The 225,665-nt window shown below is 65.7% G+C and carries 207 protein-coding genes, 2 tRNA genes and 1 pseudogene (1 of these 210 running past the window's edge); 111 read left to right on the forward strand and 99 right to left on the reverse strand.

Going from position 1 to position 225,665, the window contains the following annotated elements:
• Window positions 1-109: 109 nt before the first annotated feature.
• A complete protein-coding gene (locus E6C48_RS11390; protein ID WP_136357249.1) occupies window positions 110-772 on the reverse strand; it encodes a serine hydrolase in 663 nt (220 codons plus the stop codon).
• Between the two features lie 297 nt (window positions 773-1,069).
• Between E6C48_RS11390 and E6C48_RS11395 the strand changes: the two genes are divergently transcribed.
• The 4 genes from E6C48_RS11395 (at window position 1,070) to E6C48_RS22545 (ending at window position 5,164) form a co-directional block, all read left to right on the forward strand.
• Window positions 1,070-2,674 (forward strand): hypothetical protein, encoded by a 1,605-nt coding sequence (locus tag E6C48_RS11395; RefSeq protein ID WP_206086478.1) that lies wholly within the window; start codon window positions 1,070-1,072, stop codon window positions 2,672-2,674.
• 228 nt (window positions 2,675-2,902) lie between these two features.
• Window positions 2,903-3,607, forward strand: coding sequence for a Crp/Fnr family transcriptional regulator (locus E6C48_RS11400; protein WP_136357251.1), 705 nt, complete (start codon window positions 2,903-2,905; stop codon window positions 3,605-3,607).
• 384 nt (window positions 3,608-3,991) lie between these two features.
• Window positions 3,992-4,684, forward strand: a complete 693-nt coding sequence (locus E6C48_RS11405; RefSeq protein ID WP_230978740.1) for a response regulator transcription factor — start codon at window positions 3,992-3,994, stop codon at window positions 4,682-4,684.
• A 129-nt stretch (window positions 4,685-4,813) separates the two neighbouring features.
• On the forward strand, window positions 4,814-5,164 hold the full coding sequence (locus E6C48_RS22545) for a hypothetical protein (RefSeq protein ID WP_168734512.1): 351 nt from the start codon (window positions 4,814-4,816) through the stop codon (window positions 5,162-5,164).
• 93 nt (window positions 5,165-5,257) lie between these two features.
• Here E6C48_RS22545 and E6C48_RS11415 read toward each other — a convergent pair whose 3' ends face one another.
• The 3 genes from E6C48_RS11415 to E6C48_RS11425 are packed head-to-tail and all read right to left on the reverse strand — an operon-like array spanning window position 5,258 to window position 8,015.
• Complete coding sequence (locus tag E6C48_RS11415; RefSeq protein WP_136357255.1) at window positions 5,258-5,911, reverse strand: PIG-L deacetylase family protein; 654 nt, start codon at window positions 5,909-5,911, stop codon at window positions 5,258-5,260.
• On the reverse strand, window positions 5,908-6,723 hold the full coding sequence (locus tag E6C48_RS11420) for a sugar phosphate nucleotidyltransferase (RefSeq protein ID WP_136357257.1): 816 nt from the start codon (window positions 6,721-6,723) through the stop codon (window positions 5,908-5,910). The genes E6C48_RS11415 and E6C48_RS11420 overlap by 4 nt, the downstream gene beginning before the upstream one ends.
• Window positions 6,720-8,015 carry a class I SAM-dependent methyltransferase gene (locus E6C48_RS11425; RefSeq protein WP_136357259.1) on the reverse strand — a complete coding sequence of 432 codons (1,296 nt, stop codon included), beginning with the start codon at window positions 8,013-8,015 and terminating at the stop codon, window positions 6,720-6,722. The genes E6C48_RS11420 and E6C48_RS11425 overlap by 4 nt, the downstream gene beginning before the upstream one ends.
• A 314-nt stretch (window positions 8,016-8,329) precedes the next feature.
• On the opposite strand from E6C48_RS11425, the gene rfbC reads away from it, so the two are divergent.
• Window positions 8,330-8,857: a dTDP-4-dehydrorhamnose 3,5-epimerase gene (gene rfbC / locus E6C48_RS11430; RefSeq protein ID WP_136357261.1), complete on the forward strand. Its 528-nt coding sequence runs from the start codon at window positions 8,330-8,332 to the stop codon at window positions 8,855-8,857.
• 15 nt (window positions 8,858-8,872) lie between these two features.
• On the opposite strand, the gene E6C48_RS11435 is transcribed toward rfbC, so the two are convergent.
• From E6C48_RS11435 to E6C48_RS11445, 3 genes are all read right to left on the reverse strand, one after another.
• On the reverse strand, window positions 8,873-10,189 hold the full coding sequence (locus E6C48_RS11435) for a DUF4910 domain-containing protein (RefSeq protein WP_136357263.1): 1,317 nt from the start codon (window positions 10,187-10,189) through the stop codon (window positions 8,873-8,875).
• A 5-nt stretch (window positions 10,190-10,194) separates the two neighbouring features.
• Complete coding sequence (locus tag E6C48_RS11440; protein WP_136357264.1) at window positions 10,195-11,253, reverse strand: NAD-dependent epimerase/dehydratase family protein; 1,059 nt, start codon at window positions 11,251-11,253, stop codon at window positions 10,195-10,197.
• 481 nt (window positions 11,254-11,734) lie between these two features.
• Window positions 11,735-12,349 (reverse strand): TetR/AcrR family transcriptional regulator, encoded by a 615-nt coding sequence (locus E6C48_RS11445; RefSeq protein WP_136357266.1) that lies wholly within the window; start codon window positions 12,347-12,349, stop codon window positions 11,735-11,737.
• 226 nt (window positions 12,350-12,575) lie between these two features.
• On the opposite strand from E6C48_RS11445, the gene E6C48_RS11450 reads away from it, so the two are divergent.
• From E6C48_RS11450 to E6C48_RS11470, 5 genes are all read left to right on the forward strand, one after another.
• Window positions 12,576-15,719 carry an efflux RND transporter permease subunit gene (locus tag E6C48_RS11450; RefSeq protein ID WP_136357268.1) on the forward strand — a complete coding sequence of 1,048 codons (3,144 nt, stop codon included), beginning with the start codon at window positions 12,576-12,578 and terminating at the stop codon, window positions 15,717-15,719.
• A 13-nt stretch (window positions 15,720-15,732) separates the two neighbouring features.
• Window positions 15,733-16,893: an efflux RND transporter periplasmic adaptor subunit gene (locus E6C48_RS11455; protein WP_136357270.1), complete on the forward strand. Its 1,161-nt coding sequence runs from the start codon at window positions 15,733-15,735 to the stop codon at window positions 16,891-16,893.
• Window positions 16,894-17,283: 390 nt separating this feature from the next.
• A complete protein-coding gene (locus E6C48_RS11460; protein ID WP_136357272.1) occupies window positions 17,284-18,132 on the forward strand; it encodes a MetQ/NlpA family lipoprotein in 849 nt (282 codons plus the stop codon).
• A gap of 120 nt (window positions 18,133-18,252) precedes the next feature.
• Complete coding sequence (locus E6C48_RS11465) at window positions 18,253-19,368, forward strand: methionine ABC transporter ATP-binding protein (protein ID WP_136357274.1); 1,116 nt, start codon at window positions 18,253-18,255, stop codon at window positions 19,366-19,368.
• Window positions 19,349-20,005, forward strand: a complete 657-nt coding sequence (locus tag E6C48_RS11470) for a methionine ABC transporter permease (protein WP_136357276.1) — start codon at window positions 19,349-19,351, stop codon at window positions 20,003-20,005. Before E6C48_RS11465 ends, E6C48_RS11470 begins: the two co-directional genes overlap by 20 nt.
• A 497-nt stretch (window positions 20,006-20,502) precedes the next feature.
• Here E6C48_RS11470 and E6C48_RS11475 read toward each other — a convergent pair whose 3' ends face one another.
• Window positions 20,503-21,165, reverse strand: a complete 663-nt coding sequence (locus E6C48_RS11475; RefSeq protein ID WP_230978731.1) for a TetR/AcrR family transcriptional regulator — start codon at window positions 21,163-21,165, stop codon at window positions 20,503-20,505.
• An 83-nt stretch (window positions 21,166-21,248) separates the two neighbouring features.
• Here E6C48_RS11475 and E6C48_RS11480 point away from each other — a divergent pair, with 83 nt between their 5' ends.
• Both E6C48_RS11480 and E6C48_RS11485 read left to right on the forward strand, forming a co-directional pair.
• Window positions 21,249-21,665 carry a carboxymuconolactone decarboxylase family protein gene (locus tag E6C48_RS11480; protein WP_136357279.1) on the forward strand — a complete coding sequence of 139 codons (417 nt, stop codon included), beginning with the start codon at window positions 21,249-21,251 and terminating at the stop codon, window positions 21,663-21,665.
• A complete protein-coding gene (locus E6C48_RS11485; RefSeq protein WP_136357281.1) occupies window positions 21,662-22,873 on the forward strand; it encodes an MFS transporter in 1,212 nt (403 codons plus the stop codon). Before E6C48_RS11480 ends, E6C48_RS11485 begins: the two co-directional genes overlap by 4 nt.
• Window positions 22,874-22,884: 11 nt before the next feature.
• Here the strand turns inward: E6C48_RS11485 and E6C48_RS11490 are convergent, their stop codons facing one another.
• From E6C48_RS11490 to E6C48_RS11510, 3 genes are all read right to left on the reverse strand, one after another.
• On the reverse strand, window positions 22,885-23,808 hold the full coding sequence (locus E6C48_RS11490) for a LysR family transcriptional regulator (RefSeq protein ID WP_136357283.1): 924 nt from the start codon (window positions 23,806-23,808) through the stop codon (window positions 22,885-22,887).
• A 343-nt stretch (window positions 23,809-24,151) separates the two neighbouring features.
• Entirely contained in the window at window positions 24,152-24,601 is a 450-nt protein-coding gene (locus E6C48_RS11495) for a universal stress protein (protein ID WP_136357285.1), read from the reverse strand.
• Between the two features lie 616 nt (window positions 24,602-25,217).
• Window positions 25,218-26,195: a glycosyltransferase family 2 protein gene (locus tag E6C48_RS11510; RefSeq protein WP_168734513.1), complete on the reverse strand. Its 978-nt coding sequence runs from the start codon at window positions 26,193-26,195 to the stop codon at window positions 25,218-25,220.
• A 57-nt stretch (window positions 26,196-26,252) separates the two neighbouring features.
• On the opposite strand from E6C48_RS11510, the gene E6C48_RS11515 reads away from it, so the two are divergent.
• The 3 genes from E6C48_RS11515 (at window position 26,253) to E6C48_RS11525 (ending at window position 30,318) form a co-directional block, all read left to right on the forward strand.
• Window positions 26,253-27,515 carry a hypothetical protein gene (locus tag E6C48_RS11515; RefSeq protein ID WP_206086480.1) on the forward strand — a complete coding sequence of 421 codons (1,263 nt, stop codon included), beginning with the start codon at window positions 26,253-26,255 and terminating at the stop codon, window positions 27,513-27,515.
• Complete coding sequence (locus E6C48_RS11520) at window positions 27,512-29,005, forward strand: lipopolysaccharide biosynthesis protein (RefSeq protein ID WP_136357288.1); 1,494 nt, start codon at window positions 27,512-27,514, stop codon at window positions 29,003-29,005. The genes E6C48_RS11515 and E6C48_RS11520 overlap by 4 nt, the downstream gene beginning before the upstream one ends.
• A 68-nt stretch (window positions 29,006-29,073) precedes the next feature.
• Window positions 29,074-30,318, forward strand: a complete 1,245-nt coding sequence (locus E6C48_RS11525; RefSeq protein WP_136357289.1) for a glycosyltransferase — start codon at window positions 29,074-29,076, stop codon at window positions 30,316-30,318.
• On the opposite strand, the gene E6C48_RS11530 is transcribed toward E6C48_RS11525, so the two are convergent.
• Both E6C48_RS11530 and E6C48_RS11535 read right to left on the reverse strand, forming a co-directional pair.
• Window positions 30,315-31,763: a DUF4214 domain-containing protein gene (locus E6C48_RS11530; RefSeq protein ID WP_136357291.1), complete on the reverse strand. Its 1,449-nt coding sequence runs from the start codon at window positions 31,761-31,763 to the stop codon at window positions 30,315-30,317. The two genes, E6C48_RS11525 and E6C48_RS11530, sit on opposite strands and share 4 nt — an antisense overlap.
• 37 nt (window positions 31,764-31,800) lie before the next feature.
• The gene (locus tag E6C48_RS11535; RefSeq protein WP_230978732.1) at window positions 31,801-33,078 is read right to left on the reverse strand and encodes a glycosyltransferase family 4 protein; all 1,278 of its coding nucleotides are present in this window, start codon (window positions 33,076-33,078) and stop codon (window positions 31,801-31,803) included.
• A 193-nt stretch (window positions 33,079-33,271) separates the two neighbouring features.
• Here E6C48_RS11535 and E6C48_RS11540 point away from each other — a divergent pair, with 193 nt between their 5' ends.
• Entirely contained in the window at window positions 33,272-34,408 is a 1,137-nt protein-coding gene (locus E6C48_RS11540; protein WP_136357293.1) for a glycosyltransferase family 4 protein, read from the forward strand.
• On the opposite strand, the gene E6C48_RS11545 is transcribed toward E6C48_RS11540, so the two are convergent.
• Window positions 34,393-35,577 carry a glycosyltransferase gene (locus E6C48_RS11545; protein WP_230978741.1) on the reverse strand — a complete coding sequence of 395 codons (1,185 nt, stop codon included), beginning with the start codon at window positions 35,575-35,577 and terminating at the stop codon, window positions 34,393-34,395. The genes E6C48_RS11540 and E6C48_RS11545 overlap by 16 nt on opposite strands.
• A 294-nt stretch (window positions 35,578-35,871) precedes the next feature.
• Here E6C48_RS11545 and E6C48_RS11550 point away from each other — a divergent pair, with 294 nt between their 5' ends.
• From E6C48_RS11550 to E6C48_RS11560, 3 genes are all read left to right on the forward strand, one after another.
• A complete protein-coding gene (locus E6C48_RS11550; RefSeq protein WP_136357297.1) occupies window positions 35,872-36,744 on the forward strand; it encodes a glycosyltransferase family 2 protein in 873 nt (290 codons plus the stop codon).
• 12 nt (window positions 36,745-36,756) lie between these two features.
• Window positions 36,757-38,064 (forward strand): polysaccharide biosynthesis/export family protein, encoded by a 1,308-nt coding sequence (locus tag E6C48_RS11555; RefSeq protein ID WP_136357299.1) that lies wholly within the window; start codon window positions 36,757-36,759, stop codon window positions 38,062-38,064.
• 249 nt (window positions 38,065-38,313) lie between these two features.
• A complete protein-coding gene (locus E6C48_RS11560; RefSeq protein WP_136357301.1) occupies window positions 38,314-38,544 on the forward strand; it encodes a hypothetical protein in 231 nt (76 codons plus the stop codon).
• A gap of 135 nt (window positions 38,545-38,679) precedes the next feature.
• On the opposite strand, the gene E6C48_RS11565 is transcribed toward E6C48_RS11560, so the two are convergent.
• Together E6C48_RS11565 and E6C48_RS11570 are read right to left on the reverse strand one after the other, a co-directional pair.
• Complete coding sequence (locus tag E6C48_RS11565) at window positions 38,680-39,546, reverse strand: sugar transferase (RefSeq protein WP_330998603.1); 867 nt, start codon at window positions 39,544-39,546, stop codon at window positions 38,680-38,682.
• Window positions 39,547-39,645: 99 nt separating this feature from the next.
• Complete coding sequence (locus E6C48_RS11570) at window positions 39,646-41,475, reverse strand: GumC family protein (RefSeq protein ID WP_136357303.1); 1,830 nt, start codon at window positions 41,473-41,475, stop codon at window positions 39,646-39,648.
• 456 nt (window positions 41,476-41,931) lie between these two features.
• Here E6C48_RS11570 and E6C48_RS11575 point away from each other — a divergent pair, with 456 nt between their 5' ends.
• Both E6C48_RS11575 and E6C48_RS11580 read left to right on the forward strand, forming a co-directional pair.
• Complete coding sequence (locus E6C48_RS11575; RefSeq protein ID WP_136357305.1) at window positions 41,932-43,452, forward strand: phosphomannomutase/phosphoglucomutase; 1,521 nt, start codon at window positions 41,932-41,934, stop codon at window positions 43,450-43,452.
• An 11-nt stretch (window positions 43,453-43,463) separates the two neighbouring features.
• Complete coding sequence (locus E6C48_RS11580; RefSeq protein WP_136357307.1) at window positions 43,464-45,764, forward strand: mannose-1-phosphate guanylyltransferase/mannose-6-phosphate isomerase; 2,301 nt, start codon at window positions 43,464-43,466, stop codon at window positions 45,762-45,764.
• A gap of 23 nt (window positions 45,765-45,787) precedes the next feature.
• Here E6C48_RS11580 and E6C48_RS11585 read toward each other — a convergent pair whose 3' ends face one another.
• The 7 genes from E6C48_RS11585 to E6C48_RS11615 all read right to left on the reverse strand — a co-directional run bounded on the left by E6C48_RS11585 (window position 45,788) and on the right by E6C48_RS11615 (window position 54,438).
• Window positions 45,788-47,653 (reverse strand): ABC transporter ATP-binding protein, encoded by a 1,866-nt coding sequence (locus E6C48_RS11585; RefSeq protein WP_136357308.1) that lies wholly within the window; start codon window positions 47,651-47,653, stop codon window positions 45,788-45,790.
• 37 nt (window positions 47,654-47,690) lie between these two features.
• A complete protein-coding gene (locus tag E6C48_RS11590; protein WP_136357311.1) occupies window positions 47,691-48,446 on the reverse strand; it encodes a DUF1028 domain-containing protein in 756 nt (251 codons plus the stop codon).
• A gap of 2 nt (window positions 48,447-48,448) precedes the next feature.
• On the reverse strand, window positions 48,449-50,233 hold the full coding sequence (locus E6C48_RS11595; RefSeq protein ID WP_136357312.1) for a gamma-glutamyltransferase family protein: 1,785 nt from the start codon (window positions 50,231-50,233) through the stop codon (window positions 48,449-48,451).
• Window positions 50,234-50,257: 24 nt separating this feature from the next.
• Window positions 50,258-51,133 carry an ABC transporter permease gene (locus E6C48_RS11600; protein WP_136357314.1) on the reverse strand — a complete coding sequence of 292 codons (876 nt, stop codon included), beginning with the start codon at window positions 51,131-51,133 and terminating at the stop codon, window positions 50,258-50,260.
• A complete protein-coding gene (locus E6C48_RS11605) occupies window positions 51,130-52,077 on the reverse strand; it encodes an ABC transporter permease (protein WP_136357316.1) in 948 nt (315 codons plus the stop codon). Before E6C48_RS11605 ends, E6C48_RS11600 begins: the two co-directional genes overlap by 4 nt.
• Window positions 52,078-52,148: 71 nt before the next feature.
• Entirely contained in the window at window positions 52,149-53,651 is a 1,503-nt protein-coding gene (locus tag E6C48_RS11610) for an ABC transporter substrate-binding protein (protein ID WP_136357318.1), read from the reverse strand.
• A gap of 55 nt (window positions 53,652-53,706) precedes the next feature.
• A complete protein-coding gene (locus E6C48_RS11615) occupies window positions 53,707-54,438 on the reverse strand; it encodes a FadR/GntR family transcriptional regulator (RefSeq protein ID WP_136357320.1) in 732 nt (243 codons plus the stop codon).
• A 303-nt stretch (window positions 54,439-54,741) separates the two neighbouring features.
• Between E6C48_RS11615 and E6C48_RS11620 the strand changes: the two genes are divergently transcribed.
• On the forward strand, window positions 54,742-55,437 hold the full coding sequence (locus E6C48_RS11620) for a GntR family transcriptional regulator (protein ID WP_407940979.1): 696 nt from the start codon (window positions 54,742-54,744) through the stop codon (window positions 55,435-55,437).
• A gap of 82 nt (window positions 55,438-55,519) precedes the next feature.
• On the opposite strand, the gene E6C48_RS11625 is transcribed toward E6C48_RS11620, so the two are convergent.
• Window positions 55,520-56,143, reverse strand: a complete 624-nt coding sequence (locus tag E6C48_RS11625) for a TetR/AcrR family transcriptional regulator (protein ID WP_230978743.1) — start codon at window positions 56,141-56,143, stop codon at window positions 55,520-55,522.
• A gap of 119 nt (window positions 56,144-56,262) precedes the next feature.
• Between E6C48_RS11625 and E6C48_RS11630 the strand changes: the two genes are divergently transcribed.
• A complete protein-coding gene (locus E6C48_RS11630) occupies window positions 56,263-57,468 on the forward strand; it encodes an FAD-dependent oxidoreductase (protein ID WP_136357327.1) in 1,206 nt (401 codons plus the stop codon).
• Window positions 57,469-57,653: 185 nt separating this feature from the next.
• On the opposite strand, the pseudogene E6C48_RS23110 reads toward E6C48_RS11630, so the two are convergent.
• A pseudogene (locus tag E6C48_RS23110) lies at window positions 57,654-58,119 on the reverse strand (GntR family transcriptional regulator); the annotation flags it as partial.
• 63 nt (window positions 58,120-58,182) lie between these two features.
• On the opposite strand from E6C48_RS23110, the gene deoC reads away from it, so the two are divergent.
• Both deoC and E6C48_RS11645 read left to right on the forward strand, forming a co-directional pair.
• Window positions 58,183-59,178 (forward strand): deoxyribose-phosphate aldolase, encoded by a 996-nt coding sequence (deoC, locus tag E6C48_RS11640; RefSeq protein WP_407940984.1) that lies wholly within the window; start codon window positions 58,183-58,185, stop codon window positions 59,176-59,178.
• 73 nt (window positions 59,179-59,251) lie between these two features.
• Window positions 59,252-61,627: an aldehyde dehydrogenase family protein gene (locus E6C48_RS11645; RefSeq protein ID WP_136357331.1), complete on the forward strand. Its 2,376-nt coding sequence runs from the start codon at window positions 59,252-59,254 to the stop codon at window positions 61,625-61,627.
• A gap of 73 nt (window positions 61,628-61,700) precedes the next feature.
• On the opposite strand, the gene E6C48_RS11650 is transcribed toward E6C48_RS11645, so the two are convergent.
• Genes E6C48_RS11650 through E6C48_RS11670 form a run of 5 tightly spaced genes read right to left on the reverse strand, consistent with a single transcriptional unit; the run spans window position 61,701 to window position 68,306 of the window.
• Complete coding sequence (locus tag E6C48_RS11650) at window positions 61,701-63,269, reverse strand: indolepyruvate oxidoreductase subunit beta family protein (protein ID WP_136357334.1); 1,569 nt, start codon at window positions 63,267-63,269, stop codon at window positions 61,701-61,703.
• The gene (locus E6C48_RS11655) at window positions 63,266-65,419 is read right to left on the reverse strand and encodes a thiamine pyrophosphate-dependent enzyme (protein ID WP_136357336.1); all 2,154 of its coding nucleotides are present in this window, start codon (window positions 65,417-65,419) and stop codon (window positions 63,266-63,268) included. Before E6C48_RS11655 ends, E6C48_RS11650 begins: the two co-directional genes overlap by 4 nt.
• Before the next feature lie 31 nt (window positions 65,420-65,450).
• Window positions 65,451-65,936, reverse strand: coding sequence for a MarR family winged helix-turn-helix transcriptional regulator (locus tag E6C48_RS11660; RefSeq protein ID WP_180375535.1), 486 nt, complete (start codon window positions 65,934-65,936; stop codon window positions 65,451-65,453).
• Window positions 65,933-67,498, reverse strand: a complete 1,566-nt coding sequence (locus E6C48_RS11665; RefSeq protein ID WP_136357337.1) for a phytoene desaturase family protein — start codon at window positions 67,496-67,498, stop codon at window positions 65,933-65,935. The genes E6C48_RS11660 and E6C48_RS11665 overlap by 4 nt, the downstream gene beginning before the upstream one ends.
• Window positions 67,499-67,514: 16 nt before the next feature.
• The gene (locus tag E6C48_RS11670; RefSeq protein ID WP_136357339.1) at window positions 67,515-68,306 is read right to left on the reverse strand and encodes a cyclase family protein; all 792 of its coding nucleotides are present in this window, start codon (window positions 68,304-68,306) and stop codon (window positions 67,515-67,517) included.
• Window positions 68,307-68,446: 140 nt separating this feature from the next.
• Here E6C48_RS11670 and E6C48_RS11675 point away from each other — a divergent pair, with 140 nt between their 5' ends.
• From E6C48_RS11675 to E6C48_RS11705, 7 genes are read left to right on the forward strand one after another with little or no spacing between them, the layout of a single operon-like run.
• Window positions 68,447-70,015 (forward strand): phytoene desaturase family protein, encoded by a 1,569-nt coding sequence (locus E6C48_RS11675; protein ID WP_136357341.1) that lies wholly within the window; start codon window positions 68,447-68,449, stop codon window positions 70,013-70,015.
• Between the two features lie 53 nt (window positions 70,016-70,068).
• Window positions 70,069-70,470, forward strand: a complete 402-nt coding sequence (locus E6C48_RS11680) for a RidA family protein (protein WP_136357343.1) — start codon at window positions 70,069-70,071, stop codon at window positions 70,468-70,470.
• A gap of 52 nt (window positions 70,471-70,522) precedes the next feature.
• On the forward strand, window positions 70,523-72,055 hold the full coding sequence (locus E6C48_RS11685) for an ABC transporter substrate-binding protein (protein ID WP_136357345.1): 1,533 nt from the start codon (window positions 70,523-70,525) through the stop codon (window positions 72,053-72,055).
• Window positions 72,056-72,107: 52 nt separating this feature from the next.
• Entirely contained in the window at window positions 72,108-73,115 is a 1,008-nt protein-coding gene (locus tag E6C48_RS11690; RefSeq protein WP_168734519.1) for an ABC transporter permease, read from the forward strand.
• Complete coding sequence (locus tag E6C48_RS11695) at window positions 73,108-73,959, forward strand: ABC transporter permease (protein WP_136357349.1); 852 nt, start codon at window positions 73,108-73,110, stop codon at window positions 73,957-73,959. Before E6C48_RS11690 ends, E6C48_RS11695 begins: the two co-directional genes overlap by 8 nt.
• Window positions 73,956-74,846 (forward strand): ABC transporter ATP-binding protein, encoded by an 891-nt coding sequence (locus E6C48_RS11700; RefSeq protein WP_136357351.1) that lies wholly within the window; start codon window positions 73,956-73,958, stop codon window positions 74,844-74,846. The genes E6C48_RS11695 and E6C48_RS11700 overlap by 4 nt, the downstream gene beginning before the upstream one ends.
• Window positions 74,839-75,630, forward strand: coding sequence for an ATP-binding cassette domain-containing protein (locus tag E6C48_RS11705; protein ID WP_136357353.1), 792 nt, complete (start codon window positions 74,839-74,841; stop codon window positions 75,628-75,630). Before E6C48_RS11700 ends, E6C48_RS11705 begins: the two co-directional genes overlap by 8 nt.
• Before the next feature lie 6 nt (window positions 75,631-75,636).
• On the opposite strand, the gene E6C48_RS23115 is transcribed toward E6C48_RS11705, so the two are convergent.
• From E6C48_RS23115 to E6C48_RS11740, 7 genes are all read right to left on the reverse strand, one after another.
• Entirely contained in the window at window positions 75,637-76,560 is a 924-nt protein-coding gene (locus tag E6C48_RS23115) for an NADP-dependent oxidoreductase (protein WP_136357355.1), read from the reverse strand.
• Window positions 76,561-76,562: 2 nt separating this feature from the next.
• Complete coding sequence (locus E6C48_RS11715) at window positions 76,563-78,419, reverse strand: dipeptide ABC transporter ATP-binding protein (protein ID WP_136357357.1); 1,857 nt, start codon at window positions 78,417-78,419, stop codon at window positions 76,563-76,565.
• Window positions 78,419-79,282 carry an ABC transporter permease gene (locus E6C48_RS11720; RefSeq protein ID WP_136357359.1) on the reverse strand — a complete coding sequence of 288 codons (864 nt, stop codon included), beginning with the start codon at window positions 79,280-79,282 and terminating at the stop codon, window positions 78,419-78,421. Before E6C48_RS11720 ends, E6C48_RS11715 begins: the two co-directional genes overlap by 1 nt.
• Window positions 79,279-80,295, reverse strand: a complete 1,017-nt coding sequence (locus tag E6C48_RS11725) for an ABC transporter permease (protein ID WP_136357361.1) — start codon at window positions 80,293-80,295, stop codon at window positions 79,279-79,281. Before E6C48_RS11725 ends, E6C48_RS11720 begins: the two co-directional genes overlap by 4 nt.
• Before the next feature lie 73 nt (window positions 80,296-80,368).
• Window positions 80,369-81,904 carry an ABC transporter substrate-binding protein gene (locus tag E6C48_RS11730; RefSeq protein WP_136357363.1) on the reverse strand — a complete coding sequence of 512 codons (1,536 nt, stop codon included), beginning with the start codon at window positions 81,902-81,904 and terminating at the stop codon, window positions 80,369-80,371.
• Between the two features lie 101 nt (window positions 81,905-82,005).
• Entirely contained in the window at window positions 82,006-82,614 is a 609-nt protein-coding gene (locus E6C48_RS11735; RefSeq protein WP_136357365.1) for an EthD domain-containing protein, read from the reverse strand.
• A gap of 330 nt (window positions 82,615-82,944) precedes the next feature.
• Window positions 82,945-84,252 carry an LLM class flavin-dependent oxidoreductase gene (locus E6C48_RS11740; RefSeq protein ID WP_230978733.1) on the reverse strand — a complete coding sequence of 436 codons (1,308 nt, stop codon included), beginning with the start codon at window positions 84,250-84,252 and terminating at the stop codon, window positions 82,945-82,947.
• Window positions 84,253-84,334: 82 nt separating this feature from the next.
• Between E6C48_RS11740 and E6C48_RS11745 the strand changes: the two genes are divergently transcribed.
• From E6C48_RS11745 to E6C48_RS11755, 3 genes are all read left to right on the forward strand, one after another.
• A complete protein-coding gene (locus tag E6C48_RS11745; protein WP_136357367.1) occupies window positions 84,335-85,123 on the forward strand; it encodes a GntR family transcriptional regulator in 789 nt (262 codons plus the stop codon).
• 87 nt (window positions 85,124-85,210) lie between these two features.
• Complete coding sequence (locus tag E6C48_RS11750) at window positions 85,211-85,915, forward strand: GntR family transcriptional regulator (protein WP_136357369.1); 705 nt, start codon at window positions 85,211-85,213, stop codon at window positions 85,913-85,915.
• 144 nt (window positions 85,916-86,059) lie between these two features.
• A complete protein-coding gene (locus E6C48_RS11755; protein ID WP_136357371.1) occupies window positions 86,060-87,022 on the forward strand; it encodes a dihydrodipicolinate synthase family protein in 963 nt (320 codons plus the stop codon).
• 54 nt (window positions 87,023-87,076) lie between these two features.
• Here the strand turns inward: E6C48_RS11755 and E6C48_RS11760 are convergent, their stop codons facing one another.
• Complete coding sequence (locus E6C48_RS11760) at window positions 87,077-88,111, reverse strand: Ldh family oxidoreductase (protein WP_136357373.1); 1,035 nt, start codon at window positions 88,109-88,111, stop codon at window positions 87,077-87,079.
• Window positions 88,112-88,238: 127 nt separating this feature from the next.
• Between E6C48_RS11760 and E6C48_RS11765 the strand changes: the two genes are divergently transcribed.
• The 4 genes from E6C48_RS11765 to E6C48_RS11780 all read left to right on the forward strand — a co-directional run bounded on the left by E6C48_RS11765 (window position 88,239) and on the right by E6C48_RS11780 (window position 93,599).
• Window positions 88,239-89,783: an aldehyde dehydrogenase (NADP(+)) gene (locus E6C48_RS11765; RefSeq protein ID WP_136357375.1), complete on the forward strand. Its 1,545-nt coding sequence runs from the start codon at window positions 88,239-88,241 to the stop codon at window positions 89,781-89,783.
• A 73-nt stretch (window positions 89,784-89,856) separates the two neighbouring features.
• Window positions 89,857-90,849: an ABC transporter substrate-binding protein gene (locus E6C48_RS11770; RefSeq protein ID WP_136357376.1), complete on the forward strand. Its 993-nt coding sequence runs from the start codon at window positions 89,857-89,859 to the stop codon at window positions 90,847-90,849.
• Between the two features lie 10 nt (window positions 90,850-90,859).
• The gene (locus E6C48_RS11775; RefSeq protein ID WP_206086486.1) at window positions 90,860-92,533 is read left to right on the forward strand and encodes an ABC transporter permease; all 1,674 of its coding nucleotides are present in this window, start codon (window positions 90,860-90,862) and stop codon (window positions 92,531-92,533) included.
• Window positions 92,534-92,537: 4 nt separating this feature from the next.
• Window positions 92,538-93,599, forward strand: a complete 1,062-nt coding sequence (locus tag E6C48_RS11780; protein WP_136357380.1) for an ABC transporter ATP-binding protein — start codon at window positions 92,538-92,540, stop codon at window positions 93,597-93,599.
• A 145-nt stretch (window positions 93,600-93,744) separates the two neighbouring features.
• Here E6C48_RS11780 and E6C48_RS11785 read toward each other — a convergent pair whose 3' ends face one another.
• The gene (locus E6C48_RS11785) at window positions 93,745-94,365 is read right to left on the reverse strand and encodes a L,D-transpeptidase (RefSeq protein WP_136357382.1); all 621 of its coding nucleotides are present in this window, start codon (window positions 94,363-94,365) and stop codon (window positions 93,745-93,747) included.
• Window positions 94,366-94,593: 228 nt separating this feature from the next.
• Between E6C48_RS11785 and cueR the strand changes: the two genes are divergently transcribed.
• Window positions 94,594-94,989, forward strand: coding sequence for a Cu(I)-responsive transcriptional regulator (gene cueR / locus E6C48_RS11790; RefSeq protein WP_136357384.1), 396 nt, complete (start codon window positions 94,594-94,596; stop codon window positions 94,987-94,989).
• 54 nt (window positions 94,990-95,043) lie between these two features.
• A complete protein-coding gene (locus tag E6C48_RS11795; protein ID WP_136357386.1) occupies window positions 95,044-95,544 on the forward strand; it encodes an MmcB family DNA repair protein in 501 nt (166 codons plus the stop codon).
• An 88-nt stretch (window positions 95,545-95,632) separates the two neighbouring features.
• Here the strand turns inward: E6C48_RS11795 and E6C48_RS11800 are convergent, their stop codons facing one another.
• From E6C48_RS11800 to E6C48_RS11830, 7 genes are all read right to left on the reverse strand, one after another.
• On the reverse strand, window positions 95,633-96,196 hold the full coding sequence (locus tag E6C48_RS11800; RefSeq protein WP_136357388.1) for an ActR/PrrA/RegA family redox response regulator transcription factor: 564 nt from the start codon (window positions 96,194-96,196) through the stop codon (window positions 95,633-95,635).
• An 81-nt stretch (window positions 96,197-96,277) separates the two neighbouring features.
• Window positions 96,278-97,606, reverse strand: a complete 1,329-nt coding sequence (locus E6C48_RS11805; protein WP_136357390.1) for an ActS/PrrB/RegB family redox-sensitive histidine kinase — start codon at window positions 97,604-97,606, stop codon at window positions 96,278-96,280.
• 55 nt (window positions 97,607-97,661) lie between these two features.
• A complete protein-coding gene (gene hrpB / locus E6C48_RS11810) occupies window positions 97,662-100,268 on the reverse strand; it encodes an ATP-dependent helicase HrpB (RefSeq protein ID WP_136357392.1) in 2,607 nt (868 codons plus the stop codon).
• Between the two features lie 255 nt (window positions 100,269-100,523).
• On the reverse strand, window positions 100,524-101,219 hold the full coding sequence (locus E6C48_RS11815) for an ROK family protein (RefSeq protein ID WP_136357394.1): 696 nt from the start codon (window positions 101,217-101,219) through the stop codon (window positions 100,524-100,526).
• Between the two features lie 5 nt (window positions 101,220-101,224).
• Window positions 101,225-102,601 carry a glucose-6-phosphate dehydrogenase gene (gene zwf, locus E6C48_RS11820; protein WP_136357396.1) on the reverse strand — a complete coding sequence of 459 codons (1,377 nt, stop codon included), beginning with the start codon at window positions 102,599-102,601 and terminating at the stop codon, window positions 101,225-101,227.
• A gap of 6 nt (window positions 102,602-102,607) precedes the next feature.
• Window positions 102,608-103,612: a phosphogluconate dehydrogenase (NAD(+)-dependent, decarboxylating) gene (gnd, locus tag E6C48_RS11825; RefSeq protein ID WP_136357398.1), complete on the reverse strand. Its 1,005-nt coding sequence runs from the start codon at window positions 103,610-103,612 to the stop codon at window positions 102,608-102,610.
• A gap of 158 nt (window positions 103,613-103,770) precedes the next feature.
• Complete coding sequence (locus E6C48_RS11830; protein ID WP_136357400.1) at window positions 103,771-104,508, reverse strand: hypothetical protein; 738 nt, start codon at window positions 104,506-104,508, stop codon at window positions 103,771-103,773.
• A gap of 196 nt (window positions 104,509-104,704) precedes the next feature.
• Between E6C48_RS11830 and E6C48_RS22550 the strand changes: the two genes are divergently transcribed.
• Window positions 104,705-104,854 (forward strand): hypothetical protein, encoded by a 150-nt coding sequence (locus tag E6C48_RS22550; protein WP_168734515.1) that lies wholly within the window; start codon window positions 104,705-104,707, stop codon window positions 104,852-104,854.
• Window positions 104,855-104,944: 90 nt separating this feature from the next.
• Here the strand turns inward: E6C48_RS22550 and E6C48_RS11835 are convergent, their stop codons facing one another.
• Window positions 104,945-105,988, reverse strand: a complete 1,044-nt coding sequence (locus E6C48_RS11835; RefSeq protein WP_407940985.1) for a methyltransferase domain-containing protein — start codon at window positions 105,986-105,988, stop codon at window positions 104,945-104,947.
• A gap of 271 nt (window positions 105,989-106,259) precedes the next feature.
• Here E6C48_RS11835 and E6C48_RS11840 point away from each other — a divergent pair, with 271 nt between their 5' ends.
• Window positions 106,260-108,269: a putative bifunctional diguanylate cyclase/phosphodiesterase gene (locus E6C48_RS11840; protein ID WP_136357403.1), complete on the forward strand. Its 2,010-nt coding sequence runs from the start codon at window positions 106,260-106,262 to the stop codon at window positions 108,267-108,269.
• A gap of 72 nt (window positions 108,270-108,341) precedes the next feature.
• Here the strand turns inward: E6C48_RS11840 and E6C48_RS11845 are convergent.
• A tRNA-Ala gene (locus E6C48_RS11845) sits at window positions 108,342-108,417 on the reverse strand.
• A gap of 171 nt (window positions 108,418-108,588) precedes the next feature.
• On the reverse strand, window positions 108,589-108,978 hold the full coding sequence (locus tag E6C48_RS11850) for a TIGR02300 family protein (RefSeq protein ID WP_136357405.1): 390 nt from the start codon (window positions 108,976-108,978) through the stop codon (window positions 108,589-108,591).
• 211 nt (window positions 108,979-109,189) lie between these two features.
• Here E6C48_RS11850 and aroA point away from each other — a divergent pair, with 211 nt between their 5' ends.
• The 4 genes from aroA (at window position 109,190) to rpsA (ending at window position 113,810) form a co-directional block, all read left to right on the forward strand.
• On the forward strand, window positions 109,190-110,551 hold the full coding sequence (gene aroA, locus E6C48_RS11855; protein ID WP_136357407.1) for a 3-phosphoshikimate 1-carboxyvinyltransferase: 1,362 nt from the start codon (window positions 109,190-109,192) through the stop codon (window positions 110,549-110,551).
• A gap of 1 nt (window position 110,552) precedes the next feature.
• Window positions 110,553-111,257 carry an SDR family oxidoreductase gene (locus tag E6C48_RS11860; RefSeq protein ID WP_136357409.1) on the forward strand — a complete coding sequence of 235 codons (705 nt, stop codon included), beginning with the start codon at window positions 110,553-110,555 and terminating at the stop codon, window positions 111,255-111,257.
• Window positions 111,254-111,901, forward strand: a complete 648-nt coding sequence (cmk, locus tag E6C48_RS11865) for a (d)CMP kinase (protein ID WP_136357411.1) — start codon at window positions 111,254-111,256, stop codon at window positions 111,899-111,901. Before E6C48_RS11860 ends, cmk begins: the two co-directional genes overlap by 4 nt.
• 202 nt (window positions 111,902-112,103) lie before the next feature.
• Window positions 112,104-113,810 carry a 30S ribosomal protein S1 gene (gene rpsA, locus E6C48_RS11870; RefSeq protein ID WP_136357413.1) on the forward strand — a complete coding sequence of 569 codons (1,707 nt, stop codon included), beginning with the start codon at window positions 112,104-112,106 and terminating at the stop codon, window positions 113,808-113,810.
• Between the two features lie 117 nt (window positions 113,811-113,927).
• Here the strand turns inward: rpsA and E6C48_RS11875 are convergent, their stop codons facing one another.
• From E6C48_RS11875 to E6C48_RS11885, 3 genes are read right to left on the reverse strand one after another with little or no spacing between them, the layout of a single operon-like run.
• Window positions 113,928-114,635: an SDR family NAD(P)-dependent oxidoreductase gene (locus tag E6C48_RS11875; protein WP_136357420.1), complete on the reverse strand. Its 708-nt coding sequence runs from the start codon at window positions 114,633-114,635 to the stop codon at window positions 113,928-113,930.
• Between the two features lie 53 nt (window positions 114,636-114,688).
• Window positions 114,689-116,317, reverse strand: coding sequence for a 5-guanidino-2-oxopentanoate decarboxylase (locus E6C48_RS11880; protein ID WP_136357422.1), 1,629 nt, complete (start codon window positions 116,315-116,317; stop codon window positions 114,689-114,691).
• Window positions 116,314-117,186: a dimethylarginine dimethylaminohydrolase family protein gene (locus E6C48_RS11885; protein WP_136357424.1), complete on the reverse strand. Its 873-nt coding sequence runs from the start codon at window positions 117,184-117,186 to the stop codon at window positions 116,314-116,316. The genes E6C48_RS11880 and E6C48_RS11885 overlap by 4 nt, the downstream gene beginning before the upstream one ends.
• Window positions 117,187-117,392: 206 nt before the next feature.
• Between E6C48_RS11885 and E6C48_RS11890 the strand changes: the two genes are divergently transcribed.
• The 5 genes from E6C48_RS11890 to E6C48_RS11910 all read left to right on the forward strand — a co-directional run bounded on the left by E6C48_RS11890 (window position 117,393) and on the right by E6C48_RS11910 (window position 121,777).
• Window positions 117,393-118,208, forward strand: coding sequence for an ABC transporter ATP-binding protein (locus E6C48_RS11890; RefSeq protein ID WP_136357426.1), 816 nt, complete (start codon window positions 117,393-117,395; stop codon window positions 118,206-118,208).
• Between the two features lie 70 nt (window positions 118,209-118,278).
• Window positions 118,279-119,076 (forward strand): transporter substrate-binding domain-containing protein, encoded by a 798-nt coding sequence (locus E6C48_RS11895; protein ID WP_136357428.1) that lies wholly within the window; start codon window positions 118,279-118,281, stop codon window positions 119,074-119,076.
• Window positions 119,077-119,210: 134 nt separating this feature from the next.
• Complete coding sequence (locus tag E6C48_RS11900) at window positions 119,211-119,924, forward strand: ABC transporter permease (protein ID WP_269142535.1); 714 nt, start codon at window positions 119,211-119,213, stop codon at window positions 119,922-119,924.
• A complete protein-coding gene (locus E6C48_RS11905) occupies window positions 119,921-120,730 on the forward strand; it encodes an ABC transporter permease (protein ID WP_136357432.1) in 810 nt (269 codons plus the stop codon). Before E6C48_RS11900 ends, E6C48_RS11905 begins: the two co-directional genes overlap by 4 nt.
• 45 nt (window positions 120,731-120,775) lie before the next feature.
• The gene (locus tag E6C48_RS11910) at window positions 120,776-121,777 is read left to right on the forward strand and encodes an Ldh family oxidoreductase (protein ID WP_136357434.1); all 1,002 of its coding nucleotides are present in this window, start codon (window positions 120,776-120,778) and stop codon (window positions 121,775-121,777) included.
• A 10-nt stretch (window positions 121,778-121,787) separates the two neighbouring features.
• Here the strand turns inward: E6C48_RS11910 and E6C48_RS11915 are convergent, their stop codons facing one another.
• The 4 genes from E6C48_RS11915 to dut form a co-directional block, all read right to left on the reverse strand.
• Window positions 121,788-122,780, reverse strand: coding sequence for an adenosine kinase (locus E6C48_RS11915; protein ID WP_136357436.1), 993 nt, complete (start codon window positions 122,778-122,780; stop codon window positions 121,788-121,790).
• Between the two features lie 75 nt (window positions 122,781-122,855).
• Window positions 122,856-123,659: an isocitrate lyase/PEP mutase family protein gene (locus E6C48_RS11920; protein ID WP_136357437.1), complete on the reverse strand. Its 804-nt coding sequence runs from the start codon at window positions 123,657-123,659 to the stop codon at window positions 122,856-122,858.
• Window positions 123,660-123,852: 193 nt separating this feature from the next.
• Window positions 123,853-124,512, reverse strand: a complete 660-nt coding sequence (locus E6C48_RS11925) for an HAD family hydrolase (RefSeq protein WP_136357439.1) — start codon at window positions 124,510-124,512, stop codon at window positions 123,853-123,855.
• A 2-nt stretch (window positions 124,513-124,514) separates the two neighbouring features.
• Window positions 124,515-124,997 carry a dUTP diphosphatase gene (gene dut, locus E6C48_RS11930; protein ID WP_136357441.1) on the reverse strand — a complete coding sequence of 161 codons (483 nt, stop codon included), beginning with the start codon at window positions 124,995-124,997 and terminating at the stop codon, window positions 124,515-124,517.
• Between the two features lie 202 nt (window positions 124,998-125,199).
• Here dut and E6C48_RS11935 point away from each other — a divergent pair, with 202 nt between their 5' ends.
• From E6C48_RS11935 to E6C48_RS11945, 3 genes are all read left to right on the forward strand, one after another.
• Window positions 125,200-125,994: a class II glutamine amidotransferase gene (locus tag E6C48_RS11935; protein ID WP_136357443.1), complete on the forward strand. Its 795-nt coding sequence runs from the start codon at window positions 125,200-125,202 to the stop codon at window positions 125,992-125,994.
• A gap of 271 nt (window positions 125,995-126,265) precedes the next feature.
• On the forward strand, window positions 126,266-126,859 hold the full coding sequence (locus E6C48_RS11940) for a TetR/AcrR family transcriptional regulator (RefSeq protein ID WP_136357445.1): 594 nt from the start codon (window positions 126,266-126,268) through the stop codon (window positions 126,857-126,859).
• On the forward strand, window positions 126,856-127,767 hold the full coding sequence (locus E6C48_RS11945; protein ID WP_136357447.1) for a haloalkane dehalogenase: 912 nt from the start codon (window positions 126,856-126,858) through the stop codon (window positions 127,765-127,767). The genes E6C48_RS11940 and E6C48_RS11945 overlap by 4 nt, the downstream gene beginning before the upstream one ends.
• Before the next feature lie 97 nt (window positions 127,768-127,864).
• Here E6C48_RS11945 and E6C48_RS11950 read toward each other — a convergent pair whose 3' ends face one another.
• Both E6C48_RS11950 and E6C48_RS11955 read right to left on the reverse strand, forming a co-directional pair.
• A complete protein-coding gene (locus E6C48_RS11950; RefSeq protein ID WP_136357449.1) occupies window positions 127,865-128,347 on the reverse strand; it encodes an SRPBCC family protein in 483 nt (160 codons plus the stop codon).
• Window positions 128,344-128,676, reverse strand: a complete 333-nt coding sequence (locus tag E6C48_RS11955; protein WP_136357451.1) for an ArsR/SmtB family transcription factor — start codon at window positions 128,674-128,676, stop codon at window positions 128,344-128,346. Before E6C48_RS11955 ends, E6C48_RS11950 begins: the two co-directional genes overlap by 4 nt.
• Window positions 128,677-128,794: 118 nt before the next feature.
• Here E6C48_RS11955 and E6C48_RS11960 point away from each other — a divergent pair, with 118 nt between their 5' ends.
• The 4 genes from E6C48_RS11960 (at window position 128,795) to E6C48_RS11975 (ending at window position 133,792) form a co-directional block, all read left to right on the forward strand.
• Window positions 128,795-130,384 carry a peptide chain release factor 3 gene (locus E6C48_RS11960; protein WP_136357453.1) on the forward strand — a complete coding sequence of 530 codons (1,590 nt, stop codon included), beginning with the start codon at window positions 128,795-128,797 and terminating at the stop codon, window positions 130,382-130,384.
• A gap of 297 nt (window positions 130,385-130,681) precedes the next feature.
• Window positions 130,682-131,737, forward strand: coding sequence for a TRAP transporter substrate-binding protein (locus E6C48_RS11965; protein ID WP_136357454.1), 1,056 nt, complete (start codon window positions 130,682-130,684; stop codon window positions 131,735-131,737).
• Between the two features lie 73 nt (window positions 131,738-131,810).
• A complete protein-coding gene (locus E6C48_RS11970; RefSeq protein ID WP_136357456.1) occupies window positions 131,811-132,353 on the forward strand; it encodes a TRAP transporter small permease in 543 nt (180 codons plus the stop codon).
• Entirely contained in the window at window positions 132,350-133,792 is a 1,443-nt protein-coding gene (locus tag E6C48_RS11975) for a TRAP transporter large permease (RefSeq protein WP_136357458.1), read from the forward strand. The genes E6C48_RS11970 and E6C48_RS11975 overlap by 4 nt, the downstream gene beginning before the upstream one ends.
• A 15-nt stretch (window positions 133,793-133,807) precedes the next feature.
• Here E6C48_RS11975 and E6C48_RS11980 read toward each other — a convergent pair whose 3' ends face one another.
• From E6C48_RS11980 to E6C48_RS11995, 4 genes are read right to left on the reverse strand one after another with little or no spacing between them, the layout of a single operon-like run.
• Entirely contained in the window at window positions 133,808-134,179 is a 372-nt protein-coding gene (locus tag E6C48_RS11980; protein ID WP_136357460.1) for a helix-turn-helix transcriptional regulator, read from the reverse strand.
• A 10-nt stretch (window positions 134,180-134,189) separates the two neighbouring features.
• Window positions 134,190-134,726 (reverse strand): Smr/MutS family protein, encoded by a 537-nt coding sequence (locus tag E6C48_RS11985; protein ID WP_136357461.1) that lies wholly within the window; start codon window positions 134,724-134,726, stop codon window positions 134,190-134,192.
• Entirely contained in the window at window positions 134,723-135,829 is a 1,107-nt protein-coding gene (gene mltA / locus E6C48_RS11990; protein WP_136357463.1) for a murein transglycosylase A, read from the reverse strand. The genes E6C48_RS11985 and mltA overlap by 4 nt, the downstream gene beginning before the upstream one ends.
• A gap of 25 nt (window positions 135,830-135,854) precedes the next feature.
• Entirely contained in the window at window positions 135,855-136,568 is a 714-nt protein-coding gene (locus E6C48_RS11995) for a Tim44/TimA family putative adaptor protein (protein WP_136357465.1), read from the reverse strand.
• A 163-nt stretch (window positions 136,569-136,731) separates the two neighbouring features.
• Between E6C48_RS11995 and E6C48_RS12000 the strand changes: the two genes are divergently transcribed.
• Together E6C48_RS12000 and secB are read left to right on the forward strand one after the other, a co-directional pair.
• Window positions 136,732-137,226 carry an FxsA family protein gene (locus E6C48_RS12000; protein WP_136357466.1) on the forward strand — a complete coding sequence of 165 codons (495 nt, stop codon included), beginning with the start codon at window positions 136,732-136,734 and terminating at the stop codon, window positions 137,224-137,226.
• A 123-nt stretch (window positions 137,227-137,349) separates the two neighbouring features.
• A complete protein-coding gene (gene secB, locus E6C48_RS12005; protein ID WP_136357468.1) occupies window positions 137,350-137,847 on the forward strand; it encodes a protein-export chaperone SecB in 498 nt (165 codons plus the stop codon).
• Between the two features lie 102 nt (window positions 137,848-137,949).
• Here secB and dnaQ read toward each other — a convergent pair whose 3' ends face one another.
• The 10 genes from dnaQ to E6C48_RS12055 form a co-directional block, all read right to left on the reverse strand.
• Entirely contained in the window at window positions 137,950-138,642 is a 693-nt protein-coding gene (gene dnaQ / locus E6C48_RS12010; RefSeq protein WP_136357470.1) for a DNA polymerase III subunit epsilon, read from the reverse strand.
• A gap of 75 nt (window positions 138,643-138,717) precedes the next feature.
• Window positions 138,718-139,311 carry a dephospho-CoA kinase gene (gene coaE, locus E6C48_RS12015; RefSeq protein WP_136357472.1) on the reverse strand — a complete coding sequence of 198 codons (594 nt, stop codon included), beginning with the start codon at window positions 139,309-139,311 and terminating at the stop codon, window positions 138,718-138,720.
• Window positions 139,308-140,156 carry a shikimate dehydrogenase gene (locus tag E6C48_RS12020; RefSeq protein ID WP_136357474.1) on the reverse strand — a complete coding sequence of 283 codons (849 nt, stop codon included), beginning with the start codon at window positions 140,154-140,156 and terminating at the stop codon, window positions 139,308-139,310. The genes coaE and E6C48_RS12020 overlap by 4 nt, the downstream gene beginning before the upstream one ends.
• A complete protein-coding gene (locus E6C48_RS12025) occupies window positions 140,149-140,748 on the reverse strand; it encodes a Maf-like protein (protein ID WP_136357476.1) in 600 nt (199 codons plus the stop codon). Before E6C48_RS12025 ends, E6C48_RS12020 begins: the two co-directional genes overlap by 8 nt.
• Window positions 140,749-140,982: 234 nt before the next feature.
• The gene (locus E6C48_RS12030; protein WP_136357478.1) at window positions 140,983-142,581 is read right to left on the reverse strand and encodes a GMC family oxidoreductase; all 1,599 of its coding nucleotides are present in this window, start codon (window positions 142,579-142,581) and stop codon (window positions 140,983-140,985) included.
• Window positions 142,582-142,651: 70 nt separating this feature from the next.
• Window positions 142,652-143,689: an extracellular solute-binding protein gene (locus E6C48_RS12035; RefSeq protein ID WP_136357480.1), complete on the reverse strand. Its 1,038-nt coding sequence runs from the start codon at window positions 143,687-143,689 to the stop codon at window positions 142,652-142,654.
• Between the two features lie 102 nt (window positions 143,690-143,791).
• Window positions 143,792-144,580, reverse strand: a complete 789-nt coding sequence (locus E6C48_RS12040) for an ABC transporter permease (RefSeq protein ID WP_136357481.1) — start codon at window positions 144,578-144,580, stop codon at window positions 143,792-143,794.
• The gene (locus E6C48_RS12045) at window positions 144,577-145,476 is read right to left on the reverse strand and encodes an ABC transporter permease (protein WP_136357483.1); all 900 of its coding nucleotides are present in this window, start codon (window positions 145,474-145,476) and stop codon (window positions 144,577-144,579) included. The genes E6C48_RS12040 and E6C48_RS12045 overlap by 4 nt, the downstream gene beginning before the upstream one ends.
• The gene (locus E6C48_RS12050) at window positions 145,473-146,564 is read right to left on the reverse strand and encodes an ABC transporter ATP-binding protein (RefSeq protein WP_136357486.1); all 1,092 of its coding nucleotides are present in this window, start codon (window positions 146,562-146,564) and stop codon (window positions 145,473-145,475) included. Before E6C48_RS12050 ends, E6C48_RS12045 begins: the two co-directional genes overlap by 4 nt.
• Before the next feature lie 99 nt (window positions 146,565-146,663).
• Window positions 146,664-147,794, reverse strand: a complete 1,131-nt coding sequence (locus E6C48_RS12055) for a branched-chain amino acid ABC transporter substrate-binding protein (protein ID WP_136357488.1) — start codon at window positions 147,792-147,794, stop codon at window positions 146,664-146,666.
• 192 nt (window positions 147,795-147,986) lie between these two features.
• On the opposite strand from E6C48_RS12055, the gene E6C48_RS12060 reads away from it, so the two are divergent.
• From E6C48_RS12060 to E6C48_RS12100, 9 genes are all read left to right on the forward strand, one after another.
• Window positions 147,987-148,892 (forward strand): branched-chain amino acid ABC transporter permease, encoded by a 906-nt coding sequence (locus E6C48_RS12060; RefSeq protein WP_136357490.1) that lies wholly within the window; start codon window positions 147,987-147,989, stop codon window positions 148,890-148,892.
• A 1-nt stretch (window position 148,893) separates the two neighbouring features.
• Complete coding sequence (locus E6C48_RS12065) at window positions 148,894-150,084, forward strand: branched-chain amino acid ABC transporter permease (RefSeq protein ID WP_136357492.1); 1,191 nt, start codon at window positions 148,894-148,896, stop codon at window positions 150,082-150,084.
• Window positions 150,081-150,866, forward strand: a complete 786-nt coding sequence (locus E6C48_RS12070) for an ABC transporter ATP-binding protein (RefSeq protein WP_230978734.1) — start codon at window positions 150,081-150,083, stop codon at window positions 150,864-150,866. Before E6C48_RS12065 ends, E6C48_RS12070 begins: the two co-directional genes overlap by 4 nt.
• Window positions 150,859-151,560 (forward strand): ABC transporter ATP-binding protein, encoded by a 702-nt coding sequence (locus E6C48_RS12075; RefSeq protein WP_136357494.1) that lies wholly within the window; start codon window positions 150,859-150,861, stop codon window positions 151,558-151,560. Before E6C48_RS12070 ends, E6C48_RS12075 begins: the two co-directional genes overlap by 8 nt.
• A gap of 156 nt (window positions 151,561-151,716) precedes the next feature.
• Window positions 151,717-153,009: a flavin-containing monooxygenase gene (locus E6C48_RS12080; RefSeq protein WP_136357496.1), complete on the forward strand. Its 1,293-nt coding sequence runs from the start codon at window positions 151,717-151,719 to the stop codon at window positions 153,007-153,009.
• 77 nt (window positions 153,010-153,086) lie between these two features.
• A complete protein-coding gene (locus tag E6C48_RS12085) occupies window positions 153,087-153,500 on the forward strand; it encodes a RidA family protein (protein ID WP_136357498.1) in 414 nt (137 codons plus the stop codon).
• A 5-nt stretch (window positions 153,501-153,505) separates the two neighbouring features.
• Window positions 153,506-154,180: a DUF1028 domain-containing protein gene (locus E6C48_RS12090; RefSeq protein WP_136357500.1), complete on the forward strand. Its 675-nt coding sequence runs from the start codon at window positions 153,506-153,508 to the stop codon at window positions 154,178-154,180.
• 29 nt (window positions 154,181-154,209) lie between these two features.
• A complete protein-coding gene (locus tag E6C48_RS12095) occupies window positions 154,210-155,700 on the forward strand; it encodes an aldehyde dehydrogenase (protein ID WP_136357502.1) in 1,491 nt (496 codons plus the stop codon).
• Between the two features lie 50 nt (window positions 155,701-155,750).
• A complete protein-coding gene (locus tag E6C48_RS12100; RefSeq protein WP_136357503.1) occupies window positions 155,751-156,686 on the forward strand; it encodes a LysR family transcriptional regulator in 936 nt (311 codons plus the stop codon).
• Window positions 156,687-156,773: 87 nt separating this feature from the next.
• Here the strand turns inward: E6C48_RS12100 and argE are convergent, their stop codons facing one another.
• Entirely contained in the window at window positions 156,774-157,931 is a 1,158-nt protein-coding gene (gene argE, locus E6C48_RS12105; protein WP_136357757.1) for an acetylornithine deacetylase, read from the reverse strand.
• Window positions 157,932-158,189: 258 nt separating this feature from the next.
• Here argE and E6C48_RS12110 point away from each other — a divergent pair, with 258 nt between their 5' ends.
• Entirely contained in the window at window positions 158,190-160,259 is a 2,070-nt protein-coding gene (locus E6C48_RS12110) for an oxidoreductase (RefSeq protein ID WP_136357505.1), read from the forward strand.
• 63 nt (window positions 160,260-160,322) lie between these two features.
• On the opposite strand, the gene E6C48_RS12115 is transcribed toward E6C48_RS12110, so the two are convergent.
• Complete coding sequence (locus E6C48_RS12115) at window positions 160,323-161,144, reverse strand: pyruvate, water dikinase regulatory protein (RefSeq protein WP_136357507.1); 822 nt, start codon at window positions 161,142-161,144, stop codon at window positions 160,323-160,325.
• Window positions 161,145-161,546: 402 nt separating this feature from the next.
• Between E6C48_RS12115 and hemE the strand changes: the two genes are divergently transcribed.
• The 3 genes from hemE (at window position 161,547) to rho (ending at window position 164,541) form a co-directional block, all read left to right on the forward strand.
• Window positions 161,547-162,578, forward strand: coding sequence for a uroporphyrinogen decarboxylase (gene hemE / locus E6C48_RS12120; RefSeq protein WP_136357759.1), 1,032 nt, complete (start codon window positions 161,547-161,549; stop codon window positions 162,576-162,578).
• Window positions 162,575-163,114, forward strand: a complete 540-nt coding sequence (gene hemJ, locus E6C48_RS12125) for a protoporphyrinogen oxidase HemJ (protein ID WP_136357509.1) — start codon at window positions 162,575-162,577, stop codon at window positions 163,112-163,114. The genes hemE and hemJ overlap by 4 nt, the downstream gene beginning before the upstream one ends.
• Window positions 163,115-163,275: 161 nt before the next feature.
• Window positions 163,276-164,541 (forward strand): transcription termination factor Rho, encoded by a 1,266-nt coding sequence (rho, locus tag E6C48_RS12130; RefSeq protein ID WP_136357511.1) that lies wholly within the window; start codon window positions 163,276-163,278, stop codon window positions 164,539-164,541.
• Window positions 164,542-164,636: 95 nt separating this feature from the next.
• Here rho and E6C48_RS12135 read toward each other — a convergent pair whose 3' ends face one another.
• On the reverse strand, window positions 164,637-166,649 hold the full coding sequence (locus E6C48_RS12135; protein WP_136357513.1) for a thioredoxin domain-containing protein: 2,013 nt from the start codon (window positions 166,647-166,649) through the stop codon (window positions 164,637-164,639).
• Window positions 166,650-166,706: 57 nt separating this feature from the next.
• Between E6C48_RS12135 and mnmE the strand changes: the two genes are divergently transcribed.
• From mnmE to E6C48_RS12160, 5 genes are all read left to right on the forward strand, one after another.
• Window positions 166,707-168,026 (forward strand): tRNA uridine-5-carboxymethylaminomethyl(34) synthesis GTPase MnmE, encoded by a 1,320-nt coding sequence (gene mnmE, locus E6C48_RS12140; protein WP_136357515.1) that lies wholly within the window; start codon window positions 166,707-166,709, stop codon window positions 168,024-168,026.
• A gap of 135 nt (window positions 168,027-168,161) precedes the next feature.
• On the forward strand, window positions 168,162-170,033 hold the full coding sequence (mnmG, locus tag E6C48_RS12145) for a tRNA uridine-5-carboxymethylaminomethyl(34) synthesis enzyme MnmG (protein WP_136357517.1): 1,872 nt from the start codon (window positions 168,162-168,164) through the stop codon (window positions 170,031-170,033).
• Complete coding sequence (gene rsmG / locus E6C48_RS12150; RefSeq protein WP_136357519.1) at window positions 170,030-170,665, forward strand: 16S rRNA (guanine(527)-N(7))-methyltransferase RsmG; 636 nt, start codon at window positions 170,030-170,032, stop codon at window positions 170,663-170,665. Before mnmG ends, rsmG begins: the two co-directional genes overlap by 4 nt.
• Before the next feature lie 21 nt (window positions 170,666-170,686).
• Window positions 170,687-171,487: a ParA family protein gene (locus E6C48_RS12155; RefSeq protein WP_136357521.1), complete on the forward strand. Its 801-nt coding sequence runs from the start codon at window positions 170,687-170,689 to the stop codon at window positions 171,485-171,487.
• 27 nt (window positions 171,488-171,514) lie between these two features.
• Window positions 171,515-172,393 carry a ParB/RepB/Spo0J family partition protein gene (locus tag E6C48_RS12160; RefSeq protein ID WP_136357523.1) on the forward strand — a complete coding sequence of 293 codons (879 nt, stop codon included), beginning with the start codon at window positions 171,515-171,517 and terminating at the stop codon, window positions 172,391-172,393.
• A gap of 116 nt (window positions 172,394-172,509) precedes the next feature.
• Here E6C48_RS12160 and recQ read toward each other — a convergent pair whose 3' ends face one another.
• Together recQ and E6C48_RS12170 are read right to left on the reverse strand one after the other, a co-directional pair.
• Window positions 172,510-174,312 (reverse strand): DNA helicase RecQ, encoded by a 1,803-nt coding sequence (gene recQ / locus E6C48_RS12165; protein WP_136357525.1) that lies wholly within the window; start codon window positions 174,310-174,312, stop codon window positions 172,510-172,512.
• Window positions 174,313-174,395: 83 nt separating this feature from the next.
• Window positions 174,396-175,058, reverse strand: coding sequence for a TetR/AcrR family transcriptional regulator (locus tag E6C48_RS12170; protein ID WP_136357527.1), 663 nt, complete (start codon window positions 175,056-175,058; stop codon window positions 174,396-174,398).
• Window positions 175,059-175,386: 328 nt separating this feature from the next.
• On the opposite strand from E6C48_RS12170, the gene E6C48_RS12175 reads away from it, so the two are divergent.
• The 7 genes from E6C48_RS12175 to E6C48_RS12205 all read left to right on the forward strand — a co-directional run bounded on the left by E6C48_RS12175 (window position 175,387) and on the right by E6C48_RS12205 (window position 184,234).
• Entirely contained in the window at window positions 175,387-176,499 is a 1,113-nt protein-coding gene (locus E6C48_RS12175; RefSeq protein WP_136357529.1) for a sugar ABC transporter substrate-binding protein, read from the forward strand.
• Window positions 176,500-176,595: 96 nt separating this feature from the next.
• Window positions 176,596-177,552, forward strand: a complete 957-nt coding sequence (locus E6C48_RS12180; RefSeq protein WP_230978735.1) for an ABC transporter permease — start codon at window positions 176,596-176,598, stop codon at window positions 177,550-177,552.
• Window positions 177,553-177,558: 6 nt separating this feature from the next.
• Window positions 177,559-179,064 (forward strand): sugar ABC transporter ATP-binding protein, encoded by a 1,506-nt coding sequence (locus tag E6C48_RS12185; protein WP_136357533.1) that lies wholly within the window; start codon window positions 177,559-177,561, stop codon window positions 179,062-179,064.
• A gap of 11 nt (window positions 179,065-179,075) precedes the next feature.
• Window positions 179,076-180,017: an ABC transporter permease gene (locus tag E6C48_RS12190; RefSeq protein ID WP_136357534.1), complete on the forward strand. Its 942-nt coding sequence runs from the start codon at window positions 179,076-179,078 to the stop codon at window positions 180,015-180,017.
• 17 nt (window positions 180,018-180,034) lie between these two features.
• On the forward strand, window positions 180,035-181,063 hold the full coding sequence (locus E6C48_RS12195; RefSeq protein WP_136357536.1) for a zinc-dependent alcohol dehydrogenase: 1,029 nt from the start codon (window positions 180,035-180,037) through the stop codon (window positions 181,061-181,063).
• 73 nt (window positions 181,064-181,136) lie between these two features.
• Window positions 181,137-182,636, forward strand: coding sequence for an aldehyde dehydrogenase family protein (locus tag E6C48_RS12200; RefSeq protein ID WP_136357538.1), 1,500 nt, complete (start codon window positions 181,137-181,139; stop codon window positions 182,634-182,636).
• A complete protein-coding gene (locus E6C48_RS12205) occupies window positions 182,633-184,234 on the forward strand; it encodes a GMC family oxidoreductase (protein ID WP_230978736.1) in 1,602 nt (533 codons plus the stop codon). The genes E6C48_RS12200 and E6C48_RS12205 overlap by 4 nt, the downstream gene beginning before the upstream one ends.
• Window positions 184,235-184,301: 67 nt before the next feature.
• Here the strand turns inward: E6C48_RS12205 and E6C48_RS12210 are convergent, their stop codons facing one another.
• Window positions 184,302-185,120 carry an aldo/keto reductase gene (locus E6C48_RS12210; protein WP_136357540.1) on the reverse strand — a complete coding sequence of 273 codons (819 nt, stop codon included), beginning with the start codon at window positions 185,118-185,120 and terminating at the stop codon, window positions 184,302-184,304.
• Between the two features lie 156 nt (window positions 185,121-185,276).
• Here E6C48_RS12210 and E6C48_RS12215 point away from each other — a divergent pair, with 156 nt between their 5' ends.
• The 3 genes from E6C48_RS12215 to E6C48_RS12225 all read left to right on the forward strand — a co-directional run bounded on the left by E6C48_RS12215 (window position 185,277) and on the right by E6C48_RS12225 (window position 188,006).
• On the forward strand, window positions 185,277-186,860 hold the full coding sequence (locus E6C48_RS12215) for an acyl CoA:acetate/3-ketoacid CoA transferase (protein WP_136357542.1): 1,584 nt from the start codon (window positions 185,277-185,279) through the stop codon (window positions 186,858-186,860).
• Complete coding sequence (locus E6C48_RS12220) at window positions 186,860-187,630, forward strand: enoyl-CoA hydratase/isomerase family protein (RefSeq protein WP_136357544.1); 771 nt, start codon at window positions 186,860-186,862, stop codon at window positions 187,628-187,630. Before E6C48_RS12215 ends, E6C48_RS12220 begins: the two co-directional genes overlap by 1 nt.
• A 64-nt stretch (window positions 187,631-187,694) precedes the next feature.
• Entirely contained in the window at window positions 187,695-188,006 is a 312-nt protein-coding gene (locus E6C48_RS12225) for a Dabb family protein (protein WP_136357546.1), read from the forward strand.
• A gap of 27 nt (window positions 188,007-188,033) precedes the next feature.
• Here the strand turns inward: E6C48_RS12225 and E6C48_RS12230 are convergent, their stop codons facing one another.
• Together E6C48_RS12230 and E6C48_RS12235 are read right to left on the reverse strand one after the other, a co-directional pair.
• Window positions 188,034-188,510: a MaoC family dehydratase gene (locus E6C48_RS12230; protein WP_136357548.1), complete on the reverse strand. Its 477-nt coding sequence runs from the start codon at window positions 188,508-188,510 to the stop codon at window positions 188,034-188,036.
• Window positions 188,507-189,523 (reverse strand): aldo/keto reductase, encoded by a 1,017-nt coding sequence (locus E6C48_RS12235; RefSeq protein WP_136357549.1) that lies wholly within the window; start codon window positions 189,521-189,523, stop codon window positions 188,507-188,509. The genes E6C48_RS12230 and E6C48_RS12235 overlap by 4 nt, the downstream gene beginning before the upstream one ends.
• A 155-nt stretch (window positions 189,524-189,678) precedes the next feature.
• On the opposite strand from E6C48_RS12235, the gene E6C48_RS12240 reads away from it, so the two are divergent.
• The 4 genes from E6C48_RS12240 to E6C48_RS12255 all read left to right on the forward strand — a co-directional run bounded on the left by E6C48_RS12240 (window position 189,679) and on the right by E6C48_RS12255 (window position 193,695).
• A complete protein-coding gene (locus tag E6C48_RS12240) occupies window positions 189,679-190,824 on the forward strand; it encodes an acyl-CoA dehydrogenase family protein (protein WP_136357551.1) in 1,146 nt (381 codons plus the stop codon).
• Window positions 190,821-191,603: a 3-ketoacyl-ACP reductase gene (locus tag E6C48_RS12245; RefSeq protein ID WP_136357553.1), complete on the forward strand. Its 783-nt coding sequence runs from the start codon at window positions 190,821-190,823 to the stop codon at window positions 191,601-191,603. The genes E6C48_RS12240 and E6C48_RS12245 overlap by 4 nt, the downstream gene beginning before the upstream one ends.
• Window positions 191,604-191,678: 75 nt before the next feature.
• A complete protein-coding gene (locus tag E6C48_RS12250) occupies window positions 191,679-192,827 on the forward strand; it encodes a dihydrodipicolinate synthase family protein (protein ID WP_136357555.1) in 1,149 nt (382 codons plus the stop codon).
• 7 nt (window positions 192,828-192,834) lie between these two features.
• Window positions 192,835-193,695 (forward strand): sugar phosphate isomerase/epimerase family protein, encoded by an 861-nt coding sequence (locus E6C48_RS12255; RefSeq protein WP_136357557.1) that lies wholly within the window; start codon window positions 192,835-192,837, stop codon window positions 193,693-193,695.
• Window positions 193,696-193,808: 113 nt separating this feature from the next.
• Here the strand turns inward: E6C48_RS12255 and E6C48_RS12260 are convergent.
• Window positions 193,809-193,883 (reverse strand) — tRNA-Gly (locus E6C48_RS12260).
• Window positions 193,884-194,125: 242 nt separating this feature from the next.
• Between E6C48_RS12260 and E6C48_RS12265 the strand changes: the two genes are divergently transcribed.
• The 4 genes from E6C48_RS12265 to E6C48_RS12280 all read left to right on the forward strand — a co-directional run bounded on the left by E6C48_RS12265 (window position 194,126) and on the right by E6C48_RS12280 (window position 196,706).
• Entirely contained in the window at window positions 194,126-194,623 is a 498-nt protein-coding gene (locus tag E6C48_RS12265) for a prolyl-tRNA synthetase associated domain-containing protein (RefSeq protein WP_136357559.1), read from the forward strand.
• 70 nt (window positions 194,624-194,693) lie between these two features.
• Window positions 194,694-195,659: a thioredoxin gene (gene trxA / locus E6C48_RS12270; RefSeq protein ID WP_136357561.1), complete on the forward strand. Its 966-nt coding sequence runs from the start codon at window positions 194,694-194,696 to the stop codon at window positions 195,657-195,659.
• A 95-nt stretch (window positions 195,660-195,754) separates the two neighbouring features.
• On the forward strand, window positions 195,755-196,423 hold the full coding sequence (locus tag E6C48_RS12275; protein WP_136357563.1) for an LON peptidase substrate-binding domain-containing protein: 669 nt from the start codon (window positions 195,755-195,757) through the stop codon (window positions 196,421-196,423).
• Window positions 196,424-196,499: 76 nt separating this feature from the next.
• Window positions 196,500-196,706, forward strand: a complete 207-nt coding sequence (locus E6C48_RS12280) for a Trm112 family protein (RefSeq protein ID WP_136357565.1) — start codon at window positions 196,500-196,502, stop codon at window positions 196,704-196,706.
• Window positions 196,707-196,779: 73 nt separating this feature from the next.
• On the opposite strand, the gene E6C48_RS12285 is transcribed toward E6C48_RS12280, so the two are convergent.
• Genes E6C48_RS12285 through E6C48_RS22815 form a run of 3 tightly spaced genes read right to left on the reverse strand, consistent with a single transcriptional unit; the run spans window position 196,780 to window position 202,668 of the window.
• Window positions 196,780-200,229, reverse strand: a complete 3,450-nt coding sequence (locus E6C48_RS12285) for an error-prone DNA polymerase (RefSeq protein WP_136357567.1) — start codon at window positions 200,227-200,229, stop codon at window positions 196,780-196,782.
• Window positions 200,226-201,836 (reverse strand): Y-family DNA polymerase, encoded by a 1,611-nt coding sequence (locus tag E6C48_RS12290; protein WP_230978748.1) that lies wholly within the window; start codon window positions 201,834-201,836, stop codon window positions 200,226-200,228. The genes E6C48_RS12285 and E6C48_RS12290 overlap by 4 nt, the downstream gene beginning before the upstream one ends.
• Entirely contained in the window at window positions 201,724-202,668 is a 945-nt protein-coding gene (locus E6C48_RS22815) for an ImuA family protein (RefSeq protein ID WP_230978737.1), read from the reverse strand. The genes E6C48_RS12290 and E6C48_RS22815 overlap by 113 nt, the downstream gene beginning before the upstream one ends.
• A 185-nt stretch (window positions 202,669-202,853) precedes the next feature.
• On the opposite strand from E6C48_RS22815, the gene E6C48_RS12295 reads away from it, so the two are divergent.
• Window positions 202,854-203,276, forward strand: coding sequence for a metallopeptidase family protein (locus E6C48_RS12295; RefSeq protein WP_136357571.1), 423 nt, complete (start codon window positions 202,854-202,856; stop codon window positions 203,274-203,276).
• A 230-nt stretch (window positions 203,277-203,506) separates the two neighbouring features.
• Window positions 203,507-204,040, forward strand: coding sequence for a dihydrofolate reductase family protein (locus E6C48_RS12300; protein WP_136357573.1), 534 nt, complete (start codon window positions 203,507-203,509; stop codon window positions 204,038-204,040).
• A gap of 151 nt (window positions 204,041-204,191) precedes the next feature.
• Here the strand turns inward: E6C48_RS12300 and E6C48_RS12305 are convergent, their stop codons facing one another.
• Together E6C48_RS12305 and E6C48_RS12310 are read right to left on the reverse strand one after the other, a co-directional pair.
• Window positions 204,192-204,401, reverse strand: coding sequence for a DUF1737 domain-containing protein (locus E6C48_RS12305; protein ID WP_136357575.1), 210 nt, complete (start codon window positions 204,399-204,401; stop codon window positions 204,192-204,194).
• A 44-nt stretch (window positions 204,402-204,445) separates the two neighbouring features.
• Entirely contained in the window at window positions 204,446-205,318 is an 873-nt protein-coding gene (locus E6C48_RS12310) for an HpcH/HpaI aldolase/citrate lyase family protein (RefSeq protein ID WP_136357577.1), read from the reverse strand.
• A 90-nt stretch (window positions 205,319-205,408) separates the two neighbouring features.
• Between E6C48_RS12310 and E6C48_RS12315 the strand changes: the two genes are divergently transcribed.
• Entirely contained in the window at window positions 205,409-206,578 is a 1,170-nt protein-coding gene (locus E6C48_RS12315; protein WP_136357579.1) for an NAD(P)/FAD-dependent oxidoreductase, read from the forward strand.
• Window positions 206,579-206,721: 143 nt separating this feature from the next.
• On the opposite strand, the gene E6C48_RS12320 is transcribed toward E6C48_RS12315, so the two are convergent.
• Window positions 206,722-207,102, reverse strand: coding sequence for a fimbrial protein (locus E6C48_RS12320; RefSeq protein ID WP_136357581.1), 381 nt, complete (start codon window positions 207,100-207,102; stop codon window positions 206,722-206,724).
• Window positions 207,103-207,126: 24 nt separating this feature from the next.
• Between E6C48_RS12320 and E6C48_RS12325 the strand changes: the two genes are divergently transcribed.
• Both E6C48_RS12325 and rpoH read left to right on the forward strand, forming a co-directional pair.
• On the forward strand, window positions 207,127-208,164 hold the full coding sequence (locus E6C48_RS12325) for an RluA family pseudouridine synthase (RefSeq protein WP_136357583.1): 1,038 nt from the start codon (window positions 207,127-207,129) through the stop codon (window positions 208,162-208,164).
• Between the two features lie 188 nt (window positions 208,165-208,352).
• Window positions 208,353-209,264: an RNA polymerase sigma factor RpoH gene (rpoH, locus tag E6C48_RS12330; protein ID WP_136357585.1), complete on the forward strand. Its 912-nt coding sequence runs from the start codon at window positions 208,353-208,355 to the stop codon at window positions 209,262-209,264.
• Window positions 209,265-210,005: 741 nt separating this feature from the next.
• Here rpoH and E6C48_RS12335 read toward each other — a convergent pair.
• A complete protein-coding gene (locus tag E6C48_RS12335) occupies window positions 210,006-211,016 on the reverse strand; it encodes an NAD(P)H-quinone oxidoreductase (protein WP_136357586.1) in 1,011 nt (336 codons plus the stop codon).
• 106 nt (window positions 211,017-211,122) lie between these two features.
• On the opposite strand from E6C48_RS12335, the gene E6C48_RS12340 reads away from it, so the two are divergent.
• The 5 genes from E6C48_RS12340 (at window position 211,123) to E6C48_RS12360 (ending at window position 214,137) form a co-directional block, all read left to right on the forward strand.
• Window positions 211,123-211,314, forward strand: a complete 192-nt coding sequence (locus E6C48_RS12340; protein ID WP_136357588.1) for a DUF1192 domain-containing protein — start codon at window positions 211,123-211,125, stop codon at window positions 211,312-211,314.
• 139 nt (window positions 211,315-211,453) lie between these two features.
• Entirely contained in the window at window positions 211,454-212,701 is a 1,248-nt protein-coding gene (locus E6C48_RS12345) for an MFS transporter (RefSeq protein WP_136357590.1), read from the forward strand.
• A gap of 31 nt (window positions 212,702-212,732) precedes the next feature.
• Window positions 212,733-212,993 (forward strand): ArsR/SmtB family transcription factor, encoded by a 261-nt coding sequence (locus E6C48_RS12350; protein WP_136357592.1) that lies wholly within the window; start codon window positions 212,733-212,735, stop codon window positions 212,991-212,993.
• Window positions 212,994-213,062: 69 nt separating this feature from the next.
• Window positions 213,063-213,578: a winged helix-turn-helix transcriptional regulator gene (locus E6C48_RS12355; protein ID WP_136357594.1), complete on the forward strand. Its 516-nt coding sequence runs from the start codon at window positions 213,063-213,065 to the stop codon at window positions 213,576-213,578.
• 127 nt (window positions 213,579-213,705) lie between these two features.
• Window positions 213,706-214,137, forward strand: coding sequence for a GlcG/HbpS family heme-binding protein (locus E6C48_RS12360; RefSeq protein ID WP_136357596.1), 432 nt, complete (start codon window positions 213,706-213,708; stop codon window positions 214,135-214,137).
• A gap of 18 nt (window positions 214,138-214,155) precedes the next feature.
• Here E6C48_RS12360 and E6C48_RS12365 read toward each other — a convergent pair whose 3' ends face one another.
• The 3 genes from E6C48_RS12365 to E6C48_RS12375 form a co-directional block, all read right to left on the reverse strand.
• On the reverse strand, window positions 214,156-214,557 hold the full coding sequence (locus E6C48_RS12365) for a hypothetical protein (protein ID WP_136357598.1): 402 nt from the start codon (window positions 214,555-214,557) through the stop codon (window positions 214,156-214,158).
• Window positions 214,558-214,712: 155 nt separating this feature from the next.
• Complete coding sequence (gene rpmF / locus E6C48_RS12370; protein ID WP_136357600.1) at window positions 214,713-214,895, reverse strand: 50S ribosomal protein L32; 183 nt, start codon at window positions 214,893-214,895, stop codon at window positions 214,713-214,715.
• 153 nt (window positions 214,896-215,048) lie between these two features.
• Window positions 215,049-215,810, reverse strand: a complete 762-nt coding sequence (locus E6C48_RS12375) for a transglycosylase domain-containing protein (protein WP_136357602.1) — start codon at window positions 215,808-215,810, stop codon at window positions 215,049-215,051.
• Between the two features lie 78 nt (window positions 215,811-215,888).
• Here E6C48_RS12375 and E6C48_RS12380 point away from each other — a divergent pair, with 78 nt between their 5' ends.
• Window positions 215,889-216,821, forward strand: a complete 933-nt coding sequence (locus E6C48_RS12380) for a polyprenyl synthetase family protein (RefSeq protein ID WP_136357604.1) — start codon at window positions 215,889-215,891, stop codon at window positions 216,819-216,821.
• Between the two features lie 72 nt (window positions 216,822-216,893).
• Here E6C48_RS12380 and E6C48_RS12385 read toward each other — a convergent pair whose 3' ends face one another.
• The 5 genes from E6C48_RS12385 to E6C48_RS12405 all read right to left on the reverse strand — a co-directional run bounded on the left by E6C48_RS12385 (window position 216,894) and on the right by E6C48_RS12405 (window position 220,492).
• Entirely contained in the window at window positions 216,894-217,244 is a 351-nt protein-coding gene (locus E6C48_RS12385) for a VOC family protein (RefSeq protein ID WP_136357606.1), read from the reverse strand.
• Window positions 217,241-217,627, reverse strand: coding sequence for a RidA family protein (locus E6C48_RS12390; protein ID WP_136357608.1), 387 nt, complete (start codon window positions 217,625-217,627; stop codon window positions 217,241-217,243). The genes E6C48_RS12385 and E6C48_RS12390 overlap by 4 nt, the downstream gene beginning before the upstream one ends.
• 4 nt (window positions 217,628-217,631) lie before the next feature.
• Complete coding sequence (locus E6C48_RS12395) at window positions 217,632-218,531, reverse strand: hypothetical protein (protein WP_136357610.1); 900 nt, start codon at window positions 218,529-218,531, stop codon at window positions 217,632-217,634.
• A 45-nt stretch (window positions 218,532-218,576) separates the two neighbouring features.
• Window positions 218,577-219,182 carry a 3-isopropylmalate dehydratase small subunit gene (gene leuD / locus E6C48_RS12400; protein WP_136357612.1) on the reverse strand — a complete coding sequence of 202 codons (606 nt, stop codon included), beginning with the start codon at window positions 219,180-219,182 and terminating at the stop codon, window positions 218,577-218,579.
• A gap of 83 nt (window positions 219,183-219,265) precedes the next feature.
• On the reverse strand, window positions 219,266-220,492 hold the full coding sequence (locus E6C48_RS12405; RefSeq protein ID WP_136357614.1) for an argininosuccinate synthase: 1,227 nt from the start codon (window positions 220,490-220,492) through the stop codon (window positions 219,266-219,268).
• A 252-nt stretch (window positions 220,493-220,744) separates the two neighbouring features.
• Between E6C48_RS12405 and E6C48_RS12410 the strand changes: the two genes are divergently transcribed.
• Together E6C48_RS12410 and E6C48_RS12415 are read left to right on the forward strand one after the other, a co-directional pair.
• Complete coding sequence (locus E6C48_RS12410; protein WP_136357763.1) at window positions 220,745-222,010, forward strand: Glu/Leu/Phe/Val family dehydrogenase; 1,266 nt, start codon at window positions 220,745-220,747, stop codon at window positions 222,008-222,010.
• A 62-nt stretch (window positions 222,011-222,072) separates the two neighbouring features.
• Complete coding sequence (locus E6C48_RS12415) at window positions 222,073-222,714, forward strand: LysE family translocator (RefSeq protein WP_136357616.1); 642 nt, start codon at window positions 222,073-222,075, stop codon at window positions 222,712-222,714.
• Here E6C48_RS12415 and E6C48_RS12420 read toward each other — a convergent pair.
• From E6C48_RS12420 to rlmN, 3 genes are read right to left on the reverse strand one after another with little or no spacing between them, the layout of a single operon-like run.
• On the reverse strand, window positions 222,695-223,162 hold the full coding sequence (locus E6C48_RS12420) for a hypothetical protein (RefSeq protein ID WP_136357617.1): 468 nt from the start codon (window positions 223,160-223,162) through the stop codon (window positions 222,695-222,697). The genes E6C48_RS12415 and E6C48_RS12420 overlap by 20 nt on opposite strands.
• A complete protein-coding gene (locus E6C48_RS12425; RefSeq protein ID WP_136357619.1) occupies window positions 223,159-223,650 on the reverse strand; it encodes a hypothetical protein in 492 nt (163 codons plus the stop codon). Before E6C48_RS12425 ends, E6C48_RS12420 begins: the two co-directional genes overlap by 4 nt.
• Complete coding sequence (gene rlmN / locus E6C48_RS12430; RefSeq protein WP_136357621.1) at window positions 223,647-224,879, reverse strand: 23S rRNA (adenine(2503)-C(2))-methyltransferase RlmN; 1,233 nt, start codon at window positions 224,877-224,879, stop codon at window positions 223,647-223,649. The genes E6C48_RS12425 and rlmN overlap by 4 nt, the downstream gene beginning before the upstream one ends.
• A gap of 197 nt (window positions 224,880-225,076) precedes the next feature.
• Here rlmN and E6C48_RS12435 point away from each other — a divergent pair, with 197 nt between their 5' ends.
• Window positions 225,077-225,665 carry the start of a chloride channel protein gene (locus tag E6C48_RS12435; protein ID WP_136357623.1) on the forward strand. The gene runs 761 nt beyond the window's last position, so 589 of the gene's 1,350 nt are visible here — the first part of the coding sequence; the start codon lies at window positions 225,077-225,079; its stop codon lies off the right edge, out of view.

Below are 225,665 nucleotides of genomic sequence, written 5' to 3' on the forward strand. Positions count from 1 at the left end.
CAGTAACGCCATGTCTATCACTCCAAAGTCCCCTGCAATCAACCAGCAGGGGTGGGTTCAAACATGGGTCACTTCTCAATGGAAAAATCCCTCAATCCCGGGTCAGCTCTCAGCGGAAATCAACACCATGGGCGCATTCCGTCTCGGTCAGCGTCAGGATCAGTTCCCACACCGAAGCCGGCCAATCCGCATGCCGGCGTTCCTTCCAGCCGCTGGCGGCGTCGATCTTGGCCATATGCGAATCGAGCGCCGTGTAGGTTTCGTCGAAGACCACTCCGCTCGTCATGTCGAGCACGTTCTGCACCGTCGCGCCACGATAGGCGGTGGCGTCCAACTCGGGCAGGTATTCTGTGACAGGCGCCGCCGGATCGACGACGCCGCGACCGACGAGGATACCAGCGACGGTGCCGACAACCGATTTCGCCACCGATTGGGACAGATGCAGCGTGTGCGCGCTCATGCCGTTGTGGTAGCGTTCGGCGACGATCCTGCCACGATGCAGGACGAGCAGGCCGTCGTTGAAGCTGGTGCCAAGAAAGCCGGCGATCGTGTCGCGGCGGCCATCGACCTCGAAACCGACCCGGTCGATGTCCTGATGTGCCTCGGGCAGCGGGCTTGCCGGGCCCTTCCCACGCCAGACCTGCGCCGTCGGCATCATTTCGCGCACATGCTGGAAGGTCCAGCGATTCCATGGCGCACGGTCCCAGTCCGGGCGCGGGATGACCGGGGCGCCGGGATTGGCGGGGTCGCGGAACGGATAGGAATCTGTCATGGTATACGGTCTCTCGGTGGAAAACGGCATGGGTCAATCCTTGCGCAGGCAGGGGGCGCCGACGGACTCGCCGAGCATGGCGGCCATGTCGCTCATCCTGGAAAATTGTCCCGCGCCTTCGCGCTGAGCCTTGTCGGAACGGCATCGATCAACAGCTTGAGGATACGTGTCAATATGGAAGTTGGTATCCCGACATGAGGATATTCGACCGGATCGCGACGCCCCCCGTCGCGACGGTCGCAAGTCAAGACTTGGAGACGGCTCATCCGGAAGGCGTATCTTCCGCGCATCCTTCCGTTGCGGGGCGCCCGGCGGCTACCTCATTTAGCGGCCTTGTCTCTCCCCGCCATCTCCCGAAGGATGCAGTCTAGGGGCAGTCTCTGCCGCCTGGCAGGCATCGAGACCGGGACTGAAGCGGAAAGGCCGGCGACCATGCAGCTCTCGATTGCGGGACTGAGCGTATGCGCCGTCATCCTGATCGTCGCGCTCTACTCGCGTGGCACGCTGATCGTCGGGCTGCTTGCGTCGCTTGCGTTCGGCTCGACGGCCGCCATGACCCTGACGTCGCTCGGCGGCTCCTCTCCTCTCATCTATACGCTGTTCGCGATGCTGCTGGTGACGGCGGTCACCGCGAGACGCCACATCTGGTATGAGCTTGGCGGCGCACTGGGGAGCATCCGCTCGCTTTGGATTCTGATAAGCCTCATGACATACGCGGCCATCGGAGCGTGGCTGTTTCCAAGGTTCTTCGCAGGCCAGACCGCCGTCTTCGTCCAGTCGAAGACCCGGGGCGCGATCGTCGAAGCTTCCCTGGCTCCGGTCTCCGCCAACATTTCGCAGACGGGCTATTTCATTCTCGGTGGCCTCACCGCCATCGCGCTTTGCGTGCTGCTTCTGCGCGCCGACAAGATCGCCGAGCTGCGCCGCGGTTTCTTCCTCTGGTGCTGCCTGCACACGGGTATGGGACTGATCGACCTCGTCGGCAAGAACGTCGGAGCGGGAGACCTGCTCGCTCCGATCAGGACCGCCAGCTACGCCCTTCTGACGGACGCGGTCGAGGCCGGGTTCGCGCGGATCACGGGCGCCTTTTCCGAAGCCTCTTCCTTCGCCGGCGCCTCCCTCGCCTGCCTGGCATTCTGCTATACCTACTGGAGAAGGGCCGGCTCGCGCCTTGCGCAATGGCTGACCGGGCTGCTGCTGCTGCTGACCGTTCTGTCGACGTCCTCGACCGCCTATGTCGGACTGGCGGTCCTGTGCATCCCGGTCGCCCTCTCGATGTCGGTGTCGGCCTTCAAAGGGCGATTCGAGCGCGAGGAGATACAGATCCTGGTCATCGTCGTCTTGGCTGCCGTCACGGTCATGGGCATCAGCCTCTACAACGCTGGCGTCCTGGATCCTTTCGTGCGCCTGATCAACACGACCCTTATCAACAAGGCGACCTCCGCCTCCGGCGAGGAGCGGGCCTACTGGAACATCAAGAGCCTCCAGTCTTTCCTCGACACCAGCGGGCTGGGAATCGGCTTCGGCAGTTCGCGGGCATCGAGCTGGCCGATCGCAGTTCTCTCCCAGCTTGGCGCCTTCGGATCGCTGATGATGGCGATCCTGGTCGGCATCCTCGCCATCGGAACCGCAAGGATGCGGCAGTGGATGGAGCCGGAAACCTGCGCCGTGGTCGCAAGCGTCAGGAACGCTGCCCTCGCCAGCATCGTCGCCAATACCGTTTCCGGCGGCAGCGCCGACCCGGGCCTCCTCTTCTTCATCGGTTTTGCCGTTGTTTCCGCCACGAGGGTCCGCGCAAGGCGCACGGCCATCCTGCTCGGGCAGCACCGGCTGCGCATGCGCACAACCGGCTCCGTCACGATCAGGGTCGGCGGGCCGGCGGCAGGGCAAGGAATAGCATGAAAGTAACAGCGAAGCCGTCGGAACGTCTACGCGCTGTTACAATGCACCCTTATCTTTTATCGCCTTGGTATGTGCAAGACGCCAGGATGATCCAGCCGGCCGTCGCTTGTCACGCGAAGTGTCTGCGAGCACGAAAACCCAGCTTGCCGCCACAAGGCCGCCTTGATCTGGCGCTTCATATTCAAGCATTGCAAGTTGTGTTGAGGTTGTGAAAACTCGCAGGTCTTCATGCAGACACTGTCGCAGTTCTTGGCATCACATCCGGCCGGGGGAGCTCCATCGACAAGCGACTGGGGCAACAACAATCATGTCGGGGTTGCCCCGAAAGTCTACAAACCGCATTCGATCCTCTGCCGCCAGGATGATGAAAACGACACGATATTCATCGTGAAATCGGGTTGGTGCCTCCTTTACCGCGAATTGCCGGACGGAGAACGTCAAATCCTCGACACTCCACTTGCGGGCGACACTATCGGCCTGCGGTCCATGAGCGGACCACGTTTCGCGTCGCTGATGTCCATAACGGAGGTGGCCGTCTATGAAATATCGGCAAGGGTGTTGCTCGAGAATTTCCTGGCGGACGGTGATCTGGCCCGTAAGATCACCCGGTCGCTGGCGCGCCTGAACGCCATTCTTGCCGAGCACCTGGTAAATATCGGGCGACGGAACGCGATATGCAGAACCGCCCATTTCCTTCTCGAACTGGATGAGCGGCTGACCGATGTCGGCCTGTCGACCCATGAGGAATACGACTGTCCTCTCACCCAGAACGAGCTCGCGGACATCCTGGGCATGACCCCTGTCCACGTTAACCGGACGCTGAGGGAACTGCGGAAGGCCGATCTGGTCTCTTTCAAATCCGGTCATGTAAAGATGTTTGACCGCAGAAATCTTATAAAGTTATCAGGCTTCGAAAGAGAGTACTTGACCTAGTATTCTCCTCCTATTCAGTCTTTCTCCAGCTGTTTCCAGCTCGCAGATGCCGTGCGGCAATACAGTGTCGCGCTCACTGAATTTTGATCATTTCATAGATACGTTTTCGACCCAGATATTTATAAAAAATTAACCCAAGTTAGAGACCGCTGGTAAATTACCCATAGTATGTACGAGACGGTTCTTAATTCAGGCATCGGCAGGGCCGCCATCGACGTTGCGCCGATGCCATCCAGTCTCAGGCGTTCTCAGGGCGGGGTCATTCTTCTAGATCGTGGAACCAAGATTTGCCGGCCCGGGAAACGCCTTGTTCAAAAGGTGGGCGCGATGAGTTCAACAGCGGGACTTCATAGTTACACGGCCGCACGACAGCCAGTGGTTCCCATGGGGGGAACCGACAGTGCTTTCTACAAGGAATGTCTCCTCATATTGGATGGAAGGGCGCTCGATCGGGAATGTCTCGCGTCGGCTCTCGTTGATCACCAGCTCGGCATGGCGGTTGTCGCCGCCAGTTCGATCGAAGACTGGGGCGTGAAGAAGGCTTCCGCTCCTCCGCTGGTCGCCATACTTTTCAATCTTGGCGGTCGAAAGGTCACCGATCCCACCACGGCCGGCGAAATCGCCCGCATAGCGTCCGAATTCAAGGCGGTTCCCGTCGTCGTCCTGGCAGACAACGAGGATCTTGCACAGATATTGGCGGCGCTTGAATGCGGCGCAAAAGGCTATATCCCGACGTCGGTCGGCATCGACGTCTGCGTCGAGGCGATCAACCTTGCAGTGGCGGGAGGCATCTTCGTGCCCGCCAGCAGCGTCCTCTCCGTCCGGCACCTGATCGACTCGGGCCACCGCGACACGCAACCCCTGTCGAGCATGTTCACCCTCAGGCAAGCCGAGGTCGCCCAGGCGCTCCGGCGCGGCAAGGCGAACAAGATCATCGCCTATGAATTGAACCTGCGCGAAAGCACCGTGAAGGTCCATATCCGAAACATCATGAAAAAACTGAAGGCGACCAATCGCACGGAAGTCGCCTACAAGGTCAACGATCTCTTCGCCGAAGGCATGTTGACCGAAAAGTAGGCCAAGGATTTTTCGTATCGCTGGAGTCCGCGTAGGTCACGTCTTCGCGGACTCCATTGCCATGGATACGATACGGGCGACCGGCGGGATCCGCCGTCAATCGGCGGAGCAGGCAAGATCGGAGAAAGTGTGCCGGCCTACCCAGCTGACCGCTTCCTCGATCGTATCGAAATTTCTGTGCTGGCCGCTCAGACGCCCGAAACCCGTCTCGAGGAACCACTTGCCTTTTGTCGCGTATTCTTCCTCATCGATCCTGGTCAGGATCGCGACCAGCTGGTCGGACTTCCAGACAAGAACGCCGCTTTCTCCGCCCTCGACCGTACCGATACGGGCTTCATTCAGCGAAAACCCGTCCGCAAATCTTGCGTGGTCCACCTTGATGAACCCTCCCCCTCACTTCTGCATGCGTTGAAAAAATGTGCTTGTTTTGATTTTTTCTTTGCCGGCCGTTTCTGCGAACTTTATTGCGCCGGGAAATAATAAAAGTTCATTAGCAGATACGCAGATAGGTTAAAAGGGCTTTCGCCCGTCATCCACTGACATCTGCTGACGGTTTTCTTGGCGAGATGTTCATTAGAGGATTCTCGCCTTGCGGAGCGTGAAAGCCTCGGCGAAATGCTCGGGCGCGCGGCATTCCATGCCACGCAGCCTGGCAAGCCCTATAAAGGTCTCGCGGTCGAACCAGTCCTTGGAACGCTGGGTTCCGAAATGCGCATGGAGAAGCTCGACCTTGCGTTCGAGAAGCGCGGCGGCGAGCGGCACATAGGCGTTCGGCCGGCCGAGGTCGCCATCCCATTTCGGGATTTCGTATTCGAGCACCAGATGGTCGCGAAAGACGTTCCAGGTCAGCTGGTTGACCTCCCGGTGATCCTGATGGGCATCCCGCCTGGCGTGCGTGAACACCACGTCGGGATGCGTGCGCGCCCTGAGGTCGATCATCCACCGCTTGATCGACCGGCTGTTGGAGGGAAAGTAGCTGTCCTCGAAATCCGCAACGTCGACGACGGCCGACGCCGCTCCTTTCAGGAAGGCTTCCGCCGATGCGCGCCCCTCGTGCGAGCGCTCGCCGCCGGCGCTCAGCACGCACCAATGGACGTGCAGCTCGACGCCTGAATCGATCAGGGAGAGGATCGTGCCGCCGGCGCCGATCTCGATGTCGTCGGAATGGGCGCCCAGGCAGAGGATCGAAAGCTTTTCTCCAGGGCGCGCGAGGCCGAGTGCCTTCATGACGCGGCCAGCATGATGGAGCGCCTGTTCTTCTCGGCGGCGACCTTCATGTTCCACGGCATGTCGCCTTTCTCGACCATGTCTTCGAGCGACTGCCAGTCGCGCAGCGTATCCATCGAGCGCCAGAAGCCTTCGTATTTGTAGGCCATCAGCATGTTGTCGTCGATCAGCCGCTTGAAAGGCTCGATCACCAGTTCCTCGCCGTCGCGCATGTAGTCGAAGACTTCGGGCCGGAAGAGGAAGTAGCCGCCGTTGATCCAGATCTCCGAGGTTTCTGCCGGACGGATCTCGCGGACGCGACCGTCTTCGGCGATATCGGCCAGATGGTATGTCAGCGGCGCGTGTACGGCGAGGAAGCAGCCGATCTTGCCGCTTGCCTCGAACCTGGCGATCATGTCGTCGAGGTTCACGTCGGTCAGCCCGTCGGAATAGTTGGCCAGGAACATCTTCTCGTTCCTGACGTGGTCGCGCGCGGCCCACAGGCGTTCGCCGATGTTGCGCCAGATGCCCGTGTCGAGCAGCGTAACGCTCCAGTCCTTGACCGTATCGCCAAGCAGTTCGATGCTTTCCCCGCCATGCGAAACCACACAGTCGGAAAAGGTCTCCGGCCGCGTGTGCAGGAAGAAATCCTTGATGACGTTGGCCTTGAAGCCCAGACACAGGATGAACTCGTCGTGCCCGTAGTCGCTGTACCACTGCATGACATGACGCAGGATCGGCTGATGGCCGAGCGGGATCATGGGCTTGGGAATGCTCTCGGAATAATCGCGGATGCGCGTGCCGCGGCCGCCGCAGAACAAGACGACTTTCATCTCGGTAACTCCGATGGATCGATCACTGTGACGAAGGGGATCGGCACCACGAATTTCGCGTTCCATGCGGATACGTGATGCATCTGTTCGACGATCTCGGCCTTGAGATTCCACGGCAGGATCAGGATGTAGTCGGGCTTGGCATGGTCGATGGCCTCGACGGGCCTGATCGGAATGTGCATGCCGGGCGTGAAGCGGCCGTGTTTGTAGGGGTTGCGGTCGACCGTGAAGTCCAGGAAGTCGGTGCCGATGGCGCAATAGTTGAGCAGCGTGTTGCCCTTGCCCGGCGCGCCGTAGCCACAGACTTTCTTGCCTTCGTTCTTGGCCGCAATCAGGAACGCCAGCAGATCGCGCTTGGCACGCTGCGCCTTGTGGCCGAACGAGGCATAGGTGGCCATGTCCGTCAGCCCGTGCCGCTTTTCGAGATCGAGCAGCCTGCCGACCCTTTCGCCGACCGGCCTGCTGCTGTTCTCGTGGGCGAGATAGACGCGGAGCGAGCCGCCATGGGTGGGCAGTTCCTCGACATCGATCAGCCGCAGTCCGTGGCGGGCGGCCATCAGATTGATGGTCAGCAGCGAAAAATACGAAAAATGCTCGTGGTAGATCGTATCGAACTGGTTCTCGGCCATCAGCCGCTCGATATGCGGAAACTCCAGCGTGACGACGCCCTCGGGCTTCAGCAGTATCTTCATGCCGGCGACGAAATCGTTGAGGTCGGGCACCTGGGCGAGCACGTTGTTGCCGGTGATGAGATCGGCGCGGAGCCCTTCGGCCACCATCTGCCTCGCCAGCCGGACGCCGAAGAAATCGACGCGGGTGGGCACGCCCTTTTCGATCGCGGCGCGCGCGACATTGGCCGCCGGCTCGACGCCCAGCACCGGTACGCCGAGCGGCAGGAAATGCTGCAGCAGATAGCCGTCGTTGCTCGCCAGTTCGACGGCAAGGCTGTGGCCACCAAGGTCGAGCCGCTTGGCCATGGCCTCGCAATAGGCCTTCGCATGGGCCACCCAGCTTGCCGAGTAGGAGGAAAAATAGGCGTATTCGCTGAAGATCGACTCGGGGCTCATATATTCCTTGAGCTGCACCAGATAGCAGGTGTCGCAGACCAGCACGTTCAGCGGATAGTAGGCTTCCATCTGGTCGAGCTGGTCGGCCCGCAGGAAATTCTCGCAAGGCGGCGACATACCGAGGTCGACCAGAGTGTGACGCAAACGCGACCCGCACAATCTGCACCCCGCAAACGCGTGCGCGGCCTTGGCCTCGCGAACGATTTCGACTGCCTGAATATTCATTCCCCGCTCCCGCCGGCCGGTTGAAATTCGCAGGTACGCCGGCCTGGCGTCGCCTGCCGTGCCTTCGTGGGCACCTGGGCAGGCTAGGGGGGAGGAACGCGGGGTTCGATTTGCCAATCCGACGGGGGCCTTAATCCTTAATAGGGAAAGGGACAGGCGGCGGTGACGGCGCGACCGCCGAATGGTCAGGCGGCCCATCCCGCCCTACCGCTATCGGAGAAGCCGGCTAGCGCTTAGGTAGCTCTTCCGGCGCGCACCGGGCCCCCGGAAAATCGGGGCGCCGGTCGTGATCGGCCGCCGGGGGCTGGAGTGCCATGCGGTTTACCGAGACGGAATTGAAGGGCGTCTGGCTGATCGAGCCGACGCCGATGGTCGACGACCGGGGCTCGTTCACCCGCTTCTTCTGCGAAAAGGAGATGGCCGATTGCGGGCTGGTGACGCGCTTCGTCCAGCACAGCCGATCGTGTTCGACGGCCAAGGGAACGCTGCGGGGACTGCACTATCAGAGGGAACCGTATGCCGAGGTCAAGCTCGTCTCCTGCGTGCGCGGGGCGATCTTCGACGTCGTCGTCGACATGCGGCCGAACTCACCAACCCGCTACCGCTGGCTTGGCTTCGAGCTGACGCACGAGAACCGCCGGCAGCTCTACATTCCCGCCGGCTTCGCCCACGGGCTCCAGACGCTCACCGACGATACCGAGGTCTCCTACCTCATATCCCAGTTCTACACGCCGCACGCTTCGACGGGCGCGCGCTACAACGACCCCGCCTTCTCGATCGATTGGCCCGAAAGCCCAACGGCGATGTCGGAACGCGACCGGTCGTGGCCGCCCGTCCGCTAGCGCATCGGACAGAGTCTACGAAGCGGCGGCCAGCAGACCGTGCTCGACCAGGAGCCTGGCAGCGGCGGCGAGTTCGCCGAAGGGCAGGCCCGAGCGTTCCGCCATGGCGAGCAGCGAATGCTTGCCGTCGGCCAGGTTGAGCACCCACAGCAGCGCCATCGAGGTCGCGCCCGAAGCCTTATTTCCCCCCAGGGCCGCATAGAGACCGCGCCGGCCGAGTTGCGGCTCGCCCTTGGGAAAAAGGTTCAGCGGCGTCCAGTCCTCTTCGACGATGTCGATCACCCCCGTCAGGATACGGAACGAGTCCTCCAGATGTTCGGGAGCGATGAAGTCGAGATTGTCGGCCGACGTATGGTACTCGGGAAACTCGCCGTGGACGCTCCGCTGGAACATGCCGACGGGAAGATCGAAACCCGGCGAACAATATTGCCGCTCGTCATAGCCATAGGGCGAGAAATCGAGCATCCGCGCGCCGGGTTCGGTACCCAGCACATGAGCCATGACACGGTCGATGAAGGCGTCGGCGCGCCGGCTTCGCTTGTAGGCCGGCCGGCCAGCGTCGCCGACGCAGGAGACCACCAAGCCATGGTCGATGAGATGCAGCCGATCCTCGTTGCGGGACAGCCAGGTGATCGCGCCGATCGTGCCCGGCGCGAACAGGAAACGATAGCTGTAACGCGTTTTCCTTGCCCTCAGGCTTTTCGCCAGCAGCGCCAACAGGGCGAGGCCGGAGCAATTGTCGTTGGCCAGCGAGGGGTGGCAGATGTGGGCCGATAGAAGGAATTCCCGCTCCGATTGCCCGCGGTGCAGGTATTCGCCATAGGTGAGGCTGCCATCCTTGAGTTCGGCATCGATCTCCACATGGTAGAGGCCGTCGGGCAGGGCAGCGGCCTGCTCATGCGCCATGCAGAAACCCCATGCCGGCGCGTAGTAACTGGTGCGATAGGGGATCAGGTCCGGCTGGTCCGGCAGCGTATGGATATGCGCCTTCAGCTCTCCGAGCGGCAAGGCTCCCGTGAAGGGCTGGCTGTAGTTGACGACGTGCAAGTTCGAATCTGCGAAGTCGACGACCTTTTGCCCGTCCGGACCGGTGATGATCGCTGCGCGGACGGTCCATTCGGCCGGGACGACCCAGTCGAGCACCTGCGTTCCGCTGGGCACTTCGTGGCGTTTCAGATCGATATGGTCCGACAGCATGTCCAGCGTTTGCCGCACGCCGTCCCCGGTAATGCTCCTGCAGATCGGATAAAGCCGCGCGGCCAGCTCGTAGATGTCCCGGCCGATGCCCGCAGAGGCCGATTGGGCAAGCGCGCCGGGGCTGACATGCTCCATGCCGGCTACACCGCCGCCAGCAGGGCTTTCGGCGCTTCGGACAGCCGCATCCGCCCGTCGAGCAAGCCTTTGGCCATGAGATACTTGATATGGCCGATCCGCTGGAAGCGCGGCCCCTCGAAGTCCTCGAGCGTGACGTTCGATTTCCGGTAGGCCCGGTAAAGCTGCTCGGCACCCTTGCGCGCGTCCCATTGCGGCTTGAAGGCGGGTAGGGCGCGGGCGATCTTGTCGAAGCTGACGCGGTAGGAGCGCTTGTCCGGCCCGGCGTCGGAGGCGTATTCGAGCCGACAACCCGGCACCACCTCGGCGACGATCTCGGCGATGTCACGGATCCGGTAGTTATGATCGGTCCGCCCGACGTTGAAGGCCTGGTTATGGACGACCTCCCGCGGCGCTTCCAAGCCGGCGATGAAGGCCCGCGAAATGTCCTCGATATGGACGATCGGCCGCCACGGCGTCCCATCGGATTTCAGCAGGATGACGCCCTTCGTCACTGCCCAGGCGACGAGGTTGTTCAGGACGATGTCGAAGCGCAGCCTGGGCGACAGGCCGTAGGCCGTGGCCGGGCGGAAATAGACGGGCGAGAAACGGCCGTCGGCCAGTTGAGAAATATCACGCTCCGACAGAACCTTGGACCAGCCGTAGGGCGTGACGGGCTTCAGCTCGCCCGTCTCGTCCACCATGCCGTCACCCGCCTGCCCGTAGTTGCTGCACGACGAGGCGAACAGGAAGCGCGACACGCCCGCTTCCTTGGCGGCGACGGCGAAGCGGACGCTGCCCCGGTGATTGATCTCATAAGTGATGTCCGGATCGAGATTGGACAGCGGGTCGTTGGAGAGAGCCGCGAGGTGGATGACGGCGTCGAACCCTTCGAGATCGCGCGCATAAACGTCACGGACATCCTTGTGAATCGAGGGAATCGAAATCCGCGTTCCGCCCGCGACAAAGGTACAGCGCCGGTAGAGATCGCTGTCGTAGCCGGTCACCGAATGACCGGCCTGGAGCAGCATCGGCACCATCACCGAGCCTATGTAGCCTTGATGGCCGGTTACCATGACTTTCATCGCACACCTCTGGCTTGCATTGCAGGTGAGAGGCTATGCGGGCGCCGCGAAACGGAGGAGAACGCCGATGGGAGATCGACATGCGCCCTTGGAGGAAGCCGCGTCTCCGGCTCGTTCCTTTGGATGGCGCGCGCCTTCATCCGTTTGGAGGGCCCTCGCGTGTCAATGACCATGGAATCGGGGACCCGTATTTCCACGCAAAAGGGACCCCTGTTTTGGGTGAAGAAGGGCGCTGGTTAGTGTCAGGCGCCTTCTCGTTGCGCCGTCGGCGTAAGGGATCGTGTCGGAAACACTTTGGCTTGCTTTCGGCCAACTATACATGATCGCCGGCGACGTCGCTTTACGGCTGATAGTTGTGGCCGATTTGTTTGCGCCGCCTATGCCACTTGCTTCGAGGCCATGCGCTTTTCGTGCAGGCCCCATATGTACCCGAAGGCGCAGGCGTGGAAACGGGCAGATCAGATGCCAGCAGCACCGTGCGTCAGTGCGCCCTGCCCGAACTGCCGCCGCAGGGGCTCTTGGCCATGAAGGCCGTTACCACGGTCTCGGCAATGGCGACGAAGCGCGCAGCAGCGCCCGTCGGCCCGGTGCTGCGCCAGTTGAACCGGGCGCCTTCGATCAAAAGGGTCAGCGCGTCGACCAGCAGGTCCGGCTCGGCGACGCCGGCGTCGCGGCAGAGTGCGGCAAGCCGGCGCTTGTGGCCCTTGCGGATTTCCTCAACCACATGGCGCGCCGGATGGTCGCTTTCGACCAGTTGTGCGGCGGCATCGAGCAATTCGCAATTGCAATGGGCGACGGTGACGAACTCGCCGGCCCGCCTCACCCAGTCCTGGAGTTGCGCGCGTGGATCATCCGGATGCGCCGCCTTGAGGTCCGCCCAGAAACCCTCGGCTTCGGCCGCGGCCCGCTCGATGCAGACGACAACCAGATCGTCCTTCGAGCCGAAGTGACGATAGAGCGTCATCTTGTTGCTTTCGGCGGCCTCGGCGATGGCGTCGACGCCGATCCCTTTGATGCCGTGCTTGCGGAACAGGTCGCGCGCCGCATCGATGATGCGTTCGCGTGGCGGCGGCGCCAATCTGGCAGGAGCAGTCATCAGCGTTTCCTCGCCTTCAGTCTTGTCGCTGAATGGCCCTTGACAATGTTACCAACCCGTAACATTTACTGTTACTAGATAGTAACATCTGCTGTCGCAAGTCAAGATCAGACTGAGAAAGGCGGCGCACCGCATGGTGCGAAGCAGGCCTTTTTGCGTCCCGGCTCCAGGGGGCGTCCTGACTTGCGAACGATGGCTGACGGCGCCGGACTGCAAGGATCGACCCATGGTTAGGTTTTTCATCGAACGGCCGATCTTCGCCTCGGCGATCGCCATCATCATGGTGATGGCCGGCTCCATCTGCTATTTCCTGCTGCCGGTTTCGCAATTCCCCGACATCACGCCGCCGCAGATCGTGGTCGCGGCCAACTATCCGGGCGCCAGCGCGCAGGTGGTTGCTGATACCGTGACGACGCCGCTGGAGCAGCAGCTCAACGGCGTGCCCGGCATGATCTACATGTCCTCGACCAGTTCCAACGACGGTTCGGCGCGCATCACCATCTCCTTCCAGGTCGGCTATCCGATCGACACCGCGGCGATGGACGTGCAGAACCGCGTTTCCCAGGCGGCCCCCGCGCTGCCGGCCATCGTCAACCAGACGGGCGTGACCGTCACCAAGCAGAACCCGAACTTCACGGTGCTGGTCAACCTCACCTCGCCGGACAAGTCGGTCGATTTCACCACGCTCAGCAACTACGCCTACCTGCAGATCCTCGATCCCATCAAGCGCCTGCCCGGCGTCGGCGACGTGCAGTTCTTCGGCGAGCGGCGCTATTCGATGCGCGTGTGGCTCGACCCCGACCGGCTGGCCAGCCTCGGCATCACCGCCGTCGACGTCCACAACGCCATCGCCGAGCAGAACATCCAGGTCGCCGCCGGCAAGATCGGCCAGTCGCCGGCGCCAGCCGGCACGGCCTTCGAGGTGCAGGTCAACGCCGTCGGCCGGCTGAGCGACCCGCAGCAGTTCGGAGACATCGTGCTGCGCGCCGACCCGACGACGGGCGCGGCCGTGCGGCTGCGCGACGTCGCCCGCGTCGAACTCGGCGCGCTGCTCTACTCCTCCTCCTTCAGCTTCAACGGCCAGCAGAGCGTCGTGCTGGCGGTGCTGCAGGCGCCCGGCACCAACGCGCTCGACCTGCAGAACCAGGTCAAGACCAAGATGGCGCAACTGTCGAAGCGCTTTCCGGCCGGCATGTCCTACGACATGTTCTACGATACCACGCGCTTCGTCTCGGCGGCTATGGAGGACGTCGTCAAGACGCTGGTCGAGGCGCTGGCGCTGGTCGTCCTCGTCGTCTTCGTCTTCCTGCAAAGCTGGCGCGCGACGATCATCCCCACCATCGCCATCCCGGTGTCGCTGGTGGCGACGCTGACGGTGATGTACCTGCTCGGCTTCTCGCTCAACATGCTGAGCCTGCTCGGCATGGTGCTAGCCATCGGCCTTGTCGTCGACGACGCCATCGTCGTGGTGGAAAACGTCGAGCGCCAGCTTGAGGCAGGCCTGCCGCCCCTTCAGGCGGCGAAGCGGGCCATGCAGGAGGTGACGGGGCCGATCATCGCCACCACCGGCGTGCTTCTCGCCGTCTTCGTGCCGGTCGCCTTCATTCCCGGCGTCGCCGGCCGGCTCTACAACCAGTTCGCGCTGACGGTCGCCATTTCCTTCGCCATCTCGGCCTTCAATTCGCTGACGCTGAGCCCGGCGCTGAGCGCCGTCTTCCTGCGCCATCGAGGCCCGCCCCGCTTCGTCCTGTTCCGCTGGTTCAACGCCGGCTTCCACTGGCTGTCCGACGTCTATGCCGGCAGTATCAGGGGGCTTGTGCGCTGGCGCTGGGCGCTGCTCGGCGTCTTCGTGTTGGCGCTCGGCGGCACCTACATGCTGGCGCAGCGCATCCCCTCGACCTTCCTGCCGGTCGAGGACCAGGGCTATTTCTTCGTCGTCATCCAGCTTCCCGACGGCGCCTCGGTGGAGCGCACGGAAGCGGTGGCGAAACGCTCGGAGGAAATTATCCGCAGCCTGCCGGGCGTCGAATCGGTCGGCTCGGTCGTCGGCTTCTCCTTCCTCACCTTCGCCAATCAGTCCAACGCCGGCGTGCAGTTCGCGGTGCTGAAGCCGTGGAACGAACGCGGCCCGCAAGAAAGCGCCACCGCCCTGCGCGAGGCCGCACAGGCCAAGCTGATCCAAATTCCCGACGCGCTGGTGCTCGCCTTCGATCCGCCCTCCATCCAGGGCCTCGGCACCACCGGCGGCTTCGAGTTCCAGGTCGAGGACCTGACCGGGCGCGGCGCGGTGGCGCTGGACGAGGCCACGCAGGCGCTGATCGCCGAGGCGCGCAAGCAGCCGGAACTCAATCCGTTCACGCTGTTCACCACCTATTCCACCTCGACGCCGCAGTACCGCTACGACCTCGACCGCGACAAGGCCAAGCTGATGGGCCTCAGCCTGCCCGACATCTTCTCGACGCTGCAGATCTATCTCGGCTCGCTCTACGTCAACGACTTCAACCTGTTCGGCCGCACCTTCCGCGTCACCCTGCAGGCCGAGCCGCAGGCGCGCGCGGCGCCGACCGACATCTCCCGCCTCTATGTGCGCAGCGCATCGGGCGAGATGGTGCCGCTCTCCACGCTGGGCACGCTGAAACCGATGGCGGGACCGGAGACGGTGACGCACTACAACAACTATCCCTCGGCGCTGGTCAACGGCGCGGCCGCGCCGGGCTTCTCCTCCAGCCAGGCGATCGCCGCCATGCAGCGGGCGGCGGCGACGGCGCTGCCGCGGGACTTCGCCTTCGAATGGACCGGCATCACCTATCAGGAAATCCGTGCCGGCTCGATCGCCACGCTGGTCTTCGGCCTCGCCATCGTCTTCTGCTTCCTCATCCTGGCGGCGCAGTACGAAAGCTGGTCGATGCCCTTCATGGTGCTGCTTGCCGTGCCGCTGGCACTGCTCGGCGCGCTGGCGGCGCTGTGGCTGCGCGGCATGCAGATCGACGTCTATTCGCAGATCGGCTTCGTCATGCTGATCGGGCTGGCTGCCAAGAACGCCATCCTCATCGTCGAGTTCGCCAAGCGGCGGCGCGAGGAGGGGCTGGAGATCATCGAGGCGGCGGCGGAAGCGGCGAAGCTGCGCCTGCGGCCCATCCTGATGACCGCCTTCGCCTTCATCCTCGGCGTCGTGCCGCTGATGCGGGCGACAGGTGCGGGTGCGGCGAGCCGCCAGTCGATCGGCACCACCGTGTTCGGCGGCATGCTGGCGGCGACCGTGCTCACCCTCGTCTTCGTGCCGGTCTTCTACGCCGTCCTCGAACAATGGCGCGAACGGCTGTCCTCGGCGCGGGACCACGGCCATACGGCGGCCGAGCCCGCCGAATAATCGGAGTAAAACCATGCGCAACTTGAAACTCGGCATCAACGGAACGCTCATCGTCCTGGCGCTGGCCGGCGCCTACGGCCTCGGCCGGGACAATTTCGACATCTTCGGCAGCACCAGGGCCGGCGCCGCCACCGCCCCGGCGCAGGCACCGCAGGCGATGCCGGTGCCGGTCGTCGGCATCGTCAAGAAAACCATTCCGATCTATCTGGAGTATTCCGCCCGCACAGAGGCGATCCGCAACGTCACGCTGAAGGCCAGGGCTTCCGGCTACCTGAAGGAACAGCTCGCCGCCGACGGCGCGGACGTCAAGGCCGGCGCCCCGCTCTACCGGATCGACGCCAGCGACTACCAGGCCGCGCTCGACCAGGCGAAGGCACAAGTGCAGCGCGACGCGGCCGCGCTCGATTACCTGCGCGGCAAGCTCGACCGCGGCAACGCGCTGGCGACGAGCGGCTATCTCGCCAAGGACGGCTTCGACCAGCGCGCCAGCGACGTGCACCAGGCCGAGGCGGCGCTCGCCATGTCGCGGGCGGCCCAGCACACCGCCGAGCTCAATCTCGGCAACACCGAAATCTGCGCCCCCTTCGCCGGCCGGCTGGGCCGCAGCCAGGCGACGGAAGGCACGCTCGTCTCCAGCGCCGCCGGCACGCCGCTGAACGACCTGGTGCAACTGTCGCCGATCTACGTGACATTCAACCCGAGCGAGCGGGAACTGGCCGAGATCCGCAAAGCGCTGGCCGGTGGCACGGTAGAGGCCGACGTGTTCCTGCCGGGCGACGCCAAGCCGCGCCTGACGGGCGCGCTGACCTTCATCGACAACGCGGTGGAAAGCGGCACCGGCACCGTCGTCGCACGCGCCACCATCGACAATGCGGCGCTGGCGCTGCTGCCCGGCCAGTACGTGCACGTGCGCCTGCACATCAGCGAGCAGCCGGACGCGCTGATGGTGCCGCAGACGGCGCTGGGCTCCAGCCAGCTCGGCAAATACGTCTATGTCCTCGGCAAGGGCAACGTGGTCGAACAGAGGCTGGTGTCGCTCGGCCCCGTCGACGGCGATCTCGTCGCCCTCTCCTCCGGCGTCTCGGAAAGCGACCGCGTCATCGCCGGCAACCTGCAGAAAATCTTCCCCGGCGCGCCGGTACAGCCGATCGCCGAGGTCAAGCCGCAGTCCTGACAGGGCGGCGGCGTACACCCGATCCGCCTCGTTTTCACATGAGAGGACGAGGCAAAGCTGACTTTTGTCAACGACCCCACGCTGGACGATCCCGCCGCCCTGTGCGATGCCGACCTCAACGGCGGCACCCGCCGCGCCATCAGCCTCCACGAGGCGCGGCTATCGATCAGGCTACGTTCGGTGCCTTCGCTAGCCTGGTGTCTCGGCAAATAGGCCCCTCGCCTGCGCCGGATTTGATTGCCGCGCTGTCCACGCAGTTTGAGAAGATTTTCCCGATCCTGCCGGAAGTGGGAAATGCCGTTCTTTGTCAGCGGGCGCGGCATTCCCGATTTTAGGGGCAGAAGGTCCGCGCTGTCCGCGGTCGTTCATCCGAACAGGCAGGCAAACATCATGACTGAACTTTCCACGACGCTCGAGCGGTGGCTGCGGGGCACAATCACCAGACGGGCCGGCCTCGCCGCGCTCGCTGCGGCCGTGCTGGCCAGCATCGCTGCACCGGTCCCCACCTTCGCCGAAGACAAGACGACGGTGAAGGTCGGCATCATGAGCGGCGAGGACGAGGACGTCTGGCGCGTCGTCGTCGCCGAAGGCGCCAAGCGCGGCCTGACCATCGAGACGGTCCTCTTCAACGACTACACGCAGCCGAACGAAGCGCTGGAGCGCGGCGAGATCGACGCCAACGCCTTCCAGCACAGGCCCTATCTCGACAACCAGATCGAGGCGCACGGCTACCACATCGTGCCGGTGGGCTATACGGGCGTCTGGCCGATCGGACTCTATTCGAAGAAATACGCCAAGGCGGCCGACCTGCCGGACGGCGCCGTCGTCGGCGTCCCCAACGACCCGTCCAACGAAGGGCGCGCGCTGCGTGTGCTGCAGGACGAGGGGCTGATCAGGCTCGAGGACGGCGCCGGCATCCTCGCAACCGTCACCGACATCGCCGAGAACGCGAAGAACCTGGAGATCAAGGAACTCGACGCCGGCATCGTCGGCCGTTCGGTGGAGGATCTCGACGCCGCCGTCGTCAACACCGACTGGGCGCTGAAGAGCGGGCTGTCGCCGGAGAACCGCATCGCCCAGGAGAAGATCGCCGACAACCCCTACCGCAACTTCATCGCCGTCAAGACCGAGGCGAAGGACGAGCCGTGGGTCCGCACGCTGGTCGAGTCCTATCAGAACGACACCGTCAAGGCCGAGTTCGACCGCGTCTACAAGGGCACTGGCGTCAGCGCCTACTGAGCGCGCCCATCCGCCGATAAACCGACTGCTCCGGCCTGCGCCGACCTGCAGGCCGGAGCGTCCGCATTCGATGAACGCAACGGCCGCCCGCCATCCGGCGGTCGCCTCGAAAGGAACGCCATGCCGGTTGCCGACGCAGGACTTCTGCCGCCCGCTCCCGTCGCCGAGCGGCTGGCGGCCGACGCGTTTGCACCCGCCCCGTCCAACCCGGCGGGCGATGTCGTGCGCCTCACCGACATCCGCCGCAGCTTCGGCGCCACGGCGGCGCTGAACGGCGTCTCGCTCAGCGTGCGCAAGGGCGAGATCCTCGGCATCATCGGCCGCAGCGGCGCCGGCAAGTCCACCCTCATCCGCTGCCTGAACGGGCTGGAGCGGCCGGATTCGGGGCAGGTTCTCATCGAAGGGCGCGACACCACCAGGCTGTCGGAACGCGAGTTGCAGCCGCTGCGCCGGCGCATCGGCATGATCTTCCAGCATTTCAACCTGCTTTCGGCCAAGACCGTGGCGGACAACGTCGCGCTGCCGCTGAAGATTGCCGGCCAATCGCGGCGCGAGCGGCTGCAGCGGGCGGCGGAACTCCTCGATCTGGTCGGCCTGGCGGAAAAAGCGGGAAGCTACCCCTCCGCGCTGTCGGGCGGCCAGAAGCAGCGCGTCGGCATAGCGCGGGCGCTGGCGGCGCGGCCGGCCCTGCTGTTGTCGGACGAGGCGACTTCGGCGCTCGATCCGGAAACGACGCGGTCGATCCTGGCGCTGCTCAAGGACATCAACCGCCGGCTCGGCCTGACCATTGTGCTCATTACCCACGAGATGGAGGTGGTGCGCGCGATCGCCGACCGCCTCGTCGTCATCGACGCCGGCCGCATCGTCGAGGAAGGGCCGGTGTGGAAAGTGTTCGCCGAGCCGCGCTCGCACATCACGCAAAGCCTGCTCGAGGCATCGCGGCCGCGCCTGCCGCCGGCCATCGCCGGGCGGCTTTCCGACGTGCCGACCGGCGAGGCGATCCTGCGCATCGATGCGGCCGGCGAAGCGGCGGAGGCGCCGTTCCTGGCGCAACTGGCGGCGGCGGTGCCGGGCGGCTTCCGGCTGATCCACGGCGGCGTCGACCACATCCAGGATCATCCGGTGGCGAGCCTCTTCCTCGGCGTGGCGGCCGCGCATGCGTCGGAGGCCGTCGCCTTCCTGCAGGCCCGCGCCGTCAAGGTGGAACTGATCGGCCATGTCCAAGACGATGATTGACCTCTTCCTGCGCTCTCTGTGGGAGACGATCCTGATGACCGGCGCCTCCGGCTTCATCTCGCTCGTCGCCGGCCTGCCGCTGGGGCTGGCGCTGATCGCGACGGAGCGCGGCGGCATCGCCGAGAACGTCTGGCTCAACCGCCTGCTGGCCGCCATCGTCAACGGCTTCCGCTCGGTGCCCTTCATCATCCTGCTTGTCGCGCTGATCCCGCTGACGCGGCTGATCGTCGGCACCTCGATCGGCACATGGGCGGCGATCGTGCCGCTGTCGATCGCCGCCACGCCCTACTATGCGCGCATCGCCGAAGTGTCGCTGCGCGAGGTCGACCATGGGTTGATCGAAGCCGCACGCGCCATGGGCGGCAACCGCTGGACGATCGTGCGCGAAGTGCTGGTGCCGGAGGCGCTGCCCGGGCTGGTCGCCGGCTTCACCGTCACGCTGGTCACGCTGGTAGGCGCCTCTGCCATGGCCGGTGCGATCGGCGCCGGCGGCCTCGGCGACCTCGCCATCCGCTATGGCTACCAGCGCTTCGAAACCGCGGTCATGACCTGGGTGGTGATGGTGTTGATCGTCCTCGTCTGCGCCCTCCAGTGGCTGGGTGACAGGCTGGTCGCCAGACTGGACCACCGCGGCTGAACGCGAGGATGGCGCGGCGTTCGCTTCGAAGAAGAAAAACAAATTGAACTTTGACGAAGCAAGATCAGGGCGGCCATTGTTCTGTTATCTGCATTTTTCAAGCAGATCCTAAATTTCTCATGGCATCGACCTCAAAGAGGAGACGGTAGCCAGTCTCGATCCACGAGAGTATCGAGACGACCGGCCCATTCGCTCCAGGATCCGTCGTAAAGCGCACCCTGCGGCAGCCCGGCCAGGCACATGCCGAGCGTCAAGAAACGCGCACGCAATTCTTCCGGTGATCGGAAAGTGCCGTCAGGACAGAGCAGGTCCGTATAGGGCACGCTTACGGTACCTGGGATATGACCGCTACGCATTCCCACGCGCGGCTCGGAGGCCAGGCCGGAAAACGCGCGGCTGCATAAGCTTCCAGTACTAGCTCGGCCGGGCTGCGCGCCGTTATCGAGATATTGAAGGCATGACCGTTGCCATGCTGCTTCGGGCATATCTGACGATGCTCAGCCGCTTGAGCCATACCGTGCCATCATCATCATGACGGCTTCCTCAACGACCCTCTGGCATTCGGCCGAAGAAGGCGGTTCCCCAACGCCGACCACACGCAGCCACAGCAAGGGCTCGTTGAGCAGACCAAGAAACTGGCGGGCAGCAAGCTCAGCATCGGGGATGTCGAGAGACCCGTTCTCATTGATCTGTTGCAGATAGTCGATCAGGGCACGCATCGCTGGCGCCTTCCCGGCCTCGAAGAAATTGCGCGGCAGGTCGGGAAAGCGCATGCCCTCGCTGATGACCATGCGAAGGAAGGCGACCGCCACGGGCGGCTCCCAGAATTCGACCACAGCCCTGCCGAGCCGGCTGAGACCGACGGCGGGATCGCCTAGCGCCTCCTTGTCGGCCGCGATCCCAACCACGGGGAAATCCCGCCAGACACGCTCGACGGCAGCCGAAAACAGCGCCTCCTTACTCTCAAACTGATTGTAGACCGTTCGCCGTGCGGCGCCCGACTCTTTCGCGACAAGGTCCATGCTCGCGCCCTCATAACCGTGGGCGAGGAAGACACGCGTCGCTGCTTCCAGAATGGCATCCCGCTTAGGCATCTCCGCGCGAGCGGCGGCCTTGCTTGAGGAAGCGGTCTTCACCGAACGGGCGCGCGAAACGACCAAGGCAATCTTCTCCTGTTGACTGCACTGCACTGTGCAGTGTAATTACTCCAACACTGCACTGTGCAGTGCATAGGAGATACACGATGTTAGACGAAATTGCCACCACGCCCCGCTCAGATGAACGCTTCAAGCAGGGTTGCGAGCGGTTTATGGCCGTCACCGGATTTCCGGCGCAGGCCTTTCTCGACAACCTCAAGGACAGTTCTCCCGATTTCGGACGCTATCTCATCGAATGGGTCTTCGGCGATGTCTATGGCCGCGACGACCTCGATCTCAAAACCCGAGAACTCGTGGTCATAGCGGCTGGCGCCGCCCTCGGGGCAACCGGTATCGACGTCCTCAAATTTCATATTCCCAATGCGATCCGCGTCGGTGCAACCCGCGAGCAGGTTTTCGGCGCCCTTATCCAGGTTTCCATCGTTGCCGGCATCCCGATCGCGTTGGCGGCAATCACAGCGGCAGGACAAATCCTGTCCGATGTTAACGGAGCCGTCGAATGACCGCGGCGCCATCCAATCACAATCTGGGGACGCCAGTGATCGTCCTCATGGCGGTCGCTTCGGCGCTTACCGTGGCCAACGTCTATTTCAATCAGGCGCTGCTTCCGGCCATCGCGACGGATTTCGGCATCAGCCCGCGCGAGGTCGGGCTTATCGCCACGTTGTCACAACTCGGCTACGCTCTCGGCATCGTTCTCGTCGTGCCCCTTGGTGATCGAAACGAACCGCGATCTCTCGTTCGCATTCTGCTCATCGGCGTTGCCGCCGCGTTGGCGGCGGCAGCCTCTGCCCCGAAGCTGAGCATCCTGGCGGGGCTGAGCATCGTCATTTGCATGGGCACCTGCGTTCCGCAGATCGTCTTGCCGCTGGCGGCCGGCTTGACCCGTCCCGAACGGCGCGGGCGCGTCATCGCGTCGGTGCAGACGGGCCTCGTGCTCGGCATTCTGCTCTCGCGCACACTGGCAGGCATAGGTGCCAACAGCTTTGGGTGGCGCCCGGTCTACATCATCGCGGCCGGCCTCATGCTCTCGTCGGCGATCGTCCTGCCGATGGTGCTGCCCCGGCGAGGCGCTCTTTCGGCAACGGTGGCCTATCTCACGCTGCTGGGCTCGCTATGGGGTCTTGTCTGCCGTGAAGCGAAGCTTCGCCTGTCTTGTCTGCTCGGCGCCGCGATCTTTGCTGCCTTCTCGGCCTTCTGGACGACGATTCCGTTCCGGCTGCAACAACCCCCGTTCAATTCCGATCTCGCGGGCGTCGGCTACTTCGCCCTATGGGGCGGCATCGGCGGGTTGGCCTCGCTGTTCGCCGGCGGGCTGATCGATCGTTTCGGGCAGGATCGAGTAAGTGTGGCCGCCGTCGTGCTCGCGGCAGCGAGCATCGTCCTCGGCGCCATCTGGCCAAGCAGCTACATAGCGTTGGTCGCCAGCGGAAACCTGCTCAGTTTCGCGCTGTCTGCCGGCCAGATCGCCAATCAGGCACGCATCTTCTGCCTCGGCGCGGAAATCCGCAGCCGCCTCAATACCATCTACATGGCCTCGACCTTCGCGGGCGGCGCCATCGGCAGTGCCGGAGCGGGCATTGTATGGGCCTCGCACGGCTGGACCGGCGTTTGCGGCTTCGCTCTCATCTGCGTGGCGGTGGCCGCCGCCTCCCTTGCGGGAGCGGGGATCACCACTCTTCGAACGCGCAGCGCCAACGGCGAAGCGTGAATCGCCAGCTGCTATTTGCAATATGTTGATTGGCCAGGATGCCAGGAGAGGCGCTCACTGGCGCGCAGCAGGAAATCCCTGACGTAAACGACGCGCGGATGGCGCAGTGCCCCCTTGTTCCAGGCGAGGTACAGGGTATTGACCGGAGGCTCTTGCAAGGTCGGCAGCTCCACAAGTTGCCTGGACGACAGCGTGTCTTCGCAAAGGTAGTCCGGCAACACCGTCCATCCAGCACCGGCCTTGGCCATCTCAAGAAGGAGACGCAGATCGGGAGCGGTCGCGGCGGCCCTCATGTCCGGGGTTATACCGAACACATGCCGGAAGAACTCGCGGATGAGGGGCAGGTGCTCGTCATAGGCGACGCAAGGCAGGTCGCGCAGCAGGAGGTCGGTCACGGTCCGGGCCTTGACTCGTTCCGCAATGGTGGGGACCGCCACCAGCAACAGCCGCTCCCGACCAAGTTCGGCAAAGCCGTATGCCTTATGCCCGGGAAGCGAAGCCGTAACCGCAAGGTCAGCGTGCCCTTCATCCAGCGCGGCATATATATGCTCCCGATTTCCGGTCTGGATGCGTAACCGCAAACCTTCCGCGATTAACGGCGCCAGCGCCGGTGCCACGCGAAGCGAGAGATACTCGGCCGGCCCGGCCAGATGCAGCGTGCCGGTGAGATGGGCGGAGCGGGCCTGAGCGGCCACCATGGTCGCTTCGATCCCGTCGAGGTTCTCGGCGATAGCCCGGGCGAGGTCGTCGGCCGCAGGCGTCGGCGCGACGCCGCGCGCCTTTCGGATGAACAGCGGTTTGGCCAGCATCGTTTCCAGCGATGCTATATGCGCCGAGGCGGCCGGTTGGGTGATCCCAAGCCGCTGAGCGGCACGCGTCAGCGAACCCGCCCGATAGGTGTCAAGGAATGTGCGCAGATAGATCAGGTGATTCATTGCACGTCGCCAAATGGCATGCGTGGCGAGCCTGGTTCGATTGAATGAACTGAAGATCCGCCTTGGCCGAGGCACCTCGGGGGATCATAAATCCACCGTCTTTTGGAGAAAGCAGCCGAGGCCTGTGTTCCCGCATAACCAACGGCGTCGCCGATGGGCAAGTTCACGCCGGCCGACGTCGACGGGCTCGACGAGGGAACGGTGTCGGACAACGCGCGGACGGTGCCGACGACCGCATCCGAGAGGAGATAGCTGCACCGGCCGGGAGGCGCGACGGTCGAACCTGGAAGATGCCGCCGCTCACGGCACGCGCCCGCACCTTCAATCGCGAGGAGCCTTCGGCTCAGCGCACGACCAGCACGGGTGTATGGCTGTGCGCCAGCACCTCCGCGGTCTGGCTTCCCATCAGCATTCGGCTGACGCCCCGCCGCCCGTGGGAAGCCATCACGATCAGGTCGCAGTCATAGCCCGCGGCGGTTTCGAGGATCGCCGTGGCAGGATGGGCGTTTGCTACGTGAACCGTATTCGCGTCGAGCCCCAACTTGCCTGCCTCGGCCTTGACCGCCGACAGGATTTCAGCCGCGAACCGCTTCTGGCCCTCGTCGTATCGCTCGTAGTCGACAGGGCTTCCGACCCATCCGGAGCTTGTTGTCGCACCTTGTATGGGAAACCGTTCGGTGGCGATCACGACCGTCACTTTGCTGCCGAGGGCCTTTGCCAGAGACAGGCCCTGCCCGACGCCGCGCTGTGCCAAGTCTGAGCCATCGGTGGTGATCAGGATATGGTTGTACAAGGCTCGTCTCCTTCCGTACCGATCTCCCACTACGGCAAGAGGTAGGCATCCGCCGCCTATCCGACAAGCGGGTTTGCAGGATGTGGCGATACTCAAGCAAGCAGCCGCTTGCTGTACCCGTCCAAATTTCAACACGCCCGTCATTTCCGTAATGAATGCCCCGTGCGACGGGCTGTCATTTTGACAGCGGTGCCTCAGGGTCTACCATCCCGTTCGGTGCGGAGCCATGCGGGCTGCCGGCGCCGGAAAAGGAAATGACGATGTCCGAAGGAATGTATCCGACCTCCACCACAGAGCTTGCAAGGAAGCGTCGGGAACTCGCGCCCGAAACGGAAACGGCTTTCCAGGCGTTCAGCCAGAAGATTTTCGCGGAGGGCGCTTTGGCTTGCGTGTGTCCGGGACACAATTCAGCATTCAACGAACGAGGGTAAAATGAGGGAACTTGTCGTCACCGAATTCATCAGCGTCGATGGCATTCCGAGGTGGAGAAATTGCCGGACGTGACATGGAACGATGGGATGAACAGGTTCAAGGAGGAGGAACTTGCCGATCCCCATTCCATAGGGAACCACAATCCCGACACGGCAGGCACCGTGAGCGGCGCTGGAATCGCGCGTCAGCTCCGCCAGGATGCTTCGACGAAAATCTCTCGCGCCCGGGAAAGAACGCCCTTCGTCCGGAACAGGTGGCCGATCGGAGGCAGGATCGCCAGACGCGGCAGGAGACCGAAAGCAAGCCGGAACAGGCCCGCAGCCTCGCGATACTTGGCTCGAACGAGGTGCGACACGGCGGACCAATAGGCGTCGCGCGCAAGGCTCGCCCGCGCGAGCGCACGCAGCCTGTCGGATTGGCGCCCGTCCATGGCCCCGGTCGACAGGAACTTGTCGATCGCACCGTAAAGGGATTCCAGAAAGAGCCTGAAATCCTGCCAGTAAGCGCTGGAAATATTGTTGCTGTGCTCCTGCTGGATTCCCTGGACGGCGTCCGTCCTGGCGACATCTCCAAGCGCGGCCAGCCGCATCAGCATCTCGCGATCGCAGGTGAACGGCAGATCTTTCCTGTAGTGGCCGGCGCGTTTCTGGATGGTGGTGCGGACCACCGTAAAGTCGACAAAACCTTGCCGGGGGTGGCGGCAGATATTCTCGATGAATGCCGGACCGGAAACGACCGTCCAGACTGCAGGCTTCGCGGCGGACAGTTCGTCCGGCACCGCATTTCCGGCGCTGACGATATGCCCTCTGCCTTGCGCGACGGACACGGCGGGATTTTCTTCCAGGATGGCGATGGCGCGCTTCAGGCTGCCGGGCGTGAGCATGTCGTCGGCGCACAGTATCGTGAAGTAGTCGGCCTGCGCCTCATCGATCCCTTCATTGAAGGAGGCGACAACCCCGACATTGACCGGATGCGCGATGATCCTGATCCGAACGTCCGTCGCGGCCAGAGCGCGGGCCACTTCGAGACTGTCGTCGGTCGATGCGTTGTCTATGACAAGCACCCGCATGTTTTCGACATCCTGCGACAGCACGCTCCCGATACAGGCGGGCAGGTAGCGCCCGTATTGATAGTTCGGAATGATGACGTCGATGCTGGACACTGGCACGCTCCTCCCTGTCGCGGATCGTCTGCCGGTGGCGCTGGCGTGCGGACGTCGATGCGCCGACTGACCTCTGTCGTAGAGACGCCGAGACCGTCCGTCCACTCCGTCAAAGGTGGATGGGGGTTACCGCTAATTTCGGGATCGGTCAGCCGAATCCAGGGGTGGTATCGTCCGGCATATGAAATCGCGATGAGTTCCCGAACGTGCTGGAAAACGGGGGAATGCATGTCACTGAGAGCCGGCGACTGGGTGGAAGTAAGATCCAGAGAAGAAATCCTCAGCACCCTCGACAGGAACGGCCGGCTTGAAAACCTTCCTTTCATGCCGCAGATGCTTCAATATTGCGGCAAGCGCTTTCGCGTCTACAAGCGCGCGCACAAGACCTGCGATACGATAAACTTCGCCGGTGGGCGCAAATTGCCGGGCGGCATCCACCTGGAAAACCTGCGCTGCGACGGCGCCGCCTTCGGCGGCTGCCAGGCGGCGTGCCTGATCTTCTGGAAGGAGGTATGGCTGAAGCCCGCCGACCAGCCGGACGACGCAGCCGTCATGCCGGCGGCGACGGGCTGCACGGAAGCCGACCTGCTTGCAGGCACGCTTGCCGCGGACCAGCCGTCGGTCGGCGGCCCGCGATATTCATGCCAGGCCACCGAGGTCCTGGAGGCGACCACCCGCCTTCCCTGGTGGGATGTGCGCCAATACGCGGAGGATCTCACATCCGGAAACGCCAGCGCGTGGCGCCTGCTGACGGGGTCCATCTACGCCGCGGTATTCACCCTGTATTGCTACCTGCCCAGTTTCGGCCTCGGCGGCCAGGCGAAGCGCTTCACCCGCGCCTATGACGCAGCCCAACGCCTTTACGGCGGCATTCCCTTTCCGCGCTATCGGGGGACCATCCCGGCGGACCAGCAGGCCCCGAGCGCCACGCTGGATCTCCAGCCCGGCGAACTGGTCAGGGTCAAATCCTATGAGGACATCCTCAGCACGATCGACGTGAACAACAGGAACCGCGGCCTGTCCTTCGATGCGGAGATGGTTCCCTATTGCGGTCGGACCTTCCGGGTCCGCTCGCGCGTGACCACCTTCGTCAACGAGAAGACCGGGCTGATCAACAGGCTCCGGGGACCGGCCGTCATACTGGACAACGTCTGGTGCAATTCACGCTACAGCGACTGTCGCATGCAGTGCCCGAGGGCAATTTTCCCCTGGTGGCGCGAGATATGGCTCGAAAGGGTGACCGGCGACACATCCAACACAGGAAGTCAGGCGCGGGCGGACCGGGAAGAGACACGCACGCCTGTTGCGAGCGCCTCATGAAGGACGACATCCTGTCCGCCAAACGCGGCCACCACAGCCTCAAGGGCGAAGCCGTTCAAAGCGGCCTCGCCCGCATCGTGAGCCAGGGGGTGAACCTGATGCTGCGGGTGGGCTATATCGCCATACTGGCGCGGCTGCTCAGCCCCAGCGATTTCGGCCTGGTCGCGATGGTGGTTGCGCTCACCGGCATCTTCGACGTCTTCACCACGGCCGGGCTTTCCTCAGCGACCATCCAGAAGGACGAGATCTCGCATGCCGAGGTCTCGGCGCTGTTCTGGGTCAACATACTCGTCGGGACCCTGCTGATGCTTTTGTGCGCGGCAAGCGCCTACTTCATCTCCGGCTTCTACCACGACCCGCGCCTGATCTGGATCACCGTCGCGATCGCTCCGGGTTTCCTGCTCAACGCGGCAGGCGTGCAGCATGCCGCCCTGCTGGAGCGCAATCTGCGCTACGTCACCTTGAGCGGGATCGAAACCGGCGCGCTGTGCGCGGGCGTGGTGACGGCCGTCCTGCTGGCATTGAGCGGCTACGGCTACTGGGCGCTGATCGCCCCGACCCTCGTCTCCCCGGCTGTCAGCAGCCTGGGCTGCTGGATCGCAACGGGATGGATCCCCGGCCTGCCCCGGCGCGATGCCGATATCCGCTCGCTCCTGCATTTCGGCGGGGTCGTCACGCTGAACAATCTTGTCGTCTATGTCGGCTACAACGCCGAGAAGGTCCTGCTCGGGCGGTTCTGGGGCGCCGGCTCGCTCGGCCTGTATACCCGCGCCTTCCAGCTCATCGGCATTCCGACGGCCACGATCAACAGCGCCGTCGGCGCTGTCCTGTTCTCCGCCTTGTCGCGCATTCAGAACGATCCCGCACGCCTGCGGAGCTTCTACCTCAAAGGCTACTCGATCGTCATCGCGTTCACCGTGCCGATCACGATGTTCTCCTTCGTGTTCGCGCACGAGATCGTCACGATCGTGCTCGGCCCGAAATGGACGGAGGCGGCGACCATCTTTCGCCTGCTCGCCCCGACCATCCTGGTGTTCGGGATCATCAACCTCACCTATTGGCTGCTGATCGCGACCGGCAAACAGAAGCGCAGCCTCTACATGGCCTTCGTCATCGCCCCGCTCGTCATCACGTCCTACTGCATCGGAATCTCCTTCGGTCCGGAAGGGGTGGCCCTGAGCTACTCGACGGCCCTGGTGCTGTGGCTCTATCCGCACCTGGTCTGGAGCCTGCACAACACGCCGGTCTCGGTAGGGGACCTGCTCGGAACGATCGTCAAGCCGTGGATAGCGGGAACGGCTGCCTCGGCCGGCGCGCTGGCCGTCCAGCACTATCTCGGTCCGGAATCTCCGGCGCTTCTGCGGCTCATTGCGGGAGGCGCGGTGCTGGCGGGCATATACGGTTTCGTCCTGCTGTTCGTCCTTGGACAGTTGACCCTGTTCCGGGACGTGCTGCTGAGCTTTCGGCGAGAGGCGCGGGCCGGCGCGTGAAGCCACCCGGACCACCGCGACCGGGGTCATAGCCCGGTGTTGGAAATCAGAACTCTCCGGGGGGAGAAATGGCAGTCCTGGCAATCGTCCACAGCTATCCCTACGACGCGTTCTTCGGCGGCGACGGAGCCTACGTCCAGGCATTCGGGCAATATCTCCTGCGAACGGGCCACGAGGTCCACGGGTTGGTATCCGACATGACGCGCGGGAGAAGAAATCCGATCGGCAGGAGCGTCTACGAAATAGAGAAATATTCTTCGTGGCAGGTCCGCAACAGCCTCCGATTGAACCGAAGGACGTTCCTCGCGGCGGAGCAGCTTGGTCCGGCAAATCTGGCCGGATTGCTTCTTGGAAAGCGCGCCGCGCCGGCCGCCGGGATGACCGAGCAGGATTTCCCCGCAGCGGAAATCCGGTGGGTGGAGGAACGCATCGAGGCGCTCGGGCCGGACGCGGTGATCCTGTTTCACGACGCCGTGCATTTCGCTCCTTTCCTCGCGCGCAACGGCCACCGGATCTTCTCGCTCGTCGGCCACCTCAAGCAACGCCACGGCACCTCGCACCGAAAGCCGCAGCGAAGGGCAGACGAGACCGCGGCAGGGGAAACGGGATTGGTCCGCTCGCTGAAGGCGGCCGATTGTGTCGGCCTCAACAGCATGGACGATGTATCATATGCCCACGACCGACTCGGCATAAAGCGCGTGATCTCGCTCGGCATGGGTTACGGCGCCTACAGGAAGCAGTCCGACAGCGACGAACCCGTCGTCCTCTTTGTCGGAAACGCGACGACGCCCAATCATGCCGCGCTGTCGTGGTTCCTGTCGGAGGTCTGGCCGTCCGTCCGGACCGCATGCCCGACGGCAAGGTTCCGGGCCGTCGGAACCGCAGCCCTCGCGCCCGAGATCGCGTCGGTGGACGGTTTCGAGCGCGTGGGGCCGCTCCCAGACCTCGCGCCCGAATACCGGCGCGCCCGGCTTGTCGTGGCTCCGCTCGTCTCCGGCTCGGCCGGCGTCAAGGTCAAGGTGGCCGAGGCGATGTCCTACGGCCGCCCGCTGGTGACGACCTCGATCGGGGTCGATGCTGGCGACGCCAATCAACTCGACGAAGGAGCGATCGTGGCGGACGGCGCCGCCGACTTCGCGCGAGCGGTCATCGCGCTGCTGAGCGATGCGGACCTCCGGCGCCGGAAATCCGAAGGAACAGCGCGTGTCTTTGCCGAGCTCTTTTCCTGCGACGCATGCTACGGCCCGTTCCTGTCCTGGCTCGGCAAGGATAGCCGGGCGGCGGCAGACAGGCCGTCGCCGGCATTGGCCTAGTTCGCCGCCTGGGCTTCGGGGACCGCCTTTGTGTTCTCGGCCAGATAGGTGGAATATTTCGTCGCGAACTCGCTGGACGTCACGAGGCCGAGGGCGACGGACTCGCGCGTCATCACTCCCGTCCTCAGTTGATCGGAGTAGATGTTAAGCCCCGCCCCGTCGGCCTCGCGGCCCAGAAGCAGATGGTAGACGAAACGGACGTAGGCGCGGTCGGCAAGGCCGACGATGGCGTATTTCTCCATGAATTCCCGCGTCTGCATGAGTTGGACCATCATGTTGGGAACGTTGACCTTGCCCTCGTCCAGCGCCGCGGACCAGCGTTCGATGTCCTCGGCATTCGCCTTGCGCCCAAGGATCAGGCAATGGGAGAAACTCACCTTGCGGATTGTGAAGGTGACGATCCCGTCGCTGTCGGCGAGGTCGCAGTCGCGCCGCGGCTCACGCATGGGCTGCGGTCCGCGGATCAGGTCGCGGGCGGCGACGTAGGCGGCTTTGGGTCCCGCCGCACGCCACCCGTGTTCGGCCGAGCCGACGAGACGGACCAGCCCCATCGACGCCTCGAAGTCCGGCGCCCAGTAGGTTTCGTCCAGGAGCTCGTAAACATAGGCGGCTTCCACCTTGTACCTGCGTTGCAGCGCGCGCAGCCGCATCATCGACTGCGCCAGCCCCTCGGCCTGCTGCTGCTCGCCCGAGCGGCTGCCGTATGGATTGTTGAATTCCGTGACCCAGATCGGCTTGCCGTAGCCGGCGAGCACCTTGAAGGCGGGCTCGGGGTCCTCTCCGTACATATGCCATACCGAGATGTCCCACGCGATGCCGTCGCGCTTCATCCGCTCGAAGGCGCCGGTGTGACCCCATCCCGCGGTGCCGATCGCCTTGCGGATGCCGGGATCGACTTCCGTCATGCCGTCGGAAAGTCCCTTCAGGACGGCGCTAACCTTGGCCCAGCGCGGACCGAAGTAATCCAGCGCGCTGGCCCCGCCGGCCAAGCCCCATGCACAGGGATATGTGGTGCCGTCGTCGCGCTTCTCGCAGGGCTTGATGATGGCGTAGTTCTCCATCTCGTTGCCCAGCTCCCAGGTCCGGATCTCGCCCTTGAACCGGGAGCCCAGCGCGACGGCGAGCGTGCGCGCCTTGCCGTAGAGGTCTTCGACGCTGTCCTTGTCGAGGTCGATGTCACCGGGCGTGATGACAGGCAGCACCTCTATCCCTCGCTCCCTGCCCTCCGCCAGGACTGTGGCAAGGCTGTCCGCAGACGAAGCGTCGGAGACGTTGACGCGATAGGACTTCATGCCAAGGTCTTCGAGGTAGTCGAACTGGCGCTCGATCGCGATGCCCGGATAGGCCGTGATGGGATGGCCGTTGACCCCCCATAGAAGATCTGCGGCGGCGGGCGAGGCCAAAGAGAGGAAGCAGGCGGCTGCGGTCAGTACGGGTTTCAACATTGCGGCACCTTTGGTTCTCAGCGATCGGCGCCCGTCCTCATCGAAGATCGAACACGCCGAAATCGGCGTCGACCTCCACCATGAGTTCGAGGTATTTCCAGGCGATCCAACGCCAGGAATAACGGCTCGCGCGGATTTCCCCCTTGGATATCAGCCATTCGCGCAAGGTCGGGGCGAGCATGAGCAGGCGAACCTTCTCGGCCCACGAAGGAAGGTCGTCGGGGTCGGCGTAGAGCGCGCAGTCGCCGCAGATTTCGGGAAGGCACGGAGAGGTCGAGGCGATCACCGGGCAGCCCGAGGCCATCGCCTCGACGGCGGGGAGGCCGAAACCCTCGATGCGGGACGGAAAGAGAAAGCAAAGCGCGCCCTCGAGCGCTTTCTTGAAATCGTCGTCGCCGATGCGGCCGAGAAGGACGATGTTGTCCGGCACGTTCGGCGCGTAGCGGCGAATCGTGGCCTCGTCGACATCGCCCATCATCCACAGGTCGAGGCCGATCTCGTCGAGGAACGGGGCCAGCCTGACGAGCAACTCGGTGTTCTTGTAGTCCTGGTCCCGCCTGCCGAGGCATAGGACATAGGGCCTGCCACCGGCGACGTTCAACGACGATCCTTCCGCGTTCCAGCGCTGCGCGTGCTCGCTTCCGTTATAGGTGACGACGATGTTGTCCTCGGGCGCGATGCCGAACGCCACCAGATGGCTGCGCGAGAACTGCGAGACGGTGGTGATGCGGGCCGCGCGTCTACCGAGCGCTGGCAGGATCAGGCGATGGGCCCATCGGAATCCCCAGCCGTAGCTTGCCGGCATCAGCCTCGTGTGCATGTCGTGGATGCAGGCGATCTGGTGCCTGACCGCCACGGGCGCGAGGTTGCAGAAGCTCAGCAGCCCGCCCGGCACATGCCGGGGCAGTTGCGCCTGCACCCAGAACTGCGGCAGCCGCGGCCTGCTGAACTCGGGAACGAGCCGCACGGGAATGGTGTCGAGAGGCAGAGGTTCGGAAAGCGGCCGCGGCACGACGAGATCGATATCGAGGTCGCGGGCGAGCGGATGGCCTTCCAGAATGAGGGCGTCGAGCGCCATCGTGACTTCGCGGGCATAGCGCGCCACGCCGGTCGGCCTCAGCGTCGTGAAGTCGCCGTTTATGGTCCAGCGCCGCCGCTGCGCTTCGCGCTCCGTCCGCGCCGGTCGGGGATGGCCGATCAACACCTTGGCTTTTGCCACGAACGAATCCACCAGCGGGGTGTCGCCGTGATGCCCGTTCAGTTCCGAGGGCATTCCCAGCGGCATCGACTTTGCCCTGACCTCGGGCTTGCCCATGTCTATCTTCCCGGTCTCTCGGCATTCCGGGGCACACTAGCATTGCGGCAGGCACGACGATCCTCAGACGTTTGGGGTAAATCCGCGATTCGATCTCGCCTTTCCGGATGACGGACCACCTGCGGGACAGCACGATGGCCATGGTGACGCGGCTCGCCCATAGCCCCACACTGCCGGCGCGAAGGAGTGCGCGATGGCGCGGCGCTGGACGATCAACGGACGGTTTCTTTGCCAGCCGACGACAGGCGTGCAGCGCTATGCCCGCGAGGTCGCGCTTGCGCTCGATATGCTGGTCGCCGAAGGCGTGCCGCTGGCGCGCGGCCTCGAACTCGACCTGTGCTGTCCGCCCGGCGCCAGCGACCTGCCGCTCTCTCACATCGAGCGTCGCGAGGTCGGCAGAGCAGGCGGCCACATCTGGGAGCAGGTGCAGCTTCCCCTGTCCGTCGACGGCGGGCTGCTCTCGTTCTGCAACACCGGACCGCTTGCCTGCCGCAAGCAGATCGTCTGCATCCACGACGCGAACGTCTGGAACGCCCCACAAAGCTATTCGCTTGCCTTCAGGAGTTTCTACAAGGCCCTGCTGCCATGCCTCAGCAGGACCGCATGGGGCGTTTCGACCGTATCGAACTATTCACTGAGCGAGCTGGTCGGCCGTGGCGTCGTTCCCGCGCGGCGGGCGTTCGTCGCCCCGAACGGGCACGAGCATGTCAAGCGATGGACGCCCGGACATTCTGAGGCGACACGACCGGCGGCTTCGCGCAAGACCATCGTGATGATCGGCAGCGCCGCCCCGCACAAGAATGTGCACCTCGTCCTCGAAATGGCGGGTCGTCTCGCCGAGAACGGCTTCAGGATCGCGGTCGTAGGCATCCCGGACTCTCGTATTTTCCGATCGGCGCCGACTAAGGCCGAAGCACGGAACATCCACTGGCTGGGCCGCGTTTCCGATGGCGAGCTGGCGGCGCTGCTCAGGGACTCGCTCTGCCTGGCCTTCCCCTCCCTGACGGAAGGCTTCGGTCTTCCCGCCCTCGAAGCCATGGCGATCGGCTGCCCGGTGGTGGTTTCCGACCGGGCCTGCCTGCCGGAAGTCTGCGAAGACGCCGCTTTGTTCGCGCCTCCTGACGATCCGGAGGCTTGGTTCGACCGCTTCATGCAGCTCGCCGCTTCCGAACCGCTACGGCTGCGGATGACGGCGAAGGGGAAGGCGAGAGCTTCCGCCTATAGCTGGAGAACCACTGCCATGCGCTATCTCCAGGCCATGAGCATCGCTGACGGCATCGATGTGGAAGCGACGATCGTCAGGGCTCGCGAACCTCACGCCATGTCGTGAAGTTCGCGGACGGCCGCCAGCGATTCCAGAATGGCGTGGTCGAAATTCTGCTCGGAAAAGCGCTCGGCGTTCCTGGAGCAGGCGTATGGCGCGATCTTGTCACTGTTCAGCTCGAACCATTCGACCGCCTCCTTGAGCTGGCCGACCGTCTGGGCCTTGAAAAGCACACCCGTCGGCTCAGGCGCCGCGCCAAGGCGCCGCACGATGTCGACCGCTCCGCCGCGGCCGAAGGCGATCAGCGGCGTGCCACAGGCCTGCGCCTCCGCCAGCGCGATGCCGAAGTCCTCGCAGCCGGCGAAGACCATCGCCTTCGCCCGCGCGACGACGTCGATATAGTCCCGCCGCGGCAGGTAGCCCGAAAAGCTGATGTTGGGGCCGGCGAGCCCGCGCAGAGCGGCCGATTGCTGGCCTTCGCCGACGATGACCAGCCGTCGCGACGGCATCTCGTTGAAAGCGCGGATGACGAGATCCGTGCGCTTGTAGGGAGCGAGAAAGGAGGCGCAGACGTAATAGTCGTCCTTGTCTTCGACACAGGGCAGTTCCGCCAGCGCCACCGGAGGGAAGACGACGCGCGCGTCGCGCCCATAGATGTGGCGGATGCGGGAACGGACATAGTTGGAATTCGCCAGCATCAGGTCCGGACCGTGCGCTGTGCGCGTGTCCCATGTCCGGAGGCGATGCAGCATATAGCGGTAGAGCATGCCCTTCGGCCCGAAACCGAGCCCGCCCTGCTGGAGATAGGAGAACTGCTCGTCCCAGGCGTAGCGGACGGGGCTGTGCACATAGCAGAGGTGCGGCTGGTCCGGCCGGGTTATCACGCCGCGCGAGAAGGCGGCCGAAGACGAGATCACCGCGTCGAATCCCGTCACGTCGAACTGCTCGATCAGGAAGGGGCAGAAGAAAAAGAGGGATCGATAGAATTTCCGCACCATGGGCAGGCGGTTGGCGGCGGACGTGTGGAATTCCACGTCGCGGAAATACTGCTCCTTCACCTCGGCCGGAAGGAAATCGAAAAGCGTGAAAACCTCGGCGTTTGGAAACTGCTTGCAAATCTGCGCCAGCACCCGCTCGCCACCGCGGAAATTGGGACACCAGTCGTGGACGACCGCTATCCTGGCGTCGCTGCCGCCACTTGGCTCCGTAACGGGCGACAGCGCCCCGGCAGGCATGTCGACCCTGGACGCGAGCGCCAGATCGGAAGAGTGTTCGTGGAGCATGGTTGTCGCCCGGCCCTGGAAGCCTGCACTCTCCATGCCATGCCGGCATGCCGGCAAGTCGTCCGATCGGCTAGACGGTGCCGAAGGCGGCAAGCCGTCTCATCCTTATGGATGCAGCCGGCTGCCGGAGATACCCCGAAAGCCGGTGCCGGGAGGTAGGACGGGGCTGCGCCGTCTCCCTTTATGCAGGCTGCTTCGCCCCCTCTCGCAGGTCTAGGGTTTGGCGGGATCCAACAGGGACCGGCCATGAGGCTTGCAGTGATCATCCCGACCCTCGGCCGCAACGGCCAGGCGGCGCGCCTCGTCGACTATCTGGGCGACCAGACGCGGCTTCCCGACGAGGTCATACTGACGGTGCCCGAGGCAACGCATGTCGACCTGCCTGCGGACCTTCCCTTTCCCGTCTCCCTCGTTTCCGGGCCAAAGGGGCTTGCCGCGCAGCGGAACACCGCGTTGGCACCCGCGATGAGGCGCTTCGACATCATCACGTTCTTCGACGACGATTTCGTGCCGTCGGGCCAATACCTGGAACAGGTCGAGACGGCCTTCACGGAAAACGCGGACTGGGCGGTGGTGATGGGCAGGGTCGTCAGGGACGGCGCGACGAATGCCGGCCTCGGCTGGGAGGAGGCGGAGGCCGCCCTGCGGGAATCCGGCACCGAAAGGTATGACGGCCCGCCGGTGGTCGACCATGTCGGCGCCTACGGCTGCAACATGTCCTTCCGTTCCCCCCTCATCGGCGACCTGCGCTTCGACGAACGCCTCGTCCTTTACGGCTGGCAGGAGGACATCGACTTCACCAGCCAGATGCGCTCCAGGGGGCGGGTCGTGTGCGTGACCTCGATCAGGGGCGTCCACCTCGGCATCAAGTCGGGGCGCGTCAGCGGCAAGCAGTTCGGCTATTCACAGGTCGCGAACGCGATCTACCTGGTCCGCAAGGGCACAGTTCCCGCCTCCTTCGCACTTCCCCTCATGTTCAGGAATATCGCCGCCAATCTGGCGAAAAGCCTGAAGCCGGAATCGTATGTCGACAGGCGAGGCAGGTTGATGGGCAACCTGCTCGCGATCTACCATGTCGCGACGGGACGAATCGAACCCGAATACATCCTGAAAATCTGAGGTGGAAAGACCATGCGGAAGTGGCTTGTGACGATGGCGGCTGCGCTGGCGGCAACGACCGCCTGCAGCCTGCCGACGACCGCCGCCGAGTATCTCCTGGGCCCACAGGACAAGGTCAGGCTCAAGGTCTACGAGTGGCGGGCATCGCGCGACGTCATTTTCGAGTGGACGGCGCTCAACGATGATTTCACCGTCAGCGCAGACGGGACGCTGTTCGTTCCGTTCGTCGGCCAGATCCGGGCACAGGGAACCGCTCCCGGCGAGCTCGCCCGGGCGATCGGCGACCGCCTGATGCAGCAGATGGGGCTCAGCCGGCCGCCGGACGTCGCCGTCGAGATCGCCCAGTACCGGCCGTTCTACATTGTCGGCAACGTCGCGCAGCCGGGCGAATTCCCCTTCAGGCCCGGACTGACGATCCTGCAGGCGATGGGAATTGCCGGCGGCCTGAGGACGCGCGACGAGGACCTCCCGAGGCTGGAACGTGAAATGATCACCGGCCAGGGTGATATCGACCTGCTGTCGCAGTCCAGCTTCAGCCTGCTCGCCCGCAAGGCGCGGCTGGAGTCCGAGCAGGCCGGCAGCGACGATATCTCCTTTCCTGCGGAACTGACGCAGAGGGCCTCCAATCGGACGGTCGCGGTGGCGATGGAGCAGGAGCGCAAGATCTTCACGGTCCGCAGGGACGCGATGACCACGCAGCTCCGCTCACTCAACGAGCTCAAGGATTTCCTTCAAAAGGAACTGGACTCGCTGGAGCAGCAGCTGACTTTCCACGACAAGCAGATTGAACTCGTCCAGAAGGAACTGGCAGGTGTGTCGACCCTTGTCGGGAAGGGATTGGCGGCTGCGCCGCGGGAGCTTTCCCTCGAAGGCACGGTCGCCCGGATGCAGGGCGACAGGCTGGCGGCCGAGACGTCGCTGCTGCGGGTCCGCCAGGAGATCAGCAAGACCGACATCGAGATCCTCAATCTCAACAACCGCAACGCCAACGAGATCGCGGAGGCATTGCGTGAGACGCAGCAGCAGCTGAACGAGATGGCCAGCAAGACCGACACGGCCGTGCAACTGCTTCACGAGACCGAAGTGACAGCCCCCGCGCTGCTTGCCATGCAGGAACGCTCCGAAAGGGCCAGGCCGGTCTTCAAGATCGTCAGGGCGACGGCCACCGGCTCCGAAGAGATCGATGCCGACGAGACGACGCCGGTCGAGCCGGGCGATACGATCAAGATCGAAATTCCCGAGCCGCAATCGGGTATGGCCGTCCTGCCGGCGGCCAGCGGCATGCATGCGGAGATGCCGGCGGCTCAGGATACCAACTGATCGAGCACGTCCGAGAGCGGCAGCGGTGACGAACTGCTATCGCCCGTGCCACTGGAAAAGCACTGGCCCGCGCCCAATGCACAGGGGATCGTTCGGGCTTGGCCCTTGCCTTGAATTTTAGGGCCGCATATCAGTGCGATCCAATCGCTTGCGCATCCGCTCAACGGCGATTCGCCCGGCCCCAGAAACCGTCGGCCGCGTCCCGCCGAATTGCAGCGATCCTTGTCGTGTCACAAACTGGAGGTATCCGTGCTCCTGAGTGTGATCGCCGTAGCGGCGGCGGGCGTTCTTGTGGGATTGCGGTTCAAGGCGCCCGCCCTGATCGCCACGACGGCGGTGCTCCTGGCTGGAAGCCTTGTTTGGAACGGCCTCGGCTTTCCGGGCCACGTGACGATTTCAAGATTCCTGATACTGGTTTTCGCCCTGGCCTGCGCCTATGTCGTCGGCCTGCTTTTGTCGACACGCGGGCGGCGACCCTAGATCGTTTCACCGTTTCACGGAAACGGCGCAACGATCTATCTCTTTGTTTTAGCCGCATTTGTGCGACGCCAGACGATTCCGTCTGGCTGCAAAATGCTCTAAGGGTGAAAATCGAACCCGGACAGCGAGGGAACGTCAGGACGTCCTATCGAAGCGCATCACGGCGAAGATGGTCCTGAACAGGATCGAGACGTCCAGCCAGATCGACCAGTTCCGGACGTATTGGCTGTCCAGTGCGACGCGGCTGGCATAATCGACGCTGCTTCGCCCGCTCACCTGCCAAAGGCCGGTCAATCCCGGCCTGCCTTGCAGGTATTCGCTGAGATGATCGCCGTATTGCGGCAGCTCGTCCTTCACGATCGGCCTAGGGCCGACGCAGCTCATATCGCCGCGAATGACGTTGAAGAGCTGGGGGAGTTCGTCGAGGCTGGACTTGCGCAGCATCCGCCCGAGCCGCGTGACGCGGGGATCGTTCCTGATCTTGTGGGTGTTTTCCCACTCCAGGCGGATTTCCGCGTCGGTTTCGATACAGGTCTTCAGCACCTCGTCCGCATTGCAGACCATCGACCGGAATTTGTAGCACCGAAACGGCTTTCCGCCGCGCCCCACGCGGGTATGGGAAAACACGGTCGGGCCACCCATCGTGAACCGGATCAGAAGGGCGACGAGGATCATCACGGGAGCCGCCAGCGCCAGCGCGGTGGTGGCGATGACAAGATCCATGAAGCGCTTCGAGAGGCCGCCGACAACCGGATTGACCATGCCTGGCCCGGGCGCGGGCGTCAGATCGTCCAGCATGACGCCGGCATTGCTGAAATCGGACGAGGATATGGCGTTCACTGCCGCCGTCCGATTTTCTGCATCGTCGAGAGAAAAGGAGTGCACCCAGATCGGGGCATGTGGATGCAGATGTTTTTCGAAGGCGTTTGTCATGGGACGAGGCCCGTTCGAATTCGGTCTCCCCACTTTTCCAAGGCCACGGCATTGGAGCAAGAACAGCAAAGGAGGTAGCGGAAATCTCCAACTCTATCCTCCCTAATCCCAAGGAATGATCCCCTTGGCGATTTTGGGGGTTCCGGCAGGAAGGCCGGAGCGATGTGTTCAGGTCCGGCGCTGCAGGAACGTCGCCGCACGGGCTCTCGTCAGCAGCACGCCGAGGATGGGGCTCCGGCTGGTTTGCAGCGTTCTCGTCAGGTCCCGCAAGGTGTCCAGGTGCGTCTCGCCGCATTCGGCGACCATGACGACGCCGTCCAGGATCGATCCGATTTTCAGCAGGTCGGCACCGGAGGCGAGCGTCGGCATGTCGAGGATGACGATATCGTAGGCGCAGGAGGGAAGGTCGCAGGCCGTCAGCTCCGACAGGAAGGCCTCCATGTTTTTCGGCATCAACAGTTTTCTTGCGTCGATCACCGGCCCTGGAAGCAGGTCGAACGACCGACCCGGACAACTCGTGATATTCAGCCAGGCGGGATCCTGACACGGTCCACCATGGGTGCCTGAGGGGCCAAGAAGCCTGGCCGTGATCGTGTGCTGAACGTCGGCATCGATCACCAGCGTCTTCAGGCCGGACATCGAATAGAGAGCGGCGAGATTGCCGACGACCGAACTTTTCGAGCCGCCATCGGACGCTGCGGTCATGCCGAGGAACCTGATGGGGTGGTCCGTCTCCGCGAGACTGATTTCGGTGCGCGCTTTCCGAAGGCTGCCGGTGTATGGAGCATGGGGTTTCCTGAGCACTTCGTCGATGCGGCCGGTCTCTCGCCGCCTGCCAATGCGCGGCAACTCGCCGACACATTCGACCCCCAAGTTTTCACGGATCTGCCGCGCCGACCCGACTGTCCGATCGAACATATGCCTAACGAAGGACAGGCCGATCCCGAAAGCCAGTCCGGCGACCGCCGCGAAGGCCAATACCAGCTTCGGCTTCGGCGCACTCGGGGAGAGCGGCGCCGTCGCCTCGGTGATCACACGCGCGTCGGCAACCGGATACGATTGCTGGCTCACCGAATTGGTGTAGGCCTGCAGGAAGCTCTCATACATCTTCTGGTAGGTTTCGGCCGTCGTCTCCAGCTCTTCCAGGGTCGGAACGCCGCTCCCCCCGCCCTTGGCCCCAGCCTCGTCGCCGACGCTGTAGTCGTGCCGCGACCGGAACTCCTGCGCCTTCGCCATGGCCTTGTTCATCTGGTCGCGTAGCTGCTCGAGACGAGTCTCAAGCCACGCGCCGCCCTGCTTGGCGGCGTCCGCCTTGGTTTCAAGCTGCTCACGCACGAAGGCATCGGCCGTGGCGTTGGCAATCCGTGCCGCGGCCTCTGCATTGAGCGAGGTGAAGGAGATGTCGATGGCGTAGGAAACGCCCACCCGGCGGACGTCGAGGCCACCACGAAAGGTCAGCATCGCGAGCCGGCTCTTCTCGTATTCGCTGGGATTTGCCGGCGCGGCTTGCAGGACGAAGCCAAGATGCCGCCGAAGCCAGGCGAACCACATCTTGTCCCGCAGTCCCAAAGCCTCGACGAAGGTCGCCCCGAACCTCCTGACCCTCTGCAGCAAGGGCAGTTTCTGCGGGCGATTGAAATCGGGATCGTCAAGGAGCTTGAGCTGGTCGATGACCATCGTGGCGATCTTTTCAGATTGCATCACTGCGATCTGGCTCTCCATCTGGGCAGTGTCCAACGACAGGTTCACCTCGCCTGCGTCCTGGAGGTGCTGCGACACTCTGGGTTCTATCAGGATCTGCGTGCTGGCGGTGTAGGTCGAATCGGTCGTCGATACGTAAAACAGCGCTATCAGCAGGGCTGCCGCCAGCGAGACGGCAATCGTTCCGACATAGCGCCCGAGAAACCCTATTATGTCGGAAAGACCGATGAACTCCTGGTCGGCGGCAGGCAGCTGCTCGATCGCGGAGGGCCATCTGTGCGGAAACGCGCGGTCCATTCTTCCTCCTGCGGGCGTATCCCACGATTGCGGGCGCGCAGGCAGGATGCCGTTGACCGAAACCCTATCCCGGACCGCCCGGGGGAGGAGACTACGCCCGGCCTCAGGGAGGTAAACGCAGCCAATCGGCGTAGGGGTCTACACCTTAGGGGACGGGAAAAGCGGGACAGTCCCGCCTTCGCTCCGTCCGGACAGCCACCCGAGGCGTCGTGCGTCGACAGTCTCGCGAAATACAGTATTCGGCATAGTGCAGGCCACCTTCGACCGGAGCGGGGGCAGACCGGCCTTCCAGGATAGAATCCTCCGACGCTCCGGCGAGATGGCCATTCGGCGGGCGGCCGACATGCCTCTATCGGATGAGGGAGCACGCGCCGCGGAGCGGAGTTATCCGAATTCATGAAGAGGCCCGTGTCCGGTCGCGTGCTAGGACTGGTTCGACAACGGGGAGCAGACGCCGTGAGCCTGAACATCGTCGGCCAGGCCAGGCCGAACACATTGGCCTTCGAGACCAGCGCCCTCGTCAAGGCCACCGGCTTTCGCGAGTATGATGCGCGCTGGTGGTTCGGACACCCGGGGTCCGAGAAGGAGCCCGAGTTGAACCTGATGGGCGCCCAGGCGCTCGGGATGGGGCTCGGCACCTTCATCCGCCGAAAGGGCCTGCCCCCGGAAATCGTCACCGGCCACGATTTCCGCAGCTATTCCATGGGCATCAAGATGGCGCTTGTTTCGGGGCTGATGGCAGCCGGCGCGCGTGTCAAGGATATCGGCCTGGCGCTCTCCCCCATGGCCTATTTCGCCCAGTTCGCGCTCGACGCGCCGTCGGTGGCAATGGTCACGGCCTCACACAACGAAAACGGCTGGACCGGCGTGAAGATGGGGACGCAAAGGCCGCTGACCTTCGGCCCGGAGGAGATGACGGCCCTGAAGACGCTCGTGCTTGCCGGCGATTTCGACCTGGTGGGCGGCGGAAGCTACGAATTCGTGCCGGGATTCCGCGACAGGTATATCGAGGATCTGACTGACGGAAAGAAGGTCGGCAGGACGCTGAGGGTGGTGGCCGCCTGCGGCAACGGCACCGCCGGCGCGTTCGCCCCCGAAGTGCTCGAGCGCATCGGCTGCGAGGTGATCCCGCTGGACACCGAGCTCGACCATACCTTCCCGCGCTACAACCCCAATCCCGAGGACATGCACATGCTGCATGCGATCCGGGAGAAGGTGCTGGAAACGGGCGCCGACATCGGGCTCGGCTTCGATGGCGACGGCGACCGTTGTGGCGTTGTCGACAACGAAGGCAACGAGATATTCGCCGACAAGATCGGCGTCATGCTGGCGCGCGACATCTCCGCCCTGCACCCGAAATCCGTCTTCGTCGCCGACGTGAAGTCGACCGGCCTTTTCATGACCGACCCCGTGCTGATGAAGAACGGTGCGGTCACGGATTACTGGAAGACAGGGCACTCCTACATCAAGCGGCGCGTCGCCGAACTCGATGCCATCGCCGGCTTCGAGAAATCCGGGCACTTCTTCTTCAACGCGCCGATCGGGCGCGGCTACGACGACGCGCTCATAACCGCCATCGCCATATGCGAGATGCTGGACCGCAGCCCGAAAAAGACGATGGCGGATCTCTATCGCGACCTGCCGCCGACCTTCGGTACACCGACGATGTCGCCGCACTGCCCCGACGAAGAGAAATACGGCGTGGTCGACAAGGTCGTCGGCGCCTTCACGAAGATGAAGGGAGACGGGACCGCCTTCGCCGGCCAGCCGCTGGCCGACCTGGTCACCGTAAACGGCGTGCGCGTCACGACGCCGGACGGCACCTGGGGCCTCGTCCGCGCTTCGTCGAACAAGCCCGAAATCGTCGTCGTGGTGGAGAGCCCGGTTTCGCCGGAACGGCGCCGGGAGGTGTTCGAGGCGCTGGACGCGGTGCTGCGCCGCAATCCGGAAGTCGGAGCCTACAACCAGACATTCTGAGAGGGTGAACCATGCCGGACCGGATCGTCAGTTTCGTTATGAGCGGGGGCGTGGGCTCGCGGTTGTGGCCTCTCTCGCGCGAAGACAATCCCAAGCAGTTCCACGACCTTTCAGGCAATGGTTCGATGCTGGCCAGGACCGTGCGGCGGCTGAAGGCGTGGCCGGTCGGCGAGACGCCGATCTACCTGATCGCATCGGAGCGCCATGCTGATCGCATCATCTCCGACATCGCCCCCCTCGGCCTGAACGGCGGCCGGCCGATCTTCGAACCGGTCGGGCGCAATACCGCTGCGGCCGTCGCCGTGGCGACGCTCCAGGCGATCCATGAACACGGCAGCGACGCGCTCGTGCTCGTCGTCCCTTCGGACCACGAGATATCGACCGAGCTGCAATTCTGGGAAACCGTCGAGGCGGGCAGGCCCGCCGCCGAGCGCGGAAACATCGTCGTGTTCGGCATCAGGCCGACGCATCCCGAAACCGGATACGGCTATATCGAGGTAACGGCAGAAGGCGGCGGCGTGGCAGCCGTGTCGCGCTTCGTCGAAAAGCCCGACATCGAAACGGCGCAACGCTACGTGTCCTCGGGACGGTTCTACTGGAATGCCGGCATCTTCCTGTTCCATGCCGGGACGATGCGCAGCGCGCTCGTCGAGTTCCGGCCGGACATCTGGGAAGCGGCGGAGCGGGCTTTCGGCGCCGCGCGAACCGATGTCTCCGGAATCTACCTGCCGCAAAGCTTCTATGCCGCCATCCCCTCGACCTCGATCGACTACGCGGTGATGGAACAGGCGCGCGATATCGCCATGGTCACGGCTTCCTTCCGCTGGAACGATCTCGGATCGTGGCAATCGCTGCTCGAGGCGAGCCCGGCCGACGACGCCGGCAACGTCATGATGGGCGACATCGTGGCGCTGGATTGCGACAGCTGCTACCTCCGCAGCCAGGGCAGGCTGCTCACCGTTATCGGCATGAAGGACGCGGCGGTGGTGGCGACGCCGGACGCGGTGTTCGTCGCACCCGTCAGCCACAGCCAAAACGTCAAGAAGGTCGTCGAGCAGCTTGAGAAAAGCGGGCGCCTCGAAACAAAGTTCACGGCATCCGAAGACCGCGTCGTCGTCAGCGGCTCCTGGCGCAAGCGCGTCGAGCACTGGCTGTTCGACGAAACACTGCCGCTATGGTCGACGGCGGGCGTCGACCACGTCCATGGCGGCTTCCACGAGGCGCTCGGGTTCGATACACGACCGCTCTGCAAGCCGAAGCGCATGCGCACCATGGCGCGCCAGATCTATGCGTTCGCGGTGGCCAAGGAGCGCGGCTGGAGCGGGCCGGCCGACAGTCTACTCGACCACGGCATCGGCTTCATCGCCCGACATGGCCGCAGCGGCCGCGGCGGCTGGGTTCGCACCCTCCACACCGACGGCCGCGTGGCCGACCCGGCGGAGGACGCCTACGACCATTCCTGCGTGCTGCTCGCGCTTGCCCACGCGCATCGCTGCGGCCACCCGGATGCCCTGCGGCTGGCCGGCGAGACTTTCCAGTTCATCGACACCCATCTGGAGGACAACAGCCTGAACGGCTTCCTCGAAGTCCCCGGCGGCGAGGACATGCACTTCTCCAATCCGCATATGCACATGCTGGAAGCCTTCCTCGCCTGGCACGCGATCACCGGCGAGCGCGCCTATCTGCGCCGGGCGGCACGCATCATCGATCTCTTCCGCTGCCATTTCTTCGACCAGGAAAGCTGGACGCTCGGCGAGCGTTTCAACGGCGAGTGGCAGCCTCTGCCGGGGGAGGACGGGCAATGGACCGAACCGGGGCACCATTTCGAATGGGCCTCGCTGCTCGTCGCCTTTTCGCTGGCGAGCGGCCAGAAGGACCTGGTGCCCTATGCGAGGAAACTCTATTCCTCGGCCATCGCCAGCGGGCTGAACCGCGCCACCGGCCTGGCCTACGGCGCGGTGACGCGCAACGGCACCCCGCTCGACCGCATCTCCCGGAGCTGGCCGCAATGCGAGGCGGTCAAGGCCGCCGCGGCGCTCGACGGCATCGGCGGACCGGACCTGAAGCCGGAGATCGAAGCGCGCGTCGCACGGCTGTTCAGATGGCATATCGATCCCGCTCCCATCGGCCTGTGGATGGACAGGATCGACGAGCGCGGTAGGCCGGCGGCGACCGAGGTGCCGGCGAGCATCTTCTATCACCTGGTGACCGCGCTGATGCAGTATCTGGACAAGACGGCAGGACAGGTCGAGCCGTTCCCGGCGCGGATTCCGGAGAAGGATGCCGCGCAGGCCAATCGGGCCTACGCCTGACCCGAAGCGGCCGCGCGTCTGCGCTACATGCCGTCGTCGACGCGAACGAGATGGCCGGGCGCCACCTCGTCGTAGCGCCGCGTCGGCGTGACATAGCCGAGCGGCCGGACGGGGCTTTTCAGTTCGTCCACGCTGAGGTTTCGCCTGATGCCGCGCCGTGCGGGGTCAGGCACCGGCACGGCTGCCATCAGCTTCTTCGTATAGGAATGCCGGGGGTTGGAAAACACCGCCTCGCGCGGGCCGATCTCGACGATTTCGCCGAGATACATCACCGCCACGCGGTGGCTGACGCGCTCGACCACCGCCATGTCGTGCGAGATGAACAAGAAGGCGAGCTTCAGGCTCTGTTGCAGGTCCATCAGAAGGTTACAGACCTGCGCCTTGATCGACACGTCGAGCGCCGACACGCTTTCATCGGCGACGATCACCTTGGGATCGAGCGCAAGCGCCCGGGCGATGCAGATGCGCTGCCGCTGGCCGCCGGAGAATTCGTGCGGGTAGCGCTTCATCATGTCGGGGCTGAGGCCCACGCGCTTCAGAAGGTCCGCCGCCTTCTCGCGCGCCTCTGACCCCCTCGCCAGCCCATGCTCGACGATCGGCTCGGCCACCGTCGCGCCGACGCTCATGCGCGGATTGAGGCTGGCGAAGGGATCCTGGAAGATCATCTGGATCGAGCGACGGGTCCGCCGCATGGCGGCGGTGTCGAGGGTCAGCACATCCTGCCCGTCCAGCAGGACGGTACCGGCGTTCGGCTGGACAAGCCGGGTGATGGAACGGCCGGTCGTCGACTTGCCGCAACCGGATTCGCCGACGAGCGACAGCGTCTCGCCCTGCGCGAGATCGAAGGAGACGTTCTCCACTGCATGGACGGCGCCGACCTTGCGCCCCAGCACCCCGCCCAGCACATCGAAGCGGGTGGTCAGGTTCCTCACGTCCAGCACCGGGGCGCCGCGCTCGACCGTATCGGCTACCTCCGACGGTTCGCTACGCAAGCCCGTCTCGACATCGACGATGGGGAAACGCAGCGGCCACGAATGGCCGGCCATCGAACCGAGCCGCGGCACGGCCGACAACAGCGCGCGGGTGTAGGGCTGGCGGCCGTTGCGGAAGATGTCTTCCGTCGCGCCCGTCTCGATCGCCTCGCCCCGGTACATGACGATAGTGCGATCGGCGATCTCGGCGACCACACCCATGTCGTGCGTGATGAACAGGACCGACATGCCCTCCTCTTCCTGCAGCACCTTGATCAGGTCGAGGATCTGGCCCTGGATGGTGACATCGAGCGCCGTGGTCGGCTCATCGGCGATCAGCAGGCGCGGCCGGCTCGCCAGCGCCATAGCGATCATGACGCGCTGGCGCATGCCGCCGGAGAACTGGTGCGGATAGTCGTCGAAACGCGAAGCGGCGTTGGGGATGCGCACCTTTTCCAGAAGCCGCACCGTCTCGGCCCGCGCCTCGGCCTTGGCGATTTCGCCGTGGCAGGTCAGCGCCTCGGAGATCTGCCGGCCGATGGTGAAGACCGGGTTCAGGCTGGTCATCGGTTCCTGGAAGATCATCGCGGCATCCTTGCCGCGCACCTGCCGCATCTCCTTGTCGGACAGCGCCAGCAAGTCCTTACCGTTGAGCAAAATGGAGCCCTCGATGCGGCTCGACCCCTTGGCGAGCAGCCGCATGACCGACAGCGAAGTCACGCTCTTGCCCGAACCGCTTTCGCCGACGATGGCGACGGTCTCTCCGGGCATGACGTCGAAGGAGACATCCTTCACCACCGTCTTCCAGTCGCCGTCGACGCGGAAGGCAGTGGTCAGCCCACGCACCGAGAGGACCGGCTCAGCGGCTGAGGATGAAGCACCTGCGGCCGAAACCCTGCTCGTAAGTACGTCGCTCATCGCACCATCCGTTCCGGCTCCGATGCCATAGGGGCCCTCATGTTTTCGGCGGCGTGGCGAAGGAGGCCGAAGGCCGCCCCGTCGCGATGCGTTCGGCTTCGAGCGCGGCGATCTTCTCGTCGATCTCGCGCCGGTCGATGAGGCCGCTCGGATTGCGCCGCGTCGCCATCGTCTCGGCGACGTGAAGATAGCGTTCCTGGGCGACCGCATAGAGCCGGCGCAGTTCCGCCAGCGGGTCTGCATGGTCGTCGGCGTTGAGGCGAAGCCATGCATAGTCCTGGTCGCGATAGACGACGAGCGCCGCCGACTGCCGGCCGCGCTTGTCGCCGCCGGCATCCTCGCCCGCCTGCATGGCTTCGAGCAGGCGCTCGGCGAAAGGTTTCGACGCTGCCTTGCGGTAGGTCGCCAGCGTTTGCGCAATGACCTGCGGCCCCGCCAGCATGTTGCCGGCCACCGATATGTCCTCCTCGACCAGATGACCGGCCCAGTCGATGCACTGCGCGCCGGTGAAGGCGGCGTTGCGCCCGGTCGCGTCGACCAGGTGCATCTGCCGCTGGTCACGGCCTTCGTCGCGTGCGGTCAGCTCAGCCACGACGGCCTTCGGCTCCTTGCCCATCGCCAGCGCCGCCAGTCCGTCGACGCCGTAGAGCGGATTGACGAAGGCCTGCGTCGCGACGGCACCGACGCCGCCGCGAATGTGGGGCACGATGCCGCCGACGGCGAAGAAGCGGCTGGCGACGGCGACGCCGAGATGGCCGGTGGCGGGGTCGCGGGCGACAATGGACCAGGTCATCGCTACCGCCCCACCGCATAGGCCTGCATCAGGCGCGGCGTCGCTGCGGCGCGCAGCAGACCGTCGGCGTCGCGCCTGGCGGCGGTGAGCCGGCCGATGGTCCACGGGTCGGACACGGTCAGCCGGTGGCCCTTGACCTTGAGCGCGTCCAGCACCGGCTCGCCGAAATTCGCCTCGGCGATCAGGCTGCCCGGCTCGCGGGTGCGCGGATAGAAGGAGGCCGGGAAATGCGCGGTGTGAAACAGCGGCATGTCGATGGCTTCCTGAAGGTTCAGGCCGTGATGGACATGGCGCAGGAAGAAGGACAATTGCCACTGTTCCTGCTGGTCGCCGCCCGGCGTGCCGAAGGCGAGTGTCGGGCGGCCTTGGTAAAGCCCGAGCGACGGGGTGAGCGTCGTGCGCGGCCTTTTCCCCGGCTCCAGCGAGGTCGGCAGGCCGGGCGTCAGCCAGAACATCTGGGCGCGCGTGTTGAGGCAGAAACCGAGGCCGGGAATGGTCGGCGAGGATTGCAGCCAGCCGCCGGACGGCGTCACCGACACCATGTTGCCTTCGCGGTCGATGACGTCGATATGGACGGTGTCACCGCGCTTTTCCGACAGATGCGCCATGGTCGGTTCGTAGACTGCGCCGGTCTGCGAGTCGGCGTCGAGCAGCTTCATCGTCAGGTCAAACTGCTTTTCGAAGCCGGGCACCTTGCCGGGGCGCAGATCGAGCGAGGCCCTGTCCGTGATGAGTTTCCGGCGCTGGTCGGCATAGGCATCCGACAGCAGGTACTCTATCGGCACGTCGCTGAAATTCGGATCGCCGTAGTAGACGTCGCGGTCGGCGAAGGCGAGCTTCATCGCCTCGGCGACGGTGTGGACGAAGTCGGCGCCGGCAGAGTCCATGGCGCCGATGTCGAAGCCTTTCAGCAGCGACAGGCATTGCAAAAGCACTGGCGCCTGTCCCCATGGCCCGACCTTGGCCACCGTCCAGTCGTGGTAATCGTAGGTCAGCGGCTCCTCGATCGTCGCAGACCAGCCCGCCATGTCATCGGCACTCAGCACGCCCTTGTGGCGGCTGCCGCTCGCGTCCATCACTTCCGCCTTGTCGAGATAGGCCTGGATCGCCTCGGCGACGAAGCCGCGATAGAAGGCGTCGCGCGCCGCATCGATGCCGGCCTCCCTCCCCTTCTTCGCCTCCGCCTCGGCGACGATGCGCTTCCACGTCTCTGCAAGAACCGGGTTCTTCACATTGGAGTGCGGCGCCGGCGCCGAACCGCCCGGCAGCCATGTCGCGAAGGAAGTCGGCCACTCCTTCTCGAAGAACTCGGCCATGCCGGCGATGGTGGCGGCGACGCGCGGCAGCACCGGATGGCCTTGCTCGGCGTAATAGATCGCCGGCTCCAGCACATCGCGCACGCTCATCGTGCCGTAGTCGCGCAGCATCAGCATCCAGCCGTCGAAGGAGCCGGGAATGACGGTGGCGAGCAGCCCGTCGCCGGGGATCATCGACAGGCCGTCGGCCTTATAGTGCTCGATGGTGGCGCCGGCGGGCGCCGGCCCCTGCGCGCAGATGACCTCGACCTTGTCCTTCTTCTTCGAGTAGACCAGCGCCGGCATGTCGCCGCCCGGCCCGACCAGATGCGGCTCGACGATCTGCAGGACGAAAGCCGTCGCCACCGCCGCGTCGAACGCGTTGCCGCCCTTCTCCAATATGCTCATGCCGACCGCCGAGGCGATCCAGTGGGTGGAGGCGACGACACCGAAGGTTCCGAGGATTTCGGGGCGGGTGGTGAAGGCTGGCATTCTCAAATTGTCCTTTTCAGAAAATCACGCTTCACGCGGATCGAGCGCGTCGCGCAGGCCGTCACCCAGAAGGTTGAAGCCGATGACGACAAGGAAGATCGCCACCCCCGGCCACATCGCCATCCAGGGCGCCTGCGACAGGTAGTTCTTGGCAACGTTGAGCATCGAGCCCCAGCTTGGCGCCGGCGGCTGCTGGCCGAGACCGAGGAAGGAAAGGCTCGCTTCGGCGATGATGGCAGTGGCGATCGTCAGCGTCGCCTGCACGAGGATCGGCGCGAAGACGTTGGGCAGGATGTAGCGCAGGATGATCGAGGAATGCCTGAGGCCGATCGAGCGCGCGCCCTCCACATAGTCCTCGGTCTTGACCGAAAGCACCTGCCCGCGGGTGAGGCGGATGAACACCGGCATCGCCGACAGGCCGATGGCGATCATGGCGTTGGTCAGGCTGGGGCCGAGGAAGGCGGCGAGCGCGATGGCCGTGATCAGGAAGGGCATCGCCAGGAACGCCTCGGTGACGCGCGAGATGATCTGGTCGGTCCAGCCGCCGAAATAGCCGGAGATCAGGCCGAACGGAACGCCGATGGCCACCGCGATGCCGACCGAGACGACGCCGGCCAGCAGCGAGGCCTGCGCGCCCCAGATCATGCGCGAGAGGATGTCGCGGCCGATGTCGTCGGTGCCCAGCCAGTGCATCGCTGACGGTGCCTTGCGGATCGCCGACCAGCTGGTCGCGTTCGGGTCGGGGATCGGCAGCAGCGGCGCCAGAACGGCGAGCAGCGTGAAGAAGGCGATGATGACAAGCCCGACGAGCGCGCCCTTGTTCGCCTTCAGCTTGCGCCAGGCGCGGCTCGGCGAACGCTGGCCGGTGGCCGACAGATCGACCTGTTCGAGCGCGGTCAAAGGGCGGCCCTCATGCGCGGGTTGAGCAGCACGTATAGTACGTCGGCGATCAGGTTCATGACGATGAAGCCGACCGCCGTGCACAGCACCACGCCCTGCACCACGGCATAATCGCGGGTGAAGACGGCATCGACGATGAGCTTGCCGAAGCCGGGGATGGTGAAGATCTGTTCCGTCAGCACCGCGCCGGCGAGTAACTCGCCGAACAGCAATGCGCTCAGCGTCACGATCGGCAGCACGGCGTTGCGGAAAGAATGTTCCAGCACCACCGCCCATTCCGACAGGCCCTTGGCGCGGGCGGTGCGGATATAGTCGGCGCTCAGCACCGACAGCATGGCCGAGCGGGTGTGGCGCATCAAGGTGGCGGCGAGCGCGTTGCCGAGCACGAAGGCCGGCATCAGCATCGTCTGGATCGAGCGCAGCGGGTCGTCGAAGAAAGGCTGGTAGCCGGAGGCGGGCAGCCAGCCGAGCTTCACCGAAACCAGCAGGATCAGCATGATGCCGAGCCAGAAGTTGGGGATCGACAGGCCGGACAGCGCGACCACATTGGCGATGTAGTCGAGCGCGGTGTTCTTCTTTACCGCCGCCAGAATGCCCATCGGGATGCCGATGACGAAGGCGAAGATGATCGACATCACCGCAAGCTGGATGGTGACCGGCAGCTTGTCGCCGATCAGCTTCAGTACCGGCTGGTTGGTCTTCAGCGAAATGCCGAGGTCGCCCTGCAGCGCCGAACCGACCCAGCGGATGTACTGCACCGGCACCGGATCGTTGAGGTGGTATTTTTCGCGCAGGTATTCGATCGTCTGCGGGTCGCGATCCTCGCCGGCAAGCGCCAGCACCGGGTCGCCCGGAAGCAGCTTCTGCAACGAGAAGACGAAGATCGAGATGATCAGCAGCGTCGGGATGGCGACCAGCACGCGCTTGCCGATGTAGCTGTACATGATGGTCTTCCCGAGCGCGAGGTTCCGGGGAAGCGGCGCCGGCCAATGCCCGGCGCCGCCGATGCGAAAGGTCAGTCGGCCTTCTTCACGCCGGCGAGCCGGATCATGCCGTCGGGATAGGGCACGAAGCCGGTGACCTTCTTGTTCATCGCCCAAATCCACGACTGATGACCGATCCATGTCATCGGCATGTCGTCCTGGATGATGGCCATGGCGGCATCGTATTTCTGCTTGCGCACGGCCTCGTCGGGCGCCTCGCGCGCCGCATTCAGCAGCTTGTCCACCTCCGGATTGCAGTATTTGGAATCGTTCAGCGCCGCCTTGCAGGTCAGGAACTGGTGGATGTTGCCGTCCGGATCAGCGCGGCCCGACCAGTCGGCGCGGCCGACCTGATAGTTACCGGCGGTCATCTCGTCGAGCAGCGTGGTGAATTCCGTCGCCTTGAGGCTGACGTCGAAGCCGGCCTCCGCCACCATCGACTGGACGATCTGCATCATCTGCATGACGACGGGATTGTTGGTGACGATCATCTCCACCGGAACCCGGTCGAAGCCGGCCTCCTTGACTAGTGCCTTGGCTTTCTCGATATCGCGGGCGGGAACGGGGAAGTCCTTGTCGAACCATGAGCTTTGCGGGTTGAAGGGCTGGTTGCCGGCGACCGAGGTGCCTTCATAGACGATCTGGTTGGCCGCCTCGCGGTCGATCGCCAGCGAGAAGGCCTGGCGCAGGCGCTTGTCCTTGCCGATCGGCGTGGTGGCCTTGTCGCCGACGTTGAAATAGATGCCGAGCCAGCCGAGGTTGACGACGCTCTGATAGGATAGATTGGCGTCGGCCTTGACGGCGGCCGCGTCGCTCGCCGCCAGCCGCTCGATCATGTCGAGGTCGCCGGCACGCAGGTTGGCGAGCCGCACGGTGGTGTCGGGAATCGGCAGGTAGGTCACCTTGTCGATGAAGATGTTGTCCTTGTTCCAGTAGTCCTGGAACTTCTCCAGCACGATGCGGTCCTGCTGCACGCGCTCGACGAACTTGAACGGGCCGGAGCAGACCGGCTTGTTGCCGAAATTCGTGCCCTCCGCTTTGGCCGCCGTCGGCGAGATCATCATGCCGGCGCGGTCGGAGAGCGTGGCGAGCAAGGTCACGTCCGGGCTCTTCAGCGTGAACTTGACCTCGTATTCGCCGTTCGCCTCGACCTTCTCGACCGACTTCAATTCGCTCTTGCGCTTGGATTCCGGCAGCGTCATCGAGCGGGTCACGTCATAAACCACGGCGTCGGCATTGAAGGGTGTGCCGTCGTGGAACTTGACGCCTTCGCGCAGCTTCATGGTCAGCACCTTGCCGTCGTCCGACCACGCCCATTCGGTGGCGAGTTGCGGCACGATCTTCAGGTCCGGCGACAGGTCCACCAGCTTGTCGCACAGCGCCGTATAGACGATGCGGCCGACGAAGGTCTGCGACTGTGCAGGATCGAGAATGTCGGCGTCGTCCTGCAGGCCGATCTTCAGTTCGGCGGCAGTGGCCGGAAGCGCGAGCAGCGCCCCCGCCATCAACGCAGGCAAGAATTTAGCGATCTTCATGTCTTTCTCCTCCCTATGTTTGTGCAATGGCGCCTGTCGTGACGCCTTGTTTTCGTCAGGTTAGTTCCTTTTCCGCGTCGGCTTCCTGGCGATCCAGCGAAGTGATGCGCACGAGGCTTTCCTGCAGCGTCAGCAGGTGGCGGCGCATGGCCTCGCCGGCACGCACCGGGTCGTGGGCGGCGATCGCATCGACGATGGCCAGGTGCTGGGCGTTGATGAGTGGGGCGGTCCCCGCAGCGGTGCGGGCGCGCTGCCGGATCGTCTGCCATGTCGAATCCTGTCGCACCCGGTTGATGACGTCGAAGATGGCGAGGAAGAACTGGTTGCCCGCGCACCGCGCGATCTGGCGGTGGAGGGCGCCGTCCCAAAGCTCGTGGCTGTCGGCATCGGTGCTCTGCTCCGTCCTGCCGGCCAGCTCGTACAGGCGCTCGACGTCCTTGGTCCCGGCCCGCACGGCAGCCAGCTGCGCCAGCTGCGGCTCAATGCGCAGGCGTACTTCCATGACCTCCATCGGGTTCGTCCCGGCAACAAGCGAGCCGACATGCTCGCTCAACATGTCGGGGCGCGGACCGGCATAGGTTCCCGATCCCTGCCGACGCCAGACGCGACCCTCAGCCTCCAGCACTTCGAGCGCGCGGCGCACGGCACGGCGACTGACGCCGAGGGTCGTGGAAAGCTCACGCTCGGTCGGCAACCGACCGTCGGCCTCCAGAGTGCCCGAGCGCAGCAGGCTGCGCAGCCTCTCCAGCGCGTAGTTGGAATTCCCTGTCGGTTCGTCAGACGGCATCGAGGCGCTTAATGGTTCGAACCAATTCGCTATTGGTTCAACACAAACCGAAATTGACCCAGCGTCAAGGGATTTGTCGTAAATTTTGCTTTCGGCAGCATCGGCATACGGCGACAAGGGCGAGCGAAGGCGGCACGACCTTGCTTCTCTCGGCCAGACCCTATCGCCTTCCGGTCAATCCGCCCTCGATGGAGCCGACGTTTCCCGTCCCCTTGTGTGACGGGACGCAGATGACTACGACAGGTCGGCTAGACGGCCGGGCTGGTCAGGTCGCAGCCGCATTGGAACGATAGGGATATCTCCGTGTCAGTCGACGTCTTTGCCCCGATAGCGTCGCGCAGCACCATCCAGGACGGCGTCTACCGCCAGTTGCGCTATGCGCTGATGACGGGCCGCTTCGAGCCCGGCCAGACGCTGACCATGGCGGCGCTGTCGGAATCCTTCGGCACCAGCCACATGCCGGTGCGTGAGGCGCTGCGGCGGCTGGTGGCAGAGAACGCGCTCGAACTGGCGGCAAACGGCTCGGCCCGCATCCCCGCCACCAGCCGGGCCAGGCTCGACGACCTGTGCCGCGCGCGCATCGCCGTCGAAAGCCTGGCGACCGAGCTTGCCGTGCCCAACGTCACCGCCCGCGACATCGTCGAACTGGAAGACACCATCCGGGAGCATGAGACGATCGGCCTGACCGACAGCGTCTATGCCATGCTGGACAAGAACCAGGAGTTCCATTTCCACCTCTACGGCGCTTCGCGCTCGGAGGTGCTGATCCAGCTCATCGAGACGCTGTGGCTGCGCTTCGGCCCCTATATGCGCATGCTGACGCATCACATCGAGCCGCTGCTGAAGACCGACAGCGCCGGCGCCTATTCGATCCACCACCGCGAGATCGTCGCGGCGCTGAAGGGAAAGGACGTGGTCGCCGCCCGCGCCGCCATCGTCGCCGACATCGAAGCGACGCGCGACCTGCTGCGCGGCCTGATCGGCGAGGAACAGTCCTGAACAAGCGAAAATAGCCCTTCTCGGCGGGGCGCTCTCGGAAAGACCGTTCAAGCCCGGTGCCGTGCTTCTCATCGATCTGGACTCAGGCGTCCGTTCCCGGCATCGCCGCATCGGTGGCGAGGAGGCGCCGCATCGCCTCGAACTGGCGGTGGGCCAGCCCAGCGATGGCGGCCTCGTCGAATTCATTCATATGGCGCAGCGACCAGCGATCCATCGCCTGCAGCAGGGCGAACACCAGCTCGGCCTGCAGCGAGGCCGGCAGGTCGTCGCGCACCGCGCCACAGGCGCGACCGACGGCCAGCACGCGGCCGAGCCAATCGGCGACGCCAGCCAGGACCCGTTGCAACGCGGCGCTTCGTTCGGCCGACAGGTCGGGCAGGTAGAAAAGCCGGCCCAGATCGGCATACCAGTCCTGCCTGGCCGAAGCCGCCAGCGCCTGCGCCAGGAACGCCTCGACGCGATCCCAGAAATCCGCTCCGGCCAGCGTTTCGGGATCGGGCGCGTCCAGATCCCGCGCCAGCGCCGCGGACGCTTCCTCGACCACGCGGTCGAACAGCGCCTCCTTGGAGCCGAAGTAGTGGTAGAAGGAACTCTTGCTCATCCCGCAGGCGCGGATGATCGCATTCAGCGAAGCCTGTTCGAAGCCGTGGCTGGCGAATTCGCCGGCCGCCGTCGCCAGCAATCGCCTGTAGCGCTGCGGCGCCATCACGCCAGGAACCCGCTCAGTCGTTCGTTCACTCATCTGTGTAGAATAGCAGACTGGACCGACCGGTCCAGACGCACTATGAGTTTTGGACTGACCGGTCCAAAGAATAGGAGTGCGGCATGTTCGTGAAAGTTTCGTTGAAGGAACAGGTGGAGAAGCAGCGCGCCGACCGGCTGCGCGTGCTCGTCGTCGGCGCCGGCGTTGCCGGGCTGACGCTGGCGCAATTGCTGCGACGGGGCGGGCTCAACCCGGTGCTGATCGAGCGCGCCCTGGACAATGCAGACGAAGGCTACATGCTGGCGCTCATGCCGCTCGTCGATCCGGCCATGCAGGCACTCGGCATCAAGGATGAGTATCGCGCCGAAAGCGTTCCCTTCCATCACTATCGCCTGCACGGTCACAACGGACCGTTGCTGCGCGAGTACGAGATCGACACGCTGCTGGATGCCTATGGCGACTACCGGGGCCTCGCACGCGGCGAACTGCTGGAGGTGCTGGCGACGCACGGCGCGCCGATCAGCCGTGGCGCCACGCTGAAGTCAATTCAGCAGACGGCCAAGGCCATGGAAACGGTGCTGCAGGATGGCAACGGCACCGTCGAGGCAACCTTCGACGCCGTCGTGCTGGCCGATGGCCTGCATTCAGAAAGCCGAGCCATGCTTCTCGATGCCAGCCAGGTGACGACCTATGACACGGATTGGGCCGGGTGGGTCGCCTGGATCGAGACCGATGCCGCCCACGCCGATCAGGGCGACGAAATCTGGGGGGCGGATTTCTTCGTCGGCATCTATCCCGTCAAGGGCCGGGCCGGCGTGTTCGTCGGCGGCGACCGCGCCGACATGCGTGAAGGACCGGCCGCCTTCATCGCCCATATCCGCAACCAGCTGACCACCGTCGATCCGTGGTTCGAGCGGGCGCTGGCGACGGTCGAGGCCGGGAAAGACCTCTACTTCTGGAAGCTGACCGACTGCCGGGCAGACACATGGGTTGTGGGTCGCGTGGCGCTGGTGGGCGACGCCGCAGCCGGCTTCCTGCCGACCGCCGGCATCGGTGCAGGCATGGCGATGGAATCGGCGACCGTCCTCGCCCGCCACCTGCTCGACGCCGGCCCCGAAGACGTCGGCGAGGCGCTTCAAGCCTATGAGCACGCACAACGGCCACGGGCCGAGGCCGCGCAGGACAATTCGCGCCAACTGGCGAAGCTGATGTTCCGCCACAGCCGAGCGCTGGCGGTTATCCGCGACCTCGCCGTGCGGCTGGTGCCGCTAGCGACGGTGCTGGGACCGATCCGCAAACTTCTCGACCACCGGCCGATCTCGGCGTGACGCTACGGCAGGCAGTGCGCCCGTACGGATGAACCGGACTGCCGCGCCATTCCACTCCATGGGACAGGGCAGCCGAGGGTGAAGCATTGCGCCGATCTGCGGTGGCCTCAACTGTTTCAGTCCGCCGAGGAAGGCGTTGGCGTTCTGATTGCGGCCTCAGGCAGGGCTGAGCCGGTCCCGTCCGCTCAATAGGTCCGGTGCAGGTCGATGGTCAGACGCGTACGGTCGGGGTGGTGCCAGGACTCGAAGTATTCGAGCACCTGCCTGTTCTGGTCGTAGGTCACCTCGCGATTGACAGGACGTAGCTGTTCATCTCGACCTGCAGCTAGGCGGCGATGGCTTCGTCGCCGATGCGGGCAAGCTCCACCTGCCGCTTGCCGATCGTCGCCACGGCGCCATAGCGCTTGGCAAGATACTGGTAGAGTGACACAGTCTCCAGTTCGTTCGACTGCAACAGGTCGGGAAAGCGCGAATAGGGAGGTAGTTGCGAACCAGGAGGAAGACGATGCCGTCGGCGTAGCACAGCCGCTCGAGGAAGATCGCGTCATGCTCGCCGATCTGCTTGGCGACGTGCGCCGACGGGCGGATGCGCTCCGTCTCGATCAGGCTGGCGTGGGCGAGCGATTGCAGGGCCTGCCGCACGACGCTACGGATATCGGAATGCGCGATTCAGATCAAATCGGGAGCGGCAAGGTGAGTGCGAGCGAAGCTGTCATCGAGGGCGTCTCGGCGTCCAGCCACGGAATCGGGACCAACCTGCCCCAGCCGTCGAATCCCGGCATTGGTCTCACGCTTGATCCCGTCGATTCGGTCCGTGTGAACCTGTCTGCGGCGGAGCGGCGGACTTCGGCGCTGGCCGGGCGACGGACCGTGAAGAAGGACTGGCAAGCGGCGTGGCTGGTGCGCGCCATCCAGTGCATCGATCTCACCACCCTGAACGGCGACGATACGGCCGGCCGCGTGCGGCGGCTGTGCGCCAAGGCGCGCCAGCCCTTGCGGCCGGACCTGCAGAAGGCGCTGGGCTTGAGCGGGCGCAGCATCACCACCGGGGCGGTGTGCGTCTACCACCGCTTCGTCGCCACGGCTGTCGAGGCGCTGGATGGCTCGGGCATCCCGGTCGCCGCCGTCTCCACCGGCTTCCCGACGGGCTTGTCGCCGCTTTCGACGCGGCTGAAGGAGATCGAGGCTTCGGTTGCCGACGGGGCGCGGGAGATCGACATCGTCATCACCCGCGAGCACGTGCTGACCGGCAACTGGCAAGCCCTCTACGACGAGGTGAAGACCTGCAAGCAGGCCTGCGGGCCGGCGCACATGAAGACCATCCTCGCTACCGGCGACCTGCAGACGCTGCGCAACGTCGCGCGCGCCTCGTGGGTGGCGATGATGGCCGGCTCCGACTTCATCAAGACCTCGACCGGCAAGGAGGGCATCAACGCGACGCTGCCGGTGACGCTGACGATGATCCGCGCCATCCGCGACTACCGCGAGATGACCGGCCATGTCGTCGGCTACAAGCCGGCGGGCGGCATCTCCACGGCCAAGGACGCACTGGCCTACCTGGCCCTGATCAAGGAGGAGCTGGGCAATGACTGGCTGCAGCCGAACCTGTTCCGCTTCGGCGCGTCATCGCTGCTGGCCGACATCGAGCGGCAGCTGGAGCACCACGTCACCGGCCGCTACGCGGCCTTCAGCCATCATGCCATGGCATGATCCCGCAAAGTGGGAACCGGTTTGCGAACAAGATCGCGCCAAAGCAGAGAGCCGGCTTAGATAGAGAGAAAAAATGTCGATTGCTGAGATACTGGATACGATGGAATACGGCCCGGCGCCCGAGAGCGACAAGGAAGCGCGCGCCTGGATCGCCGCCCTCGGCGGCGAGACGAAGCTGTTCATCGGCGGCCAGTGGAGAAAGGCGAAGTCCGGCGAAAGTTTCGAGACGGCGTCGCCGGCGACCGGCGAAGTGCTGGTGAAGATCGCGCAAGCCGGTCCCGCCGACGTCGATGCGGCGGTCAAGGCGGCGGCAAAGGCGCAACCGGGCTGGGCCGCACTTTCCGGCCACCAGCGGGCGCGCTATCTCTACGCGCTGGCCCGTCTCATCCAGCGCCACAGCCGGCTGTTCGCCGTTCTGGAAGCGCTCGACAACGGCAAGCCGATCCGCGAGACGCGCGACATCGATATCCCGCTGGTCGCCCGCCACTTCTATCATCACGCCGGCTGGGCGCAGCTGATAGACACCGAACTCGCCGGGCGCGAGGCGCTCGGCGTCTGCGGCCAGATCATCCCGTGGAATTTCCCGCTGCTCATGCTGTCGTGGAAGATCGCGCCAGCGATTGCGCTCGGCAACACGGTGGTGCTGAAGCCGGCCGAATACACCTCGCTGACAGCACTGCTGTTTGCCGAAATGTGCCAGAAAGCGGGGCTTCCTGAGGGCGTCGTCAACATCGTCACCGGCGACGGCGCGACCGGCGAGCAAATCGTCAACCATCCCGGCATCGCCAAGATCGCCTTCACCGGTTCGACCGACGTGGGCCGCAAGATCCGCGAGGCAACAGCCGGCACCGGCAAGAGCCTGACGCTGGAACTCGGCGGCAAGTCGCCCTTCATCGTCTTCGACGACGCCGATTTGGACGCGGCCGTGGAAGGCGTCGTCGACGCCATCTGGTTCAACCAGGGCCAGGTGTGCTGCGCCGGCTCGCGCCTGCTGGTGCAGGAAAGCATCCACAACCGCTTCGTCTCCAAGCTGACGGCGCGCATGGAGACGCTGCGCGTCGGCGATCCGCTCGACAAGGCGATCGACATCGGCGCCATCGTCCATCCGGTGCAGCTCGCCCGCATCCGCGAGCTGGTCGACGCCGGCGTCAAGGAAGGTGCCGAGCTGCATCAGCCCAAGGCCGGACTGCCGGCCAAGGGCTGCTTCTACCCGCCGACGCTCTTGACCAACGTGCATCCGGCCTCGACCGTCTCGCGCGTCGAGATCTTCGGGCCGGTGCTGGTCGCCACCACCTTCCGCACGCCGGCCGAGGCGGTCGAGCTTGCCAACAACACCGAATACGGCCTTGCCGCCTCCGTCTGGTCGGAGACGCTGAGCCTCGCGCTCGATATCGCGCCGAAGCTCAAATGCGGCGTGGTGTGGGTCAACGGCACCAACATGTTCGACGCCGGCGTTGGTTTCGGCGGCTACAAGGAGTCCGGCTTCGGCCGCGAGGGCGGGCGCGAAGGGCTTGCCGCCTATTCGAAGCCGAAATGGATCGCAAAGGCGAAACCGATTACAGACAAGCCGGCGCCACAGGCGAGCGGCGACGTCGTCTCCACCGGCTTCATCGACCGCACGGCGAAACTCTACATCGGCGGCAAGCAGGCGCGGCCGGACGGTGGCTATTCGCGGCCCGTGCTTTCACCCGCCGGCGCCCTGGTGGGCGAGGTCGGCGAGGGTAACCGCAAGGACATCCGCAATGCGGTGGAAGCGGCGCGCAAGGCGGCCGGCTGGGCAACGGCCAGCGAGCACAACCGCGCGCAGATCCTCTATTACATCGCCGAGAACCTAGAGGCGCGCGCGGCCGAGTTCGCCGAGCGGCTTTCCGCCATGACCGGCAGGCGCAAGGCCGACACCGCGAGGGAAGTGGCGGCATCCGTCTCGCGCCTGTTCTCCTACGGCGCCTGGGCCGACAAGTTCGAGGGCGCCGTGCACAAGCCGCCGCTGCGCGGCGTGGCGCTGGCCATGAACGAGCCGCTCGGCATCCTCGCCATCGCCTGCCCGGAGGAACCCGGCCTGCTCGGCTTCGTCTCCACCTTCGCGCCGGCCATTGTCATGGGCAACCGCGTTGTCGTCGTGCCGTCCGCATCGCAGGCACTCGCCGCCACCGACTTCTACCAGGTGCTGGAGACCTCCGACGTGCCGGCCGGCGTCGTCAACATCGTCACCGGCGACCGGGCCGCTCTGGCACTGGAACTGGCCAAACACGAGGAGGTCGACGGGCTGTGGTGGTTCGGCAGCGCCGCCACCGCCGGCAACCTTGAAAAGGCTTCGGCCGGAAACCTCAAGCAGGTCTGGACCGAAACGGTGCAGCGCGACTGGTTCTCGCCCGCCCAGGGCGAAGGCACCGACTTCCTCGCCAAAGCAACCCAGGTCAAAAACATCTGGGTGCCTTACGGCGAATAAACAAACCGCACGACTGGCCGAGCAAGGGCGGCCCCACACATCGGGGACTGGCCGCCTGCCCGGTGCCGGCGGATCAGCCGGCGTTCTGCGCCGGGCCGTCGGTAAACGAATGGACGGTCTTGATAGCACCGTCGAGCATCTTGCCTTCGGCGTCGGCAAGGGCGGCCTCCCGCAGCCGACGCAGCCAGTCGGCCGCATCCTGCCGGCCCCGGAGCAGCGGCAGGCAGGCCAGCACATGATCGAACTTCGACTGGCCGCGCGCATGGGTGTCGGAATAGCCCTTCATGAGCCGGCGGCACTTCAGCACTTCGACGCCCAGTGCATAGTCCCTTGCGCGCTCGGCTTCGGCCAGCGCCAGCCATTCCTTGGTATGCGCGGCCTCGACCTTGTGGCGCAAAAGGCTGCGGCGGAAATGGCGCAGGCCGCCGATGACCCACAGCATGCCGAAGCCATGGATGGTGTCGGTGCGGATGCGCCGACCGCGATCGACGAAGCGGTTGAGCGTCTTCATCAGGCCCGGTCGTGCCTCGATGGCTGCGCCCAGCCCCGCCGGCATCAGGCCCACGATCTCCTCCATGCGCGGGTGGAAATATTCCGTCGTGGCGAGCGTCTGGCTGTCGGCCAGCTTCACCTCGGCGCGCACGCGGTCGGCGCGGCCGGCACGGGTCTTCAGGTCGGCGACGCGCACGATGTCGTCATAGACCATGGCGTTGGCGAGATACTTCGCCGCCTCACGCGAAAAGGCGAAATCTTGTCCCGCGTTGTCGGCAGCGACAAGCCGCTCGATCTGGGCGAGGTATTCATCGCCATAGGCGAGGTCGAGGAAGTCCACCGTCTTGCGCAGGCCGGGCTCCGCCATCTCGCGGACCGGTTCCGGCAGCGCGGCGGCGCGGCCGAGAAGCGCCTGCCAGCCTTGCGCCAGCCGCTGCGGGATGACGGTCGCGCGCGCTCCCGCAGGCTTGACTGCGGCTTCGCCATCGCCGGTCGTGCCGGCCGCCCGGTCATAGGCCAGTGCGAAGGCGGCGAGGCTCGCCTGCGCCCCCTTGCCGCCGGCGCCGACGGTGGCCTCGAACGCCTCGCGCGAAAAGGGCAGTTCGCCCGAACCGGCGAGCGCGCCGAACAGGCTGGCCGAGACGACGCTGCCGGCCTTCTTCGCCATCGTCTCCATGTCGAAATGGATGAAGCGGCGGGCGGCCTCGCCGGCGCGGCGGATCACCGTGTCGGAATCGGCGCGGCCGTCGCCCGGCACGATCTTTTCCGACACCGCCAGCATGCGGTGGCTGGAGGCGATCAGCGTCGTGCGCTCCGGCGTCACGAAGCCGCGCAGCACCGCGCGGCCGGCTTCCGCCAGTTCGGCGGCGATGAGGATATCGACGTCGCCGGGCGAAGGGCTGAGCGACAGCACCGGCTCGTCGTGCGGCCGCGCCGGATCGCGCGGCATCATCTCGACATAATAGATGGTGGCGCCGGTGCGTTGCGCCACGCCGGCGACGGAGGTGGACTGCACATGCCACCCGGCGCGCTGGGCGACGTCAGTCACCCAGCCCGACAGCACGCCGCCGCCCTGGCCGCCGACGGCGAGGATGCAGATCTTGATGATGCGGCCGGTCGTATCCGGCCCTTCAGGCAGACCGAGTTTCATGCCGCCTGCTCCCCGAAGACCGGCCGGCCGCGTTCGCGCCAGCGTTGCAGCGTCGAGATGACCCGCTGCCTGAGCCCGAACAGGAACCGGTCCCAGCCGGTCGGATTCGACACCACGTCGGCCTGGTAGAAGGAGGGGCACAGCACGGCGGCGTCCGCCACCTCGCCGCAATTGCCGCAGCCGACGCAATTCTCGTCGATGGAGGCGACCGGATCGTCGCGCAGCGGGTCGTCGAGGTGCTTGACCGTCAGCGACGGGCAGCCGGACAGCCGCATGCAGGCGTGGTCGCCGGTGCAGACGTCCTCGTCGACGCCGAACTTGGTCTTCACCATGCGCTTGCCTTCGGCCGCCATCTTCTTCTTCAGCGGCGCCTCGCGGCGCTGGCGGTTCAGCATGCACTCGGAGGAGGCTACGATGACTTTCGGCCCCTTCTCCTCGGTGGTCAGCGCCTCCTTCAACGCGTCGCGCATGGCGCCGACGTCGTAGGTGCGCTCGATGTGGCGCACCCAGTTCACACCCATGCCCTTGATCGCCTCGGTGATCGGATGCTTGGTCGATTTCGTCCGGTTGTTGGCGCGCGAGGACAGAATATCCTGCCCGCCGGTGGCGGCGGAATAGTAATTGTCCACCACCACGATGACGCCGTCGTTCTTGTTGAAGACGGCGTTGCCGATGGAGGAGGTCAGGCCGTTGTGCCAGAAGCCGCCGTCGCCGACGAAGGAGATGGAACGGCGCTTGGCGTCCGGCGAATTGAAGGCCGAGGCCGAGGCAGGGCCAAGTCCGTAGCCCATCGTCGTCGCGCCCAGTTCGAAGGGCGGCATGATCGAGAACAGATGGCAGCCGATGTCGGAGGCGATGTGGTGCTGGCCGAGTTCCTGTTCGGCCAGCTTGGTGGCAGCGAAGATCGGCCGCTCCGGGCAGCCGACACAGAAGCCCGGCGGCCGCGCCGGTACGGTCCTGGCGAGGTCGTCGTAGATCGGCGGCGCCGGCACGTTGGGCGCGCGGATTTCCGGCGCCAGCATGTCGCCGGCGTGCTGGCGCAGGAAGGCGCCGATACCGTCGAGCATCACCTGGCCGGTGTATTCGCCGGCCATCGGCAGCAGGCCCTTGCCTTCCAGCTTCACCGAGGCGCCGGCCTTGTAGAGCATGGAGCCTAGTTCCTGCTCGAGATAGTCCGGGTGGCCTTCCTCGACCACCAGAACCGCTTCCTTGTCGGCGCAGAAGCCGACCAGCTCGTCCTCGACCAGCGGATAGGTGACGTTGAGCACATGCAGCGGCACCTCGGTGTCGCCATAGGCGTCGGCGAGGCCGAGCCGCTGCAGGGCGCGGATGACGCCGTTGTACATGCCGCCCTGCATGACGATGCCGACCGGGCCGTTGCCGCCGAACGTTTCGTTCAACTTATGGCGCCTGATGTAGTCGATGGCCGCCGGCCGCCGCTTGGTGATCTTCTCCTTCTCGTGCAGGAAGGAAGCGGGCGGCAAAACGATGCGCTGGGTATCGCGGCGCGGGTTTTCCAGCGCCTCGGCCACCGTCATGGTGGGGCGTTTGTTGTCCTTGGCGGTGAAGGAGCCGTGCACGTGGCAGCAGCGGATGCGCACCTGCAGCATGACTGGCGTGTTCGAGGCTTCCGACATCTCGAAGCCGTGCTCGACGGCGGCGACGATGGAGGGCAGGTTCGGCCGCGGATCGAGCAACCAGACCTGGCTCTTCATGGCGAAGGCATGGCTGCGCTCCTGCATGATGGAGGAGCCTTCGCCGTAATCCTCGCCGACGATGATGAGCGCGCCGCCGGTGACGCCGCCGGACGAAAGATTGGCAAGAGCGTCGGAGGCGACGTTGGTGCCGACAGTCGACTTGAAGGTGGCGGCACCGCGGATCGGGTAGTGCACGGAGGCCGCCAGCATGGCGGTGGCGGTGGCTTCCGAGGCGCTCGCCTCGAAATGCACGCCGAGTTCGCCGAGGATTTCCTGCGCGTCGGCCAACACGTCCATCAGGTGGCTGATCGGCGCGCCCTGGTAGCCGCCGACATAGCCGACGCCGCATTGCAGCAGCGCCTTGGTGATGGCGAGAATACCTTCGCCGGTGAACTCCTCGCCGGCGCCGAGCTTCAGCTTCTTCACCTCTTTGGCGAACGATCTCTCGGCCATTGGGTCATCTCCTCAGATTTGTGCCGGCGCCTCAGAAGTCGTGCTTGCGGATGTTGCGCAGCATCTTCTGCAGCGTCGCCACGAAAGCGGCACGTTCCTCGGCGTCGATGCCCTTGAACATGCGCGCATAGCTCTTGCGCATCGTCGGCCACAGCGTCTCGAAGGCGGCACGCCCCGCCTCGGTGACGGAGACGCGGGTGGCGCGGTTGTCGGCGGGATCGGCGATGCGACGCACCAGCCCGTCGGCCTCCAGCGAATCCAGCGCGCGGCTCAGCGTCGATTGCTCGGCCACCGCATAGACCGCCAGTTGCGAGATCGTCGGCCCCTCGATGACGGACAGCACCGCCAGCGCCCGCATCTTCGGCGTCGTCAGGCCGAGCTTGGCAAGGTCGTGGCGCAGCGAAGCGTTGTAGCGGCCCATGATGCGGTTCATCAGGTAAGGCGCGAACTGTTGCAGGCCGATCTCGCCGAGGCGCGGGCCTTCCGCCTGTTCGCCGATGGTTGCGCGGTCGTTCATCCGAACTCCTTGGCAACGAGGAAGCCCGAGCCGCCGCCGAGGCCCGGCCCCGGATGGGTGGAGGCACCGATGTGATAGAGGGAGCGGATCGCCGTGCGGTGGTTGACCGAACCGGCGAGGGGACGCCAGACGAAGAACTGGTCGATGGTGCAGGCGCCGCCGTACGGGTCGCCGCCGACGAGATTGACGTTCATCGCCTCCAGATCGGCAGGAGAATAGGCGCGCCGCGCCAGCACGGTTTCGCGGAAGCCCTCGATGTGGTTGGCGAGGATCGCCTCGATGCGGTCGGCGAAGGCTTCGCGCGTCGCCGCATCCCAGGTCCCTTGGGTCGGGATGGTGCCTGCCGCATCGCCCTTGATGGCGCGCGGCGCGTCCGGCACCTGGATCCACAGGATCGCCTTGCCTTCCGGACAACGCGACGGATCGAGCGCCGCCGGCTGGCCGACGCACAGCGTCGGTGTTTGAGGCAGCATGCCGCGCGTCGCCTCGTTGTGCGATTTCGAGACGGCGTCGATGCCGTCGGTAAGATGGGTGAGCGCGACTTTTTCGAGCCCTTGCGTCTTCCAGCGCGGCGCGTGGTCGAGCGCATAGTGAAGCTGGAAATCGCCGCGGCCATGGCGATAGGCGCGCGTCGCCTCGCGCGCGGGGGGCGGTGCGTCGGAGCCCAGCAGCCGGCCGTAAAGCTGACTTGGCGGAACCGAGGCGATGACGGATTTTTTCGCTTCGATCTCCTGCCCGCCGGCAAGCCGCACGCCGACCGCCTTGCCGCCGCGCACCAGGATGCGCTCGACATCGGCGCTGGTCCGAATCTCGCCGCCGTGTTCCTCGATGAGGCCGCGAAACGCGTCCGCCGCCTTGCCGGCACCACCCTTGACGATGGGCGCGCCCGCCGCCTCCAGCGCGAAGGCGACGACCTTGCCCATCTCGGCCGAATAGGTGTCTTCCGGCGATAGGCCGCAATGCAGCGTCCAGGGCGCGTAGAGCGCCTGGATTTGCGGCGAGGCATAGCCTGTCTCCAGCCAGCCGCGTGCCGGCCTGAGCGCCGTGCCGAAGTAATCGACCAGCCCGCGCAGGCCGCGCCGCCAGGCCTCGCGCGCCAGCAGCTTCGCCGTGGCGAAACTCCACAACTGCCCGCCGAGCAGGCCGAACAGCAGCGGCGCATTGGCTTCGATCGAACCGACGTCGGCGGCGTGGCGGTCGCCGTCGCCCGCCGCCAGCGTGTTGAAGGCCGCGACGTTGGCGGCGCGGTCCATCGTCAGCACGGCGCTGGAGCCGTCCGGCCTGAGCACCGCCGTCGGATGCGGCGTATGGCAGAATTCGAGCCCGTGGCGGGCAAGGTCCTGACCGAGCGCGGCATGGGCCGGACCGGTCAGGAACAGCACGAAGGTGGCCGCCATCACGTCATGCGTGAAGCCGGGAAGCGTGGCGGCGCTGCTCATCATGCAGCCGCCGAGACGCTCCTCGCGCTCCAAGAGCAGCACCGACGCGCCCTGCCTGGCCAGCATCGCTGCCGCCACCAGTCCGTTGATGCCGCTGCCGATGATAACGTGATCGTGGGCCACGGTCGTCGGCCCGCGATCAGGCCCGCGGCACCAGTGCGAGCGCGCGGATCGGGCTGCCGGTGCCGTGGACGATCTTCAGCGGCGCCGCGATCAGGATAGCGCCCTTGGCCGGCAACTTGTCGAGGTTGCACAGGCTGGCGAGGCCGTAACGATTGGCCTTGTGCATTATGTTGTGGGCCGGGAAGGGCGGCGTCATGCCGCCGGCCGCGCCCGCGTCGGTGCCGATGCACTGCGTGCCCCAGCCGATGGCGCCGCGCTCGATGATGTACTCGATGCAGTCCACCGTCGGGCCCGGCGAATGCGGACCATTGGCATCGGCATTGAGGAAGGTCTCCTCCGAGCCGTTGCGCTTGTCCCAGTCGGTGCGCATGACCACCCACTCGCCCTTGCCGATGGCCCCGTGCTTGGCTTCCCAGGCCTTCACGCCGTCGGCGGTCAGCAGGAAGTCATGGTTCTTCGCCGATTCCGCCGAGCAGTCGATGACGTTGACCGGCGCCACGAAATTGCGCGGCGCGATGGTGTCGGTGTAGCCGTCGGAATAATCCTTGCCGGTGATCCAATGGTGCGGCGCGTCGAAATGCGTGCCGGAATGCTCGCCGATCTTCAGCCAGTTCCAGGCCCAGAACGGCCCGTCCTTGTCGTACTCCGAGATGGAATGGATTTCGATCTTCGGCGTGTCCTTGGCCAGTTCCGGCGGCAGCTTCAAAAGCGGCGTATCCGGTCCGAGCGGCGCCGACAGGTCGACGACCTCGACCTTTCCACTCAACAAAAGCTCGGCCAGGCTGGCGAGCGCGCTTGCTGCGGTCATGGATTTTCCTCCTGATTGCGTGTCGTGCGGACCCTGCGCCGGCTCGGCGATGCTTGCCGTTCGCGCCGGTTTTCCTCCACGAGAAGGCTAGACGAGTTTAGATGCATATGCAAATATCATTTTAGGGGTAAAATAATTCCATGGCCCAGTTCGATGCCATTTTCATTGGCGCGGGACACAACGCGCTCGCCGGTGCCGCGCATCTGACCAGGCGCGGTTGGAAGGTCGGGCTGTTCGAGGCCGCCGACCGTCCGGGCGGTGCCGTCAAGACGCTGGAACTGACGGAGCCGGGCTTCCGCCACGACCTCGCCGCCATGAACCTCAGCCTGTTCGCGGGCTCTGCTTTCAACAAGGTTTACGGCGCGGATCTGGCGAAACACGGGCTGGAGTTCGCGCCCGTGCAGGATTGTTTCGCCTCGGTGTTTCCAGGCGGGCGCTGGGTCGGCGTGTCGACCGACCTTGCCACTACTGTGGCGCGCATCCGCGCCTTTTCGGAGCGCGACGCGCGGACTTGGGAGAGCTTGGTCAAGGCGTTTCCGGCGCGCGCCGAACTGATCTTCTCGATCCTCGGCGGGCCGATGAAAAAGCGTGCACTTGCACGTATCCTGTTTTCGCTGTGGCGAAAGGCGGGACTGTCAGGCGCGCTTGAACTGGGCCGTTTCCTGCTGTCCTCGCCGCGCGCGTGGCTGGACGAGACGTTCGAGAGCGCCGAGGTGAAGGCGCTGCTCGGCGCCTGGGGCCTGCATCTCGATTTCGCTCCCGACATCGCCGGCGGCGCCGTCTTCCCCTACCTCGAAGGCATGGCCAACCAGAGCTTCGGCATGGTGCTGGGCAAGGGCGGCGCCGACACGATGGTCAAGGCGCTGGCGGCGATGGTGGAAGCCGGCGGCGGCACGATCGAATGCAACGCCCGCGTCGAGCGCGTGCTGACCGAGGGCGGCCGGGCAACCGGCGTGATGCTGGCCGACGGGCGCCGCATCGAGGCCCGTCGCGCTGTTATCGCCACCGTCGCGCCGGGCGCGCTGACGGGACTGCTGCCGCAGGGCTCGGGCGAGGCCGGCTTCGACGGCAAGATGCGCGCCTTCCGCCACGCGCCGGGCACGATGATGATCCATCTGGCGGTCGACTCGCTGCCGGACTGGTTCGATCCTGAACTCAAGCGCTTCGCCTATGTCCATGTGGCGCCGTCGCTCGACGTCATGGCGCGCGCCTATCAGGAGGCGCAGGCCGGGCTGCTGCCGGCGGAGCCGGTCATCGTCGTCGGCCAGCCGACGGCTATCGATCCCGGCCGCGCGCCGGACGGCAAGCATATCCTCTGGCTGCAAACGCGCGTCGTGCCGGCCGAGATCAAGGGCGACGCGGCCGGCGTCATCGATGAGCGCGACTGGGAAGCGGTGCGGGAAATCTATGCCGACCGCGCCATCGCCATCATCGAGCGCCATGCGCCGGGCCTTTCGGCAAAAATCATCAGGCGCACGGTGATGAGCCCGCTCGACCTCGAGCGCGGCAACACCAACCTGGTCGGCGGCGACCAGATCTGCGGCAGCCACCATCTGGCGCAGAACTTCCTGCTCCGTCCGGCGCCGGGCTTCGCCGACTGGAGCACGCCGGTGAAGAACTTCCATCTCGCCGGCGCCGCCACCTGGCCGGGCGCCGGCGTCGGCGCCGGATCGGGCTTCCTGCTCGCACGGCAACTCGCCGGCGGATGAACATGCCGGGCGGTCGCCCGGCCTCCAACGCACGGATCAGCAAGGAATAGGCAATGAAACGCAAGGCGATCAATCCCAGCAGCCTCTACCAGTCGGTGCCCTTCGGCTTTTCCCATGCGGTCGAGCAGAACGGCGGCCGCACGCTGCACCTTTCCGGCCAGGTCGCCTGGGACGGCGAGGGCAGGCTGGTCGGCGCGGGCGATCTCGTCGCCCAGACGCGGCAGGCGCTGGCCAACCTGAAGGTCGTCCTGGCCGAGGTCGGCGCGACGCCGGCCGATGTCGTGCGGCTCAGGACCTATGTCGTCAATCATTCGCCCGAAAAGCTCGGGCCGGTCACGGCCGAGATCGCCGCCTTCTACGGCGACGCGCTTCCGGCCGCCAACACCTTCATCGGTGTTCAGGCGCTCGCGCTGCCGGACTTCCTGGTGGAAATCGAGGCCATCGCAGCTCTCTGAGAAAGAGCCGGCCATCTCATCGTCAACAGGTCAATGCAAGGGGAACAACAGCATGAAACCGCATCCAGACAGACGAACGCTTCTCAAACTTGCCGGCGCCGGCGCCGTCGCGGCGGCCCTGCCGCGCCTCGCCATCGCCCAGAGCAAGGACGAGCTGACCATCGCCTACAACGTCAACCTGCCCTCCTGGGACCCGACCACCGGACCTTCCGCCGTCAACCCGACCATCCAGGGGCTCTATCAGTCGGTGTTCGACCAGTTCATCCTGCAGAAGCCGGACCTGTCATTCGCGCCCGGCCTGCTCACCGAATGGGGCTGGAGCGACGACCGCAAGCAGATCCACATGACGGTGCGCGACGGCGTCACTTGGCATGACGGCAGCCCGTTCACGGCCGAGGACATCGCCTGGTCGCTGGAGCGCGCCGGCAAGGCCGAGACCGGCAACCCGATCCAGTTCGTCTGGGCCAAGATCGGCAACATCAAGGCCGACGGCAACCGCGTGACCGCCGACGTGCTGGAATTCGAGCCGACGCTGTTCAAGTGGATGTCGTTCCTCACCGGCTACGTGCTGCCCAAGGCCTATTACGAGAAGGTCGGCCCCGAAGGCTTCGAGAAGGCGCCGATCGGCACCGGCCCCTACATGGTCGAGAAGTTCGAGCAGAACGCCTTCATGCGGCTCAAAGCCAACCCGAACTACTGGGGCGGCAAGCCGGCCTTCGAGAACGTCACCATCAAGTTCGTCACCGATGCGGCGAGCCGCGTGGCCGAGATCGAATCCGGCAATTCGCAGGTGACGCTGGAAATTCCTTACGAGGAATATGATCGGCTGATCGCCAAAGAGGGGCTGGCCGGCTCCTGCGAGACGGTATCCGACATCGGCATGATCTTCTTCAACGACATCGACGTCATGCTCGACGCCAATGTGCGCCACGCCGCCGTCATGTCGGTCGACAAGAAGCTCCTGGTCGACCGGCTGCTGCGCGGCTACGGCCTGCCGATCGACACGCTGGAGACGCCGGAATACGAGGCCTACGATCCGTCGATCAAGGTCGAGTACAATCCGGAAAAGGCCAAGGAACTGCTGGCCGCCTCCGGCTATTCGACCGACAAGCCGGTCAAGTTCACCATCCAGACGACCAAGGGCTTCAAGCCCAAGGACTACGAGATGATCCAGGCAATCGTCGGCATGTGGCGCAAGGTCGGCATCGAGGCGACGATCGAGGTCTACGAGATCGCCAAGCACTTCGAGCTGCGTGCCGCCGACAAGCTGGCGCCGGCCGCCTTCTACAACTGGGGCAATGCCGTCGGCGACCCGACCACCTCGACGGGTTTCGCCATGTATGGGCCGAGCCCGCATTCGGTGTGGGACAGCCAGGACGTCATCGACGCCATCAACCCGCTGTGGGGCGAGGCCGACGAGGCCAAGCGCATCGCCGGCTGGAAGGCGGTGTCCAAGCTGGTCGCCGACAACGCCTATGTGCTGCCGCTGTTGCAGTATGCGCAGCCGATCGTGCACGCCAAGGGCGTCAACGTGGTGCAGCACAAATCCGGCGCGTTGCTGCCGGCGCTGATGACGCCCGCCTGACCGCGGGCGCCTACGGCCCGGTTCACGCCGGGCCGTAAGCCATCAAGCCATGCTGCTTCTTCGCCTCACCCTCTCGCGGCTCCTGACCACGCTGATCACCCTGGTCGGCGTGGCCGTCATCGTTTTCGTCGTCATCCGCGTGGTGCCCGGCAATCCCATCGCCATGATGCTGCCGCCCGGCGCCTCGGCCGCCGACATCGACCGGCTGAAGGCGCTCTACGGGCTCGACAAGTCCATCGCCGAGCAATTCCTCATCTGGTTCGGCAACGTGCTGCACGGCGATTTCGGCACCTCCATCACGACCCGCCAGCCGGTTCTGTCGCTGGTGCTGGACCGGCTGCCGGCGACGCTGGAGCTGTCGATCATGGCGCTGGTCATCGCCGTCATTATCGGCGTGACGCTGGCGATCCTCGGCACGCGCCTGCGCGGCCGCAAGGCGGAAGCCGGCATCGATGTCGCCAATGGCATCGGCCTCTCCGTGCCGGATTTCCTGTGGGGGCTGGCGCTGATCCTCCTGTTCGGTGTCATCTGGCCGGTGTTCCAGATTTCGGGTCGTGTCTCGCCGCGCCTGGAATTGCCGTTCACCAGCCAGTTCTACCTGTTCGAGAGCATCGTACGGCTGCGCTTCGACCTCACCGCCGACCTGCTCAGCCATATGTTCATGCCGGCACTGGCGCTGGCGCTGCCGCTGGCGGCGATCATCTCGCAACTGCTCAAACAATCTCTCAAGGAGACGGTCAACCTCGACTATTCCGTGCTTGCGCGCACCAAGGGTTATTCGGAGACCAGGGTGATCCTGTCCGAAGCGCTGCCGAACTCGATCCTGCCGACGCTGACGCTGGTCGGCGTCCAGTTCACCTTCCTCATCGGCGGCACCATCATCGTCGAGCGGCTGTTCTCATACGAGGGGCTCGGCAACATGGCGATCGACGCCGTCATCAACCGCGACCTGCCGCTGATCCAGGGCATCGTCATCCTGTTCGCCATCCTCTTCACCTTCGTCAACCTGGCCGTCGACATGACCTACGCCTTCCTCAACCCGAAGCTGCGTCATGCTTGACGGGCGCGGCCTGATCCGCCGGCGCGCCGGCGCGCGGCTCTGGCTCTCCGGCCTGTGGCTCGCCCTGTTCGTGCTGGCCGCGGTGCTGGCGCCGCTGATCAGCCCGCAGGACCCGCTGGCGCAGGACCTGATGCTGGAGCGACTGCCGCCGGCCTGGATGGCCGGCTCGGAACCGGGCTATTGGCTGGGCACCGACAGCCTCGGCCGCGATGTGCTCACGCGCATCATCTACGGCGCGCAGGTGGCGCTTGCCGTGGCGCTGGTCGCCGGCCTTGCCACCTGCCTGATCGGCTCGGCGCTGGGACTGGTCGCCGGCTTCTATCGCGGCTGGGCCGATCGCATCATCTCACGCATCGTCGATATCTGGATGGCCTTCCCGCCGGTGCTGTTCGCCATCCTGTTGATCGCGGTGCTCGGCACCGGCCTGTCCTCGGTCATCCTCGCCATCGTCATCATCGACTGGACGCGGTTCTGCCGGGTGGTGCGGGCCGAGACGCTGAACCAGTCGAAGATGGATTACGTCCACAGCGCCAAGGTCGCCGGCTTCACCCGGCTGCGCACGCTGCTTTCCGAAATCCTGCCCAACGTGCTGCCGACCATCGTCGCGCTGCTGACGCTGGAGATGGGCATCGCCATCATCGTCGAGGCGATCCTGTCCTTCGTCAACCTGTCGATCTCCACCGACCAGTCGACCTGGGGCGGCATGATCGCCGAAGGCCGCACCTCCATCCATCAGGCATGGTGGGTACTGGTGTTCCCCCTGATCGCGCTGTTCTTCACGGTGCTGTCCTTCGCGCAGTTCGGCGAGGGCCTGCGCGAGCGCTTCGATCCGGTGCTGAGATGAGCGGCTTCCTCGAAATCCGCGGCCTGTCGGCCCGGCTCGCCGGCACCGGCCAGCGGCTGCTCCGCTCGGTGGACATTTCCTTGCCCGCCGGTTCCGTGCGCGGCCTCGTCGGCGAAAGCGGCGCCGGCAAAAGCATGATCGGCAAGGCGGTTCTCGGCGTGCTGCCGAAGGCCGTCGAGATCGTCGAGGGCGAAATCCTGCTTGATGAGCAGGACCTTTTGAAGGTGCCGCCGGCCGAGCGGCGCCGGCTGATCGGCGCCAAGGCGGCGCTGATCCCGCAGGATCCGCTGACGGCGCTCAATCCGTCGCGGCGCATCGGCCCGCAGATCACCGACCGGCTGGTCGACATTCTCGGCTGGGAGAAGGCGCGCGCCGCCAGCCGAGCGCTCGAGGTTCTGGTCGAAGTGAGCATTCCCGAGCCGGAGCGCGTCATGCGGCTCTATCCGCACGAACTGTCGGGCGGCATGCGCCAGCGCATCCTGATCGCCTCCGCCTTCGCCGCCGAGCCGAAGCTGATCGTCGCCGACGAGCCGACGACGGCGCTCGACGTCACCGTACAGAAGCAGATCCTCAAGCTGATTTCGCAATTGCAGGCGCGCCACGGCACGGCGCTTCTGTTCGTCACCCACGACCTCGGCGTCGTCTCGAAAGTCTGCGACACGCTGTCGGTGCTCTATGCCGGCAAGGTGGTGGAGGACACCACGGTCCAGCGCTTCTTCGCCGCGCCGCAGCATCCCTACAGCCAAGCCTTGCTGGCCGCGACGCCGCGCCACACCGATCCGGCAGCCTCGCTCCAGCCGGTGCCGCAGGCGGTGATCGACGCGGCGATGGCCGAGGTCGCGGCCGACGATGCCGCCTGGCGCCCGCAGGGAGGCGCGCATGGCTGACACCATCTTCCAGGTCTCCGACCTGCGCGTCGACGTGCCCGACATGACGCGCAAGCCGCTGTTCGGCGCCGCACCCCGGCTGGAAATCCTCAAGGGCGTCTCTTTCGATATCGCGCGCGGGACCGTCCTCGGCATCGTCGGCGGTTCCGGTTCGGGCAAGACGACGCTGGGACGCACGCTCGTGCGGCTTGTCGAGCCCAGCGCCGGCCGCCTGCTGTTCGATGGGCAGGACATAACGCATCTGTCCGACGCCGACATGCGGGCGCTGAGACCCCGCATCCAGATGATCTTCCAGGACCCGATGTCGTCGCTCAATCCGCGCCTGACGGTCGGCCGCACCATCGCAGCCCCCCTCGGCGCCGGGGCGGGCGATCCGCGCGTCAAGGCCGCGCTGGAGCAGGTCGGGCTGCCGGCGGCTTTCGCCCGGCGCTACCCGCACGAACTGTCAGGCGGCCAGCGCCAGCGCGTCGGCATCGCACGGGCCATCGCCATGCGGCCGGACTTCATCCTCGCCGACGAGATCGTCTCGGGCCTCGACGTGTCGTCGCAGGCGCAGGTGCTGATGCTCTTGGAGCAACTGGTGGTCGAGCTCGGCCTGACGCTGGTCTTCATCAGCCACGACCTGTCGGTCATCCGCCGGCTCTGTAGCCGCGTCATCGTGCTGCGCTCGGGCGAGATCGTCGAGGATGCTGCGACCGCAGACCTGTTCGAGCGGCCGCAGCACGCCTATACGCGCGAACTGCTGGATGCCATTCCGATCCCCGACCCATCGGTGCGCTGGTAGACGGGGCTATCGCAGCGTAAGCACGATCTTGCCGCGCACATGACCCGTATCGGAAAGGCGCTGCGCCTCGGCATAATCCTCGAAACGGAGCACCTTTTCGACGGTCGGACGGATGACGCCTGAGCGGACCCGGTCGAGCAGCGCGTCAAGCACGGCCCGATCCGGAAACACCTGCGCCACCTTCACGGTGACGCCGAAAGCCTCGTGGCGGTCCTCGAACGGCGCGGCGTTGAGGCAGGCCATGGTGCCACCGCGCTTCAGCACCGGATAGCTGCGTTGGTGGACCTCGCCGCCCATCAGGTCGAAGACGACATCCATGTCGCGGAAGACGGTTTCGAACGCCACCTCGTCATAGGCGGCGACCTCGTCGGCGCCGAGGCCGCGCACATAGGCCGCGTTGCGCGCCGAACAGGTGGCGAAGACCCGCGCCCCGGCCGCGCGGGCGATCTGCACGGCCATGCCGCCGACGCCGCCGGCCGCCGCATGAATAAGCACGCGGTCGCCAGCCTTCACGCCGGCGGTATCGACGAGGCCGATCCACGCGCTGGAGCCGGCCAGCGGCAGGCTCGCCGCGTCGGTAAAGGAGAGGTCCCCAGGGATCGGCGCCACGATTGCGGCGGGCAGGGCGATCTCCTCGACCCAGCTGCCGACGCCGCGCGGCGCCAGGAAGCAGACACGCTGGCCCTTGAGGTCGGCCGGCACGCCTTCGCCTGTCGCGATGACGACACCGGCGCCGTCGCGCCCGGTGCCGGATGGCAGGGCGGCTAGGTTGGCGCCCAGCATCCCACGGCGAATCTTGCCGTCGACCGGATTGGCGCTCACGGCATGGACCGCGACAACGACCTCGCCGGGTCCAGCGACGGGGCTCGGCACCTCGACCATCTCCAGCACCTCGGGACCGCCATGGCGGGCGAAGCGGACAGCGCGCATGGTCAGGCCCTTTCCACCAGAGCAAGATCGCCGCCGTCGTCGCGGTTCCACGCGGCGTCGGCGTCATCCGGCGGCACGGAAGCGAGCAGCGCCCGCGTATAGGCATGGCTCGGCGCCGCGAAGACCGTCTCGGTCGGGCCGCTCTCGACGATCTCGCCGCGATACATCACCAGCACTCGGTCGCACAGATAGCGCACCACCGACAGGTCGTGCGAGATGAACAGCATGGAGAAGCCGCGCTCCTGCCTCAGCCGGAGCAGCAGGTCGAGCAACTGCGCCTGCACCGACACGTCGAGGCCGGAAACGATCTCGTCGGCCACCAGAACGCGGGGAAGCGCGCACAGCGCCCTTGCGATGTTGACGCGCTGCTTCTGGCCGCCCGAAAGCTGCGAGGGATAGCGCAGCGCCGTCTCCGGTGCCAGGCCGATCTCGTCGAGCAACGCGCGCGCACGTTCGAGACGCTCCGTGCCGGTGCCACCGCCCGCCGCCTCCATCGCCTGGGTGACGATACCGGCCACCCTGCGGCGCGGGTTGAGCGCCGACTGCGGGTCCTGGAAAACGATCTGCAGATGCTCGCGCCGGAACGCCCGCTCCGACGTCCGGTTTGCCGTCACGTCCCTGCCCAGCAGGGTGAGCCGGCCCTGCGACGGGCTTTCCAGTCCGACAACGAGGCGCGCCAGCGTGCTCTTGCCGCTGCCGCTTTCGCCGACGATGCCGACGAACTCGTTCTCGCGCAAAACGAAGTCGGCCTTGTCCACGGCCCGGAACGTCGCTGGTGCCCGAAACAGCCGCCTGCGGGTGACGAAATCCTTCGAGACGCCGCTGGCCTCGAGCACGGTTTCACCGGTGACCTTGGCATGCGCAGCCGCCGGCGGCGGTTCAATGGCGGCGGTCGCCTCGGGCCGGATGCAGGCCGCCACGCGCTCGCCGTCGACTTTCGCGAGCGGCGGTTCGCTCGTACGGCATTGCGCCACGACATTGGGGCAGCGGTCGGCGAAGCGGCAGCCGGTCAGCGTCTTGATGGCCTGCAGGCCGGGCATGCGCTCGGGCAGGATGAAAAGACCGCGCCGCTCGCTGCCCATGCCCGGGCTGGCGAGCTGGAGGCAACGCGAATAGGGATGGGCGGGGCGAGCGAACACGTCGCGCGCAGGACCGTATTCGGCAGGGCGGCCGGCATAGAGGACCAGCACCTGATCGCAGATCTGCGCGGCGAGCCTGAGGTCGTGCGTGATGAAGACGACGGCCGTATCCTCGTGCTGTCGCATCTCCTCGATGAGCTTGACGATGCGCGCCTGGATGGTGACGTCGAGCGCCGTCGTCGGCTCGTCGGCCACCAGGAGCCGCGGCCGGCTGGCAAAAGCCATGGCGATCAGCACGCGCTGGCACATGCCACCGGAAAGCTGATGCGGGTACTTGTCGAGCAGTTCGGCGCCGTGCGGCAGGTGCACGGCCGCGAACATGGCAAGCGCATGCTCACGCCAGCGCGCCGGCTCCGTCTTGCCGATGCGCGCGAGATGCTCGCGCATCTGCTGGCCGATGGTGAGCACCGGATTGAGCGCCGAAAGCGGCTCCTGCGGAATGAAGGCGATGTCGCGGCCGAGAAGCCGGCGCCGCTTTTCCGGCGCCATGGTGACAAGGTCTTCCCCGGCGAAATCGAGCGTGCCGCCGGTGACCGAGAAACCGGAGGGCAGCAGTTGCGCGATGGTGCGGCCGATCATCGATTTGCCGGCGCCGGACTCACCCACCAGTCCGAGGATCTTGCCGGGCTCCAGTTGGAAGGAGAGGTCGGAAATCGCCGGGAAAGCGCTGCCGCCCCTGGTCAGCGCGACGGACAGGTTGTTTGCCGCAAGAAGGGCCATCAGCCGCGCTCCGTCTGGCTGAGGCGAGGATCGAGAGTGCGCCGCAGACCGTCGCCGAGAACGTTGAAGCCGAAGACGGTGATGAATATCGCCAAAATCGGGCAGATCAGGTTCCACGGCGCCTGGTAGATGTTCTGGCGAGCGTCGGCGACCATCTGCCCCCAGGCCGGAATGTCGGCGCCGACGCTCATGCCGACGAAGGACAGGATCGCCTCGACGACCACGGCGACGCCCATCTCCAGGCTGAGCAGGGTGATGAGCAGCGGGAAGGTGGCCGGCGCGATCTCGCGCGTCACCGTTCGCCAGTGCGAGAAGCCGAGCAGGCGCGCGGCCGCCACATAGTCGCGCCGGGTGACGACGATGACCTCCGAGCGCAGCACCCGGCAAAATCGTGTCCAGTCGACCAGCACGATGGCCAGGATGACGTTCTGCACGCCGGTGCCCAGCCCCACCATCAGGATCAGCGACAGGATGACCGGCGGAAAGGACAGCCAGATATCGACGATGCGGCCGATCAGCCAGTCGACCCAGCCTCCGAAATAGCCGGCGACATGGGCAAGCACCGCGCCGATGATCATGGCGCCGAAGGAGGCGATCAGGGCCACCGTCAGCGCCAGCCTGGCGCCGTAGATCAGTTGCGAGAGCACGCAGCGGCCGAGGCTGTCGGTGCCGAGCGGGAAGGCCGGGTCGCCGCCGTCGGCCCATGCCGGCGGCAGGAGCGTGGCGATCAGGTTCTGCTCGTTGGGATCGTTGGGCGCGAGATACGGCGCAAACAGCGCGCAGGTGACGACGAACAGCAGGATCAGCAGTCCGATCAGGACCCGGCCCGATCGCAGCCAGCGGGGCATGGCGGCTAACGTCATCGCGTCCTCAGCTTCGGATTGAGGATGAGGTAGAGGCTGTCGACCAGGATGCTGATGACCAGCACCACCACGCAGTAGGTCAGGCCGACCGCCTGGATGATCGGCAGGTCGGTGTTGCGGATCGCATCGACCATCAAGTTGCCCATGCCGGGATAGGAATAGATGATCTCGATCAGCAGCGTGCCGCCGAACAGGAAGCCGAACTGCACGCCCATGAGGGAGAGCGTCGGCAGGATGGCGTTCTTCAAGGCATGGCCGATCAGGATGCGTCGTTCAGACAGACCGCGCAGCCGCGCCTGATGGATATAGTCGTCCTGGTAGACGTCGAGCAAGCTGGAGCGCAGTACGCGCATGATCGGCGGCGAGAACGACACGCCGAGCGCGAAGGCCGGCAGGATGAGGTGCTGGACGGCGTTCCAGAAGGTGGCGAACTGGCCGGTGATCAGCGAATCGACCAGCAGGAAACCTGTGATGTCGGGCTTCTGGTACCCCGCGCTGAGGACGCCGGTGAACGGCAGGAACTCGAACCAGACGCCGAACAGCAGGATCAGGAACAGGCCCCAGAGGAATTCCGGCAGCGAAAGCAGGGCGATCGACCCGACGTCGAGCACCGTCTCGGAGCGGGTTCCACGCAGATAGAAAAGCAGAAGCCCGCCGGCGATGCCGAGCGCGGAAGCGATCGCCATGGCCAGCACGGCGAGTTCGATCGTGGCGGGGAGCGTCTGCCCGATCAGCCTGGTGACGCTGGTGCGCAACTGGATGGAGGTCCCGAAGTCGCCATGCGCGACCTGCGAGAGCCAGATCGCATATTGCTGTGGCAGCGGCAGGGTCAGGCCCATCTCGACGCGCTTGGCCTCGATCTCCTCGATCGTCGCGTTGGGCGGCAGCGACATGGCCGCCGGATCGACCGGCAGCACTCTGAGGATCATGAACAGCAACATCGAAACCAAAAGCAGGATCGGGATCGAAACGAGGATCCGCCTGGCCAGAAGCTTGGCAATCGTTGCGAACATCAGGACCCTTATGCTGCCGGTGTGGCGGGCGGAGTCGGCTGCCGCCGACCCCGCCGATGCGTTGCGCCGCCTGTTACGCCCACTTCATGGTGCTGCCGAGCAGCCAGCCGTTGCCATATTTGGTGTACTCCAGATCCTTCTTGCGCACGAGCGTCTGGACGCTTTGCAAGAGCGGAATCGTCGCGCCGATCTCCACCGCCATCTGGTTGACCTTCTGGTAGCCGGCGATGCGCTTTTCGTAGTTGGGCTCGGCGAACAGCGCCTTCAGTTCCTTGCCCGGCTCCTCGCCCTTCCACGACGAGAACGGCAGGTTGGGGCTGAGCATATAGCCGGCGAAGATTTCCGGGTCGCCCGTCGCGTTGTCCCAGATGTAGAGCGTCGCCTCGGGCAGCTTGTGGCCGCGGTTGAGCTCGAAATACTTGGTGTATTCGATCACCTCCAGATCGGCCTCGATGCCGACCTTCTTCCACATCTGCGCGATGGCGCGGGCGATGTCGTAATCGCTCGGGAAATGGCCGTTGAAGGTGGCGAACCTGAACTTGACGGGCTTGTCCTTGGAATAGCCGGCCTTGGCCAGGAGCTCGACCGCCTTGTCGGGATCGTAGGGGAAGGTGAAGCCTTCGACGAAGCCGGGTGTGCCGGGTGTTGCGGGCACCGAAAGCGGCACGGCGGCGCCGTTGTAGAAGGCTTTCGACAAAGCCTGCTTGTCGATGGCGTGGTGAGCGGCCAGCCGCACGTTCTCGTCGGCGAAGGCGAGATCGTTGCGCATCTGCAGGAGGATGAGACGGGTGAACGGATTGGCCTCGGCGGCAAGGCCCTCCTGCTTGCCCAGCCGCTCCAGCTCGCGCACCGGAACCGAGGTGGTGAGGTCCACCTGCCCGGACTGGATCGCGGCCACGCGGGCCGAGGAATCCTTGATGACGTCGACGGTGATGCGCTTGAGGGCCGGCTTCTCGCCCCAGTAGGCGTCGTTGCGCTCGAAAACGGCGCGCGAGTTCATCTGGTATTCGACGAGCTTGTAGGGGCCGGAGCCGATCGGCTTGTCGCGGAAGCCGTCCGGCCCGACCTTTTCGACATAAGCCTTGGGAACCACGAAGCTCGCCATGAAGGCCATCCACTGCGGAGCGGTCGGCGACGGCGCGCTGAAGCGAATGGTGCCGGTGGTCGGCGAGGCAACCTCGATCTCCTCGATGTTGCGCCAGGTGTTGACGATATCGAGCTTGTGCCCGGCCAGCTTGCGCTCGAGGAAGGTGTAGCGGAAGTCCGCCATCGTCATCTTCGAGCCATCATGGAAGGTGACGTCGTCGCGCAGCTCGACCGTCATCGAGCGTCCGTCGGCGGCTAGCTCCCATTTGGTCAGCAGTTCGGGGACGAGTTCCAGCTTCGGGTTCTGGCCGATCGGCTGGTTGAACACCAGCTTGTAGATCGGCTGCGCGTCCGGCACCGTGCGCTGGTTCGGGTCCCAGGAGGGGACGTCCGACGGCCAGCCTATGGTGACCGAATCCGCCGATTGCGCAAAGGCGATCGAGCTGCCCGCCAACAGCTTGCCGCCGGCGGCGCCTGCCGCCAGGAGCTGAAGCAGATTTCTGCGATTGATTTCAAACGTCATGTCTCTCTCTCCCCTGTCGGTCGGCGTCACGCCGGAAGCAACGGCATCATATGGTTCGGACCGGTGGCCGGGCCGCTTTCACACCTGCCGCCGCCACGGCGTCAGGCCTCGCCAACGTCAGCGCCAAGACTCCGGCGCCGCATCAGAAAATGCGAATTGATGCCCGAATAGGCCGGGAACTCGCGGAAATGCGCCCGCAATTCCTCCCGGACCGGCGAGAGCATGGCGGCATTGAAGGCCTCGACGCTGTCGAAGGCGACCTCGTTGCCGATCAGGTAGTCCCTGGCGGGCCAGCCGGCGAGCGCAAGGTCGCGCAGCGGAAAATAGCACATGACGGCGCGGATGCCGGGCAGATGCGCCTGGGTGGACGGGTGGCTGTCCACATAGTTGCGCACGAACAGCGCCTCGTCGGCGGCCGGGCGCGTATAGCGCACCACATAGGAGACGGGAGCATCGAGGCGGCCGTCCTGCGACGGAGCATAGAAGGTGCGGCTCAGGGCACTGACCGTCGCTTCGACGCCCTCAGGCAGCGCTTCAAGCGCCTCGCACAGCGCCGGCGCCGCGAAGGCTGCCCTCAACCCGGCTTCGCTGGCGAAAGCCGCGACAAGCAGGAGCAGCGGCGCCTCTTCCTTGCGATTGTAGGGGTCGCGGCTTTCCTCCCCGACCGGGACATAGGCGTCGAGCCGATCGAGCGACGGCAGAGCCGTCAACAGCGGACGCGCGGCCCCTGAAAGCCATGCGGCCAGCGGCGCAGTTCGATCCGGGCTTCCCGTGACGGCAACCTCACAGACCCACGACAAGCCGACCTCCCTGATGGCCGCGGATTTATTTAAGCATAAAGTACCGTCACCGAAGCCGGTGTCAAGTTAAACGTGGGAATCTGTATTCTGAAAATGCCGTGAACGATAGGGGCTTTTCGTCCCTTACCCCGAAAGCGCCGGCATATTCGGGCATTCAGACGAAAACGACGGCGAAATCAGTATACTGTCTACGCCCGAAAGCACCGTTCCTCATGACTGTCCCGAAAGGATGGAGGAGCGTCAACGCCGCCCCTTGAAGACACCAAGGTTTTCGCGGAGCGTCGCACCCTCGTAGTCGGTACGGTAGAGGCCGCGGCGCTGCATTTCAGGGACGACCAGTTCGACGAAAGCGTTGATCGCGTCAGGCAGGTGCGAGGGGATGATGTTGAAGCCGTCGGCGGCGCGCGCCGTCTTCCACTGCTCCATTTCGTCGACCACGTCGGCCGCCGTGCCGATGATGATGCGGTGGCCACGCCCCAGCGCCTGGGTCATGTAAAGCTGGCGGATCGTGTAGCCCTCGCGCTGCGCAAGCTTGTACATCGTCTCCGCCCGGCTCTTGAAGACAGGGTCCTTCGGCTCCGGCACCGGCCCGTCGAGCGGATAGTCCGACAGGTCGCCGAGCCGGTCGTAGAGCGAGGCCAGCCCGACCACAGGATCGATAAGCTCCATCAGCTCGTCATACTTTGCCTGCGCCTCCGCGCGCGTGCGGCCCACCACCGGCAGCAGGCCGGGCATGACCAGGACATCGTCGTCGGCGCGGCCGTATTTCGGCAGCCGCTCCTTGATCGACGCATAGAAGTCGCGCGCGCTGCCAAGATCCTGCTTGGCAGTGAAGACGACATCGGCCGATTTGGCGGCGATCTCACGGCCCGGCTCCGAATCACCGGCAAAGAAGATGACCGGCTCATCCTGCGGCGAGCGTGCCACATTGAGCGGGCCACGCACGGAAAAATATTTGCCTTTGTGGCCGAGCGTGTGAAGCTTCGCCTCGTCGTAGTAGAGCCCGCTTTTCTTGTCGCGCAGGAGGGCATCCGCCTCCCAGCTGTTCCAGAGGCCGCGCACCACGTCGACGAACTCGCCAGCCCGCTCGTAGCGCAGGTCGTAGTCGGGAAAATTCATGTGGCCGAAATTCAACGCATCCTCCGTGCCCCAGGAGGTGACCACGTTCCAGCCGGCGCGGCCGCCACTGATATGGTCGAGCGACAGGAACTGCCGGGCGAGGTTGAACGGTTCGCTGTAGGTGGTGGAACCGGTGGAGACGAGGCCGATGCGGCTGGTGTTGGGCGCCAGCGCCGCAAGCAGCGTGATCGGCTCGAGTTCGGCGCCGTTGCTCTGGCGGGTGCGGGCGCCGGGCGGGTTGTCGGCGCCCCTGATGGCGAGTTCGTCGGCCATGAAAACGAGATCGAACTTGCCGCGCTCCGCCGCGCGCGCGATATCGAGGAAGTAGCGGATATCCATCGACCCGTCGGGGCGGACGTTCGGATGGCGCCATGCGGCGATATGATAACCCATCCGCCACATCGACAGGCCGAGCTTGATCTGCTTCACGGTAGACTCCTCGTTTTGTCGTCGGGGCAGGACAGATTTCCGCTATTACTATATAGTATATAGTAATTCAAGGGAGAGACGAATGCAGGACCAGAAGGACGGCCGCGAGAACCTTGCCGCGAGCGCTCCCGGCGCCCCGGCCCGCGCGTCGGACACGGCCTTTCCGCTCTACCAGGTGGTCAAGCAGCAGATCACCGACGCGATCCTGCTCGGCCACTGGCCGGCCGGCACGGTGCTGCCGAACGAGATCGCGCTCGCCAACCGCTTCGGGGTCGCCGTCGGCACGCTGAGGCGAGCGCTTGCCGACCTCACCCAGGAAGGCCTGCTCAGCCGCAGGCGCAAGACCGGCACTGTGGTGACCGGGCGCACGCCCCAGCACAGCCTGCGCTTCCTGTTCCGCTATTTCCGGCTGCACGGCGCCGACGGCGCGCTGCAGGAATCCCGCTCGATCAACCTGTCGCTGGAGCGAGGACCCGCGACGCCCGAAGAGCGCGAAGGACTGGCGCTGGCGGAGGGCGGCGAGGTCATCCGCTTCAGGCGCCTGCGCAGCGTCGCCGACAAGCCGGTCATGCTCGACCTCTTCGTCTTTCCCGCGCACAGGGTCCCCGGCTTCGCCTCGCGCCCGGAGGAGGCGCCGCCGCTGCTCTACCAGCACCTGCTCGACCGCTACGGCATCCGCATCGCCGCCGTGCGCGAAAAGATCAGCGCCGAGCTCGCCGGCGAGACCGTCGGCGCGGCGCTGGAGATCGCGGCCACGGCCCCCGTGCTGATGATCGAGGAAATCGCATACGATCAGGCCAACGCACCGATGATCCTGGCGCTGCATCACGCCACCACGGCGAATCACCGCTACATCAACGAAATCCGCTGAAGGCCCCGTCCGCCGTTGGGTAAAATCCCGGCGATTGATCCCGTTGGGAGAAGCCTGTATTCATCATGTCGACAACAGGACACCGGCATGAGCGACAAGACTACGGCATCGCAGGCGGAGCGTAAGCGCGGCGAAGGGGTCAAGTTCGTCTACGACATATTGCGCGACGACATCCTCGACCTCGTCCTGCCGCCCGGCAGCCCTATCGACGAGGTGCAGCTGGCTGAGCGTCTTTCGATGTCGCGCACGCCGATCCGCGAGGCGTTGGTGCGCCTGGCTGGCGAAGGGTTGGTAACGACGCTGCCCAACCGCTCGACGGTGGTGTCGAACATCGACTTCCTCAACCTGCACACCTTCTTCGATGCGATGACGCTGATGTACCGCGTGACGACGAGGCTGGCGGCGCAGTTCCGCACCGACGCCGACCTCGTGGCCATCCGCGCCAGGCAGGCGGACTTCGCGCATGCCGTCGAGGCGCATGACGCGCTCGCCATGATCGCCACCAATCGCGACTTCCACGCCCGGATCGCCGAAGCGGGACGCAACCCTTACTACACCGGCCTGTTCTGCCGGCTGCTCGACGAGGGCCGGCGTATCCTGCGCATCTACTATTCGTCGTTCGACGACCGGCTGCCCCGCCGCTATGTGATCGAGCACGAGGACATCATCGCGGCAATCGAGGCGCGCGACGTCGAGGCGGCCGACCGGCTGGCCAGCGCCCATGCCGACCAGATCGTGCGCCAGATCCAGGACCTGATCGCGCGCGACCGCCGCCAGCAGATCACGCTTTAAACCGCTATCGCGGCCGGGTGGCCGAACGCCGCTCCGGAAAGGATTTTTCGTCTCAAATTTTCTTGTCGACAAATAAAATACAAATGGTATTATGACGACAGACTTGATTGGACGACGCCGCAACACCGACACGAGGAGACGAGAATGAGCGCGCAGGTCTTTTCCGGCTGCATGCCGGCCCTGATGACCCCCTGCAAGGACGACCGCAGCCCCGATTTCGACGCGCTGGTGCGCAAGGGCAAGGAACTGATCGCCGCCGGCATGTCGGCCGTCGTCTATTGCGGCTCGATGGGCGACTGGCCGCTACTGACCGACGCGCAGCGCATGGAAGGCGTCGAGCGGCTGGTGAAGGCCGGCGTGCCGGTCATCGTCGGCACCGGCGCCGTCAACACCGCCTCGGCCGTGGCGCACGCCGCGCATGCCCAGAAGGTCGGCGCCCGCGGCCTGATGGTCATCCCGCGCGTCCTGTCGCGCGGCTCGGTCATCGCCGCCCAGAAGAACCATTTCAAGGCGATCCTCGCCGCCGCGCCCGACCTGCCGGCGGTGATCTACAACAGCCCCTATTACGGCTTCGCCACCCGCGCCGACCTGTTCTTCGCGCTGCGCGCCGAGCATCCGAACCTCGTCGGCTTCAAGGAGTTCGGCGGCCATGCCGACCTGCGCTACGCGGCCGAGAACATCACCAGCCGCGACGACGAGGTCGTGCTGATGATCGGCGTCGACACATGCGTGGTCCACGGCTTCGTCAATTGCGGCGCCGGTGGCGCCATCACCGGCATCGGCTGCGTGCTGCCGAAGGAGGTCCTGCATCTCGTTGCCCTCAGCCAGGCGGCGGCGAAGGGCGACGTCGAGGCTCGCCAGCGGGCGCTCGAACTGGAAGCCGCGCTCGGCGTGCTCTCCTCCTTCGACGAAGGCCCGGATCTCGTCCTCTACTTCAAGCACATGATGGTTCTGAAGGGGAATCCGGAATATACGCTGCACTTCAACGAGACCGACGCGCTGTCCGACAGCCAGCGCGGCTATGTCGAGGCGCAGTTGAAGCTGTTCGACACCTGGTATGCCAACTGGTCGAGGCAGACCGGCGCGGTGCAGAAATACGCCGCCTGACGTCCAGCGTCCCCATGCGAAACGCAAGGCCCTGCGGGAGGGCCTTTTCATGGATCAGGACACGGCGTCCATTCCAAGCGCCTCCAACCGCTGCAGTTGGTCCGCTTCAGCCGCGGTGAGCGCAATGCCCTCCGCCATCGTGCGCCGGCGGGCAGCGAAGCGCCGCTGCGAGGGCAGCCGCGCACCCTGCCCGACGATAGCCTCGAACAGCGTCTCGGCGCGCTGGAATGGATCACCCGGCCGACCGGCGGCGAAACGCTCGGGCGAGAAGGCGAGGATCAGTTCGCCATGCCGCGGCGCCAGCGCCGTGCTGCCCAGCACATCCAGCGCCTCGCTGCTGGTCAGGTCGCCGATCATCGCGCCGGCCAGAAGCTCGATCATGGTCGAGATGGCCGATCCCTTGTGGCCGCCAAAGGGCAGCATGGCGCCGGCCAGTGCCGCTTCCGGCCCGGTCGTGGGCCTGCCTTCGGCGTCGAGCGCCCAGCCTTCGGGCAAGGGCCGGCCCGCCCGGCGATGCAGTTCGATCTCGCCGCGCGCGGCGACGGATGTGGCGAAGTCGAAGACGTAGGGCGGCTGCCCTCGCCGCGGCCAGCCGAAGGCCATCGGATTGGTGCCGAGCAGCGGCCGGGTCCCGCCGGCCGGCGCGACGGTCGAATAGCTCGGGCACATGGCGAGAGCCGCCACGCCCATCCCGGTCAGCACCTCCACTTCGGGCCACAGCGCCGAAAAATGCGTGCAGTCGTTGATGACCAGCGCCGCAAGGCCGAGCCGCTTCGCCCGCTCGGCGAGGATGGGAGCACCAAGCTCGAACGCCGCGCAGGAAAAGCCGCCGCCTGCCGCCACCCTGAGCACGGCCGTGCCGTCATCGTCCAGGACAGGCTCGGCATCCGCCGACACCTTGCCCGCCTTCAGCGTGCGCAGGCAACCCTCGATGCGATAGATGCCATGCGACTTGCAGCCGTCGCGCTCGCCGGCGACGATGACGCGGGAAAGCGCCGCCGCGTGCGTCGAAGACAGGCCGGCCTTGCGGAAAATCGCCTCGACCCGCCCGCTCAGCGCCTCGATGCTCAGGACCACGGTTTCATTCATCGCAGCTTCTTTCCAATCCTAAAGGTTGCATATCTGCATACATATTGTATTTAAATTGCCGACAGAATGGCAACCCCGCATCCTGCGCTATAGTGCGTTGCCCTCTCCCACCAACAGGAGCATTCCTATGAGCTTCACGCCACATGGCAAACACCTGATCGCCGGGGAATGGGTGGAAAGCGCCACGCGGTTTTCCTCTTCGCCGGCGCATGGCCCGACGCATGAGTTCTTTGCCGGCACGGCGGAGCTGGTGAACCGCGCCTGCCAAGCGGCGGAGGACGCCTTCTGGACCTATAGCGCCACATCGCGCGAGGCGCGCGCCGCCTTCCTCGACGCCATTGCCGACGAGATCGAGGCGCGTGCCGAGGCGATCACCGAAATCGGCACGCAGGAAACCGGCCTGCCGGTCGCGCGACTGCAAGGCGAGCGCGGCCGCACCACCGGCCAACTGCGCCTGTTCGCCAGCCATATCCGCAAGGGCGACTATCTCGATCGCCGCCACGACGCGGCCCTGCCCGAGCGCCAGCCGGCGCCGCGTCCCGATATCGTCATGATCCAGCGCCCGATCGGCCCGGTCGCCGTGTTCGGCGCCTCCAACTTCCCGCTCGCCTTCTCCACCGCCGGCGGCGACACGGCAGCCGCGCTGGCCGCCGGCTGCCCGGTGGTCGTCAAGGGCCACTCGGCGCATCCCGGCACCGGCGAGATCGTCGCCGAAGCGGTCAAGGCGGCGGTCGAGAAGACCGGCATGCCGAAGGGCACCTTCAGCCTGATCCAGGGCGGCAACCGTTCTGTCGGCGAAGCGCTGGTCCAGCACCCTCACATCAAGGCGGTCGGCTTCACCGGCAGCCTCGCCGGCGGGCGGGCACTGTTCGACCTGTGCGCGGCGCGGCCCGAGCCGATCCCCTTCTTCGGCGAACTGGGCAGCGTCAACCCGATGTTCGTGCTGCCGCATGCCGTCGCCAACCGCGCCGAGACGCTCGGCCAGGGCTGGTCGGGCTCGCTCACCATGGGCGCCGGCCAGTTCTGCACCAATCCCGGCATCGCCGTGGTGATCGACGGCGCCGATGCCGACCGCTTCGTCGGCGCGACCCGCGCGGCGCTGGAAAAGGTGCCGGCGCAGACAATGCTGACCGACGGCATCGCCGCCGCCTATCGCGCTGGCCAGGCGCGTTTCGCCACCCGCAACTCGATCCGCCCGGTGCTGGTGACGGAATCCGAGGGGCGCAGCGCCTCGCCGAACCTGTTCGAGACGACCGGCGCGCAGTTCCTTCGCGACCACACGATGGGCGAGGAGGTGTTCGGCCCGCTCGGCCTGGTGGTGCGGGTCGGCTCGCTCGACGAAATGCGCACGCTTGCGCTCGGCCTCGAAGGCCAGCTGACGACGACGCTGCACATGGACGACGCCGACCTCGACGCCGCGCGCGCCCTGATGCCGATCCTTGAGCGCAAGGCCGGCCGCGTGCTGGTCAACGGCTTCCCGACCGGGGTGGAAGTGGTCGATTCCATGGTGCATGGCGGCCCCTACCCCGCCAGCACCAATTTCGGCGCCACCAGCGTCGGCACTTTATCGATCCGCCGTTTCCTGCGCCCGGTCGCCTACCAGAACGTGCCGGCGGCGCTGCTGCCCGAGCCTGTGCCAGGCACAATCGATTCCCCGGCTGCCAAAGGTTGACCCGGCGCTTTCCCGCGCGATAGTTTTGCCGACTATCAATTCGGCAACACCATCCGGGGAAAGAGAGGCCATCATGAGGTTCCTGGTTCGCGTCGCGGCGGCGGCGGTCACGTCGCTGCTGGCGATCGGTTCGGCGCATGCGCTCACCGTCTATTCCAGCGTCGATGAAGAGAACGCCAAGAAGCTGCTCGATGCCTTCTCCAAGGCGACCGGCGTGGAAACGCAGATGGTGTTCCTGTCGTCCGGCCCCGCCCTGTCGCGCATCGAGGCCGAGAAGGCCAATCCGCAGGCCGACGTCTGGTTCGGCGCACCGAGCGAGAACCACATCCTGGCGAAGGAGCGCGGCCTGACCGAACCCTACGTCTCGCAGAACGCCGCCGCACTCTCCGACGAGTTCAAGGACAAGGAAGGCTACTGGCACGCCATCTATACCAACCCGCTGGCGATCGGCGTGCGCACCGACATCCTCGAGAGCCGCAAGGCGCCGGTGCCGACCTCGTGGGAGGACCTGAAGAACCCCGCCTACAAGGGGCTGATCCAGATGCCGTCGCCGCAGTCGTCGGGTACCGCCTATGCGCTCATCCTGACGTTGATCGACGAGCGCGGCGAGGACGGCGCCTTCGACTACCTGAAGGCGATCAATCCGAACGTGCAGACCTATACGCAGAGCGGCACCGCACCCTCCGGCGCGCTCGGCGTCGGCGAGACGCCGCTGGCGATCCAGTTCACGCCCGGCTTCCTGAAGCTCGCCGACGAGGGCTATCCGGTGCAGGTGGTGTTTCCCAGCGAAGGCGTCGGCTACGAAGTCGCCGCCATGTCGATCCTCAAGGGCGCCAAGAACGTCGACGACGCCAAGAAGCTGGTCGACTGGATGACCTCGGCCGACGGCCAAGGCGCGCTCAGCGCCACCAAGACCTATTTCCTGCCGATCCGCAGCGACGTCAGCGGTGGCACCGGCGTGCCGGCGCTCGACAAGATCAAGCTGGTGTCGAGCGATCCCAAGTTCGCCGCCGAGAACAAGAAGCGGCTGGTCGAACGCTGGACCAAGGACGTGCTCGGCCAGTAGGATGGCGGCCTTGTCCGGCACCGCGCGCGCGCAATTACGGCAGCTTGCGCGCGACCCGGTGCTGTTCGTCCTGTTGATGGCGATCGCCGTGTCGATCGCCGTCTTCGTCATCTATCCGCTGATCAAGGTACTGTTGGCGAGCTTCCAGGTCGACGGAGCCTGGTCGTTTGCCGGCTATGCCGAGCTCGCGGAACGGAAACTCTACCGCAACGCGCTGATCAACAGCCTCGGCGTCGGCGCTCTCGTCGGCGTGATCGGCGTCGCCATCGGCTTCGTCAACGCTTTCGTACTGACGAGGCTCGACGTGCCCGGCAAGACGCTGCTGCACTACCTCACCATCCTGCCGATCATCTCGCCGCCTTTCGTCAGCGCGGTGTCGATCCTGTTCCTGTTCGGCTTCAACGGGCTGGTGACGCGCCAATTGCTCGGCCTTCAGGATTTCTCCATCTACGGCTTCCACGGCGTGGTGCTGTCGCAGGTCTTCACCTTCGCGCCGATCGCCTACCTGTCGCTGCGCGGCGTGCTCGCCTCGCTCAGCCCGACGCTGGAGGACGCGGCGCTCAACATCGGCGCCACCCGCTGGCAGGCGTTCTGGAAGGTCTCCTTTCCGCTGGCGCTGCCGGGCATCGCCAGCGCCTTCCTCGTCGTCTTCATCGAATCGATGGCGGATTTCGGCAACCCGCTGGTGCTGGCCGGCGCCGCCTTCCCGATGCTGGCACCGCAGGCCTATCTGGAGATCACCGGCTCGTTCAACCTGTCGCGCGGCGCAACGCTGGCCATCGTGCTGCTGATCCCGTCGATGACCGCCTTCGCCATCCAGCGCTATTACCTGTCGAAGCGGCAATACATCACCGTCACCGGCAAGCCGACGGCCTCGACCTCGAAGGTCGTCAGCCCGGCCGCGAAATGGCTGCTCTACGGCGTTGCCCTTCTGTTCGCGCTGCTGGTGACGGCCTTCTACGCAGTCATCCTGGTCGGCGCCTTCACCAAGGTGTGGGGGTTCAACTACGCACCGACGATCGCGCATTTCCTCTACGTCTTCGACGTCGGATTCGAGTCGGTCAAGGATACCCTCGTCGTCGCGCTGGTGACGACGCCGGTCAGCGGCCTGCTCGGCATGCTGGTCGCGTTTCTTGTCGTGCGGCGGAACTTTCCCGGCCGCACCGCGCTGGAGTTCGGCTCCATACTGTCCTTCGCCGTTCCGGGCACCGTCGTCGGCATCGGCTACATCATGGCCTTCAACGCGCCGCCGCTGGTGCTCACCGGCACGCTGGCGATCCTGGTGGCGTGCTTCGTCTTCCGCTACGTGCCGGTCGGCATCCAGTCCGGCATCGCGGTGCTGCGCCAGATCGACCCGGCGATCGAGGAAGCGGCACAGAACCTCGGCGCCACCGGCCTGACCACGTTCCGCAAGATCACGCTGCCGCTGATCGCGCCGGCCTTCTTCTCCGGTCTCGTCTATGCCTTCGTGCGCGCCATGACGGCGATCAGCGCGGCGATCTTCCTCGTCTCCGCCAACTGGAACCTGATGACGGTGCAGATTCTCAACCAGGTCGGCTCCGGTCGGCTCGGTGTGGCCGCCGCCTTCAGCGTGGTCGTCATCGTCATCGTGCTGGTGGCGATCGTCATCATCAGCAGCCTCGTCAACCGCTGGAGCCGGCATACGTCCATGGTGAGGTTCTAGAACAATGACCGACAGCATCCGCATAGTCGGCCTGAACAAGGCCTTCGCCAGCCCCGACGGCGGCACGGTGGCCGCCGTTCGCGACATCAACCTGGAGATCGGCGCCGGCAGGCTGGTGACGCTGCTGGGTCCGTCCGGCTGCGGCAAGACCACGTTGCTCAGGATGATCGCCGGCTTCGAGGAGCCGACCTCGGGAGACATCTTCTTCGGCGACAAGCGCATGAACGACGAGCCACCGAACCGGCGCGACACCGCCATGGTGTTCCAGTCCTACGCCGTCTTCCCGCATCTCGACGTCTTCGAGAACGTCGCCTTCGGACTGAGGCTGCGCAAGCTCGGCCGCGAAGAGATCGCACGGCGCGTCGACAAGGTGCTGGAGCAGACCGGGCTCGCCAGCTATGCGCGGCGCTCACCCAGCCAGCTTTCGGGCGGCCAGCAGCAGCGCGTGGCGCTGGCGCGCTGCATCGTCATGGAGCCGCGCGTGCTTCTGTTCGACGAGCCGCTCTCCAACCTCGACGCCAAGCTGCGCGAGCAGATGCGCGTCGAAATCCGCGAGTTGCAGCAGCGCGTCGGCATCACCTCCATCTACGTCACCCACGACCAGGTCGAGGCGATGAGCATCTCCGACGAGATCGTGGTGATGAACGCCGGCGTGGTCGAGCAGGTCGGCACGCCGCACGCGATCTATGCGCGGCCCTCCAGCCGCTTCGTCGCCGATTTCATCGGCAAGGCGAATTTCCTCACCGCGACCGTCGCGGACGGCGAAACGGTGGAGATATCCGGCGTGCACCTGCCCGTCGCGGAAATGCCGGCCCGCTCGCCGGGCGAGACCGTCGCCGCGGTGCTGCGGCCAGAGGCCATCCACCTTTCGCCCGACGCCGGCCCCTTCAGGGGAACGGTCAGGCGCGTCATGTTCCTCGGCAACATCGCGGAATATCTGGTCGAAGTGGACGGTGTCGGCTCATGGATCGTCGACAGCGCCAATCCGGCCGAGGCGCCCCTACACCGCGTCGGCGAGCCGGTGTTCCTGACGCCGTCGCGGCACGCCCTGCATCTCCTGCCCTGACGCGTCGCGCGATTCCGCATTCGCGGACAACAAAAAACCGGGCCTTTGGAGCCCGGTTTCTCGTTGGGACGTCCGTTGTTGCCTAGACGGTCCGCGTACGAAACCCTGTCTCCCGGCCAGCGCGCCGCGCCCGGCCGGCTCGCCCCTACATGACGATGACCTTGGCGCCGACCTCGGCGCGATCGTAGAGGTCGATGATATCCTGGTTCATCAGCCGAATGCAGCCGGACGACATGGCATGGCCGATGGAATTCCATTCCGGGCTGCCGTGCAGGCGATAGCCGGAATCGCCGCCCTTGTTGAAGAGATACATGGCGCGCGCGCCGAGCGGGTTGGAAAGCCCGGGCGGCATGCCGTTGCGCCACTTGGCGAGTTCCGGCTGGCGCTTGATCATCGCCCCGGGCGGCGTCCAGGTCGGCCATTCGCGCTTGAGCGCGATGCGGGCGGTGCCGTGCCACTCGAAGCCTTCGCGGCCGACGCCGATGCCGTAGCGCACCGCCTTGCCGTTATCGAGGACGAAATAGAGGAACTTCTGGTTGGTATCGACGATGATGGTGCCCGGCTTCTCGCTCGTCTCGTAGCGCACGATCTGGCGACGATACTTGTAGGGCACCTTCTCGATCGGGATGCGCGGGAGGGCGTAGCCGGCGTCGGTGCGGGCGCCGTAGTCGTTGGAGAACACCTGCATCGGGCCGAGGCCCACGGTGCTGCACCCGGCCAGAACGGCCGACAACGCGGCAGCAAGAATGATCGATTTCACCCGCATGAGAACCTGTCGCCCCGCCTGAAGATCCTTCTCCCGGCCCGATTCGGACCGTATTTTGTCGCATTCATGCTGGCATTTCTTTTGCTTGCCAAGCGCGGAGCCGCTTCATACGTGTTCAACCTACGCCTGTAAGGCTGATGCTGCGACATTTCGGCAACAGGCATTCACGGATTGGTGAACAAAATCAATGACCCGCTTTCGCGCACCCGCTATCGGAGGGATCAAGCGATGAACATCGGCACCGCCGCCAGCCGTTCCGGCCTGCCGGCCAAGACCATCCGCTACTATGAGGAGATCGGCCTGATCGACCCGGCGCGCGCCGGCAACGGCTATCGGGACTACTCGGGCGACGACATCCACCGCCTCGCCTTCCTGAAGCGCGCCCGCAACCTCGGCTTCTCCATCGACGACTGCCGTCAGTTGATGGCGCTCTACCAGGACCGCTCGCGGGCCAGCCAGGACGTGCGCGCCATCGCCGCCGCCCATGTCATCGCCATCGAGGAAAAGGTACGCGAGCTGCAATCGATGCGCGCCACGCTGCAGACGCTGATCCACGCCTGCCACGGCGACCAGCGGCCGGACTGTCCGATCCTGGAGGAGATCGCGGGCGAGGGCGTTTCCTGAAACGACGGACAAGCTACGGGTTCAAATCGTGAACAGAATCGGCCATACTGGGCCATGCCCATTGTTTCTCCACTTGCCCAGAATCCGCTGATCGACGGCCGCCAGTCGGAGCGAGCCATGCTGGTGCGGCGCGGCGTGCAGCGGCTTTTGAGCGAAATGGGCGCGCATGTGCTGCCCGAACTGTCGCTCGCCACCGGGCGGCGCGCCGACCTCATCGCGCTAACCCGCCAGGGCGACATCTGGATCATCGAGATCAAGTCCTCGATCGAGGACTTCCGCGTCGACCGCAAATGGCCGGACTACCGGCTGCATTGCGACCGCTTCTTCTTCGCCACCCATCCTGGTGTTCCTGCTGACATCTTCCCGGAAGAATGCGGCTTCATCCTTTCCGACGGCTATGGCGCGGAGGTGATGCGCCAAGCGCCGGAACACCGCATCGCCGCCGCCACGCGCAAGGCGCTGATGCTGAGGATCGCCCGCGCCGGCGCCGCCCGCCTGCTGGCTGCGGAGCTCGCCGGCGTGCCGGTGGCGGCGATCGAGGGAGAGAGCGAATAGGGGAGGCAATAGGGCCTTAAGGCAGTAGGGCAGTAGGACAGTAGGAAGATGCGTTCTTACTGCCTTATTGTCATACTGCCCTATTGCCTTATCGCGGCGCCCGCTTGGCCAGGATGCGCTGCAACGTCCTGCGGTGCATGTTCAAACGGCGCGCCGTTTCCGAGACATTGCGGTCGCACATTTCGTAGACGCGCTGGATATGCTCCCAGCGCACGCGGTCGGCCGACATCGGGTTCTCGGGCGGCGCGGCACGCTCGCCGGCCGTGCGGGTCAGCGCTGCGAACACATCGTCGGCGTCGGCCGGCTTCGACAGGTAGTCGATGGCGCCGAGCTTCACCGCCGTCACCGCGGTGGCGATGTTGCCGTAGCCGGTCAGGATGATGGTGCGCGCGTCCTCGCGCTTCTCGCGGATCGCCGCCACCACATCGAGGCCGTTGCCGTCGCCCAGCCGCATGTCCACCACCGCATAGGCCGGCGGATTGGCGCGTGCCTTGGCCACCGCCTCCTCGACGCTCTCGGCCGTCTCGACGGCGAAGCCGCGCGTCTCCATGGCGCGTGCCAGCCGGGTCAGGAAAGGCTTATCGTCCTCGACGATGAGCAGCGAGGCATCCTCGCCGATCAGGGCTGCGCTGTTGGCTTCGTCACCGGTCATGATTTCGATCCCGTGTCTTTCATGACGCAGATATAGCCGCGCGACCCGAATGTCCAACGATCGGATGCGGCGCCCCGGTTCCTACGCGATGTCGAACATGGTGTCGGCGGTCGCCTCCGGGTTGACGAAGGCCGCCCGCGGCCAGGCAATGCGCACCACCGCGCCTTCGCCCAGGCCGCCGGAATTGCGGAACTCGAGCGCGGCACCCGAGCGTTCGAGCAGCGTCTTGGCGATGAACAGGCCGAGGCCCAGACCACCGCCGCCCTTCTCGGCGCCCGAACGGGTGGACATGTAGGGCTCACCGATGCGGTCGAGGATTTCGGGTGTGAAGCCCGGGCCGTCGTCGACGACGGTGAAGGTGACCTGATCCTCGTTCCAGCTCCAGCGCACGGTGACGACCTCGCGGGCGAAGTCGACGGCGTTCTCCACTAGGTTGCCCAACCCGTAGAGGACGCCCGGGTTGCGGCGGCCGACCGGCTCGGGGCCGATGCTCTCGTCCGCCTTCAACCGGATGGCGATGCCGAAATCGCGATGCGGCGCCGTCACCTCCTCGACCAGCGAGGTCAACGGCAGGCGGGCAAGGTGTTCCTCGCCGGCGCTCGACAGGCTGGTCAGCCGCTTGAGGATCTCGCGGCAGCGGTCGACCTGCGAGCGTAGCAAAGTAACATCGTCCCTGTATCTCGGATCGTCGCCCAGCGCCTTCTCCATCTCGCGGGCGACCAGCGTGATGGTGGCGAGCGGCGTGCCGAGTTCGTGCGCGGCCGCCGCCGCCAGCCCGTCAAGCGCCGACAGGTGCTGTTCGCGCTGCAGCACGAGTTCGGTCGCCGCCAACGCGTTGGCGAGCAGGCGCGCCTCCTGCGCGACGCGGAAAGCGTAGATGGCGGTGAAGGCGATGGAGGAAAACACCGCCATCCACATGCCGGCGACATAGACGAAGGGCATGAGCAGTTGCACGCCCTCGTACCAGGGCAGCGGCAGGTGGAAGAACACCAGGACGGTCGCCAGCACCATCACCAGCGTGCCGAGAAAAGCGGTAAAGCGGATCGGCAGTGAGGTGGCGGAGATGATGACCGGCACGCTCATCAGCAGCGAGAACGGATTGGTGAGCCCGCCAGTCATGTAGAGCAGGCCGGCGAGCTGCAGGCTGTCGAAGACGAGAATGCCCATTGCCGCCAACGGCTTCAGCCGGTGCGCGGCCGGAAAGCGGAAGGCGAGGAACAGGTTCAGCCAGGCCGAAGCGGCCAACAGCGCGAAGCACAGGCTGACCGGCAGCGGAAAATCCAGCCCGTAGGCGACGGCGATGATGGTGGCGCTTTGGCCGACGATGGCCAGCCAGCGCAGCCGGATCAGCGTGTTCAGCCGCAGGCCGTGGCTCTGCTGCAAATCGGGCGAGCGCTGTATGTCCATCATGGTAAAGCCTTACCGCAAGTGGCCGACAGCCTCCAGATGGCCGGCGGCATGACCGTCATCCGCCGCGCGGCTTGGCGCGACTGGTCGGCGCCGCTGCAAGCGGGTTCTCCGGCCAGACATGCTTGGGATAGCGGCCGCGCATGTCGGCGCGCACGTCGGCCCAGGAGCCACGCCAGAAGCCGGGCAGGTCGCGTGTCGTCTGGATCGGCCGATGCGCCGGCGACAAAAGCTCCAGCGTCAGCGGCACGGTGCCACCGGCGATGGACGGGTGGCGATCGAGGCCGAACAGCTCCTGCACGCGGATCGCCAGGACCGGCGCCTCCCGGTCGTAACGGACAGGCACGCGGCTGCCGGACGGCGCGTCGAAATGCGTCGGCGCGAACTGGTCGACCTTGCGCTGGAGGTCGTGCGGCACCAGCGACAGCAGGCCGGACGACAGGGCGCCCGGCGAAATCGCGGACAAAGTGGCCGCGCCGGTCAGGAACGGCGCCAGCCAGTCGTCGATACGGTCGAGCAGCACGGGTTCGCGCATGTCCGGCCATGGCTCGCCAAGGCCGCGATGCAACCAGCCGAGCCGGTTGCGCAGCGCCTCCGTCTCGCTGTTCCACGGCAGGATGGCGAGGCCGTTGGCGCGCACGGCGTCGAGGATGGCGTGGTCCGCATCGACGCCTGCGGGGGCCGGCAGCATGCGCTCGGCAAGCACGACCGCACCGAGCCGCTCCGTCTCGCGCACCCGGACCGCGCCGCGCTCGCGGTCGAAAGCCGTCTCGCGGACGATTTCGATGCGATCGGAAAGGGCCGCGCGGATGTCGGCCTCGTCCACCGCCGCCGCCCCGGTGATGCGCGCATCTCTCGCCTTGCCGGTGAGGTCGGCGACGACGAGCCACGGCGCGCCCGCCAGCGGATCGGCACCATCAAGCGCCGCACCCGAGCCGTTGGCGAGGACGAAACGGCCGCGCTCGCCGCGCGCCCGAGCGACACGATCCGGCCAGGCGTGGAGGAGAAGGGCACCGGGGCTGGCCTCTTGTCTTGACGAAGTGGCGGAGGGGTTCGCTTCTGCGTAGGGCAGCATACCCCCACCCCTGATCCCTCCCCTCAAGGGGGAGGGGAAGCTACCGCGCGCCAAGCCCCCCTCCCCCTTGAGGGGAGGGATCAGGGGTGGGGGTTCTTTCAAGCCCGTTGCCGACAAAGCACTTCTTGCCAGCCTCTCCGCCAATTGCCGCGCCGCATTGGTACGCGAGGATTTCTCGCTGCGAAACCGCATCAACCGCCGTTCCAGATCGACGGCGTCGCCACCCAGCCCGCGCTCGGTGAGCAGCACGGCAAGCTCGGCTGCTGGCCGTGCGGCACCCGCTCGCGCCGCCTCGGCCACCATATGCGCCAGCCTGACCGGGAGAGCGAGCCGACGCATGGCGGCGCCGGATTCCGTCAACCGCCCGGCCTCGTCGATGGCGTCCAACGTGCGCAGCAAGCCACGCGCCTCTGCGATAGCAGGAGCCGGCGGTGGGTCCAAAAAGGATAGGCTCGCCGGATCGGCGACACCAAAAGCGGCGCAGTCGAGCACCAGCCCCGAAAGGTCGGCTTCGAGGATTTCCGGCGGCGTGAAGGCGGGCAGCGCCGCCGTCTGCTCGGCCCGCCACAGCCGGATGGCGACGCCCGCCTGCGTGCGGCCGGCGCGGCCGGCGCGCTGGTCTGCCGAGGCCTTCGAGGCACGCACCGTCTCCAGCCGGGTCAGGCCGGAGGCGGGTTCGTATTTCGGCAGGCGCGACAGGCCGGAATCGATCACCACGCGCACCCCGTCGATGGTGATCGAGGTCTCGGCTATTGCCGTGGCCAGCACCACCTTGCGGCGGCCGGGCGGCGCCGGGCGGATCGCCGCGTCCTGTGCCTTGCCGTCGAGTTGGCCATAGAGCGGCACGACGTCCACGTCGGCGCCGGTGCGGCCGTCCAACCGCTCGGCAGTGCGCTGGATCTCGCGCTGGCCGGGCAGGAAGGCAAGCACGCTGCCGCTCTCCTCGGCAAGCGCCGCCCGGATGGCTTTCGCCACCGCGTCCTCGACCGGCTCTCCCGGTGGCCGTTCACGGTGGCGGATATCGACCGGAAAGGAGCGCCCCTCGCTCTCGACCACCGGCGCGCCGGAAAGCAGCTTGGCGACGCGCGCGCCGTCGAGCGTCGCCGACATCACCAGCAGGCGCAGGTCCGGACGCAACGCACCCTGCACGTCGAGCGCCAGCGCGAGGCCGAAATCGCCGTCCAGCGAGCGCTCGTGGAATTCGTCGAAGAGCACGGCCGAGACACCGGGCAGTTCAGGATCGTCGAGGATCATGCGCGCCAGCACGCCCTCGGTGACGACGAGGATCTTCGTCCGCGCCGAGGTGCGGTTCTCCATGCGCATGGCATAGCCGACGGTGCCGCCGACCTCCTCGCCGAGCAGTTCGGCCATGCGGCGGGCGGCGGCGCGGGCGGCGAGGCGGCGCGGTTCGAGCAGGACAATGCGGCCGTTTCCGAGCCACGGCGCATCGAGCAGAGCGAGCGGCACCAGCGTCGTCTTGCCGGCGCCCGGCGACGCCACCAGCACGGCGGCACTGCCGGCAACGAGCGCGTCCAGGAGCGCCGGCAGGGCGGCCGTTACGGGAAGCTCGGGAAGGGCGCGAACGGTCATCGTGGCGCGGGCATAGCAGCGGCGGCCGTACGGCGGCAAGACGGCGGCGGCTGCCGCCAAATCAGGATTGGCGCCGACGCAAAGATTTAGCTTCAGGGTCCGGTATTTTGGAATACCATGCTTGGTCGACATCGACATATGCGGCGATGATGCAAAAATCGTCCATTCGCTTCCCGTTGCGACCGGACGATTCCTCTGAGTGGCTTCATGCCTGTCGGCCGGGTGCGACGCGCCCGGCCTTTTTTCACTGGAGGCTTAGACCACCAGAGCCGGCTCGTGCCAGAGGCGGAAACCGCCCTTGAAGGCGTTCTCGTTGTCACCTCGCCGGGCATTCGGCGGCAAGGTGTCGAGGAAGTCGACATTGCCGCCGCCGATGACGACATAGTCGGTCTGAAGCGCGGACGAGAGGCGCTCGGTCACGTCGAACACATATTTGCGCCATTTCTTCTTGCCGCGCTTCTTCAGTCCGCGCTCGCCGACATAGGCCTCGAAGCTCCTGCCCTTCCTGTAGGGCAGGTGTGCAAGTTCCATCGGCAGAGCGACGTTCTCCACGATCATCGCCGCACCCAGGCCCGTGCCGAGGCCGAGGAACAGCATGCGCCCGCCTTCATAGGAGCCCGCCGCCTGCATCAGCGCGTCGTTGACGACCTTGACCGGCTTGCCGAAAGCCTTTTCGAAGTCGCAACCGACCCAGCCCTTGCCCAGATTGTGCGGCTCCAGCGTGATGCGGTTGCGGACCACCGGTCCGGGATAGCCGATAGAGACGACGTCGAAAGCGAGATCGCCGGCCATCTCCTGCACCGCCTCGATCATCTGAGATCCGCTCATCTCGGGACCGGAATCGACGCGGCGTTCCTCGCCGCCGCTGCTCAGCCGGATCTTGACATGCGAGCCGCCGACATCGACGGCCAGCACGACTTTTTCGCTGCCAGACCGGGCGCTTTTCGCCATCGTCGTCACTTCTCTGGATCGATCCAGCCGTTCGGCGGGGCGAAGTCCTTCATCGCCTCGGCCGGCCCCCAGGTGCCGGGCTTGTAGACGGCAGGTGCCGTCGTCTCGTCCAGCACCGGGCCAACGATGCGCCAGGCGATCTCGCTGGCGTCCTGGCGGGTGAAGAGCTGGCTGTTGCCGTTCATGGCGTCGCCGATCAGGCGCTCATAGGGCTCCATGTCGCCCCGCGCGTCGTCGAGAGCGGTCAGCTCCACCTGCTCGCCGACCATTTCGTCACCGGGCGCCTTGCGCCGCGCGCCGATGCCGATCGCCACCTCGGGGCTGATGCGGAAGCGCACATAGTTGCCCTGATTGCGCTTGAACTGGTCGAAGACGGCGAGCGGCGGACGACGGAACTGCACCACCACCTCGGTGGCGCGCACCGGCAGGTTCTTGCCGGCGCGGATGAAGAAGGGCACGTCCTGCCAGCGCCAGGTGTCGACGAAGAAGCGGACGGCGGCGAAGGTCTCCACCGTCGAGCCAGGCTTGACTCCCGGCTCCTTCAGATAACCCTCGAACTGGCCGCGCACGACATCGCCCTTCGTCAGCGTACGCACCGCCTTCAGCACCTGCACCTTCTCGTCGATCAGGTCGTCGGCCTGCTGGCTGATGGGCGGTTCCATGGCGAGCAGCAGGAGCACGTTGAGCAGATGGTTCTGCACGACGTCGCGGATGCAGCCGACCTCGTCATAGAACTTGCCGCGCCCCTCGACGCCGAAATTCTCGGCCATGGTGATCTGCACGCTCTCGACATAGTTGCGGTTCCAGATCGGCTCGAGGAAGGAATTGGCGAAGCGGAAATAAAGCAGGTTCTGGATCGCTTCCTTGCCGAGATAGTGGTCGATGCGGAAGATCGCCTTTTCCTCGAACACCAGATGCAACACCCGGTTCAGCCAGCGCGCCGATTGCAGGTCGCGGCCGAACGGCTTTTCCACCATCAGCCGGGCGCCCCTGGCGCCGCCCGACTGCTCCAGCCCTTGCACCACCGGCTCGAACATCGAGGGTGGCACGGCGAGATAGTAGAGCGGGCGATGGAAACCTTGCAGCGCTTCCGTCAACTTGTCGAAGGTGGATTGGTTGCGGTAGTCGCCGCTGACATAACGCAGCAGGCCGCCGAGCTTCTTGAACACCTTCTCGTCGACCTTGCCGACGGCGGCCTTGATGCCGTCATGGGCGCGCTCGACGAGCTGTTCGACCGTCCAATCGTCATAGGCGATGCCGACGACCGGCTCGGTCAAGTGCCCGCGCTGCACCATGGTGTAGAGCGCGGGGAAGATCTTCTTGTGGGCGAGGTCGCCGGTGGCGCCGAACAGCACCAGCACATCGGATCGCGGTTCGCTCATACTCCCTTAGCCCTTCTTCTCGACGTGGCCGCCGAAGGCGAAGCGCATGGCCGACAGGAGTTTGTCGGCGAAGGCCGACTCACCCTGCGAGGAGAAGCGGTCGAACAGCGCCGAGGAGAGCACCGGCGCCGGCACGCCGGTGTCGATGGCCGCCTTCAGCGTCCAGCGCCCCTCGCCCGAATCGGAAACGCGGCCGCCGAACTTCGCCAGCGCCGGATCGTCCTTCAGCGCGCCGGCGGTGAGGTCGAGCAACCAGGAGCCGATGACCGAGCCGTGCCGCCAGACTTCGGCCACCGCCGGCAGATCGATGTCGAACTGGTAATATTGCGGCGTCGGCAGCGGACTGGTCTCGGCGTCGGCAGCACGCTTTTCCTTGCCGGCATTGGCGGCCTTGAGGATGTTCATGCCCTCGGCATAGGCGGCCATGACGCCGTACTCGATGCCGTTGTGAACCATCTTGACGAAGTGGCCGGCACCGCTCGGCCCGCAGTGCAGGTAGCCGAAGGGCGCGGTGCCGGCAGCCTTGTCCGGCGTGGCCCCGGGATCCGCCCCGGGTGCCAGCGCGGCGAAGATCGGGTCGAGCCGCTTCACCGCGCGGTCCGGGCCGCCGATCATCAGGCAGTAGCCGCGCTCCAGCCCCCAGACACCGCCGCTGGTGCCGACATCGACGAAATCGATGCCTTTCTTCGCCAATTCGGCGGCCTGGTCGACGGCGTCGTGGTAGTAGGAATTGCCGCCGTCGACGACCGTGTCGCCATCCTCCATCAACGCCGCCACCTGGTCGGCGATCTTTGGCGTGATGGCGGCCGGCAGCATCAGCCAGGCGGTGCGCGGCTTCGAAAGCCTGGAGATGAATTCTTCCATCGTCGAGGCGCCAATCGCACCGTCCTTGACGAGGGCTGCCACGGCGTCGGCGTTGATGTCGTAGACGACGCATTGGTGGCCGGCGCGCATCAGGCGCCTGACCATGTTGGCGCCCATCCGGCCCAATCCCATCATTCCGATCTGCATGATTTCTCCTGTCCTCGACGTGGCCCGCCGCATCCACGCATGAAAGCAATGGCCGCGACAATCCCTCAACCGCAGGCTTCATGCCAGTAGAATGTGAAAGGGATGCTTCAACCGTGCGTTACCCGCAGGGTCACAAAGCCGTCGCGACGTGACGCGCCTTACGCCGTTGCGGCGTAGCCTTCGCCGGGCCTGGACGCCAGGTAGGCATGCTGCGCGAGATAGAAGCCCAGCAGGAGTTCGGCATTCAGCTCGAACACTTCCTCCATGGCCGCCAGGATGTGCGAGTGGGTGGCCACGTCGATCGTCTGCGCCAGACCGATCAGGCCGACATGCAGGACAAGCAACGTATGGTCCGCCGGGGCAAGCGCCTTCAGGCTGATGCCTTGCCAGAACCGGAACAGGGCAAAGGCGACGAGGGCGATCGACCCCGCCAGCAGGATGCCCAACCACAGCCAGGCAAGGTCGGCATTGAAATCCCGCGCCAGCCGGAAGACGAGGATCAGCAGGTCGTGGAAACCGTCCAGCTGTCCGCCGCCGTAAAGCGGCGGAGGGTCGAACCCGAAAATCCGCGATCCGAAGCTGGTCTCGTCCATCAGTTCGGCAAAGCCGAGGAGCCCGGCAATGGCGAAGGGCAGACGCAACCCCCATCGACAGATCGCGTAGGCCGATCCCGCGACGACAAGGAACAGGACAACGGCGCTCGCCATCTCGATGATACCGTCCTCCTGCAAAAGGAGAGGTCGGATGCCGGGATCGAGGATCGCGGCAAGGGCCGAGACACAGGTGATCGCGGCGATGACAACCAACGCCGCGATCAGGAAGGGAAGCTGGCCGACCGTCCGCTGCGTCGCGCCTTTCAGGCTTGCGGCATGGTCCGGGGAAAACGCCTGTGCCACTGTCATCCTCCTGTAACAGAATCGACATCGATCCGTCACATGAGCCGGCTTTCCGGCAACCGAAGGACACTTTCCATCACAAACGCCCTGCCGATGGTTTTTGTTCGTGACACCGGATAGGACCGGGCGCCGGCAGAAGTCTTCCCTTGCCCGTCGGCACCATTGGTGATTACGTCACGCCGACTGGAGAGAGACGATGCAGTACACGCACAACGAATACCTGTTCACGCGAGACCACAGGACGCCCGAGCAGGTCCGGGCAGCCCGGCGCGAGGCGGCTGCCGGCTGGATCGCGCTGATAAGCTTCACCGCCATCGTGCTCATAGCCGCCAAGATTTTCCTGTAAGTCCCTTCCGCTCCGGACAAGGAACGAAGGCAGCATCGGCATTTGGGGGCAGGACGCCGGCCTACCGGTCGGAGCCCAACCTCAGCGCAGTCAGTCGCGCTTTTCGATCACCGCGTACAGGACGTTGCGGTTTTCGCCGAAGAATACCCGCGCCTCGACGGAATTGCGGTCCACGCTGGCATTGACGATGTTCCACATGTCGGCTTCGGAACGCAGCAGCAGAACCCAGTTCATGAACGTTTCCCGGTAGCCGGCATCCGGATTGCCCTCGGCATAATTCGCGAAAAGGAAGGTTCCCCCGGGTTTCAGCATCTGGAGGCAGGTCTTGGTCAGTTTCACCGCCACCTTGTCCTGAAGATAGTCGTAGAGGCCGGAGGCGTAGACGAAGTCGAATTTGCCGAGCTTGTGGCTTCTCGCCAGAACCGTGCGCACGGAGCCGTCAACTGTCTCCACCGCGGTGCCGGCGAAATCGCGCGCGACCAGGCCGACGCTCAGCGGGTCCTGGTCGAGCGCCACCCAGCGCTTCAGCCGCCCCTCGCGCAACGCGACAGACCGGTTCGCTTCCCGCAAATGGCCGGCCGCGATCGCCAGCACCTCGGTCTCGCTTCCTTTCGTGGTGGCGATCTCGTCGACATACCGGGCGAGCAGATCCCGTCGCTCGCGCGCCGCCACGCAAGAGGGAACATTCTGGGTATAGCCGTAGAGCGCCCTGCCGACTTCGGAAGCGCTTGCGACGCTGTCGGCGACGTGCGGATCGCAATAGATATAGTCCAGCAACTCGGCGTCGCCGGAATAGCCTCGCGGCTTGTCGAACGACCACCGTGTCAGCGGGTCTTCAAGAAAATAGTCGAGGACGGGGTGATTCTGGATAATGGGCGCAAGAGCGTTCCAGACATCGGCATGAAGCCGCAGGCGCAACGCTTCGAGACGCGCCATCAGCGGCTGTATGATCTCGGCCGGCGCCTTTTGCAGGTGGATCTGCTGCTGGGTGGCATGGAGGATGAGCGCAAGCTCGGCGCGCGCCTTGTCGAAAGCTTCGCTTCGGTTATCAAGCCGCCGTCCAAGGCCGGCAGCGATCGTTTCGTCCGTAATCAGACTTTTTCCGTCAAGAGCGGTAGCCACCAGAATCCCCATGGTTAACGGTTCGCCAACAGCGTCACCGGTCCTCCCCACCAGGTTTCGCGCCCGGTAGCATTCTAACGATTTCCTTGACGTCTGATTAACCCACTTTGAGCGCACCGGGGCATTTCGCGCCGGATTCCCTGTGCGATTAACCCAACCTTGTGGCCCCTGGCCCCATTGTTTGCGAGGCGTAGAGATCGCCGTCGCACGTTGGAGTTGTTGTGCGTTGAGGGCGGAAGCAACAAGCGGGCCGCAAAAGCCCTTCCTGAGAAGTCTCTCGGCGATGAGCGACTATGCGATATCCGCGCTGGGCGATCTTGCGCCGGTGGAACCGGTCACCCAGGCCCAGGCGCTGCCCGAGGCCGCCGAATTGCGCAGGCTTTTCCACGAGCAATCGCAAGCGGCGCGCAGGGCCGCGGCGCGGCCCGGGCTCTACATCGCCGTCGTAGTCTATCTGTTCTTCGCGGTCGCCGATCTCCTGCTGGTGCCGGACGTCGCCATCTACACCATAACGGCGCGCTTCGCGGTCGGCGTGAGCGCGCTGGCCATCCTGGAAACCCTGCTCCGCTTCGACGCCCGCACGGAGTGGCTCGACGCGACCTGCGCGGGCGCGATCATTCTCGGCTATATCGGCTGGCTGCTGCCGACAGCCGCCAGCGTCAATCATGAAAGCGTCTCATATTATATGGTCTTCGGAACCATATTCATGATGAGCGCCAATCTTTTCTTCACGTTCCGGTTCCGGTTTTCGGTCGTAACGTCGCTGCTTATACTGTCCATACTGTACGTCGTGAATTATTTCGTGCCGTCGAGCTCGAACTACAAGCTGGTTTTCGGCGCTTTTTACGTATCCTGCTTCGTATTCACGTCCTACATCAACTGGAAGCTGAACCGGGAACGCTATAACGTCTTCCTGAATGCGCTCGAGGCCCGGAACCAGCACAAGGAAGCCACCGAGCGCGGCAAGGCCCTGCTCAGGCTGTCGCGGACCGATCCGCTGACCGGACTGGAGAACCGGCGTGCCGTTGACGAACGGCTCAGAGACCTCTGGAATGCCTGGCAGCTTCACGGCAGCACCTTTGCGGTTCTGCTGATAGACGTCGACTTCTTCAAGCGTTTCAACGACCACTACGGCCACCAGGAAGGCGACCGCTGCCTGACGCTGGTCGCCGACAGCCTTCGCCGGCTGGTGGAGATGCGCAATGCCTCGATCGGCCGCTACGGCGGCGAGGAATTCATCGTATTGTCGCCGCTGCAGACGCTCGAAGACGTCGCAAGACTGTCGGAGGAAATCCGGGAGGCCGTCGAGGTGCTGGGAATCACTCACAACGAGCGCCGGGACGGCACCCAGTTTGTTACGGTCAGCGTCGGCGCGGCGTTCACGCGCGACCAGGCCGGCACGAAGCTCGAGAAGATCATCCACGAGGCGGACAGGGCGCTCTACCTGGCCAAGGCCAATGGCCGCAACTGCGCGCGTCTTTTCGACCCGAACGATCCGCAAAGCAGCGACGAGAGCGAAAATATCGCGGCGCTTCTGAAGATCGCCATCGAACGCGATCTCGTTTCGCTCGTCTTTCAGCCCATCCTCAGCGTGCGTTCCGGCCAGGTGGAAGCGCTGGAGGCCCTGATGCGGCTGACCATGCCGGACGGCACGGCGGTTCCGCCCAGCCTGTTCATCCCGGTGGCGGAGCGGACGGGGGCGATCCTGGAACTGGGCCGCTGGGCGATCAGGACGGCATGCGGCGAGCTCATGGCTAACGAGCATATCCGCACGATCAGCGTCAACGTGTCCCCCGTCCAGCTCAAGGCGCCGGGCTTCGCCGCCTCGGTGGCCGCAGCCTTGGGCGAAGCGGGCGTACCCGGCAGCCGTTTGGCCTTCGAGATCACCGAAGGGCTGGAAATGGAAATGCACTCGGACGTGCTGCGCTGCATCAGCGACCTGAAGCTGCTCGGCATAAAAATCTGGCTCGACGATTTCGGCACCGGCTTCGCCGGCCTGTCCTGGCTGCGGCTGATCGATTTCGACGTGGTGAAGGTCGATCGTTCCTTCCTGCATGATTGCGTCTCGCCCCGCGGCCAGGCCATGTTCCGCGATATTGTCGGGCTGCTACGCAACCGCGGTCAGAAAATCCTGGTCGAGGGGGTGGAGAGCGAGGAGCAGATGGACCTGCTTCGGAAACTCGCCATCGACCTGGCCCAGGGTTTCCACGTCGGCCGGCCTGCCCGGGCGGAAAGCTTCCGATCGTTCTTTCCGCCATCAAGGCGACAGAAGGCGCTGGGCAATCCGCTCTGACGTATGCCAGGTCGCTTCCGGCCCGGCCCGAAGGCCCGCCCGGATCGATAGTTTCGTTGTCGGGGAGGAAACTGGTGGAGCCAATCGGAATCGAACCGACGACCTCTTGAATGCCATTCAAGCGCTCTCCCAACTGAGCTATGGCCCCACGTTCCGGCAAAGACCGGCGCCGTTTCCGGCGTATAGTTCGGCAAGGCTTGGGAACCCGACCGTCGATGCAGGCGGCTTCTAGCGCCGCCTTTGCCCGATGGCAAGCCTCAGAAAGAGGCTTTTTCGCATCGGGCGTGAGAACCGGCGCGAAAGCCGCGCCGGCACGCCATCAAACCTCGTCGTCGTCGTCGCCGACACCGATCATGTCGGAGACGTCGTCGTTCTCCTCTTCCTCGTCTTCGAGGAAGGTGTCGTCGTCGTCATCGTCCAGTTCGACATCGTCGTCGTCGTCGCCGAGATCGGGCAGATCGTCGTCGCCCTTGGCCTCGTCATCGGCCTCTTCGAGCGAAACGATTTCGGCGCCTTCCTCCTCGGAGTCGACTTCCTTCTCCTCGACCTCATCCTCCTCTTCGACGGAAGAACCCTTGCCTTCCTCGAAATAGGAACGCGGATAGCTCTTGCCCGTGTAGGGGGAGACGATCGGATCCTTGTTCAGATCGTAGAATTTGCGGCCCGTTTCAGGGTCGATGCGTTTGGTGCCAAGTTCAGGTTTTGCCACGGCAAGCCTCGTCAAGAAAGAATGGTCCCCTTAACCGCTGTTCATGGCGCTGTCAAAGCCAAAAACCGGCTCCCAAAAGCCACCTTCGCGGTCCGTTTTCGGGGTGACGCGACCGGCCCTCCATGATAGGAAAGCCGCGCAAAAACGCCACCCGGCCTGGAGCCCGGTTTCGACCAACAAGGCTCGGCCCACTTAAATCCAGGACAAGACGATGGCGCACGACGCCAAACAAATCCCCGCGACCGCGCGGCGGTCGCAAGCGCTTTCCGGCACCGCGCGCGTGCCGGGCGACAAGTCGATCTCGCACCGCTCCTTCATGTTCGGCGGCCTCGCCTCCGGCGAAACCCGCATTACCGGCCTGCTCGAGGGCGAGGACGTGCTGCGCACGGGCGCCGCCATGAAAGCCATGGGCGCGCAGATCGAGAAGAAAGGCGCCGAGTGGATCATCCGCGGCACCGGCAACGGCGCGCTGCTGGAGCCTGAAGGCCCGCTCGACTTCGGCAACGCCGGCACCGGCTCGCGCCTCACCATGGGCCTGGTCGGCACCTACGACATGGAAACGACCTTCATGGGCGACGCCTCGCTGTCCAGCCGGCCGATGGGCCGCGTGCTCGACCCCCTGCGCCAGATGGGCGTGCAGGTGTTGAAGGCCGCGCCCGGCGACCGCATGCCGATCACGCTGCGTGGCCCGAAGCACGCCGCGCCCATAACCTATCGCGTGCCGATGGCTTCGGCGCAGGTGAAGTCGGCCGTGCTTCTGGCCGGCCTCAATACGCCCGGCATCACCACGGTGATCGAGCCGGTGATGACGCGCGACCACACCGAGAAGATGCTGAAAGGTTTCGGCGCCAATCTCGATGTCGAGACCGACGAGCGCGGCGTGCGCCACATCTTCATCGAGGGGCAGGGCAAGCTCACCGGCCAGGTCATCGCCGTGCCGGGCGATCCGTCGTCGGCCGCCTTTCCGCTGGTGGCGGCGCTGATCGTGCCGGGTTCCGACATCGTCATCGAAAACGTGCTGATGAACCCGACCCGCACCGGACTCATCACCACGCTCATGGAGATGGGCGGCCGGATCGACGTCATCAACCCGCGCAGCGAGGGCGGCGAGGACGTCGCCGACCTGCGCGTGCGGCACTCGGACCTCAAGGGCGTGACGGTGCCGCCGGAGCGCGCGCCGTCGATGATCGACGAATATCCGGTGCTGGCGGTGGCGGCGGGCTTCGCCGAAGGCGAGACCCTGATGCAGGGCCTGGAGGAGTTGCGCGTCAAGGAAAGCGACCGGCTTGCCGCCGTTGCCAGCGGCCTGAAGCTCAACGGTGTCGACTGCACCGAAGGCGAGGCGACGCTTGCCGTACGCGGCATCCCTGGCGGCAAAGGCCTGGGCGGTGCCGGCAAGAGCGATGCGGTCGAAACCCATCTGGACCATCGCATAGCCATGAGCTTTCTTGTCCTGGGTCTGGCGGCGGAGAAGCCGGTCACGGTAGACGACGCCACCATGATCGCCACATCGTTCCCCGAATTCATGGGGCTTATGAAAGACCTTGGCGCAGAGATCGAACAGGAGGACTGACATGGCTGATACGAAAGTCGCGATGATCGTCGGCGGTGGCTCGGGCATGGGCGCGGCCGCAGCGCGCAAGCTGGCGGCGGACGGCTTTGCCGTCGCGGTGCTGTCGTCCTCCGGCAAGGGCGAGGCGCTCGGCAAGGAACTCGGCGGCATCGGCTTCACCGGCTCGAACCAGTCGAACGACGACCTCAAGCGCTTCGTCGATCTGACCATCGGAAAATGGGGCCGTATCGACGCGCTGGTCAACGGCGCCGGCCACGGGCCGCGCGCGCCGCTTCTCGAGATCACCGACGAGCAGTGGCACACCGGCTTCGACACCTATTTCATGAATGTCGTGCGGGCGACGCGTCTCGTCGCGCCGATCATGGTCGCCCAGAAGAAGGGCGCCATCGTCAACATCTCGACCGCCTGGGTGGACGAGCCGACGGCGCTGTTCCCCACCTCGGCCGTGGCGCGGGCGGGGCTCGCCGCCTACACGAAGCTGTTCGCCAACCAGTACGCGGCCGACAATGTGCGCATGAACAACGTGCTGCCGGGCTGGATAGACTCACTGCCCGCACTCGACGAACGCCGCGACAGCGTGCCGATGCAGCGCTACGGCACCAGCGAAGAGATCGCCGCGACCATCGCCTTCCTGGTCTCGGACGGCGCGGCCTACATCACCGGCCAGAACCTGCGCGTCGACGGCGGGCTGATGCGGTCGGTATGACCCGCCTCCTCATCGCCATCGACGGCCCGGCAGGCGCGGGCAAGGGCACGCTGGCCAGGCGGCTGGCGGATTATTACCACCTGCCGCATCTCGACACCGGGCTGACCTATCGGGCCGTCGCGCATATGCTGATCGCTAGGGGCTGGCCACTGGGCGACGCGCCGCACGCCATCGAGGCGGCGAAGCTGGTCGATCTTTCCGCGCTCGACCGCTCGGTGCTGTCGGCGCATGCGGTAGGCGAGGCGGCCTCCAAGGTCGCCGTGATTCCCGAGGTGCGCAAGATCCTGGTCGACAAGCAGCGCACCTTCGCCGCGCAACCCGGCGGCGCTGTTCTCGACGGACGCGACATCGGTACCGTCGTGTGCCCGGATGCCAGCGTGAAACTCTACGTTACGGCGAGTGCAGAAGTCAGGGCGCGGCGGCGGCTGGCCGAGATCGAGGCCAAGGACGGGTCGGGCGATTTCGCCACCATCCTCGCCGACATCGAGCGCCGCGACGAGCGCGACATGGGCCGTGCCGACTCGCCGCTGAAGCCCGCCGCCGACGCGCACTTGCTCGATACGTCGGAAATGGATATAGAGGCCGCGTTCTGCGCCGCGCGCGCCATCGTGGACGATGCGCTCGCCAAACGGGACACCGCCTGATCGGCTTTTTTGCTCCACGCCGTTGGTGACGGCAGGCAGAATATCCATATCAGGTGAAACCAGCCTGCCAGCATTCTTTTATGCGCCGGACTTGCCGCGATAGCGGCCAAAGGGCTTTCGAAGAAGCCCGGAACGCCGGCAGGCCAACCGCAACGCTAACCCACGGCGCCCGCCTCCATGAGGAGGCTTTTCAGGAGACCATATGTCAGTAGCTACCCCCACTCGCGACGATTTCGCGAGCATGCTCGAAGAATCATTCTCGCCCGGCCATTCGGGCGAAGGCCAGGTCGTGCGCGGTCTCGTCACCGCGATCGAGAAGGACATGGCCATCATCGACGTCGGCCTCAAGGTCGAAGGCCGCGTGCCGCTGAAGGAATTCGGCGCCAAGGGCAAGGACGCCAAGGAAGGCGGCCTCAAGGTCGGCGACACTGTCGAAGTCTATGTCGAGCGCATCGAAAACGCGCTGGGCGAAGCCATGCTGTCGCGCGACAAGGCACGCCGCGAAGAGTCGTGGGTGCGCCTCGAAGAGAAGTTCTCCAAGGGCGAGCGCGTCGAAGGCGTCATCTTCAACCAGGTCAAGGGCGGCTTCACCGTCGATCTGGACGGCGCCGTGGCCTTCCTGCCGCGTTCGCAGGTCGACATCCGCCCGATCCGCGACGTCACCCCGCTGATGCACAACCCGCAGCCCTTCGAGATCCTCAAGATGGATCGCCGTCGCGGCAACATCGTGGTTTCGCGCCGCACCGTGCTCGAAGAGAGCCGCGCCGAGCAGCGCTCGGAGATCGTGCAGAACCTCGAAGAGGGCCAGGTGGTCGAGGGCGTGGTCAAGAACATCACCGACTACGGTGCGTTCGTCGACCTCGGCGGCATCGACGGCCTGCTGCACGTCACCGACATGGCGTGGCGCCGCGTCAACCATCCGACCGAGATCCTCAACATCGGCCAGACGGTCAAGGTGCAGATCATCCGCATCAACCAGGAAACGCACCGCATCTCGCTCGGCATGAAGCAGCTCGAGAGCGATCCCTGGAACGACATCGGCACCAAGTTCCCGATCGGCAAGAAGATCACCGGCACGGTCACCAACATCACCGACTACGGCGCGTTCGTCGAGCTGGAGCCGGGCATCGAGGGCCTCATCCACGTCTCGGAAATGTCGTGGACGAAGAAGAACGTGCACCCCGGCAAGATCCTGTCGACCTCGCAGCAGGTCGACGTGGTGGTGCTGGAGGTCGATCCCGCCAAGCGCCGCATCTCGCTCGGCCTCAAGCAGACGCTGGAGAACCCGTGGGAAGCGTTCGCCCGCAGCCATCCGGTCGGCAGCCAGGTCGAGGGCGAGGTCAAGAACAAGACCGAGTTCGGCCTGTTCATCGGCCTCGACGGCGACGTGGACGGCATGGTGCACCTCTCCGACCTCGACTGGACGCGTCCGGGCGAGCAGGTCATCGAGGAGTACAACAAGGGCGACATGGTCAAGGCCCAGGTGCTCGACGTCGACATCGAGAAGGAGCGCATCTCGCTCGGCATCAAGCAGCTTTCGCGTGACGCGGCCGGCGATGCCGCCGCTTCGGGCGAACTGCGCAAGAACGCCGTGGTGACGTGCGAAGTGACCGGCATCAAGGACGGCGGCCTCGAGGTCAAGCTGGTCGAGAGCGGCCTGGAGACCTTCATCAAGCGCTCCGACCTGTCGCGCGACCGCGACGAGCAGCGCCCCGAGCGCTTCACCGTCGGCCAGAAGGTGGATGCCCGCGTCATCGCCTACGACAAGAAGACCCGCAAGCTGCAGGTCTCGATCAAGGCGTTGGAAATCGCCGAGGAGAAGGAGGCCGTCGCACAGTACGGCTCGACCGACTCCGGCGCTTCGCTGGGCGACATCCTGGGGGCCGCGCTGAAGAAGCAGGGCAACTAAGGCTTATGTGATACCCGGTCGCGCCGTTTTCCGCGGCGCGGCCGACAGGAATAAAAAGAACCCGCCGGAGCGATCCGGCGGGTTTTTTCGTTTCACGACGGGAAAGAGCTGTCTGTATCACGCCTGCCCGTAGAGTGGCACCAGTGCGCCGCTCATCGCCCGGTTGGCCGGCGAGGCGAGATAGACGACCGTCTCGGCCGCCGCGTCGAGCGCTACCCAGCGAGCGGGATTGGCGTCGGGCATGGCGGCGCGATTGGCCGGCGTGTCGAGCGTCGAGGGCGCGATGGCGTTGACCAGAATATCCTTTGCCTTGACCTCCTCCGCCAGCGCCACGGTCATCGCGGCCACCGCCGCTTTGCTGGCGGCATAGGCGACCATGCCGGCGCCGCGGCGCGGATCGAGGCCGGGACGGGCCGAGACGTTGACGATGCGGCCGCCGGTTTCGGCAGCCAGCATGGCGCGCAGCGCCGCGCGGCAGCACAGGAAGGCTGTGCGCACGTTGGTTTCCATCATCTCGGCGAAGGACGCGGATTCGGTCTTGTCCAGGGGAGCGGCGGCGAACCCGCCGGCAATGTGGATGGACGCCCACAGGTCCGGCACGTCGCGGTAGAACTCATCCACCACCGCCGGATCGGCGAGATAGATGTTGTGGACGAGGCGGACGCGTTCGTGCCCCTCGAAACCGAAACCGGGGGGTGCGGCGGCGTGGCTGTTCGGCACATGGCAGATCGCGCCTTCATCGAGGAGCCGCGACACCACCGCCGTGCCGAGCGCGCCGGTGCCGCCAGTCACCACAACATGCCTGCCTGCCAAAGTCGCAGTCATTCTCACTTCAATCCCGTTTTCACCCCGATAGGACCGTCGCGCCTTTTCGGTTGTCACTCAACCGAAATCTCGATGAGGCGGGGTTTTTGCGCGAGCCGGGCGCGCAGCAGCGCCTCGCCCAGCTCCGACGGGCCGGCCAGACGCTCGGCTTCGATCCCGTAGGCTTCCGCGATTTTCAGGAAATCCGGCGGCGCAGGCGACACGCCGACCGGTTCGACGCCGACGTCCCTCATCGAGGTCTCGATCTCGCGGTAGCCGCGATTGTTCCACACCACGAAGATGACGTTGGCACCCGAATCCAGGGCCGCGCCGATCTCCGGCAAAGTGAACTGGAAGCCGCCGTCGCCGGTGAGGCAGACGACCGGCGCGTCCGGAACGGCGAGTGCCGCACCGATGGCCGCCGGCGGGCCGTAGCCCAGCGCACCGAAGCCGGTCGCGGCGCTGAACCAGCCGCCGGGACGGTCATGGTCGTAATAAAGATTGGCGGCATAGACCGGCTGAGTGGAATCGCCGACGATGAGCGCGCCGGGCAGGGCGTCGCGGATCGTTCCCACGACCTTCACCTGTGCCTGCGCGGCCGGATCGATCTCCGCCCATGCGGCGTCACGCGTGGCGGCGGCGCGGGCCGCGCCGGGTGTGGCCGGACGCGCCGCGCCGCCATCGGCTCTCGCGGCGACCTGTTGTGACGCATGGTGGCCGGTCTCGTCCAGTTCCGCCAGCAGCGCCTCCAGCGCCCTCGCGCAATCCGCCTGGATGGAAACCGTGGCCGACCGCCGCGCCAGTTGCGCCGCGTCGATGTCGATACGTACCAGATTGGCCGGCAGGGCAAAGCCGCCGTCGCCATACATATCGTAGTCGGTCGGGCCGAACTCGGTGCCGGCGGCGACGACGAAATCGGCATCTGCCATCAGCGCGCGCACGGCCTTGAGGCTGGGGCTGGCGGGTACGGCGAGCGGATGGCCATACATCAGGCCACGCGCATTGGCGGTCTGCACGACCGGCGCGTCGAGCCGCTCCGCCAGGGCGCGCAGTTGCGCTTCCGCCCGCTTCGCGCCGCCACCGGCCAGGATGAGCGGCCGCCGCGCAGCTTCCACAAGCCGCGCGGCTTCGGCGACGGCGGCCGTATCGGGTGCCGCCGGCGCCGCATTGGGCCGCGACGGCACCAGCCCGTCGGCCGGCACGGTCATGACGTCGATGGGAATCTCGATGTGCACCGGTCCCGGCCGAGAGGAGGCAAACAGCGCAAAGGTGGATGCCAGTGCGCCCGGAAGCGCGCGCGCCTCGGTGATGCGGGTGGAGGCGAGCGCCACCTTCTCCGTCATGCCGCGCTGGTCGGGCATCTCGTGCAGGTAGCCCAGCCCCTTGCCGAGCGTCGGCATGGCGTTGACGCCGGAGATCACCAGCATCGGCACGGAATCGGCGCGCGCCTGCGCCATCGCGGTGACGGCATTCGTCAGGCCCGGCCCGGTGATGACGAAGGCGACGCCGGGCTTTCCCGAAGCGCGGGCGTAACCGTCTGCCATGAAGGCGGCGCCCTGTTCGTGCCGTGGCGTGACGTGGCGGATCTTCGAGCCCGCCAATCCGCGGTACAGCTCTACCGTGTGGACACCCGGAATGCCGAACACGGTGTCGACGCCGTGAGCTTCCAGCAGCGTGATGAGGGCTTCGCCGAGGGTGGTCATTGCCTGAGGATCGGCCGCGTCAGACAGGTCGGGCCGCCCTCGCAGGCAATGCAGAGCGCGTCGGCCTCGAAGGTCTGCACGGCACAGCCGGCGGCCCGCATGGCGGCAGCCGTCTTCGGGAAGCCGGCTACGGCGATCACCTGGCGCGGTGCGGTGGCCAGCACGTTGAGGCTGAGCCCGTTCGAGGCGGCGAATTCGTCGGCGTCGCCGTGGACGAGCGCGATGCCGCGCTGGCGCAGGAGCTGGTAGAAGGCGGCCGGCAGGAGCGGGGCATGGACCAGCGCCAGATCGTCGGCCAGCGGCGAGATTACCGATTGCAGATGCAGGCAGGCTTCCTCGCCCTGCCACAGCGGCAGGTCGAAACCGAGGACGGAGACGCCCTTCGGCTCCAGCAGGCCGGCGAGTTGACGGATACCGGCCTCGTTGGTGCGCACGCCACGGCCGACAGCCAGCGTCTTGGCGTCAACCCACACGCAATCGCCGCCCTCGACCTGGCCCGGCGCCTCGATGCTGCCGAGAACCGGAATGCCCATGCGCCGGTAGGCGGCGGCGTGCAGCGCCGGCTCCGGCTCGCGCAGCACCTTGCCCATCGACAGGACGATGGCACCGTGGTCGGTCATCAGCGAGGGATCGTGAGTGAAAACGGAGTCCGCCAGCCCGTCGTCGGCATCGGTCAGCCATTCGATTTCGGCGCCGCTGGCGGCGACCAGCTTCGCCAGTTCCTCATGCTGGAGCGCCGCCTTGCCAGCCTCGAAGCCCGGCCCATAGTGCCATTCCGACGCTCTGGCGCGCGGCATGGCGCTGGCGGCCGAGCGCATCAGCACGCGCCTGAGCGGTGCGGCCATGGATTGCGAACCGTAAGCTTTCACGCGCGCCTCATTCCTGAAAAAATAGGAGAAAATTTCATGTACCGGCATTTATACACTTGCATCCGACCGCCGCAAGTGCCGTAATATGCCGCGAAAATGGGGAGCGCGCCGACGGCTCTTGGGCCGCAAAGGCGCAGTCGGTGACGGGATATGCGCAGCCGGACGAGTATCCGACAACGGGGCAGGCGCCACGCGGAGGCGGCGGTTTGACGGCCGGCACGCAGGTATCCCAAGCACGGTCTTCAGGCGGACAGGCCCCCGCCGAGGCCATCCATATCGAGAACCTGCACAAGAAGTTCGGCGAGTTGCATGTGCTGAAGGGCGTGTCGCTGTCGGCGCGCGACGGCGAGGTGGTCGCCATCATCGGCGGCTCCGGCTCCGGCAAGTCGACGCTGCTGCGTTGCATCAACTTCCTGGAAAACCCGACCAGCGGCATCATCCGCGTCAACGGCGAGGAAATCCGGCTGAAGGCCGACAGCCATGGCAACAGCGTGCCGGCCGATCGCAGGCAGATCGAGCGCATCCGCTCGCGCCTCGGCATGGTGTTCCAGAGCTTCAACCTATGGAGCCACATGACGCTTCTGGAAAACGTCATCGAGGTTCCCATCCATGTCCTCGGCGTCAAGCGCGAGGAGGCGATCCGCACCGCCGAGGCGCTGCTGGCGCGCGTCGGCCTCGCCGACAAGCGTGACGTCTATCCCGCCTTCCTGTCCGGCGGCCAGCAGCAGCGCGCGGCGATCGCGCGCGCGCTCGCCATCCAGCCTCGCGTCATGCTGTTCGACGAGCCGACCTCGGCGCTCGACCCGGAACTGGTCGGCGAGGTGCTCAAGGTGATCGGCGACCTGGCGCGCGAGGGCCGCACCATGGTGCTGGTGACGCACGAGATGAAGTTCGCCCGCGAAGTCGCGAGCCATGTCGTCTACCTCTGCAACGGGCTGGTCGAGGAGGAGGGGCCGCCCGACCAGCTTTTCGGCGCGCCGAAATCCGAACGGCTCAAGCAGTTCCTGCGCAATGTCGGGTAGAGGCCGGATCGGTTGAGTGCATTCAGTTGAAACAGGACGGGAAACGTCCGCCAAGAATGGGAGAAAGACCATGAAGACATTCGTGAAGATGACGATAGCGGCGGCCGCGCTGACATTGGCCGGCGCATGGTCGGCCAGTGCCGAGGAGATCAAGGTCGGCTTTTCGCCGGAAGCCTATCCGCCCTTCTACAGCCAGGACGCCTCCGGCAAATGGGGCGGCTGGGAGGTCGACATCACCATGGCGATCTGCGCCGAGGCCAAGCTCGACTGCGTGCTGACCCCGATCCCGTGGGACGGCCTGATCCCGGCGCTCAAGTCGAAGAAGATCGACGCCATCATGAACTCGATGTCGATCACCGCCGAGCGTGAAAAGGAGATCGACTTCTCCGACAAGTACTACAACACGCCGACCGCGATCATCGGGCCGAAGGACCAGAAATTCGACGCCACGCCGGACGGCGTGAAGGGCAAGATTCTCGGCGTCCAGGTTTCGACGGTGCATGCCGCCTACGCCAAGAAGCATTTCGGCGGCATCGCCGCAGAGATCAAGGAATACCAGACGCAGGATGAGGCCAATCAGGATCTGGTCGCCGGCCGCATCGACGCCACGCAGGCCGATTCCATCGCGCTCGACGCCTTCCTGAAATCGGACGAGGGCAAGGCCTGCTGCGACCTCAAGGGCTACGTCGCGCCCGACCTCGAAGTGCTCGGCCCCGGTGTCGGCGCCGGCGTGCGCAAGGGCGACACGGAGCTGAAGGACAAGATCAACGCCGCCATCAAGGCGGTCCGCGCCAACGGCAAATACGCCGAGATCACCAAGAAATACTTCGACTTCGACATCTACGGCGACGACGCCCAGTCCAACTGACGACACCGGCCGGTCATGCACTCCGGCATGGCCGGCCGTACTTTGCCTCTGGACCGGCAGGACCGCTCCGGAGGTGACGATGCGGGGGGAGTGACCTGATCGACGCTCTGGCAGGCCTGTTCGGCAACGGCACTTTGGGGCTCCTGGCTCTGGAGCCGCCGGGACGCGGTTCCTTCCTGCTCGCCGGCTTCCTCAATTCGGTGATGATCGCCGTCGGCGCCACCGTCGTCGGCCTCTGCCTCGGCGTCTGCGGCGCCTGGTGCAAGCTCTATGGCGGGCCGGTGGCGCGCGACCTCGCCGCCGTCTACACAACCATCGTGCGCGCCGTGCCGGAACTGGTGCTGATCCTGATCCTCTATTTCGCCGGCGCCGACCTGCTCAACAAGGCACTGGCCGCCTTCGGCTACCCGCCGACCGACATCCCCGGCGTCGCAGCCGGCATCTTCGTGCTCGGCGTCGTGCAGGGCGCCTATTCGACCGAGGTGCTGCGCGGCGCCATCCTCGCCATCCCGCAGGGCCAGATCGAGGCAGCCCGCGCCTACGGCATGTCGCCGTCGCTGATCATGCGGCGCATCACCCTGCCGGCGATGCTGCCCTTCGCCATTCCGGGACTGGCGAACCTGTGGCTGATCGCCACCAAGGACACGGCGCTCCTGGCCATCGTCGGCGTCAACGAGTTGACGCAGGTGACGCGAACCGCCGCCGGCGCCACGAAAGCCTATTTCACCTTCTTCATGGCCGCCGGCGCGATCTATCTGGCGCTCACCCTGTTTTCCGGCGCCATCATCGGCCGCATCGAGCGCTGGGCGCGGCGCGGCATGCCCTCGGTCGCGGGAGCCGGCCGATGAGCGAAGCGCTGATGGACGTCAGACCGAAGCGAACGGCGACGAACTGGCTGAAGCCGCACCGCATCGCGCTGATCGCCATCGGCCTGGCGATCGTGCTGGCGTCTATCTTCCTGATGCGCTGGGACTGGCTGCCGCAATACATGCCGCTGGCGATCCAGGGCATCTGGCGGACCATCTGGCTCCTGGTGGTGACGTCGGTGCTGGGCATCTCGCTCGCCATACCTCTCGGCCTCGCGCAGGCGGCAGGGCCGGCCTGGCTCGCCGCTCCCGCCAAAGCGTTCTGCACCATCATCCGCGGCACGCCGCTTCTGTTGCAACTGTGGTTGCTCTATTACGGGCTCGGTTCGCTGTTCCCGCAGTTCCCGTGGATTCGCGATTCCTTCCTGTGGCCGTATCTCAGGCAGGCATGGCCCTATGGCGTGCTGTCGCTGACCTTGTCCTATGCCGGCTACGAGGGCGAGGTGATGCGCGGCGCCTTCGCCGGCGTGCCGCGCGGTCAGCTGGAAGCCGCACGTGCCTTCGGTATGAGCCGCTTCACCATCTTCCGCCGCATCTGGCTGAAACAGGCGCTGCACCGGGCACTGCCGACACTGGCCGGCGAGACGGTGCTGCAACTCAAGGCGACGCCGCTGGTCGCCACCATCACCATGGTCGACATCTATGCCGTCGCCTCTCGCGTGCGGCAGGACCTGTTCGTTACCTATGAGCCCTTGCTGCTTCTCGCGGCCGTCTATATGGCGATAACCGGCGTCATCGTCTTCCTGTTCCGCAAGCTCGAAGCGCGCATTCCGACGCGCATTGGCTGACAGCGGCGCAGGCAGCATAACGGATTTCGATTCGGAACCGAAACCATGCAACTGAGCCTCGAACAGGCGACCGCCCTTTGCCGCATGGCCGCCCTCGGCGCAGGCGCCGGCGAGGAGGTGGCCGACCTGCTGGCGCGCGCCACCGTGACGGCGGAAGCCGAAGGCAACGCCGCCGTCGGCCTGTCGCATCATCTCGACTATCTCGAATCGCTTGCGGCCGGCCGCATCGACGGCCATGCCGAGCCCGCCATCACCCGGCCGGCGCTCGCCGTCTTCCTGTCAGACGCCCGGCGCGGCATCGCCCATACCGGTTTCGAGCGCGCATTGGAGGACCTAGCCAAGGCGGCACGGCTGTTCGGCATCGCCGTCTTCGCGCAGAAGAACGCGTATACGTGCGGGGCGCTGGGTTGGTTCACGCGCCGGCTGGCCGAACGAGGACTGGTGGCGCTGGCCGCCACCAACGGGCCGGCGCTGCTGGCCGGCGGCGGTTCGATCAAGCCGGTCTACTGCACCAACCCGCTGTCCTTCGCGGCGCCCGTCGCCAATGGTGCGCCACTGGTCATCGACCAGGCGTCGAGCGCCACCGCTTTCGTCAAGGTCCGCCAAGCGGCCGAGGCCGGCAAGGCGATCCCCGATGGCTGGGCTCTGGACGCCCACGGCAACCCGACCACCAATCCGGCCGAGGCGATGAAGGGCGCGTTGCTTGCCTTCGGCGGCAATCGCGGCGCCAATATCGCGTTGATGGTGGAAGTGCTGGCGGCCGGCCTGTCGGGCGCCAACTGGTCGCTCGATGCCCCCGGTTTCACCGAAGGTGCCGAAAGCCCCGGCTCCGGCCTGTTCGTCGCCGCCATTTCCCCGGTTCTGTTCGATGCCGGCTTCGAGGATCGCCTCGGCAAACAGATCGAGCGGCTGAGGCGACGCTATGGCGTGCACATTCCCGGCCGCAGCGGCGCGGAGGCAGCCGAAAAGGCAGCGGCGCGCGGCCTCACCGTGTCGAAGGAGGTGGTGCAACGCATCTCCGACTTCGCCGCGCGATACGGCGGGTAGACGGCAACCCCTACAGCAGGCCCGCCCGCTCGGCCTCGTGGCGCAGGTTCTGGCGAGGACGCGGGCCGATCTGCTGGATGACCAGACCGGCGGCGAGAGAGCCCAGATCGCCGCAGTGCTTGAGGTCGAGCCCCTTGGTGTAGCCGTGCAGGAAGCCGGCGGCGTAGAGGTCGCCGGCGCCGGTGGTGTCGACCAGTTCACTGATCTGCGTCGCCTGAATGACGACCGTCTCGTCGCCGCGCACGATCACCGAACCCTTTTCCGAGCGGGTGACGGCGGCGATGCGGCAATCCTTGCGGATCTGCGCCAACGCCTCGTCGAAGGAAGCCGTCTGGTAGAGCGATTTGATCTCATGCGAATTGGCGAAGACGAGGTCGACGGTGCCGGAACGCATCAGGTCGAGGAACTCGCCGCGATAGCGGTCGACGCAAAACGAGTCCGACAGCGTCATCGACACTTCGCGCCCGGCGGCGTGGGCGATAGCCGCGGTCTGGCGGATCGCTTCCTTGGCGCGCGGCGGATCCCACAGATAGCCCTCGAAATAGGTGACGGCAGCACCTTTCGCCTTTTCCGGCTCGACATCCTCCGGGCCAAGCTCGACGCAGGCGCCGAGATAGGTGTTCATCGAGCGTTCGCCGTCGGGGGTGACGAAGATCATCGAGCGCGCGGTCGGGGCACCGCTTTCAAGAGGCATGGTGTCGAAGGCGACGCCCTGGGCGTGGATGTCGTGCGCATAGATCTCGCCGAGATGGTCCTTTGCGACCTTGCCGAAATAGGCGGCGCGGCCTCCGAAGGAAGCGACACCGGCCGCCGTGTTGCCGGCGGAGCCGCCGGATGCCTCGATCGCCGGCCCCATGCGCGAATAGAGCAGTTCGGCGCGGTGCGTGTCGATGAGGTTCATCGCGCCCTTGACGATGCCGTTCGTCTCCAGGAACGCTTCGTCGCACTGGGCGATGATATCGACAATGGCATTGCCGATGCACAGAACGTCGTATTGGCTCATCGGGCTCCCCGCGCGGTGCTGCTCACCGCGGGCGGTTCTAGCCGCTTGCACCGGATTTGCAACCCGGCGCCGCCGTCAGGCCTTGTTGCCGGCGAACAGCCCCTGCAGGTCGCCGAAGGCCATCGCCTCCCTGGCATAGTCGAAGGTTCCGGCCTCCAGCATCTCGACCGCCGCGCGCCGCACCGCGCCGAACGCCGCCGTCGTCAGCTTCGAGCCGACCGATATGCGCTTGACGCCGGCCGCCGCCAGTTCCGAAACCGAGAAGCCGGCGACGGCGAGCACGTTGACCGGCTTCGACACGGATGAGCAGACGGTGCGCACCATCTCGACGCTGGAAAGGCCGGGCGCGTAGAGAACGTCGGCGCCCGCCTTCTCGAAGGCCTGCAAACGCCTGATCGTGTCGTCAAGGTCGGAGCGGCCATGCAGGAAATTCTCGGCGCGGGCGGTGAAGACGAAATCCCGCTTCAGCGATCGTGCGGCCTCGGCGGCGGCGGCGACGCGTTCGACCGCATGCGAGAACTCGTAGATCGGCTGGCTCTCGTCGCCGGAAAAATCCTCGATGGAGCAGCCGGCAAGACCGGCGGCCTCGGCGGCGAAGATCGTTTCGGCGGCGCGCTCGGGGCTGTCGCCCTTGCCCTTTTCGAGATCGGCCGACACGGGCAGGTCGGTGGCGCCGACCAGTTCGCGGCAGTGATGGATCATCGCCTCGAAGCCGACGGCGCCGTCGGCCAGGCCGCGCGAGAAGGCATAGCCGGCGCTCGTCGTCGCCAGCGCCTTGTAGCCGAGCGAGGCGAGCAGCCGGGCGGTGCCGATATCCCAGGGGTTCGGGATGACGAAAGTGGAAGCGTGCAGATCGCGGAAAACCTTACCCTTGTCCATGGAACGTCTCCTAGAAGCTGAATTTGATGCAAGGTAGTCTTCCAGCATTGGCCGGGCAAACGAATGCGATTGGCTCAGACGCAGGCTCCTGCCATTTGCCCGAAAGCGCTTCTCGTTCTAGTCGGCGAGCCGCGCGAAAGCATCAGAATCGGGCTTGTAGCGCGCCGCGACAGCGAAAGATGCGGGAGCAGCCCTAGACGGAAATGGGGATGAGCCCTGCCAGCTTGCGCATGTCGTCGAACAGGATGCCGCCGGCCAGTTCCAGCCCGTCCGGATCGGCATAGGGGTCGCCATGATAGGAAAACACGCGCATGCCGGCGGCGATGCCAGCCATCGTGCCGGCAACGCTGTCTTCGATGACAACGCAGTCCATCGGCGCCACGCCCATCGACTGTGCCGCATGGAGGAAAAGATCCGGGAACGGTTTCGCCCGGCCGACCATCGTGGCGGAATACATGGCGTGCTCGAACAGCGGCAGTAGGCCGGTGGCGCCGAGCGTGATGTGCATCTTCGTCACCCGCGCCGAGGAGGCGACGCAATAGGGGATGCCGGCGGTGCGCACGGTATCGATGAAGGTGCGCACATGCGGCACGGCCTCGACCCGGCCGCCGAGGAGTTCCGGCAGGCCGGCGTTCCAGCGCTCGACGAAATCGGCGCCGAGGCTGGCGCCGGCGGCCTCCACCTCCTGCTGCACGGACACCATGGAGCGGCCGGAGAAATATTTGCGGCAATGCTCGAAGGTGACCGGATAGCCGGCCTCGGTCAGCCAGGCGGCCAGCCGCTCGTTGGCGATGTTCTCGGTGTCGACCAGCACGCCGTCGCAGTCGAAGATCACCAGCTTCGGCGCTGCCATGCTCACGCCGTCCCGGTCGAGCCGAAGCCGCCGGCGCCTCGCGCGGTGCCGTTGGCGAGGCTGCGTTCCTCGACCCGGATCTGCACGACCGGCGCAAAGATGATCTGGGCCACGCGCATGCCGCGCTCGACGGTGAAATCCTCGTCGCCGAGATTGACCAGCAGCACCTTGACCTCGCCGCGATAGTCGCTGTCGACGGTGCCGGGCGTGTTGAGGCAGGTGATGCCGTGCTTCAGCGCAAGGCCCGAGCGCGGCCGGACCTGACCTTCGAGTCCCTCGGGGATTTCCATCACCAGACCGGTCGGCACCAGCACCCGACGACCCGGCAGGATCAGCAGCGGGCGATCCTCCGGTACGGCGGCGCGCAGGTCCATGCCGGCCGCACCCGCGCTCTCATAGGCGGGCAGGGGCAGACCTTCGCCATGCGGCAAGCGGACGAAGCCGATCAGGGGACCGATGACGGATTGCTGGGAAGAAGCGGACATGGCGGCGATCCTATCGGCCAGGGGACGGCGCGGGTCAATCGGCGGGCGGCCGCTTTCAACGGCTTTCTCAATACCCGTCGCGACATACCGGCAGGTTGGTCGCAGCTTGCCGGCAAAGGAGGCGGAAAAATGCCGCGTTCACGCTTTTTTACCCATGATCGGCGATTCTGGTGCAGGCGTCGCGAGCCAAGGAGAGGCGATCATGTGCCGTTGGGCGGCCTATCTCGGGGAACCGGTCTTCCTGGAAGACATCGTCACCGCGCCCTGCCATTCGCTGATCGAGCAGAGCCACCACGCGCTGGAGGCGAAGACACCGACCAACGGCGACGGCTTCGGCGTCGCCTGGTACGGCGACCGGCCGGAACCCGGCCTCTACCGCGACATCCTGCCGGCATGGTCCGACCCGAACCTGAAAAGCCTGTGCCGACAGATCAGATCTGGCCTGTTCCTGGCGCATGTGCGCGCCTCGACCGGCGGTGCCACCAGCCGCGCCAATTGCCATCCCTTCATCCTCGGCCCCTGGGCCTTCATGCACAACGGCCAGATCGGCGGCTTCGAGAAGATCCGGCGCCCGCTGGAGGCCAGCCTGACCGACGACCTCTACGAACGGCTGGAAGGCGGCACCGATTCCGAACTTTTCTTCCTTCTCCTGTTTGCTGAGGGGTTAGAACAGGACCCGCAGGGCGCGATGGAACGCGCCACACGGCGCGTCATCGCGGCACAACGCGGTGCCGGCATCGAGCCGTCCTTCAAGCTCACGGCAGCGCTGGCCAACGGCGAGACGCTTCACGCCGTGCGCTACACCACGCACGCCACCGCGCCGACACTCTATGCGTCGGCCTTCGGCGAGGGCCGCTGCATCATGTCGGAACCGCTCGACCGCGACGGCTGCGACTGGCAGGCAGTGCCGCCGGGCAGCTTCGTCACGCTGAGCCGGCAAGGCATGACGGTGCGGCCGTTCGAGCCGGCAAGCGAGGACTTGGCGCTGGCCGGCTGACGGCGCCGCTCGCCCCCTGGCGATCCCGCCGTATCCGCCACGGCGGCGGAGCCATCCTGGCGATGTGAGACGGCTGAGCGCTCCCGTTTGCAGCGGTTGTGGCGTGCCGATCCTCGCCGGAGCCGCAGCATCGGGTTCCTTGCTGTTCCGGCTGCATCTCCCCGCCCCGGGATCTGCCGAAAAGCTCCCGTCCGCCCTTGCGCCGATGTCGCTGACGCCTCCGTGAATTTTCATGCTTGACTTCAATACGTACGTACGTATTATTCCGTTCATGGCTAGACAATCGCTCCGTGAAACACTTCTCGACGCCGGCTTCCGCACCATCTGGGACGCCGGCTACTCCGCCTCAGGCGTCCGCGACATCGTCGCGGCGGCAGGGGCAAAGCCGGGCTCCTTCACCAACCACTTCCCGTCCAAGGAAGCGTTCGTCGGCGAGGTGCTTGACCGCTACTTCGCCTATGTCTCCGGACTGGTGGAAACGGCCCTTGCCGCCGACGGCACGCCGCCGGTGGGTCGCCTGAAGCGCTATCTCGACGTCATCACCTCGAAGCTGGAGGCCGCCGACTGGGCGCGCGGCTGCATGATCGGAAACCTCAGTCTGGAGACCGTCGTGCACAGCGAGCCGCTGCGGCAGCAACTGGTGTCCATCTTCGAGCGCTGGCGCCAGCCCTTCGCCAACTGCATCCGCGAAGGCCAGGCGTCGGGCGAGATCGACGACCGGTTCGAAGCCGATGACCTCGCCGATTTCCTTCTGTCGTCGTGGCAGGGGGCGATGCTGCGCATGAAGGTGGAGCGCAGCCCCGAACCGCTGGAGCGGTTCAAGAGGATCATCTTCGCAACAACATTTGGAAAGGTTCCGTCATGAGTGCCGACCAGACTTTGAAGCAGCAGCGCCACGAGATCGACGTACTCGATTCGACGATGAGCTACGTCGAGGCGGGCGGAGACGGGCCGACCGTCCTGTTCCTGCACGGCAACCCGACCTCGTCCTACATCTGGCGCAACATCATTCCCCACGTCGCACCGGTCGGCCGCTGCATCGCGCCCGACCTGATCGGCTACGGGCAGTCCGGCAAGCCCGACATCGCCTACCGTTTCTTCGACCAGGTGCGCTATCTCGACGCCTTCATCGAAAAGCTGGGCATCGGCGACATGGTGCTGGTGGCGCAGGATTGGGGCACGGCGCTCGCCTTTCACCTGGCGTCGCGGCGGCCGCACCGCATTCTCGGCCTCGCCTTCATGGAATTCATCCGGCCCTTCGACCGCTGGGAGGATTTTCACCAGCGCGACGAGGCGCGCGCCTTGTTCAAGGCGTTCCGCACGCCCGGCCAAGGCGAAAAGCTCGTTCTCGAGGACAATATCTTCATCGAGCGGGTGCTGCCCGCCTCGGTGATGCGCAAGATGAGCGCCGAGGAGATGGACGCCTACCGTGCGCCCTTCCCGACGCCGGCCTCGCGCAAGCCGATCCTGAGCATGCCCAACGAAATGCCGATCGGAAGCCTGCCCGCCGATGTCGCGGCCATCAGCGCGCACGACCACCGGGCGCTCCGCCTTTCAACCTACCCGAAAATCCTGTTCCACGGAGAGCCCGGCGCGCTGGTTTCGCCCGCCGCAGCCAACGCTTTCGCGGCCACCCTGACCGACTGCAAGGTGATAAACCTCGGCCCCGGCGCGCACTACCTGCAGGAAGACCATCCCGACGCGATCGGCGCCGCCCTGCGCGACTGGGTCCCGGCAATTGCCGCGAGGGAGCACAAAGCCGCGGTGGCCTGAGGCAAAAGCTGCGCTGACACCGAACGTTGGCCGGCGGCCGCCATAGGCGCGGCTGCCGGTCCCTCAGGTGCAATTATCGTCGCGTCGTCCCGGTTCGTCATGTCCGAGCAAACAGACCAGCAAACCGGCTGAGATAGAGCGGCCAGCCCTGATCACCGGCAACGCCGTCGCGCTCGCTTTCCCAGCCCATACCGTGGCGGTCGAGGTTGCGATGCTCGATCTCGACGCGCGTTCTGCTCGGCGTCTCGGCGGTGAAGCGCACTTCCCATTCGCTCGTCTTGTCGGGGTCCATCTCGATCTGCCAGCGCGGGCTGATGTCCCAGCTCAACAGCAGGCGGGTGGGTGGTTCATAGGCCAGCACGCGCGCCCAGCGGCATTCGCTGCCGTCGGCGCCGCGGTCGTAGATATGGCCACCGACGTGCCGCTCGAAGACCGTCTCGGCGATCGGCACGGCAAGCAGGTTGTGCTCGGGCGGCTTGAAGCTGCCGAAGTCCTCGGTGAAAACCTTGAAGGCTCGCTCGATCGGCGCTTCGACGACGACGGACTGCCTCACGGTTGCGATGGGCACATGCGTGTTCATGTCTGCTCCTCTTGCGGTTGCCGTTCGCCGGGCTGCTCCACGGCGATCTTGTAGGCCGCCAGCGTCCGGCTCCAGAACCGATCGAGCCAGGCCCGCATCTGGCCAAGGCCCTCCGGGTCGATCTGGTAGACGTTGGAAGCCCCCCGGGGCTCGGCGCGGACCAGCCGGGATTCGCGCAAGACCTTGAGATGCTGGGAAACGGCCGATTGCGAAACCGTCATCGCCCGCGTGATCTCCGCCACCGACCGGGGCTTCTCGGCGACAAGCTCGAAAATCTGCCTGCGGGTCGGATCGCCGAGTGCGGTGAGTTGTGCACTGCTATTAGCCATAGCTTATCATAAGTAAAGACTTATGCCATTGTCAAGCTGGCGGAGCCGACGGCCGAAAATTCCTGTTCGACAGGCCAGCGCCCCGCCGCTATAAGCCGCGCGACAACGGATTCCTCACATGGCCGAGACGATTTCCCAGGCGGTTTCGCGCCGCCGCACCTTCGCGATCATCGCCCACCCCGACGCCGGCAAGACGACGCTGACGGAAAAGCTGCTCCTGTTCGGCGGCGCCATCCAGCTCGCAGGCGAGGTCAAGGCCAAGAAGGATCGCATCCAGACGCGCTCCGACTGGATGAAGATCGAGCGCGAGCGCGGCATCTCGGTCGTCACCTCGGTGATGACCTTCGAGTATGGCGACAACGTCTTCAACCTGCTCGACACGCCCGGCCACGAGGACTTCGCCGACGACACCTACCGCACGCTGTCGGCGGTGGACTCGGCCGTCATGGTCATCGACGCCGCCAAGGGCATCGAGCCGCGCACGCTGAAGCTGTTCGAGGTGTGCCGGCTGCGCGACATCCCGATCGTCACCTTCGTCAACAAGATGGACCGCGAGGCGCGCAACACCTTCGAGATCCTCGACGAGATCGAACAGAAGCTGGCGCTCGACACCGCGCCGATCACCTGGCCGATCGGCCAGGGCAAGACCTTTTCGGGCACCTACCACCTGGCCGACAACGCCGTGCGGCGGTCCGACACGGAGACCGGGCGCACGCCGGTCAACGGGCCGGATTCCAACCGCGTCGCCGGCCTGCTGCCCGACAACGAGCGGCCGACCTTCATCGAGGAACTGGAGCTGGCGCGGGAAGCCTGCCGACCTTTCGACCTTGATGCCTTCCGCGAAGGCCACCTGACGCCGGTCTACTTCGGCTCGGCGCTGAGGAATTTCGGCGTCCGCGACCTGATCGAGGGGCTCGGCGCCTTCGCCCCGCCGCCGCGTGACCAGGAAGCCGACACGCGCACGGTGCATGCGACCGAGCCGGGCATGAGTGCCTTCGTCTTCAAGATCCAGGCCAATATGGACCCCAACCACCGCGACCGCATCGCCTTCGTGCGCGTCTGCTCCGGCACGCTGGAGCGCGGCATGAAGGCGAAGCTGGTGCGCACCGGCAAGCCGATGAGCCTTTCGGCGCCGCAATTCTTCTTCGCCCGCTCGCGCGTCACCGCCGACGAGGCCTATGCCGGCGACGTTGTCGGCATTCCCAACCACGGCACATTGCGCATCGGCGACACGTTGACCGAGGGCGAGGAAATCCTGTTCCGCGGCGTGCCGAACTTCGCCCCCGAAATCCTGCGCCGCGTGCGTCTCGGCGACGCCATGAAGGCCAAGAAACTGAAGGAAGCCTTGCAGCAGATGGCTGAGGAGGGCGTCGTCCAGCTCTTCCAGCCGGAGGACGGTTCGCCGGCCATTGTCGGCGTCGTCGGCGCTCTGCAGCTCGACGTTTTGAAGGAGCGGCTTTCCGTCGAATACGGCCTGCCGGTGGACTTCGAAATGTCGCGCTTTTCCGTCTGCCGCTGGATCTCGGCCGACGAGCGTGCGGAACTCACCCGCTTCGTCGAGGGGCATCGCGGCGACATCGCCCGCGACCTCGACGGCGATCCGGTCTTCCTGGCCCAGCACGAGTTCTCGCTCAACTACGAGGCCGAACGCTGGAAGGCCATCCGCTTCGCCGCGATCAAGGACTACCAGGTGCGGGAAGCGGCGTAGCCGATCCCGCGCCTTGACAGCGCCGACCAGCTAAAATTAACGTGTGAAGCAAGGTGCAAACTGTCATCGGAGGACGACGAGATCGCTCCGGGTTGCCGGCGGGGGTCGTCTGTGGCACCAAACGACGCTCGAAGCCGCAAGCCATGCCGGTTGATCGTCCGGAAAGGATGATGCAGGCTGCTTGAACGGTGGCAGCCGTCGAGGGAGGACAACCGGGCAACCGGCCAACAAAACCCGGCGCTTCGTCCGGGTTATCAACGAAATGGCGGCGCCTTGCCGTTTTCCAGGGAGGAAACCATGACACTATCTCGCCGCAGCTTCGTGAAAACCACCGGCGCGCTTCTGGCTGCGCCCGCTCTGCTCAAGAGCGGCATCGCCCGCGCGCAGGATACGGTGACGCTCAAGCTGCACCATTTCCTGCCGCCGGTCTCCAACGTGCACGCCCGCCTTCTGACGCCCTGGGCGAAATCGATCGAGGACGAGAGCCAGGGCAGACTGAAGGTCCAGATTTTCCCGGCCATGCAGCTCGGCGGCAAGCCGCCGCAGCTCTACGACCAGGCGGCCAACGGCGTCGTCGACATCGTCTGGACTCTGCCCGGCAACACGCCCGGCCGCTTCCCCTCCACCGAGGTGTTCGAGCTGCCTTTCGTGGCAGCGGCCGAGGCCAAGGCCAATGCGCCGGCCTGCCAGGAATTCGGCGAGACGCATATCGCCAAGGAGACGGCCGACACCAAGATCCTGTGCTTCTGGGCGCATGACGCCGGCCTGATTCACACCAACAAGGAAATCAAGACGAAGGAAGACCTTGCCGGATTGAAGCTGCGTAACCCGACGCGGCTGGCCGGCGAGGCGCTGACGGCGCTTGGCGCCACCTCGGTCGGCATGCCGGTGCCGCAGGTGCCCGAGGCGCTGGCGCAGCGCGCCATCGACGGCTGCGTCATTCCGTGGGAGGTGGTGCCTTCGGTCAAGGTGGACGAGCTGACCAAGTTCCACACCGCCATCCCCGGCTCGCCGACGCTCTATACGACGACCTTCTTCCTGGCGATGAACAAGGGCAGCTACGAGCGCCTGTCGGACGACCAGCGCGGCGTCCTCGACAAGCTGAGCGGCATGCATTTCGCCAACCTCGCCGGTGAAATGTGGGACACTGTCGGCAAGGAAGTGGGCGACAAGATCAAGGCCGACGGCAAGGGTGTCGTCTCCTCGATTTCCGAGGAAGAGAAAGCCCGTTGGATCGAGGCCACCAAGCCGGTGCACATCAAATGGGTCGAGGACGTCAAGGCCAAGGGGCTCGACGGCGACGCACTGATCAAGACCGCGCAGGAACTGATCGCGAAATACGGCAAGGCGTGACGAACAGCGTGACGGCGCGCCAAACCGGGCGGCGGCGATGCCGTCCTGAGCGCCAGGCGGCAGGGGGTTGACCATGGAAACACCGGCACCCCCTGACAGCGCGCCAGACGTGCGGTGGATCGACCGGCTGGCCGCCGCGCTTGCGGTGGCCGGCGGCACGCTGACATGCCTCGCCGCCGCGCTGGTGACGGTCAGCGTCGTTGGTCGCTGGCTGTTCAACAGTCCGATCCCGGCCGACTACGAAATGGTCGAGATCGCGGTGGGCGTGTCCGTCTTCGCCTTCCTCGGCCAGACGCAAGCGCGCAGCGGCCACATCGCCGTCGATACCTTCACGCTCAAGCTGCCGGCCAGGGTGAACGCGACGATAGACGGCGTCTGGGATCTGGTGCTGGCGGCGTTCCTCGGCTTCTTCGCCTGGGGCCTGTTCGCCGGCGGCATGGATGCGCGCACGAACGGGCTAACGCTGATCCAGCTTCCGTGGCCAGTGTGGCCGGTCTACCTGCTGTGCTCCGTGCTTGCCGGGCTCGCCTGCGTGATCGCGGTGGCGACGGCGATCCTGAAAATCATCCACCGGCTCCCGCCCGCGGTGCATACATCGTCGGAGGTGCGCGAATGAGCGGGTTCTCCATCGCGCTGATCGGCTTCGGCGCCATGCTGGTGCTGATCGCCATCCGCATGCCGATCGCGCTCGCCATGCTGGTCGTCGGCTCCGCCGGTTATGCGTATCTCAACGGCATGCATGCGCTGATCTATTACCTGCGCGTCAATGCCTACAGCCAGTTCGCCAGCTATACGCTGTCGGTCATCCCGCTGTTCATCCTCATGGGTGCGCTGGCGGAGGGATCGGGCATGGCCTCGACCCTTTTCCGCGCGGCGGAACGAAGGTTGGGGCGCGTGCGCGGCGGCATGCCGATGGCGGTGATCGCCGCCTGCACCGGCTTCGGCGCCATCTGCGGCTCCTCGGTGGCCACCGCCGCCACCTTCGGCCGTGCGGCGCTGCCGGAACTGCGCCGCGCCAAGGTCGATCCCGGTTTCGGCACCGGCACCATCGCCGCCGGCGGCACGCTGGGCATCCTGATCCCGCCCTCGGTTATCCTGGTCATCTACGCCATCACAGCCGAGCAGAACATCGCCAAGCTGTTCCAGGCAGCCCTCATCCCCGGACTGATGGCGGCGACCTTCTACTGCATCGCCATCGCCATCATCGTGCGGCGAAAGCCCGAACTGGCGCCGCCGCTGGAGATCACGCCGCCGCAGGCGACGCCCCGCCCGGTCTGGGCACGGCCATTGGGAGCGATCGCGGTGATCGCAGCCATCGGTCTATGGTCGGTCGGCTATGCCAACACCGTCGGCGCGCTGCTGCTCGGCATCGTCGGCCTGGTTTTCCTGCTCCTCGACTTCGCCATCATCCCGGCGGCGGCGGTGGCGATCATCGTGGTCGGCGGCATCTATGGCGAGGTGTTCACGCCGACGGAAGGGGCTGCGGTGGGCGCGGCGACCATGCTGGCGATCGGCGTCGCTCAAGGGTCGCTGGACTGGAAGCGCATCAAGGTGGCTTTCCTCCAGACAGCCGAGACGACCGGCATGATCTTCCTGATCCTGCTCGGCGCGGAAGTTTTCGGCGCCTTCCTGGCACTGACGCAGATGCCGATGGGCCTGGCCGAAATGATCGGCGATTCGGGCCTGTCGCCCTATGCCGTGGTGTGGGGCATGCTGGTCGCCTACATCGTGCTGGGCGCGGTGATGGATGAACTGGCGATGATCCTGCTGACACTGCCGGTGTTCATGCCGATCGTGCTGACGCTGGATTTCGGCATGACCAGCGAAGACGTCGCCATCTGGTTCGGCATTCTGGTGCTCGTCGTCGTCGCCATCGGCCTTGCCGCACCGCCCATCGGCCTCAATGTCTTCGTCGTCAACAAGGTGGCCAAGGACGTACCGATCATCAGCACCTACAAGGGCGTGATCCCGTTCGTGCTGGCAGACCTCATCCGCCTGGCGCTCCTGACGGCCTTCCCCGCCCTCTCGCTATGGCTGGTGCATGTGCTGAACTGACACCGGCCGCGCCGCTCAGGACCGCCGGTTGGCGAGCGCCCGTTTCACGGCGAGCGTCAGCCGCTCTATATCCTCATCGTCCAGCCTGCCGATGTTCTCCGCCAGAAGGTTGGCGAGTTCGGTTGCGGCCGGTGTCAGGCCGGACGTGTCCAGCCGGACGCGCGGATGCGAGGCTTCGGCCAGCCGCTGCAGGTCCTCGGCGTCGTCCCAGATGATGTTGAAGTAACCGATGATCTTCTGGATCAGCGTCCAGGTCGGGATGCCGCGCCGGCCATGTTCCAGCGCCGACAGGTAGGCGGCCGAGACGCCGATGGCCGCGGCCATGTCCTTCTGGCTGACGCCGCGCTCGCGGCGGAGTTCCCGGATGCGTTCGCCGAGCGGCGTCACGGCCTTCTCCTCACGCCTTGACGCGGCGCAGCCGCACATAGAGCGCGCCGGTACCGCCATGGTTGCGCGCGGCGTGGTCGTGGCTGGACACCAGCGGCCGGAACAGCGGCGTCGACAGCCATGCCGGCACCGAACGCCTCAGCACGCCGTCGCCGCCCGAGGACGAGCCCTTGCCGGTGATGACGAGCACATAGCGCACGCCGCCGGCATGGGCGCGGCTGAGGAAGGAATAGAGCAGCGCGTGCGCCTCGTCCTGCGTCAGGCCATGTAGGTCGACGCGCCCCTCGATGGGCATGCGGCCTCTGGCCAGCTTGTCGTGCGTCGGTCGGTCGAGCGCGTGGATAGCGTGGCCGGCGCCGGCTTTTTCGGGCCGTTTCGATGTCGGCGGCGGTACGGGCTCGGACTTGGAAGGCGCCTTTTCCGGTTCCAGAACGACATCCGGCACCTCGACCGAGCGCTTGCCCCGCAGCGGCGTCGCGCTGCGCGCCACCAGCGACCACAGAACCCGATCCTCATCCGTCAGATTTTTTGCCGGCCGGCGGCTCATCCTCCGGCCCTCGAAACAAGCGGGCGCGGCAGCAGCGCATAGAAATCCGCGGCATGGCGCACGACGCCGGCGATCTCACCGGCCGCATCTCCCGAACCGGCGAACAGGTCGCCGCGCGCAGCGCCGACGATGGCCGAGCCTGTGTCCTGCGCGATCATCAGCCGCCGGAAACCGCCGTCGCCGAAAGCCTGCAAGGCCGGCGCGGAAATAAAGAAAGGCGTGCCGAAGGTGTGCAGCAGCCGGTCGACGGCGACCGAGCGGCCGGGCGTCAGCGGCACCTTGGCGGCGGCGACCGGGCCGAGCACCGGATCGTCCACCGGCGCCTCGCGAAAGAAGATGTAGGAGCGATTCTGCTGCAGGATCTCGTCGACGCGGTGCGGATTGTCCCGAAACCAGGCGCGGATCGACTGCATCGTCACCTTTTCCAGCGGGATTTCGCCGAGATCGGCCAGGATTCGGCCCGGCCCGGAAAAATGCTGGCCGGATTTCGCCGCATAGGTGACACGCAGCCGCCGACCGTCGGTCATGGCAAGTCGGGCCGCACCCTGCACATGGATGAAGAAGGCATCGACCTTGTCCCTGAGCCAAGCGATCTCAAGTCCGCGCCCAGCCAGCGCGCCACCTTCGATGGCCGCACGGTCGAAATACTCCACCGGCCCCGGCTGGGCATGGCGGGCGAAGGCGAGATAGGGGTCCATGCCTTGCGGCCGGTTGGTATCGTCGATGTCGATCAGATCGGCCGGTCGCGCCAGCAACGGCACGGTGAATTCGGCCGTACGGACCGCCGAAGCTTCCGCTTCCGGCTCGTAGAAACCTGTGACCAGCCCCCGATCGCCAGTGTCCGGCCTTACCAGCGCGGGTACGAAATGCTGCTCGAAGAAAGCACGCGCCTGCGACCGATTCGGCGCCGAAACGGCTCTTGCCGCCGCATGGCTTTCGGCAAAGGCGATAAGATCGACCCCGAGCGCCCCCGTCCTGTAGGGCTTGGTCAGGACCTGGAAGGCCGAGCGGCGGAAAGCTTCGAAAGCGGGAAGGAGATCGTCGTCCGCCCAACCGGGCAGATCGGCGAAGGAGACGGGCCGGAAAGCCTCGGAGAGCGGCATGGTTGCGGCCCTCCCCTGTGCCCGGCTAGTCCTCTTCCTCGGTGGCGACCAGTTTCCAGTTGGGATCGCGCGAGCGGGTATCGCGTGCGAAGGTCCACACGTCCTTGACCTCGGCGACCGTCTCGGGATCGCCGTCGATGACGGTGCCGGCCTTGTCGCGGGTGGCCGAGATCAGCTCGCTGACGATGCGCAGCGTCACATGCGCCTCCGAGCCCTTCATCTCGGCGGCGACGATGTCGGCCTTGTCGATGCCGACGAAGGAGGACTGCACCTTCTCCGACTTCGCCTCGCGCTCGCCGATTGCCGCGACGAAACCGTCATAGACCTCGCGCGACAGGAGATTCTTGAGCGTCTTGCGGTCACCGTCGGCATAGGCCATCACGATCATCTCGTAGGCCATCTTGGCGCCGTCGACGAAACCCTTCGGCTCGAAGGAAGCCTCGGCATCCTTGATGGCGCGCAGGCCGCGATTGAGATCGGTGTCCGGCTTGGCGACGGCATCGATGGAGGCGTATGCATCGGGCGCCGGCTCGCCCGGCGGGCGCTTGCGCGGCAGGGCGACGACGTTTTCGGGCGCCTGGGGGGCATCCTTGGCGTCCTTCGCGTCGCGGCGGGCGGAATAGGGATCGAAAGGCGGCCGCTCATTGCCGGTGCGACGCCCCAGCACGTTGCGCAACTGGAAAAAGATCACGACCGCCGCGACCAGGAAGAAAATCGTGCCGATGTCGAAAAATTCCATCTCTGCGCCAATCAATCCGTGGAGCGCCCGGCATGGCGTCCATTCAACAAAGCATATAGAACGCGGCTCACAATCATTCAAATCAAAGCCGGATATGCCTATCTAACGGCTTCGACGCCGGCAGCAAGCGGCTTTCGGCACAACAAGCGATAGCGGACAGAGCGTGCGCATTTCCTTCCTCCCTTTTTTCCTGCTGGCTTTGCCGCTGATGGAGATCGCCGGCTTCGTCGTCGTCGGCCGTCAGATCGGCGCGCTGGCGACGGTCGGCCTGGTGCTTCTGTCCGCCGTCGCCGGCGGCCTGCTCCTGCGCCACCAGGGTTTCGGCGTCATGGCGCGCATCCGGGCCGAGACGGAAGCCGGCCGCGACCCCAGCCGCCATCTCGCCCATGGCGTGATGATCGTGGTCGCCTCGATCCTGCTCATCGTGCCGGGCTTCATCACCGATATCGCCGGCCTTCTCCTGTTCCTGCCGCCGGTGCGCGACCTCGCCTGGCGCCGGCTCAAGGACCGCATCACCGTGGTCGGCGGCTTCGGCATGGGGCCGGGACGCGGGGGCGGCCCCGGCCGGCGGCCGGAACGGACGATCGATCTCGACAGCGACGAGTTCTCGCGCAAGCCGAACCCGGATTCGCCCTGGCGCCGCCTCGGCGACGAGTGAGCGCCGCCGTTCGGCGACAGTAGCGGCCGAACCTTGTGTTGTCAGGCCGGGCGTGATAGCGAACCCCCGGATTCACCGGGTCTTTCGGCCCGTATACACCACGTTCGACAAGGAAAAGGGCTCATGGCCGAAACCAACGAAGCACCGACGGGCGCCGCAGCCAACGGCAACGGAACGCAGCCGACGCTCAACGTGCTGGCGCAGTATGTGAAGGACCTTTCCTTCGAGAGCCCCGGCGCGCCCAACTCGCTGCGCGGCCGCGACAAGGCTCCCGGCATCGCCATCAACGTCAACGTCAACGCTAACCCGCTGTCCGACAAGCAGTTCGACGTCAACCTGACGCTGAACGCCAAGGCCTCGTTCGACAAGGATGTGCTGTTCAACGTCGAGCTGGTCTATGGCGGCGTCTTCAACATTGACGGCTTCCCGCAGGAGCACATGCTGCCGCTGCTGTTCATCGAATGCCCGCGCCTCCTGTTCCCCTTTGCGCGCCAGATCATCGCCGAGGCGACCCGCAACGGCGGCTTCCCGCCGCTGATGCTCGACCCGATCGATTTCGCGCAGATGTTCCAGCAGAAGCTGGCCGAGGACCAGGCAGCCTCCAAGGTCAAGGCAAGCTGACATCTCTTCGACCGACGAAAGAAAAACCCGGCCTCGCGCCGGGTTTTTTGTCTTTGACATCGATAGTTCGAGAAGCGGAAGGCTCCGTTTCGGGTTTCTGCCTTACTGCCGCAGCCAGAGCGCCTTTTCGCCCAGCGTCTCGACCATTTTGGCGTGCGCAGCGCGCTCGGCCTCGCTGAGGCGTGGCGCCAATGGCACCGGTCGTGCAGCGACGACGATTTCCACTGTCGCCTGCACGGCAATCGCGTCCGGACGGGCGGCGCTATCCAGGATAAGCGCGGCCTGCTTGCCGCCGATCAGTTCGATATAGACCTCGGCCAGCAGTTCCGAATCGAGCAGCGCGCCGTGTTTGGTGCGATGGCTGTTGTCGATGCCATAGCGGCGGCACAGCGCGTCGAGCGAATTCGGTCCCATCGGATGCTTGCGGCGCGCCAGCGCCAGCGTGTCCACCACGCGCTCTTGACTCACCGCCGGATGGCCGAGGCGGGCAAACTCGGCATTGATGAAGCCCATGTCGAAGCCGGCATTGTGGGCGACCAGCTTGGCACCGTCGATGAAGGCGAGGAATTTCTCAGCCAGATCGCCGAAGGTCGGCTTGCCGACCAGCTGCTCGGCGCCGATGCCGTGCACGGCCTGCGCCTCGGGGTTGATCGCGCGGCCTTGCGGATTGATGTAGTGATGGAAGGTGCGGCCGGTCGGGAACCGGTTGTCCAGCTCGACGCAGCCAAGCTCGATGATGCGGTCCTCGCGGGCGTCGAGGCCGGTGGTTTCGGTGTCGAAAATGATCTCACGCATCGAATCGCTCCGGGCCCAAGATGGAGTCTCGGCCTGCCGGGCGCAAGATCGATGAGGATTTGTCCACGGCAGCCGTCAAGCCGGCTGCCCGCTCGTCAGCGCGGCGACGATCCGTTCCACCGCGGCGCGCGTCACGTCGAAGCCCCGGCTTGTGTCGATGACGAAATCCGCCTGCCGGCGCTTCTCGGCGTCCGGAACCTGCCGGGCCAGGATGGCCTCGAATTTCTCCGCCGTCATGCCGGGCCGGGCCAAAACGCGCTCGCGCTGCACGGCGGCCGGCGCGCTGACGACAGCGACCTTGTCGACGCGCCCGCGCCCGCCCGTCTCGAACAGCAGCGGGATATCGAGCACGACCAGCGGCGCGCCGGCGGCGCGATGGCGCGCGACGAAAGCGTCGGCGTCGGCGCGCACCAGCGGATGGACGATGGCTTCGAGCGCTTTCAAGGCGGTCGGGTCGGCAAGCACGCGGGCCGCGAGGCGAGTGCGGTCGACCACCCCATCCACGACCATGCCGGGAAAGGCCACCTCGATCAGCGGCACTGCCTTGCCGGCATAGAGCCGATGCACCGCCTCGTCGGAATCGTGCACCGGCACGCCGGCCTCGGAAAACATCCTCGCCGTCGCCGACTTGCCCATGCCGATTGAACCGGTGAGGCCGAGCACGATCATGCGGCGGCCCCGAGATCGGCGACGACCAATGCCCGCAATTCCGGAGTCACCCTCGGTCGGACACCGAACCAACGCTCGAAGCCGGGCACGGCCTGGTGAAGCAGCATGCCCAGCCCGTCCACCGTCTTCAGCCCACAAGCGCGCGCGGCAGCCAGCAGCGGCGTCTCCAGCGGCACGTAGACGATGTCAGTGACGACGGCATGGGCGGGCAGAAGCGCCGGATCGGCGGGCAGTTCTTCCTTGCCCTTGCCCGCCATTCCGACGGAGGTCGTGTTGACGAGCAGGCCGGCATCGCCGAGCAATTCCGGCACGGCCTCCAGCGGATGAGCTGTGACGCCAGCGCCGAAGCGGTCGCGCAGTTCCTCGGCGCGGGCAAGGGTGCGGTTGGCGATGCGGATGTTGTTCGCCCCGCGCGTCTTCAGCGCGTGGATGACGGCTCGCGCAGCACCGCCGGCGCCGAGCACGACAGCCGCGCCGTTGCCGGTCCAGCCGGGGGCGTATTCGTCGAGGTTGGCGGCAAAACCGTAGGCGTCGGTGTTGCCACCGGTCAAAAGACCGTCCTCGAACCACAAGGTGTTGACGGCGCCGATCAACTCGGCCGCCTCATCGCGGCGCCCCGCTCCGGCGAATACAGCCTCCTTGTGTGGAAGCGTGACGTTGCCGCCGCTGAAGCCATTCCCACGCAAACCGGCGAGAAAGGCGGAGAGGTCCGCCGGCGCAACGTCGATGGCCTCGTAGCTGCCGGCGATGCCATGGGCGGCCAGCCAATGGCCGTGGATCTTCGGTGAGCGTGAATGGGCGATCGGATGGCCGATGACGAAGGCCCTTTTCCCCGGCTCAGCCATCGATGGCCCCGAGGCGGCGCAGTTCGCCAAGCACCGCCAGCAGCGGCAGGCCGACGATGGTGAAATAATCGCCTTCGATCTTGTCGAAAAGCTGGATGCCCTCGCCTTCGATCTGGTAGGCGCCGACGCTCTGCAACGCCCTGGTGCCGACGCGCGCCAGATGGCGGCCGATGAAGGCGGGATCGAGCTTGCGCATGGTGAGCGCGGCGACGCCGACATGGCGCCAGACCACGGTGCCGTCGCGCGCCAGCACGGCGGCGCTGTTCAGGTGATGGGTCTTGCCGGACAGCGCCAAAAGATGACGGCGGGCGCCTTCCATGTCGGCCGGCTTGTGAAAGATTTCATCGCCCAGCGACAGTGTCTGGTCGCAACCGAGCACCAGCCGGCCCGGATGCTTTTCCGAAACGGCGACCGCCTTGGCCTCCGCCAGCACCAACGCGACATCCTCCGCCGACGCGCCACTGTCCTTCAGCGGGGCCTCGAGCGCGCGCTCGTCCAGATCGGCGGGGATCGCTTCGACCGCGACGCCGGCGTTTTCGAGCATGGCCCGGCGAAACGGGCTGCCCGAGGCGAGGATGAGTGTTTCGGCCATGATGCGCTCCGTTGGCTCGGTTCGGCTGCGTGGGGCCGGCTTGGGCTCCCTGCCATGGCTCCTTAAAGCATTTCGGCCAGAGATTGAAACTGCCGTTTCACGGTGCGGGCCCTGTCACAGGCCGGCTCCGTATCACCATCGCGGTATCTGCGAAAAGTTCGACATTTCCACCGAGCGGGAGCCGTTCCTGCAATTCTTCAAATTCATGGCGCGGGAATAGGCGCGAGCCGGAGCCTACCTGCTCAGGATCATTTCCGCGGCACGCTGGCCGATCATCATCGACGGGGCGTTGGTGTTGCCGCCGATCAGCGTCGGCATGACGGACGCATCGGCGACGCGCAGCCCGTCGATGCCGCGCACCTTGAGCGTCGCGGGATCGACGACCGCCATGGCGTCGGTGCCCATCTTGCAGGTGCCGACCGGGTGGTAGACGGTCAGCGCCTCGGCGCGCAGATAGGCGAGGATCTCGTCGTCCGTGCGGACGTCCCTGCCCGGCAGCATCTCCTTGCCGCGTATGGCGTCGAACACCGGCGAAGCGAAGATCCGGCGCGCCACCTTGATGCCCTCGACCAGGACTTTGGCGTCCTGCTCGTCGGAGAAGAAGCGATGGTCGATCAGGACCTTACGCCCGTCTCCGCCAGAAAGCCGGATTTCGCCGATGCTTTTCGGCCGCAGCACGCAGGTGTGGATGGCATAGCCGTGGCCGTATTCGACCAGCCGGCCACGGTGGCTGCGATAGCCCGGCACGAAGTGGAACTGGATGTCGGGGAGCCCGTCGGCATAGCGCGTGCGGGCAAAACCGCCGGCCTCGACATAATTGGTAGTCAGCATGCCCTTGCGCCGGGCGAAATAGCTGAAGGGCGCCGCCAGCATCCTGGGCAGGTTCTGCACCGACAGGCCGAGCGTGAGGCTGCTCGACGACCGCACGGTAATCATGCCGTCGACGTGATCGCGCAGGTTCTTGCCGACGCCGGGCAGGTCGAGCACCGGCTCGATGCCGATCTGCCGCAGCTCCGCCGCCGGTCCGATGCCGGAGGCGAGCAGCAGCTGGGGCGAGTTGATCGCCCCAGACGACAGCACGATCTCGCGCGTGGCGGTCAGCGCCCATTCGCCACCGTCCTGCCGCACGCGCAGGCCGGTCGCGCGGCCGTCCGCCACGATGATCCCGGCGACCTCGCAGCTGCCGAGCACGGTCAGGTTCGGCCGGTCGAGAACGGGCCGGACGAAGGCGGTGTAGCTGCTGAAGCGCTGGCCGCGATCCTGCGTGACGTTGTAGACGCCGAGCCCGAACTGGCTCTCGGCGTTGAAGTCGCGATTCTCCGGAAGGCCAGCATCGGCGCCGGCCTTGACGAACATGGCCGACAACACGTTGGGGTCGCGCGGGTTGTCGACCAGAAGCTCGCCGCCGGTGCCGTGGAAGCGCGGATCCTGGCCGAGCAGGTTGCGCTCCAGCTTCTTGAACACGGGCAGCACGTCGTCATAGGCCCAGCCGGCGCAGCCGAGCCCGGCCCATTCGTCGTAGTCCTGTGCCGCGCCGCGGATATAGACCATCGAATTGATCGACGACGAGCCGCCCAACGCCTTGCCGCGGTTGACCGGTATGGAGCGGTTGTTCAGCTGCGGCTGCGGCACGCCGAAATAGCAGTAGTCGTAGTTCGGATTGCCGTAGAGCGACAGGATGCCGGCCGGGACCCTGACGCGCAGGCTGTCGTCGCTGCCGCCCGCCTCGATCAGGCAGACGCGCGCGGCCGGATCGGCGCTGAGGCGGTTGGCCAGCACGCAGCCGGCCGACCCCGCGCCGACGACGATATAGTCATAGCTATCGCTTGGCACCCGGCCCTCACCAGTTCGATGCTTCGCCTAGGCAGAAGCCGGGAGCGCGGACGATCCTGGCCGACACGCGCTATTGCAGAAGCTGCGTCCAGACCTTGGTGACGAGTTCCTGCGCCGCCGGCGAACAGGCCTGCCCCATCTTGACCGGCACCGTTGGGAACAGCTCAGGCGCGTTCTCCTTGTTGTAGAGCGCCTTGGCCGGATCGACCTTGATCGGCGAGGAATGGCCGTAATAGTTGTACTGCTCGGTGGCGTTGTCGAGCTGGGTCATGAAGTCGATGAACTTCTTGGCGTTGTCGAGATTGGCCGCGCCCTTCGGCACGGCATAGGAATCCAGCCAGCCGACCAGCCCTTCCTTCGGCATCGCATATTCGACGTTGGCATGGTCGTTGCGGCGCAGGCGCATGGTGTTGCCGTCCCACCAGAAATGCGCCGCCACCTCGCCGCTGCCGACGCGGTTCTCGATGTTGTCGCTGGAATAGGCGGCAACGAAGGGCTTCTGGGCCTGCAGGAGGTCCAGCACCTTCTTCATCTCCTGCGGGTCCTCGCTGCAATAGGGGATGCCGAGATAGTTTTCAGCCGCCGGGATCACCTCGTCCGGCTGCGCCAGGCTGGCGATCTTGCCCTTCAACTCGTCGGACGGCTCGAAATAGACCTTCCAACTATCGACCGGCCCCTTGTAGAGGTCGCGGTTGACGGTGAAGCCGGCATTGCCGAAAGCGAGCGGCACCGAATAGTTGCCGGTAGGGTCCCACCACTGCTTCTGCCAGTCCGGCAGGATGCGCTCGAAGGACGGCAGCGAGGACGCGCCGATGTCCTCCAGCAGGCCGCTGTCGACCATGATCTTCACGAAATGCTGCGAGGGCGTGACGATGTCGTAGCCGGACGAACCGGCCTGCAGCTTGGTCAGAAGGTCCTCGTTGGAGGAGAAGGCATCGACGGTGACCTTGATGCCGGTTTCCTTCTCGAACTTCGCCACCATGTCGGGCGAGATCGAATCCGCCCAGGCATAGATCGAGAGGCTGCCGTCGGCCCGCGCCGATCCGGCAAAGGCGAGGCCTGCCGCCGCAACGGCCGCGAGCAACGAGATGGAGGTTTTTCTGGTCATGGTTTTCCCCTGGAAGTTCTTGTCCCGGAGGGGACGATAGCAAACGCCTTGCATCGATAAATTTGAATTGCCCGACGCGCTGCTTAGGAAAAAGCTCGCTCCTCAACGCCGGCGCTGCACCAGGAAGGCGACCGTCGCCAGGACGACGGAGACGATCATGATCAGCGTCGATATGGCGTTGAGCTGCGGCGACACGCCCTGCTTTATCAGCGAGAAGATGTAGACCGGCAAGGTGGTGGCGCCGCCGGAATTCAACAGGTTGCTGGTGATGAAATCGTCCATCGAGATGACGAAGGCGAGCATCGCCCCGCTGAATACGCCCGGCATGATCAGCGGCAGCGTCACGCGCCGGAACGCCACCCAGCCGGACGCGTAGAGATCGCGCGCCGCCTCCTCCAGGTCGGCGTCCATGCCTTGCAGGCGCGCGCGGATGGGCAGGAAGGCGAAGGGGATGCAGAAGGTGGTGTGGGCAATCATCAGCTTCAGCAGGCCGCTGGTCAGGCCGAGCTCGGAAAACAGGATCAGCACGGCGACGGCGACGACGATCTCCGGCAGCAGCAGCGGCAGGTTGACGATGGTCTCGGAGGCGCGGCGGAAACGCACTTGCCTGCCGCGGACGATCACAAGGGCGGCCATCAGCGCAACGACGATCGACAGGGTGGTGGCGACGGCGGCGACCAGCAGCGACGTCTTGACCGCGCCGACGAGGGCCGCGTTCGACAGGGCGGTCGAATACCAGTGCAGCGAGAAGCCGCCCCAGTTGGCGACGATGCGGTTGGCGTTGAAGGAATAGAACACCACCACCGCGATCGGCAGGTAGAGATAGACGAAGAACAGCACACTCAGCGGGCCGAAGCCGGGATAGCGCCGCACGTCCGAATTGCCGCTCATGCCGCCGCCTCCGCTCTTTCCCTGCGGATCGCACGCAGGCCGCGCCAGACGAGGAAGACGAGCACGGCCGCCATCAGCACGATGGAGATGGCGGCGCCCAGCGGCCAGTTGCGGGCGGCGCCGAACTGCAGCTGGATGAGGTTGCCCATCATCATCGTCTTGCCGCCGCCGAGCAGGATCGGCTCCAGCACCGCACCCAGGCAGGGCACGAAAACCAGGATGGAGCCGGCCATCATGCCCGGCCGGCAGAGCGGCAGGATGACCCTGCGCAAGGTCGTCAGCCGGCTTCCATAGAGATCGTGCGAGGCCTCGACCAGCGCCGGATCGAGCTTTTCGATCGAGGCGAAGATCGGCAGGATCATCAGCGGAATATAGGAGTAGACGAGGCCGATCAGCATGGCCGTGTCGGTGAACAGCAGACTGCCCATGTTATCGACCAGTCCCAGCGCGTGCAGGGTCTTGGCGATGACGCCGTCGTTGCCGAGGATGATGATCCAGGAATAGACGCGCACGATCATCGACACCCAGAAGGGCAGCGTGACCAGATAGATCAAAAGCATCTTCGCCGTCGCCTTCTGCAGCGAGATGAAATAGGCCACCGGAAACGACAGGAGCAGGCAGATGAAGGTGGTCGCCGCGGCCAGGATCATGGTCCGGGCGACGACGATCAGATATTGCGGGTTGAACTCCAGCTCGCCGGTCCAGCCCTCGTTGAACAGGATCTGCCGGTAGGGCGCGGTGGTGAAGACATAGTCGAAGCCGCCATAGGGGCCGCGCGTCGAGAACGACACCAGGACGATGATGCCGACCGGCACGATCAGCGTGGCGAGCATGATCAGTTGCGCCGGCAGCAGGCCGAGCACGTTCCAGCGGGCGTTTCTCGCCTCGGCGTTCATGCTCCCAGGATCCTAACGGATTCGGCGGCGAAGCTCACCTTGATCGGCTGGCCGACTTCGAACATGCGGCCGCGCGAAGCGGCGTTGCGCTTGGAGACGCGCAGCTTCGCGGCACCCGTATCGACGACATAGTAGGTGTAGCCGCCGAGATAGTTGGCGCCCTCGATGGTGCCGTCGACAGCGATCTGGCCGGGCCGCGCCGGCAGGCTGATCTTTTCCGGACGGATCGACATCCAGGCCTGCCCGCCTACCGCCGCCCGCTTCTGCGGCGCGCTGAGCGTCACGCCGAGCGGCGTCGAGACCGTTGCGTTGTCGCCGTCCACGGAAAGGACGCCGGCTTCCAGGAAGTTGGTTTCGCCGATGAAGTCGGCGACGAAGCGGTTGGACGGCTCCTCGTAGATTGCGGCCGGCGTGCCGATCTGCTGGATCTCGCCGTCGCCGAGCACGCAGATGCGGTCCGACATGTCCAGCGCTTCTTCCTGATCGTGGGTGACGAAGACGAAGGTGATGCCGGTCTGGCGCTGCAGCGTGCGCAACTCGTCGCGCATCGCCTGCCTGAGCTTGAGGTCCAGCGCCGACAGCGGCTCGTCGAGCAGCAGCACTTCCGGCTCTGGGGCCAGCGCCCTTGCAAGCGCGATGCGCTGGCGCTGGCCGCCCGAGAGCTGCTGCGGCCTGCGTGCCGCGAACTGCTCCATGTGCACGAGACGCAGCATGTCGGCGACGCGCGCCTCGCGGCGCTCCTTCGCCCAGCCGAGGTTTTCCAGCCCGAAGGCGACGTTCTGGCTGAGCGTCATGTGCGGAAACAGCGCGTAGCTCTGGAACACCGTGTTGACGCGGCGCTTGTGCGGCGGCAAGCCCCTGATGTCGGCGCCGCGCAGCAGGATCTCGCCGCCGGAAGGTTGTTCGAAGCCGGCGATCATGCGCAGCAAGGTTGTCTTGCCGCAGCCCGAAGGCCCCAACAACGTGAAGAACTCGTTCTCGCGGATGTCGAAGGTGACCGGCTTCAGCGCCTGATAGCTGCCGAAGCTCTTCGACACGCCCCTGATCTCGACGGCCTTGGCCTGCTCAGACGAGCCGTTGTTGTCCATGCGGTTGCCCCCGACAGGGATGGGATCGCCCAAGAGGTGCGGCCCCGAAAAACGGACCGCACCGCCCTATCGGGCGGCGCGGCTTCGGTTGCTGGCAGGTTATTGCTTGACCCACTTGCCGTCCTTGACGGCGTAGGTGTCGATGACGACGTTCATCTCGATCTGGCCGTTCTCGTCGAAGGAGATGTTGCCGAGGATGCCGTCGTGATGCATCTCGCGGATTGCCTTGCTCAGCGCCTCCTTGTCCTCGATGCCCTTTTCCTTGATCGCCTCGAGCAGGATCTGGGCGGCCTCATAGGCGTATTTCGCATAGGAGCCGGCCGGCTCGGCATACTTCTTGGCTTCATAGGCCTTGTAGAAGGCGTCGAGCTTGGGGTTGTTCTGGTCCGCCGGGATGCCGACGATGGTGCCTTCGGCCGCCTTGCCGGCGATCTCGATGAACTTCGGATCGTAGATGCCGGAAATGCCGTACATCGGTAGCGAGCCCATGCCGAGATCGGCCATCTGGCTGCGCACCAAAGCTGCTTCGGTCACCACGCCGCCGAAATAGACGGCGTCGGGCGACGCCGCCTTGGCCGTCGTCAGCATGGCGCGGAAATCGGTGGTGCCGACCGCCGCCGCGTCGGAAAAGACGATCTCGCCGCCGGCGGCCTTGAAGAAGTCGCCGAACCACTTGGTGTTGGCCGCGCCATAGTCGGTGGTGTCGGAAATGATGGCGATCTTCTTGACCTTGCCCTCCTTGGCGATCGCGTCGGCGAGCGGCTTGTTCTCATTGACGAGGGTCGGCGTCACCCGCGTGACGTTGGGCATGTTCTGGTCGGTGATTTTCGGGCTGACCGCGCCCCAGACGATGAAGGGCATCTGCGCGCGGTTGAAGATCGGCATCGTCGCCAAGGCCACAGGGCTGTTCCAGTGGCCGGTCGCGGCGACGACGGCCGGATCGTTGATCAGTTTCTGCGCGGCCGAGACGCCGACGGCGGGATCGGAAGCGTCGTCGAGCACGACGGCTTCCACCTGATGCGGGTAGCCGCTTTCGTTGGCCTGGTCGATGGCGAGCAGGAAACCGTTGCGGGCGCCGAGCCCCTGCTGGGCGTTGCCGCCCGAAAGCGGCCCGATGAAGCCGAGCTTGATCTGGTCGGCTCGGGCCTGGGCAACGCCCAGCGAGACGGCGAGCACGGCGCCGGCCAGCATCGACGAGACACGAATGAACACGGTTCTCCGGTTCTGCATAGTTCCACCTCTTTTTAGATTATCGCCGCCAGCGTAGCGGCCCGTCCGATCCCGAATGTCGGTTGACGCTAAAGTATGGGCGGGCGCGGGGATGCGAAATTCGGAAATTGCGATCCGTGACTTCGGAGATTCATTATGTGCGCCCGTATGCACGGCTGGTATTCCTGCCGGCTCCAATCGGAAATGTGGCGCATGGCGGAACTGCTCATCCAGCAAGGCCTGAACTGGATCACCCTCGGCTGCATCTATGCGCTGCTGGCGATCGGCTTCAGCCTGATCTTCGGTGTCCTCAACGTCATCCACTTCTCGCATGGCGACGTCGCCATGACGGCGCCCTTCATCTGCCTGGCGCTGGCGACCGCCTTCGGCGCGACGAGTCCGACCTGGCTGGTTCTCGCGCTGGTCATCGCGATCCTCGCCGTCGGCCTCATCGGCGTCGTCCTTGACCGGGTCGTCATCCGCCAGTTCCGCGACGCGCCGGCGATGATGGCGCTGGTGTCGACGGTAGCGCTCGGCATCGTCATCCGCGAATCGATCCGCCACCTCTATCCGGAAGGCTCGAACCCGCATGCCTTCCCGCGACTGGTCTCGGGCGTCGCCTTCGAGATCGCCGGCGTGCCGGTGAACTGGTTCGCGCTGCTGGTGACGGTGCTGACCGTCGTTTTGATCGGATTGCTGTTCGTCTTCCTGCGCATGACGCCGCTCGGCCTGCGCATCCGGGCCGCCTCCGAGGACCGGGTGGTGGCGCGCATGATGGGCATCCGCGACGGGCGCGTCTTTCGCGCCACCTTCTTCATCGCCTCCGCCATCGGCGCCATCGCCGGGTTGCTGTTCGCCAGCTATGCCGGGGTGACGCGCTTCGATTTCGGCATCATGGCCGGCCTGCTCGGCTTTTCGGCGGCGGTGATCGGCGGCCTGGGTTCGATGCCGGGCGCCATCCTCGGCGGCCTCATCATCGCCGGCATCGAGGTGCTGGCGCAGACCTTCGTGCCGGACGGCGCCTCCTACCGCCTCGTCTTCGTCTTCGTGCTCGTCATCGTGGTGCTGGTCTTCCGCCCCGCCGGCCTGCTCGGCCGCCCCCTCATGGAAAAGGTGTAGCATGCAGGCCGAAGCTTCCGCCGTCGCGGCTTCCCCGGCAACGCCAAGCAAGGCGGCGGCCGCCGCCTTCGTCGTCCTCTCGCAACTCGGCGGCGCGGCGTTCCTCTATTTCCTGCTGAAGGCCGACGGCGGCTGGCAGGTCGTTGGCCTGCTCGCCGTGCTCGGGCTTGGCTTCACTCTTCTGGAAAAATTCCCGCAGGTCGCGGAGTTCGCCAGGGCGAGCCTCGCCAGCCTGCCGCTTCTCACTATCGCGGTGGCGGCCGTGGTGGTCGTGGCGTTTCCGTTCGCCGTCGGCTCCAACACCTACATGCTGCACCTTCTGATCGTGGCGCAGCTCTACGCCGTGCTGGCGCTGGCGCTCAACTTCCAGCTCGGCAGCGCCAATATTCCCAATTTCGCCACCGGCGCCTCCTACGGCATCGGCGCCTATGTCTCGGCGCTGCTCGCCATCAACTTCGGCCTGAGCTTCTGGCTGACGCTGCCGCTCGCGGCGCTGGCCGCGACGCTGTTCGGCTTCGTCATCGGCATCCCCTCGATGCGGACGCGCGACACCTATCTCGCGCTGGTCACCATCGCCTTCGGCGTCGTGGTGCAGCAGCTTCTCAACAATTTCGATTTCACCGGTGGCCCCAACGGGCTGGTCGGCATTCCGGCGCCAAGCCTGTTCGGCCATTCCTTCGCCGACCCACTGGTGATCTTCGGCCACAAGCTACCCAGCCAGGCCAATTTCTACTATCTCTCGGCGGCACTGGTGGTGGTGGCCATCGTCACCGCGCACCGGCTGCACGGCTCGCGCATCGGACTTGCCTGGAACGCGCTGCGCGCCGACGAGATCGCGGCGCGGGCGCAAGGCATCAACGTCGCCTGGTTCAAGGTGCTGGCCTTCGCGGTCGATGCCTTCCTCGCCGCCTTCGCCGGCACCATCTACGCCTTCTATGTCTCCTACATCTCGCCCGACAACTTCACCTTCCTCGTCTCCGTCACCATCATGACGATGGTCATCGTCGGCGGCATGGACAACATCTTCGGCGTCATCGTCGGCGCCTTCCTGCTCACCATCCTGCCGGAAAAGCTGCGCGCCTTCTCCGACTACCGGCTGCTGTTCTTCGGCGTCGTCATCATCGGCTTCCTGATGATCCGGCCGCAGGGCCTGTTCCCGCAGCGCATGCGCAGCTACGGAGGCCGTTCGTGAGCGCGCTTCTGACGGTCGAGGGCGTCACCATGCGCTTCGGCGGGCTGGTGGCGGTCAACAACGTCGGCTTCTCGCTGGCGAAGGGCGCGGTGCTTTCGGTGATCGGCCCGAACGGTGCCGGCAAGTCGACGCTGTTCAACGTCATTACCGGCGTCTACAAGCCGACCGCCGGCACGGTGACGTTCGCCGGCGCCGAGATCACCGGCAAGCCCGCCTACGACGTCGTCGAGCGCGGCATCGCCCGCACCTTCCAGTCGTCGCGCCTGTTCGGCGACCTCAGCGTGCTCGACAATGTCATCATCGGCATGCACACGCGCACCCGCACCGGTGTGCTCGACGCGCTGTTCCGTCCCGCGGCATCGAAGCGCGAGATGGCCGCCTGCGTCGCCAAGGCCGAGGCGCTGCTCAAGGCCGGCTCCGGCGACCTCTACGACCAGCGCTACCGCCCTGCCGGCGCGCTGGCGCAGGCCGACCGGCGGCGGCTGGAGATCGCCCGCGCGCTGGCCTCCGAACCGAAGCTGCTTTTGCTCGACGAGCCTTCCGTCGGCATGGACGAAACAGAGACGGACGCCCTGGTCGCCGACATCAGGCGGCTGCGGGTGGAAAATCCGGAGCTGGCGGTGATCCTGATCGAGCACGACATGCGGGTGGTCGAGGCCTTCCCCGACAACGTCATGTGCATCGACTACGGCAGCAAGATCGCCGAAGGCAGCTTCGCCACTGTCCGCAGCGATCCGCGTGTCCAGGAAGCCTATCTCGGAAAGGCGGCGGCCGATGCTTGAGCTGAAGGACGTGGACACCGCCTATGGCGCGGTGCCGATGCTGCGCGGCGTCACCATCAGCGTCAGGCCCGGTGAACTGGTCTGCCTGCTCGGCCCCAATGGCGCCGGCAAGACGACGACCTTCATGACCGTGTGCGGCGTCGTCAAGGCGCAGCGCGGCAAGGTCGAGGTGATGGGCAAGGACATCGCCGCGCTCGGCACGGAAAACCTTGCAGCGCTCGGCGTCGGTCTCGTGCCGGAAGGGCGGCGGCTGTTCCCCGGCCTGACCGTGCAGGAGAACCTGCGCCTCGGCTACGACGCCGTTTCCGGCAGGGGACCCGATTTCGAGCCCCAACTGGAAAAGATGTGCGCGCTGTTCCCGCGCATCCGCGAGCGGCTGCGCCAGGCGGCGGGCACGCTCTCGGGCGGCGAGCAGGCAATGGTGGCGCTGGCACGCGCGCTGATCGGCGAGCCGAAGATGGTGGTGATGGACGAGCCGTCGCTCGGCCTGTCGCCCAAGCTGATCGGCGAATATTTCGAGATCACGCAGGAAATCCACCGCCACGGTACCACCGTGCTTCTGATCGAGCAGAACGCCGAAATGGGGCTCGGCATCGCCGACCGCGGCTACGTGCTGGTCAAGGGCAAGGTGGCGCAGGAGGGACCGGCCAGGGAGCTTCTGGCGTCGAGGACGGCGCGCAGCCTCTACCTTTAGTCCGGACCGGGATTTTCGCTCCGGCCGGCATTTAGGGACAGGCTAACCACTGACACGTGAAATCGTAATTTTCGCCGTCCGGCCCCTCCGGTAAACCAGCAAGCAGACCTCCGCCGCCCCGCTACGCTTCGCGGGGAGCCAGAAAAGGACGCAGACATGTCGGTTGAAACGGTAGACACGCTCGTTGTCGGCGCTGGCCAGGCGGGTGTGGCCATGAGCGAGCACCTGAGCAAGTGCGGCGTGCCCCATCTCGTGCTCGAACGGCACCGCATCGCCGAGCGGTGGCGCTCCGAGCGGTGGGATTCGCTGGTCGCCAACGGCCCGGCCTGGCACGACCGCTTCCCAGGCATGGAGTTCCCCCGCACCGATGCCGACGGCTTCGCGCCGAAGGAAGAGGTGGCGGACTATTTCGTTGCTTATGCCGAAAAGATCGGCGCGCCCATCCGCTGCGGCGTGGAGGTGAAGGAGGTGCGCCGCAACGTCGGCCGCGCCGGCTTCCGCGTCGAGACTTCGCAGGGCGTGATCGAGGCGCGCAACGTCGTCGCCGCCACCGGGCCGTTCCAGCGCCCCGTCTGGCCGAACCTCGTTCCCGAGACGGCGGGCCTGATGCAGATGCACTCCAACAACTACCGCAATCCCGGCCAGTTGCCCGAGGGTGCCGTGCTGGTGGTCGGCGCCGGGTCCTCGGGCGTGCAGATCGCCGACGAATTGCTGCGCGCCGGCAAGCGCGTCTATCTGTCAGTCGGACCCCACGACCGCCCGCCCCGCGCCTATCGCGGGCGTGACTTCTGCTGGTGGCTGGGCGTGCTCGGCAAATGGGACATGGAGACACCAGGTCCCGGCACCGAGCATGTGACGATCGCCGTGAGCGGCGCGCGCGGCGGCGAGACGATCGACTTCCGCCGCCTGGCTCAGCAGGGAATGACGCTCGTCGGCCTCACCGAATCCTACAAGGACGGCTTGATGCGCTTTGCGCCCGACCTTGGCAAAAACGTCGCGCGCGGCGACGCCAACCTGATGTCGCTGCTCGACGAGGCCGACGCCTATGTCGCCCGCAACGGCATCGACCTGCCGGAGGAACCCGAGGCACGCACGATCGGGCCGGATCCGGACTGCCTGAAGAACCCCATCCTCGAACTCGACATCAAGGAGGCCGGCATCACCTCGATCATCTGGGCGACCGGTTACGCGGTCGACTACGGCTGGCTGAAGGTCGACGCCTTCGACGAGAAGGGCCGGCCGAAACACCAGCGCGGCGTCTCGGCCGAGCCCGGCATCTATTTCCTCGGCCTGCCGTGGCAGTCGCGCCGGGGCTCCAGCTTCATCTGGGGCGTCTGGCACGACGCCAAGCACCTCGCCGACCGCATTTCCACGCAGGGCAAGTATCTGGCCTATCACGCGGCCGCGAACCGCAAGGACGCAGACCTGGCCCGCGCCGCGAACGGCTGAGCGGCAAGGCGAGCCGAAACCCTTTCACGGGCATGCGCAGAACGGCGCGTGCCCGATCCACCCCGACGGAGAGCACCATGGCGCATACGAGAATCCGCAAGTTCAACACCAAGGACACCTATCCCGAGCAGAAGCTGGACAACGACTTGTGCCAGGCGGTGGTGGCGCGCGGCACGACGATCTTCCTGCGCGGCCAGTGTCCGCAGGACCTCGACACCGCAAAGGACATCGGCAGCCACGATCCGGTCGAGCAGACCCACAAGGTCATGCAGAACATCAGGCAGCTCATCGAGGAAGCCGGCGGCAAGATGGAACACCTGGTCAAGGTGGTGGTCTACATCACCGACGTGCGCCACCGCGAGGCGGTCTACCGCACCATGGGCGAATACATCAAAGGCGTGCATCCCGTCTCAACCGGGCTGGTGGTGACCGCGCTCGCCCGTCCCAACTGGCTGGTCGAGATCGACGGCACGGCCGTCATTCCGGACTGAGCGCCATGACCTTCTCGATCGTCGCGCGCTGCGCCAAGACCGGCATGTTCGGTGTCGCCGTTTCCTCCTCCTCGCCGGCGGTTGCGGCGCGCTGCGCCTATGCGCAGGCGAAAGTCGGTGCCGTCGCCAGCCAGAACGTCACCGACCCGACGCTGGGGACGCGCGGGCTGGAGCTGATGGCGCGCGGCGCGTCCGCCACCGAGGCCGTCGCCATCCTGAAACGCACCGGCGCCTATCCCGAATACCGGCAGGTGCTGGCGGTCGACGCGAACGGCATCAGCGCCATTCATTCCGGCCCGAAGGCGCTCGGCACCTGGGCCGAGGCGCGGGCGGAAAACGTCGCCTGCGGCGGCAACCTGCTTGCCCATGACGGCGTGCCGCAAGCCATGGTCGAGGCGTTCCTCGCCTCCGAAGGCCATCTCGGCGACCGCATCGTCGCCACCATGCGTGCCGCGCTGAAGGCCGGCGGCGAGGCCGGCCCGGTGCGCTCGGCCGGCATGAAGCTGGTGCGGGACGTCGCCTGGCCGGTCGCCGACCTGCGCTGCGACTGGACCGAGGGCTGCCCGATCGAGGAACTGGCGACGATCTGGGAGATCTACAAGCCGCAGCTCGACGCCTACGTGACCCGCGCCCTCAATCCCTCCGACGCGCCGAGCTACGGCGTGCCCGGCGACGAATAGCCGACGACACCAAGCGAGCAGGAGCCGTCATGAGCGAACTCGGCCATAAGGACTGGATCGGCAAGGCGGCGGCGATCCGCTTTCGCGACAAGGCCTTCATCGACGGCAAACCGGTCGCCGCGCGCTCGGGCCGCACCTTCGCCAGCATCAACCCGGCAACCGGCGGGACCTTGGCGGAAGTCGCCTCCTGCGGCGAGGAGGACATCGACCTTGCCGTCGCCGCGGCGCGGCGCAGCTTCGAAAGCGGCGTCTGGTCGCGCGCCGCGCCAGCGCACCGCAAGGAGGTGCTTCTGCGGCTCGCAGCACTGCTGCGCGAAAACCTGCATGAGCTGGCGCTCCTGGAGTCGCTCGACATGGGCAAGCTGGTCAACGACGCCGCGACCGTCGACGTGCCGGGCTCGGCGGCGATCTTCCAGTGGTACGCGGAGGCCATCGACAAGCTCTACGACGAGGTCGCCCCGACTGGCACCGGCAATCTTGCCCTTGTGCGCCGCGAGCCGCTCGGCGTCGTCGGTGCCGTTGTGCCGTGGAACTTCCCGCTCGACATGGCGACATGGAAATGCGCGCCGGCGCTCGCCGCCGGCAATTCGGTGGTGCTGAAGCCGGCCGAGCAGTCGCCCTTCTCGGCGCTCAGGCTGGCGGAACTCGCCATGGAGGCGGGACTGCCCGCCGGCGTCCTCAACGTCGTGCCGGGGCTCGGCGAAACCGCCGGCCAGGCGCTCGGCCGCCATATGGACGTCGACTGCCTCGCCTTCACCGGCTCGACGGCCGTGGGCAAGATGTTCCTGCAATATTCCGGGCAGTCGAACATGAAGCAGGTCTGGCTGGAGACGGGCGGCAAGAGCCCCAACCTGGTCTTCGCCGATTGCAGCGATCTCGATGCGGCGGCCGACATGGCGGCCTTCGGCATCTTCTTCAACCAGGGCGAGGTCTGCTCGGCGAACTCGCGCCTGCTCGTGCAGCGGAGCGTCAAGGACGCGCTGGTCGACAAGCTGGTGCAGCGCGCCGCAAGCATGCAGCCCGGCGATCCTCTCGACCCGGCCTCGAAGATGGGGGCCATGGTCGACGCCGGCCACACCGCCAACGTCATGCGCTTCATCGAGGCCGGCCGGAAGACGGCGCGGCTGGTTGCCGGCGGCGACCAGGTCAGCGTCAACGGGCGCGGCAGCTTCGTGCGGCCGACCATCTTCGACGACGTCGCGCCGAACGACGTGCTGGCCCGCGACGAGATCTTCGGCCCGGTGCTTGCCGTCGTCGCCTTCGACGACGAGGACGAGGCCATCCGCATCGCCAACGACAGCGTCTACGGGCTGGCCGCATCCGTGTGGACGGACAGCCTGTCGCGCGCCCACCGCATCGCCGAGCGGCTGAGAGCCGGCACGGTTTCGGTCAACACCGTGGATGCCTTGAGCCCGATGACACCCTTCGGCGGATTCAAGCAATCGGGCTTCGGCCGCGACCTGTCGCTGCACGCCTTCGACAAGTACACGGCACTGAAGACGACCTGGATCAAGTATTGAGAGCCGCCCCGGCTTGATTGCCGCCCCGTGAAGCGGCAAGAGTGCGGCTCATGCCGCTCCGTTTCACGCTCAGACAACTGGAATACTTCGTCGCCGTGGGCGAAGCCGGCTCCATCGCCAAGGCGGCCGAGCAGGTCAACGTCTCGCCGCCGTCCATCTCGGCCTCCATCGCGCAGCTGGAAACCGAGTTCGGCGTCCAGCTCTTCGTGCGCAAGCATTCGCACGGCCTGTCGCTGACGGCCGGCGGGCGTGTCTTCCTGAAGGAGGCGGCGCGGCTGCTCGCCGACGCCGAGGCGCTGCACGACATCGCCGGCGACATCGCCGACAAGGTGCGCGGCCCGCTGGCCATCGGCTGCCTGCTGACCTTCGCGCAGATCGTCCTGCCGGCGCTGCGGCTGAAGTTCGAGCAGGTCTATCCGGACGTGCGCGTCAGGCAGCTGGAGCGCGACCAGGGCCAGTTGCTGCAGATGCTGCAGACCGGCGAGATCGACGCGGCACTGACCTACGACCTCGAATTGTCGCAGGACATCACCTTCGAACCGCTGATGGTGCTGCCCGCCTACGCCATGCTGCCCGCCAACCACCGCTTCGCCGGCAAGACGGTGCTGACCGCGGAGGAACTGGTAGACGAGCCGATGGTGCTGCTCGACCTGCCGTTCAGCCGCGAATACTTCCTCTCCACCTTCCAGCAGAAGGGGTTGCGGCCCAACATCGCCGAGCGCACCGGCGATATCGCGGTGATGCGCTCGATGGTGGCCAACGGCTTCGGTTACGGCATCGCCAACATGCGCCCGCTCAACACCATGTCGCCCGACGGCAAGCCGCTGGTGTTCGTGCCGATCAAGGGCGATATCCGACCCCTCACCATGGGCGTGCTCCTGCCCAATGCCGAGCACCGCACGCAAACCGTGCAGGCCTTCATCGACCATTGCCGCCGCTTCGTCGCCGAGCAGGGCGTGTTCGGCATCGAGCGCGTGGTGAGGTAGGCCAGCCGCCCTGCCCGCCCAAGCGCGTCGCGATCTTTCAGATTCGCTCCGTACCCGAAACCGGTTCCCACTTTCGGGAGACATGCTTCAGGCAATACCGGCGGCGAGCCGCTCCACGAGCTTGTCCAGCATGTCGTCGCACCGGCGCATCTGTTCGACGCCGACGAATTCGTCCGGCTTGTGGCCCTGCGCCATCGAGCCCGGCCCGCACACCACCGTCGGCGTGCCGACATCGCGGCTGAACAGGCCTCCCTCCGTGCCGAAGGCCACCTTGATGGTGCCGTTCGCGCCGATGAGCGATTTCACGAAGGCGACGGCCTCGGAATTCGTCGGCGTGTCGAGACCCGGATAGGTGTTGAAGACCTCGATGTCGATCGCCGCTTCCGGCGCGATGGAAGACGCCTCGGAGGCGATGCGCGCGGCTTCCTTCCTGATCCGTTCAAGGATCGCCTCGGCATTGTCGGCGGCGATATTGCGGATCTCGAAATCGATCCGGCACAGGTTCGGCACGATGTTGAGCGCGACGCCGGCATTCATCCTGCCGACATGCACGGTGGTGTAGGGAATGTCGTAGTCACCGTCGCGCGCGCCGTCGCGGGTCAGCCGTTCCTGCTCCTTGCGCAAGGCGGCGACGAAATCACAGCCGAGGTGGATGGCGTTGAGAGCGAGCGGCGCCAGCGCCGAATGGCCTTCCCGCCCCCTGCAGATGGCGTGCGCGCCGATCTTGCCCTTGTGACCGGTGGCGACCTGCATCGCCGTCGGCTCGCCGACGATACACAAAGCCGGCTTTTGCGGCGCGGCGCGAAGCATCTCGACCAGGCTGCGCACGCCGATGCAGCCGATCTCCTCGTCGTAGGAAAGCGCCAGATGCAGCGGCGTCTTCAATTCCATCTTCGCGGCCTTGAGCGCCGCCGCGAGGGCGCTGGCGACGAAACCCTTCATGTCGGCGGCGCCGCGCCCGTAAAGCTTGCCGTCGCGCGCGGTCATCTCGAACGGCGGCAGCGTCCAGTCCTGCCCGTCGACGGGAACGACGTCGGTGTGGCCGGACAGCATGACGCCGGCGCCACCCGCCGGTCCGATCGTGGCAAAGAGGTTCGCCTTGTGGCCATCCTCGCTGTGGATGATCTGCGATGCGATGCCATGGGCCTCGAGCAGGCCGGCCACGTAGGAGATCAGGTCGAGGTTGGAGTCCCGGCTCACCGTCGGGAAGGCGATGAGCCTTTCAAGGATTTCGATGCTGTCCATGCTCGCGACCTCTTTTGTTCCGGTCATGTCTAGCATCCTGCCACGGCGATCCGAAACTCGCTTTTGACGACGCGCGGCATCGCCGCATCTTAATCCGCACCGCCGGTGGCACCCATTAGGACCCTCCTAATCGATGCAGAAGAAAACTTTTGTTTCCCGCTCCGTCGCACAATCTAAGAGTGACGGCGCCATCCGGCTTCACGTCCGCGGCCACGGCTTCGCCGTGCCGGACCCGCCGCGACAGCAGGAGGAGTTTCCATGCGCGACCCACGCTACGATATCCTGTTCGAGCCGATGAAGATTGGCCCGCATGTCGCGAAGAACCGGTTCTACCAGGTGCCGCACTGCAACGGCGGCGGCTATCGCGATCCTTCTGCGGCGGCGGCCATGCGCGGCATCAAGTCCGAGGGCGGCTGGGGCGTCATCTTCACCGAGCAGACCGAGATGCACCACACCTCGGAGATTACCCCCTTCATCGAGCTGCGCCTGTGGGAGGACCAGGATATCCCCGGCCTTCGCCGCATGTCCGACGCCATGAAGGTGCATGGCGCGCTCGCCGGCATCCAGCTCGCCTATTCCGGCATCAACGGCCCGAATTTCTATACCAAGGAAGTGCCGCTCGCCCCGTCCGCGCTGCCGATCCGCACCTTCACCAACGATCCGGTGCAGGCCCGCGCGCTCGACCTCACCGACATCAAAAATCTCCGCCGCTGGTTCGTCAACGCGGCGAAGCGCTCGAAGATCGCCGGCTTCGACCTGATCTGCCTCTACGGCGCCCACGGCTTCGGCATCTTCCAGCATTTCCTGTCGCGTGCCACCAACCAGCGCACCGACGAATATGGCGGCAGCCTGGAAAACCGCTCGCGCTTCGCCCGCGAGGTGGTGGCCGATATCCGCGAGGCGGTCGGCGACACGACCGCGATCACCATGCGCGTCAGCCTCGACGAGACGATCGGCGAACTCGGTTTTTCCAACGCTGAGGTCCGCGAGTTCGTCGCAATGAACGCCGACCTTCCGGACCTTTGGGATCTCGCCCACGGCGCCTGGGAGGATTGCTCCGGCCCCTCGCGCTTCAAGGAAGAGGCTGCGCAGGAGCTGCTGGTCAAGGGCATCCGCGAACTGTCGTCAAAGCCGGTCGTCGGCGTCGGCCGTTTCACCTCGCCGGACGTCATGGTGAGGATGATCAAATCCGGCACGCTCGACTTCATCGGCTGCGCCCGGCCTTCCATCGCCGATCCGTTCCTGCCGAAGAAGGTCGAGGAAGGCCGCATCGAGGACATCCGCGAGTGCATCGGTTGCAACATGTGCATCACCGGCGACATGACCATGTCGATCTCGCGCTGCACGCAGAACCCGACCTTCATGGAGGAGTGGCGCAAGGGCTGGCACCCCGAACGCATGCAGGCCAAGGGTGACAGCGAGAGCGTGCTGATCGTCGGCGCCGGTCCGGCCGGACTGGAAGCGGCACGGGCGTTGGGCTTGCGCGGCTATCAGGTGGCGCTGGCCGAAGCCGGCACCGAGCTTGGCGGACGCGTGGCGCGCGAATGCAGGCTGCCGGGGCTCTCGGCCTGGGGCCGCGTGCGCGACTATCGCCAGTACCAGATCGGCAAGATGGCGAATGTCGACGTCTATTTCGACAGCCGGCTCACCGCCGACGACATCCTCGCCTTCGGCTTCCAGAACGTGGCGATTGCCACCGGCTCGACATGGCGACGCGACGGCGTGGCGCGCGCCCATGTCGTGCCGATGCCGATTGACCCCGCCATGCCTGTCTACACCCCCGACGACCTGATGGACGGCAAGGCGCCTTCCGGCAACGTCGTGCTGTTCGACGACGACCATTACTATATGGGCGGCGTGCTGGCGGAACTAATGGCGCGGCAGGGCGCGAAGGTCACGTTGGTGACGCCTTCCGCCTATGTCTCGGACTGGACCCGCAACACGCTGGAACAGGGCGCCATCCATCGCAGGCTGGCCGAACTGGGCGTCGAGATCGTGCTGAACCGTTCCGTGACGCGGATCGCCGGCGGCGGCGTCAAGACGGCCTGCGTCTATACCGGCACCGAACAGGAGATGGATGCCGATGCGGTGGTGCTGGTGGCCTCGCGCCAACAGAACGACGCGTTGTGGCAGGAGCTGAAGGGCCGCCGCGGCGAATGGGCCGACAACGGCATCCGCTCGATCAGGGTGATCGGCGATGCCGAGGCGCCCGGACCCATCGCGTGGGCCACCTATGCCGGCCACCGCTTCGCGCGCGAGCTGGACGAACCGGACATCGGCGACGCCCTGCCGTTCAGGCGGGAAGTGACGGCATTGGCGGCGGAATAGATTCTTTCCTCACAAGTCCGGACGGAAAACCGGTTCCCACTTTTCCTGGAATTGCTCCGGCCGCTACCGCCCCTTGCCGCGCAGTCCCAGGATCGCGGCCGCCGTCTCCTCGATCGAGCGGCGGCTGACGTCGATCAGCGGCCAGCCATGGCGCGCGCAAAGCTGGCGGGCATAGGCGAGTTCTTCGGCAATCGTGGCGCGATCGACATAGGTCGCCGAATCGTAGCCCGGCGTGGTGCCGAGCAGGCGGTTCTGGCGCACATGCGAGATGCGTTCGGCGGTGGCGACGAGGCCGACGACCAGCGGGCCTTTCAGCTCGATCAGGCTTTGCGGCATCGGCACGCCGAGCACGATGGGGATGTTGGCGGTCTTGATGCCACGATTGGCGAGATAGATGCTGGTCGGCGTCTTCGACGTGCGCGAGATGCCGATCAGCACGATGTCGGCCTCGTCGAGATCGTGCTGGAGCTGGCCGTCGTCGTGCTCCATCGTGAAGTTCAGCGCATCGATACGGCGGAAATAGTCGGCGTCGAGCACATGCTGGGCGCCGACGCGGCGGCCGGCCGGCGTGCCGAGATAGGACTGGAAGACCGTCAGCACCGGCTCCAGCACCGAAACGCAGGGCAGGCCCATGGCCGCGCAGCGCTCGTCGATGCGATGCGCCAAGGCCTGGTCGACCACCGTGTAGAGGACGATGCCCGGTTCCTCCTCGATATCCTCGAACACCTTCATCAACTGCTTGTCCGTGCGGATCAGCGGATAGATGTGCTCGATGGCGCGCGCATCCTTGTACTGCGCCGACGCGGCGCGGCCGGCGGCCAGCAGAGTCTCGCCGGTCGCATCCGAAATCAGGTGCAGATGGAAGAAGCTTTGCGGTTTGTTCACGATCTTCTTTGCACCCTGTGGGCCGGTGTGGACAAAGCGGGAGAGCCGGACGGCCGCCGCCAAGGCGACTGTATCAGAAGCCGATTTGTCCACAATCGAGGCCGGATCGGTATCCTCCGGCTGGGTGGGGACAAGTTCGGGGACGAGCCGAACCGTTCCTGCACTATCCACAGGCCACAGCCTATGGAGGCGGGCTCAAGGCTTTGTATTTTCTTTGTGATTCCTGGCCATCCACCGTCTTTTCCCGAAGGCGAAATCCTGGTCGCGACACTATGGCGACTGGACTTTAAGGCGCCGGAACTGGACAGCTGCGCATTCCCGATTCAAACAGACTCTTAGAATCAGAAGATTCCTTAAAATCTCTTTTCTTTGATTTAAGGACACCTTGTGAAAGCGAGCGCGATGGCACCGGAACGGACAGTGCTGAGGGTGCTGAAGGGCGAGACGGTGTTTCCGCCGCCCCTTTGGATGATGCGGCAGGCCGGCCGTTATCTCCCTGAGTACCGTGAGAGCCGCAAGCGCGCGGGATCGTTCCTCGATCTCTGCTACGATCCGGATCTGGCCGTCGAGGTGACCTTGCAGCCGATCGAGCGATTCGGCTTTGACGTGTCCATCCTGTTTTCCGATATCCTTGTCGTGCCCCATGCGCTGGGCCGGATGCTGCGCTTCGAGGAAGGCCGCGGCCCGCAGATGATGCCGATAACGGCACGTGAGATAGACGCACTGGAGACGGAAGCGTTTCACGTGAATCTGGCACCGGTCTATGAAACGGTGCGGCAATTGCGGCAGAAACTGCCGGCCGAGACGACGCTGATCGGCTTCTGCGGGGCACCTTGGACGGTGGCGACCTACATGATCGCCGGCCACGGCACGCCGGACCAGGCGCCGGCGAGACTGTTCGCCTATCGGGAGCCGGAAGCCTTTCGTAAGCTGCTTGGACTGCTCGCGGCACAGTCGGCTGACTATCTGATCCGGCAGATCGAAGCGGGCGCCGATGCGGTGCAGATCTTCGATTCATGGGCGGGCGTGCTCGACGAGGCTTCATTTGAGGCCTTCTGCGTGGAACCGGTCAGGGAGATCGTGGCGCGGGTGAAGGCGGCGCATCCCGATGTGCCGGTGATCGGCTTCCCGAAGGGCGCCGGCGCCGGTTATGCCTCCTATCGTCAAAAGACCGGCGTGGACGGGTTGGGGCTCGACTGGACCGTTTCGTTGACGGCGGCGCAGGCCTTGCAGCGCGAAGGCGCAGTGCAGGGCAATCTCGATCCGTTGCGGCTGGTGGCCGGCGGGCGGGCGCTCGAAGACGGAGTGGATGCCATCCTGAAGGCGCTCGGCAATGGTCCGCTGATCTTCAATCTCGGTCACGGGATCGTGCCGGAGACGCCGATCGCCCATGTCGAGGCGATGGTAAGGCAGGTGCGGAGCGCGGTGCGATGACGAGCGGCAGCGGAACGGCGGACAGCGGAGCGACCGCGCTGAAGCGGGCGGCGATTGCCATTGTCATCTTCCTCGTCCTGGCAGGCCTGCTGTTCCTGTTCGGCCCGGACGATTTCTATCCCTGGGCCAAGGCCATCCATGTTATCGCCGTCATTTCCTGGATGGCCGGCATGCTCTACCTGCCGCGGTTGTTCGTCTATCACGCCGAGGCGGAGACAGGCTCGGTCCAGTCCGAGACGTTCAAGGTGATGGAACGGCGCCTGCTGCGCGGCATCATCAACCCGGCTATGGTGGTTGCCTGGGCGTTCGGCCTGTGGCTTGCCTGGAAGGGGCACTGGTTCTCCGACGGCTGGCTGCATGCCAAGCTTGCCGCCGTCATCGCGCTGTCGGCCGTGCACGGCTATCTGTCGGCGGCGGTGCGCAAATTTTCGCAGGATCGTAACGAAAAGCCGGCGCGGCACTGGCGGATCGTCAACGAAATCCCCACATTGTTGATGATCGTCATCGTCATCTTGGTGATCGTGAAGCCGTTCTGAGCGCAACGACCCCGGTGAAAAGCCCGCTTGCTCTTTGCAGGGGCCGGCGATAAAAGACGGGTCTTCCTCCCGCCATGCGCCCGCCTTTGTCTGCTTGCGGCCGCGTCGGCAATCGTCGCATTCCGTCGATCTTTCTCCCATTGCCTATTCAGAGTCCGCCTATGCAGGAAATGAAACTCGCAGAGTTCAAGAACAAGAAACCGCCTGAGCTGATCGCTTATGCCGAATCGCTCGAGGTCGAGAACGCCAGCGTCATGCGCAAGCAGGAACTGATGTTCGCGATCCTGAAGAAACTGGCGGCGCAGGACGTCGAGATCATCGGCGACGGCGTGGTGGAAGTGCTGCAGGACGGCTTCGGCTTCCTGCGCTCGGCCAACGCCAACTACCTGCCGGGTCCGGACGACATCTACATCTCGCCCTCGCAGATCCGCCGCTTCTCGCTGAAGACCGGCGATACGGTGGAAGGACCGATCCGCAGCCCGAAAGAAGGCGAACGCTATTTCGCGCTGCTCAAGGTCAACACCATCAATTTCGACGATCCCGAGAAGATCCGCCACAAGATCCACTTCGACAACCTGACGCCGCTCTACCCGACGGAGCGGCTGAAGATGGAAACGGAAGCGCCGGCTGGCAAAGATATTTCGCCGCGCGTTATCGACCTGGTGGCGCCGATCGGTAAGGGGCAGCGCGCGCTGATCAACGCGCAGCCGCGCACCGGCAAGACGGTGCTGATGCAGAACATCGCGCACTCGATCACGACGAACCATCCGGAATGCTATCTGATCGTGCTTTTGATCGACGAGCGGCCGGAGGAAGTCACCGACATGCAGCGTTCGGTCAAGGGCGAGGTGATTTCCTCGACCTTCGACGAGCCGGCGGCGCGCCACGTGCAGGTCGCCGAAATGGTGATCGAGAAGGCCAAGCGACTGGTCGAGCACGGCCGCGACGTGGTCATCCTGCTCGATTCGATCACGCGCCTCGGTCGTGCCTACAACACCGTCGTCCCCTCTTCCGGCAAGGTGCTGACCGGCGGTGTCGACGCCAATGCGCTGCAGCGGCCGAAGCGCTTCTTCGGCGCGGCGCGCAACATCGAGGAAGGCGGCTCGCTCACCATCATCGCCACCGCGCTGATCGACACCGGCAGCCGCATGGACGAAGTGATCTTCGAGGAGTTCAAGGGCACCGGTAACTGCGAGATCCAGCTCGACCGCAAGGTGGCGGACAAGCGCATCTATCCGGCCATGGACATCCTCAAGTCCGGCACGCGCAAGGAAGACCTGCTCGTTCCCCGCGCGGACCTGCAGAAGATCTTCGTCCTGCGCCGCATCCTGGCGCCGATGGGCACGACCGATGCGATCGAGTTCCTCATCGACAAGCTCAAGCAGACCAAGACGAATGCGGATTTCTTCGATTCGATGAACACCTGAGCCCGCGCCGCGAGGCACGTATCTTGGAATGAAGAACGGCCGCGCAAGCGGCCGTTTTGTTTTGGTTCCTGATGCGTGGGTCGAGATGTTGGAGATCACCGGCGGCGCAGGAGCTCGTTCAGTTCGCCCGGATCGGTGACCGGCGGCAGGCAAACCTGTCCGGTGCACAGATAAGCGCCTGGTCTGTCCACGGGCGGCATGACGTTTCCCGGCAGAAGCGGTCGATTCGCCTCCGTTCCAACTGTGAGCAGGATATCGACGCGGCGCGGATCCGGATTCCGATTCGCCACCGGAACGAGCCTTGGTGCTTCTGGTGTATCGATCACGACGAGTTTCATCGGTTCGATCGCCATGGCGCAGGCGTTGACGATGCCGGCCTGGCCATAGGCCTGTCTGGCGATGCGGCCTGCGGCATGTTCGGCGACCAGATAGGCTTGCTCGGCCAAAGCGGCGTCGCCGGTCAGGCTGGCGTAGCGGACTTGCGCTTCGATGATCTGCGCCGTCGCCGACGGGATCGCGTCGTCGACGTCGCCGCGAACGCGAAGCGGTACATCCATGCTGTCTGAGGCTGTCAGATAATACCCTGTACCCTCCTCGTCGCGGTACCAGGCATCGAGCTGTTCGAGCAGTGCACCTGCCGTTGCGACGTAGTCCTGCTCGAGGGTTGCCTCGAATAGTGCGATGGCGGCGTTGGCCATGGCGGCGTAGTCGCTGGAGAGGGCGGGATACAATCGCGCCGGACCCAGGATGGAATGCGGTAGCCGATCTTGCGCGCGCGCAGCGAGGATGTGGGCAAATGCCGCTTGCGCCGCTTCGATCCAGTCCGGCCGATCGAGACTGCGGCCGCATTCGGCAAGGGCGACGATAGCGAGCCCGTTCCAGTCGGCCAGGATCTTGTCGTCGCGACCCGGCCTGGCACGGGGTTCGCGCGCCGAGAGCAGCGCGCTTTTCAACGTCCGGACGCGTTCTGGCTCTTGAAGGCTGCGCTCGCGCTGGTCGGCGGTCTGGAAGATGATGGGACTGCCTTCCCATCCGGGCGGGCTGGCGAGGGAGAAGAATCGGTCGAAATCGGCCGGATCGACGGTCGCGTCGACCTCCGTCCGCGTCCAGGTGTAGAAAAGCCCTTCTTCTCCATCGCTGTCGGCGTCCAGGCTGGCGGCGAAGGCACCGTCACCGGTTCGCATCTCGCGCAGGAGCCAATCGATGGTTTCTTCGATTCGGGTCCGGAACAGTTTCTTTCCGGTCGCGGCATAGGCCCAGTTGCACAGGCGCAGCAACTGGGCGTTGTCGTAGAGCATTTTCTCGAAATGCGGCACCAACCATTCAGCGTCGGTCGAGTATCGGCTGAGCCCGCCGCCAATATGGTCGTATATGCCGCCGGAAAGCATGGCTTCCAGGCTGATCAGGACGGCGTCGCGATGCTGCTGGTTGCTGGAAGCTAACCATGACAACCAAAGCGTGTGAATGAAGGGCGTGTTCGGGAACTTCGGTGCGCCGCGCAAGCCGCCACGTTCGCCATCCATCATGCCGCCTATGCCCTCGGCCAAAGCGGTGAGGCTTCCGGGACCGAGTTGCGTCTTGCCGGCGTTTGCCGATAGCTGGGCATCGACATGCGCGATCAGCGCGTCGGCGCTTTGGGCAAGGCTTTCGGCCTTGTCCCGCCACGCCTTGTCGACCGCTTGCAGCACCTGGATGAAGCCTGGCCGGCCGTAGCGCGGTTCGCGCGGGAAGTAGGTTCCACCCCAGAACGGCTTTCCCTGCGGCGTCAGGAACATGGTGAGCGGCCAGCCGCCCTGCTCTCCCATGGCGGCAAGCGCAGCCATGTAGATCTGGTCGATGTCCGGCCGTTCCTCCCGGTCGACCTTGATATTGACGAACAGCCGGTTCATGACGTCGGCGACTTCGGCGTTCTCGAAGCTTTCATGCGCCATGACGTGGCACCAGTGGCACGCGGCATAGCCGATCGAAACGAGAACGGGCTTGCCGGTCGCCTCGGCTTCGGCGAGGGCTTGCCGCGACCAGGGCCGCCAATGCACGGGGTTGTCGGCATGCTGGCGCAGGTAGGGGCTCGCCTCGCGGGCCAGCAGGTTTTCCGGAGGCAGGGGCATGAGTGATATTTATCTCCGCTGAGAACTGAACGTAGGGCGGACCAGCCGGGCAGGCAAATGATCTTCTCCGATTCCATTGTCGCATTGTCGAGCGGCCGCTTGCCGGCGGGCGTCGCGGTCGTCCGCGTTTCCGGCCCCGAAACTCGATTCGTTATCGAAACGATTGCCGGAATCCTTCCTGAACCGCGCGTCGCCGTCTTTCGCCGGTTGCGTGATGCCGACGGTGGCACTATCGATCATGGGATCGTCCTTTTCTTCCCCGGACCCAACAGTTTTACCGGCGAGGATGTAGCGGAATTCCAGGTTCATGGTGGCAAGGCGTCGGTTTCCGCTCTGCTGGATCGGTTGACGGCATTCGAAGGGGTCCGCCATGCGGAGGCCGGCGAATTCACCCGGCGCGCCTTTCTGAACGGAAAGCTCGATCTTCCGCAAACCGAGGCGCTTGCGGATCTCATCAATGCCGAGACGGAAGCGCAGCGGCGCTTTGCGGCGGGCAATGCCGATGGCGCACAGGGTCGCCTTTACCAAAGCTGGCGCAAGCGGCTCATTCACGCGCGCGCGATGATCGAAGCGGAGATCGATTTCGCCGACGAAGACGATGTGCCCGGTTCGGTCGCCGATGCGGTCACGGCGGATATGGGCATCCTGATCGGAGAGATTGAGTCGCATGTCGAGGGGTTTCGGGCTGCCGAGATCATCCGCGATGGCTTCGAGGTCGTGATTCTAGGGCCACCCAATGCCGGCAAATCCAGCCTTCTCAACGCATTGGCCCGGCGTGACGTGGCCATTGTCACGGACGAACCCGGCACGACGCGCGACCTGCTGGAGGTTTCGCTCGACCTGAACGGACTTTATGTACGCATTGTCGACACGGCAGGATTGCGGGAAGCCGCAGGCGCGGTCGAAGCGATCGGTATCGAAAGGGCGAAAACCCGCGCCCGCGATGCGCATCTGGTGCTGTTGCTGCATGATATGGCCGGGGCCGATCAGATCGATCCAGCAGGGGTTGGATCCGTGCCAATCCTGCACATCGGGACAAAAGCGGACCTCGAACCCTCAGGCCGGGACAAGCCCTACGAACTCGTCCTATCGGCTAGAACCGGCGCCGGCTTGACTGAGCTGACGGATGAGATCGCGCGCCGCGCGAAAGCTCAGGTCGAAAGCGCCGGAGACATCCTTCCGTCGCGCCTCAGGCATGTCGAATTGCTCAGGGATACGCTTGGGTTTCTACGCCAGGCGGTGGAGCGATATGAGGAACGCGATGTGCAGGCAGAGATGCTGCGTCTGGCCACGGATCGGTTGGGTCGGATTGTTGGGGCGGTCGACGTGGAAGACCTTCTCGACGTGATTTTCGGACAGTTCTGCATCGGCAAGTGATTCACGTGAAACAGAGTCGCGCTATTGAGCGATGATTCACGTGAAACATCGCGATCGAGATTGTTTCACGTGAAACGGCTGGCTTGACAGGAGCGTGGCCGACGCCCAAGTGTCGCGCCCAAGGATGGAAGGACCATGACTGGAAACTACGACGTCGTCGTCATCGGCGGTGGGCATGCCGGTTGCGAGGCCGCGAGCGCGGCAGCACGTTCCGGCGCACGGACGGCCTTGGTGACGCTGCGTTTCGATACGATCGGCGTGATGAGCTGCAACCCTGCGATCGGTGGCCTTGGGAAAGGCCATCTGGTGCGGGAGATCGATGCCATGGACGGGCTGATGGGCCGTGTGGCGGATGCCGCCGGGATCCAGTTTCGTTTGCTGAACCGGCGCAAAGGGCCGGCTGTGCGCGGTCCGCGTGCCCAGGCCGATCGCAAGCTGTACCGTTTGGCGATGCAGGCTGCCATTCAGGAACAGAAAGGCCTTGAGGTCATCGAGGGCGAGGCGGTCGATTTCGAGATCACTGGCGGACAGGTCGCAGCGGTCATGCTGGCCGATGGTCAGAGGCTGTCTTGCGGCGCCGTCGTGCTCACCACCGGGACGTTCCTACGCGGGCTGATCCACATAGGTGAACGCAAGATCGTTGCCGGACGGATGAACGAACAAGCCTCCGCAGGCTTGTCGACAACGTTGACCCGGGCCGGCTTTCGGCTAGGTCGCCTGAAGACCGGCACGCCCCCTCGCCTCGATGGCCGCACCATCGGCTGGGCCTCGCTCGACATGCAGCCGGGCGATGACGAGCCCGTACCTTTCTCCTTGCTGACGGACCGGATCACGACCCCGCAGGTCGAGTGCGGGATAACACGGACGACGCCCGATACCCACGCTGTCATCCGGGCCAATCTCGGCCGGTCGGCGATGTATTCGGGGTCGATCGAAGGCATCGGTCCGCGCTATTGTCCGTCGATCGAGGACAAGATCGTCAAGTTCGGCGATCGCGAAGGCCATCAGGTGTTCCTGGAGCCGGAGGGCCTCGACGATCACACCATCTATCCGAACGGCATCTCCACGTCGCTTCCGCAGGATGCGCAGTTCGAATTGCTCAAGACCATCCCGGGGCTCGAGCGGGCCGTCATGCTGCAGCCAGGCTATGCCATCGAGTACGACCATATCGATCCGCGCGAGCTGGAACCGACGCTGGAGACTGCGAAAGTCCGGGGATTGTTCCTGGCTGGGCAGATCAACGGCACCACCGGCTATGAGGAGGCTGCCGCGCAGGGTTTGCTCGCCGGCCTCAACGCGGCAAGGTCCGCGTCCCGGTCGGAGCCGGTCCTGATCAGCCGCAGCGAGGCTTACATCGGGGTGATGATCGACGACCTCATAAGCCGTGGCATCAAGGAACCCTATCGGATGTTCACGTCGCGGGCCGAGTTCAGATTATCGCTGCGCGCCGACAATGCGGACGAGCGGTTGACGCCGAAGGCGATCGCGCTGGGTATTGTCTCAAGCGAGCGGACTGGACGCTACAGCCAAGTGAAGGCGCGGATCGATGAGGCGCGGTCGCTGGCGCTGTCCTTGCAGTTGACGCCCAATGAAGTGGCGCGCCACGGACTGGAAATCAACCAGGATGGCGTACGCCGCTCCGGCTACGATCTGCTTGCGCGGCCCGGTGTGGACGTGGCGTGGCTTGCCGGCGTCGATCCTGCCTTCGCAAAGATCGACGCCAAGACGGCGGAAGCTCTTGAAACAGAAGCGAAATATTCCGTCTATCTGGAGCGTCAGAAGGCCGACGTCGCGCAATTGCAGCAGGAAGAAGCGCGTGCCATCCCGGCCTCACTGGATTTTTCGACCGTGCCCGGCCTATCCAACGAATTGCGACAGAAGATGCGCGAGCGGCGCCCGCGCTCGGTGGCGGACGCGCAACGCATGGAGGGCATGACGCCGGCGGCGCTGGCGCTCATCGTCGCGCATGTGCGCGCCAGTGAACTGGCCGATAGGGGCGCGGCGTGAGCCTGCAGTCTCTTGAAGGACTGCAAAGGGTCGCTGGTCCCGTTTCACGTGAAACATTCGACCGCTTTGTCGAATTCGAAGCGCTTTTTCGCAAATGGAACCAGCGCATCAATCTTGCGGCTCGATCCACCGAATCGGATCTCTGGTCGCGGCATATCCTCGACAGTGCGCAGCTGGCGGTATTGCGGCCGCAAGCGCAGCGATGGCTGGATCTCGGCTCCGGTGGTGGCTTTCCCGGTCTGATTGTCGCGCTCATTGAAAAGGAACGCGGCGGTTTCGTCGAACTGGTTGAAAGCAACCGAAAGAAGGCCGGCTTTTTGCAGGCCGCGATCAGTCATTTCGCACTGCCCGCGCGCGTCGTCCCGCTTCGCATCGAGGACGCCCCGGCTGCCGTGACCCAGCCGCAGGTCGTCACAGCGCGTGCGCTGGCTTCCCTCGACGTCCTACTGAACCTTGCTTTCCCCTGGTTGTCGGCAGGCGCCACCGCGCTGTTTCACAAAGGCCGGGATTACCGGCGCGAGATCGAAGAAAGCGTTCACCGCTGGTCCTTCGATCTGTTACAACATCCGAGTCTGATCGATCCGGACGGCGTTATCCTCGAGATATCCAATCTTCACCGGGTCGAGTCCTGATATATGCAGTTCTGATATATGATGAGCATGACCGCACCCAGGATCATCACTGTCGCCAACCAGAAGGGCGGCGTCGGCAAGACGACGACGGCGATCAATCTCGCCACGGCGCTGGCCGCGATCGGCGAGCGCGTGCTGATCGTCGATCTCGATCCGCAAGGCAACGCCAGTACCGGCCTCGGCATCGATCGCCGCGACCGCACAGTCTCCTCCTATGACGTGCTGACGGGTGAACTGGATATCGAGGCGGCGGCGATGCCGACGGCTGTCCCGGGTCTGTCGATCGTGCCGTCCACGCTCGATCTTCTTGGCATCGAAATGGAGATCGCTTCGGCACCAGACCGGGTGCTCAGGCTGCGCAACGCGTTGCGCGACGCGGCCCAGCGGTCGGGCATGTTCAGCTATGTGCTGATCGACTGCCCACCTTCGCTCAACCTGCTCACGCTCAATTCCATGGCGGCTGCCGATTCGGTGCTGGTGCCACTGCAATGCGAGTTTTTTGCCCTCGAGGGCCTTAGCCAGTTGCTCGAAACCGTCGAGCAGGTGCGGGGTTCCATCAATCCGGACCTGACGATCCAGGGCATCGTTCTGACGATGTTCGATGGCCGCAACAATCTCGCCAACCAGGTGGTGCAGGACGTGCGCGCGCATATGGGCGACAAGGTCTATGAGACGGTCATTCCGCGCAACGTGCGGGTCTCGGAAGCGCCGTCCTACGGCAAGCCGGCGATCCTGTACGACCTCAAATGCTCGGGCAGCCAAGCCTATCTGCAACTGGCGTCCGAGGTTATCCGCCGCGAGCGCCGGTTGCGTGCCGCATAAACGATTCGACACCGGAACGATTCAAGAATGAATGAAGATCCTTCTAGAAAGCGGCTCGGGCGAGGCCTTGCCGCGCTGATCGGGGAAATGGACCGCCCTGCTCCCGCTCCGGAAAAGCGCGCGGCGGCCGATGGCAAGGCGCCGATCGAATTCGTTTCGGCGAACCCGAAGAATCCGCGCCGCAGCTTCGCCGAGGCCGATCTGACGGATCTGGCGCAGTCGATCCGCGAACACGGCATCGTCCAGCCTGTGGTTGTGCGTCCTTCCCCGTCGCAATCCGGGCGCTATGAGATCATCGCTGGTGAGCGGCGCTGGCGCGCGGCGCAACGCGCCGGGCTGACGGAGATCCCAATCATCGTTCGTGAGGTCAGTGACCGGACGGCGCTCGAACTGGCGATCATCGAGAATGTCCAGCGCGCCGACCTGAATCCCGTCGAGGAAGCGCAAGGCTACCAGCAGCTGATCGACGAGCATGGCTACAGCCAGGCCGACCTCGGCCAGGTGATCGGCAAGAGCCGCAGCCATGTCGCCAACACGCTGCGGCTTCTGAAGCTGCCGCCCGTCATCCGCGACATGCTGGTGGACGGCGCGCTGTCGGCCGGCCATGCCCGCACGCTGGTCACGGCGGAGGACCCGGCAGGCTTGGCCAAGCGGATCGTCGAGGAGGGCCTGTCCGTGCGCCAGGCGGAAGCGTTGGCGCAGATGCCAGCTGCCGCACAGCGCGAAGCCAAGCCCGGCGCGCCGGCCGAAAAGGATGCCGACACGCTGGCCCTGGAAAAGCTCCTGTCGGACACGCTTGGCATGAAGGTGCAGGTGGCGCACAAGGACCGGGGCGGTGAGGTTCGCATCGGCTACCGCACGCTGGAGCAGCTCGACGAGTTGTGCCGACGCCTCAAGCAGGACTGAAAGCACGCGATTTTTCGAAGTGCTCCCGGAGGAATAATGCCTCTCCGCCGTCGATGTCTCCCAACTCGCCAACCTATAATAAGCCGGCTAAATATGGAAATATTGGCATGCGCCGGTCAGTTCGCGTGCTCGGCGATCACTGACAGGAAAGCAGGACCATAACGCTCCAGCTTGGCCTCGCCGACACCGGGAACGGCCGCCATCTCGCGGCGCGACGTAGGACGCGCGGCGGCGATTTCAATTAGCGTCCTGTCATGGAAAATCACGTAGGGCGGCACGTTCTGCGCGCGGGCGATCTCCATGCGCTTTTCCCGCAACGCCTGGAACAACGCGCGATCGGTGTCGGGCAGATCGGCCGACGCCTGCTGGCGCGAAACTTTCCCCTGCCGCGCCCGCGGTGCCGCCGGCACGCGCAGCATGAGGGTCTGCTTTTCGCGCAGGAACCGCCGGCCCGCCTCTGAAATCGACAGGCCGCCGTGGCCGGCGAGATCGACATCGATCAGCCTGAGCGCGACCAGCTGGCGCAGGATCGCCCGCCACGTGCGGTTGTCGTGCTCCTTGCCGATGCCAAAGGTGGAAATGCCGTCATGGCCGAAGCGAAGGATGCGCTCGTCTTCGACGCCCAGAAGAACGTCGACGACATAGGCCTGGCCGAAGCGTTCGCCAGTCCGGTGGATACAGGAAAGCGCTTTCTGCGCCGCGATGGTTCCGTCGAACAGGCGCGGCGGCTCGGCGCAGGTGTCGCAGTTGCCGCAAGGCTCGCAGCGGTCGCCGAAATAGGAGAGCAGCGCCTGGCGGCGACAGGTCGCCGTTTCGGCAAGCCCGAGCAGTGCGTCGAGCTTCTGCCGCTCCATGCGCTTGCGCTGCTCGGGCGCTTCCGACTCCTCGATGAAGCGGCTGCGCAGCGCCACGTCCTCGGAGCCGTAGAGCATCAGCGCATCGGAGGGCAGGCCGTCGCGCCCGGCGCGCCCGGTCTCCTGATAGTACGCCTCGATGCTGCCCGGCAGGTCGATATGGGCGACAAAGCGCACGTCCGGCTTGTCGATGCCCATGCCGAAGGCGATGGTGGCGACCATGACGACGGCCTCGTCGTTCTGGAAGCGCGTCTGGTTGGCCTGGCGCGCGGCCCTGTCCATGCCGCCGTGAAAGGGAAGGGCGTCGTAGCCCTGGGCGCAAAGCCAGGCGGCGGTCTCTTCCGTCTTCCGTTTCGACAGGCAATAGACGATGCCGCTTTCGCCGGCATGGTCTTTCAGGAAGCGCGCCAACTGCCCCCGCGGGTCGTCCTTCTCGCGGATTTCATAGCGGATGTTGGGGCGGTCGAAGCCGGCGATGAAGGCGTCGCTTTCGGAAATCCGCAGATGCGCAAGAATCTCGGCCCGTGTCGGCGCATCGGCGGTGGCCGTCAGCGCCATCCGCGGCGTGTCGGGAAACGCCGCTACCAGCGCGTCGAGTTGCTGGTAAGAGGGGCGGAAGTCGTGACCCCACTGCGATAGGCAATGCGCCTCGTCGATGGCGATCAGCGACAGCGGCACTCGGCTGAGGCGCTCCATGATTTCAGGTCTGAGCAGCGTCTCCGGCGCCATATAAAGTAAGTCGAGCGCGCCCATGGCCACATCCCGCCACAAAGCGCGGCGCTCGTCGCTGGGCAGGTCGGAATTGAAGGCCGCGGCCTTGACGCCCGCCTGGCGCAGGGCCGCTACCTGATCGGCCATGAGGGCCAGCAGCGGCGAGACGACCAGACCCATGCCGGGGCGCGCCATTGCCGGAATCTGGTAGCACAGGGACTTGCCGCCGCCCGTCGGCATCAGCACGAAGGCGTTGTTGCCGGCCGTCACATGGCGGACGATGTCAGCCTGCGGTCCGCGAAAGGCGTCATAGCCATAGACCGTTTTCAGGATATGCAGGGGATCGGCGGACAAGGCGGGCTGCTTGAAGACATGGGAATTCGGCGACGAATCACTCCCTAGCAGATTCGTGCGTCGCTGCGCGAAACCGGGCGAGCCTATTTGCCGGCGGGCGGCTCGGTCTTGCAAACCAGGCGCAGGATGGTTTCCACGTTGAAGCGCAGGCGCTCCTCCAGGGCTGCCGGCGTCATCAGGTCGCGCTGGAATATGATCGAGCCGGAAAAGCGGTTGGTGAAATAATAGTAGCCGATCGCGGCGATGGTGATGTTGAGCTGCACCGGGTCGATGCCCGCGCGAAAGTCGCCGCTCTTTTCGCCGCGATCGAGCAGTGCGCCGACCATGCCGACGAACCGGCGGCTGACCTGCTCGATCGTCTGCGACTTCTTCAGGTGCCTTGCCTTGTGCAGGTTCGCGCTGTTGACCAGCGTCAGGAACTCGGGGTTCTTCAGATAGTAATCCCAGGTGAAACGCACCAGCCGCTCGAGCGCCTCGCGCGGCTCAAGCCGGTCGAGGTCGAGCTTCTGCTCGGCGGTGCGGATGTCGACATAGGCATCCTCCAGCACGCGCTGGAACAGGTCTTCCTTGCTGTTGAAGTAGTGATAGATCATGCGCTTGTTGGCCTTCGCGCGCTCGGCGATGACGTCGACGCGCGCGCCGGCGAGTCCGCTCTTGGCGAACTCCTTCTTGGCTGCGGCGAGGATCCTCGCCTGCGTCGCCTCCGCGTCGCGGATCCTCGGTCTGGGTGCGCTCTTCACCGTCATCGCCGCCTCCTGTCGCCATGGCCGGAAGGCAGCTGACCTTCCGACACGTTCCGTCTGATTCCGACAACGGGGCCATCCGGCCGCCGGAATCACTTTCGCACTGGAGATAACGTACTGGTTACTTGGCGTGCGCGCCAGTGCCGTCGTCTCCGCCCGTACCCGTTGCCGCGCAAGGGCCGTTCGTACTGGGCCTCTTCATAGGTTCTTGGAAACGGCGTTGACACTGTTTCGATAAAGAAGTAACTAGATGGTGCAATAAAGCTCCGGCGAAGACGTAAATCGAGCGATTTCCTTCGATGGCGGGGCGCGGACGAACCGGGAGGAAGGCATGTCGTTCATCAAGAAATTCATCGAGCAGGAGACGATCAACCGCCGCAACCTGCTCTTGGCCTCGGCCTATGGCCTCAGCGGCGCGGCGGCGTTGCGCATGTTCGGCGCGGGCGCCGCGCATGCCGCGGTGGAGAACCCGACGATCGCGTGGAGCTATCGCGACCGCACCAATCCGTACTGGAACTATATCGTGTACGGCGGCGAGGCCTTTGTCGAAAGTCTCGGCCTGCCGAAAAGCGCGCTGGTCAATCTCATTAACGAAGGATCGAGCGAGAAGTCGCTGGCCGACGTCAAGGCGCTGCTCGCCAAGGACGGCAACAAGGTCGCGCTGGCGATCGACGCCAACGACGCGCCGAACTGCCGCCCCGTGGTCGAGGCCGTCGCCGCCGCGGGCGCGCATGTCTCGACCATCTGGAACAAGACCGACGACCTGCATCCCTGGGATTTCGGCGACAATTACGTGTCGCACATGACCTGGTCGGACGAGGGGCCGGCGGAGCAGACCGCCCGCATCCTGTTCGACGCGATGGGCAAGAAGGGCGGCGTCGTCCATCTCGGCGGCATCGCCTCCAACAACCCCGCCGTCGAGCGCCTCAACGGCCTGAAGAACGCGCTGAAGGATTATCCCGACATCCAGCTTCTGGATGCGCAGCCGGCCGACTGGGACACGCAGAAGGCGAACCAGATCATGGCGAGCTTCCTCACCCGCTACGGCGACGAGATCAAGGGCGTCCACTGCGCCAACGACACGATCGCCTACGGCGTCCTCGAGGCGCTGCGCGCCGAAGGCATCGAAGGCATGCCCGTCGTTTCCTACGACGGCAACGAGCGGGCGGTCGAGCTCGTCGCCAAGGGCGAGATCCTGGCGACGGTCTTCACCAATCCCTACTGGGGCGGCGGCATCACGGCGGCCTTGGCCTACTATGCCACCATCGGCGCCTTCAAGCCGTCGGACGAGCCGCACGAGCATCGCGAATTCTACGGGCCGACGATCCTCATCACGCCCAAGGACGCGCTCGACTTCAAGGCCAAGTACCTCGACACCAACCCGACCTACGACTGGAAGGACTTCTGGGGTCCGAGCAACGGCCCGATCCAGTACAAGTCCTGATCTCGGACGGATGCGGCTGTTCACCGGCCGCATCGCAACACGGGGCGACGACGCTGCCGTCGCCCGCCTTTGCCGCGATAACCGGATATGGCCAACATGTTGACGCAGGACAATCTGCAGAAATGGGCGCCGCTCTTGGTGCTCGTCGTGCTCGTCGTGTTCTTCACGGCGGTCAATCCCAACTTCCTGTCGATCCGCAACTTCGCCCGCATCGCCATCGCCTCGACGCCGGCGCTGATGATCGCGGTCGGCGTTACCTTCGTCATCCTGATGGGATCGATCGACCTTTCCATGGAGGGCTCGGTCGCGGTGTGCGCGGTGTTGTTCGCCACCTTCTTCGCGGCGCTTGGCGGTTCGCTCGCCGGGCCAGGCCTGCTCGCCGTTCCGGCCACCCTGCTGGTGGGCGCGGTGTTCGGCGCCATCAACGGCCTCGTCCACGTCAAGCTGCGCATACCCTCCTTCATGGCCAGCCTGTCGATGGGTTTCGTCGGCATCGGCCTGTCGCTGCTGATCACCGGCGGCGATCGCATCCTGGTCGAGGACCCGCTGTTCCGTTCGCTGCTGACGGTCCGGCTGGGTGGGTTCCCGCTGATGACCTACGTGGCGATCGTCGCGCTGCTCGCCGGCTGGTTCATCCAGAACCACACGACGATCGGCCGTAATTTCTACGCTGTCGGCGGCGGCGAGGACCTGGCGCATGCCTCCGGCCTCAACGTCAACAAGGTGCGCGTCATCTGCTTCCTCATCGCCGGGGTATTCTATGCGCTCGGCGCCATGCTGGCGGTGGCGCAGATCGGCATCGCGGAGACGGTCACTGGCCGCAACCTGATGTTCGTCTCGATCACCTCGGTCGTCGTCGGCGGCACGGCGCTGTGGGGCGGCTCGGGTGGCGTGTGGAACACGCTGATCGGCGTCTTGATCGTCAACGTCATCGGCAACGGCATGGTGGTGATCGGCCTGCCGAGCTACGTCCAGGACGGCGTGCTGGGATTGCTCGTCATCACCGCGGTCTACCTGTCGACCGACCGCCGGTCGCTATCCTTCGTGAAGTAGGGCGCCATGTTCGAGCTCCGCAAAGTCGAAAAGCGATTCCCCGGCGTCCATGCGCTGAAGGGCATCGACTTCAAGATCGGCCGCGGCGAGATCGTCGGCCTGGTGGGCGAGAACGGCGCCGGCAAGTCGACGCTGATGAAGGTGATCTACGGCGCCTACCAGCACGACGGCGGCGAGGTGCTGGTCGACGGCAAGCCGGTCCGTTTCCACAGCCCGCGCGAGGCGATGGACCGGGGCGTCGGCATGGTGTTCCAGGAACAGTCGCTGATCCCCAACCTGACGGTGATGGAGAACGTCTTCCTCGGCTACGAGAAGCAGTTCGTCCGCTTCGGCAAGATCGACTGGAAACGCATGGCCGAGGCGACGCGCCACCAGCTCGAGAAGGTGAAGCTCGCCATCGACCCGGCCACCGTCACCTCGAAACTGTCCTTCGCGCAGCGCCAGCTCGTCGAACTCGCCAAGGTGCTGACGCTGGAAGAGCGGGTGGATGGCAACCTCGTCATCCTGCTCGACGAGCCGACGTCGGTGCTGGCCAAGGAGGAGATCGAGCTGCTGTTCACCCTGATGCGGGACCTGCGCAAGCGGGCGTCCTTCATCTTCGTCTCGCACCGGCTCGACGAGGTGATCGAACTGTCCGACCGCATCTACGTCATGAAGGACGGGGCGGTGGTCGACGCGGTCGAAAGCGGCAAGGCCGAGGTGGAAGCCATCCAGCGCAAGATGGTGGGCCGCGACATCAACCGGGAATATTACCGCGAGGAAAAGCAGCGGCCCTACGACGAAGGCAAGGTGCTGCTCGAACTCGACGCCATCAGCCTGCCCGGCCGCTACAAGGATATATCGCTCAAACTGCATGCCGGCGAAGTGCTGTGCCTGGTCGGCGTCGAAGGCGCCGGGCGCGAGGCGATCCTGCGCACGGTCTTCGGCCTGCTTGCGCCGCAGACCGGAAAAATGTCGATCCACGGCAGTCCGGCCGGCGCCGTCAGCGCCTCGCAGCGCGTGGCGCACGGCATCGGCTACGTGCCGCGCGAGCGCAAGATCGAAGGCATCGTCAGCGGCATGAGCGTCTTCGAGAACATGACGCTCTCGCAGATGGACAAATACACCAGGGCCGGCGTGCTCGACATCGCTGCCGAACGCAAGCTGGCGCGCGACTGGATCAAGCGGCTGTCGATCAAGGCGTCTTCGGAGAATGCCGATTGCGGCAACCTGTCGGGAGGAAACCAGCAGAAGGTCGTGCTCGCAAAATGGCGCAGCGGCGGCTCCGACATCATCCTGCTCGACCATCCGACGCGCGGCCTCGACATCGGCGCCAAGGAGGATGTGTACGACATGGTCCGCGAAATGTCGGCTGCGGGCGTCGGCGTCGTGCTGGTCGCCGACACGCTGGAGGAGGCCATCGGCCTCAGTCACACCATTGCCGTTGTCAAGGATGGCGAGATCAAGAAATGGTACAATTGTCCGCCCGGCGCGAAGCCGTCCCTCTACGACCTGATCCACTACATGATCTGAGGCGCACCGGCATGACGCTCGACCGGCTCAAGCAGCATTTCCCGTGGGTCACGCTCGTGGTCCTGATCCTGATCGTCGGCGCCATGGACCCCAATTTCCTGCGGCCGCAGAACCTCGTCGAGCTGGCCGGCGACATCGCGCCCCTGTTCATCATGGCGCTCGGCATGACGCTGGCGATCTATATTGGCGGCATCGACCTGTCGGCCCAGTCGGTGGCCAACATGACGACCGTGCTGGCGACGATCACGCTGCCGCTCTTCGGCGTCTTCTCGGCGCTCGTGGTGATCGCGGTGGGCTTCCTGTTCGGCGCGGTGTCCGGACTGGTGACGACGCGGCTCAAGGTGCCGTCCTTCATCGCGACGCTCGCTGTCGGCGGCATCGCGCTTTCGGTCGGCCAGTTCGCGTCGGGGCAGCGGGCGCTCTACATGGATGCCGGACAGCGCGACCGTGCGTTCGGCTGGATGCTCGGCAGCACGGCCGGCATCCCGCACGAACTGGTGCTGTCGCTGGTCCTGCTCGCCTTCGCCTGGTTCATCCAGAACAGGATGAAGGCGGGCCGCATCCTGAAGGCGGTCGGCGCCGGCGAGCTGGCTGCGGTCGCGTCCGGCCTTCGCGTCGATCGCTACAAGATCCTGGCCTTCGCGCTGTCGGGCATGTTCGCGGCGATTGCCGGCCTGCTGTTCTCGGTCAAGCTGTCCGGCGGTTCGCCGACGTTGGCGGAAGGTTTCCTGCTGCCGGCGATCGTCGCGGTGCTGGTCGGCGGCACGCCGCTCACCGGCGGCGTCGGCGGCGTGCTCAACACGCTGATCGGGGCGATGATCGTCGCCGTCGTGCGGGCGAGCATGCTCTATCTCGATATTCCGGCGACCAGCCAGCAGATCTTCTTCGGCATCGTGCTGATCGTCGCGATCGCGCTGACCATCGACCGCTCGAAGATGCGGATCGTCAAGTAGCGCGGCGGGAGGACGGCATGGAGACCATGCAGGCGGCGGTGCTCGTTGCGCCGAAGCGCTTCGAAGTGAGGGAGGTCGCCGTGCCGGCGCTCGGGCCGGACGATGTCCTGATCAAGGTGGACCGCTGCGGCATCTGCGGCACCGACATCCATATGTTCAACGGCCACTATGCCGCCGACATGCTGCCGCTGGTCCCCGGTCATGAATTCACCGGCACCGTCCACCGCGTTGGCGAGCGGGTCGCCAACCTGCAGCCGGGACAGCGCGTCGTCGCCGATATCAACATCGGCTGCGGCCATTGCTTTTTCTGCCGCCGCCACGAGGTGCTGAACTGCGCGGAGGTGCGCCAGGTCGGCATCCATCGCGACGGCGGTTTCGCCGAATATGTCGCCGTGCCCGGACGGCTGGTCATTCCCGCGCCCGACGACGTCGCGCCGCAGATGCTGGCGCTGACCGAGCCGGTCGCCTGCGTCGTCAGGGCAGCGCGCAAAGCCGACGTGCGCTTCGGCCAGTCCGTCGTCGTGCTCGGTGCCGGCCCTGTCGGCAACCTGCATATCCAGATGATGCGCTTGATCGGCGCCGCGCCCATCATCGCGGTCGAGTTGACGCCGGAGCGCGCCGCGCTGGCCGGCCGGGCCGGCGCGGACCGCGTCGTCAGCGACCCGGCGGCCACCAAAGCGACGGTGCGCGCGATGACCGGCGGGCGCGGTGCCGACATCGTCATCGAGAGCGTCGGCAATGCGGCGCTCTACGCCAGGGCCTTCGAGCTGATCCGCCCCGGCGGCCATGTCGCGGCGTTCGGCATCACCGGGCCGCAGGACAGCGTGCCGCTCAAGCTGCTCGACACGGTTCTGAGGGAGAATTCGGTGAAGGGGTCGGTCGCCGGCATGGGCGAGGACATGCACGACGCGCTGACCCTTCTGGCGCACAAGCGCTTCGATACGGAGCCGTTCACGGGTTCGACCTATCCGCTGGATTCCATCCAGGAGGCCTTCGAGACGTTGAAGGATCGCCCCGGCGCGCTGAAGACGCAGATCGCGATATAGCCGCGACGCGCTTGCAATCAGGATGAGCGGGTCTTTACCCATTGTGTAACCGCAGGATGTGCGGAGGACGAAGATGGATCAACGGGCAGCAACACTGGCATTGCCGGAAACGCCGAGAAGCTTCGGCTTCTTCGTCGACGGCCAGACGATCGAGGCGGGACCGCGCGGTCATTTCGAGCGGCGGAGCCCCGGCCACGACGTGCCGGTCACGCGGATGCCGAAATGCACGAAGGCCGATCTCGACATGGCCGTGGCTGCGGCAAGGCGTGCCTTCGAGGACGGCCGCTGGTCGCGCATCCCGGCCGTCGAGCGCGCCGACGTGCTGCTGCGCGCGGCGCAGATCCTGCGGCGCCGCACCGAAGAGATCGCCTACTGGGAGACGCTGGAGAACGGCAAGCCGATCAGCCAGGCGCGCGCCGAGGTCGGCGGCTGTGCCGGCATGTTCGAATATGCGGCGGGCGCTGCGCGCGCCCTGCACGGCGATGCCTTCAACAATCTGGGCGAAGGCATGTTCGGCGTGGTTACGCGCGAACCGATCGGCGTCGTCGGCCTGATCACGCCGTGGAACTTCCCGTTCCTGATCCTGTGCGAGCGCGTGCCCTATATCCTGGCGGCGGGCTGCACGATCGTCGCCAAGCCATCCGAGGTCACTTCGGCGACGACGCTGCTCCTGGCCGAGGTGCTGGCGGAGGCCGGGCTTCCGGCCGGCTGCTACAATGTCGTCACCGGTTCCGGCAGCACCGTCGGGCAAGCAATGACCGAGCATGCCGACATCGACATGGTGTCGTTCACCGGCTCGACCGCCGTGGGGCGCCGCTGCGTGGCCGCCGCCGCCGGCAACTTCAAGAAGCTCGGGCTCGAGCTCGGCGGCAAGAACCCGCAGATCGTCTTTGCCGACGCCGACCTGGAAGACGCGGCGGATGGCGTCGCCTTCGGCATCGGCTTCAACACCGGCCAGTGCTGCGTCAGCGGCAGCCGGCTGATCGTCGAGCGCTCGGTGGCGCGCGATTTCGAAGCGATGGTCGCCGCCAAGCTCGCCAAGGCGAAGGTCGGCGATCCGCTGGACCCTGAAACGCAGATCGGCGCCATCACCACGACGGCGCAGAACGACACCATCCTCGGCTATATCGCCAACGGCAAGCAGGAAGGCGCGCGGCTGGTATGCGGCGGCGACAGGCTCGATTTCGGCCGCGGCCAGTACATCGCGCCGACCCTGTTCGGCGACGTTACCGGCACGATGGCGATCGCCCGCGAGGAGATCTTCGGACCTGTGCTCGCCGTCATGCCGTTCGACACGATGGAAGAGGCGATCGCCATCGCCAACGATACCGTCTACGGTCTGGCCGCGAGCGTATGGACGAAAAACATCGACAAGGCGCTCACCGTTTCGCGGCGGGTACGGGCGGGACGCTTCTGGGTCAACACCACGCTGGCCGGCGGCCCCGAACTGCCGATCGGCGGGTTCAAGCAATCGGGCTGGGGCCGCGAAGCCGGTATCTACGGCGTGGAGGAGTACACGCAGGTCAAGTCCGTCCATATCGAGATCGGCAGGCGCCAGCCCTGGGTAGGATGATGCGGGAAAGCGGCTACGACTATGTGATTATCGGCGGCGGGTCGGCGGGCTGCGTGCTCGCCGCGCGGCTGACGGAAAACCCGGCCGTGCGCGTGCTCCTTCTGGAGGCGGGCGGCCGCGACCGGCATCCCTATATCCACATGCCGGTCGGCTTTTCGAAGATGACCTCCGGGCCTTTCACCTGGGGGCTGAAGACGGCACCGCAGCGGCATGCCCACAATCGCGAGATCCCCTATGCACAGGCGCGGGTGATCGGCGGCGGCTCGTCGATCAACGCCGAGGTCTATACGCGCGGCCACCCGTCCGACTACGACCGCTGGGCCAACGAGGAAGGTGCCGCCGGCTGGTCGTTCAGGGAGGTACAGCCTTACTTCCTGCGCTCGGAAGGCAACACTATCCTGTCGGGGGAATGGCACGGCACGGACGGACCGCTCGGCGTCTCCAACCTGCCCGATCCGCAGCGCACGTCGCGCGCCTTCGTGCAGGCGTGCCAGGAATACGGCATGCCCTACAATCCGGATTTCAATGGCCGCACGCAGCAAGGGGCCGGCATCTACCAGACGACGATCAGGAACAACCGTCGCTGCTCGGCGGCCGTCGGCTACCTGCGGCCAGCGCGCGGCCGGGCCAACCTGACGGTCGAGACGGGCTGCCTCGTCCGGCGCATCGTTTTCGAGGGTGTGCGGGCCGTCGGCGTCGAATATGCGAAGGACGGCCGCGCCGTCCTGGCGCGGGTCGACAGCGAAGTGCTGGTCACGGCTGGCGCCATCGGCTCGCCGAAGATCATGATGCTATCGGGCATCGGCCCGGCGGCGCATCTGCGCCAGCACGGCATCGACGTGGTGCATGACCTGCCCGGCGTCGGCGAGAACCTCAACGACCATTTCGGCGTCGACATCGTCGCCGAGCTGAAGGGGCCGACCAGCCTCGACAAATACAACAAGCTGCACTGGATGCTGTGGGCCGGCATCCAGTACGTGCTTTTCAATTCCGGACCGGTGACCTCCAACGTCGTCGAGGGCGGCGCCTTCTGGCACTCGCGGCCGGACGGGGAAGTTCCCGACCTGCAATTCCATTTCCTGGCGGGCGCGGGCGCGGAGGAGGGTGTTCCGACGGTTCCGTCGGGCTCCGGCATCACGCTCAATTCCTATACGCTGCGGCCGAAAAGCCGGGGCACGGTCCGGCTGCGTTCGGCCGACGCCGAGGCGCTGCCGGTCATCGACCCGAATTTTCTCGCCGAGCCGGACGACGTCAAGATATCCGCCGAAGGCGTGCGCATCAGCCGCGAGATCTTCCGCCAGCCATCGCTGCAGAAATACATCAAGCGCCTGCACGTACCGGGCGAAGAGGTGAGGTCGCAGGCCGATTTCGCCGACTACGCGCGCCGCTACGGGCGCACGTCCTATCACCCGACCGGCACCTGCAAGATGGGCGTTGACGCCATGGCGGTGGTCGATCCGCAGTTGCGGGTGCGCGGGCTGGACAACATCCGCATCTGCGATTCCTCGACGATGCCCAGCCTGATCGGCTCCAACACCAATGCGGCGACGATCATGATCGGCGAAAAGGCGTCCGACCTCATCCGCGGCAACAAATAGGCCGTAGCGTTGCGGTCCGGCGGCGATCCTCGGCGGATCGCCGCCTGCATTTCAGCTTCGCCCGCCTTCAATCCCACTCAGGCGCATAGGGCACCAGGTCGCGGCCGACAATGCGATAGTTGGTATGGGTCAGCGCCTCGATCCGCGCCATGTCGATGCTCGACAGGGTGAAATCCATGATGTCGAAATTGGCGCGGATGTTGTCCGGCTTGGTCGACATGGTGTTCAGCGACACCCCCTTCTGCAGTATCCAGCGCAGCACGATCTGGGCCGCCGACTTGCCGTAGAGCGCGCCGATCTCGGCGAAGAGCGGGACCTCGAACACCTTGCCGCGCGCCACCGAGCAGTAGGACGACAGCGGGATGCCGGTCTCAGTAGCGGCCGCCAGAAGGACATCCTGGTTGAGCAGGGGATGGAATTCGACCTGATTAGTCACCAGCGGGACGTCGACGATGGCCTTCGCGTCGCGCATCATCCGGGCCGTGTGGTTGGAAATGCCGATATGGCGGGCCAGCCCCTTTTCCTGGGCCTTCTGGAGCTGGCGCAGCGGCGGCGCGATGTTGCCGTCCACCGCCGGCCAGTGCAGCAGAAGGACGTCGGCATAATCCGTCCGCAACGCCTTCAGGCTGCGCTCAACCGAGGCGAGGAACAGATGGTTGGCGAAGTTTTCGACGCCGACCTTGGTGGTGATGCAAAGCTCGGCGCGCGGCACGCCGCCCCCGGCCAGCGCCTCGCCGACCTCGCTCTCGTTTTCGTACATCTGCGCGGTGTCGAAGGCGCGGTAGCCGGTCGCCAGCGCCGCCGCGATGGCCTGCCTGCAAGTCTCGCCGCGCAGCGGATATGTGCCGAAAGCGCGCTGGTATGTCTGCTGGAAATAGATGCTCATTCGGCCGTTCCCCACTCTCCGTTCGAATCCGCTATTGCACCAGATGGTTACTTATAATATGAGCATGGTCAGGCTGCAAGACGGTTCCTTGTCCGGTCCGAAACAGGTGCCGGCGACATGGAAATGCAGCCGTGAAGAATCACAGCGAGGATGCCGATGTCCAAGATCACGAACGCGGAAAACGCGGTCAAACGCATCGCCGACGGCGCTGTCGTCGCGGTGAATTCGTCGAGCGGCCTGTGCTGTCCGGATCATGTCCTGCAGGCGCTCGGCGAGCGCTATCGCGCCGAGCGGCATCCCGGCCGGCTGACGATGGTGCATCCGATCGCCGCCGGCGACATGTTCGGCACCAAGGGCATCGACCATCTCGCACAGGACGGCATGATCGACACCATCATCGCCGGCTCCTACCCTTCCGGCCCCTCGTCGGCGGAGCCGCCGCTGATCTGGCAGATGCTGGGCGAGAACAAGGTGGCGGCCTACAATGTGCCGAGCGGCATCCTGTTCGACGTCCTGCGCGAAGCCGCCGGCAAGCGGCCGGGCGTCATCACCAAGATCGGCCTCGACACCTTCGTCGATCCGGACCTCGACGGCTGCGCCATGAACGAGCGGGCGCGGGAAAAGGCGATCGTGCGCAAGATCGATTTCGAGGGCGAGGAATGGCTCTATTTTCCGACGATCGCGCCGGACGTCGCCATCATCCGCGCCTCGACGGCGGACGAACGCGGCAACCTCACCTTCGAGCACGAAGGCGCCTATCTCGGCGCGATGGAACTCGCGCTCGCTGCGCACAACTGCGGCGGACTGGTCATCGCCCAGGTCAAGCGGGTGGCGCAGGCCGGCAGCCTGAGGCCGCATGACGTGCGGGTGCCGGGCATCCTGGTCGACATGATCGTCGAGGCGCCCGACCAGTTGCAGACCACCGCCACGGACTATGACCCGGCGATTTCCGGCGAGCTGTTCCGGCCGCTCGACACCTTCCGCACGCCCGCCTTCGATCCCGCCAAGGTCATCGCGCGCCGCGTCGCGGCCGAGCTCAAGCCCGGCTGGGCGGTCAATATCGGCTTCGGCATCTCGGCCAACGTGCCGCGCATCTTCCTCGAGGAAGGCCGGCACGGCGAGGTGACCTGGGTGATCGAGCAGGGCGCGGTCGGCGGCATCCCGCTGCTCGACTTCAAGTTCGGCTGCTCCTCCAATGCCGAGGCCTTCGTGCCGTCGCCGCACCAGTTCACCTATTTCCAGGCGGCGGGTTTCGACGCCTCGCTGCTGTCCTTCCTGCAGATCGGCGCGGACGGGTCGGTCAATGTCTCGAAACTCGCGGTCAGGCCGCATGTCACCGCCGGCGCCGGCGGTTTCGTAGACATCACCGCGCGGGCGAAGAAGATCGTCTTTTCCGGCTATTTCAACGCCGGCGCGAAGCTCTCCATCGCCGACGGCAAACTGTCGATCGACAAGGAGGGCAAGGTCGCCAAGCTGGTGCCCGAGGTCGACCAGGTGTCGTTTTCCGGCAAGCGCGCCACGGCGCAGGGCCAGGATATCACCTATGTCACGGAACGCTGCGTGCTGCGGCTGATCGACGGCAAGGTGACGGTCACCGAGATCGCCCCCGGTATCGACCTCCAGCGCGACGTGCTCGACCGCGCGGCGTTCCCGCTGACCGTTGCGCCGTCGCTCAAGCCGATGCAAGCTGACCTCTTTCTGCCCGGCGGGAGCTCCGCCGGCAAGGAGGCGGCCGAATAATGTCCGACAGCGGCGTGCATCTGGAAGTCGAGGGCGGCGTGGCGCTGATCGTGCTTCGGCGCGAAGGCAAGCTGAACGCCCTCGACGCCGGCATGGTCCGCGAGCTGGCGCTGGCTTGCGCCACGATCGAGCACGATGCCGCCGTGCGCGTCGCGATCCTCACCGGCTCCGGCGCCAAGGCGTTCTCGGCCGGCGGCGACATCGAGGCGTGGAGCGGCGAGACGCCGGAAGATTTCGGCCGCTTCTGGGTGCGCGAGGGCCATGCCGCCTTCGATGCGCTGGCGCGGCTGCGGCAACCGCTCATCGCCGTGCTGAACGGCCATACGCTGGGCGGCGGGCTGGAGCTTGCGGCCTGCGCCGACTTCCGCATCGCCGAGGCACATGTGAAGATCGGCCTGCCCGAAACGGGCCTCGGCGTCATTCCCGGCTGGTCCGGCACGCAGCGCGCCGTGCGCCGCTTCGGCGCCCGGCTGGTGCGGCGCATGGCGATCTTCGGCGAGGTGTTCGGCGCCGACGAGGCGCTTCGTCTCGGGCTGGTCGATGCGGTGACCGAAAGCGGCAAGGGGCTCGAGCACGCCCGGCAGGTCGCCGCCCGGGTCTGCGCGCGCGGGCCGCTCGCCACCGAACTTACCAAGATGCTGGTCAACGCGGCCGAGGGCGAGGAAACCGACCGGGTCCTCGATGCCCTGGCCGGTATCGCCGTGGCGGGATCGGACGACCTCAAGGAAGGGCTTGCGGCGTTCCGCGCCAAGCGGTTGCCACGCTTCTGACACCGCCGCATCCGGCGAACCGCTTCTCTCCGTTGCCGTCCCGTCACTCCAAAGGAATCAAGACATGATCCGGCATTTCGTGCTCCTGCGCTTTCTCGACAGTGTCGATGTCGAAACCAAGGCGTCGATCTACAGCGACCTTCGCGGCCTGCGCGATCGCCTGCCCGGCATCGTCGGCTTCCATGCCGGCCCCAATGTCAGTGTCGAGACGGAGCTGATCCGTGGCAACGCCGATGCCTTTTGGGTCGACTTCGCTGACAGCGCCGCGCGCGATGCCTATCTCGTCGATGCCAGGCACCGCGAGATCGGCGCGCGCATCGTCGCCAATACGGTAGGCGGGGCCGATGGGGTCACCGTGGTCGATATCGAATTCTGACGGACCGCGATTAGCCGGCAAAACGATCTACCGGCGATAGACCATCAACCGGTTTTCGCCCGATTGCACGATCTCGCCCTTCTGGTTGGCGACGGCGAACCGCAGGGTAAGAATGCCGCGGTCCACCTTGCTTGTGACGCGCTTGCCGGCCACGGAGATGCGCGCCCTGATGGTATCACCGGCCAGCACCGGCCTTTCGAAGCGGAAATCCCAGCCGAGCGACGCGATGGCCCGGAACCGCGCCTCGGCCTGGTTCTTCAACCCGTCCACCAGCGACAGAACAAGCAGGCCGTGGGCGACACGGCCGGTGAAGCCATGGCGCCGCGCGGCGGCCTCGTCGATGTGAATCTCGAAGCGGTCGCCGGTCAGCGCGGCGAAGGCGTCGATCATTTCGACGCTCACCGTGCGGCCGGGCGTCTCGAACCAGTCGCCGGTTTCGACGTCTTCGTAAGACAGGCCGCCGGCTGCGGACAGTTGCCGGCCGATGGCGTCCTGCCCGGTCATGCCGGCACCGGGGCGTCCTCGCGCAGCAGCTTCCTGTGCTTCAGGTCGGCCCAGAAGTCGGCCGGGATCGGGTGGCTGAACCATTTCAGGTTCTGCTCCAGCTGCTCGACCGTGCGCGTACCGGCGCAGAAGGCCGGAATGGCGGGGTGCGCGACGACGAACTGGAGGGCGGCTGCGGGCAGCGGCACGCCGTGCTCGCGGCACACGGCTTCGATCTTCGCCACCTTGTCCATGACGGCGGCCGGGGCGGGGGCATAATTGTACTTGGCGCCCGGAATGGCGCCGGTGGCGAGGATACCGGAGTTGAAGCCGCCGCCGACCAGCACGGCCGCGCCGCGCTCCTCGCACAGCGGCAGGAAGCCGTCCAGCGCCTCCTGCTCCAGGAGCGTGTAGCGGCCGGCGAGCAGGAAACAGTCGAAGTCGCGCTGCTTCAGTGCCTCGTGGCAGACCTCCCATTCGTTGACGCCGACGCCGATGGCCTTGACGACGCCTTCCGAGCGCAGCCGCTCCAGCGCCCGCCAGCAGCCGTCCATCGCCTGCCGGAACACTTTCGGCTGCTCGTCGCCGCGCGTGAAGCGGTCGATGTCGTGGATGAACAGCATGTCGATGCGCTCCAGCGCCAGCCGCTGCAGCGAATCCTCGAAGGAACGCATGGTGCCGTCGTAGCTGTAGTCGAAGGCCATGGTGTTGGGCGCCGCGTTGTTCCACGGCGCGAAGTCGATCTCGGAACGCCTGCCGGCCTTCAGCACGCGGCCGACCTTGGAAGCGAGGACGAAGTCGTCCCGCTTCTTCCAGCGCAGTGAATGGCCCAGCCGCAGTTCCGACAGGCCGTGGCCGTACATCGGCGCCGTGTCGTAGAAGCGCACGCCGGCGTCCCAGGCGTGCTGTACCATCGCGTCGGCGGTGGGCTCGTCGATTTCGCGCAGGAAATTGCCGATCGGCGCGGTGCCGAAAGCGAAGGCGGTGACCTCGATGTTGCTGCGTCCGAACTTGCGCTTCTGCGACCGGTCCATGCTGTCCTCCCTTGTAACCATCCGGTTATTTATTACACGGACCAAGGTCTTTCGGCAAGCCGTGCCGCCGCCCGGCGTCGCCGCCGCGGAGACGCTTGACCGTGTGTGCGGTACTGCGCTATAGCAGTAACTAGATAGTTACAAACGAGGATGCCATGTACGCCAACGAGACGCAGCTTCAGGTGCGCGACATGGCGCGCCAGTTCGCCGAGGAGGTGATCCGGCCGGCGGCCGAGGGCCTCGACCGCGACGAGCGCTTTCCCGCCGAGCTCTATCAGCAGATGGGCGAGCTCGGCCTGTTCGGCATCGGCGTGCCGGAAGCGATGGGCGGCCCCGGCTTCGACACGCTTACCTACGCGCTGGTCATGGAAGAGCTGTCGCGCGGCTATGCCTCGGTGGCGGACCAGTGCGGGCTGGTCGAACTCATCAGCACGCTCCTCGTCCGCCATGGCACCGAGGCGCAGCGCGACGCCTGGCTTGCGCCCTTGATGCGGGCGACGAAGCGCGCTGCCTATTGCATCACCGAGCCGGAAGCCGGCACCGACGTTTCCGGCATCCGCACCACCGCCGAGCCGGACGGCGAGGGCTGGCGCCTCAACGGCGGCAAGATCTGGATCCACAACGCGCCGGTCGCCGATGTCGGCTTCGTGCTGGCGCGCACGGACAAGGCCGCAGGGCATCGCGGCATGAGCATCTTCATCGTTGACCTGCACGCCAGGGGTGTCGAGCGCGGCCCCAAGGAGCACAAGATGGGCCAGCGCGCCAGCCAGGTCGGCGCGTTGACCTTCACCGACGTCAAGCTGGAGCCGGAGGCGTTGCTGGGCGAAGCCGGCAAGGGCTTCCACATGATGATGAGCGTGCTCGACAAGGGCCGCGTCGGCATCGCATCGCTCGCCGTCGGCATCGGCCAGGCGGGGCTGGAGGCTGCCGTCGACTATTCCAGGCAGCGCAGGCAGTTCGGCAAGGCGATCTCGGACTTCCAGGGCGTGCAGTGGCTTTTGGCCGACATGGCCAAGGACATCGAGGCCGCCCGCCTGCTGGTGCACAGCGCCGCCGTCAAGATCGATCGCGGCGAGGAGGCGACGAAGGCCTGTTCGATGGCGAAGTGCTTCGCCGGCGATATGGCGGTCACCCGCACCGCCGATGCCGTGCAGGTGTTCGGCGGTTCCGGCTATATCCGCGGCTTCGAGGTGGAACGGCTTTACCGCGACGCCAAGATCACGCAGATTTACGAGGGCACCAACCAGATCCAGCGCATGATCATCGCGCGCGAACTCTTGAAGCACGGGGCGCAGGCATGAGCGGAACGGCGCGGCAGGCGGTCTTCGTCACCGGATCGAGCCGCGGCATCGGGCTGGCGGCGGCGCTGGAACTGGGCAGGCTCGGCTTCGCCGTCGCGCTCAACGGCCCGGCCGACGATGCCGAACTGAAGGACGCCGAGGCAGCCGTCGCGGCTCTCGGCGTGCCGGTGGTGCGGGTCGCCGGCGACGTCGCCGACATCGCCGCGCACGATGCGATGCTCGACCGTTCAGAACGCGCGATCGGCCCGCTGTCGACGCTCATCAACAATGCCGGCGTGTCGGTGCTCGCCCGTGGCGATCCGCTCGACGTCAGCGAGGAAAGCTACGACCGCTGCCAGGCGGTGAACGCCAAGGCGCAATTCTTTCTTTGCCAGGCGTGGGCGCGCCGCGTGCTGCCGCGCCGGCGCGACGACGGCCGCTTCTACGCCGTCATCAACGTGTCGTCCTCGAACGCCGATGCGGTGGCTGAATCGCGGGCGGAATACTGCGTGTCGAAGGCCGGTTCGGCGATGGTGAGCAAGGTGTTCGCCGTGCGGCTGGGTCGCGAGAACATCGCCGTCTACGACATCCGGCCGGGCCTGATCGAGACGGCGATGACCAGATCGGTGTCGGCCACCTACCAGCGGCGGATCGACGAGGAAGGGTTGACGCTGATGCGCCGGCTCGGCCAGCCGCAGGATGTCGGCCGGGTCATGGCGACGCTGGCGTCCGGCAACCTGCCTTACACGACCGGCCAGGTGATCGCGGTCGACGCCGGCATGCTGGTGCCGAGGTTCTAGATCGCTTTGTTACAACGCAATTCCGGACGGAAAACCGCTTCACACTTTTCCTGGAATTGCTCAAAAGGACCAACCATGACGATCCGGCTTCCCGACGAGAAGGGCAATTTCTCCGACTACCGGCTGAGTGGCAGGATCATTCCGTCCGCGCGGCTACCCGCCGACGCCGCCCGCATCGTCTTTTCGGCCGCGCATGTGGTCGCCGATCCGTTCGCGGCCGGCGAACCGTCCGGGCAGGCCGCTATCGACTGGAAGGCGACGATGGCGTTCCGGCGCCATCTGGACGATCTCGGCCTGGGCATTGCCGAGGCGATGGACACGGCCCAGCGCGGCATGGGGCTCGACTGGCCTGGCGCGCTCGAACTCATCCGCCGCACCAGGGCCGAGCTGCCGGACGCGCTGGTGTTCAACGGTTGCGGCACCGACCAGCTGGCGCCTGCCGATGCCCGAAGCCTGGACGACGTGCGGCGCGCCTATTTCGAGCAGGTCGAGGCGATCCAGAAGCTCGGCGGCCGCCTCATCGTGATGGCGAGCCGGGCGCTCGCCGCCGTCGCCGCTTCGTCGGACGACTATGTGAAGGTCTATCGCGACGTGCTGGCGCGCTGCGACCGGCCGGTGGTGCTGCACTGGTTGGGCGAGATGTTCGACCCGGCGCTGGCCGGCTACTGGGGCGCCGATGCGTTCGAGCCGGCGATGGAGACGGCGCTGGCGGTGATCGCGGAGAATGCCGCCAAGGTGGACGGCATCAAGATTTCGCTGCTCGACAAGGACAAGGAAATCGCCATGCGCCGCCGCCTGCCGGCCGGCGTGAAGATGTATACGGGCGACGACTTCAACTATCCTGAACTGATCGCCGGCGACGAGCAGGGCCATTCACACGCCCTGCTCGGCATCTTCGATCCGCTGGCGCCAGCCGCCGCCTACGCGGTCGCCAAGCTGGGAGAAGGCGACGGCAAGGCTTTCCGCGATACGCTCGACCCGACCGTGCCGCTGGCGCGGCTGATCTTCCGGGCGCCGACGCAGCACTACAAGACCGGGGTGGTCTTCCTCGCCTGGCTGAACGGCTTCCAAGACCATTTCGTCATGCTCGGCGGCGCGCAGGCGTTGCGGCCGCTGCCCTATTTCGTCGAAGCGTTCAAGCTGGCCGACGGCTGCGGCCTGCTGCGCGACCCGGACCTGGCGATCCAGCGCATGCGCAAGCTTCTGGCGCTCTACGGCGCCTGAGGCGGCCATGCGCGATTTCCGCCACGACCACTCCGCGCTTGCCCTCAACACCGCGACGCTCGGCCACAATGTCGAAGGGCAGGGCGCCGGCTGGCCGGTCGAGCGGGTGATCGACGCCTGCGCCGAGCGCGGGTTCGGCGGCATCGTGTTCTGGCGGCGCGAGATCGGCAAGAACGCGGTGGCGATCGGCCGGCGCGCCCGCGCCGCCGGCCTCGCGGTCGCCGGGCTTTGCCGCACGCCGTTTCTCGTCGGCCCGCTGGCGCTGCGGCCGCTCGCGACGCTGATGGACGATTTCCATGCGTCGATCGACATGGCGGCGGCGCTTGAGGCGCCTGTGCTCACCATCGTCGTCGGCGGCGTCGAACCGGAGACGAAGGGCATGGCGGACAGCCTGAAGCGGGTCGGGGAACGGGTTGCCGCAGCCGCGCCCTATGCGGCGGAACGCGGGGTGCGCCTGGCGCTCGAACCGCTCCATCCGGTCTATGGCGGCGACCGCTCCTGCCTCGTCACCGTGCGCGACGCGCTCGACCTGTGCGACTGGATCGACAGCGCCAATGTCGGCATCGCCGTCGATGTCTATCACGTGTGGTGGGACACCATGCTGGCCGACCAACTGAGGCGCGCCGGCAGGCATCGCATTCTCGGCTATCACCTGTGCGACTGGCTGGCCGAGACGCGCGACGTCCTGCTCGACCGCGGCATGATGGGCGACGGCGTGGCCGACCTGAAGGCGATTCGCGCGGCCGTCGAGGGTGCCGGCTACGACGGCGTGTGCGAGGTCGAGATCTTTTCGGCCGGAAACTGGTGGAAGCGCGATCCCGGCGAGGTGCTGGATGTCTGCGTGGAGCGTTTCCGCAGCGTTTGTTGACGATCTGCTGCAAGGACGGCGGAAGGCAGAAGCCGCGCATCGACCGCCCGGCTGACAAACAGCAAAAAGGCCCGGATATCCGAGCCTCTAAGCTATTCAAAAGTAAAAACTTTTGGAGCGGGTGAAGCGATTCGAACGCTCGACCCCAACCTTGGCAAGGTTGTGCTCTACCCCTGAGCTACACCCGCTCGCGCGGCCCGAGGCCGCAAGCCGCGCTTATATGGCCGAAGCGCCGGACGATTGCAACAGGGAAATCGACTGTTTTTTCGCGTTGAGACATCGCCTGAGAACCCCGGCCTGTGACCGGCTCCCCGCAGGGTCTTGAGCGAAGCGGAAGATGGCCGAGCGCCCGCCTTCCGGCAGGAGCGGCCTTGTCTTTGGCGCCGGCTTGCCGCAAAAGCTGCGGCAAGCCGAACGCCGGAGCGCCGCGATGCCCAAGACCGAAGCCGAATTGTCCGCATTCCTGTCGGGACTCGGCATCGAAACCACGACCCGGCGGCATCCGCCGCTGTTCACCGTCGCCGATTCGCAGGCGCTGCGCGGCGAGATCGCCGGCGGCCACACCAAGAACCTTTTCCTCAAGGACAAGAAGGACAACGTCTTCCTCGTCACGGTGGAGGAGAACGCGACGGTCGACCTGAAGCAGATCCATACGCTGATCGGCGCTTCCGGGCGCGTGTCGTTCGGCAAGCCGGAGCTTTTGATGGAACTGCTCGGCGTCGTTCCCGGCGCGGTGACGGTTTTCGGGCTGATCAACGATACCGAGGGCCGTGTCCGCGTCGTGCTCGACGAGGCGCTGATGGAAAACGAGACGATCAACGCCCATCCCCTCACCAACGAGGCTACCACGTCGATTTCCCGGGCCGATCTGCTGCGCTTCGTCGAGGCGACCGGACATCGGCCTCTCATCTTGAAAGTCTCGGCATGATCGCCACATTGGATGCGCGGCAAAAGGACAGGACAGGCGCTGCCGGCAGGGCGGCGCGGAAGGGCGGCAGATGACAGAAAACAATCCGTTCGCGACAGGCAACCAGTATTCCATGGGTTCGCCGCAGGTCACCGTCGGCAACGGCGCGGCCGCGCCTGCGGCCGGCGATCTCGTCAAGGATACCTCGACGGCCGGCTTCGCCGCCGACGTCATCCAGGAATCGCGGCGCCAGCCGGTGCTGGTCGACTTCTGGGCGCCTTGGTGCGGGCCTTGCAAGCAGCTGACGCCGGTGCTCGAAAAGGCGGTGAAGGCCGCGGGCGGCGCGGTCAAGCTGGTCAAGATGAACATCGACGAGCATCCGTCGATCGCCGGCCAGCTCGGCATCCAGTCGATCCCGGCGGTCATCGCCTTCCGCGACGGCCAACCGGTCGACGGCTTCATGGGCGCCGTGCCGGAAAGCCAGGTGCAGGAGTTCATCCGCAAGCTCGGCGGTGCCGGCAACGGCGCCGCGCAGATCGCCGAGGCGCTGGCAGCCGCCACCGAAGCGCGCGGCGCCGGTGACGCGCAGACGGCCGCCGCCATCTACGAGGCCGTGCTGGAGCAGGCGCCGGAGACGATCGAGGCCATCGCCGGCTTGGCGGAACTGTCGCTGGAGGCGGGCGACACGGAAGGCGCCAAGGCAGCCCTTGCCGCCGTGCCGGAAGCCAAAAGGGACGCGCCGGCGCTGGCCGCCGTACGGGCGCGGATGGCGCTGGCCGAGCAGGCCGCCTCGCTGGGCAATCCCGCCGAGCTGGAGGAAAGGCTGGCGAACGACCCGAAGGACCATCAGGCCCGTTTCGACCTGTCCATGATCCAGAACACGCTCGGCGAACGCGACAAGGCGGCGGACAATCTTCTGGCCATCGTCAAGGCGGACCGCGGCTGGAAGGACGATGGCGCGCGGAACCAGCTTCTGCAGTTCTTCGAGGCATGGGGCATGACCGACGAGGCGACACTGGCCGCGCGGCGCAAGCTGTCGTCGCTGCTGTTTTCCTGAGGCCGGCCCTGCCGCCGGCTTCGGGCAATCGTTGAGGATCGACCGCAGGCGAGCGACCGGCCGCGCGGTTCGTCCCGACAAGGATTGGGAGCACAATGCAGGCCGGAAACGCGCATTACCGGACCAAAGCGGATGTGCCGACGCAGGTGGCGGTGTTTCCGCTCGCCGGCGTTCTGCTGTTGCCGGGCGCCCGGCTGCCGCTCAACATCTTCGAGCCGCGCTACCTGCAGATGATCGACGAGGCCATCGCCGGCACGCGGCTGATCGGCATCATCCAGCCGGCGCTGGACGGTTCGGCGCGCGCGGACGGCGAGCCGGAGCTGTGCGCGGTCGGTTGCCTCGGCCGCATCGCCTCCTTCACCGAAACCGGTGATGGCCGCTACCTGATTGCCCTGCAAGGGGTCTGCCGCTTCCGCGTGCTCGACGAGGTCGCCGTCCGGACGGCGTTCCGGCAATGCCGCATCGCGCCCTTTCTTGCCGACCTGCCGGAACAGGCCGATGCCGGGATCGACCGCCCGGCCCTGCTCAAGGCGTTCCGGGCCTATCTGAAGGCCAACGAGCTGGATGCTGACTGGGAAAGCGTCAGCCGCGCCGACGACGCCATGCTGGTCAATGCGCTGTCGATGATGGCGCCTTACGGGCCGGCTGAAAAGCAGGCGCTGCTGGAGGCGCCCGATCTCAAGGCGCGCGCCGAAACGCTGATCGCCATAACGGAGATGACGCTGGCGCGCGAAGCCGACGATTTCGGTTCGAGCCTGCAATGATGCAGTTGGGGAAGGCGTGACCGTTTTCCGTAAGCGGTGATGCCGAGGACGGATCGGCAAGGAGAGGAACGGGCGGATGACGGCGGGACGCGACAGCGGCAGGGACGTCGACATGCGGTTGCTGGAACTGCTGGCCTGCCCGCTGACCAAGGGGCCGCTGGTCTGGAACGCCGAACGCGGCGAACTGGTTTCGAAGGCGGCCCGGCTCGCTTATCCGGTTCGCGACGGGATCCCGATCATGCTGTCCTCGGAGGCGCGCGCGCTTTCCGACGACGAAAGCTGAAGGCCTCGGAGACGCTGCAAAAGCCGCGGCTCTGCCCGGCGCGGCTTTTTGGTTTCGATCGAGTGCGCGCCCTTCACTGGAAATTGCGGCCTTTCGGCATCACCTCGCGGGCGCGCCGGGCCAGTCCGTCACTGTCGTTTCGCCATGCGGCGGGCTCGTTCGTGGGATCTGTTTGGTTTGTGCCGGGGCTGGTTCTCGGGCGTGCATCCTGCCGAGGCGGGGCTTCTTGGGGCGCGGCTTCTTCGAGCAGCACGGTCAGCCAGGGCGTCAGGTCGTCGATGCGGTCGGCGACGATGTGGATGACGTCTTGCTCCGATTGCAGTTTTCCGCTGACGCGGATGAAGCGCGCGCCCATGACGACGGCCCTGTAGCGGTCGAATATGCGCGGCCAGATGATGACGTTGGCGATCGCCTTTTCGTCCTCCAGCGTGAGAAAGATGGCGTTGCCCTTGCCCGGTCGCTGCCGCACCAGGACAAGGCCGGCGACCGAGACGCGCCTGCCGTCCGGCACCGTGGACAGGCGCTCACTGGGGGTGACGCCGAGGCGGTCGAGCCGGGTGCGCAGGAAGCCGACGGGATGCGCCTTCAGCGACAGGCCGAGCGAACGGTAGTCGTGGATGACATGCTCTCCCGCCGGCATGGCGGGTAGCGTCGTCGCCGGTTCCCTGTCAGCGAGGCGGATCTCGCTGCGGTCGAACAGCGGCAGCTTGCCGGCGCCCTTCGCCAGCGCCCGCACCGCCCACACAGCGCCGCGGCGATCGAGGCCGAACGAGCGGAAGGCGTCGGCCTCGGCCAGCCTTTCGATCTCGTCGGCATCGAGACCGGAGCGCAGCCAGACGTCGCGGATCGACCTGTAGCCGGTGCCGCGCCGTTCGACGAAGGTTTTTGCCCTGGCCTCGGCAAGGCCCTTGATCTGCCGCAGGCCGAGCCGCACGGCATGGCGTGTGCGGATGACGGTTCGCATTTCGCCATGACGCGGCACGATGCGGCCGGGATCGAAGGCGGCCGGCTCCAGCGTGCAGTCCCAGTCCGAATGGTTGATGTCGACCGGCCGGATCTCGACGCCATGGTCGCGGGCGTCGCGGATCAGCTGCGCCGGCTGGTAGAAACCCATCGGCTGCGAATTGAGGATCGCCGCGCAGAAGACGTCGGGATAGAAGGCCTTGAACCAGCAGGAGGCGTAGACGAGGATGGCGAAGGAGGCGGCGTGGCTTTCGGGGAAACCGTATTCGCCGAAACCTTCTATTTGACGAAAACACCGTTTGGCGAATTCCTCCGGATAGCCGTTTTTTTTCATTCCTGTAATTAGCCGGTCGCGATATTTCCCAACCTCGCCTGTACGCCGGAATGTCGCCATCGCACGGCGCAGTTTATCTGCTTCCCACGCTTCAAAGCCACCTGCCACCATAGCGATTTTCATTGCCTGTTCTTGAAACAGAGGCACGCCGTAGGTTTTACTAAGAATCTGCTTAAGTTCCGGTTTGTAATATTCGACGTCTTCTTTCTCTGTACGTCTACGCAGGTAGGGGTGCACCATGTCACCCTGTATGGGGCCGGGCCGCACGATCGCCACCTCGATGACGAGGTCATAGAACTCCTTCGGTTTCAGGCGCGGCAGCATCGACATCTGCGCCCGCGACTCGATCTGGAAGACGCCAAGCGTGTCGGCGCGGCAGATCATGTCATAGACGCGGCCGTCCTCCTTGGGCATCGTGGCGATATCGACGATGGGACGGCCGTCGTCTTCGCGGACGGGTCGGTAATGGCTGGTGAGAAGATCGAAGGCGCGGCGGATGCACGACAGCATGCCGAGCGCCAGAACGTCGACCTTGAGCAGGCCGACCGCGTCGAGGTCGTCCTTGTCCCATTCGACCATCTTGCGCTCGTCCATCGCCGTCTTGACGATGGGCACGATCTCGTCGAGCCGATCCTTGGTGATGACGAAGCCGCCGACGTGCTGGGTGAGATGACGGGGAAAACCCATGATCTCGTTGGCTCGGTCGATGACGTGCCGTGAAAGGTCGTCTTTCGGGTCGAACCCGCCGGCTTTGGCCTCCCGCGCCCCCAGCGTCGAGGAATGCCAGCCCCAGATGGAGCCCGACAGGGCGCCGCGCACATCGTCGGACAGGCCCATCGCCTTGGCGACCTCGCGCAGTGCGGAACGGCCGCGATAGCTGGTTACGGCGGCGGCCAGCGCGGTGTGCTTCTCCTGATACTTTTCGTAGACATAGGCCATGACCTCGTCGCGGCGCTCATGCTCGAAATCGACGTCGATGTCGGGGGGCTCGTTGCGCTCCTCGGAGATGAAGCGCTCGAACAGTGTGTCGATCTGGTCGGGGCCGACCGGCGTGATGCCGATGCAGTAGCAGACGACAGAGTTGGCCGCCGAGCCGCGGCCCTGGCACAATATGCCCTTGCTGCGGGCGAAGCGGACGATGTCGTGGACGGTGAGGAAGTAACGCGCGTAGCTCATCTTCTCGATCAGCGCCAATTCCTCCTCGATGCGTTGCGAAACCTTTTGCGGGACCCCGGGGGGATAGCGCTCCGCCGCGCCTTCGCGGGCGAGCCGCGCCAGTTCCTGCTGGGGGGTTGCGCCGTCGCGGGTCGGTTCGTCGGGATAGTTGTGCTTGAGTTCGCCAAGCGAAAAGCCGAGTTCCGCCGAAAAGCGCTCAGTCTCGGCAATCGCCTCGGGGAATTTATGGAAGAGGCGCGCCATCTCGGCGCCGGACTTCAGGTGGCGCTCGGCGTTGGCGGCAAGCTCCAGTCCGGCCTCGGCGACGGGAACGTTGAGGCGGATCGCCGTCAGCACGTCCTGCAAGGGCCTGCGTTCGCGCGCGTGACAGAGCACGTCGTTGACCGCCATCAGCGGCATCCCCGCCGCCGCCGCCATTGCCGCCGCCCGCTCCAGCCGGAACCGGTCGCCGCCGCCATAGGCGGGAGCAACGGCCAGCCGCAGCGCCGCACCGAAGCGATGGCGAAGGCCGCGCAGCAAGGCCAGCGTCTCCTCCTCATTGCAGGCAAGATCGGGCAGGACGGCGAGGGAGAGGCGATCCCCCCATTCCAGCAGGTCGGCGCGCCTGAGAAGCGTGGCGCCTTTTTCGGTCTCGTCGCGAAGGTTGGCCTGGGTCAGCATGCGGCACAGGTGTCCCCAGCCGGCGCGGTCGCGCGGATAGGCGAGGATGTCGGGCGTGCCGTCGCAAAAGACGAGGCGGCAGCCGGGATGGTAGGGCAGAAGAAACGGTCCGAAGGGTTTCTTCGATTCGCCCTCGTTCTTGCCCTTATCTTCGTCCCCGGCCTCGATGCGGATGTGTTTCGACGCGCTCCAGGCGCGCACCACGCCGGCCACCGTGTTGCGGTCGGCCAGCCCCATGCCGGCATGGCCGAGCAGGCAGGCGGCCACCACCAGTTCCTCCGGCCGCGAGGCGCCGCGCAGGAAGGAGAAGTTCGACTGCACGCCGAACTCGATGTAGCGCGGCTCGGTCGGTATGGTGCGGGGCGGCGTGTCGGAGGATTCCGTCTTCATGCGAACAGCCCATGCAGGAACCAGCGCGGCGCTTGTCCGGACAGGCCGTAGAGGCCCTGGCGGTAGAGCCAGTAGCGCCGCCCTTCGGCATCCTCGACGGTGAAATAATCCCGGCTGCGCTGCGCCAGCCTTTTGGCGGCGGCGGCCTTGCGGCGGTCTTCGTAAGTCCGCTCCTCTTCGTTTTCCTGTCTTGCGACGACGGGCAGGCTCTCCCGCCACCATTCGGGTTCGATCCGCTCCGGCCCTTCGGCGTTGACGATGCGGTAGCGGGCGCGGCGCCAGCGGAAATTCAGCGGCGGGCCGTCCGGTACCTCGGCCATGACATCGACGGGCTCGGGTTGCCTGAGCAGGCGCAGCGGCCGCTCCGGCGTCGGCGTGGCCTCGGCCGGGCCGGCCGGCATGTCCGGCGCGAAGGGCAGGAAAGCGACGGCGCGCTCCGGCACATGGCTGGCCACGGCGACCGGCCGGCGCATAACGGCGCGGCCGAGGCGCGCGCCGACGCGGTCGACGAATTCGGACAGGGTCTCGCCGGTGTCGGCGGCCTGCTCGCCAAGGTCGGCCTGTCCCGGCGGCAGGGTGCCGGCGGTCAGGACCGAAAGCCTGACGAGATCGAATCCGAAGCCGGCGTCGAGATTTTGGCCGAGCGCGTCGAGCCGTTCGTGGAAAAGCCTGGCGATCCGGTCCGGCGCGCGTGTCGGGGAGGACAGGCCGAGCGGCAGGCGGGCGACCGCGCCATCGACCCGGAACAGCAGGAGTTGCAGGGCGAGCGCGCCGGCGTCGCGCCGCTCCAGGCTTGTCCGCAAGGATTGCGCCAGGACAAGGACGATGCGTTCGACATCCTCGATCGCCATGATCGGCTCCGCCAGCCGGCGCTCGGCCGAAAGCTCCGGCACCGCCTGTCGCGGCGACAGCGCTTCCTCGATATGGCCGAGCGCCTGGTCGAGCCGCAGGATGAGCGTCTTGCCGAAGCGCCGCGCCAGCGGCGCGCGGGGCGCGGCCTTGACGGCGCCCACCGTGCGCAGGCCGACGCCGGCGAGCGCGGCGCAGGTGTCCGGTTCCAGCCTGAGCGCCGCCGGCGGCAGCGGCGCCAGCCATTCGGCCTCCATGCCGCCGGGCACCGTGGCGCTGCCGTGGAAGCGGGCAACCGCCCATGCCGCTCCCGCGGTGGCGGCGATCGCGGCGCGGGCGTCAAAACCCTGCTCGCGGAAGCGCCGCAGCATGTCCTCAAGCAGCGCCTGTTCGCCACCGAACAGGTGACAACAGCCGGAAATATCGAGGAACAGGCCGTCGGCGCCGTCGAGCGCCACCAGCGGCGTGTAACGGTCACACCAGTCGGCCAGCGCCTCCAGCAGGCGGCGATCGGCTTCCGGGTCGGCCTCGACGACGTCGATGCCGGGGTGCATGGCGCGTGCGTCGGCCAGGCCCATGCTGCGCCTGAGGTTGAGCCCCTCGGCGCGGCGGTCGAGCGCGGCCAGGCGCTGCGCGTTCCTGTCGTTATGGCTGACGACCAGCGGCGGGAAAGCGGAGCATGCCGTACGCCATGCGTGGCCGAGCCGCTGCCGCCATATCCGCTCCGTGGCGAGATAGGGAAACCAGAGCGACAGGATCCTGCATTCCGTCTTCGAAGAGGGCCGGGCGGTGTTCGAAACTGAGGGCATCGGGGTTCCATTCCAGGACGAGGCGCGTCGGCGGCGCCAGCCGGTTCTTGGCGAGCGTGACAGTGAAGCCCGGCGGCCCGATCGAGCCGGCAAGGGGCCGGCCGAGAATGTGGCGGGGCGCTGCCGGCGCGGGTGCTACGACGAACCGCAGCGGCGCCGCCGTCGGTCCGGCTTGTGCCGAATGCCGCAGCAGGAAGAACGGCCGGCCGGCGAGGGCGGCGCGGCGGTGCAGGCGGCGCGTCGCATCGAGGTCGAGCCGTTGCGGGTTGCCGGGCAGCTCGAGGACGACCGCCGCCAGCGATTTCAGCGCGGCCGCCTCTTCGGCGATCCACAGCGCGTCCACCGGCTTTTGCGCCTCGGCGAAGAGCAGCGAACCCGCCGCGATGCCGAAAAGCCGGGCAATCCCGTGCAGATGCGGAAGGCCCGCTTCGGCGAACATGTCGCCGGTGCCGATCCACAGAAGCGGGCGGCTCGCGCCTGCCTGCTTCATGAGCAGGGCGGCCAGCGCCAGTACGAAGCCGGCGCCGGCGCCGGCATCGCGCATCTGCCGGCCGTGCACCTCGGTCAGCGCCGCTCTGGGCAGGCCGCCGCCGAGCGCTGCGTCCAGCGTCGGCACGCCGGTGGCCAGCCTGTCGGCCGCGCCGAGCACCCGGCCGCTGCCGCGCACCACCACCGCATCGTCGCCGGGAGGGGCGAGCCGTTCCGCCAATCTTCCTTCGATCCTCGCGATTTCCCGGCGCAGGGCAAAAACAGTGTCCCGCGCCACGGCAGGCGTTGCCATGGCGGTCAGTTCCGTTCGATATGTTCCTGTTATGTTCTTATGGATTCCAGAGAGCGGAACGAGAGTCAAGCGGAGTCCGAAAAGAATTTATTCCTCGCCGAAGGGAAGCATCCGGCCCGTCCTGCCGCGCTCATTTGCCGAGCGCGGTGCAAAAGCCTATATGCCGCGGAGCGCAAGGATAAAGCATGGCCCGCATCTACAAGACCCGCACCTGGCATGGCGAACTGTCGCCGTCGCTGGAGGAAATGGAATTTTTGGCGCTGGAGGCCTATGCGCACCTGCCGGAGGAATTCCGCACGCTGACCGGCGAGATCGTCATCCAGGTGACGGAATTCCCGACCGACGAGATCATGGACGACCTGTCGCTGGAGACGCCGTTCGACCTGCTCGGCCTGTTCGAGGGGCGCGGCATCGCCGAGCGCTGGAACCCGGCCACCGGCGAAGGGCCGAACCGCATCACGCTCTACCGCCGCGCCATCCTCGACTACTGGGCCGAGAACGAGGAGACGCTGGGCGACATCGTCACCCATGTGCTGATACACGAGATCGGCCACCATTTCGGCCTGTCGGACGACGACATGGAGCGGATCGAGGAAGCGGCGGAGTAGGGTTCCGGCATTCTTCACCGCCGCCATACTGGGGCAGGTTTCGACCGGGACGGAAGATTTGAGAACCCGCCGCTCGTCGAGCCTGAAATGCGTCGTGGGTTTCGGGAATTTTACGACAGGAACCGGGTAACGACCCTGCCAGGGAAAATTTCCGGCCATATGTCGGGCCGCTTCGCTGTCCTTCGTCTTGTATGCGGCAGGTTATCCGACATGACGAGGGATCTTGCAGCATGGCGAAGATCGTATTCGGAATGAACCTCTCCCTCGACGGCTATGTCGATCATCAGGACTTGCCGCCGCCCGATGCCGTACTCTTCCGTCACTGGACCGAGCACGTTCACGATCTGACGGGCAGCATCTACGGCCGCCATATGTACGAAGACATGCGCTATTGGGACGACGACCATCCTGACTGGACCCGGGAACAACGAGACTTCGCGGCGGCGTGGCGACGCCAGCCGAAATGGGTCGTATCGCGCTCGTTGAAGTCGGTCGGTCCCAATGCCACGCTTGTCGCGGATGACGTCGAGGTCGCGATACGCGGGCTGAAGGCCAGGCTGACGGGAGAGATTTCCGCTTCCGGACCGGAGTTGGCGCAAAGCCTGACCGACATGGGTCTGATCGACGAATACCGCCTCTACCTTCACCCCGTGGCGCTCGGTCGCGGCAAGCCCTTCTTTGCCGGTCCCCGGCCGCCGCTCCGCCTTGTGGCCAGTGAGCGAATCGGCGGGGAGGTCATCAGGTTGACCTACATTCCCGCCTGATTACAGGCCGCGCCGGCCAGGTCCCTTTGAGGTGAAGGCTGCCGCCGCGGTGTCGCGCAATCGCCGCGACAGATTGATCGTCACGGTTGGTCCCCGGCTGTCCCGAGGACAAGGGCAAGGCTTCCATGCCCGGCAGGGGCCGGTCCGCAGCCTACCAGTCGCCCAGTTTTGTCTCGCCGGGCTTGTATTCCTCTCCGTCGACATCCTTCACCACCGCCTGGCCGCAGCGCATGATTTTTTCCTTCTTGTCGTAGGCGTAGGTGGGCGAGCCGTAGAGGTGCCAGCCCTTGTTCAGGGCCACTGTTACCTTGTGGCAGAACTTGGCGTCGTCGACTTCGGTGAGGAAACGATAGAGGCGCATGGCTTGATCCTGTTCAGGGTCGGGCTGGGTCGTGTCGGGGGCGATCATGCGCCGATGGCGGCCGCCTTCGCCAGCAGTTTTTCGGCCTGCGCCAGATGCAGGCGCTCGACCATTTTTCCATCCAGCCCGATGACGCCCTTATCGGCGTTCTCCGGCTTCGCGAAGGCCTCGCGGATGGCGCGCGCCTCGGCCAAAGCCTGTTCCGACGGCGCGAAAGTGGCGTTGGCCGGGCCGATCTGCGAGGGGTGGATGACGGTCTTGCCGTCGAAGCCCATGGCGGCGCCTTCCGCGCATTCGCGGCCAAAACCGTCGGCGTCGCGAAAATCGTTGTAGACGCCGTCCAGAAGGTCGAGCCCGCCGGCCTTGGCGGCGAGCACGAGCTGCATCAGCCACGGCATCAGGTAGCGGCGATCGGAAACGCCGGTTTCCTTGGCGAGATCGTTCGTTCCGGCAACGAAACAAGCAAGCCGCGAGGCCGGATCGCGGCCGAGTTCGGCGATGGCGCCGATGTTGAGCAAGGCCTTCGGCGTCTCGATCATCGCCCACAGTTTCACTTCGTCAGGGGCGGCAGCGTCGTCCAGCGCGTCGCCGGCTTCGAGAATGTCACGGGCGGTGTCGACCTTTGGCAGCAGGATGGCGACGGGCTGGCAGGCAAGTGCGGCGGCAAGGTCATCGGCGCCCCATTCGCTCGCCAGCGCGTTGATGCGGATCACCCGCTCGGCGCGACCGGCAGGTGCGGCGAAAATGGCGGCGAGCTTGGCGCGCGCGGCCGGCTTGTCGGCGGGCGCCACCGCGTCCTCGAGGTCGAAGATGACGACATCGGCGTCGAGGCTTGCCGCCTTGGCCAAAGCCTTGTCGTTGGAAACCGGGATATAGAGGGCCGAGCGGCGCGGCCGGCAGAGGGTCTGTTCGGTCATCTGGTCTTCTTGCCTTTGAAGCCTGGCTCTTGCAAGAGAGGGCCGCGCCGTTCCTGAAGCGGCGATCTTTTCGCAAACGGACAGGCGGCCATGGCCAATTACGACATAGTCATCATCGGCGGGGCGATCGTCGGCGCCTCGACGGCCTATTTCCTGCGCAAGGACGGCTTTTCGGGCTCCATCGCGCTGGTCGAGCGCGACCCGCAGTTCACCCATTCGGCCACCACGCTGTCGGCCGCCTCGATCCGCCAGCAATTCTCGATCCCCGAGAACATCCGCCTGTCGCAGTTCACGCTTGGCCTGTTTAGGCGGCTGAAGGAGGAATTCGGTGCCGATGCCGACATCGGTTTCCGCGAGGGCGGCTACCTGATCCTCGCCGGCGCGGAAGGCCTGCCGATCCTTGAGGCCAACCATCGCGCGCAGGTCGCCGAAGGCGCCGACATCGTGCTGGAGGATGCGGCGGCCCTCACGCGGCGCTTTTCCTGGCTGTCGGGCGAGGAGATCGCCGCCGGCGCCTACGGCTTGAGCGGTGAAGGCTGGTTCGACGCACACGCCTACCTCACCCTGTTCCGCAAGGCGCTGAGGACGATGAACGTCGATCTGATCACCGCTTCCGTCACCGGTATCGCGCGGGACGGCAACCGCGTCACCGGCGTCACGCTGGACAATGGCGAGACGCTTGCAGCCGGCACCATCGTCAACGCCGCCGGGCCGAACGCCGGCAAGGTGGCGGCGCTGGCCGGCATCGCGCTGCCGGTGGAGCCGCGCAAGCGCACGGTCTTCGTCTTCGAATCGCGCGACCGCTTCGACGACATGCCGCTCACCGTCGATCCGTCGGGCGTGTGGTGGCGGCCGGAAGGCTCCGTCTACATTACCGGCGGCGCCGAGGTCGAGGATGGAGAGCAGGCCGCCGACCCGGCCGATTTCGAGCCGGAGTGGGGCCTGTTCGAGAACGAGATCTGGCCGGTGCTGGCGACCCGCGTGCCCGCCTTCGAGGCGATCAAGATGACGCGCGCCTGGGCCGGTCACTACGACTACAACACGCTCGACCAGAACGCCGTGATCGGCCCGCACCCGGAGGTGAAAAACTTCCTGTTCGCCAACGGCTTTTCCGGCCACGGCCTGCAGCAGGCGCCGGCGGTCGGCAAGGCGCTGGCCGAGCTCGTCCTGCACGGCGGCTATCGCAGCATCGACTGCTCCGCCTTCGGTTACGAGCGGGTGGCCGAGGGGCGGGCGTTCCGCGAGCTGAACGTCATCTGAAAAATCGTGAGGCCGGGCTGCAAACGGCGTTTGGCTGCACTCCGGTGCTCACGTACTTCATGTACGCTCCGCTCCGGTGCTCGCCGAGTCACCGCTTTCGCTCCGGCCTGACGATTTTTCTCGGTTTGTGCCTGGTCGTTGCCCTACTGCGTGCGCAGCGCGAACTGGCCGATCATGCGCTTCTCGCCGATGTCGTAGACGAAGATGGCGCGACTGCCGTCGGCCAGTTCGGCGTCGATGGCGATGCGGTCGCCGGAAATCGACTGCGACACGATTTTCGCGCCGACCGGTAGCACGATGTCGCCGCTGGCCGGCTGGCCGTCCGGCGTCGGGATATCGCTTGCCGGCGCTGACGCCGGCGGCGTCCTGTACGACTTGTAGACAAGGGCGCCCACCACCACCATAAGGGCGAGGAAGATCAGCCCGAGGTTGATGCCCATGAAGCGGATGAGCTTGCGGCGCAGCCTGTCGATGCTCGGATCGAGCGGCTTTTCGTCTTCATCGTCGGCGGCGGGCCGGGCCATGGCATATCCAGCGGTTCTTAAAAGATGAGCGCTCATAACGAACGACCGGACGAATTGATAGGGGTGCCGAGGACGCTGACGGCTGACGCCGGCGCGGCCGGCCAGCGGCTCGACCAGTGGCTGGCGGCACAGCTTGCCCCCGCCCTGTCACGCAGCCGCGTGCAGGCGCTTATCAAGCAGGGGGCCGTCTCCACCAACGGCAAGACCGTCTTCGAGCCGAAACACAAGCTCGCCGCCGGCGACGCCGTCACGGTCGAGGTGCCGGAACCGGAGCCGGCCGAGCCGCAGGGCGAGGCGATCCCTCTCGACATCCTCTATGAGGACGACGCGCTGATCGTGGTCAACAAGCCGGCCGGGCTGGTCGTGCATCCCGGCGCCGGCAACTGGACCGGAACGCTGGTCAACGCGCTGATCCACCATTGCGGCGACAGCCTGTCCGGCATCGGCGGGGTGAAGCGTCCTGGCATCGTCCACCGGCTGGACAAGGACACGTCCGGCGTCATGGTGGTGGCCAAGACCGATCATGCGCACCGGGTGTTGTCGGAAGCCTTCGCCGACCACGGCCGCACCGGCGATCTGCGCCGCGCCTATGTCGCGCTGGTCTGGGGCGTCCCGACCCCCGCCGTCGGCACCATCGACGCGCCGCTCGGCCGCGCGGCGGACCGCATCCGGCGCGCCGTGGTGCCCGAGGCGCGCGACGACGCCCGCCATGCCGTCACCCATTACGCGGTCGAGGAACGGTTCGGCGAAGGCCGCAAGGATTTCGCCCCGGCAAGCCTGGTCGAATGCCGGCTGGAGACCGGCCGTACCCACCAGATCCGCGTCCACATGGCCCATATCGGCCATCCGCTGGTCGGCGACCGCGACTATGGCCAGGCCTTCCGCACCAAGGCGAACCGCCTGCCCGAGCCGTTGCGCGCCACGGTGCAGGCGTTTCCCAGACAGGCATTGCATGCCCGCCTCCTTGAATTTTCGCATCCCGATACCCATCTGATGATGCGGTTCGAGGCGCCGCTGCCGGACGACATGGAGGAACTGGCCGGCGCCTTTCGCAATTCCTGAACCCGCCATCAATAAACTTGACTCGCTTTGTTCACTTTGGCGTGACAGATTGTTTCACGTTGAACAAAAGCTGTCTTTTCTGGTTTTGTTCCTGTATAGTCCGGTTCGTCGCGCGCACGCATTTCGGGGTGCCGCGTCATAAGCCCGCCGCGTTTTGGGGGCTATCTCACGAGAGGAGGGCGCTCATCATGGCCCAGACACTACCCAGTATCGTTTCCGGTGAAGGCGGGCTGTCCCGCTACCTGGAAGAAATCCGCCGCTTTCCCATGCTGCAGCCGCAGGAAGAGTACATGCTCGCCAAGCGGTATCAGGAGCATGACGACACCAGCGCCGCGCACAAGCTCGTCACCAGCCACCTTCGGCTCGTCGCCAAGATCGCCATGGGCTATCGCGGCTACGGCCTGCCGATCGGCGAGGTGATCTCGGAAGGCAATGTCGGCCTCATGCAGGCCGTCAAGAAGTTCGAGCCGGAGCGCGGCTTCCGGCTGGCCACCTATGCCATGTGGTGGATCAAGGCTTCGATCCAGGAATACATCCTGCGCTCGTGGAGCCTGGTCAAGATGGGCACGACCGCCAACCAGAAGCGCCTGTTCTTCAACCTCAGGAAGGTGAAGGGCAAGATCCAGGCGCTCGACGACGGCGACCTGAAGCCCGACCAGATCGCCGAGATCGCCACCCGCCTCAACGTCTCCGAGGAGGAGGTGGTGTCGATGAACCGCCGCCTGTCGGGCGACGCCTCGCTCAACGCGCCGATCCGCGCGACCGAGGGCGAGAGCGGCGAATGGCAGGACTGGCTGGTCGACGACCATGACAGCCAGGAGACCATGCTGATCGAGCAGGACGAGCTGGAGAATCGGCGCGGCATGCTGTCGGGCGCCCTTTCGGTGCTCAATGATCGCGAACGCCGCATCTTCGAGGCGCGGCGCCTCGCCGAGGAGCCGCTGACGCTGGAGGAACTGTCGTCCGAGTTCGACATCTCCCGCGAGCGCGTGCGCCAGATCGAGGTGCGCGCCTTCGAAAAGGTGCAGGACGCCGTCAAGGCCGCCGCCAGGCGGCAGGCGCAGTCGCTGCGCACCATCGAGGCGCAGCCGGCGGCGTAGTCCGCTACGGCGTTGAAAAATTGCGAAGCCCGCTTCCGGAAGGAGGCGGGCTTTTTCGCATGCTTTTTGCGAAGAAAATCTATCCCCGTCTTTCAAACCCGTCCCATACTCGGCCCCAGCTTCCCGCGCGGGAACACCGGTCATGACGGTGATTGCGTGGCGGGGAGCCGGCGCCTCCGCCGGTCGTCAAACGTAGGCGATCAGCCGGGGAGGTTCCGTCCAAGGGTTCCCCTGGGGATATTACGGTCCCCGCGCGCTGGACGAGCGCTTTAAGCTTCGGCCGGTGGCGGCGCAAATGCCTTCATCGTGTGCCGTGGTGAAGCGGAACGGACGGGAACAGAAATCGCCGGACGGCGGTCTTCGGATCGCAGTTTTATAAAATTCGGCAGCGTTCCGACGACCGCCGTCTTCCCGACCTCAACCCACCGAGGTCTGTTCTTTGACAATGGCCAGGGCCGAAAGGCAGCGTGGCGAGGATGAAGCGCGCCGACTCTCCCCCTCCCCCTTGAGGGGGTCCGAAGGACGCCGCCCGAAGGGCGGTGGGAGGGGTCGCTGATCGTAAGACGAGGGCTTCATAACGTCGGAGCGGTGGAGGTGACCCCTCCCGTCAGGCCTGCGGCCTGCCACGGCCCTCCGCTATCGCTCCGGGCGTTCGTAGCTCGAAAAGCCAAGCAATTGGCTTTTCGTCCGCTACGCGGACCGCTTCTCACCCCCTCGAGGGGAGGAGAAGCCGGCGCTCTCTCACCCGACATCCAGCACGATCTTCCCCACATGCTCACCTTCCTCGAGGCGCTCGTGCGCGCGCCAGGCTTCCTTGAGCGGGAAGATCATGTCCATGACGGGGGCGACGCGGCGGGTGGCGAGCAGCGGCCAGACCTGCGCTTCGAGGGCGGCGGCCACCGCGCCCTTGAACTCGACGGTGCGCGGCCGCAGCGTCGAGCCGGTGTGGACGAGCCGCTTGACCATCAGCTTTGAAATGTCGGCATTGGCCATGGCACCGCCCATGGTGGCGATCTGGACGATGCGGCCCTCCATCGCGGCGGCGTCGTAGTTGCGGCTGACATAATCGCCGCCGACCATGTCGAGGATGACGTTGGCGCCCCGGCCGTCGGTGGCGTCCTTGACGGCGCGGACGAAATCCTGCTCGCGGTAGTTGACGGCGCTGTCGGCGCCGAGCTTGACGCAGGCCTCGCATTTCTCGGCCGAACCGGCGGTGGCAATGACGCGGGCGCCGAAGGCCTTGGCAAGCTGGATCGCGGTGGTGCCGATGCCGGACGAGCCGCCATGGACGAGCAGTGTCTCGCCTTCCTTCAGGCCGCCGCGCTCGAAGACGTTGTGCCAGACGGTGAAGAAGGTTTCGGGCATGGCCGCGGCTTCGGTCAGCGTGAAGCCCGCCGGCAGCGCCAGCGCGTTGGAGGCGTGCACGGTGACGTATTCGGCATAGCCGCCACCCGGCGTCAGCGCGCAGACCTGGTCGCCGATGCGCCATCGGGGGGCGCCCTCGCCGAGCGCCGCCACCTCGCCGGCCACTTCGAGGCCCGGCAGGTCGGAGGCGCCGGGCGGCGGCGGGTAGGCGCCCTTGCGTTGCAGGAGGTCGGGCCGGTTGACGCCGGCGGCATGGACGCGAATCAGGATCTCGCCCGGTCCCGGCTGCGGCACGTCGCGTTTTTCCGGTTTCAGCACCATCGGTCCGCCGGGCTGGGAAATCGCCACCGCCGTCATCTTCGCCGGAATTGTCTGTGCGCCTGCCATGTTTTCCTCTGTCCCCTTCGCCGTCTTTTGTCTGCCTTTTGCACCCGGCCCACGCCCTATGTATGCTGCCCGGCGCGTCAGGCAAACAGGCAATCGGAGAGCCGCGATGGCGATCTTTGAAGACGAACCGAGGAAAAAGCCGAAAGCGCATGAAATCGGCCAGGACCTTTCGCTGCTGTCCGTCGCCGATCTCAACGAACGCATAGGTCTGCTGCGCGAGGAGATCGCCCGGCTGGAGGGGGAACTGCAGGCCAAGGGCGCCACCAAGTCGGCCGCCGAGGCGCTGTTTCGCCGCTAGAGTGTGATGCCGAAAAGTTGCAGACTTTTCGGAAAACATCATGCGTCAAAAAGAATTCCAGGTGTCGTATCGCCGCCGCCGAAAAGCCCTAAACCGCCTATTGTGACGTGGGTGCACCGATTCTCCAGACGGACCTCCGATGCTCGCAGCCTACAGACCGATCCTTTCCCTCCTTCGCGGCACCGCCTTCCTGCTCGCCGCCTCCGGCCTGCACGGCCTGCTGCTGCCGTTGCGCGGCCAGGTGGAGGGGTTCTCCACCACCGCGCTCGGCCTCATGGGCACGGCCTGGGCGAGCGGCTTCGTCGCCGGCTGCTTCTTCGCGCCGCGCATCGTGCGCCGCGCCGGCCATGTGCGCGCCTTCGGCACGTTCGCCGCCGCCGGCGCCATCATCGCGCTGCTGACGGGCCTCATCATCGACGAATACGCCTGGATCGTGCTGCGCGCCTTCACCGGCTTCACCATGGCCGGCGCCTTCATGATCATCGAGAGCTGGCTGAACGAGAAGGCCACCAACGAGAACCGCGGCACCGTCTTCGGCCTCTACATGATGGTCACCTACGCCTCGATCATGGGCGGCCAGATGATCGTCGCCGGCGGCGACGTGCACTCGGCCTCGCTGTTCATGATCACCGGCATCTTCTTCTGCCTGTCGCTGATCCCGACGGCGGTGTCGACCCAGTCGACGCCGCAGCCCCTGCAGGACGTCAAGCTCGACCTCAAGGGCCTCTACGCCAACTCGCCGGTCTCGGCTGTCGGCTGCCTGCTGATCGGCGTCGCCAACGGCGCCTGGGGAACGCTGGGTGCGGTCTACGGCGCGCGCGTCGGCATCTCGACGGCGGCGATCGCGCTGATGATGAGCCTCGTCGTCATCGCCGGCGCCGTCATGCAGTTGCCGGCCGGGCGCTTGTCGGACCGCACCGACCGGCGCTACGTGCTGGCAGGAGCCGCCTTCTGTGCGGCGCTGTTCGCGCTTCTCATCTTCCTGTTCCAGCCGCGGACGGGCGCCCTGGTGCTCACCTTTGCGGCCTGCTACGGCGCTTTCGCCTACACGCTCTATTCCGTCGCCGTCGCGCATGCCAACGACCACGCCGACGCGCAGGATTTCGTCAAGGTGTCCGGCGGCCTGCTGCTGCTTTACGGCTTCGGCACCATGATCGGGCCGATGCTGGCTGCCGGGCTGATGGACTGGGTCCGGCCCGAAGGGCTGTTCCTGGCCACGGCGCTGGCGCATCTTTCGCTCGCCGGCTACACGCTCCTGCGCATCAAGGCCCGCGCACCGGTACCGATCGAGGATCGCGACGCCTTCAAGACGCAGCCTGCCGAGCGGACGCTGACGCCGGAAGCGGCGCGTCTCGACCCACGCACGAAACCCGAAACCGGAGGTTGAGATTTCCGTAACTTTGCCTCACAAATGAGGCATGACGCCAGATGCCTTCGTCGCCATCGCCGATCCCCACCGTCGCTACCTGCTGGAGGAATTGCGGCGCGGCCCGAAGACGGTGGGTGAACTGGCGTCGGGCCTGCCCGTATCGCGGCCGGCGGTCTCCCAGCACCTGAAGGTGTTGCTCGACGCCGGGCTGGTCAGCGCCGAAAGCCAGGGCACGCGCCGCCTCTACGCGGTGAGCGGTTCCGGCTTCCTCAAGCTCAACATCTGGCTCGATCAGTTCTGGGAAGGGTGAAGCCGCCACGGCTTGCGTCACCCGGTCACCGATCCTATCTTGCAACTGGTTTTTCCGCGAGATGCATCGATGCCGCTTGACCGACGCTCCGGCTGCCCCATCAACCTGTCGCTGGAAGTGTTCGGCGACCGCTGGAGCCTGATCATCCTGCGCGACATGATCTTCGGCGGCCGGCGGCATTTCCGCGAGTTGCTGAACCATTCGATGGAGGGCATCGCCTCCAACATCCTGGCCGACCGCCTCAGGCGCCTGCTCGAGCTCGGCATGCTGACCAAGGCCGACGATCCCACGCACAAGCAGAAGGCGATCTACAGCCTGACGGAAATGTCGATCCAGCTCGTGCCGATCATGGCGCAGCTCGGCGCCTGGGGGCGGGTCTGGCTGCCGGTCAGCGAGGAGCTGTCGATCCGCGCCGAACTGCTGGAGCAGGGCGGACCGGTGCTGTGGGACCGGTTCATGGACGAATTGCGGCACGAACATCTGGGTATCGGTGCGCAGAAGCCCGTCGGGGAGACGGTGCGCGCCGAGTTGCAGGCGGCTTATGAAGCCGTCGTTGCCCGGAAGACGGCGGCGGTCACGGCCTGAGGCGACGCGCCGGCAGCATATTTCCGCAAAGCTTCAGCCGTCTCGCGGGCGAAGCTGTTTCAATGCCGGCGACGCTTACCTATCTCACCGGCATATCCAATCATCGCTTTGCAACGGAGATATTTGCATGACCGCTTTGACCCTCGCCGCCGCCAAGACCATCATCGATGCCGCTTTCGCCAAGGGCGTGGAACTGGGGCTACGGCCGCTTGGCGTTTCCGTACTGGATGCCGGCGGCCACCTCGTCGCCTTCCAGCGCCAGGACGGCGCATCCTTCCTGCGGCCGCAGATGTCGGCCGGCAAGGCCTACGGCGCGGTGGCGATCGGCATGGGCGGCCGCCGCCTGGAAGCCTTCGCCAAGGACCGGCCGCATCTCATGGCCGGCATTTCCGACGTGTCGGGCAGCAAGATCCTGTCCGTTGTCGGCGGGGTGCTGATCCGCGACGGCGCGGGCACGATCCTCGGCGCCGTCGGCATATCCGGCGATTCCTCGGAGAACGACGAGGCGGCCGCGATCGCCGGCATCGAGGCGGCCGGATTCACGGCCGATCCGGGTTGAGCCCGGCAGCGGCCTGCCTCAGCTCAGATTGACGTCGCGTCCGGCCGAGCGGATCGACACCGAGAAGCCGGCCAGCACGTCGATCAGCGCGATCACCATCAAGATGAAGAAGACGGAGTGTGCGGCGCCCCTGACCAGCAGAAATTCCACCAAAAACGCGACGAAGACGAAGGTGGACAAAAGATGGTCGAGGATCGAGGCGTTCGAAGTGCGCGTCGACTTCAGGATCTCGATGAAGAAGAAGGCAAGGCCGATCAACGCCATCAGGTCGCCGAGCGTCATGGAGAAGACGCCGCCCGACATCATGGAGACGGAGAAGATCTCGTTCGCCCACGGATCGGCGCCGCCGCCGAACAGGCCGGCAAGCCCGAGATTGTAGAGGATGAAGGGGACGATCAGCAGCGGGATACTGGCGAGCATCGGAAGGTTCCGGTTTGGTCGGCCCTGTAGACCGCCGGCACCGGCCGGCGTCAAGATGTTCTATGGCGAACCCGTGCCGCACGGCACATGGCGGGAAACGCAAAAAGGACCGGCCAGGGGCCGGTCCCGCGCTATCCAGTCCTGAAAGGAGGCTATCAGCCTTCCTTCGGCTCCAGCACCTGGCGACCGCGATACATGCCGGTCTTCAGGTCGATGTGGTGCGGGCGGCGCATCTCGCCGGAGTTCTTGTCCTCGATATAGGTCGGCGCCTTGAGGGCGTCGGCCGCACGGCGCATGCCGCGCTTGGAGGGGGAGGTTTTGCGTTTCGGAACGGCCATGGATATGCTCCATCAATTCGGTCAAAGCCCGTCATTGCCCTCGTGAAAGGGCCGCTTTCGGGCCGGATTTCCAGAAGAAAGTGGCGTGCCTATACACGGCCTGCGCCGTTTTGGCCAGCGCCGGCGCGAATTTTTTTGCCGCACCGCGCCAGCCTATTGCAGGCAGCCGACATAGCCGCCGGACTTCGCCGCCCGCCGCTCGATCAGGTGGGCGAGCCGCCTGAGCCCCGGACCGGGCTTGGCCGGGTTGCGCTCATAGGGATTGGGCAAGGTGACGGCCAGAAGGGCGGCCTGCCGGCGGGTCAGGTTCTTCGCCGAAACGCCGAAATGATATTGCGCGGCCGCTTCGATGCCGTAGATGCCCGGCCCCCATTCGGCGATGTTCAGGTAGATTTCCAGGATCCGCCGCTTCGACAGCACGGCGTCGAAATAGACGGCCAGCGGCAGTTCCGCAAGCTTGCGCAGGCTCGCCAGCGGCCGCGACCACAAAAACAGGTTCTTCACCGTCTGCATGGTGATGGTGGAGGCGCCGCGCGTCGCCTCGCCGGCCAGCGCGTCGTCCACGACGCCCCTCAGCTCGCCGAGATCGATGCCGTGGTGGAAGCAGAACTGGCCGTCCTCAGACATGATGACGGAGTTGGCGAGCACGGGCGCCACATCGTCGAGCGACACCCAGCGCCGCTCGTAGCCGGAAAAGGTGGCGAGGTCCTTCAGCATCAGCGTCGAGACGGGATGGACGAAGGACGGCGCGTAGAGAACGGTCAGAACCACGGGAACGAGCGCCAGTGCCAGCGCCGTCATCACGATACGCCTGACCCAGCGCCGGGCACCGGCGCGGCTGCCGCGCTTTGCTCTCGACGCCATCTCCAGCCCTTCGGCCCCTTGGTCGCTGATCGGTTCCGCCAACCCGTTCAACCTCGATCAAACCCCCTACCGGCATAAAGGCGGTTGGCTGCTTGCGCAATGTCTGAGTGTCGGCTACCGCTCGCGGCCATGGCGAAAGACGACGATACGGCGTTCGATCAGGCAGGCTTCGACGAGGCGCTTCGGCGGCGCGCCCGGATGGTGGAGGCGGTGCTTCGGCAGGTGCTGGAACAGCGGCCGCTGGCCGGCGAAATCGCCCGGCCGCAACGGCTGATAGCGGCGATGCAGCACGGCGTGCTCGCCGGCGGCAAGCGGCTGCGTCCCTTCCTGGTGATGGAAAGTGCGGCGCTGTTCTCAGCCGACGGCGAGGCGGCCGCGCGCGTGGCGGCGGCGCTCGAATGCGTGCATTGCTATTCGCTGATCCACGACGATCTGCCGGCGATGGATGACGACGACCTGCGCCGCGGCCAGCCGACCGTGCACAAGGCCTATGACGAGGCGACCGCCATCCTGGCCGGCGATGCGCTGCTGACGCTGGCCTTCGATATCGTCGCCGACGAGGCGACGCAGCTTGCGGCCGAGCGTCGGGCGGCGCTGGTGCTTGCGCTGGCGCGCGCCGCCGGGGCCGGCGGCATGGCGGGCGGCCAGATGCTCGATCTGCAGGCAGCCGACGCACCGCCGGACGAAGCCGGCATCATCCGCCTGCAGGCGATGAAGACCGGCGCGCTCATCCGTTTCGCCTGTGAGGCCGGCGCCATCGTCGCCGGTGCGCCGGCGGCCGAGCGCGAGCGGCTGGCCGAGTTCGGCTCGGCGATCGGCCTGGCCTTCCAGCTTGCCGACGATCTTCTCGACCTCACCGCCGACGCCGGGACCATGGGCAAGGCGACGGGCAAGGACGCAGCCGCCGGCAAGGCGACGCTGGCCGCCCTGCATGGGGAAGACTGGGCGCGGCGCCAGCTTGCCGGACTGGTCGCGCAGGCGCGCGCACTGCTCGAACCTTACGGCGCACACGCGGCAATGCTGGCGGACGCCGCTTCCTTCGTGGCCGCGCGCAACAAATAGAAGCCCGGCCCGGTCTCTCTTTTAACGCATGTCTTTATCCCGAAACCGGTGCCACTTTCGGGGGGACCTGCTTCAGGCGTGCGAGAGAATGTTGACCAGTCGGCCGAACGGGTCACGCACGTAGAAGCGTTTCACGCCCCATGGCTCGTCGGCCGGGCCGTATTCGATCCGGAAACCGGCATCCTTCATGCCTTTGAGCGCAGCCTCGACGTCGTCCACCTCGATGGAAAGGTCAGGCACCGGTGTGCCGGAGCCGCCCTCTTCCATGAAGCTCAGCTGGACCGTCATCCTTTCGCCCGAACCGTATGTGGCGATCCAACCCATATCCATGAGGACATCGAGGCCGAGCAGATCGCCGTAGAAGCGCTTCGCGGCCTCCATGTCGTCGGTCGCGATGTTGGCGACAATGCGGCGCACGGTCATGCCGCACCCCGTTTGAGTGCCGTCACCTCGATCTCGATCTTCATTTCCGGCTTGTTTAGCTGGCAGGTTATCATGGTGGCGGCCGGGCGGATGTCGCCGAAATATTCTCCCAGGATGGGGAAGACCGTGTCCACGTCGGCCGGGTCGGTGATGTAGTAGTGCGCGCGCACGACGTCGGCCAGCTCGAAGCCGCCTTCCTTCAGTGCTTTGGTTATCGTGTCCAGGCAGTTGCGGGTCTGCGCCTCGATCGTGTCGGGCATGGTCATGGTGGCATAGTCGTAGCCGGTGGTGCCGGAGACGAAACACCAGTCGCCTTGCACCACGGCGCGGGAATAGCCGGCGGTCTTCTCGAACGGCGAGCCGGTGGAGATCAGCTTGCGCATCGCGTCAGTTCGGCGGCGTGAGCGCGGTGGTCATCAGGCCGCGAATGGCGGGCGGCCAGCGCTTCAATGCAGGCCATGTGTCCACACCCTTTTCGCCCTGATGCGCGAAATAGACGGCCTTGTTTCTCGTATCGATCGCCATAAAAGAATCGGCGACGCCGCAGGCGTGCGGCGTGCAGCCGTTACCGAAGACGAGCCCCATCTTGGTCGCCTCGGGCGCGCCGCTGACGCTGAGGCCGACGACGACCTCCGACATATGCTCGCCGAGCAGCTTGCGGCTCATCCGGTAGATTTCGGCATTCTTGAAAGCGTCGAGCATGCTGCTCAGCTTCGACGGGCTGAAATCCTTCCACCCGGTATTGGGCTCGGGCGAGAAGGAAAGCTCACCCGCCGTGGTCAGCCCGGCCTCGGGCGACCACGTCTGCACCAGCGCGGTGTCGCCGGGCAACAGGTAGGGCAGGAAGACGATGCGATCGTCCGACACGGAGGCCGGCGGTGCGCCGCATTCTTCCTCGCCGATGGCAATGCTTTGGATTTCGCCGCCCTTCGGCTTCCAGACCAGCACTTCGGCCGGGCCGCAGGCATTGCCGCCGTTGCCGACCGCCACCAGCGCCACGTTGACGCCGCCGACAGTGACGACCTTGTCGAAATTCACCTGGTAGTTCTTCGCCAGTTCCTTGCCGTCATAGGCAAGGGTCTTTTCGCCGTATTCTTCCTGCTGGGTGATGGTGAGCTTGCCGCCCTCGAAATCGATGGAGGTCGGCGGCTCGCCTCCGGCCACGGCGTCGTTTGGCGCGGGCTCGGCGGCGGGCGCCGGGTCCGCCGCCTGCTGGGCATGCGCAGCAATGCCCGAGAAGACGAAAAGCGCCGCCGCGCAGGTTCCGGCAAGAAACAACCGCGTCATGACACGTCTCCTAGACTTGGCCGGCACGCCGTGTCGCGCCGAAAATCACGCCCAGGGGCGGACTTCCGCGTTGCGCTTCTCGAAGGAGGCGATGGCGCCGGCCTTCTCCATGGTCAGGCCGATATCGTCGAGACCGTTCAGCAGGCAGTGGCGCTTGAAGTCGTCGAGGTCGAACTTGACCACGCCGCCGTCCGGGCCACGGATTTCCTTGGCTTCGAGATCGACCGAGATGGTGGCGTTGGCACCGCGCGAGGCATCGTCCATCAGCTTGTCGAGATCCTCGGGGCTGACGGTGATCGGCAGGACGCCGTTCTTGAAGCAGTTGTTGTAGAAGATATCGGCGAACGAGGTCGAGATGACGCAGCGGATGCCGAAGTCGAGCAGCGCCCACGGTGCGTGCTCACGGCTCGAACCGCAGCCGAAATTGTCGCCGGCGACGAGGATCTGCGCCTTGCGGTAGGCCGGCTTGTTGAGGACGAAATCCGGGTTCTCCGAGCCGTCCTCGTTGTAGCGCATCTCGGCGAACAGGCCGGTGCCGAGGCCGGTGCGCTTGATCGTCTTGAGATAATCCTTGGGGATGATCATGTCGGTGTCGACATTGACGATCGGCAAGGGTGCGGCGACGCCGGTGAGCTTGGTGAACTTGTCCATGGCCTGATGCCCGTCTTGGGTTGCGGGGATGACCCCGGATTAACATAAAGGCTGCCGCAAAGGAAAGGCAGCTTCGTGCCGCCTCAGTTGCCGCGGTTGCGTGCCGCCAGCGTCCTGAGCCTGAGCGCATTCAGCCGGATGAAGCCTTCGGCGTCCTTCTGGTCGTAGGCGCCGCGATCGTCCTCGAAGGTGACGAGGTCGTTGCGGTAGAGCGACTTCTTCGACTTGCGGCCGGAAACGATGGCGTTGCCCTTGTAGAGCTTCAGGCGCACCGTGCCCTCGACGTCTTCCTGGCTCTTGTCGATCAGGGCTTGCAGCATCAGCCGCTCGGGCGAGAACCAGAAGCCGTTGTAGATCAGTTCGGCATAACGCGGCATCAATTCGTCCTTGAGATGCGCCGCGCCCCGGTCGAGGGTGATCGACTCGATGCCGCGATGCGCCTGCAACAGAACCGTGCCGCCGGGCGTCTCGTAGACGCCGCGGCTCTTCATGCCGACGAAGCGGTTTTCCACGAGGTCGAGGCGGCCGATGCCGTTGTCGCGGCCGAGGTCGTTGAGGGCCGCCAGCATCGCCGCCGGCGACAGCGCCTTGCCGTTCAGGGCGATGGGGTCGCCCTTCAGGAACTCGATCTCGATTTCGGTCACAGCGTCCGGCGCGTCCATCGGCGAGATGGTGCGCTGGTGGACGAATTCCGGCGGCTCGACCCACGGGTCCTCCAGCACCTTGCCCTCGGAGGAGGAGTGTAGAAGGTTCGCGTCGACGGAGAATGGCGCGTCGCCGCGCTTGTCCTTGGCGATCGGGATCTGGTGCTTTTCGGCGAAGTCGAGCAGGTCGGTGCGTGACTTGAACGACCAGTCGCGCCACGGCGCGATGACCTTGATGTCCGGATTCAGCGCATAGGCCGAAAGCTCGAAGCGGACCTGGTCGTTGCCCTTGCCGGTGGCGCCGTGTGCCACGGCGTCGGCACCGGTCTCGCGAGCGATCTCGACCAATCGCTTGGAGATCAGCGGCCGGGCGATGGAGGTGCCGAGCAGGTAGAGCCCCTCGTATTCGGCGTTGGCGCGGAACATCGGGAAGACGAAATCGCGCACGAATTCCTCGCGCACGTCCTCGATGTAGATTTGCTTGGCGCCCATCATCTCGGCCTTCTTGCGCGCCGGCTCCAGGTCGCTGTCGCCCTGGCCGAGGTCGGCGGTGAAGGTGACGACTTCGGCGCCGAGCTCGGTCTGCAGCCATTTAAGGATGATGGAGGTGTCGAGGCCGCCCGAATAGGCGAGCACGACCTTCTTGACGTCTTTCAGCTTGGCCATGGGAAGTCCGTTACCGTTCAGCGCGTGTTTGGATGGCGCACTTCATAGCAGGAAAGCGCCGCGCGGCAAGCGTTCGGGCCGGTATCGAAAGTTGCACCACGAATGCGCAAACAGCCGGAAAATTACGCAAATGGTCCAATAGAGGCGATTGAGGCATTGTTAAGGGCGCGGCTTGTGTGCAATTCAGGGCGCGGCCGTCCGGCCGCCTCATCCCCTCGCCATGAAAAGCAGGAAATCACGCAAGGAATGACCATGTCGCAAGGCAACCTTCTCGATAGCGCCCTCTCCCGTCTCGACGAGGCGGCCAAGCATATCAACGTCGATCCCGACGTCATCGAGAAGCTGAAATACGCCCGCGAAACCACCAAGGTCCGATTGATGATCCGCATGGACGACGGGTCGCGAAAATCGTTCCTCGCCTGGCGATGCCGCTACGACGACACGCGCGGCCCGACCAAGGGCGGCATCCGCTTCCATCCCGACGCCACGGTCGAGGAAGTCGAGATGCTGGCCTTCTGGATGACCTTCAAATGCGCGGTCATGAACCTGCCCTATGGCGGCGGCAAGGGCGCCGTGCAGGTCGATCCGCGCCAGCTCTCCAAGGCCGAGCTCGAGCGCCTGTCGCGTTCCTACATGCAGGCCTTCTCGCGCATCATCGGGCCGGACCGCGATATTCCGGCGCCGGACGTCTACACCAACGCCATGATCATGGGCTGGATGGCCGACGAATATTCCGAGATCGTCGGGCAGGCCTCGCCGGCCGTCATCACCGGCAAGCCGATCGCGCTCGGCGGCTCGCTCGGGCGCGGCGACGCCACCGCGCGCGGCGGCTACTATCTGGTGCGGCATCTCTCCGGCGACCTCGGCCTCAAGGGCAAGCTGCGCATCGCCATCCAGGGCTTCGGCAATGCCGGCCAGCATATCGCCTCGCTGTTCGCGGCCGACGGCCATTCGATCGTGGCGGTTTCGGATTCCGGCGGCGCGGTGGCCGCTGCCGGCGGCCTCGACGTCGAGGCGCTGCTGGCCGCCAAGGCCGAAGGCCATTCGGTGGTGACGACGGCCGGCCGGCACGGCCATGAGGCCATCGCCGCCGACGAGATCGTCGGCGCCGATTGCGACATCCTCGTTCCCGCCGCGCTTGAAAACATGATCCACGAGCACAATGCCGCGACCGTCAAGGCCAGGCTGGTGCTGGAACTGGCCAACGGACCGGTCACGCCGGAGGCCGACGCGATCCTGGCTTCGCGCGACGTCGTTGTGCTTCCCGATATCCTCGCCAATGCCGGCGGCGTCACCGTCTCCTATTTCGAGTGGGTGCAGAACAAGCAGGGCTATTACTGGGAGCTGGAGGAAATCCACACCAAGCTGCGCACCATCATGGAGCGCGAGGGCCGGGCGATCCGCGAGCTTTCGGTGTCGCGCGGCATCACCATGCGCACGGCCGCCTATGTCCATGCGCTGAGCCGGTTGGCCGAAGCGATCGAGGCGCACGGCACGCAAAGCTACTTCATCAGCTAGTGATTTTCGGCTAGAGAAAGCGGGCGCCGATCCGGCGCTCGCTCCAATTCCGGTTGCCTCCCGTGACCTTCATTCCCGACCTTTCCATTCTCGTCCAGTTCGCCATCGCCAGCGTCATCCTGGCAATCACGCCGGGACCGGACATGACATTGTTCGTCTCGCGCACGCTCTCCCAGGGCCGCGCCACGGGCTTCGCCTCGATGTCGGGCGCCCTGTTCGGCACGCTGGTCCACACGACGCTGGTGGTGGTCGGCATCTCGGCACTGATCGTCGCCTCGCCGATGGCCTTTTTCGTGCTGAAGATTTTCGGTGCCGGTTATCTCGTCTTTCTCGCCTGGCAGGCGCTGACGAAGGGTTCGGCCTTCTCGCCGGAGGCAAAGGCCGGTCCGCGCATCTCGCTGTTGAGGAGCTGGATGGCCGGCCTCGGCGTCAACCTGCTCAATCCCAAGGTCATCCTGTTCTTCATGACCTTCCTGCCGCAATTCGTCTCCGCGCACGATCCGCATGCGCCGGGCAAGCTGTTCTTCCTAGGCGCCCTGTTCGTTGCGGTGTCGGTCGTGGTAACGGCGCCGATGGTGCTGGCGGCCGAACGCTTCGCCGCGGCGATGAAGGCGAGCCCGCGGGTCACCCGCGTGGTCGATTATCTGTTCGCCGGCGTGTTTTCCGCCTTCGCGCTGAAGATCCTCACGGCCCAGGCGAAATAGCGGCGGGCGCCCGCCACGACCCGGCCGTGCGGCCGGCGACCAGCCAGTAGAAAATGCCGCCGACGATGCCGCTGCCGAGGATCGTTGCCATCACGCGGGGGCTTGCGGCCTCGAGACCGGGATCGGATGCCTGATACAGGAAGGCGAGGAAGACGGCGGCGACCGCACCGCCGCCGAGCGCGTAGGTGAGCCAGTCCCGCCGTGCCAGAAACTCGCTGACCAGCACCACCGCGACCGACGGGATGAAGCCGAAATAGGCGACGAACAGGGCGACGAAGGGGACCGAAAAGATCAGCGAACCGGCCACCAAAGCCGGTGCGTCCCCGGGCTCGAAACCGGCCCAGGCGAAGACGATGGCGTGCAGGAAAGCGCTCGCCGACAGGGAGGCCGCGACATAGCCGGCCAGGATGACGACGAGGCGCAGCAGGCAGGCGAGGACGCCGCTCATGTTTCCATCGCTCGCTGGCGCGCGGCGATGAAGCGTCCCGCGCCCGCCCAATAGGCCGCGCCGCCGGCGAAGCCGCCGGGAAGGGCGGCAAGGAACGGCTCGATCATGCCGAGCAGCGAGCCGCTGTAGATGCCGAAGATGAGGAAGGACGGGACGACATCCGCCAGCCCGGCGAAGGCGTAGCTGCGCCAGCGCCGCCAGCCCAGCCGCTTGCCGAGCGTGATCGCGACGATGAAGCCCGGCAGGGCGCAGAAGAACGTCCAGAAGAAGGCGACGAAGACGATGACGGGCGCGTCGGTCAGCGCGAAGCGGACACCCGCCAACGTGCCGCTCGACATCGCCGACGGTGCAAACAGCAACGCCACCGTCACCACGGTGGCGACCGCGACGGCAAGGACATAGCCGGCGGCGATCAGCAACAGTTTCAAGAGGGCCGACCGCAGCCGGCCGGGCCTGTCGCCTTGCGCTCCGGTGGCGCCGGCGCTCACGCCTCGCCGTGTCCCGCGATCATCATCGCTTCGAGCGCCAGCCGGTCCACTTTCCGCATGCGCTCCGATTCCGACTTCAACTGGCCGCAGGCGGCGAGGATGTCGCGGCCGCGCGGCGTGCGGATCGGCGAGGCGTAGCCGGCATTGTTGATGAAGTCGGCGAAGCGCTCGATCGTCTCCCAGTCGGAGCACTGGTAGTTGGTGCCCGGCCAGGGATTGAAGGGAATCAGGTTGATCTTGGCCGGAATGCCTTTCAAGAGCGCCACCAGCGCGCGGGCGTCGTCGAGGCTGTCGTTGACGTCCTTCAGCATGACGTATTCGAAGGTGATGCGGCGGGCGTTGGACAGGCCCGGATAGGCGCGGCAGGCTGCGATCAGCTCCTTCAGCGGGAACTTCTTGTTGATCGGCACCAGCAGGTCGCGCAGGTCGTCGTTGGTGGCGTGCAGCGAGATCGCCAGCATGACGCCGATCTCCTCGCCCGTGCGGTAGATTTCCGGCACCACGCCCGAGGTCGAAAGCGTGATGCGGCGCTTCGACAGCGCCAGCCCGTCGCCGTCGGAGGCGATCAGCAGCGCCTTCTTCACCGCCTCGAAATTGTACAGCGGCTCGCCCATGCCCATCATGACGATGTTGGACACTTTCCGCCCCTCGGTTGGTACGATGGCGCCGGCCGGCGTGTCGCGGTCGGGGAAGTCGCCCAGCCGGTCGCGGGCGGAAAGCAGCTGGGCGAGAATTTCCTCGGCCGTCAGGTTGCGCACCAGCTTCTGCGTGCCGGTGTGGCAGAAGGAACAGGTCAGCGTGCAGCCGACCTGGCTGGAGATGCACAGCGTGCCGCGACCTTCCTCGGGAATGTAGACCGTCTCGATCTCCACCGGCCGGCCGGCGCCGCGCGGCGGAAACCGGAACAGCCATTTGCGGGTGCCGTCGGTGGAGATCTGCTCCTCGACGATTTCCGGCCGTGCAATGGAAAAATGCCGGTCGAGCGCGGTGCGCAGGTCCTTGGAGATGTTGAACATCAGGGAAAAATCGGAGACGCCGCGCACATAGAGCCAGTGCCAGAGCTGGCTGGCGCGCATCTTCGCCTGCTTTTCCGGCACGATGCCAGCGGCGACGAGCGCCGCGGCCAGTTCGGGCCGGGTCAGGCCGATCAGCGGGGGTTTTTCGGCAACGACGGGACGGGCAAGCGCTGCGCGCGCGTCCGGGTTGGTAAGATCGAGGGAAAGGGACATGGCCGGCCCAATATAAGCGATTTGCGGCCGATTTCAGCACCGGGCGCACGGAAAACGCGGCGCATAGCACAGGTTGGCGGAAGAGTCATCGGCCGGAGGAAGCGGCGGTCCCGGCGGCGTCAGCCATCGCGAGCCGTTGATGGGTTCAACGCGCTTTCGAGCTGTGTTACCGCTCGCCGAAACAGGCAGCTTCGACGATGGCAGTCCCGCCCCGCAAATATCCCATGCTGCGTCGCACGCGCGTGCTCTGGGGCTCGCGCCGCGTCTGGCAACCCCGCCTGGTGTTCTGGAGCGGCGCCATCGCCGTCGGCCTTATCAGCGTCCTTTTCGCGAAGCTGGCCGATCTGGCGCAACTCGGCTTCCACATGCTGGTGAATGACGGCCATGGCTGGCGCGGCTGGCTACCGCTGGTCGTCACGCCGCTCGGCTTCGTCGCCTGCGCGTGGCTCGCCTTCACCTGCTTCCCCAATTCGCAGGGTAGCGGCATCCCCCAGGCGATCGCGGCACGGCATCTTCGTTCCGACGAGGATCGTAGCCGCCTGCTCTCGCTGAAGATGGTGGTCGGTAAGATCGGCCTCACCCTGCTGGGACTGCTCTGCGGCGCCTCGATCAGCCGCGAGGGACCGACGGTGCAGGTCGGAGCCTCCGTGATGTTGCAGGCGGCGCGCTGGGGCGGCATCGCGCAGGAACGGGGGCTCATCCTGGCCGGTTCGGCGGCGGGCGTGGCGGCTGCCTTCAACACGCCGCTCGCCGGCATCGTCTTCGCCATCGAGGAGATGGGGCGTA

Origin of the sequence: Ollibium composti, assembly GCF_004801285.1 — a bacterium.
GTDB lineage: Bacteria > Pseudomonadota > Alphaproteobacteria > Rhizobiales > Rhizobiaceae > Mesorhizobium > Mesorhizobium composti.

Excerpts from the sequence above, each read along its gene's own strand:
- E6C48_RS11390 (WP_136357249.1), bottom strand. The coding sequence starts at position 772 with ATGACAGATTCCTATCCGTTCCGCGACCCCGCCAATCCCGGCGCCCCG.
- E6C48_RS11400 (WP_136357251.1), top strand. The coding sequence starts at position 2,903 with ATGCAGACACTGTCGCAGTTCTTGGCATCACATCCGGCCGGGGGAGCT.
- E6C48_RS11405 (WP_230978740.1), top strand. The coding sequence starts at position 3,992 with ATGGGGGGAACCGACAGTGCTTTCTACAAGGAATGTCTCCTCATATTG.
- E6C48_RS11415 (WP_136357255.1), bottom strand. The coding sequence starts at position 5,911 with ATGAAGGCACTCGGCCTCGCGCGCCCTGGAGAAAAGCTTTCGATCCTC.
- E6C48_RS11420 (WP_136357257.1), bottom strand. The coding sequence starts at position 6,723 with ATGAAAGTCGTCTTGTTCTGCGGCGGCCGCGGCACGCGCATCCGCGAT.
- E6C48_RS11425 (WP_136357259.1), bottom strand. The coding sequence starts at position 8,015 with ATGAATATTCAGGCAGTCGAAATCGTTCGCGAGGCCAAGGCCGCGCAC.
- rfbC (WP_136357261.1), top strand. The coding sequence starts at position 8,330 with ATGCGGTTTACCGAGACGGAATTGAAGGGCGTCTGGCTGATCGAGCCG.
- E6C48_RS11435 (WP_136357263.1), bottom strand. The coding sequence starts at position 10,189 with ATGGAGCATGTCAGCCCCGGCGCGCTTGCCCAATCGGCCTCTGCGGGC.
- E6C48_RS11440 (WP_136357264.1), bottom strand. The coding sequence starts at position 11,253 with ATGAAAGTCATGGTAACCGGCCATCAAGGCTACATAGGCTCGGTGATG.
- E6C48_RS11445 (WP_136357266.1), bottom strand. The coding sequence starts at position 12,349 with ATGACTGCTCCTGCCAGATTGGCGCCGCCGCCACGCGAACGCATCATC.
- E6C48_RS11450 (WP_136357268.1), top strand. The coding sequence starts at position 12,576 with ATGGTTAGGTTTTTCATCGAACGGCCGATCTTCGCCTCGGCGATCGCC.
- E6C48_RS11455 (WP_136357270.1), top strand. The coding sequence starts at position 15,733 with ATGCGCAACTTGAAACTCGGCATCAACGGAACGCTCATCGTCCTGGCG.
- E6C48_RS11460 (WP_136357272.1), top strand. The coding sequence starts at position 17,284 with ATGACTGAACTTTCCACGACGCTCGAGCGGTGGCTGCGGGGCACAATC.
- E6C48_RS11465 (WP_136357274.1), top strand. The coding sequence starts at position 18,253 with ATGCCGGTTGCCGACGCAGGACTTCTGCCGCCCGCTCCCGTCGCCGAG.
- E6C48_RS11470 (WP_136357276.1), top strand. The coding sequence starts at position 19,349 with ATGTCCAAGACGATGATTGACCTCTTCCTGCGCTCTCTGTGGGAGACG.
- E6C48_RS11480 (WP_136357279.1), top strand. The coding sequence starts at position 21,249 with ATGTTAGACGAAATTGCCACCACGCCCCGCTCAGATGAACGCTTCAAG.
- E6C48_RS11485 (WP_136357281.1), top strand. The coding sequence starts at position 21,662 with ATGACCGCGGCGCCATCCAATCACAATCTGGGGACGCCAGTGATCGTC.
- E6C48_RS11490 (WP_136357283.1), bottom strand. The coding sequence starts at position 23,808 with ATGAATCACCTGATCTATCTGCGCACATTCCTTGACACCTATCGGGCG.
- E6C48_RS11515 (WP_206086480.1), top strand. The coding sequence starts at position 26,253 with ATGCGCCGACTGACCTCTGTCGTAGAGACGCCGAGACCGTCCGTCCAC.
- E6C48_RS11520 (WP_136357288.1), top strand. The coding sequence starts at position 27,512 with ATGAAGGACGACATCCTGTCCGCCAAACGCGGCCACCACAGCCTCAAG.
- E6C48_RS11525 (WP_136357289.1), top strand. The coding sequence starts at position 29,074 with ATGGCAGTCCTGGCAATCGTCCACAGCTATCCCTACGACGCGTTCTTC.
- E6C48_RS11530 (WP_136357291.1), bottom strand. The coding sequence starts at position 31,763 with ATGTTGAAACCCGTACTGACCGCAGCCGCCTGCTTCCTCTCTTTGGCC.
- E6C48_RS11535 (WP_230978732.1), bottom strand. The coding sequence starts at position 33,078 with ATGGGCAAGCCCGAGGTCAGGGCAAAGTCGATGCCGCTGGGAATGCCC.
- E6C48_RS11540 (WP_136357293.1), top strand. The coding sequence starts at position 33,272 with ATGGCGCGGCGCTGGACGATCAACGGACGGTTTCTTTGCCAGCCGACG.
- E6C48_RS11545 (WP_230978741.1), bottom strand. The coding sequence starts at position 35,577 with ATGCCTGCCGGGGCGCTGTCGCCCGTTACGGAGCCAAGTGGCGGCAGC.
- E6C48_RS11550 (WP_136357297.1), top strand. The coding sequence starts at position 35,872 with ATGAGGCTTGCAGTGATCATCCCGACCCTCGGCCGCAACGGCCAGGCG.
- E6C48_RS11555 (WP_136357299.1), top strand. The coding sequence starts at position 36,757 with ATGCGGAAGTGGCTTGTGACGATGGCGGCTGCGCTGGCGGCAACGACC.
- E6C48_RS11570 (WP_136357303.1), bottom strand. The coding sequence starts at position 41,475 with ATGGACCGCGCGTTTCCGCACAGATGGCCCTCCGCGATCGAGCAGCTG.
- E6C48_RS11580 (WP_136357307.1), top strand. The coding sequence starts at position 43,464 with ATGCCGGACCGGATCGTCAGTTTCGTTATGAGCGGGGGCGTGGGCTCG.
- E6C48_RS11585 (WP_136357308.1), bottom strand. The coding sequence starts at position 47,653 with ATGAGCGACGTACTTACGAGCAGGGTTTCGGCCGCAGGTGCTTCATCC.
- E6C48_RS11590 (WP_136357311.1), bottom strand. The coding sequence starts at position 48,446 with ATGACCTGGTCCATTGTCGCCCGCGACCCCGCCACCGGCCATCTCGGC.
- E6C48_RS11595 (WP_136357312.1), bottom strand. The coding sequence starts at position 50,233 with ATGCCAGCCTTCACCACCCGCCCCGAAATCCTCGGAACCTTCGGTGTC.
- E6C48_RS11605 (WP_136357316.1), bottom strand. The coding sequence starts at position 52,077 with ATGTACAGCTACATCGGCAAGCGCGTGCTGGTCGCCATCCCGACGCTG.
- E6C48_RS11610 (WP_136357318.1), bottom strand. The coding sequence starts at position 53,651 with ATGAAGATCGCTAAATTCTTGCCTGCGTTGATGGCGGGGGCGCTGCTC.
- E6C48_RS11615 (WP_136357320.1), bottom strand. The coding sequence starts at position 54,438 with ATGCCGTCTGACGAACCGACAGGGAATTCCAACTACGCGCTGGAGAGG.
- E6C48_RS11625 (WP_230978743.1), bottom strand. The coding sequence starts at position 56,143 with ATGGCGCCGCAGCGCTACAGGCGATTGCTGGCGACGGCGGCCGGCGAA.
- E6C48_RS11630 (WP_136357327.1), top strand. The coding sequence starts at position 56,263 with ATGTTCGTGAAAGTTTCGTTGAAGGAACAGGTGGAGAAGCAGCGCGCC.
- E6C48_RS11645 (WP_136357331.1), top strand. The coding sequence starts at position 59,252 with ATGTCGATTGCTGAGATACTGGATACGATGGAATACGGCCCGGCGCCC.
- E6C48_RS11650 (WP_136357334.1), bottom strand. The coding sequence starts at position 63,269 with ATGAAACTCGGTCTGCCTGAAGGGCCGGATACGACCGGCCGCATCATC.
- E6C48_RS11655 (WP_136357336.1), bottom strand. The coding sequence starts at position 65,419 with ATGGCCGAGAGATCGTTCGCCAAAGAGGTGAAGAAGCTGAAGCTCGGC.
- E6C48_RS11660 (WP_180375535.1), bottom strand. The coding sequence starts at position 65,936 with ATGAACGACCGCGCAACCATCGGCGAACAGGCGGAAGGCCCGCGCCTC.
- E6C48_RS11670 (WP_136357339.1), bottom strand. The coding sequence starts at position 68,306 with ATGACCGCAGCAAGCGCGCTCGCCAGCCTGGCCGAGCTTTTGTTGAGT.
- E6C48_RS11675 (WP_136357341.1), top strand. The coding sequence starts at position 68,447 with ATGGCCCAGTTCGATGCCATTTTCATTGGCGCGGGACACAACGCGCTC.
- E6C48_RS11680 (WP_136357343.1), top strand. The coding sequence starts at position 70,069 with ATGAAACGCAAGGCGATCAATCCCAGCAGCCTCTACCAGTCGGTGCCC.
- E6C48_RS11685 (WP_136357345.1), top strand. The coding sequence starts at position 70,523 with ATGAAACCGCATCCAGACAGACGAACGCTTCTCAAACTTGCCGGCGCC.
- E6C48_RS11695 (WP_136357349.1), top strand. The coding sequence starts at position 73,108 with ATGCTTGACGGGCGCGGCCTGATCCGCCGGCGCGCCGGCGCGCGGCTC.
- E6C48_RS11700 (WP_136357351.1), top strand. The coding sequence starts at position 73,956 with ATGAGCGGCTTCCTCGAAATCCGCGGCCTGTCGGCCCGGCTCGCCGGC.
- E6C48_RS11705 (WP_136357353.1), top strand. The coding sequence starts at position 74,839 with ATGGCTGACACCATCTTCCAGGTCTCCGACCTGCGCGTCGACGTGCCC.
- E6C48_RS23115 (WP_136357355.1), bottom strand. The coding sequence starts at position 76,560 with ATGCGCGCTGTCCGCTTCGCCCGCCATGGCGGTCCCGAGGTGCTGGAG.
- E6C48_RS11715 (WP_136357357.1), bottom strand. The coding sequence starts at position 78,419 with ATGGCCCTTCTTGCGGCAAACAACCTGTCCGTCGCGCTGACCAGGGGC.
- E6C48_RS11720 (WP_136357359.1), bottom strand. The coding sequence starts at position 79,282 with ATGACGTTAGCCGCCATGCCCCGCTGGCTGCGATCGGGCCGGGTCCTG.
- E6C48_RS11725 (WP_136357361.1), bottom strand. The coding sequence starts at position 80,295 with ATGTTCGCAACGATTGCCAAGCTTCTGGCCAGGCGGATCCTCGTTTCG.
- E6C48_RS11730 (WP_136357363.1), bottom strand. The coding sequence starts at position 81,904 with ATGACGTTTGAAATCAATCGCAGAAATCTGCTTCAGCTCCTGGCGGCA.
- E6C48_RS11745 (WP_136357367.1), top strand. The coding sequence starts at position 84,335 with ATGCAGGACCAGAAGGACGGCCGCGAGAACCTTGCCGCGAGCGCTCCC.
- E6C48_RS11750 (WP_136357369.1), top strand. The coding sequence starts at position 85,211 with ATGAGCGACAAGACTACGGCATCGCAGGCGGAGCGTAAGCGCGGCGAA.
- E6C48_RS11755 (WP_136357371.1), top strand. The coding sequence starts at position 86,060 with ATGAGCGCGCAGGTCTTTTCCGGCTGCATGCCGGCCCTGATGACCCCC.
- E6C48_RS11760 (WP_136357373.1), bottom strand. The coding sequence starts at position 88,111 with ATGAATGAAACCGTGGTCCTGAGCATCGAGGCGCTGAGCGGGCGGGTC.
- E6C48_RS11765 (WP_136357375.1), top strand. The coding sequence starts at position 88,239 with ATGAGCTTCACGCCACATGGCAAACACCTGATCGCCGGGGAATGGGTG.
- E6C48_RS11770 (WP_136357376.1), top strand. The coding sequence starts at position 89,857 with ATGAGGTTCCTGGTTCGCGTCGCGGCGGCGGCGGTCACGTCGCTGCTG.
- E6C48_RS11780 (WP_136357380.1), top strand. The coding sequence starts at position 92,538 with ATGACCGACAGCATCCGCATAGTCGGCCTGAACAAGGCCTTCGCCAGC.
- E6C48_RS11785 (WP_136357382.1), bottom strand. The coding sequence starts at position 94,365 with ATGCGGGTGAAATCGATCATTCTTGCTGCCGCGTTGTCGGCCGTTCTG.
- cueR (WP_136357384.1), top strand. The coding sequence starts at position 94,594 with ATGAACATCGGCACCGCCGCCAGCCGTTCCGGCCTGCCGGCCAAGACC.
- E6C48_RS11795 (WP_136357386.1), top strand. The coding sequence starts at position 95,044 with ATGCCCATTGTTTCTCCACTTGCCCAGAATCCGCTGATCGACGGCCGC.
- E6C48_RS11800 (WP_136357388.1), bottom strand. The coding sequence starts at position 96,196 with ATGACCGGTGACGAAGCCAACAGCGCAGCCCTGATCGGCGAGGATGCC.
- E6C48_RS11805 (WP_136357390.1), bottom strand. The coding sequence starts at position 97,606 with ATGATGGACATACAGCGCTCGCCCGATTTGCAGCAGAGCCACGGCCTG.
- hrpB (WP_136357392.1), bottom strand. The coding sequence starts at position 100,268 with ATGACCGTTCGCGCCCTTCCCGAGCTTCCCGTAACGGCCGCCCTGCCG.
- E6C48_RS11815 (WP_136357394.1), bottom strand. The coding sequence starts at position 101,219 with ATGGCGAAAAGCGCCCGGTCTGGCAGCGAAAAAGTCGTGCTGGCCGTC.
- zwf (WP_136357396.1), bottom strand. The coding sequence starts at position 102,601 with ATGAGCGAACCGCGATCCGATGTGCTGGTGCTGTTCGGCGCCACCGGC.
- gnd (WP_136357398.1), bottom strand. The coding sequence starts at position 103,612 with ATGCAGATCGGAATGATGGGATTGGGCCGGATGGGCGCCAACATGGTC.
- E6C48_RS22550 (WP_168734515.1), top strand. The coding sequence starts at position 104,705 with ATGCAGTACACGCACAACGAATACCTGTTCACGCGAGACCACAGGACG.
- E6C48_RS11835 (WP_407940985.1), bottom strand. The coding sequence starts at position 105,988 with ATGGGGATTCTGGTGGCTACCGCTCTTGACGGAAAAAGTCTGATTACG.
- E6C48_RS11840 (WP_136357403.1), top strand. The coding sequence starts at position 106,260 with ATGAGCGACTATGCGATATCCGCGCTGGGCGATCTTGCGCCGGTGGAA.
- aroA (WP_136357407.1), top strand. The coding sequence starts at position 109,190 with ATGGCGCACGACGCCAAACAAATCCCCGCGACCGCGCGGCGGTCGCAA.
- E6C48_RS11860 (WP_136357409.1), top strand. The coding sequence starts at position 110,553 with ATGGCTGATACGAAAGTCGCGATGATCGTCGGCGGTGGCTCGGGCATG.
- cmk (WP_136357411.1), top strand. The coding sequence starts at position 111,254 with ATGACCCGCCTCCTCATCGCCATCGACGGCCCGGCAGGCGCGGGCAAG.
- rpsA (WP_136357413.1), top strand. The coding sequence starts at position 112,104 with ATGTCAGTAGCTACCCCCACTCGCGACGATTTCGCGAGCATGCTCGAA.
- E6C48_RS11875 (WP_136357420.1), bottom strand. The coding sequence starts at position 114,635 with ATGACTGCGACTTTGGCAGGCAGGCATGTTGTGGTGACTGGCGGCACC.
- E6C48_RS11880 (WP_136357422.1), bottom strand. The coding sequence starts at position 116,317 with ATGACCACCCTCGGCGAAGCCCTCATCACGCTGCTGGAAGCTCACGGC.
- E6C48_RS11895 (WP_136357428.1), top strand. The coding sequence starts at position 118,279 with ATGAAGACATTCGTGAAGATGACGATAGCGGCGGCCGCGCTGACATTG.
- E6C48_RS11905 (WP_136357432.1), top strand. The coding sequence starts at position 119,921 with ATGAGCGAAGCGCTGATGGACGTCAGACCGAAGCGAACGGCGACGAAC.
- E6C48_RS11910 (WP_136357434.1), top strand. The coding sequence starts at position 120,776 with ATGCAACTGAGCCTCGAACAGGCGACCGCCCTTTGCCGCATGGCCGCC.
- E6C48_RS11915 (WP_136357436.1), bottom strand. The coding sequence starts at position 122,780 with ATGAGCCAATACGACGTTCTGTGCATCGGCAATGCCATTGTCGATATC.
- E6C48_RS11920 (WP_136357437.1), bottom strand. The coding sequence starts at position 123,659 with ATGGACAAGGGTAAGGTTTTCCGCGATCTGCACGCTTCCACTTTCGTC.
- E6C48_RS11925 (WP_136357439.1), bottom strand. The coding sequence starts at position 124,512 with ATGGCAGCGCCGAAGCTGGTGATCTTCGACTGCGACGGCGTGCTGGTC.
- dut (WP_136357441.1), bottom strand. The coding sequence starts at position 124,997 with ATGTCCGCTTCTTCCCAGCAATCCGTCATCGGTCCCCTGATCGGCTTC.
- E6C48_RS11935 (WP_136357443.1), top strand. The coding sequence starts at position 125,200 with ATGTGCCGTTGGGCGGCCTATCTCGGGGAACCGGTCTTCCTGGAAGAC.
- E6C48_RS11940 (WP_136357445.1), top strand. The coding sequence starts at position 126,266 with ATGGCTAGACAATCGCTCCGTGAAACACTTCTCGACGCCGGCTTCCGC.
- E6C48_RS11945 (WP_136357447.1), top strand. The coding sequence starts at position 126,856 with ATGAGTGCCGACCAGACTTTGAAGCAGCAGCGCCACGAGATCGACGTA.
- E6C48_RS11950 (WP_136357449.1), bottom strand. The coding sequence starts at position 128,347 with ATGAACACGCATGTGCCCATCGCAACCGTGAGGCAGTCCGTCGTCGTC.
- E6C48_RS11955 (WP_136357451.1), bottom strand. The coding sequence starts at position 128,676 with ATGGCTAATAGCAGTGCACAACTCACCGCACTCGGCGATCCGACCCGC.
- E6C48_RS11960 (WP_136357453.1), top strand. The coding sequence starts at position 128,795 with ATGGCCGAGACGATTTCCCAGGCGGTTTCGCGCCGCCGCACCTTCGCG.
- E6C48_RS11965 (WP_136357454.1), top strand. The coding sequence starts at position 130,682 with ATGACACTATCTCGCCGCAGCTTCGTGAAAACCACCGGCGCGCTTCTG.
- E6C48_RS11970 (WP_136357456.1), top strand. The coding sequence starts at position 131,811 with ATGGAAACACCGGCACCCCCTGACAGCGCGCCAGACGTGCGGTGGATC.
- E6C48_RS11975 (WP_136357458.1), top strand. The coding sequence starts at position 132,350 with ATGAGCGGGTTCTCCATCGCGCTGATCGGCTTCGGCGCCATGCTGGTG.
- E6C48_RS11985 (WP_136357461.1), bottom strand. The coding sequence starts at position 134,726 with ATGAGCCGCCGGCCGGCAAAAAATCTGACGGATGAGGATCGGGTTCTG.
- mltA (WP_136357463.1), bottom strand. The coding sequence starts at position 135,829 with ATGCCGCTCTCCGAGGCTTTCCGGCCCGTCTCCTTCGCCGATCTGCCC.
- E6C48_RS11995 (WP_136357465.1), bottom strand. The coding sequence starts at position 136,568 with ATGGAATTTTTCGACATCGGCACGATTTTCTTCCTGGTCGCGGCGGTC.
- secB (WP_136357468.1), top strand. The coding sequence starts at position 137,350 with ATGGCCGAAACCAACGAAGCACCGACGGGCGCCGCAGCCAACGGCAAC.
- dnaQ (WP_136357470.1), bottom strand. The coding sequence starts at position 138,642 with ATGCGTGAGATCATTTTCGACACCGAAACCACCGGCCTCGACGCCCGC.
- coaE (WP_136357472.1), bottom strand. The coding sequence starts at position 139,311 with ATGATCGTGCTCGGCCTCACCGGTTCAATCGGCATGGGCAAGTCGGCG.
- E6C48_RS12020 (WP_136357474.1), bottom strand. The coding sequence starts at position 140,156 with ATGGCTGAGCCGGGGAAAAGGGCCTTCGTCATCGGCCATCCGATCGCC.
- E6C48_RS12025 (WP_136357476.1), bottom strand. The coding sequence starts at position 140,748 with ATGGCCGAAACACTCATCCTCGCCTCGGGCAGCCCGTTTCGCCGGGCC.
- E6C48_RS12035 (WP_136357480.1), bottom strand. The coding sequence starts at position 143,689 with ATGACCAGAAAAACCTCCATCTCGTTGCTCGCGGCCGTTGCGGCGGCA.
- E6C48_RS12040 (WP_136357481.1), bottom strand. The coding sequence starts at position 144,580 with ATGAGCGGCAATTCGGACGTGCGGCGCTATCCCGGCTTCGGCCCGCTG.
- E6C48_RS12045 (WP_136357483.1), bottom strand. The coding sequence starts at position 145,476 with ATGAACGCCGAGGCGAGAAACGCCCGCTGGAACGTGCTCGGCCTGCTG.
- E6C48_RS12050 (WP_136357486.1), bottom strand. The coding sequence starts at position 146,564 with ATGGACAACAACGGCTCGTCTGAGCAGGCCAAGGCCGTCGAGATCAGG.
- E6C48_RS12055 (WP_136357488.1), bottom strand. The coding sequence starts at position 147,794 with ATGCAGAACCGGAGAACCGTGTTCATTCGTGTCTCGTCGATGCTGGCC.
- E6C48_RS12060 (WP_136357490.1), top strand. The coding sequence starts at position 147,987 with ATGGCGGAACTGCTCATCCAGCAAGGCCTGAACTGGATCACCCTCGGC.
- E6C48_RS12065 (WP_136357492.1), top strand. The coding sequence starts at position 148,894 with ATGCAGGCCGAAGCTTCCGCCGTCGCGGCTTCCCCGGCAACGCCAAGC.
- E6C48_RS12075 (WP_136357494.1), top strand. The coding sequence starts at position 150,859 with ATGCTTGAGCTGAAGGACGTGGACACCGCCTATGGCGCGGTGCCGATG.
- E6C48_RS12080 (WP_136357496.1), top strand. The coding sequence starts at position 151,717 with ATGTCGGTTGAAACGGTAGACACGCTCGTTGTCGGCGCTGGCCAGGCG.
- E6C48_RS12085 (WP_136357498.1), top strand. The coding sequence starts at position 153,087 with ATGGCGCATACGAGAATCCGCAAGTTCAACACCAAGGACACCTATCCC.
- E6C48_RS12090 (WP_136357500.1), top strand. The coding sequence starts at position 153,506 with ATGACCTTCTCGATCGTCGCGCGCTGCGCCAAGACCGGCATGTTCGGT.
- E6C48_RS12095 (WP_136357502.1), top strand. The coding sequence starts at position 154,210 with ATGAGCGAACTCGGCCATAAGGACTGGATCGGCAAGGCGGCGGCGATC.
- E6C48_RS12100 (WP_136357503.1), top strand. The coding sequence starts at position 155,751 with ATGCCGCTCCGTTTCACGCTCAGACAACTGGAATACTTCGTCGCCGTG.
- argE (WP_136357757.1), bottom strand. The coding sequence starts at position 157,931 with ATGGACAGCATCGAAATCCTTGAAAGGCTCATCGCCTTCCCGACGGTG.
- E6C48_RS12110 (WP_136357505.1), top strand. The coding sequence starts at position 158,190 with ATGCGCGACCCACGCTACGATATCCTGTTCGAGCCGATGAAGATTGGC.
- hemE (WP_136357759.1), top strand. The coding sequence starts at position 161,547 with ATGGCACCGGAACGGACAGTGCTGAGGGTGCTGAAGGGCGAGACGGTG.
- hemJ (WP_136357509.1), top strand. The coding sequence starts at position 162,575 with ATGACGAGCGGCAGCGGAACGGCGGACAGCGGAGCGACCGCGCTGAAG.
- rho (WP_136357511.1), top strand. The coding sequence starts at position 163,276 with ATGCAGGAAATGAAACTCGCAGAGTTCAAGAACAAGAAACCGCCTGAG.
- E6C48_RS12135 (WP_136357513.1), bottom strand. The coding sequence starts at position 166,649 with ATGCCCCTGCCTCCGGAAAACCTGCTGGCCCGCGAGGCGAGCCCCTAC.
- mnmE (WP_136357515.1), top strand. The coding sequence starts at position 166,707 with ATGATCTTCTCCGATTCCATTGTCGCATTGTCGAGCGGCCGCTTGCCG.
- mnmG (WP_136357517.1), top strand. The coding sequence starts at position 168,162 with ATGACTGGAAACTACGACGTCGTCGTCATCGGCGGTGGGCATGCCGGT.
- E6C48_RS12155 (WP_136357521.1), top strand. The coding sequence starts at position 170,687 with ATGAGCATGACCGCACCCAGGATCATCACTGTCGCCAACCAGAAGGGC.
- E6C48_RS12160 (WP_136357523.1), top strand. The coding sequence starts at position 171,515 with ATGAATGAAGATCCTTCTAGAAAGCGGCTCGGGCGAGGCCTTGCCGCG.
- E6C48_RS12170 (WP_136357527.1), bottom strand. The coding sequence starts at position 175,058 with ATGACGGTGAAGAGCGCACCCAGACCGAGGATCCGCGACGCGGAGGCG.
- E6C48_RS12175 (WP_136357529.1), top strand. The coding sequence starts at position 175,387 with ATGTCGTTCATCAAGAAATTCATCGAGCAGGAGACGATCAACCGCCGC.
- E6C48_RS12180 (WP_230978735.1), top strand. The coding sequence starts at position 176,596 with ATGTTGACGCAGGACAATCTGCAGAAATGGGCGCCGCTCTTGGTGCTC.
- E6C48_RS12185 (WP_136357533.1), top strand. The coding sequence starts at position 177,559 with ATGTTCGAGCTCCGCAAAGTCGAAAAGCGATTCCCCGGCGTCCATGCG.
- E6C48_RS12190 (WP_136357534.1), top strand. The coding sequence starts at position 179,076 with ATGACGCTCGACCGGCTCAAGCAGCATTTCCCGTGGGTCACGCTCGTG.
- E6C48_RS12195 (WP_136357536.1), top strand. The coding sequence starts at position 180,035 with ATGGAGACCATGCAGGCGGCGGTGCTCGTTGCGCCGAAGCGCTTCGAA.
- E6C48_RS12200 (WP_136357538.1), top strand. The coding sequence starts at position 181,137 with ATGGATCAACGGGCAGCAACACTGGCATTGCCGGAAACGCCGAGAAGC.
- E6C48_RS12205 (WP_230978736.1), top strand. The coding sequence starts at position 182,633 with ATGATGCGGGAAAGCGGCTACGACTATGTGATTATCGGCGGCGGGTCG.
- E6C48_RS12210 (WP_136357540.1), bottom strand. The coding sequence starts at position 185,120 with ATGAGCATCTATTTCCAGCAGACATACCAGCGCGCTTTCGGCACATAT.
- E6C48_RS12215 (WP_136357542.1), top strand. The coding sequence starts at position 185,277 with ATGTCCAAGATCACGAACGCGGAAAACGCGGTCAAACGCATCGCCGAC.
- E6C48_RS12220 (WP_136357544.1), top strand. The coding sequence starts at position 186,860 with ATGTCCGACAGCGGCGTGCATCTGGAAGTCGAGGGCGGCGTGGCGCTG.
- E6C48_RS12225 (WP_136357546.1), top strand. The coding sequence starts at position 187,695 with ATGATCCGGCATTTCGTGCTCCTGCGCTTTCTCGACAGTGTCGATGTC.
- E6C48_RS12230 (WP_136357548.1), bottom strand. The coding sequence starts at position 188,510 with ATGACCGGGCAGGACGCCATCGGCCGGCAACTGTCCGCAGCCGGCGGC.
- E6C48_RS12235 (WP_136357549.1), bottom strand. The coding sequence starts at position 189,523 with ATGGACCGGTCGCAGAAGCGCAAGTTCGGACGCAGCAACATCGAGGTC.
- E6C48_RS12240 (WP_136357551.1), top strand. The coding sequence starts at position 189,679 with ATGTACGCCAACGAGACGCAGCTTCAGGTGCGCGACATGGCGCGCCAG.
- E6C48_RS12245 (WP_136357553.1), top strand. The coding sequence starts at position 190,821 with ATGAGCGGAACGGCGCGGCAGGCGGTCTTCGTCACCGGATCGAGCCGC.
- E6C48_RS12250 (WP_136357555.1), top strand. The coding sequence starts at position 191,679 with ATGACGATCCGGCTTCCCGACGAGAAGGGCAATTTCTCCGACTACCGG.
- E6C48_RS12255 (WP_136357557.1), top strand. The coding sequence starts at position 192,835 with ATGCGCGATTTCCGCCACGACCACTCCGCGCTTGCCCTCAACACCGCG.
- E6C48_RS12265 (WP_136357559.1), top strand. The coding sequence starts at position 194,126 with ATGCCCAAGACCGAAGCCGAATTGTCCGCATTCCTGTCGGGACTCGGC.
- trxA (WP_136357561.1), top strand. The coding sequence starts at position 194,694 with ATGACAGAAAACAATCCGTTCGCGACAGGCAACCAGTATTCCATGGGT.
- E6C48_RS12275 (WP_136357563.1), top strand. The coding sequence starts at position 195,755 with ATGCAGGCCGGAAACGCGCATTACCGGACCAAAGCGGATGTGCCGACG.
- E6C48_RS12280 (WP_136357565.1), top strand. The coding sequence starts at position 196,500 with ATGACGGCGGGACGCGACAGCGGCAGGGACGTCGACATGCGGTTGCTG.
- E6C48_RS12285 (WP_136357567.1), bottom strand. The coding sequence starts at position 200,229 with ATGAAGACGGAATCCTCCGACACGCCGCCCCGCACCATACCGACCGAG.
- E6C48_RS22815 (WP_230978737.1), bottom strand. The coding sequence starts at position 202,668 with ATGGCAACGCCTGCCGTGGCGCGGGACACTGTTTTTGCCCTGCGCCGG.
- E6C48_RS12295 (WP_136357571.1), top strand. The coding sequence starts at position 202,854 with ATGGCCCGCATCTACAAGACCCGCACCTGGCATGGCGAACTGTCGCCG.
- E6C48_RS12300 (WP_136357573.1), top strand. The coding sequence starts at position 203,507 with ATGGCGAAGATCGTATTCGGAATGAACCTCTCCCTCGACGGCTATGTC.
- E6C48_RS12305 (WP_136357575.1), bottom strand. The coding sequence starts at position 204,401 with ATGCGCCTCTATCGTTTCCTCACCGAAGTCGACGACGCCAAGTTCTGC.
- E6C48_RS12310 (WP_136357577.1), bottom strand. The coding sequence starts at position 205,318 with ATGACCGAACAGACCCTCTGCCGGCCGCGCCGCTCGGCCCTCTATATC.
- E6C48_RS12315 (WP_136357579.1), top strand. The coding sequence starts at position 205,409 with ATGGCCAATTACGACATAGTCATCATCGGCGGGGCGATCGTCGGCGCC.
- E6C48_RS12320 (WP_136357581.1), bottom strand. The coding sequence starts at position 207,102 with ATGGCCCGGCCCGCCGCCGACGATGAAGACGAAAAGCCGCTCGATCCG.
- E6C48_RS12325 (WP_136357583.1), top strand. The coding sequence starts at position 207,127 with ATGAGCGCTCATAACGAACGACCGGACGAATTGATAGGGGTGCCGAGG.
- rpoH (WP_136357585.1), top strand. The coding sequence starts at position 208,353 with ATGGCCCAGACACTACCCAGTATCGTTTCCGGTGAAGGCGGGCTGTCC.
- E6C48_RS12335 (WP_136357586.1), bottom strand. The coding sequence starts at position 211,016 with ATGGCAGGCGCACAGACAATTCCGGCGAAGATGACGGCGGTGGCGATT.
- E6C48_RS12340 (WP_136357588.1), top strand. The coding sequence starts at position 211,123 with ATGGCGATCTTTGAAGACGAACCGAGGAAAAAGCCGAAAGCGCATGAA.
- E6C48_RS12345 (WP_136357590.1), top strand. The coding sequence starts at position 211,454 with ATGCTCGCAGCCTACAGACCGATCCTTTCCCTCCTTCGCGGCACCGCC.
- E6C48_RS12350 (WP_136357592.1), top strand. The coding sequence starts at position 212,733 with ATGACGCCAGATGCCTTCGTCGCCATCGCCGATCCCCACCGTCGCTAC.
- E6C48_RS12355 (WP_136357594.1), top strand. The coding sequence starts at position 213,063 with ATGCCGCTTGACCGACGCTCCGGCTGCCCCATCAACCTGTCGCTGGAA.
- E6C48_RS12360 (WP_136357596.1), top strand. The coding sequence starts at position 213,706 with ATGACCGCTTTGACCCTCGCCGCCGCCAAGACCATCATCGATGCCGCT.
- E6C48_RS12365 (WP_136357598.1), bottom strand. The coding sequence starts at position 214,557 with ATGCTCGCCAGTATCCCGCTGCTGATCGTCCCCTTCATCCTCTACAAT.
- rpmF (WP_136357600.1), bottom strand. The coding sequence starts at position 214,895 with ATGGCCGTTCCGAAACGCAAAACCTCCCCCTCCAAGCGCGGCATGCGC.
- E6C48_RS12380 (WP_136357604.1), top strand. The coding sequence starts at position 215,889 with ATGGCGAAAGACGACGATACGGCGTTCGATCAGGCAGGCTTCGACGAG.
- E6C48_RS12385 (WP_136357606.1), bottom strand. The coding sequence starts at position 217,244 with ATGACCGTGCGCCGCATTGTCGCCAACATCGCGACCGACGACATGGAG.
- E6C48_RS12390 (WP_136357608.1), bottom strand. The coding sequence starts at position 217,627 with ATGCGCAAGCTGATCTCCACCGGCTCGCCGTTCGAGAAGACCGCCGGC.
- E6C48_RS12395 (WP_136357610.1), bottom strand. The coding sequence starts at position 218,531 with ATGACGCGGTTGTTTCTTGCCGGAACCTGCGCGGCGGCGCTTTTCGTC.
- leuD (WP_136357612.1), bottom strand. The coding sequence starts at position 219,182 with ATGGACAAGTTCACCAAGCTCACCGGCGTCGCCGCACCCTTGCCGATC.
- E6C48_RS12405 (WP_136357614.1), bottom strand. The coding sequence starts at position 220,492 with ATGGCCAAGCTGAAAGACGTCAAGAAGGTCGTGCTCGCCTATTCGGGC.
- E6C48_RS12410 (WP_136357763.1), top strand. The coding sequence starts at position 220,745 with ATGTCGCAAGGCAACCTTCTCGATAGCGCCCTCTCCCGTCTCGACGAG.
- E6C48_RS12420 (WP_136357617.1), bottom strand. The coding sequence starts at position 223,162 with ATGAGCGGCGTCCTCGCCTGCCTGCTGCGCCTCGTCGTCATCCTGGCC.
- rlmN (WP_136357621.1), bottom strand. The coding sequence starts at position 224,879 with ATGTCCCTTTCCCTCGATCTTACCAACCCGGACGCGCGCGCAGCGCTT.